219 protein-coding genes, 1 tRNA gene and 3 pseudogenes (1 of these 223 only partly in view) are annotated in these 225,078 nt (G+C 60.7%); 103 read left to right on the plus strand and 120 right to left on the minus strand.

Annotated elements, in window-relative coordinates:
* Nucleotides 1-433 precede the first annotated feature (433 nt).
* Together CXQ93_RS10175 and CXQ93_RS10180 are read left to right on the plus strand one after the other, a co-directional pair.
* On the plus strand, nucleotides 434-1,648 hold the full coding sequence (locus CXQ93_RS10175) for a calcium:proton antiporter (protein ID WP_104110333.1): 1,215 nt from the start codon (nucleotides 434-436) through the stop codon (nucleotides 1,646-1,648).
* Nucleotides 1,649-1,815: 167 nt separating this feature from the next.
* Entirely contained in the window at nucleotides 1,816-3,273 is a 1,458-nt protein-coding gene (locus CXQ93_RS10180; RefSeq protein ID WP_181036121.1) for a PLP-dependent aminotransferase family protein, read from the plus strand.
* Nucleotides 3,274-3,290: 17 nt separating this feature from the next.
* Here CXQ93_RS10180 and CXQ93_RS10185 read toward each other — a convergent pair whose 3' ends face one another.
* The 5 genes from CXQ93_RS10185 to CXQ93_RS10205 form a co-directional block, all read right to left on the minus strand.
* Entirely contained in the window at nucleotides 3,291-4,703 is a 1,413-nt protein-coding gene (locus CXQ93_RS10185; RefSeq protein WP_104110334.1) for a mycothione reductase, read from the minus strand.
* 144 nt (nucleotides 4,704-4,847) lie between these two features.
* Nucleotides 4,848-5,567 carry a maleylpyruvate isomerase family mycothiol-dependent enzyme gene (locus CXQ93_RS10190; protein ID WP_104110335.1) on the minus strand — a complete coding sequence of 240 codons (720 nt, stop codon included), beginning with the start codon at nucleotides 5,565-5,567 and terminating at the stop codon, nucleotides 4,848-4,850.
* Entirely contained in the window at nucleotides 5,567-6,400 is an 834-nt protein-coding gene (locus CXQ93_RS10195) for a fumarylacetoacetate hydrolase family protein (RefSeq protein WP_104110336.1), read from the minus strand. Before CXQ93_RS10195 ends, CXQ93_RS10190 begins: the two co-directional genes overlap by 1 nt.
* A 1-nt stretch (nucleotide 6,401) precedes the next feature.
* Nucleotides 6,402-7,532 (minus strand): cupin domain-containing protein, encoded by a 1,131-nt coding sequence (locus CXQ93_RS10200; RefSeq protein ID WP_104110337.1) that lies wholly within the window; start codon nucleotides 7,530-7,532, stop codon nucleotides 6,402-6,404.
* 151 nt (nucleotides 7,533-7,683) lie between these two features.
* Nucleotides 7,684-8,481, minus strand: a complete 798-nt coding sequence (locus tag CXQ93_RS10205; protein ID WP_104110640.1) for an IclR family transcriptional regulator — start codon at nucleotides 8,479-8,481, stop codon at nucleotides 7,684-7,686.
* 48 nt (nucleotides 8,482-8,529) lie between these two features.
* Between CXQ93_RS10205 and CXQ93_RS10210 the strand changes: the two genes are divergently transcribed.
* Together CXQ93_RS10210 and CXQ93_RS10215 are read left to right on the plus strand one after the other, a co-directional pair.
* Nucleotides 8,530-9,840: an aromatic acid/H+ symport family MFS transporter gene (locus CXQ93_RS10210; protein WP_104110338.1), complete on the plus strand. Its 1,311-nt coding sequence runs from the start codon at nucleotides 8,530-8,532 to the stop codon at nucleotides 9,838-9,840.
* A gap of 82 nt (nucleotides 9,841-9,922) precedes the next feature.
* Nucleotides 9,923-11,122, plus strand: coding sequence for an FAD-dependent monooxygenase (locus CXQ93_RS10215; RefSeq protein ID WP_374953400.1), 1,200 nt, complete (start codon nucleotides 9,923-9,925; stop codon nucleotides 11,120-11,122).
* Between the two features lie 81 nt (nucleotides 11,123-11,203).
* On the opposite strand, the gene CXQ93_RS10220 is transcribed toward CXQ93_RS10215, so the two are convergent.
* Complete coding sequence (locus CXQ93_RS10220; protein WP_181036122.1) at nucleotides 11,204-11,836, minus strand: TetR/AcrR family transcriptional regulator; 633 nt, start codon at nucleotides 11,834-11,836, stop codon at nucleotides 11,204-11,206.
* 177 nt (nucleotides 11,837-12,013) lie between these two features.
* Between CXQ93_RS10220 and CXQ93_RS10225 the strand changes: the two genes are divergently transcribed.
* Both CXQ93_RS10225 and CXQ93_RS10230 read left to right on the plus strand, forming a co-directional pair.
* Nucleotides 12,014-13,504, plus strand: a complete 1,491-nt coding sequence (locus CXQ93_RS10225; protein WP_104110341.1) for an MFS transporter — start codon at nucleotides 12,014-12,016, stop codon at nucleotides 13,502-13,504.
* Between the two features lie 144 nt (nucleotides 13,505-13,648).
* Nucleotides 13,649-14,014 carry a hypothetical protein gene (locus tag CXQ93_RS10230; RefSeq protein WP_146073209.1) on the plus strand — a complete coding sequence of 122 codons (366 nt, stop codon included), beginning with the start codon at nucleotides 13,649-13,651 and terminating at the stop codon, nucleotides 14,012-14,014.
* Nucleotides 14,015-14,122: 108 nt separating this feature from the next.
* Here CXQ93_RS10230 and CXQ93_RS10235 read toward each other — a convergent pair whose 3' ends face one another.
* The 9 genes from CXQ93_RS10235 to CXQ93_RS10275 all read right to left on the minus strand — a co-directional run bounded on the left by CXQ93_RS10235 (nucleotide 14,123) and on the right by CXQ93_RS10275 (nucleotide 23,876).
* Entirely contained in the window at nucleotides 14,123-15,163 is a 1,041-nt protein-coding gene (locus CXQ93_RS10235; protein ID WP_104110343.1) for a hemolysin family protein, read from the minus strand.
* Nucleotides 15,156-16,508 carry a hemolysin family protein gene (locus CXQ93_RS10240; RefSeq protein ID WP_104110344.1) on the minus strand — a complete coding sequence of 451 codons (1,353 nt, stop codon included), beginning with the start codon at nucleotides 16,506-16,508 and terminating at the stop codon, nucleotides 15,156-15,158. Before CXQ93_RS10240 ends, CXQ93_RS10235 begins: the two co-directional genes overlap by 8 nt.
* A 222-nt stretch (nucleotides 16,509-16,730) precedes the next feature.
* The gene (locus CXQ93_RS10245; protein ID WP_258068800.1) at nucleotides 16,731-17,432 is read right to left on the minus strand and encodes a TetR/AcrR family transcriptional regulator; all 702 of its coding nucleotides are present in this window, start codon (nucleotides 17,430-17,432) and stop codon (nucleotides 16,731-16,733) included.
* A gap of 210 nt (nucleotides 17,433-17,642) precedes the next feature.
* A complete protein-coding gene (locus CXQ93_RS10250) occupies nucleotides 17,643-18,767 on the minus strand; it encodes a Gfo/Idh/MocA family protein (protein ID WP_104110345.1) in 1,125 nt (374 codons plus the stop codon).
* Nucleotides 18,752-19,450: a ThuA domain-containing protein gene (locus CXQ93_RS10255; protein WP_104110346.1), complete on the minus strand. Its 699-nt coding sequence runs from the start codon at nucleotides 19,448-19,450 to the stop codon at nucleotides 18,752-18,754. Before CXQ93_RS10255 ends, CXQ93_RS10250 begins: the two co-directional genes overlap by 16 nt.
* Nucleotides 19,447-20,649, minus strand: coding sequence for a Gfo/Idh/MocA family protein (locus tag CXQ93_RS10260; protein WP_104110347.1), 1,203 nt, complete (start codon nucleotides 20,647-20,649; stop codon nucleotides 19,447-19,449). The genes CXQ93_RS10255 and CXQ93_RS10260 overlap by 4 nt, the downstream gene beginning before the upstream one ends.
* Before the next feature lie 22 nt (nucleotides 20,650-20,671).
* Nucleotides 20,672-21,562, minus strand: a complete 891-nt coding sequence (locus CXQ93_RS10265) for a carbohydrate ABC transporter permease (RefSeq protein ID WP_104110348.1) — start codon at nucleotides 21,560-21,562, stop codon at nucleotides 20,672-20,674.
* A 2-nt stretch (nucleotides 21,563-21,564) separates the two neighbouring features.
* Complete coding sequence (locus CXQ93_RS10270) at nucleotides 21,565-22,548, minus strand: carbohydrate ABC transporter permease (protein WP_104110349.1); 984 nt, start codon at nucleotides 22,546-22,548, stop codon at nucleotides 21,565-21,567.
* Nucleotides 22,545-23,876, minus strand: a complete 1,332-nt coding sequence (locus CXQ93_RS10275) for an extracellular solute-binding protein (protein ID WP_104110350.1) — start codon at nucleotides 23,874-23,876, stop codon at nucleotides 22,545-22,547. Before CXQ93_RS10275 ends, CXQ93_RS10270 begins: the two co-directional genes overlap by 4 nt.
* Nucleotides 23,877-24,102: 226 nt before the next feature.
* Here CXQ93_RS10275 and CXQ93_RS10280 point away from each other — a divergent pair, with 226 nt between their 5' ends.
* From CXQ93_RS10280 to CXQ93_RS10350, 15 genes are all read left to right on the plus strand, one after another.
* The gene (locus CXQ93_RS10280) at nucleotides 24,103-25,140 is read left to right on the plus strand and encodes a LacI family DNA-binding transcriptional regulator (RefSeq protein WP_308470617.1); all 1,038 of its coding nucleotides are present in this window, start codon (nucleotides 24,103-24,105) and stop codon (nucleotides 25,138-25,140) included.
* Between the two features lie 471 nt (nucleotides 25,141-25,611).
* The gene (locus CXQ93_RS10285; RefSeq protein ID WP_104110643.1) at nucleotides 25,612-26,298 is read left to right on the plus strand and encodes a TetR/AcrR family transcriptional regulator; all 687 of its coding nucleotides are present in this window, start codon (nucleotides 25,612-25,614) and stop codon (nucleotides 26,296-26,298) included.
* A gap of 59 nt (nucleotides 26,299-26,357) precedes the next feature.
* Nucleotides 26,358-27,155: an enoyl-CoA hydratase-related protein gene (locus CXQ93_RS10290; protein ID WP_104110351.1), complete on the plus strand. Its 798-nt coding sequence runs from the start codon at nucleotides 26,358-26,360 to the stop codon at nucleotides 27,153-27,155.
* 38 nt (nucleotides 27,156-27,193) lie between these two features.
* On the plus strand, nucleotides 27,194-28,339 hold the full coding sequence (locus tag CXQ93_RS10295) for an acyl-CoA dehydrogenase family protein (RefSeq protein WP_104110352.1): 1,146 nt from the start codon (nucleotides 27,194-27,196) through the stop codon (nucleotides 28,337-28,339).
* 50 nt (nucleotides 28,340-28,389) lie between these two features.
* Complete coding sequence (locus CXQ93_RS10300; RefSeq protein WP_104110353.1) at nucleotides 28,390-29,136, plus strand: SDR family NAD(P)-dependent oxidoreductase; 747 nt, start codon at nucleotides 28,390-28,392, stop codon at nucleotides 29,134-29,136.
* Between the two features lie 52 nt (nucleotides 29,137-29,188).
* Nucleotides 29,189-30,862, plus strand: coding sequence for an AMP-binding protein (locus tag CXQ93_RS10305; RefSeq protein ID WP_104110644.1), 1,674 nt, complete (start codon nucleotides 29,189-29,191; stop codon nucleotides 30,860-30,862).
* The gene (locus CXQ93_RS10310) at nucleotides 30,859-32,046 is read left to right on the plus strand and encodes an acyl-CoA dehydrogenase family protein (protein WP_104110354.1); all 1,188 of its coding nucleotides are present in this window, start codon (nucleotides 30,859-30,861) and stop codon (nucleotides 32,044-32,046) included. Before CXQ93_RS10305 ends, CXQ93_RS10310 begins: the two co-directional genes overlap by 4 nt.
* Nucleotides 32,047-32,053: 7 nt before the next feature.
* Complete coding sequence (locus tag CXQ93_RS10315; protein WP_104110355.1) at nucleotides 32,054-32,830, plus strand: enoyl-CoA hydratase/isomerase family protein; 777 nt, start codon at nucleotides 32,054-32,056, stop codon at nucleotides 32,828-32,830.
* 1 nt (nucleotide 32,831) lies between these two features.
* Complete coding sequence (locus tag CXQ93_RS10320; protein WP_104110356.1) at nucleotides 32,832-33,701, plus strand: 3-hydroxyacyl-CoA dehydrogenase family protein; 870 nt, start codon at nucleotides 32,832-32,834, stop codon at nucleotides 33,699-33,701.
* A complete protein-coding gene (locus CXQ93_RS10325) occupies nucleotides 33,698-34,924 on the plus strand; it encodes an acyl-CoA dehydrogenase family protein (RefSeq protein WP_104110357.1) in 1,227 nt (408 codons plus the stop codon). The genes CXQ93_RS10320 and CXQ93_RS10325 overlap by 4 nt, the downstream gene beginning before the upstream one ends.
* Before the next feature lie 26 nt (nucleotides 34,925-34,950).
* A complete protein-coding gene (locus tag CXQ93_RS10330; protein ID WP_104110358.1) occupies nucleotides 34,951-35,718 on the plus strand; it encodes an SDR family NAD(P)-dependent oxidoreductase in 768 nt (255 codons plus the stop codon).
* Nucleotides 35,719-35,728: 10 nt separating this feature from the next.
* A complete protein-coding gene (locus CXQ93_RS10335) occupies nucleotides 35,729-36,682 on the plus strand; it encodes a MaoC family dehydratase (protein WP_219817345.1) in 954 nt (317 codons plus the stop codon).
* Nucleotides 36,675-37,886 (plus strand): acetyl-CoA C-acyltransferase, encoded by a 1,212-nt coding sequence (locus tag CXQ93_RS10340; protein WP_104110360.1) that lies wholly within the window; start codon nucleotides 36,675-36,677, stop codon nucleotides 37,884-37,886. Before CXQ93_RS10335 ends, CXQ93_RS10340 begins: the two co-directional genes overlap by 8 nt.
* 230 nt (nucleotides 37,887-38,116) lie before the next feature.
* Nucleotides 38,117-38,494 carry a YciI family protein gene (locus tag CXQ93_RS10345; protein ID WP_104110361.1) on the plus strand — a complete coding sequence of 126 codons (378 nt, stop codon included), beginning with the start codon at nucleotides 38,117-38,119 and terminating at the stop codon, nucleotides 38,492-38,494.
* Nucleotides 38,491-39,807, plus strand: coding sequence for an RNA polymerase sigma factor (locus tag CXQ93_RS10350; protein WP_104110362.1), 1,317 nt, complete (start codon nucleotides 38,491-38,493; stop codon nucleotides 39,805-39,807). Before CXQ93_RS10345 ends, CXQ93_RS10350 begins: the two co-directional genes overlap by 4 nt.
* Nucleotides 39,808-40,093: 286 nt before the next feature.
* On the opposite strand, the gene CXQ93_RS10360 is transcribed toward CXQ93_RS10350, so the two are convergent.
* From CXQ93_RS10360 to CXQ93_RS10400, 9 genes are all read right to left on the minus strand, one after another.
* The gene (locus tag CXQ93_RS10360; RefSeq protein ID WP_104110364.1) at nucleotides 40,094-40,813 is read right to left on the minus strand and encodes an SRPBCC family protein; all 720 of its coding nucleotides are present in this window, start codon (nucleotides 40,811-40,813) and stop codon (nucleotides 40,094-40,096) included.
* A gap of 7 nt (nucleotides 40,814-40,820) precedes the next feature.
* Complete coding sequence (locus CXQ93_RS10365) at nucleotides 40,821-41,699, minus strand: xanthine dehydrogenase family protein subunit M (RefSeq protein ID WP_104110365.1); 879 nt, start codon at nucleotides 41,697-41,699, stop codon at nucleotides 40,821-40,823.
* The gene (locus CXQ93_RS10370) at nucleotides 41,696-44,080 is read right to left on the minus strand and encodes a xanthine dehydrogenase family protein molybdopterin-binding subunit (protein ID WP_104110366.1); all 2,385 of its coding nucleotides are present in this window, start codon (nucleotides 44,078-44,080) and stop codon (nucleotides 41,696-41,698) included. The genes CXQ93_RS10365 and CXQ93_RS10370 overlap by 4 nt, the downstream gene beginning before the upstream one ends.
* Nucleotides 44,077-44,619, minus strand: coding sequence for a (2Fe-2S)-binding protein (locus CXQ93_RS10375; RefSeq protein WP_104110367.1), 543 nt, complete (start codon nucleotides 44,617-44,619; stop codon nucleotides 44,077-44,079). Before CXQ93_RS10375 ends, CXQ93_RS10370 begins: the two co-directional genes overlap by 4 nt.
* A 118-nt stretch (nucleotides 44,620-44,737) precedes the next feature.
* Complete coding sequence (locus tag CXQ93_RS10380; RefSeq protein WP_104110368.1) at nucleotides 44,738-45,937, minus strand: XdhC family protein; 1,200 nt, start codon at nucleotides 45,935-45,937, stop codon at nucleotides 44,738-44,740.
* Entirely contained in the window at nucleotides 45,930-47,042 is a 1,113-nt protein-coding gene (locus CXQ93_RS10385) for a VWA domain-containing protein (protein WP_104110369.1), read from the minus strand. The genes CXQ93_RS10380 and CXQ93_RS10385 overlap by 8 nt, the downstream gene beginning before the upstream one ends.
* Before the next feature lie 3 nt (nucleotides 47,043-47,045).
* Nucleotides 47,046-47,927: a MoxR family ATPase gene (locus CXQ93_RS10390; RefSeq protein ID WP_104110370.1), complete on the minus strand. Its 882-nt coding sequence runs from the start codon at nucleotides 47,925-47,927 to the stop codon at nucleotides 47,046-47,048.
* Nucleotides 47,928-48,112: 185 nt separating this feature from the next.
* Nucleotides 48,113-48,583, minus strand: coding sequence for a DUF6326 family protein (locus CXQ93_RS10395; RefSeq protein ID WP_104110371.1), 471 nt, complete (start codon nucleotides 48,581-48,583; stop codon nucleotides 48,113-48,115).
* A 96-nt stretch (nucleotides 48,584-48,679) separates the two neighbouring features.
* Nucleotides 48,680-49,561 (minus strand): NAD(P)-dependent alcohol dehydrogenase, encoded by an 882-nt coding sequence (locus CXQ93_RS10400; protein ID WP_258068806.1) that lies wholly within the window; start codon nucleotides 49,559-49,561, stop codon nucleotides 48,680-48,682.
* Nucleotides 49,562-49,843: 282 nt separating this feature from the next.
* On the opposite strand from CXQ93_RS10400, the gene CXQ93_RS10405 reads away from it, so the two are divergent.
* Complete coding sequence (locus tag CXQ93_RS10405; protein WP_104110372.1) at nucleotides 49,844-50,518, plus strand: TetR/AcrR family transcriptional regulator; 675 nt, start codon at nucleotides 49,844-49,846, stop codon at nucleotides 50,516-50,518.
* Nucleotides 50,519-50,661: 143 nt separating this feature from the next.
* Here CXQ93_RS10405 and CXQ93_RS10410 read toward each other — a convergent pair whose 3' ends face one another.
* The 6 genes from CXQ93_RS10410 to CXQ93_RS10435 all read right to left on the minus strand — a co-directional run bounded on the left by CXQ93_RS10410 (nucleotide 50,662) and on the right by CXQ93_RS10435 (nucleotide 55,892).
* Nucleotides 50,662-52,113 (minus strand): reverse transcriptase family protein, encoded by a 1,452-nt coding sequence (locus CXQ93_RS10410; RefSeq protein WP_146073210.1) that lies wholly within the window; start codon nucleotides 52,111-52,113, stop codon nucleotides 50,662-50,664.
* 309 nt (nucleotides 52,114-52,422) lie between these two features.
* Nucleotides 52,423-53,490, minus strand: coding sequence for an alkene reductase (locus CXQ93_RS10415; protein WP_181036123.1), 1,068 nt, complete (start codon nucleotides 53,488-53,490; stop codon nucleotides 52,423-52,425).
* Between the two features lie 171 nt (nucleotides 53,491-53,661).
* Nucleotides 53,662-54,333 (minus strand): NTP transferase domain-containing protein, encoded by a 672-nt coding sequence (locus CXQ93_RS10420; protein WP_104110375.1) that lies wholly within the window; start codon nucleotides 54,331-54,333, stop codon nucleotides 53,662-53,664.
* 19 nt (nucleotides 54,334-54,352) lie between these two features.
* Nucleotides 54,353-54,775, minus strand: coding sequence for an alternative ribosome rescue aminoacyl-tRNA hydrolase ArfB (gene arfB / locus CXQ93_RS10425; RefSeq protein WP_104110376.1), 423 nt, complete (start codon nucleotides 54,773-54,775; stop codon nucleotides 54,353-54,355).
* A 63-nt stretch (nucleotides 54,776-54,838) separates the two neighbouring features.
* Nucleotides 54,839-55,471, minus strand: a complete 633-nt coding sequence (locus CXQ93_RS10430; protein WP_104110377.1) for a dihydrofolate reductase family protein — start codon at nucleotides 55,469-55,471, stop codon at nucleotides 54,839-54,841.
* Between the two features lie 49 nt (nucleotides 55,472-55,520).
* Nucleotides 55,521-55,892 carry a VOC family protein gene (locus CXQ93_RS10435; RefSeq protein ID WP_104110378.1) on the minus strand — a complete coding sequence of 124 codons (372 nt, stop codon included), beginning with the start codon at nucleotides 55,890-55,892 and terminating at the stop codon, nucleotides 55,521-55,523.
* A 456-nt stretch (nucleotides 55,893-56,348) separates the two neighbouring features.
* Between CXQ93_RS10435 and CXQ93_RS10440 the strand changes: the two genes are divergently transcribed.
* From CXQ93_RS10440 to CXQ93_RS10485, 10 genes are all read left to right on the plus strand, one after another.
* Nucleotides 56,349-56,921, plus strand: a complete 573-nt coding sequence (locus tag CXQ93_RS10440; protein WP_104110379.1) for an antibiotic biosynthesis monooxygenase — start codon at nucleotides 56,349-56,351, stop codon at nucleotides 56,919-56,921.
* Between the two features lie 229 nt (nucleotides 56,922-57,150).
* Nucleotides 57,151-57,453 carry an urease subunit gamma gene (locus CXQ93_RS10445; RefSeq protein ID WP_104110380.1) on the plus strand — a complete coding sequence of 101 codons (303 nt, stop codon included), beginning with the start codon at nucleotides 57,151-57,153 and terminating at the stop codon, nucleotides 57,451-57,453.
* 38 nt (nucleotides 57,454-57,491) lie between these two features.
* A complete protein-coding gene (locus CXQ93_RS10450) occupies nucleotides 57,492-57,872 on the plus strand; it encodes an urease subunit beta (RefSeq protein ID WP_104110381.1) in 381 nt (126 codons plus the stop codon).
* A gap of 2 nt (nucleotides 57,873-57,874) precedes the next feature.
* Nucleotides 57,875-59,587: an urease subunit alpha gene (gene ureC, locus CXQ93_RS10455; RefSeq protein ID WP_104110382.1), complete on the plus strand. Its 1,713-nt coding sequence runs from the start codon at nucleotides 57,875-57,877 to the stop codon at nucleotides 59,585-59,587.
* An 11-nt stretch (nucleotides 59,588-59,598) separates the two neighbouring features.
* Nucleotides 59,599-60,093, plus strand: coding sequence for an urease accessory protein UreE (gene ureE, locus CXQ93_RS10460; RefSeq protein WP_104110383.1), 495 nt, complete (start codon nucleotides 59,599-59,601; stop codon nucleotides 60,091-60,093).
* A gap of 1 nt (nucleotide 60,094) precedes the next feature.
* Complete coding sequence (locus CXQ93_RS10465) at nucleotides 60,095-60,781, plus strand: urease accessory protein UreF (protein WP_104110384.1); 687 nt, start codon at nucleotides 60,095-60,097, stop codon at nucleotides 60,779-60,781.
* A gap of 26 nt (nucleotides 60,782-60,807) precedes the next feature.
* Complete coding sequence (gene ureG / locus CXQ93_RS10470; protein WP_104110385.1) at nucleotides 60,808-61,425, plus strand: urease accessory protein UreG; 618 nt, start codon at nucleotides 60,808-60,810, stop codon at nucleotides 61,423-61,425.
* A 152-nt stretch (nucleotides 61,426-61,577) separates the two neighbouring features.
* Nucleotides 61,578-62,441, plus strand: coding sequence for an urease accessory protein UreD (locus CXQ93_RS10475; protein WP_374953401.1), 864 nt, complete (start codon nucleotides 61,578-61,580; stop codon nucleotides 62,439-62,441).
* Nucleotides 62,441-63,487 (plus strand): HoxN/HupN/NixA family nickel/cobalt transporter, encoded by a 1,047-nt coding sequence (locus tag CXQ93_RS10480; protein WP_104110386.1) that lies wholly within the window; start codon nucleotides 62,441-62,443, stop codon nucleotides 63,485-63,487. The genes CXQ93_RS10475 and CXQ93_RS10480 overlap by 1 nt, the downstream gene beginning before the upstream one ends.
* Nucleotides 63,488-63,609: 122 nt before the next feature.
* Nucleotides 63,610-63,984, plus strand: coding sequence for a PASTA domain-containing protein (locus CXQ93_RS10485; RefSeq protein ID WP_104110387.1), 375 nt, complete (start codon nucleotides 63,610-63,612; stop codon nucleotides 63,982-63,984).
* Between the two features lie 389 nt (nucleotides 63,985-64,373).
* Here CXQ93_RS10485 and CXQ93_RS10495 read toward each other — a convergent pair whose 3' ends face one another.
* Complete coding sequence (locus CXQ93_RS10495) at nucleotides 64,374-65,306, minus strand: patatin-like phospholipase family protein (RefSeq protein ID WP_104110389.1); 933 nt, start codon at nucleotides 65,304-65,306, stop codon at nucleotides 64,374-64,376.
* A 461-nt stretch (nucleotides 65,307-65,767) separates the two neighbouring features.
* Here CXQ93_RS10495 and CXQ93_RS10500 point away from each other — a divergent pair, with 461 nt between their 5' ends.
* Nucleotides 65,768-67,279, plus strand: coding sequence for an amino acid permease (locus CXQ93_RS10500; RefSeq protein WP_104110390.1), 1,512 nt, complete (start codon nucleotides 65,768-65,770; stop codon nucleotides 67,277-67,279).
* A gap of 71 nt (nucleotides 67,280-67,350) precedes the next feature.
* Here the strand turns inward: CXQ93_RS10500 and CXQ93_RS10505 are convergent, their stop codons facing one another.
* Complete coding sequence (locus CXQ93_RS10505) at nucleotides 67,351-68,001, minus strand: GNAT family N-acetyltransferase (RefSeq protein WP_104110391.1); 651 nt, start codon at nucleotides 67,999-68,001, stop codon at nucleotides 67,351-67,353.
* 177 nt (nucleotides 68,002-68,178) lie between these two features.
* Here CXQ93_RS10505 and CXQ93_RS10510 point away from each other — a divergent pair, with 177 nt between their 5' ends.
* Nucleotides 68,179-68,829, plus strand: coding sequence for a DedA family protein (locus CXQ93_RS10510; RefSeq protein WP_104110392.1), 651 nt, complete (start codon nucleotides 68,179-68,181; stop codon nucleotides 68,827-68,829).
* 108 nt (nucleotides 68,830-68,937) lie between these two features.
* Complete coding sequence (locus CXQ93_RS10515; RefSeq protein ID WP_104110393.1) at nucleotides 68,938-70,104, plus strand: SGNH/GDSL hydrolase family protein; 1,167 nt, start codon at nucleotides 68,938-68,940, stop codon at nucleotides 70,102-70,104.
* Between the two features lie 79 nt (nucleotides 70,105-70,183).
* On the opposite strand, the gene CXQ93_RS10520 is transcribed toward CXQ93_RS10515, so the two are convergent.
* Nucleotides 70,184-71,662, minus strand: a complete 1,479-nt coding sequence (locus CXQ93_RS10520; RefSeq protein ID WP_104110394.1) for an MDR family MFS transporter — start codon at nucleotides 71,660-71,662, stop codon at nucleotides 70,184-70,186.
* A 226-nt stretch (nucleotides 71,663-71,888) separates the two neighbouring features.
* Here CXQ93_RS10520 and CXQ93_RS10525 point away from each other — a divergent pair, with 226 nt between their 5' ends.
* Entirely contained in the window at nucleotides 71,889-72,290 is a 402-nt protein-coding gene (locus tag CXQ93_RS10525) for a hypothetical protein (protein ID WP_104110395.1), read from the plus strand.
* 99 nt (nucleotides 72,291-72,389) lie between these two features.
* Here the strand turns inward: CXQ93_RS10525 and CXQ93_RS10530 are convergent, their stop codons facing one another.
* From CXQ93_RS10530 to CXQ93_RS10565, 8 genes are all read right to left on the minus strand, one after another.
* Nucleotides 72,390-75,191 carry a family 20 glycosylhydrolase gene (locus CXQ93_RS10530; protein ID WP_104110396.1) on the minus strand — a complete coding sequence of 934 codons (2,802 nt, stop codon included), beginning with the start codon at nucleotides 75,189-75,191 and terminating at the stop codon, nucleotides 72,390-72,392.
* A gap of 56 nt (nucleotides 75,192-75,247) precedes the next feature.
* Complete coding sequence (locus tag CXQ93_RS10535) at nucleotides 75,248-76,759, minus strand: sulfatase-like hydrolase/transferase (RefSeq protein ID WP_104110397.1); 1,512 nt, start codon at nucleotides 76,757-76,759, stop codon at nucleotides 75,248-75,250.
* A gap of 6 nt (nucleotides 76,760-76,765) precedes the next feature.
* Complete coding sequence (locus CXQ93_RS10540; RefSeq protein WP_104110398.1) at nucleotides 76,766-77,788, minus strand: aliphatic sulfonate ABC transporter substrate-binding protein; 1,023 nt, start codon at nucleotides 77,786-77,788, stop codon at nucleotides 76,766-76,768.
* Between the two features lie 147 nt (nucleotides 77,789-77,935).
* On the minus strand, nucleotides 77,936-78,733 hold the full coding sequence (locus CXQ93_RS10545; protein ID WP_104110399.1) for an ABC transporter ATP-binding protein: 798 nt from the start codon (nucleotides 78,731-78,733) through the stop codon (nucleotides 77,936-77,938).
* Between the two features lie 9 nt (nucleotides 78,734-78,742).
* A complete protein-coding gene (locus CXQ93_RS10550) occupies nucleotides 78,743-79,624 on the minus strand; it encodes an ABC transporter permease (protein WP_104110400.1) in 882 nt (293 codons plus the stop codon).
* 309 nt (nucleotides 79,625-79,933) lie between these two features.
* Nucleotides 79,934-81,100: an ROK family transcriptional regulator gene (locus CXQ93_RS10555; protein WP_104110401.1), complete on the minus strand. Its 1,167-nt coding sequence runs from the start codon at nucleotides 81,098-81,100 to the stop codon at nucleotides 79,934-79,936.
* A 142-nt stretch (nucleotides 81,101-81,242) separates the two neighbouring features.
* Complete coding sequence (locus tag CXQ93_RS10560) at nucleotides 81,243-81,851, minus strand: phosphoribosylanthranilate isomerase (RefSeq protein WP_104110402.1); 609 nt, start codon at nucleotides 81,849-81,851, stop codon at nucleotides 81,243-81,245.
* A gap of 202 nt (nucleotides 81,852-82,053) precedes the next feature.
* A complete protein-coding gene (locus tag CXQ93_RS10565) occupies nucleotides 82,054-82,863 on the minus strand; it encodes a metal-dependent hydrolase (protein ID WP_104110403.1) in 810 nt (269 codons plus the stop codon).
* A 165-nt stretch (nucleotides 82,864-83,028) separates the two neighbouring features.
* On the opposite strand from CXQ93_RS10565, the gene CXQ93_RS10570 reads away from it, so the two are divergent.
* Entirely contained in the window at nucleotides 83,029-83,244 is a 216-nt protein-coding gene (locus CXQ93_RS10570) for a hypothetical protein (RefSeq protein ID WP_104110404.1), read from the plus strand.
* A gap of 14 nt (nucleotides 83,245-83,258) precedes the next feature.
* Here the strand turns inward: CXQ93_RS10570 and CXQ93_RS10575 are convergent, their stop codons facing one another.
* Nucleotides 83,259-83,936, minus strand: a complete 678-nt coding sequence (locus CXQ93_RS10575; protein ID WP_104110405.1) for a YceI family protein — start codon at nucleotides 83,934-83,936, stop codon at nucleotides 83,259-83,261.
* A gap of 159 nt (nucleotides 83,937-84,095) precedes the next feature.
* On the opposite strand from CXQ93_RS10575, the gene CXQ93_RS20650 reads away from it, so the two are divergent.
* The 4 genes from CXQ93_RS20650 (at nucleotide 84,096) to CXQ93_RS10590 (ending at nucleotide 87,153) form a co-directional block, all read left to right on the plus strand.
* Nucleotides 84,096-84,260, plus strand: coding sequence for a hypothetical protein (locus CXQ93_RS20650; protein WP_181036124.1), 165 nt, complete (start codon nucleotides 84,096-84,098; stop codon nucleotides 84,258-84,260).
* 40 nt (nucleotides 84,261-84,300) lie between these two features.
* The gene (locus CXQ93_RS10580) at nucleotides 84,301-84,531 is read left to right on the plus strand and encodes a hypothetical protein (RefSeq protein ID WP_104110406.1); all 231 of its coding nucleotides are present in this window, start codon (nucleotides 84,301-84,303) and stop codon (nucleotides 84,529-84,531) included.
* A 182-nt stretch (nucleotides 84,532-84,713) separates the two neighbouring features.
* A complete protein-coding gene (locus CXQ93_RS10585; RefSeq protein ID WP_104110407.1) occupies nucleotides 84,714-85,460 on the plus strand; it encodes a hypothetical protein in 747 nt (248 codons plus the stop codon).
* A gap of 70 nt (nucleotides 85,461-85,530) precedes the next feature.
* Complete coding sequence (locus CXQ93_RS10590; RefSeq protein ID WP_258068830.1) at nucleotides 85,531-87,153, plus strand: HD domain-containing phosphohydrolase; 1,623 nt, start codon at nucleotides 85,531-85,533, stop codon at nucleotides 87,151-87,153.
* Nucleotides 87,154-87,270: 117 nt separating this feature from the next.
* Here CXQ93_RS10590 and CXQ93_RS10595 read toward each other — a convergent pair whose 3' ends face one another.
* Nucleotides 87,271-88,035: a DUF427 domain-containing protein gene (locus CXQ93_RS10595; RefSeq protein WP_219817346.1), complete on the minus strand. Its 765-nt coding sequence runs from the start codon at nucleotides 88,033-88,035 to the stop codon at nucleotides 87,271-87,273.
* Between the two features lie 259 nt (nucleotides 88,036-88,294).
* Between CXQ93_RS10595 and CXQ93_RS10600 the strand changes: the two genes are divergently transcribed.
* The 7 genes from CXQ93_RS10600 (at nucleotide 88,295) to CXQ93_RS10630 (ending at nucleotide 94,029) form a co-directional block, all read left to right on the plus strand.
* Complete coding sequence (locus tag CXQ93_RS10600; RefSeq protein WP_104110409.1) at nucleotides 88,295-88,759, plus strand: GatB/YqeY domain-containing protein; 465 nt, start codon at nucleotides 88,295-88,297, stop codon at nucleotides 88,757-88,759.
* Nucleotides 88,760-89,358: 599 nt separating this feature from the next.
* Nucleotides 89,359-90,702 (plus strand): collagen-like protein, encoded by a 1,344-nt coding sequence (locus tag CXQ93_RS10605; protein WP_181036125.1) that lies wholly within the window; start codon nucleotides 89,359-89,361, stop codon nucleotides 90,700-90,702.
* Between the two features lie 81 nt (nucleotides 90,703-90,783).
* Nucleotides 90,784-91,110 (plus strand): hypothetical protein, encoded by a 327-nt coding sequence (locus tag CXQ93_RS10610; protein WP_104110411.1) that lies wholly within the window; start codon nucleotides 90,784-90,786, stop codon nucleotides 91,108-91,110.
* Nucleotides 91,111-91,119: 9 nt separating this feature from the next.
* Nucleotides 91,120-91,617 carry a phage tail protein gene (locus tag CXQ93_RS10615; RefSeq protein WP_104110412.1) on the plus strand — a complete coding sequence of 166 codons (498 nt, stop codon included), beginning with the start codon at nucleotides 91,120-91,122 and terminating at the stop codon, nucleotides 91,615-91,617.
* Nucleotides 91,618-91,733: 116 nt separating this feature from the next.
* Entirely contained in the window at nucleotides 91,734-92,102 is a 369-nt protein-coding gene (locus CXQ93_RS21355; protein WP_374953402.1) for a GNAT family N-acetyltransferase, read from the plus strand.
* A gap of 35 nt (nucleotides 92,103-92,137) precedes the next feature.
* Nucleotides 92,138-92,362, plus strand: coding sequence for a hypothetical protein (locus tag CXQ93_RS10625; protein ID WP_258068831.1), 225 nt, complete (start codon nucleotides 92,138-92,140; stop codon nucleotides 92,360-92,362).
* A 113-nt stretch (nucleotides 92,363-92,475) separates the two neighbouring features.
* Nucleotides 92,476-94,029: a flotillin family protein gene (locus tag CXQ93_RS10630; protein ID WP_104110415.1), complete on the plus strand. Its 1,554-nt coding sequence runs from the start codon at nucleotides 92,476-92,478 to the stop codon at nucleotides 94,027-94,029.
* Between the two features lie 151 nt (nucleotides 94,030-94,180).
* On the opposite strand, the gene CXQ93_RS10635 is transcribed toward CXQ93_RS10630, so the two are convergent.
* Complete coding sequence (locus CXQ93_RS10635) at nucleotides 94,181-95,200, minus strand: isopenicillin N synthase family oxygenase (protein WP_104110416.1); 1,020 nt, start codon at nucleotides 95,198-95,200, stop codon at nucleotides 94,181-94,183.
* Nucleotides 95,201-95,475: 275 nt separating this feature from the next.
* Here CXQ93_RS10635 and CXQ93_RS10640 point away from each other — a divergent pair, with 275 nt between their 5' ends.
* From CXQ93_RS10640 to hrpB, 3 genes are all read left to right on the plus strand, one after another.
* Nucleotides 95,476-96,150 (plus strand): MBL fold metallo-hydrolase, encoded by a 675-nt coding sequence (locus CXQ93_RS10640; RefSeq protein ID WP_104110417.1) that lies wholly within the window; start codon nucleotides 95,476-95,478, stop codon nucleotides 96,148-96,150.
* Between the two features lie 70 nt (nucleotides 96,151-96,220).
* Complete coding sequence (locus CXQ93_RS10645) at nucleotides 96,221-96,544, plus strand: putative quinol monooxygenase (RefSeq protein ID WP_104110418.1); 324 nt, start codon at nucleotides 96,221-96,223, stop codon at nucleotides 96,542-96,544.
* Between the two features lie 6 nt (nucleotides 96,545-96,550).
* Nucleotides 96,551-99,244, plus strand: coding sequence for an ATP-dependent helicase HrpB (gene hrpB / locus CXQ93_RS10650; RefSeq protein WP_104110419.1), 2,694 nt, complete (start codon nucleotides 96,551-96,553; stop codon nucleotides 99,242-99,244).
* Nucleotides 99,245-99,345: 101 nt separating this feature from the next.
* Here hrpB and CXQ93_RS10655 read toward each other — a convergent pair whose 3' ends face one another.
* The 3 genes from CXQ93_RS10655 to CXQ93_RS10665 form a co-directional block, all read right to left on the minus strand.
* Nucleotides 99,346-100,209 (minus strand): SDR family oxidoreductase, encoded by an 864-nt coding sequence (locus tag CXQ93_RS10655; protein WP_258068832.1) that lies wholly within the window; start codon nucleotides 100,207-100,209, stop codon nucleotides 99,346-99,348.
* Nucleotides 100,209-100,772: a Dps family protein gene (locus CXQ93_RS10660; protein WP_062289204.1), complete on the minus strand. Its 564-nt coding sequence runs from the start codon at nucleotides 100,770-100,772 to the stop codon at nucleotides 100,209-100,211. Before CXQ93_RS10660 ends, CXQ93_RS10655 begins: the two co-directional genes overlap by 1 nt.
* Before the next feature lie 173 nt (nucleotides 100,773-100,945).
* A complete protein-coding gene (locus CXQ93_RS10665; RefSeq protein ID WP_104110649.1) occupies nucleotides 100,946-101,566 on the minus strand; it encodes an L-threonylcarbamoyladenylate synthase in 621 nt (206 codons plus the stop codon).
* A 269-nt stretch (nucleotides 101,567-101,835) separates the two neighbouring features.
* Between CXQ93_RS10665 and CXQ93_RS10670 the strand changes: the two genes are divergently transcribed.
* Nucleotides 101,836-104,145: a transglycosylase domain-containing protein gene (locus CXQ93_RS10670; RefSeq protein ID WP_258068838.1), complete on the plus strand. Its 2,310-nt coding sequence runs from the start codon at nucleotides 101,836-101,838 to the stop codon at nucleotides 104,143-104,145.
* Between the two features lie 109 nt (nucleotides 104,146-104,254).
* Nucleotides 104,255-104,683, plus strand: coding sequence for a universal stress protein (locus CXQ93_RS10675; RefSeq protein ID WP_104110420.1), 429 nt, complete (start codon nucleotides 104,255-104,257; stop codon nucleotides 104,681-104,683).
* Between the two features lie 43 nt (nucleotides 104,684-104,726).
* On the opposite strand, the gene CXQ93_RS10680 is transcribed toward CXQ93_RS10675, so the two are convergent.
* Complete coding sequence (locus CXQ93_RS10680; RefSeq protein ID WP_146073211.1) at nucleotides 104,727-105,374, minus strand: hypothetical protein; 648 nt, start codon at nucleotides 105,372-105,374, stop codon at nucleotides 104,727-104,729.
* Nucleotides 105,375-105,722: 348 nt separating this feature from the next.
* Between CXQ93_RS10680 and CXQ93_RS10685 the strand changes: the two genes are divergently transcribed.
* Nucleotides 105,723-106,268 (plus strand): hypothetical protein, encoded by a 546-nt coding sequence (locus CXQ93_RS10685; protein ID WP_104110422.1) that lies wholly within the window; start codon nucleotides 105,723-105,725, stop codon nucleotides 106,266-106,268.
* Between the two features lie 175 nt (nucleotides 106,269-106,443).
* Nucleotides 106,444-108,639: an HNH endonuclease signature motif containing protein gene (locus CXQ93_RS10690; RefSeq protein WP_104110423.1), complete on the plus strand. Its 2,196-nt coding sequence runs from the start codon at nucleotides 106,444-106,446 to the stop codon at nucleotides 108,637-108,639.
* A gap of 83 nt (nucleotides 108,640-108,722) precedes the next feature.
* Here the strand turns inward: CXQ93_RS10690 and CXQ93_RS10695 are convergent, their stop codons facing one another.
* Together CXQ93_RS10695 and CXQ93_RS10700 are read right to left on the minus strand one after the other, a co-directional pair.
* The gene (locus CXQ93_RS10695) at nucleotides 108,723-109,145 is read right to left on the minus strand and encodes a pyridoxamine 5'-phosphate oxidase family protein (RefSeq protein WP_104110424.1); all 423 of its coding nucleotides are present in this window, start codon (nucleotides 109,143-109,145) and stop codon (nucleotides 108,723-108,725) included.
* A gap of 7 nt (nucleotides 109,146-109,152) precedes the next feature.
* Nucleotides 109,153-110,217, minus strand: coding sequence for a LacI family DNA-binding transcriptional regulator (locus CXQ93_RS10700; protein WP_104110425.1), 1,065 nt, complete (start codon nucleotides 110,215-110,217; stop codon nucleotides 109,153-109,155).
* 487 nt (nucleotides 110,218-110,704) lie between these two features.
* Between CXQ93_RS10700 and CXQ93_RS10705 the strand changes: the two genes are divergently transcribed.
* The 4 genes from CXQ93_RS10705 (at nucleotide 110,705) to CXQ93_RS10720 (ending at nucleotide 114,483) form a co-directional block, all read left to right on the plus strand.
* On the plus strand, nucleotides 110,705-111,838 hold the full coding sequence (locus CXQ93_RS10705) for a Gfo/Idh/MocA family protein (RefSeq protein WP_104110651.1): 1,134 nt from the start codon (nucleotides 110,705-110,707) through the stop codon (nucleotides 111,836-111,838).
* Nucleotides 111,839-111,840: 2 nt separating this feature from the next.
* Nucleotides 111,841-113,082: a dihydrodipicolinate synthase family protein gene (locus CXQ93_RS10710; protein WP_104110426.1), complete on the plus strand. Its 1,242-nt coding sequence runs from the start codon at nucleotides 111,841-111,843 to the stop codon at nucleotides 113,080-113,082.
* The gene (locus CXQ93_RS10715) at nucleotides 113,079-114,011 is read left to right on the plus strand and encodes a sugar phosphate isomerase/epimerase (RefSeq protein WP_104110427.1); all 933 of its coding nucleotides are present in this window, start codon (nucleotides 113,079-113,081) and stop codon (nucleotides 114,009-114,011) included. Before CXQ93_RS10710 ends, CXQ93_RS10715 begins: the two co-directional genes overlap by 4 nt.
* Nucleotides 114,012-114,087: 76 nt before the next feature.
* Nucleotides 114,088-114,483: a VOC family protein gene (locus CXQ93_RS10720; protein ID WP_258068844.1), complete on the plus strand. Its 396-nt coding sequence runs from the start codon at nucleotides 114,088-114,090 to the stop codon at nucleotides 114,481-114,483.
* Here CXQ93_RS10720 and CXQ93_RS10725 read toward each other — a convergent pair.
* The gene (locus CXQ93_RS10725) at nucleotides 114,480-115,121 is read right to left on the minus strand and encodes an AAA family ATPase (RefSeq protein WP_308470621.1); all 642 of its coding nucleotides are present in this window, start codon (nucleotides 115,119-115,121) and stop codon (nucleotides 114,480-114,482) included. The two genes, CXQ93_RS10720 and CXQ93_RS10725, sit on opposite strands and share 4 nt — an antisense overlap.
* Nucleotides 115,122-115,275: 154 nt before the next feature.
* Here CXQ93_RS10725 and CXQ93_RS10730 point away from each other — a divergent pair, with 154 nt between their 5' ends.
* Nucleotides 115,276-115,722 carry an SRPBCC family protein gene (locus tag CXQ93_RS10730; RefSeq protein WP_104110428.1) on the plus strand — a complete coding sequence of 149 codons (447 nt, stop codon included), beginning with the start codon at nucleotides 115,276-115,278 and terminating at the stop codon, nucleotides 115,720-115,722.
* 102 nt (nucleotides 115,723-115,824) lie between these two features.
* Here CXQ93_RS10730 and CXQ93_RS21090 read toward each other — a convergent pair whose 3' ends face one another.
* Together CXQ93_RS21090 and CXQ93_RS10740 are read right to left on the minus strand one after the other, a co-directional pair.
* Complete coding sequence (locus tag CXQ93_RS21090; protein ID WP_258068846.1) at nucleotides 115,825-117,447, minus strand: DUF1990 domain-containing protein; 1,623 nt, start codon at nucleotides 117,445-117,447, stop codon at nucleotides 115,825-115,827.
* Nucleotides 117,444-118,505, minus strand: coding sequence for a GlxA family transcriptional regulator (locus tag CXQ93_RS10740; protein WP_104110429.1), 1,062 nt, complete (start codon nucleotides 118,503-118,505; stop codon nucleotides 117,444-117,446). Before CXQ93_RS10740 ends, CXQ93_RS21090 begins: the two co-directional genes overlap by 4 nt.
* A gap of 53 nt (nucleotides 118,506-118,558) precedes the next feature.
* Between CXQ93_RS10740 and CXQ93_RS10745 the strand changes: the two genes are divergently transcribed.
* The gene (locus CXQ93_RS10745) at nucleotides 118,559-119,809 is read left to right on the plus strand and encodes an MFS transporter (RefSeq protein WP_181036126.1); all 1,251 of its coding nucleotides are present in this window, start codon (nucleotides 118,559-118,561) and stop codon (nucleotides 119,807-119,809) included.
* 56 nt (nucleotides 119,810-119,865) lie between these two features.
* Here CXQ93_RS10745 and CXQ93_RS10750 read toward each other — a convergent pair whose 3' ends face one another.
* Together CXQ93_RS10750 and CXQ93_RS10755 are read right to left on the minus strand one after the other, a co-directional pair.
* Nucleotides 119,866-120,351, minus strand: coding sequence for a hypothetical protein (locus tag CXQ93_RS10750; RefSeq protein WP_146073212.1), 486 nt, complete (start codon nucleotides 120,349-120,351; stop codon nucleotides 119,866-119,868).
* 39 nt (nucleotides 120,352-120,390) lie between these two features.
* Nucleotides 120,391-121,257: a trans-aconitate 2-methyltransferase gene (locus CXQ93_RS10755; protein WP_219817347.1), complete on the minus strand. Its 867-nt coding sequence runs from the start codon at nucleotides 121,255-121,257 to the stop codon at nucleotides 120,391-120,393.
* A gap of 47 nt (nucleotides 121,258-121,304) precedes the next feature.
* Between CXQ93_RS10755 and CXQ93_RS10760 the strand changes: the two genes are divergently transcribed.
* The gene (locus CXQ93_RS10760) at nucleotides 121,305-121,883 is read left to right on the plus strand and encodes a helix-turn-helix domain-containing protein (protein WP_104110432.1); all 579 of its coding nucleotides are present in this window, start codon (nucleotides 121,305-121,307) and stop codon (nucleotides 121,881-121,883) included.
* 68 nt (nucleotides 121,884-121,951) lie between these two features.
* Here CXQ93_RS10760 and CXQ93_RS10765 read toward each other — a convergent pair whose 3' ends face one another.
* Nucleotides 121,952-122,296, minus strand: coding sequence for a hypothetical protein (locus CXQ93_RS10765; protein ID WP_146073213.1), 345 nt, complete (start codon nucleotides 122,294-122,296; stop codon nucleotides 121,952-121,954).
* A 176-nt stretch (nucleotides 122,297-122,472) separates the two neighbouring features.
* Between CXQ93_RS10765 and CXQ93_RS10770 the strand changes: the two genes are divergently transcribed.
* From CXQ93_RS10770 to CXQ93_RS10790, 5 genes are all read left to right on the plus strand, one after another.
* Entirely contained in the window at nucleotides 122,473-123,453 is a 981-nt protein-coding gene (locus CXQ93_RS10770; RefSeq protein ID WP_104110434.1) for a hypothetical protein, read from the plus strand.
* On the plus strand, nucleotides 123,450-123,869 hold the full coding sequence (locus CXQ93_RS10775) for a GntR family transcriptional regulator (RefSeq protein ID WP_308470619.1): 420 nt from the start codon (nucleotides 123,450-123,452) through the stop codon (nucleotides 123,867-123,869). The genes CXQ93_RS10770 and CXQ93_RS10775 overlap by 4 nt, the downstream gene beginning before the upstream one ends.
* A 126-nt stretch (nucleotides 123,870-123,995) precedes the next feature.
* Nucleotides 123,996-125,210, plus strand: coding sequence for a metallophosphoesterase family protein (locus tag CXQ93_RS10780; protein ID WP_104110435.1), 1,215 nt, complete (start codon nucleotides 123,996-123,998; stop codon nucleotides 125,208-125,210).
* A gap of 114 nt (nucleotides 125,211-125,324) precedes the next feature.
* On the plus strand, nucleotides 125,325-125,879 hold the full coding sequence (locus tag CXQ93_RS10785) for a cysteine hydrolase family protein (protein ID WP_104110436.1): 555 nt from the start codon (nucleotides 125,325-125,327) through the stop codon (nucleotides 125,877-125,879).
* Nucleotides 125,880-125,985: 106 nt separating this feature from the next.
* A complete protein-coding gene (locus CXQ93_RS10790; RefSeq protein WP_104110657.1) occupies nucleotides 125,986-126,927 on the plus strand; it encodes a DMT family transporter in 942 nt (313 codons plus the stop codon).
* Between the two features lie 134 nt (nucleotides 126,928-127,061).
* Here the strand turns inward: CXQ93_RS10790 and arr are convergent.
* The 3 genes and pseudogenes from arr to CXQ93_RS10805 all read right to left on the minus strand — a co-directional run bounded on the left by arr (nucleotide 127,062) and on the right by CXQ93_RS10805 (nucleotide 128,494).
* Nucleotides 127,062-127,505: pseudogene (gene arr, locus CXQ93_RS10795) on the minus strand (NAD(+)--rifampin ADP-ribosyltransferase).
* Complete coding sequence (locus tag CXQ93_RS10800) at nucleotides 127,502-128,119, minus strand: dihydrofolate reductase family protein (RefSeq protein WP_104110437.1); 618 nt, start codon at nucleotides 128,117-128,119, stop codon at nucleotides 127,502-127,504. The pseudogene arr and the gene CXQ93_RS10800 overlap by 4 nt, the downstream one beginning before the upstream one ends.
* A 99-nt stretch (nucleotides 128,120-128,218) precedes the next feature.
* On the minus strand, nucleotides 128,219-128,494 hold the full coding sequence (locus CXQ93_RS10805; protein WP_104110658.1) for a putative quinol monooxygenase: 276 nt from the start codon (nucleotides 128,492-128,494) through the stop codon (nucleotides 128,219-128,221).
* 91 nt (nucleotides 128,495-128,585) lie between these two features.
* On the opposite strand from CXQ93_RS10805, the gene CXQ93_RS10810 reads away from it, so the two are divergent.
* Nucleotides 128,586-129,092 carry a hypothetical protein gene (locus CXQ93_RS10810; RefSeq protein ID WP_104110438.1) on the plus strand — a complete coding sequence of 169 codons (507 nt, stop codon included), beginning with the start codon at nucleotides 128,586-128,588 and terminating at the stop codon, nucleotides 129,090-129,092.
* A gap of 45 nt (nucleotides 129,093-129,137) precedes the next feature.
* On the opposite strand, the gene CXQ93_RS10815 is transcribed toward CXQ93_RS10810, so the two are convergent.
* From CXQ93_RS10815 to CXQ93_RS10825, 3 genes are all read right to left on the minus strand, one after another.
* Nucleotides 129,138-129,845: an anti-sigma factor gene (locus tag CXQ93_RS10815; protein ID WP_104110439.1), complete on the minus strand. Its 708-nt coding sequence runs from the start codon at nucleotides 129,843-129,845 to the stop codon at nucleotides 129,138-129,140.
* Nucleotides 129,845-130,351, minus strand: coding sequence for a sigma-70 family RNA polymerase sigma factor (locus CXQ93_RS10820; RefSeq protein WP_104110440.1), 507 nt, complete (start codon nucleotides 130,349-130,351; stop codon nucleotides 129,845-129,847). Before CXQ93_RS10820 ends, CXQ93_RS10815 begins: the two co-directional genes overlap by 1 nt.
* Before the next feature lie 61 nt (nucleotides 130,352-130,412).
* Entirely contained in the window at nucleotides 130,413-130,850 is a 438-nt protein-coding gene (locus CXQ93_RS10825; protein ID WP_104110441.1) for a hypothetical protein, read from the minus strand.
* A 192-nt stretch (nucleotides 130,851-131,042) separates the two neighbouring features.
* Here CXQ93_RS10825 and CXQ93_RS10830 point away from each other — a divergent pair, with 192 nt between their 5' ends.
* Entirely contained in the window at nucleotides 131,043-131,645 is a 603-nt protein-coding gene (locus CXQ93_RS10830) for a GNAT family N-acetyltransferase (RefSeq protein ID WP_104110442.1), read from the plus strand.
* On the opposite strand, the gene CXQ93_RS10835 is transcribed toward CXQ93_RS10830, so the two are convergent.
* Nucleotides 131,625-132,005, minus strand: coding sequence for a hypothetical protein (locus CXQ93_RS10835; RefSeq protein ID WP_104110443.1), 381 nt, complete (start codon nucleotides 132,003-132,005; stop codon nucleotides 131,625-131,627). The two genes, CXQ93_RS10830 and CXQ93_RS10835, sit on opposite strands and share 21 nt — an antisense overlap.
* Nucleotides 132,006-132,111: 106 nt before the next feature.
* Between CXQ93_RS10835 and CXQ93_RS10840 the strand changes: the two genes are divergently transcribed.
* Both CXQ93_RS10840 and CXQ93_RS10845 read left to right on the plus strand, forming a co-directional pair.
* Nucleotides 132,112-132,549, plus strand: a complete 438-nt coding sequence (locus tag CXQ93_RS10840; RefSeq protein ID WP_104110444.1) for a VOC family protein — start codon at nucleotides 132,112-132,114, stop codon at nucleotides 132,547-132,549.
* Nucleotides 132,550-132,611: 62 nt separating this feature from the next.
* Nucleotides 132,612-133,118: a GNAT family N-acetyltransferase gene (locus CXQ93_RS10845; RefSeq protein ID WP_104110445.1), complete on the plus strand. Its 507-nt coding sequence runs from the start codon at nucleotides 132,612-132,614 to the stop codon at nucleotides 133,116-133,118.
* Here CXQ93_RS10845 and CXQ93_RS10850 read toward each other — a convergent pair.
* The 4 genes from CXQ93_RS10850 to CXQ93_RS10865 form a co-directional block, all read right to left on the minus strand.
* Nucleotides 133,115-133,654, minus strand: coding sequence for a GNAT family N-acetyltransferase (locus CXQ93_RS10850; RefSeq protein WP_258068848.1), 540 nt, complete (start codon nucleotides 133,652-133,654; stop codon nucleotides 133,115-133,117). The two genes, CXQ93_RS10845 and CXQ93_RS10850, sit on opposite strands and share 4 nt — an antisense overlap.
* A gap of 46 nt (nucleotides 133,655-133,700) precedes the next feature.
* Nucleotides 133,701-134,417: an NADPH-dependent F420 reductase gene (locus tag CXQ93_RS10855; RefSeq protein WP_104110446.1), complete on the minus strand. Its 717-nt coding sequence runs from the start codon at nucleotides 134,415-134,417 to the stop codon at nucleotides 133,701-133,703.
* 153 nt (nucleotides 134,418-134,570) lie between these two features.
* Nucleotides 134,571-135,056, minus strand: coding sequence for a GNAT family N-acetyltransferase (locus CXQ93_RS10860; RefSeq protein WP_181036127.1), 486 nt, complete (start codon nucleotides 135,054-135,056; stop codon nucleotides 134,571-134,573).
* Between the two features lie 55 nt (nucleotides 135,057-135,111).
* Entirely contained in the window at nucleotides 135,112-135,468 is a 357-nt protein-coding gene (locus CXQ93_RS10865; protein ID WP_146073215.1) for a hypothetical protein, read from the minus strand.
* A gap of 593 nt (nucleotides 135,469-136,061) precedes the next feature.
* Between CXQ93_RS10865 and CXQ93_RS10870 the strand changes: the two genes are divergently transcribed.
* On the plus strand, nucleotides 136,062-136,580 hold the full coding sequence (locus tag CXQ93_RS10870) for a GNAT family N-acetyltransferase (protein WP_104110449.1): 519 nt from the start codon (nucleotides 136,062-136,064) through the stop codon (nucleotides 136,578-136,580).
* 83 nt (nucleotides 136,581-136,663) lie between these two features.
* On the opposite strand, the gene CXQ93_RS10875 is transcribed toward CXQ93_RS10870, so the two are convergent.
* The 10 genes and pseudogenes from CXQ93_RS10875 to CXQ93_RS10920 form a co-directional block, all read right to left on the minus strand.
* Complete coding sequence (locus CXQ93_RS10875) at nucleotides 136,664-137,119, minus strand: GNAT family N-acetyltransferase (RefSeq protein ID WP_104110450.1); 456 nt, start codon at nucleotides 137,117-137,119, stop codon at nucleotides 136,664-136,666.
* Between the two features lie 219 nt (nucleotides 137,120-137,338).
* Nucleotides 137,339-137,779 (minus strand): SRPBCC domain-containing protein, encoded by a 441-nt coding sequence (locus CXQ93_RS10880; RefSeq protein ID WP_146073216.1) that lies wholly within the window; start codon nucleotides 137,777-137,779, stop codon nucleotides 137,339-137,341.
* Nucleotides 137,780-138,275: 496 nt separating this feature from the next.
* Nucleotides 138,276-138,683 (minus strand): annotated as a pseudogene (locus tag CXQ93_RS10885) (TnsA-like heteromeric transposase endonuclease subunit); the annotation flags it as partial.
* Between the two features lie 454 nt (nucleotides 138,684-139,137).
* On the minus strand, nucleotides 139,138-139,929 hold the full coding sequence (locus tag CXQ93_RS10890) for an alpha/beta fold hydrolase (RefSeq protein ID WP_258068851.1): 792 nt from the start codon (nucleotides 139,927-139,929) through the stop codon (nucleotides 139,138-139,140).
* Between the two features lie 17 nt (nucleotides 139,930-139,946).
* Complete coding sequence (locus tag CXQ93_RS10895; RefSeq protein ID WP_104110660.1) at nucleotides 139,947-142,337, minus strand: excinuclease ABC subunit UvrA; 2,391 nt, start codon at nucleotides 142,335-142,337, stop codon at nucleotides 139,947-139,949.
* A gap of 166 nt (nucleotides 142,338-142,503) precedes the next feature.
* On the minus strand, nucleotides 142,504-143,721 hold the full coding sequence (locus tag CXQ93_RS21260) for a GNAT family N-acetyltransferase (protein WP_308470620.1): 1,218 nt from the start codon (nucleotides 143,719-143,721) through the stop codon (nucleotides 142,504-142,506).
* Between the two features lie 59 nt (nucleotides 143,722-143,780).
* The gene (locus tag CXQ93_RS10905; RefSeq protein ID WP_104110454.1) at nucleotides 143,781-144,335 is read right to left on the minus strand and encodes a GNAT family N-acetyltransferase; all 555 of its coding nucleotides are present in this window, start codon (nucleotides 144,333-144,335) and stop codon (nucleotides 143,781-143,783) included.
* Nucleotides 144,336-144,342: 7 nt separating this feature from the next.
* Nucleotides 144,343-144,549 (minus strand): hypothetical protein, encoded by a 207-nt coding sequence (locus tag CXQ93_RS20660; RefSeq protein WP_181036128.1) that lies wholly within the window; start codon nucleotides 144,547-144,549, stop codon nucleotides 144,343-144,345.
* A gap of 31 nt (nucleotides 144,550-144,580) precedes the next feature.
* Nucleotides 144,581-145,942, minus strand: a complete 1,362-nt coding sequence (locus tag CXQ93_RS10915) for a type II toxin-antitoxin system HipA family toxin (RefSeq protein WP_104110455.1) — start codon at nucleotides 145,940-145,942, stop codon at nucleotides 144,581-144,583.
* Entirely contained in the window at nucleotides 145,939-146,244 is a 306-nt protein-coding gene (locus CXQ93_RS10920; RefSeq protein ID WP_104110661.1) for a helix-turn-helix domain-containing protein, read from the minus strand. The genes CXQ93_RS10915 and CXQ93_RS10920 overlap by 4 nt, the downstream gene beginning before the upstream one ends.
* Before the next feature lie 399 nt (nucleotides 146,245-146,643).
* Between CXQ93_RS10920 and CXQ93_RS10925 the strand changes: the two genes are divergently transcribed.
* Both CXQ93_RS10925 and CXQ93_RS10930 read left to right on the plus strand, forming a co-directional pair.
* Nucleotides 146,644-147,285 (plus strand): peptide deformylase, encoded by a 642-nt coding sequence (locus tag CXQ93_RS10925; protein WP_104110456.1) that lies wholly within the window; start codon nucleotides 146,644-146,646, stop codon nucleotides 147,283-147,285.
* 75 nt (nucleotides 147,286-147,360) lie between these two features.
* Nucleotides 147,361-148,239 carry a putative RNA methyltransferase gene (locus CXQ93_RS10930; RefSeq protein WP_104110457.1) on the plus strand — a complete coding sequence of 293 codons (879 nt, stop codon included), beginning with the start codon at nucleotides 147,361-147,363 and terminating at the stop codon, nucleotides 148,237-148,239.
* A gap of 9 nt (nucleotides 148,240-148,248) precedes the next feature.
* Here CXQ93_RS10930 and CXQ93_RS10935 read toward each other — a convergent pair whose 3' ends face one another.
* Nucleotides 148,249-148,914: a YitT family protein gene (locus CXQ93_RS10935; RefSeq protein WP_219817348.1), complete on the minus strand. Its 666-nt coding sequence runs from the start codon at nucleotides 148,912-148,914 to the stop codon at nucleotides 148,249-148,251.
* 60 nt (nucleotides 148,915-148,974) lie between these two features.
* Here CXQ93_RS10935 and CXQ93_RS10940 point away from each other — a divergent pair, with 60 nt between their 5' ends.
* From CXQ93_RS10940 to CXQ93_RS10955, 4 genes are all read left to right on the plus strand, one after another.
* Nucleotides 148,975-150,384 (plus strand): PLP-dependent aminotransferase family protein, encoded by a 1,410-nt coding sequence (locus CXQ93_RS10940; RefSeq protein ID WP_104110458.1) that lies wholly within the window; start codon nucleotides 148,975-148,977, stop codon nucleotides 150,382-150,384.
* A gap of 63 nt (nucleotides 150,385-150,447) precedes the next feature.
* Nucleotides 150,448-150,933, plus strand: coding sequence for an NfeD family protein (locus CXQ93_RS10945; RefSeq protein WP_104110459.1), 486 nt, complete (start codon nucleotides 150,448-150,450; stop codon nucleotides 150,931-150,933).
* A gap of 88 nt (nucleotides 150,934-151,021) precedes the next feature.
* Nucleotides 151,022-151,957 carry an SPFH domain-containing protein gene (locus CXQ93_RS10950; RefSeq protein ID WP_104110460.1) on the plus strand — a complete coding sequence of 312 codons (936 nt, stop codon included), beginning with the start codon at nucleotides 151,022-151,024 and terminating at the stop codon, nucleotides 151,955-151,957.
* A gap of 175 nt (nucleotides 151,958-152,132) precedes the next feature.
* Nucleotides 152,133-152,474 carry an RNA polymerase-binding protein RbpA gene (locus CXQ93_RS10955; protein WP_062288904.1) on the plus strand — a complete coding sequence of 114 codons (342 nt, stop codon included), beginning with the start codon at nucleotides 152,133-152,135 and terminating at the stop codon, nucleotides 152,472-152,474.
* 628 nt (nucleotides 152,475-153,102) lie between these two features.
* Here the strand turns inward: CXQ93_RS10955 and CXQ93_RS10960 are convergent.
* The 19 genes from CXQ93_RS10960 to CXQ93_RS11050 all read right to left on the minus strand — a co-directional run bounded on the left by CXQ93_RS10960 (nucleotide 153,103) and on the right by CXQ93_RS11050 (nucleotide 175,237).
* Nucleotides 153,103-153,834 carry a polyprenol monophosphomannose synthase gene (locus tag CXQ93_RS10960; protein ID WP_104110662.1) on the minus strand — a complete coding sequence of 244 codons (732 nt, stop codon included), beginning with the start codon at nucleotides 153,832-153,834 and terminating at the stop codon, nucleotides 153,103-153,105.
* A 460-nt stretch (nucleotides 153,835-154,294) separates the two neighbouring features.
* Nucleotides 154,295-155,941: an amidohydrolase gene (locus CXQ93_RS10965; protein WP_104110461.1), complete on the minus strand. Its 1,647-nt coding sequence runs from the start codon at nucleotides 155,939-155,941 to the stop codon at nucleotides 154,295-154,297.
* A gap of 71 nt (nucleotides 155,942-156,012) precedes the next feature.
* The gene (locus CXQ93_RS10970; RefSeq protein ID WP_104110462.1) at nucleotides 156,013-158,898 is read right to left on the minus strand and encodes an RNA helicase; all 2,886 of its coding nucleotides are present in this window, start codon (nucleotides 158,896-158,898) and stop codon (nucleotides 156,013-156,015) included.
* Between the two features lie 35 nt (nucleotides 158,899-158,933).
* Nucleotides 158,934-159,734: a twin-arginine translocase subunit TatC gene (gene tatC / locus CXQ93_RS10975; protein WP_104110463.1), complete on the minus strand. Its 801-nt coding sequence runs from the start codon at nucleotides 159,732-159,734 to the stop codon at nucleotides 158,934-158,936.
* Nucleotides 159,735-159,793: 59 nt separating this feature from the next.
* Entirely contained in the window at nucleotides 159,794-160,099 is a 306-nt protein-coding gene (tatA, locus tag CXQ93_RS10980) for a Sec-independent protein translocase subunit TatA (protein ID WP_104110464.1), read from the minus strand.
* Between the two features lie 21 nt (nucleotides 160,100-160,120).
* The gene (locus tag CXQ93_RS10985; RefSeq protein ID WP_104110465.1) at nucleotides 160,121-160,492 is read right to left on the minus strand and encodes a hypothetical protein; all 372 of its coding nucleotides are present in this window, start codon (nucleotides 160,490-160,492) and stop codon (nucleotides 160,121-160,123) included.
* 9 nt (nucleotides 160,493-160,501) lie between these two features.
* Complete coding sequence (locus CXQ93_RS10990) at nucleotides 160,502-162,544, minus strand: YafY family protein (protein WP_104110466.1); 2,043 nt, start codon at nucleotides 162,542-162,544, stop codon at nucleotides 160,502-160,504.
* A gap of 175 nt (nucleotides 162,545-162,719) precedes the next feature.
* Entirely contained in the window at nucleotides 162,720-163,115 is a 396-nt protein-coding gene (locus CXQ93_RS10995; RefSeq protein ID WP_104110467.1) for an FKBP-type peptidyl-prolyl cis-trans isomerase, read from the minus strand.
* A gap of 23 nt (nucleotides 163,116-163,138) precedes the next feature.
* The gene (locus tag CXQ93_RS11000; RefSeq protein ID WP_181036129.1) at nucleotides 163,139-164,083 is read right to left on the minus strand and encodes an FKBP-type peptidyl-prolyl cis-trans isomerase; all 945 of its coding nucleotides are present in this window, start codon (nucleotides 164,081-164,083) and stop codon (nucleotides 163,139-163,141) included.
* A gap of 218 nt (nucleotides 164,084-164,301) precedes the next feature.
* Nucleotides 164,302-165,672, minus strand: coding sequence for a Pup--protein ligase (gene pafA, locus CXQ93_RS11005; protein ID WP_104110469.1), 1,371 nt, complete (start codon nucleotides 165,670-165,672; stop codon nucleotides 164,302-164,304).
* A gap of 175 nt (nucleotides 165,673-165,847) precedes the next feature.
* Nucleotides 165,848-166,624 carry a proteasome subunit alpha gene (gene prcA / locus CXQ93_RS11010; protein WP_104110470.1) on the minus strand — a complete coding sequence of 259 codons (777 nt, stop codon included), beginning with the start codon at nucleotides 166,622-166,624 and terminating at the stop codon, nucleotides 165,848-165,850.
* Between the two features lies 1 nt (nucleotide 166,625).
* Nucleotides 166,626-167,465, minus strand: a complete 840-nt coding sequence (gene prcB / locus CXQ93_RS11015) for a proteasome subunit beta (protein ID WP_104110471.1) — start codon at nucleotides 167,463-167,465, stop codon at nucleotides 166,626-166,628.
* 5 nt (nucleotides 167,466-167,470) lie between these two features.
* A complete protein-coding gene (locus tag CXQ93_RS11020) occupies nucleotides 167,471-167,677 on the minus strand; it encodes a ubiquitin-like protein Pup (protein ID WP_062288874.1) in 207 nt (68 codons plus the stop codon).
* 129 nt (nucleotides 167,678-167,806) lie between these two features.
* On the minus strand, nucleotides 167,807-168,598 hold the full coding sequence (locus CXQ93_RS11025) for a hypothetical protein (RefSeq protein WP_146073217.1): 792 nt from the start codon (nucleotides 168,596-168,598) through the stop codon (nucleotides 167,807-167,809).
* Nucleotides 168,599-168,702: 104 nt separating this feature from the next.
* Complete coding sequence (dop, locus tag CXQ93_RS11030; RefSeq protein ID WP_104110663.1) at nucleotides 168,703-170,271, minus strand: depupylase/deamidase Dop; 1,569 nt, start codon at nucleotides 170,269-170,271, stop codon at nucleotides 168,703-168,705.
* 14 nt (nucleotides 170,272-170,285) lie between these two features.
* Nucleotides 170,286-172,082 carry a proteasome ATPase gene (gene arc / locus CXQ93_RS11035; protein ID WP_104110473.1) on the minus strand — a complete coding sequence of 599 codons (1,797 nt, stop codon included), beginning with the start codon at nucleotides 172,080-172,082 and terminating at the stop codon, nucleotides 170,286-170,288.
* Nucleotides 172,083-172,151: 69 nt separating this feature from the next.
* Nucleotides 172,152-173,216, minus strand: coding sequence for a tRNA (adenine-N1)-methyltransferase (locus CXQ93_RS11040; protein ID WP_104110474.1), 1,065 nt, complete (start codon nucleotides 173,214-173,216; stop codon nucleotides 172,152-172,154).
* A gap of 126 nt (nucleotides 173,217-173,342) precedes the next feature.
* Nucleotides 173,343-174,503, minus strand: coding sequence for a site-2 protease family protein (locus tag CXQ93_RS11045; protein WP_258068861.1), 1,161 nt, complete (start codon nucleotides 174,501-174,503; stop codon nucleotides 173,343-173,345).
* Complete coding sequence (locus tag CXQ93_RS11050; RefSeq protein ID WP_104110475.1) at nucleotides 174,500-175,237, minus strand: HAD family phosphatase; 738 nt, start codon at nucleotides 175,235-175,237, stop codon at nucleotides 174,500-174,502. The genes CXQ93_RS11045 and CXQ93_RS11050 overlap by 4 nt, the downstream gene beginning before the upstream one ends.
* Before the next feature lie 97 nt (nucleotides 175,238-175,334).
* On the opposite strand from CXQ93_RS11050, the gene CXQ93_RS11055 reads away from it, so the two are divergent.
* Nucleotides 175,335-176,225 carry a PAC2 family protein gene (locus CXQ93_RS11055; RefSeq protein WP_373418223.1) on the plus strand — a complete coding sequence of 297 codons (891 nt, stop codon included), beginning with the start codon at nucleotides 175,335-175,337 and terminating at the stop codon, nucleotides 176,223-176,225.
* Nucleotides 176,226-176,330: 105 nt separating this feature from the next.
* Here the strand turns inward: CXQ93_RS11055 and mshC are convergent, their stop codons facing one another.
* Both mshC and CXQ93_RS11065 read right to left on the minus strand, forming a co-directional pair.
* A complete protein-coding gene (mshC, locus tag CXQ93_RS11060; RefSeq protein WP_104110477.1) occupies nucleotides 176,331-177,620 on the minus strand; it encodes a cysteine--1-D-myo-inosityl 2-amino-2-deoxy-alpha-D-glucopyranoside ligase in 1,290 nt (429 codons plus the stop codon).
* A gap of 233 nt (nucleotides 177,621-177,853) precedes the next feature.
* Complete coding sequence (locus tag CXQ93_RS11065) at nucleotides 177,854-178,690, minus strand: undecaprenyl-diphosphate phosphatase (RefSeq protein ID WP_104110478.1); 837 nt, start codon at nucleotides 178,688-178,690, stop codon at nucleotides 177,854-177,856.
* Between the two features lie 92 nt (nucleotides 178,691-178,782).
* Here CXQ93_RS11065 and CXQ93_RS11070 point away from each other — a divergent pair, with 92 nt between their 5' ends.
* Nucleotides 178,783-179,718: an aldo/keto reductase gene (locus CXQ93_RS11070; protein WP_104110479.1), complete on the plus strand. Its 936-nt coding sequence runs from the start codon at nucleotides 178,783-178,785 to the stop codon at nucleotides 179,716-179,718.
* Nucleotides 179,719-179,827: 109 nt separating this feature from the next.
* On the opposite strand, the gene CXQ93_RS11075 is transcribed toward CXQ93_RS11070, so the two are convergent.
* Nucleotides 179,828-180,118 (minus strand): hypothetical protein, encoded by a 291-nt coding sequence (locus CXQ93_RS11075; protein ID WP_104110480.1) that lies wholly within the window; start codon nucleotides 180,116-180,118, stop codon nucleotides 179,828-179,830.
* Between the two features lie 193 nt (nucleotides 180,119-180,311).
* Between CXQ93_RS11075 and CXQ93_RS11080 the strand changes: the two genes are divergently transcribed.
* A complete protein-coding gene (locus CXQ93_RS11080; protein ID WP_104110481.1) occupies nucleotides 180,312-180,554 on the plus strand; it encodes a DUF5703 family protein in 243 nt (80 codons plus the stop codon).
* A 103-nt stretch (nucleotides 180,555-180,657) separates the two neighbouring features.
* Here the strand turns inward: CXQ93_RS11080 and CXQ93_RS11085 are convergent, their stop codons facing one another.
* Entirely contained in the window at nucleotides 180,658-181,815 is a 1,158-nt protein-coding gene (locus CXQ93_RS11085; RefSeq protein ID WP_104110482.1) for an acyl-CoA dehydrogenase family protein, read from the minus strand.
* A 13-nt stretch (nucleotides 181,816-181,828) separates the two neighbouring features.
* The gene (locus CXQ93_RS11090; RefSeq protein WP_104110483.1) at nucleotides 181,829-183,133 is read right to left on the minus strand and encodes a M20/M25/M40 family metallo-hydrolase; all 1,305 of its coding nucleotides are present in this window, start codon (nucleotides 183,131-183,133) and stop codon (nucleotides 181,829-181,831) included.
* Between the two features lie 189 nt (nucleotides 183,134-183,322).
* Between CXQ93_RS11090 and CXQ93_RS11095 the strand changes: the two genes are divergently transcribed.
* From CXQ93_RS11095 to CXQ93_RS11105, 3 genes are all read left to right on the plus strand, one after another.
* Nucleotides 183,323-183,405: transfer RNA gene (locus CXQ93_RS11095), tRNA-Leu, on the plus strand.
* Between the two features lie 267 nt (nucleotides 183,406-183,672).
* Nucleotides 183,673-184,482 (plus strand): DUF2786 domain-containing protein, encoded by an 810-nt coding sequence (locus tag CXQ93_RS11100; protein WP_181036130.1) that lies wholly within the window; start codon nucleotides 183,673-183,675, stop codon nucleotides 184,480-184,482.
* 86 nt (nucleotides 184,483-184,568) lie between these two features.
* Nucleotides 184,569-186,425, plus strand: coding sequence for an alpha/beta-hydrolase family protein (locus CXQ93_RS11105; protein WP_104110485.1), 1,857 nt, complete (start codon nucleotides 184,569-184,571; stop codon nucleotides 186,423-186,425).
* Here CXQ93_RS11105 and CXQ93_RS11110 read toward each other — a convergent pair.
* The 3 genes from CXQ93_RS11110 to CXQ93_RS11120 are packed head-to-tail and all read right to left on the minus strand — an operon-like array spanning nucleotide 186,422 to nucleotide 190,138.
* Nucleotides 186,422-187,342, minus strand: a complete 921-nt coding sequence (locus tag CXQ93_RS11110; protein ID WP_104110486.1) for a MaoC/PaaZ C-terminal domain-containing protein — start codon at nucleotides 187,340-187,342, stop codon at nucleotides 186,422-186,424. The two genes, CXQ93_RS11105 and CXQ93_RS11110, sit on opposite strands and share 4 nt — an antisense overlap.
* On the minus strand, nucleotides 187,339-188,733 hold the full coding sequence (locus tag CXQ93_RS11115) for a 3-oxoacyl-ACP reductase (protein ID WP_104110487.1): 1,395 nt from the start codon (nucleotides 188,731-188,733) through the stop codon (nucleotides 187,339-187,341). Before CXQ93_RS11115 ends, CXQ93_RS11110 begins: the two co-directional genes overlap by 4 nt.
* A gap of 4 nt (nucleotides 188,734-188,737) precedes the next feature.
* Entirely contained in the window at nucleotides 188,738-190,138 is a 1,401-nt protein-coding gene (locus tag CXQ93_RS11120) for an acetyl-CoA C-acetyltransferase (protein WP_104110488.1), read from the minus strand.
* A gap of 63 nt (nucleotides 190,139-190,201) precedes the next feature.
* On the opposite strand from CXQ93_RS11120, the gene CXQ93_RS11125 reads away from it, so the two are divergent.
* Together CXQ93_RS11125 and CXQ93_RS11130 are read left to right on the plus strand one after the other, a co-directional pair.
* The gene (locus tag CXQ93_RS11125; protein ID WP_374953399.1) at nucleotides 190,202-190,933 is read left to right on the plus strand and encodes a TetR/AcrR family transcriptional regulator; all 732 of its coding nucleotides are present in this window, start codon (nucleotides 190,202-190,204) and stop codon (nucleotides 190,931-190,933) included.
* A complete protein-coding gene (locus tag CXQ93_RS11130; protein WP_104110490.1) occupies nucleotides 190,930-193,005 on the plus strand; it encodes an acyl-CoA dehydrogenase in 2,076 nt (691 codons plus the stop codon). Before CXQ93_RS11125 ends, CXQ93_RS11130 begins: the two co-directional genes overlap by 4 nt.
* 81 nt (nucleotides 193,006-193,086) lie before the next feature.
* Here CXQ93_RS11130 and CXQ93_RS21100 read toward each other — a convergent pair whose 3' ends face one another.
* Together CXQ93_RS21100 and CXQ93_RS11140 are read right to left on the minus strand one after the other, a co-directional pair.
* Nucleotides 193,087-193,986, minus strand: a complete 900-nt coding sequence (locus CXQ93_RS21100) for a hypothetical protein (protein WP_258068865.1) — start codon at nucleotides 193,984-193,986, stop codon at nucleotides 193,087-193,089.
* Nucleotides 193,987-193,988: 2 nt separating this feature from the next.
* Nucleotides 193,989-194,651 (minus strand): DUF6318 family protein, encoded by a 663-nt coding sequence (locus tag CXQ93_RS11140; protein WP_104110491.1) that lies wholly within the window; start codon nucleotides 194,649-194,651, stop codon nucleotides 193,989-193,991.
* 226 nt (nucleotides 194,652-194,877) lie between these two features.
* On the opposite strand from CXQ93_RS11140, the gene CXQ93_RS11145 reads away from it, so the two are divergent.
* A complete protein-coding gene (locus tag CXQ93_RS11145) occupies nucleotides 194,878-197,448 on the plus strand; it encodes a DUF222 domain-containing protein (RefSeq protein WP_104110492.1) in 2,571 nt (856 codons plus the stop codon).
* A 119-nt stretch (nucleotides 197,449-197,567) separates the two neighbouring features.
* Here CXQ93_RS11145 and glgA read toward each other — a convergent pair whose 3' ends face one another.
* Nucleotides 197,568-198,770: a glycogen synthase gene (gene glgA / locus CXQ93_RS11150; RefSeq protein ID WP_104110493.1), complete on the minus strand. Its 1,203-nt coding sequence runs from the start codon at nucleotides 198,768-198,770 to the stop codon at nucleotides 197,568-197,570.
* Nucleotides 198,771-198,876: 106 nt separating this feature from the next.
* On the opposite strand from glgA, the pseudogene glgC reads away from it, so the two are divergent.
* The 5 genes and pseudogenes from glgC to CXQ93_RS11175 form a co-directional block, all read left to right on the plus strand.
* Nucleotides 198,877-200,167 (plus strand): annotated as a pseudogene (gene glgC / locus CXQ93_RS11155) (glucose-1-phosphate adenylyltransferase); the annotation flags it as partial.
* 211 nt (nucleotides 200,168-200,378) lie between these two features.
* On the plus strand, nucleotides 200,379-201,818 hold the full coding sequence (locus CXQ93_RS11160; RefSeq protein WP_104110494.1) for an SDR family NAD(P)-dependent oxidoreductase: 1,440 nt from the start codon (nucleotides 200,379-200,381) through the stop codon (nucleotides 201,816-201,818).
* Nucleotides 201,812-202,846 carry a YeiH family protein gene (locus CXQ93_RS11165; protein WP_258068867.1) on the plus strand — a complete coding sequence of 345 codons (1,035 nt, stop codon included), beginning with the start codon at nucleotides 201,812-201,814 and terminating at the stop codon, nucleotides 202,844-202,846. Before CXQ93_RS11160 ends, CXQ93_RS11165 begins: the two co-directional genes overlap by 7 nt.
* Nucleotides 202,847-202,882: 36 nt before the next feature.
* Entirely contained in the window at nucleotides 202,883-205,543 is a 2,661-nt protein-coding gene (pepN, locus tag CXQ93_RS11170; RefSeq protein WP_104110495.1) for an aminopeptidase N, read from the plus strand.
* Between the two features lie 47 nt (nucleotides 205,544-205,590).
* Nucleotides 205,591-206,607 carry a VOC family protein gene (locus CXQ93_RS11175; RefSeq protein ID WP_104110496.1) on the plus strand — a complete coding sequence of 339 codons (1,017 nt, stop codon included), beginning with the start codon at nucleotides 205,591-205,593 and terminating at the stop codon, nucleotides 206,605-206,607.
* Here CXQ93_RS11175 and CXQ93_RS11180 read toward each other — a convergent pair.
* The 7 genes from CXQ93_RS11180 to CXQ93_RS11210 all read right to left on the minus strand — a co-directional run bounded on the left by CXQ93_RS11180 (nucleotide 206,604) and on the right by CXQ93_RS11210 (nucleotide 212,300).
* Nucleotides 206,604-207,695, minus strand: a complete 1,092-nt coding sequence (locus CXQ93_RS11180; RefSeq protein WP_104110497.1) for a tellurite resistance/C4-dicarboxylate transporter family protein — start codon at nucleotides 207,693-207,695, stop codon at nucleotides 206,604-206,606. The two genes, CXQ93_RS11175 and CXQ93_RS11180, sit on opposite strands and share 4 nt — an antisense overlap.
* Entirely contained in the window at nucleotides 207,674-208,735 is a 1,062-nt protein-coding gene (locus CXQ93_RS11185; protein WP_104110498.1) for a biotin/lipoate A/B protein ligase family protein, read from the minus strand. The genes CXQ93_RS11180 and CXQ93_RS11185 overlap by 22 nt, the downstream gene beginning before the upstream one ends.
* A 246-nt stretch (nucleotides 208,736-208,981) precedes the next feature.
* Entirely contained in the window at nucleotides 208,982-209,236 is a 255-nt protein-coding gene (locus tag CXQ93_RS11190) for a type B 50S ribosomal protein L31 (RefSeq protein ID WP_062288789.1), read from the minus strand.
* A 95-nt stretch (nucleotides 209,237-209,331) separates the two neighbouring features.
* The gene (locus CXQ93_RS11195; protein WP_104110499.1) at nucleotides 209,332-209,793 is read right to left on the minus strand and encodes a peroxiredoxin; all 462 of its coding nucleotides are present in this window, start codon (nucleotides 209,791-209,793) and stop codon (nucleotides 209,332-209,334) included.
* An 88-nt stretch (nucleotides 209,794-209,881) separates the two neighbouring features.
* On the minus strand, nucleotides 209,882-210,688 hold the full coding sequence (locus CXQ93_RS11200; protein WP_104110500.1) for an RNA methyltransferase: 807 nt from the start codon (nucleotides 210,686-210,688) through the stop codon (nucleotides 209,882-209,884).
* Entirely contained in the window at nucleotides 210,685-211,464 is a 780-nt protein-coding gene (locus CXQ93_RS11205; protein WP_104110501.1) for a sulfite exporter TauE/SafE family protein, read from the minus strand. Before CXQ93_RS11205 ends, CXQ93_RS11200 begins: the two co-directional genes overlap by 4 nt.
* Nucleotides 211,465-211,514: 50 nt before the next feature.
* The gene (locus CXQ93_RS11210) at nucleotides 211,515-212,300 is read right to left on the minus strand and encodes an ABC transporter ATP-binding protein (RefSeq protein ID WP_104110502.1); all 786 of its coding nucleotides are present in this window, start codon (nucleotides 212,298-212,300) and stop codon (nucleotides 211,515-211,517) included.
* A 103-nt stretch (nucleotides 212,301-212,403) separates the two neighbouring features.
* On the opposite strand from CXQ93_RS11210, the gene serB reads away from it, so the two are divergent.
* Nucleotides 212,404-213,318: a phosphoserine phosphatase SerB gene (gene serB, locus CXQ93_RS11215; RefSeq protein WP_104110503.1), complete on the plus strand. Its 915-nt coding sequence runs from the start codon at nucleotides 212,404-212,406 to the stop codon at nucleotides 213,316-213,318.
* Nucleotides 213,319-213,429: 111 nt separating this feature from the next.
* On the opposite strand, the gene CXQ93_RS11220 is transcribed toward serB, so the two are convergent.
* Complete coding sequence (locus CXQ93_RS11220) at nucleotides 213,430-214,170, minus strand: SDR family oxidoreductase (protein WP_104110504.1); 741 nt, start codon at nucleotides 214,168-214,170, stop codon at nucleotides 213,430-213,432.
* Between the two features lie 153 nt (nucleotides 214,171-214,323).
* Nucleotides 214,324-215,058 (minus strand): beta-ketoacyl-ACP reductase, encoded by a 735-nt coding sequence (locus tag CXQ93_RS11225; protein ID WP_104110505.1) that lies wholly within the window; start codon nucleotides 215,056-215,058, stop codon nucleotides 214,324-214,326.
* Nucleotides 215,059-215,249: 191 nt separating this feature from the next.
* On the opposite strand from CXQ93_RS11225, the gene CXQ93_RS11230 reads away from it, so the two are divergent.
* Genes CXQ93_RS11230 through CXQ93_RS11245 form a run of 4 tightly spaced genes read left to right on the plus strand, consistent with a single transcriptional unit; the run spans nucleotide 215,250 to nucleotide 217,425 of the window.
* On the plus strand, nucleotides 215,250-215,732 hold the full coding sequence (locus CXQ93_RS11230; protein WP_104110506.1) for a DUF3099 domain-containing protein: 483 nt from the start codon (nucleotides 215,250-215,252) through the stop codon (nucleotides 215,730-215,732).
* Entirely contained in the window at nucleotides 215,729-216,013 is a 285-nt protein-coding gene (locus CXQ93_RS11235) for a hypothetical protein (protein WP_104110507.1), read from the plus strand. The genes CXQ93_RS11230 and CXQ93_RS11235 overlap by 4 nt, the downstream gene beginning before the upstream one ends.
* A 3-nt stretch (nucleotides 216,014-216,016) precedes the next feature.
* The gene (locus tag CXQ93_RS11240) at nucleotides 216,017-216,910 is read left to right on the plus strand and encodes an SURF1 family protein (RefSeq protein ID WP_104110508.1); all 894 of its coding nucleotides are present in this window, start codon (nucleotides 216,017-216,019) and stop codon (nucleotides 216,908-216,910) included.
* A 26-nt stretch (nucleotides 216,911-216,936) separates the two neighbouring features.
* The gene (locus tag CXQ93_RS11245) at nucleotides 216,937-217,425 is read left to right on the plus strand and encodes a YbaK/EbsC family protein (RefSeq protein WP_258068872.1); all 489 of its coding nucleotides are present in this window, start codon (nucleotides 216,937-216,939) and stop codon (nucleotides 217,423-217,425) included.
* 187 nt (nucleotides 217,426-217,612) lie between these two features.
* On the opposite strand, the gene CXQ93_RS11250 is transcribed toward CXQ93_RS11245, so the two are convergent.
* The gene (locus CXQ93_RS11250; protein ID WP_104110510.1) at nucleotides 217,613-219,211 is read right to left on the minus strand and encodes an ABC-F family ATP-binding cassette domain-containing protein; all 1,599 of its coding nucleotides are present in this window, start codon (nucleotides 219,209-219,211) and stop codon (nucleotides 217,613-217,615) included.
* Between the two features lie 150 nt (nucleotides 219,212-219,361).
* Here CXQ93_RS11250 and CXQ93_RS11255 point away from each other — a divergent pair, with 150 nt between their 5' ends.
* From CXQ93_RS11255 to CXQ93_RS11265, 3 genes are read left to right on the plus strand one after another with little or no spacing between them, the layout of a single operon-like run.
* Nucleotides 219,362-220,012 (plus strand): biotin transporter BioY, encoded by a 651-nt coding sequence (locus CXQ93_RS11255; protein ID WP_104110511.1) that lies wholly within the window; start codon nucleotides 219,362-219,364, stop codon nucleotides 220,010-220,012.
* A gap of 20 nt (nucleotides 220,013-220,032) precedes the next feature.
* A complete protein-coding gene (locus CXQ93_RS11260) occupies nucleotides 220,033-220,728 on the plus strand; it encodes an ABC transporter ATP-binding protein (RefSeq protein WP_104110668.1) in 696 nt (231 codons plus the stop codon).
* The gene (locus CXQ93_RS11265) at nucleotides 220,728-221,402 is read left to right on the plus strand and encodes an energy-coupling factor transporter transmembrane protein EcfT (RefSeq protein ID WP_104110512.1); all 675 of its coding nucleotides are present in this window, start codon (nucleotides 220,728-220,730) and stop codon (nucleotides 221,400-221,402) included. The genes CXQ93_RS11260 and CXQ93_RS11265 overlap by 1 nt, the downstream gene beginning before the upstream one ends.
* Nucleotides 221,403-221,438: 36 nt before the next feature.
* Here CXQ93_RS11265 and CXQ93_RS11270 read toward each other — a convergent pair whose 3' ends face one another.
* Complete coding sequence (locus tag CXQ93_RS11270; protein ID WP_104110513.1) at nucleotides 221,439-222,518, minus strand: NADH:flavin oxidoreductase; 1,080 nt, start codon at nucleotides 222,516-222,518, stop codon at nucleotides 221,439-221,441.
* Nucleotides 222,519-222,688: 170 nt separating this feature from the next.
* Between CXQ93_RS11270 and CXQ93_RS11275 the strand changes: the two genes are divergently transcribed.
* Genes CXQ93_RS11275 through CXQ93_RS11285 form a run of 3 tightly spaced genes read left to right on the plus strand, consistent with a single transcriptional unit; the run spans nucleotide 222,689 to nucleotide 224,291 of the window.
* Entirely contained in the window at nucleotides 222,689-223,327 is a 639-nt protein-coding gene (locus tag CXQ93_RS11275) for a uridine kinase (RefSeq protein ID WP_104110514.1), read from the plus strand.
* Between the two features lie 56 nt (nucleotides 223,328-223,383).
* Complete coding sequence (locus tag CXQ93_RS11280; protein WP_104110515.1) at nucleotides 223,384-223,821, plus strand: GNAT family N-acetyltransferase; 438 nt, start codon at nucleotides 223,384-223,386, stop codon at nucleotides 223,819-223,821.
* Nucleotides 223,822-223,850: 29 nt separating this feature from the next.
* Nucleotides 223,851-224,291, plus strand: a complete 441-nt coding sequence (locus CXQ93_RS11285) for a cytidine deaminase (protein ID WP_104110516.1) — start codon at nucleotides 223,851-223,853, stop codon at nucleotides 224,289-224,291.
* A 23-nt stretch (nucleotides 224,292-224,314) separates the two neighbouring features.
* Here CXQ93_RS11285 and CXQ93_RS11290 read toward each other — a convergent pair whose 3' ends face one another.
* On the minus strand, nucleotides 224,315-225,078 hold the 3' portion of the coding sequence (locus CXQ93_RS11290) for a thiolase family protein (RefSeq protein WP_258068875.1). Its footprint extends 508 nt past the window's final position; 764 of the gene's 1,272 nt are visible here — the last part of the coding sequence; the start codon falls outside the window, past its right edge; it ends in the stop codon at nucleotides 224,315-224,317.

The following is a 225,078-nucleotide window of genomic DNA, read 5'->3' on the forward strand; positions in this document are numbered from 1 at the left end:
GCCACCACTAAATACCGAACCCGCCCGGCCCGAATACCCCAAATGGCTCAAAAACCTCATCACCAAAACCACCAAAAAACCAGCCAACTAAACCAGCCACACCAGCCGGACCACGCACCTAAAGCACCCTGACCGCGCAGCTAAACCAGCCAGACCAGCCTGACCAATCCGTAGCCGGAGGGTCACCCACAACTTACTGTGCGGCCCGACTTACGGTGCCTGCCGACTTACGGGATTGGCCGCCGCTTCCCGCCTGTCGTATGCTGAGAAAAGAACGCCCCCGCAGCCATGAACTGATGCACTCAGCCCATGCATGCACGCACCAGTAATCCTCGGTGAACAACTGCTGGCAGGCGGCTGGGTAGGATCACGAACGGGACGGCCCGTTTGCTCACTTGATTCGGGGACGACCTCGTAGAACAGGTTTGAACCCATGATTGCACCAGCCATACGCTCCATTTTCACCCCTATCGCGATCGCCCGCATTGTTGTCGGATGGGGAGCTGTCGCAGCCCTGATATTCATGGGCCCGCTCCTCACCCCGCCGGTTCCCACGCCAGCGCTTGTCACCGCGCTGCTGGCAATTGTCGCTGTCATCCTCGTTTGCGCTTTCGGGGTGGTTCACGAGGCCGAACATCTCGCCCGTCGCCTCGGCGACCCCTATGGTTCACTTGTCCTGACACTCTCGATCGTGCTGATCGAAGTGGTCCTGATCTCCGCGGTCATGCTGGGCCCAGGCGAGCACGCCACCATAGCGCGCGACTCCGTCATGGCAGTTTCCATGATCATCCTCAACGCAGTCATCGGCCTCTCAATACTGCTCGGCGGACTCAGGCACGGCAGCCTGCTGCACAACCGAACGGGCACCTCCGCCTACCTCGGCATGATCATCGTCCTGACCTCGATCGCCTTTGCACTCCCGGCCTTGATCGGTCGCGATGGTTCATACACTGCTGGCCAGCAAATCCCCGTCATCGTGCTCGCCCTGGGCCTGTACGCCTTTTTCCTTGTCCGCCAGATGGGCGCTCAGGCCAGCGACTTCACTGAGGTTGATCCCCGCCTGTTCGCCCCCAACAAGGCCGCCACGTCGAGAAGCAAAACCAAGAGCGACGGCGTCTCCTCCAACGGCGCTGCCTCCCCATCTCCCGCGGTTTCCACGCCAGCCATGCCCATCGCGGGCATCCTCGCCAAGCACCGCACCGAGATTATTCTGCGCATGGTTTTGTTGGTTGTCACGGTGCTGCCCATCGTGCTGCTGTCCCACGATATGGCCACCCTTCTGAACGACGGACTCAGCCGCGCAGGTGCGCCCGTTGCCCTTTCAGGGCTCTTGATCGCCATGATCGTTTTCCTCCCGGAATCCATCACTTCGGTGCGCGCAGCACTGGGTGGCGAAGCGCAGCGAGTTAACAACCTGTGCCACGGCGCCCTCGTCTCCACAGTAGGTTTGACCATCCCTACGGTGCTCATCATCGGGATGATGACGGGCCAGAACGTGGTCCTCGCGGAGTCGCCAGCCAACCTGCTTCTGCTCGGTGTCACAGTGTTACTCTCCGTCAACACCTTTGCCGCGAAGAAGGTAACGGCCATGCACGGCGCCGCCCACCTGGCGGTATTCGCCATGTACGGACTCGTCATCTTCTCCTGACCTTTGCCCAGAGCACGAACAAGGGTGGGAACCAGACCGAGGACGTGGATCCAGAGCTGCGTCAGGCCCTGGCGTTCGACGCCGGCCACCTGGCAGAAACGCTATGGAAGGAAACGGTGAGTAACACTGTGTTGGAATTTGGGCAGTAACGTTATTGACTGATTCCTATGTCTATCAATAACAGGGCCGCCGATATTTCTGAGCTGCTGAAGCAGCAGGCGGCCTTGATGCGTGTGGGGGACAAGCTGCCCTCCGTCAGGGCGCTATCCAAAACCCATGGTGCTAGTCCTGTGACCATCACCGAGGCGATCAGCACACTCTCAAGACTGGGGGTTGTGCGTGCAGAGCCAGGCCGTGGCACCTTTGTTGCCGGACGGGGTCAGAGCGAGAATTCATCCCACCCGGACTACCTCTCGCCAGGTCAGGAGAACCAGGAGCAGCAGTTCGTAGCTGGCCGAAACCAGCTCGCAGAACCCGATTACGCCTGGCAATCCTCCACTTTGGGCCGGTCCCGTATTGACGCGGGCCGTGCGGGGCGGCTGGATTCACACAGTACAGCTGGCCATGTGCAGTTGTCGTGGGGTTATCTGGCACCGGAACTGCAGCCCTTCGATGAGTTGCGCACCTTGGGGGTCCGCTGCGCCAGAAGCCATCGGGCCTGGACGATGGCCCCGCCCATGGGGCTCCCGGAATTGCGCCGGGTTTTTGCCGGCCAGCTCAGTGCGGAACCGGAGGACATGCTGATCATGCCAGGTGGGCAGCAGTCGCTGGTGTTTGCCATGCGCACCTTGGCCGATCCCGGGTCTACGCTCATCACCGAGAGCCCCAGTTATCCCGGAGCAGCCATTGCGGCCCAGTCCGCCGGGCTGAATCTAGCTGCGGTCCAGTCAGATGCACACGGAATCATCCCGGAGAAACTGGCCGAGGCTTTGGAGCGCACGCATGCCAAACTCATCTACCTTCAGCCCTGTTACGCCAACCCCACAGGTGCCATTCTCAGCCCCGAACGTCGCGTAGAAGTCTTGGCTTTGGCGAAGCGTTACGGTGCTTTCATCATTGAGGACGATTGGGCCCGGAACCTCTCTCTTGATGGAAACGCCCCGCCACCGCTATTTACTCAAGATCCGGATGGACACGTGGTCTCCATCGCCACACTGACCAAACCGGCCGCACCAGGGCTGCGCGTGGGTGCCATTGCCGCAAGAGGCCCTGCCGGGGAACGGCTGCGCACGGCGCGGATTGCCGACGACATGTGCGTCCCCCCGCTCACACAGGAAATTGCGCTTGGCCTCTTAACATCCTCGGCTTGGCCACGCCACCTCACGCGGCTGCGGGCCGGATTGCTGGAGCGCCGTGATGCCATGGTGGAGCAGGTCCAAACCTCCATGACCGGCGCAAAGGTGCCCAACGTCCCCACCGGCGGCATTCACTTGTGGGTCAAACTTCCAGAAGGCACCAACTCCACAACATTCACCACGGCGGCACACCAAGCAGGAGTACTCATCGGCGACGGCAAGCAGTACTACGTGGACGAACCCCCTGCCTCGTTCGTCCGTTTGTCCTTTAGTGCCGCGTCGATCCCGCAAATTCGTGCGGGTGTGCAACGGGTAGCAGCTCTGCTTTAGCCGTCGGTGATTAGTTCCTAGGCCTCAGCCTCCGGCAGGCCAAGCAGCGCGTTCTCCACCAGCTCAGATAGTGCAGGGTGGATCCAGTACTGCTTCTTCGCCACGTCATGAGCAGTTTGACCAAAATGCATGGCCTGAATCAGCGGCTGGATGACGGTGGCCGCTTCCGGCCCAATCACGTGCGCTCCCAGCAGCAAGCCAGTGGCAGGGTCAGCCAGCACCTTCAGGAAATGGCCGCTGTCTTCCCGCGCCCAACCAGCGGCAATGTCGCCATAGTTTTGCACTTTCACCGCATACGGAATTCCGGCCTTGATGGCGTGCGCCTCGGTGATACCAACAGAGGCAATCTGTGGATCACTGAATACCGCGGCCGGCACAAACCGGTGATCTGAACTGATGAGCGTGTCCGGGTGCGCCAAGTTGTGCTTGACCACCTTGGCCTCGTGGTTCGCTACGTGCTTGAGCTGGAACTTGGAGGAGATGTCGCCCAACGCGTAAATGCCCTCGACGCCGGTGCGCTGATGCTCATCAACCACCACCCGGCCATGACCGTCCAGTTCAACCCCGGTTTCCTCCACGGCCAAGTTCGCCCCGTTGGGTTTGCGTCCAGTAGCCACCAGCAACACCTCGCCCTGCAGCAGCTCCGAGCCGTTGGGCCCCTCCAGTTGAAGTTCGACGCCGTGAGCTAAGTCCCTCACGCCACTCACCTTCGTCTCAAGCAGGACTGTGTAGCGCGCCGCGGCCTCCTTGGTGAATTGCACCGAGACATCATCATCTTGAGACTTGAGCAGCCGCTTTCCTCGCGCAATTTGAGTGACCTGCACGCCAAAGGAGGAAAACACATGGGCAAATTCCGCAGCGATATAGCCGCCACCCAGAATAATGATGCTGGCAGGCAACGTCTCCAGCCGCATGATCGAATCTGAAGTATGGAACGTGGCTTGGCCCTGGTTCTCTCCAGCAGCGAGGCCGGGAATGTCCGGGATAACAGCATGGGAGCCCGCAGCCAGAACAAATCTGTCGGCAGTCACCTCGGCGGTGCCGCCGTCGTGCAGGTCAACGTGCAAGCTCTTGTGCCCGGTGAATCGGCCGCGCCCGGCAAAGACGGTGATGTTGGGGCACTCGGGTCCTTCTCGGTACTGCCGGCCACCGGCTTCGATGGCGTCGATTCGCCCGAAGATTCTGTCCCGAATGCCCGGCCAGTCCACGGAATTCAGCTGGGCGTCGATGCCCAGCGCCTTGCCGTGCCGCGCGGCGTCGGCCAACTCTGCTGGATGGACAAACATTTTGGTGGGGATGCAGCCAACGTTCAGGCAGGTACCGCCGAAGTGGCCGTCCTCCACGATAGCGATATTCCAATGGTCAAACTCCGGTCCCGGGATGGAGTTTCCGGAGCCGGTACCGATGATGACGAGGTCAAAGTGAGGCATGGGGAGCGCATCCGTTCAGTGGGGGAATAAGCACGAGGGATTCGAGTATGGCAGGTTCCGCACTGTTCCCGGCACACAAAGGTCCGCCGCCGCAGTGATGCGCCGGCGGACCAAGAGTCAGCCTATCCTCAGATCGCCACCAGTCTAGATCCAGAGGGGTGCTGGGGGTGTGTTGGTGATGGTGGTGCGTCCTGCTGCCCAGCCGAGGATTTTTGTGAGGGGGCCGGTGATGGTGATGGCGTCGGGGTTGGTGAGGTCGCCGTAGCGGGTGTCGCTGCCTTCGACGTCGATGATGAGGCCGGTGTCGGTGCCGCGGGTTTTCCAGGCGCTGGTGATGTCTTGTAGGAGTCGTTCCAGGACTGGTGTGGGGATGTCTGTGACTGTGGCGCCGTTGTTAAGGTCGACGGCGTGGAGCCAGACTTCGCGGGTGCGCATCCACACCGTCTCCGATGCGGGAACGGTGCGGCCCTGGGCGGTCTTGACCAGATTGGACCAGTTCTCATCGGGCAAGTCGCGCCATTCCACGCTCAAGTGCACGGCGGCGTGATCGGTGAGATTACGCAGGGCGATGGGGGACAAGGTCGCACCAAAGTCTATTTCTTGGTTGCGGGCGGTGGGGGAGGAATACATGGGTGTCTCCACCCCGGTCGCGGCCCACTCAATCAGGCGAGCAATCGCGCGTGCGTTATATCCAATATGCGCGGCCAGGTGCCGACGGCTCCAGCCGGGCAAGAGGGAATCGCCGTCGAGTTCCTCATCGGAGAGCTCATTGAGTTTACGGGCGAAGAACGCGGTACCGCGCCGGGCCTGCAGGAGGGCTTCCTGCAGGTACGGATCGGTGGTCAAATCATGGCGGGCAACCATCAGACTTCCGTGACTACCTTGTTGGTGAGCGTGCCTAGGCCCTCGATCGTGGTGAGAAGGATCTGGCCCTCGGCGAGGTAGCGCTTGGGATCGCGAGCATGGCCGACACCGCCGGGGGTGCCGGTCGCGATAACATCACCTGGGTTGAGGGTGATGATGGTGGAGATGTAATGCACCAGGAACTCGGGGGTGAAGACGACATCGCCGGTGGGGGTGGACTGCATGATCTCGCCATCAACCGCGGAGGTCATGAGCGGGCCGGCCGTGAATTCATCGCTCGTGACCAGAGCGGGGCCGAACGGGGTGCTGTTCTCCCACGTCTTACCCTGCAGCCACTGGATGGTGCGGAATTGGTAGTCGCGCATGGAGACATCGTTGAGCACGGCGTAGCCGGCGATGTGATCACCTGCGTCGGCTTCTGGGATGCGACGTCCGGGCTTGCCGATGATCACGGCGAGTTCGGCTTCCCAGTCCACGGCGTCCGATTCTGCCGGTAGGGCCAGGTCATCGTTGGGGCCGATGAGGGACTCGGCGTACTTAGCGAACAGGGTCGGGTACGGGGGAACTTCCCGGCCCATTTCCTTGATGTGGTTACGGTAGTTATGGCCCACGCAAATAATCTTGCCCGGTGCGGGCACGACGGCAGCCAAGTCAGCACCGGTGTACGGGTGGGTTGCCCCGGTAGCGGCTGCCGCAACAGTCTTCCAGTCCGGGTTCTTCAAGAGTTCACCGACGGAGGCGTAGCCGTCGATTTCGGTGAGGGTATCGCCGTCTTGGCGGACAGCCTGAGTGGGTGTGGTGCCGTTGGGGGTGCGCAGAGTCAGAAGTTTCATGTTAGTTAGTGCGTCCTTCGATGTAAGTACGGTTGAGGTTCAGGCGTTCGATGATGGGGTGGTCACCGAAGTGGAAAAGATCAAATTCTGTTTCAGCGTGCAAGGAGAAGGCTGCCCAGGACGGGACCACGATCAGATCACCCTTTTCCAGGATGTTCGTTTCGCCGTTGATCACGATCGAGCCGCGTCCTTCGAAGACTTGGTAGACGCTGGAGCCGACTTCACGAACGGTCTCGGTGGAAGCACCGGCACGTAAGCGGTGGAACTGGGCCCGGATGGTAGACATGACGTCCCCGCCGGTGGTCGGGTTCACGAAGCGCACAGCTGCATGACCCTGGGAAACGGTGGCCGGGTGGCCCTCATCTTCGAGGCGGAGCTGTTCGGTCAAGGCACGGTCGGTGTGCTCCCAGCGGTAAGCACCGATGGGGGAGGAGATGGTGTTTTGCAGGCCGGAGAGCGGGCGCAGGCCCGGGTTGGCCCAGAGACGTTCGGAACGGGAGATATCAGGGGTGGATTCATCCGTGACTCGCTCGGTACCGAATTCAAAGAACGCGGTATCGGTGTAATGCACGAACGGGATATCCAGGCCATCGAGCCAGGCCATGGGCTGATCGGTTTCGTTATGGTGGCCGTGGAAATTCCACCCCGGAGTCAACAGGAAATCACCACGAGACATGCGCACCGGGTCCCCGTTAACAACAGTCCAAACCCCTTCGCCCTCGACGACAAAACGGAACGCGTTTTGTGAGTGGCGGTGTTCCGGTGCTGTTTCGTGTCCGCCCAAGTACTGGATAGCAGCCCACAGAGTCGGGGTCACGTAGGGCTTACCGCCCAGACCCGGGTTAGCCAGAGCGATCGCGCGGCGTTCCCCGCCACGACCCACAGGCACCAGGTCACCGGAACGCTCAGCCAAGGGGAGTAGCGTGTTCCACCGCCACACATGCGCAACAGCCTTAGGGGTCGGTACCATCGGCATCAGATCAGCGATCTGCGTCCACAAAGGGATCAGGTTCTCAGATTCAAAGTCCTGGTACAACACCTCCAACGCGGCGGCCTCTTCTGGCGTCGCCTCGGGCACTACCTGCCCCGCGGCAACTGACTCATGCGTGATGTTATCGGCGTTGATGGACACTTCTGACCTCCTGCTGGGAATAATAAATGTTGCTCTGGTCACAACCCTAGGGTGGGGTCTCATGGTGTCAAAACAAATTCTGTCTAGCAGAATTTATTGGCTAAAACTGCCGCTGTCGGTATTCCAGTTGGGTTGGAGCGCAGAAAAGAGGTCAGTCTCTGGCGGCTGGATTTGCGGCAATGTCCACTTCCAGTTGGCGCCGCATCTCGGACAGGCTTTGCACCAGACCCGCATCAAAGAGCGGCCGGAAACGCGCCACCGGCGTCGCTACACTCAGGGCGCCCACCACGTCGCCGGCGCCGTTGTGCAGGGCCATGCCCAGAGCGCTGATGCCCTCCTCTGTGCCTTCGAAATTTGCGGCAAATCCGTTGCGGCGCACGGCCGCCAGTTCCCTTTCAAGTGCCGGAAACTGTTTTTCGGAAACAAAATCTCCACCAATTTCAGAGCTATTGCTACTGAACAATTTGCGCACGATGGCGGGATCAAGTTCGGCCAACATGGCTTTGCCGCCCGAAGCTTTGTGCGCTGACATGACGCTGCCTTGGCGATCCCCAACCCGCAGGGCGTTAGCGCTTTCCACGGTACTGAGGAACCTGACCTTGGTACCCACGCGCACGGTGAGGTTGACGGTCTCATTGAGGTGGGCAGCAAGGAGTTCCATGTGGGGGCGGGCTAGATCGCGCAGCTTGAGGCTCCAGCCCAGTCCGGCAGGCCCCACTCCGATCGCCACGCCTGGAACATAGTTCTTGAACTCGTCTTGGACCGCAAACCCACGGTAGACCAGCATGGCCAGCAGCCGGTGTGCCGTGGAAGGGGCCACTCCCAGTTCGGCCGCAGCGTCCTTGAGCCGCAGCTTGCCGCCGTCTCGCAGCAGCTGCAAGAGCCGTAACGCGTTGTCTACCGCTTCGATGGGATATTGGGGTTTATTGCGTGGGTCAACATTCTGCATAGCAGAATCATATTGCAATTGAGCTGTGAAGTGGGCCACCATCGTGAGATGGATTACACAACTTCTTCAGCCGGTAGGCGCACCAAGTCCGCCGCTGCCGGCCCGGACGGCTCCACAGGCCCCAAGATCTCCCGGCCAGCTCTCATGGCCGTTCTGGTCTGCTGGCTGCTGGTGGTGTTTGACGGCTACGACTTGATTGTCTACGGTACCGTTCAGTCCTCACTGATCAACGACACCGGCTGGGGGCTGACCAAGGCCACGGCGGGAACGGTCGGTTCACTGGCCTTTGCCGGCATGATGATCGGCGCTATCTTCGCCGGCCGCCTGGCCGACAAGCTGGGCCGCCGCACCACAATTCTTGGTTGCTCCATTGCCTTCTCGCTTTTTAGTGTCCTGTGCGCCTTCGCTCCCAACGCTTACATCTTTGGAGCCCTGCGTCTGCTGGCAGGAATTGGCTTGGGTGGATTGGTTCCCTCAGCCAACGCGTTGGTAGCGGAGCTGGTGCCCGTCAAGTGGCGATCAGCCATTGCTACGTTGATGATGTCAGGTGTTCCCATCGGCGGAACCATTGCCGCCTTGGTTGGCATTCCACTGATCCCGGTCTTTGGATGGCCTGTCATGTTCATGATTGCCGGGTTGGCCTTGGTGGTTGTTGTGCCGCTGGGCTTCAAGTACCTACCCAAGACTGCCGCACCCACCTCTTCCACAGAGCGCGGCGGATTTGGCGCATTACTCAAGGCACCGTACTTGGGGGCCAGCATCCTCTTTGCTTTAGCCACGCTCGCAACGCTCTTTGCCTGGTACGGTCTGGGCACCTGGCTTCCCAACCTGATGCAGATGGCCGGCTACAACCTCGGCTCAGCACTGACCTTTGCCGTGGCCCTGAACTTGGGTGCGGTGGCGGGCTCGGTCATAACAGCGTGGGCAGGCGGCAGGTTTGGACCTGTTCGCACCGGAGTGGTTGCCGCAGCCGTGGCTGCCGCAGCCTTGGCGGTCATCGTTTCAGGACCGCCCGTGGGAGTTGTTTACGCAATGCTCGTCTTGGCAGGCGTCGGCACCCACGGCACCCAGTGCCTGATCATTGCAGCCGTTGCTACCAGATACCCCGCCCATCTGCGCGGCACGGCACTTGGTTGGGCACTCGGCGTCGGCCGGATCGGTGCCGTGGCTGCTCCCCAGGTTGGTGGCGTACTGCTGGCCGCCGGGATGGGCGTCAATTCGAACTTCATGGCCTTCGCCGGCGCCGCAGCCGTGGCCGCCATCCTTCTCTGGGTTATCTCGGTGCGCATCAAAAGCACCCCGGAATCCATCACCACTTCATCCGTCTCCACCTCGTCCGTAGGAATCACCAATGTCTAATGCACCTTTGTCCACCACGGCCCAGTCCAGCACCGGCACGGCAACCACCCCAACTCAGGATGTCCTGGTAGTTGGCGGCGGCATGGCCGGATTGGCAGGTGCCCTTGCACTGCGGGAAAATGGTGCATCCGTAACCCTTGTTGAAAACGCTGCCGAATTCGGTGAAGTAGGAGCGGGTCTGCAGATGGCCCCCAACGCCTCCCGCGTCCTGAAGCGCTGGGGCTTGCTGGAGAAGGCCCTGGAAATCGGCGTCCAGCCCAAGCACCTCGTCTTCCGTGACGCCATCACCGGTGAGGAATTGACCCGCCAGTCCCTCGGCGCCGAATTCGAAGAGCACTACGGCGCCCCGTACGTGGTGATCCACCGCAGCGACCTGCACCGCATCCTCCTGGACGCTTGCCGCGACTCCGGAGTGAACCTGCAAAATGGCGTTTTTGTCCAGAAGGTAGAGACCGACGGCGTTAAGGCCCGGGCGTTTGCCGCCAACGGCGACGTCTACGAGGCTGATGCCGTTCTGGCTGCAGATGGCTTGAAGTCAACGTTGCGCAAGGCTGTCTCCGAGGACACTCCCGTACCGTCGTCGTATGTTGCTTACAGGGGTACCGTGCCCATCACGGACGCCACGCCTCAGGCCGACCTGGAAGACGTCATTGTCTACCTGGGCCCGAACTGCCACCTAGTTCAGTACCCACTGCGCAAGGGGGAGTTGCTGAATACGGTGGCCGTGTTCAAGTCGGCTTCGTTTGAACGTGGGGAAGAGCAGTACGGCGGCGTTGACGAGCTCGAAGCAGCCTACAAGGACTGTGTCCCTGCCGTTCAGAACGCTTTGGCGAACTTGGCCACCAGCATCCGCTGGCCCATGTATGACAAGAACCCCATTGAGAACTGGGTGACCGGCCGCATGGCACTCATCGGCGATGCCGCACACCCCATGCTCCAGTACTTGGCACAGGGTGCCTGCCAGGCATTGGAAGATGCGGCAGTTCTGCAGGAAGTGACGCAGGGGACCGTGTTCACCGAAGCCGGTATTGACGCTGCAGCGTGGGAAGGCGCATTCAAGGACTTCAATGAGGCCCGCGCAGCCCGCACCGCACGCGTCCAGCGCACCGCACGAGTCTGGGGCGAGTCCTGGCACGTTTCCGGCCTGGCACGCACGCTTCGCAACATGCTGTTCAAGAGCCGCGGCGACGGCAACTACCAGTACAACGACTGGCTGTACGGCCAGGAAGGCGACGGCGTTCCCTCCGTGAAGCCGGTCGAGAAGAAGGTTCTCGCAGGCTAATTGCGCTAACGCTGCCACAAAGAAAGTGCCCGTCCCAACTGTTGGGGCGGGCACTTTCTTGTTTCAGGCTAGGCGGTCTGGCTAGCTTGGTCGAATGCCCTCGAGTAACAGTGTCAACGCGCGTTGAGCGGACACAGGCCAACCGGATTCTTTGACAGGGGCCGCCACGTGCGCCATGGCTGACATCAGTAGCATGTCCGTGGGCTCAAAGTCGTCTCGGACTACCTGCTGCTCCTTGGCCCTTGCCACAAGAAACTCAAGCTGATGCGTTATCCGATGCTGGAGGGAGTCCAGGGCTTCGTGAAGTTCTTGATGGGAGGAGCCTCGGGCCCAACCGGCCCCGCCGACATAGCCACCAAGAATCAATTCACGCATGCCACGATCGTTCAGAAATTGTTCCGTGGACTTGGTCAAAAAGTAGACCAGCCCCTCCCAGGGATCCTCGTGACCATTGGCATCAATCGACAGTTTCTCACCGTAGTCAAGGTGCTCTCGGTAAACTTCCAGAATCAACAAATCTTTGTCACGGTACCGGCGGTACAGGGTTGCCACTCCCACGCCGGCGGCCTTGGCAATGTCAGCCAGAGGCACCCCCAGCCCATCCTTGGCGAACAATTCATGGGCCTCTTGACGCAAGTGCTCTAGGCGCGCGGTGACGGACTCAACAGCGGCAGCTTCCGCAGTAGCTTCCGCGGCCGAATCGTGGGGGTTCATGCCCGGCAAGTGTGTCATGCAAGTGGCTTTCGGTAGTAGGGCGGGTTACAAGTGGCGTCAACCTCAGTCTATCGTGAAATTAAACACGGCGGAATAGCTGTTCCGCATGAGCTAAGCTATGAGGAATAGTTGTTCCGCTGGGACAGCTTCATCACCTGAAAGAAGCAAAAGAGACTTATGAGCATCGTTACAAAATCGGACCAGAGGAGCCAGACTCCGCAATTGGCACCTGACTCCAAATGGGTCGGCCTTCGCTGGTGGTCCATGTTGGCCATCGGCATGTCCCAACTCATGGTGGTGCTTGATGCAACCATTATGAACGTGGCGCTTCCGAGCGCCCAGATTGAACTTGCTTTTTCGGACACACTCCGTCCGTGGGCCATCACGGCCTACGCTCTCGCCTTTGGCGGTTTGCTCCTGTTGGGAGGCCGTATTGCTGACCTGATGGGTCGCAAGCAGATCTTCCTCATTGGCTTGGTGGGCTTCGCCGTAGCCTCGGCACTCGGTGGCGCTGCCCCCACTTTCGCGATCCTGCTGGCCGCGCGCGTACTGCAGGGAATCTTCGCGGCCCTGTTGGCTCCGGCAGCTCTCTCGTTGTTGACCACCACCTTCATCGATCCCGCAGAACGTGGCAAAGCCTTTGGTATCTTCGGTGCTCTAGCTGGTGCCGGAGGCGCTGTCGGTCTGCTGCTCGGTGGCGTGCTGACGGAAACACTATCTTGGCGCTGGACGCTTTACGTCAACATCGCCTTTGCGGCCATTGCTTTTGTGGTGGGCCTTATTGCCATCGCCCCCACAGCGAGTGAACGGGGCGTTAAGCTGGATGTTCCGGGCGCCATCTTTGCCTCATTGGGCTTCTTTGCCTTGGTCTTCGGATTTACCAATGCTGAAGAACGTGGCTTTGGTGACGTGCGCACCTGGGGCTTCCTCGCCGCCGGACTGGTTCTGCTCGTTGTCTTCGTCATGATCCAACGCAAGGGAAAGTCTCCGCTGCTGCCGCTGCACATTGTGCTTGACCGGGATCGGGGAGCCTCCATGATCGCCATTTTCGTCGCTGGGGCAGTGGTCTTTGGTGTGAACCTGTACCTGGTGTACTACCTGCAGATCGTGCTCGGTTTCACCCCGTTGCAAACCGGCTTGGCCGTACTCCCGTTGTGCTTGGGAATCATGATCGCTGCGGTTGTTTCTGCCTCGGCACTCATGCCCAAGTTGGGGGCAAAGATGCTGGTTCCGGCCGGCATGGTCATCTCTGCCATTGGCTCAGTCCTGCTGATGTCGGCCAAGGCTGACAGCAGCTACGCTCTGCATGTCGCTGTGCCGATGTTCGTCATTGCTCTTGGTCTGGGTGCCATTATTTCCTCGGCAATGAGCGTAGGCACCTTGGGTGTTGACCGCCATCATGCGGGTGCCGCATCCGCAGCCGTGAACGCATCACAGCAGCTTGGCGGCTCCATTGGCCTAGCCGTGCTGAACACCTTGGTTGCCGGAGCAACCATCACGGCTCTCGACGGCGGCAAGGGTCAGCTGGAATCCCTCGTCGGCGGTTACTCAGGCGCATACTTCGCCTGCGCCGTGTTGCTGGTGGTAGGCGCCATCGTGACGGCCCTGATGTACAGACGCCGTGCCGACGCGGCCGTTCCCACCGGCGAAGCAGCCGTGCACATGTAGTCTTCTGGCGCCTGCAGTGCTCGCATGGCCAGCCAGCTGATAGGCGGCTAAAGAGGTCCGCCTTGTTTTGCTCGTGCTGACACTGATGCCTAGAACTCCGACCCGCAGGATCTCAGGCTGGCATGTCAACCACGGATGGGTTCGATGAGTAGCGATCTAAGCAGCCTCGTGGATCCTGGCAACATTGACGCAGCCCTCCTAGCGGCTAGGGGATTAGATCCCGAACGCATCAGGGAATCCCTGTTCAGAGGTGACGGATTTATGACAGATTCGGCAGATTGGTTCGCTCGGGCATACCTCACAGAATTAGCCGATGTTCCACACGCCGAACAAATCGGCGCCAAAATAGCTACCGAGTCCAAAAAACTTGTCATCGAGTACTTGGCAGAATCCATTGGTGGAAAAGACCTAGAAGATTGGGCAACCAGCCAAGAGAGACCCCTGAGTCAAGATCAACGCAACGCCTGGCGAGAGGCAGCACAACAACTCCGGGAAATTTCCGTTCCCTAGAACACGAGATCCGCACTGGCCTTGGCAAGAGCTAGGCGGGAATCGAGCGAAAAGAGCGGGGCTGCAACCTTGAAGGTTGCAGCCCCGCCGAGTTCCCGCAAATGCTGCCTAGGCGCTGGTGGCGTCCTGCACCTCGCCGACCAGTTCCTCGATGATGTCCTCCAAGAAAAGAACACCAGTGGTGTTCCCCTCCGCATCAAACACTCTTGCCACGTGGGCGCCGGTTCGGCGCATGACTGCTAGGGCATCTTCTAGCTCAAGACCACTGAACGTGGACGCCAATGCCCGAATACGCTTCGCCGGAACTGGCTCGTGGAGCTTCTGAGCCGTGGTCAGGTCCATGACGTCCTTCAGGTGCAGGTAACCAACAGGTTCCCTGTCAGCGTTCACGAGGATGTAGCGGGAGTACCCGTGTTTGGCCACCGCAGACTGGATGTCGGCGGGGGAGGAACCCTCCGGCAACAGGACCATGTCACGGAGCGGAACCTCAACATCGGAGACCTTCTTGGTGGTGAACTCAAACGCGTTGCTCAGCGTGCCACTGACATCGTTGAGCATCCCGTCACGGGTGGATTGCTCCACGATACCTGCCACCTCATCCAGGGTGTAGGCGCTGGTGGCTCCGTCCTTGGGCTCCACCCGGAAGAGGCGCAGGATGGCGTTGGCGATGCCGTTCAGGCTCCAGATCACCGGTTTGACGATGCGGGCCACCATGACCAGCGGCGGAGCCAGGATTAGGGCCGCACGTGTGGGCACGGAGAAGGAAATGTTCTTCGGGACCATTTCACCGATCACCACGTGCAGGAAGGTGACCAGCAGCAGCGCCGTGATGAACGCGATGATGCCGATGGCCTCCGCGCTCAGGGAGGTCAAGCCTAGCGGGAGTTCGAGCAGGTGGTGGATCGCCGGCTCGGAGACATTGAGAATCACCAAGGAACACACGGTGATGCCCAGCTGGCTCGTGGCCAGCATCAGCGTGGCATGTTCCATGGCCCAGAGGGTAGTCTTCGCTGCCTTGGAACCTGCCTCAGCCTTGGGCTCGATCTGCGAACGACGGGCGGATATGACGGCGAATTCCGCGCCGACAAAGAAGGCGTTGATGACCAGCAGCACGACGAGCCAGATGATTCCGGGAAGATATTCACTCATGGGTCAGGTCCTGGGTCATGTTCTCGATGATCTGGTCGTGTTCGCTCCGGGAAGGGTCCAGCGGAGTGAATTTCAAACGCTCAATATGGGTCCCCAATACGCGTTCCACGCGCAGGGTGCCTTCTGAGAGGGACACTTCGTCGCCGAGTTCGGGGATTCGGTCCAGTTGGTCGGTGACGAAACCTGCGAGGGTGTCATATTCCTCGCCGTCCGGAACCTTGATCCCGGTGCGGTCCAGCAGTTCGTCCGGGCGCAACGAGGCGTCAAAGGTCACTGAACGCCCGGTTTTCACGACCCCGACACGGACCTTGTCGTGTTCGTCCTCCAATTCCCCGACGATCTCTTCCACGAGGTCCTCGAGAGTGACGATTCCGGCGGTTCCGCCGTGTTCGTCGGAGACGATGGCTACCTGCAGGCCCTGCTGGCGCAGCAGTCCCAGAAGCGATTCAACGCCCATCGATTCGGGGATCCGTAACGGTGCATGCATCAAGTCGGCGGCGAGCTGTGTAGCGCGTTGCTCCACGGGCAGGGCAAAGGCCGCCTTGACATGCAACACGCCCAGGATTTCGTCACGGTCCCGGCCGATCACCGGGAAACGGGAGAATCCTGTTTGGATGGCCAAGGCAATGATGTCCTCGGCATGATCCTGTGCATCTACGGCGACCATGCGCACGCGCGGTGTCATCACATCTGCGGCGCTGAGCTCGGAGAAGCGCAGAGTGCGATGCAGCAGCGTGGCGTGGTCCTGGTCCAGGACCCCTTCCAAGGCCGAGCGGCGAACCAACGAGCTGAGTTCCTCGGCGCTGCGTGCGCCGGAGAGTTCTTCCTTCGGCTCGATGCCGAAAGACCGAATGATGGCGTTGGCGGTGTTGTTGAACAGCAGAATTACGGGTTTGAACACGGTAGTGAACAACGCCTGAAAGGGAATCACTACCTTGGCCGTTGCCAACGGCAGGGCGAGGGCGAAGTTCTTGGGAACCAGCTCGCCGATGATCATGGAGAACACCGTGGCAATGAAGATGCCGATCACTGCGCCGATCCCCGGCACGAACGTTTCCGGAACTCCTACCCCCAGCAACGGACCCCGCAGCAGCGAACTAATAGCCGGTTCAAAGGTATAGCCGGTCAGCAGGGTGGTCAGGGTGATGCCCAGTTGGGCGCTAGAGAGGTGCGTGGAGGTGATTTTCAGGGCTTTGATGGTGGGGCCCAGACGTTTTTCTCCGCGCGCGGCGCGGGCTTCAAGGTCGTTGCGGTCCAGGTTGACCAGCGCGAATTCGGAAGCGACGAACAAGCCGGTGCCCACGGTGAGGACCAGACCAATGCCGATCATGATCCATTCATACATTGGGGCGCCCCTCTCCGGTGGGTGTCGGAATCAATCCGACAGGTGGGGAGAGGGGCCAGGGCATATGTGTTGGGGGGTCATCCATAGTATGACCAACTATACGGGGCCTGCCGGCCGGTAGCCGTGTTTTTGTGGCGCAGAAACCTTGATGTTTCCCGTGAATGTTCGTTCCCTGAAGCGGCTGCGGTCGCCTTCGCGTCCTTACCATCCACGGACCCGGGGCTAAGCCATGTCTGGAGATCCGAACCCCACCAGCAGACGGGGGAATAGCTGCCAGACTCCTTGCTGAAGGGTAGCGAGCGCATCGGCGCTGCCAGTATGAATGTCTAACAAACACTGCTGGAACATGCCATCGAAGAGAGCATAAACAGTGCGTCGTGGCAAAGCTATTTCGGTACCGTGGAAAGCTGCGTAGGTACTGACGATGGTCCAGATCATTGTCTCAAGGCTAGAATCGACCTCGGTGACATCTGCGTGGAAGTCGTCGTCAAACATGCTCTGATTGCGTAGGTCGTACCAAAGTCTGTGCATGGGAGTATCGTCGCGAGCCGATGCGGCCAAGGCCGCAGCAAAAGCCAAGCGCACTTGCTCAGCAGAGGTGGCGTTGGATGTTATTGCGTCATAGTGCCCAACACAAGCCAGCTTGTATTCGCGCACACAGTAGGTGATGAGCTCTACCTTGTCGCGGAAGTAATAGTGGAAGACCCCGTGAGAAAATCCGGATTTCTGGGCAATCTCCCGCAAACTGGTTCGGGCATAGCCAAAGTCGTTCAAGGTGGCCAATGCGGCGGCTGCCAGTTCCGCCCGGCGCACCTCAAACCTTTCCGCCTGCCGGCTCTCTGAACTCAAGGCATCAGCAACAGAAGCCTGCGTTGCGACATCCGATTCGGTAGCTTCCCTGACAACATTCCGATTGGTCATCATTGCCTCTCTTCTACGGCCACTATAGACCGAAAGGCGCGGATTAATGCGTGATTCGCACTTGAGAGTGCCCCGCGGACCAACCCAGTGCAGTGACTGCCACAGGACTAACCGAGGCGGGCACCGACTGGGGCATAGGCCAAAAGAGCCCGTCCCCGCACAGTGACCGTGCGCAGGGGCGGACTCTCTTGATGTGGTTCTTTCACTTCAGATCTAGGCAGTGCCAGCCAAGGCGTCCGCGCCGGCAAGGCGAATCAGCGGGACAGCAGCAGGACGCTCACAGGTGCTGGCAATGGTGACGAGCGCACCGGTATGCGCTGATTTCAGCACCGATTCCATGACTTCCAGCGCGTGGTAAGCCAAAGCGCCGCCTGCGCGGGGTTCCGCTCCGGGAGCCGTGGCGGCCAGATCATGCAGACCAATCCCGCGTGAGCCATCCACGTAGCCGGCGGAAACGGGCAGTGTTTCCCACTCGCTATCGCCAAGACGGCGCAGCTGTACATCTCCTTCGAACCTATTGGGATCAGGAACAATCAGAGAACCGGATTCCCCGTGGATCTCAATGTTGGCAGCCCGTGTTGCGACCGCATCGAAGCTCATGATCACGGTCGAGAGAGCGCCGGATTCATGAACGAGGACGCCACTGACATGGGTATCCGTTGATACGGGGATAACCTCACCGGCGCGGGGACCGGAGCCGATGGTCCGCTCGTCCCGGGTGTGGCTGGCAGCACCAATCACTGACTTCACCGGGCCCAACAAGGTCACCAACGATGAGACGTAATACGGGCCCATGTCGAGCAGCGGACCACCACCGGGCACATAGTAAAAGTCCGGGTTGGGGTGCCAACGCTCGTGCCCGGGGCACATCATGGTGGCTGTTGCCGAGATGGGACGGCCAATAAGGCCGTCATCAATGGCACGCCGGGCAGTCTGCGTCCCCGTCCCCAGGACGGTGTCCGGTGCGCAGCCAACAGTGACTCCGGCAGCGGATGCGGCAGCCAAAACAGTGGCCGCCTCCTCGGCAGTGGCCGCCAACGGTTTTTCGCCGTAGACGTGCTTGCCCGCTGCTATTGCCTGTAGCGCTACTTGCGCATGCGCGGCAGGGATGGTGAGGTTCAAGACCAACTGGACCTCGTCGTCGTCCATCAATTCCGCCACCGAAAGCGCGCGCACGCCGGGCAAATCAGCGGCCACGGCCTGCGCTCGGGCCACATCCAGATCCGCAACGGCAACCAGCCGCAGCGTGTCTAGGGACGGGAGCGTCTTTAGATACTGGGCAATGATGTTTCCACAGCCCACAATGCCGATGTTGAGAATATTTAGCGGCTGGCCCACAACATGCCTCTTTCAATGATGGTTTTGACGTTGGGATCTTCAAGAATTTCTACACGGTGGCCAGGGGTGGAGACGAAGATTCGGCCCTTGCCCCACTGGCGTGTCCAAATCGCGGGGGAGGTGACCTCACGGTTCCAGGCGTCCCACGGACGGACCTTTTGCGTGGTTGTCGCGAGTACATCGATGTAGTCATCGGCCAGGACCCAGTACTGTTCGGTCACCAGATCGAAGTCGCCAATACCCTCCGTGATGGGGTGGTTGGTGGCCGCCGGGGCCATAGTGACGGTGTAGGGAACGTAGTTATCTGACTGTTCGCCCGTGGCCTCATCGGGATGATTTCCGGGGTGGCAGGCGAACTGGCCGCCAATCAGGTGCAGGTAATCGGAGTTGTTGCGGTACGAATCGGCGATCCCGCCGTGCCAGCCGGCCAAGCCTGTGCCATTTTCAACAGCGGTACGCAGACCTTTGAATTCCTCCGGCTCTATTGTGGTCATGGTGTTGCACTGCACGATCAAATCCACTCCGGCCATGTAGTTGGCATCGGCGTAGACGGCCGGGCTTTCTTCAATGCGGACGCTAAAGCCGTTCGCACGCAGGTACGGGATGAATAAATCGGTGGCCTCAACGGGTTGGTGTCCGTCCCAGCCGCCGCGCACAACGAGCGCGTTTTTTGTCTCTGTCATGAGTTTTCCTCTTGGTCTGTGGTGGTGAAGATGCTGTTCTTCGTAGCGCTGTCTTCCACTGCGGCCAGGACGCGTTGCACGCCCAACGCCTCAGCGAACGACGGCGTGGGTTGGGTTTTGTTACCCAGTGCCGTGACCAGGTCCACCACTTGATGCGTGAAGCCGTGCTCGTAGCCCAGGCCGTGTCCGGTGGGCCACCAGTTGCCTACGTAGGGATGTTCGGGTTCGGTGACCATGATGCGGTGGAAGCCGCGGGAGCCGGCTTCATCGCGCTGATCGTAGAACTGCAGGAAGTTCATATCCTCGAAGTCGAACGCCAAGGAACCCAGTGAGCCATTTACTTCCAGGCGCATGGCGTTTTTCCGCCCTAGAGCGGCACGGGTCGCCTCGAACACGCCGATGGGACCGCCGTCGAACCTTGCGGAAAAGATGACAGCGTCATCAACTGTAACCGGCCCCATTTCGGTACTGGCGTCCACTGTGGTGTTCCCGCCGAGTCCCACGAACTCCCCGCCAGTGGGGCGTTGGGTGGTAAAGGTTTCCATGATGGCGGAGACGCCGGTGATGCGTTGGCCGGTGACGAATTGTGCGGCATCAATGCTGTGTGCGCCGATGTCGCCGAGCGCGCCAGAGCCGGATTTCGTCTTGTCCATGCGCCAGGTCAGGGGTCCGTTTTCATCCGAGAGCCAGTCTTGGAGGTATTGGGCGCGGACATGACGGATGGTCCCGACTTTGCCGTCGGCGATCATGCGTTTCATGAGTGCCAAGGCTGGGGTGCGGCGGTACGAATACCCGCACATGGCAAACACGCCGTTGCGGGCCGCCTCCGCCGCGACCTCGGTCATTTCCTGGGCCTCGGCCACACTGTTGGCGAGCGGTTTTTCGCACAGAACGTGCTTGCCTGCCCGCAGTGCTGCGATGGCGATTTCAGCGTGGGTGTCTCCGGGCGTGCAGATATCGATCAGGTCAATATCCTCGCGTGCAATCAGTGCCCGCCAATCGGTTTCCGTGGAAGCCCAGCCCATCTGTGCGGCGGCATGTTCGACGGCGGATTGGTTACGTCCGGCGATGGCCGTCAGTTCCGGGGTGAGAGGTAAGTCGAAGAAGCGGTGCGCGTTGCGCCACGCATGGGAGTGGGCTGCTCCCATGAAGGCGTAGCCCGCCATGCCCACACGCAAGGCAGGATTCTGCGGTGTCATATGAATAGTGTCCTTTCGAGAGCTACTTGCTGAATCCGGCGGTGAGGCCGCTGAGCAGTTGGCGGCGGCCAATGATGTACAGCACCAAGATGGGCAGCGTGGTCAAAACAACGGAGGCCAGAACAGCGGGGATATTGACCGAGTACTGGCCCTGGAACGTCCAGAGCGCCAGGGGGAGTACGCGCAGCTCAGGGCTTTGCGTCAAGATCAGTGGCAGCAGGAAGCCGTTCCAGACGCCCAGACCGTTGTAGATGGAAACTGTGACAATGGCCGGCTTGGTCAGGGGTAAGGCTAGGCGCCACATGGTCTGCCATTCACTGCAGCCATCCAGGCGCATGGATTCAAACAATTCATTAGGAACGTCCCTGATGAAGTTGGAAAGAATCAGCACGGTGAGGGGGATGGCAAACGCGATCGATGGCAGTACCAGCGCCAGCAGTGAATCGTACAGATTCATCTTGATGATCAGCAGGTAGACCGGGATGATGGTGGCCTGCAGCGGGATGGCTAGTCCCATCAAGAACAGTCCGTTGACTCCTTTGAGGAACCGGCTTTGACCGCGCACAATGGCGAAGGCAGCCATAAAGGAGAACCCGACTGCGGGTACGGTGGCACCCAACGTGACGATGACGCTGTTCAGGAAGTAGCGGCCAAAATCATTGGCAATCACCATCTTGTAGTTGTCCAGCGTCGGTTCCGAGGGTATGGCCAGGGGGTTTTGACTGAAGTACCCGGCCTGAGACTTGAAGGACGTCACCACAATGTAATAGACCGGGATGATGATGATGGCCAGCCAGATCCAACCAGCTGCACCCGCTGGCAGGTTCAACTTTCTTAGGCGGTCGCCAACACGCGTGGCTGAGTTGACGTTCCGCTTGGTGGGGGTTGCCCGTGTTGGCAAAGTAGTTGCCATGGTTACATGCCTTCCAATTGGCTGCCGTTTTTGTCTTTTCCGCCAAGTCGTTGCAGCCACAAGGCGATACCGAGCCCCAAGACAACCAAGATCACGGCTGTGACGCTGGCTTGACCCATCTGGTTGGCTTTGAAGCCGGTGAGGTACATGTCGAGGGCAAGGTTGCGGGTGGCATTGCCAGGCCCGCCGCCGGTCAGCACAAAGATCATGTCAAAGTAGGTCACAGCACCCACCACCATCAGTGTTGAGGAGGTGATGATGGTGTATTTCAGCTGTGGCACCGTGATGTAGAAGAACTGTTTAACCCGGCCCGCACCATCAATGGATGCCGCCTCATAGAGCGACTTGGGAATCTGGCGCACACCACCTTGGTAGATCAGGGTGTGGAAGGGGATGAATTGCCAGGAGACCACAAAGATCACTACGCCGAGAGCCAACTGGGGCTGACCCAGCCAGTCCTGCGCCAAGATCGGCATGTGCAATCCGGCGGCCAAGCCAAAGTTGGGATCCAGCAGAGCCTTGTAGGCGATGGCAATCGCCGCGGAGGACAGCAGCAGCGGCAGGAAGTAGAGTACGGCCAATAAGGCCCGGTACTTCTGTGATCCTGCCGTGAAAGTACCCAGCAGCAGGCTGATGGGAGTCTGGATGACCCAGGTTAGGACCATGATGAGGAACGTCAGGCCCAATGCCTTGTACATGGAGGGATCGCTAAAGTAACGCAACCAGTTTTCCACACCGTTGAAATTGATGGCACCAATGCCGTCCCAGTCGGTAAAGCTCAGTACCAGCACACCCACTAGTGGGACGATGGCAAAGACTAAGAAGAGAACCAGAGCAGGCACCACTAGCCAATTCAAGGCGCCAGTAGCGGTGGAGTGAGACTTCTGGCTATCAGCCTGTGCACCCTCTGGCTTGCCCCCACCAGAGCGCCGGCCTTTCCGTTGCGTTCCTGAGCCTCGCTCAGTGATGGTCACGGATGCGCTCATTTGCCAATCGTCGCATCCATGTTGCTGGCAAACTTTTCCGGAGTAATCGACTTGGTGAACAGCTGGTCAATGTTGTTCAACAGGGCTTCGGCGGCTGTCGGGCTCAATGCCTGATCCCACGATTGCTGGAAGTTGGGAGCATCCTTGGCAGAGTTGTAGACGTACGTCAGGAAGTCCTTATCTTCTGTAGCAGCCAGCTGGTCTTCAATGCCAACAACAATGGGTACGGCCCCGGATTCGATCCAGGCGGTGACTTCCGCCGGGCTCAGGAGTCCTTCGGCAAAGTACTTCTTGGCAGTGTCCACTTCCTCCGCTGTTGCCTTGGAGGAGATGGACATGTACTGGCCGGGGTTGCCCACCCCGTTCTTAGCATCGCCCTTTCCGCCAGTCACCGTGGGGAAATCAACCCAACCCAAGTTTCCGCCGGGAACAAAGTCGCCGCCGTCGGCCTTCATTCCACCGTAGGTCCACGCACCATGGAGCATCATGGCAGCTTTTCCGGTGTAAAGCAGGGCCTGATCTGCGTTGGAATCTGCTGTGATGGAGTTGAAGCCCTTGATGAAACCGTTGGCAGAGACTAGCTCCTGGATCTTGGTCAAGGCCTCAATAGCGGCCGGGTTGGACCAAGCATTTGCCTTCCCAGCGAAGATGTCGTTGAAGACCTCCGGGCCACCAACCCTGTCAAACATCAACTCCAACCACATCATCGACGTCCAGCGGGACTGGCCGGCAAGCGAGATGGGAGCGATGCCCAGATCGTTGAAAGTCTTGCTCAGAGCCATCAGTTCATCCCAGGTCTTGGGCGGCTGGGCGCCGGCCTTTTCGAAGAGTGCCTTGTTGAAGAAGAGGATGATGGGCGCAACGGTTTCATTGGGCAAGGCGTAGATCTTGCCATCAATGGTTGCCGCGCCGAAGGCAGACGGGAACAGCTTGTCCTTGACTTTAGGGTTCTCCTCGAGCCAGGACGTCAGGTCGAGCACCTGATTGGCTTGTGCGTAGGACTTCAATCCACCGCCGCCCCATCCGTAAATCATGGTGGGAGCTTCACCGGCGCCGATGGCCGTCTTGATCTTGGTCTTGAAGGCGTCGTTCTGGAAGAGCGTGAGCTTGACCTGGGTGTCCGCATTGGCCTTATTGAAGGTGTCGATGGAGTTCTTGCGGATGGTCTCACCGGGCGGTCCTGTCAGCGACCACATGCTGGCGGATCCGGCGGCTCCCGAGTCTCCTCCGGGGCCGGAGGTTCCGCAGGCGCTCAAACCCCAAACGGCCAGCGGGGCAAGGCCGGCCAGGGTGAGGAAGGAGCGGCGCGAGGTTGTTTTGTGTTCCATGTCTTATCTCCATTGATAGGTGGTGAGCGCGTGGCTTGGGTAGATGCTGTTTGCGTGTGGGGGAGTTCATGCGTTTCGAAATATTTCGCAACTAATTCTGTGCTTGAAAAGAACTTAGCGGTGATGCCCATCACACGTCAAGCACTGTTCGCCACCATTTGACTCTCGATATGGAAATGTTGCACACTTCGATTGTTGAAATATTTCGAAAGAAGTAGGTGATGTTGTGAATCAAGTGAGTTCAAAGGTGAAACCTGTTCTCGCGACAGTCGCCGCCTTGGCGGGAGTCTCGGCACCAACGGTCTCCAAGGTGATCAATGGCCGCGATGATGTTGCAGATGCCACGCGTATTCGTGTTCAAGCGGCACTGGCGGAGCTTGGTTATGAGTCGCCTATGCAGCGACGGACTAGGTCCACAGGTCCTGCCATGGTGGATCTTGTCATCGACGGACTTAACACCCCGTACTCTATGGAGCTGGTCACGGGCATCCTGGACTGTGCTGCCATTGAAGACGTAGATGTTGTGGTGGGTAACGTGACGCCGGCGAAGTTGCACCGAGCCAACCATGAAGAGTGGGCACAACGCATGGTGGAGTCCGGGCGCAAGGGCCTAATTTTGGTCACCTCAGAGATGACTGCTGCGTTGCTGGACTCATTTGAGCATCGCAATATTCCGGTAGTGGTGATCGATCCACTTAATCCTCCGCGCCAGGGATATAGCAGCGTGGGCGCCACAAACTGGGCCGGTGGCAAGGAGGCCACCGAACACTTGATTGAGCTAGGACATACCAGGATTGCCTATTTGGGTGGTCCCAACGCTGCTGAATGTAGCGTTGCGCGGCTCCATGGGTATCTTGCGGCATTGATGGGTCACGGGATTTCCTCGCGGCCGGCATACATTTTGGCCGGGGAGTTCAATCAGCCATTCGGCGTTGTCGGCACACGTCAGCTCTTGGCTCTTGAGGAACCTCCGACGGCGATATTCGCCGGTTCTGATTCCATAGCCCTTGGGGTCCTCGAGGTAGCACGGACCCTTGGCCTGCGGGTGCCGGAGGACTTGAGCTTGGTGGGCTTTGATGGAACACCACTGACCGAACAAACTCTGCCTCGACTAACATCCGTGGCACAGCCGCTGCAGGAGATGGGCCGGGCCGCCTTGCGGGCCGTGCTTCGTTTGGCCAAAGGTGAGGCTCTGGATTCGGCTCACATGGAATTCGCTACAGAGTTGATTATCAGGGATTCCACCGCACCGCCACGCGTCTAGAACGTACCGTGATCCTGCACTAACTCAGGGCCAACTCAGTTGAACTGCCGGAACGCAGCCCTTATGCCCTCGCCTATGAACCCGACGGTTCGAACGAGATGGTGAGGTTAACCCTGTCCCTCCGGGCCTTTTGGCTGCACTTGGTCCTTTTGTCGGGTCGTTGCTGGCGTGCCATTCGCGATCCTTGCCTGAAGGGTGCCACGTGGCCGCGCATGGAGCCGGAATGGATGTGGCGTCAGTGCCCGGCACACCTGCGGTCATATCATCCAACAGAATCCGTGGCCAGGACTGTGCCACAGTGCCGCCAGGAACCGCCCTGAGAAAGACACCACAAGACTGACTGTGGCACCCACCCCCAAACTCAAAAGTTTTTGTGACGCGCAACACTTGACTCGCATCGAAATTGAACCTAGGCTCATGGAAAATGAATACAGATTCATTTTCTTTGAAGGCAAGTTCAATGAGGCGACAATGAGTTCAACACTATCCACCCAGCAAGATGTGCCCGTGGTTGACCCGGCTAAGGCGGCGAGTGAAGCGCGTGCTTCACTGCGCAAGCGACAGCTACTCAGCGCAGCTGCACGCCTCATGGCCCGCGACGGTGCCGACGCCGTCTCCATGCAGGCGTTGGCCACCGAGGCGTCCGTCAGTGTCGGGTTGATTTACCGCTACTTTGGCAACAAGGAAGATCTGCTGCTGGCCGTCATCGTGGAAGTGCTTGATGCTTTCGACGCGCAGGTGCCGGCCGCCATTGCGGCAGCGGGTGCCGATCCTGTGGAACGGATCGCTGCTGCTTTCGCCTCCTACTGTTCCGTCATCAACGACCACCGCGACGCGGCTGTCTTGTCCTACCGGGAATCAAAGTCCCTGGGTGCTGCGGGGCGGGACAAGATCAAGGACCTAGAAATCAGCACTGTAGAGCCGCTGAAGCAGGCCGTACTTGAGGCCATCGAAGCTGGACGGCTGGTGCGTATTGACGCCGAGCTTTTCGCCTACAACTTGCTCCTGCTCGCCCACGCCTGGGCTCTGAAGCGCTGGTACTTTGAACGCTCCTTTGACTTCGACACGTATGTCCGCAAGCAAACCGCCGTCGCTCTTGCCGCGGTTGTGCAAGCCGAGCACCGTCCCACCTACAGCCACCTCCTGGACCTGAGCTGAGCAGCCCACAAAAAGATCATGACCTGACACAAAGACGTGACACAACGAAAGGCATTGCCATGACCAGTTATGAAGACATCCTGTATGAGGTGGAAGGCCCCACCGCCATCATCACCATGAACCGACCCCACCGATACAACGCCTTCCGTGGCAAGACAGTTGAAGAACTGATCAAGGCCTTCCGTGCCGCCTGGGCCGACCGCAGCGTGCAGGCAGTTATCCTCACGGGCGCCGGTGAGAAGGCCTTCTGCACCGGCGGCGACGTCAAGCAGCGCGCCGAAACGGGCGACTACGGCCCCACAGAGTCGGGCATGTTTGAAATCGGCAACCTGCACAAGCTGATCCGCGACATCCCCAAGCCCGTCATTGCAGCCGTCAACGGCATTGCCGTCGGCGGCGGCCACGTCCTCCACGTCCTGTGCGACCTCACCATTGCCGCAGACACCGCCAAGTTCGGTCAGGCCGGACCCCGCGTGGGTTCCTTCGACGCCGGTTTCGGCTCCGCCTACCTCGCCCGAGTGGTGGGGGAGAAGCGGGCCCGTGAGATTTGGTTTCTGTGCCGCCAGTACGACGCCGTCACCGCCGAACGCTGGGGCCTGGTCAACACGGTGGTTCCGGCCAGCGAACTCATGAGCGAGGCCAAAGCCTGGGCCGCCGAGATTGCCGAGAAGAGCCCCACTGCGCTGCGCTTCCTGAAGCAGTCCTTCAACGCAGACTCCGACCACATGGCCGGGCTGAGCAACCTCGCCATGTCCGCACTGGATCTGTTCACGGCCTCACCGGAGGGCTTGGAAGGCGCCGCAGCCTTCGCCGAAAAGCGCAAGCCTGCGTTCAATGAACACGTGATCAGCCACTAAATCAGCCTCTAACGACTTCCGCCAGAAAGGCGCGCACCATGGATTTCACCCTTACGGCGTCGCAACAGAAATACGTCAAGGAAGCCCGCACAGTGGCTGAAATGATTGCCCCCGGTTACAAACAGCGCGAAATTGACCGGCTCATCGCCCCGGAACTACGCCTGGACATTGGCGGACGCGGGCTTATCGCCCCCGAGCTGCCCGTTGAACTGGGCGGGCGCGGCGAACGGCGCCTGACCTCCGGTCTCATCACCGAAGAGATCGCGCGGGGTGACTTTAACGTCGCCTACCTGCAGGTGGTGGGCTCACTGGTCGGCCAGATCCTGGCGCAAAGCGCCAAGCCCGCCGTCGCCGCCCGCTGGGTTCCCAAGATCGCCAGCGGCGAGGAGATCGTGGCCATCGGCCTCTCCGAACCCGGAGCAGGTTCCGATGCAGGAAACCCCTCACTGACGGCGCGGCGCGAACGCGGCGGCTGGGTCCTCAACGGCACCAAGTCCATGTCTTTCGCCAAGCAGTGCGGCGCCACCGTTGTCTTCGCCAAGACTGATCCGGAACAACGCCGGGGTCGGGGCATCAGCGCCTTCCTCGTCGATATGGCCGGGGACGGACTGGAAGTTGAGGGCGTCAATGACATGGGAACCCGCGCCGTCACCCGTGGCTTCGTGCACTTTACGGACGCTTGGATTCCCGAGGATCACCTGATTGGTGACGAAGGAGCAGGATTCACCCAGGTGATGCAGGGTTTTGACTTCAGCCGGGCCCTCATCGGCCTGCAGTGCATTGGCGCGGCCGCCGTCACGGTGGAGGAAACCTGGGCGCATGTCTCATCCCGCCAAGCCTTCGATCAGCCGCTGAGCAAATTCCAGGGCGTTTCCTTCCCCCTGGCCGAAAGTGAAACCCTCCTTACCGCGGCTCGTCTGCTGTGCCACCAGACGCTGTGGCTCAAGGACGAGGGTCTGCCGCACACCTCCCAGGCCGCCATGTGCAAATGGTGGGCCCCCAAAACGGCGTACGACGTCATTAACTCCTGCCTACTGCTGCACGGCCAGTTTGGCTACATGCAGGATCTGCCCATCGAACAGCGCATGCGCGATGTCTTGGGTCTGCAAATTGGGGATGGGACCGCCCAAATTATGAAACTCATCATTGCCCGCCAGTCCGTTGGGCGCGAATTCGCGCCGTAGCAAAGCACACCGCCACTCTTCACTACCCCTCAACTGCAAGGAAGCACATCATGGGAAAGCTTGAGAATAAAATTGCCATCGTGACAGGCGCCGGAAGTGGCATTGGCCGCGGCATCGCCGAAAAGCTGGCTGCCGAAGGCGCCACGGTGGTGGTCGGGGATATTAATGAGGCTGCCGCCAACGAAACCGCGGGAGCGTTGGGTAACGACTCCATCGGGCTCGTTACTGACGTCACCAGCCGCGAATCAGTGGATGCCATGGTTGCTGCGGTGACCGAAAAATACGGTCGGATCGACATTCTCGTCAACAACGCTGGGTGGGACAAAGTAGAGCCATTCCTGCAGAGCAAAGTCCCCGACTGGGACCGCGTCATCGCCATTAACCTCTACGGAACACTGCACTGCAGCCAGGCCGTGCTGGCCGTCATGGCCGAACAGGGCCACGGCGCAGTCATTAACATTGGGTCCGACGCCGGACGCGTTGGCTCCTCCGGTGAGGCCGTCTACTCCGCGGCAAAGGGCGGCATCATCGCCTTCACCAAGACGGCAGCCCGTGAAATGGCACGCAACAAGGTCACCGTGAACTGCGTTTGTCCAGGACCCGCCGACACGCCACTCTTTGCCGGTATCAGCGCCGAGAACCCGAAACTGCGCGACGCTCTCGAACGGGCCATCCCGCTGCGCCGCTTGGCCCAGCCGGCAGACTTGGCGAACGCTGTGGCCTTTTTTGCATCCGATGAGGCCGCATACGTCACCGGCCAAACACTGTCGGTCAGCGGCGGTCTCACCATGAGCTGATCCTCAACCGAGGATCAGCCAGCACTCAACGACGAGCGTGAAGGGTTCCACCATGACTTTTGAAACCATCCTGACCCAGGCGAAGGCGGAACGCTTCACAGCGGCCGGGCAATGGCAGAACAAAACACTGACAGACTTTCTTGACCAGGCAGCCGCCGACACTCCGGAGAAAACCGCCAGCGTCGATTCCCGCGGCAGCTTCAGCTACGCGGAATTGAAACGCCAAGTGGACCGGTGCGCTTTGGGACTTTTGGAGATGGGCGTTGTTCCTGGTGACGTCGTGTCAATCCAGCTACCCAACTGGCGTGAGTGGCTGGTGGTGCACTACGCAGCCGTGCGTATCGGGGCCATCACCAACCCGCTGATCCCCGTGTACCGGGACCGTGAGATTGGTTTCATGATGGAGCGGGCCCAGGCTAAAGTCCTTGTTATCCCGGCAAGCTTCCGTGGCTTTGACTACCCCGCCATGATCGGGCGGCTTTGGCCGAAACTGCCCAGTCTAGAACACGTCCTAGTGGTGGACGCCGGAGACGGGCTCGCAAAAGGATTCCACAGCTGGGAAACGTTCATTGGAACGGCCTGGGAAGACCGCCGAGATCCGGCCGAACTGGCCACCCTGCGGCCGGACCCCAACAGCCTCTCATTGCTGATTTTCACCTCCGGCACCACGGGGGAACCCAAAGGTGTCATGCACACCCACAACACTCTTGTGGCCGGCAGTGTGCCCTGGAGCGACAATCTGGGCATGGACAATTCGGCCGTTATCCATATGGCTTCCACCTTTTCCCACCTGACCGGATACTTGTACGGTGTTTCCCTTCCGCTGCAGCTGGGCGCCACCGGCATCTTCCAGGATGTGTGGAACGCAGAAGCATTTGTGGATCTCGTGGAAAAGTACGGCATCGCGCACACCTCCGGCGCCACCCCGTTCCTGCATGACCTGTTGCAGGCTCCCAATTTGGCTTCCCGGGATGTTTCCTCTCTTAAACGGTTCTGTTGCATGGGTGCGCCCATTCCGCGCGTCATGGTCCGCCAGGCGCGGGAAGAGCTGCCGGAGATGAGCGTTTTTGGTGGCTGGGGACAAACCGAATGCGGGCTCGTGACCATGGGCAGCCCCAATGATCCGGTAGAGAAAATCATCACCAGCGACGGCCGCCCCTTGGGTGGTATGGAGATCAGAATTGTTGATCTGGACGGCACTACACTGCCCGCGGATGCAGAAGGGCGCCTGCAAATCCAGGGTCCGTTCCTCTTCGAAGGCTACTTGGGCCAGCTTGAGGCTACACGTGAGCTCTTTGACGGAGACTGGTTCGACACCGGCGATTTGGGCAGCATCGATGACGAGGGATACCTGAAAATCGCGGGCCGCACCAAGGACGTCATTATTCGCGGTGGCGAAAACATCCCTGTGGCCTATGTGGAGAACGTGCTCTACGAACACCCCATGATCGATGCCGTGGCCGTCGTCGCCCTGCCGCACCCACGTCTGCAGGAAATTGCGTGCGCCGCCGTGGTCCTCAAGGAGGGTACCCCGGAATTCACCTTCGCAGACATGCAGCAATTTTTGAAAGACAAGGGCGTGGCCAAACCCTATTGGCCGGAGCGCCTGGAAGTGGTCTCTGACTTCCCCAGAACCCCCTCCGGAAAGATTCAAAAGTTCCAGCTGCGCGACAGTTTTGCCGCCTCCGCAGAAGCCGCCACTCAATCCATGAAGGAAACATCATGACTCCCGCCGCCACCCGCTCCGAATCAGCCCAGCGTTCGGACGTACTCAACCTTGACGCCCTGCTCAGCGCTGAAGAGCTGGAGCTGCGCAACACCGTGCGCACGTTCGTGGACGAGCGCATCCGGCCAAATATCGCAGCCTGGTACGACGATGCCGTGTTCCCCGTGGAAATCGTCAAGGAAATGGGTGCGCTGGGACTGCTGGGCATGCACCTGAAAGGGTACGGCTGCCCCGGCCGCTCCGCCGTCGAATACGGCATCGCGGCGATGGAATTGGAAGCCGGCGATTCCGGCCTACGCACCTTCGTCAGCGTGCAAGGATCACTGGCCATGAGCGCCATCCACAAGTGGGGCTCGGAAGAGCAGAAGAACCAGTACCTACCTGGCATGGCTAAAGGTGAGATCATCGGCTGCTTTGGCCTGACCGAACCCACCGCCGGCTCCGACCCCTCCTCCATGGCCACCTTCGCCCGCCGCGACGGCGATGGCTGGGTGCTCACCGGCGCCAAGCGCTGGATTGGGCTGGCCTCGATTGCCCAGATCGCTGTCATTTGGGCCATGACTGACGACGGCGTCCGCGGCTTCCTGGTGCCCACCGACACCCCCGGTTTCACGGCCACCGCCATCCAAGGGAAACTGTCGATGCGGGCTTCCATCCAGTGCGACCTCAGCTTCGAGGAGGTCCGGCTGCCAGCCGGTGCCCTGCTGCCCGGCGCCAAGGGGCTGCGCGGCCCGTTCTCCTGTCTGAACGAGGCCCGCTATGGCATCATCTGGGGAACCATGGGCGCCGCCCGCGACAGCTACGAAGCCGCATTGGCCTACTCATTGGAACGGCTCCAGTTCGACAAGCCGCTGGCCGCCTACCAAATCACTCAGCAGAAGCTGGTCAACATGCTCCTGGAAATCCAAAAGGGCACCTTGCTGGCCATCCACACCGGTCGGATGAAGGATGCCGGCACGCTGGAACCGGTGCAAATTTCCGTGGGCAAACTGAACAATTGCCGTGAGGCCATTCAAATCTGCCGTGACGCCCGTGCCATCCTTGGCGGCAACGGCATCACCTTGGACTACTCGCCGCTGCGTCATGCCAACAACCTCGAATCGGTGCGCACCTATGAGGGCACCGATGAGGTCCACACCCTGATCCTGGGCAGCCATATCACCGGCATCCCCGCCTTCCGTTAGGAGCGTCATGAACTACGAAACTATCCTCACCGACATCCGCGACGGGCTCGGCATCATCACCATCAACCGGCCCGAATCCCGCAACGCCCTCAGCCGCACGGTGCTGGCAGAGATTGCCGCCGCGCTGGAGGCGTTCCGCGGCAACCCCGACGTGGGCGTGGTGGTCTTCACTGGCGCTGGGGAGAAAGCCTTTGTGGCCGGTGCCGACATTAACCAGCTGGCGGGCTACACCATGCTCGACGGACTTTCTGCCGCCATGGCCACGCTCTACGACTCCATCGAGTCCTACGAAAAGCCCACCATTGCGGCCGTCAACGGCTTCGCACTGGGCGGCGGCAACGAACTGGCCATGTCCTGCGACATCCGCATCGCATCCGCCAACGCCCGCTTCGGACTGCCTGAAACGAACCTGGGCGTGCTGCCCGGGGCCGGCGGCACGCAGCGACTGTCCCGGCTGGTAGGCAAGGGACGCGCCGTCGAACTTATTCTGACGGGGCGCATCTTCGAGGCGGAAGAGGCACTACGAATCGGGCTGGTCACCGAAGTGACTGAACCGGGGGAGCTCATGGCCGCCGTCGAACGCACTGCCGGGCTCATCCTAGCCAAGGGTCCGCTGGCCATCCGCTTGGGCAAACTCGTCATCAACAACGGCAGCGAGACGGATCTGCGCACCGGTCTGCTGCTGGAGCGCCTGGCGCAGTCGCTGCTGTACACCAGCAACGACAAGGCCGAAGGTGCCGCAGCGTTCCTGGAAAAGCGCCCCGCAAAATTCGAGGGGAACTAGAGTGGTGGTCAACAACATCCTGGTGGTCGGCGCCGGGGCCATGGGCTCGCAGATCGGCATGGTTGCGGCGCTGGCCGGATATCAGGTCACGGTGCAGGACATCTCCGCCGCCATGCTGGAACAAGCGGAGGCCCAGTTACGCTCCCGCATGGACGCCAGCGTTGCCAAGGGGCGGATGAGCCGGGAGGATGCCGACGCGGCGCTGGGCAGGCTGGCTTTCTCCGAGGACCTGGCCGCGGCCGCCGCCACTACCGACCTCGCCATCGAGGCGGCAACGGAGAAGCTGGAGATCAAGCGCGGCATCTTCACGGCTCTCGATGCGGCTGCTCCGCCCCACGCCATCCTGGCAACGAATTCCTCCACGTTCGGCTCGTCCAAGGTTGCCGATGCCACCGGCCGGCCGGGTCAGGTGTGCAATATGCACTTCTTCAACCCGGCACTTGTCATGAAGTGCGTTGAAGTGGTCCGCCACGAGAGCACCTCCCAAGACACCATTGACACAGTTCTGGCGGTGGCCAAACGTATGGGGAAGGCGCCCGTTCTCATTGAAAAGGAGCTCCCGGGCTTTGTGGCGAACAGGCTCATGGGTGCCATCCGCGACGAGGCGCTGCGGCTCTACGCAGACGGGATCGCCAGTTTTCAGGACATCGACACAGCGGCCAAAACGGCGCTGGGCCACCCGATGGGCCCCTTTGAACTCATGGATCTGGTGGGCCTGGACGTCAGCCACCAGATCCGCCAGGCCACCTTTGCCGAGACGGGCGATCCGGCTGACCTGCCGCATCCTGCACTGTCAGCACTGGTGGAACGTGGGGATTACGGCCGCAAGAGTGGGAAGGGCTGGTACAGCTATGACGGGGTGCAAAAATGAGCACGCATGACGAACTGACGGCCGCCCTGGCCCGCGGACTGACCGAGGCCAGGGACACCGACTACTACCTGCTGTTCGACAAGCTCGGCCCGGCCGAAAAGGCTGTCAAGGACAGAGTGCGCGGCTTCGTGAACACCAGGCTGCTGCCCGTCATCAACGACTACTGGGAACGGGCGGAGTTCCCGCATGAACTCGTGCCGCCGCTGGCGGAGCTGGGCATCATCGGCTCCACCATTGACGGGTACGGTTGTCCTGGCCTGAGCCGGCTCGGCGCGGGCATGGCCACGGTGGAGATGTCACGCGGGGACGGCTCCATGAACACGTTCATTGGTGTCCAGTCCAACCTGACCATGGGCACCATCAACATGCTCGGCAGCGAGGAGCAAAAGCAGCGCTGGCTACCTCGCATGGCGACGCTGGAACTTGTGGGTGCCTTCGCCCTGACCGAACCCGGGCATGGTTCGGATTCGGTGGGGCTGGAGACCTCGGCCCGCCGCGAGGGTGACTACTGGGTCCTCAACGGGCGCAAACGCTGGATCGGTAACGCCAGCTTTGCCGACGTCGTGGTGGTGTGGGCCCGTGATGAGGCCGATGGCAAAGTCAAGGCCTTTGTCGTGGAGAAGCACGACGGCGCGTACCCGGCCGGTTACCGGGCGGACCTCATCACCGGAAAGATTGGCAAGCGTGCGGTGCTGCAGCCGGACGTTGTGCTGGAGAATGTCCGGGTGCCGGCGGTAAACCGCATAGCCAACGCACAGTCATTCAGGGATGCCTCGGCTGTGCTGGCCTCCACCCGCGGTGGCGCCTCATGGGAGAGCCTGGGACACGCCACGGCTGCCTATGAGGCGGCCGTGACGTATGCGCTGGTCAGGGAGCAGTTCGGCAGTCCGATTGCCAGCTACCAGTTGGTCCAGAACAAGCTCGCCAACATGCTGGCCGAACTGACAGCCATCCAGTTGATGTGCTTCCGCATGGCCGAGCTGCAAGAGTCGGGCCAGTGGACGGGAACCATGGCCTCGATTGCCAAGATGCACAGCGCCCAAAAAGCCCGCTGGATTTGCTCCGCGGCGCGCGACATCCTCGGCGGCAACGGGCTGCTGCTTGACTTCCATGTGGCCAGGCACCTCACAGACATGGAAGTGGTGCACACCTACGAAGGCACTGACTCCATCCAGTCGCTGCTGATCGGCCGGGACATCACCGGCATGTCGGCCTTCAAATGAGCGCGCCACAGGAACAGGGGCCCAGCATGAACGGTAGTTTCGGCGGCCGCGGAGTACTGGTCATTGGCGGCGGAGGAATTGGCTCCCAGGTGTGCCGCGACCTTGCCGCCGCGGGCGCCCGCGTCTACTTCACCTACTTCAGCAATGCCGCCACGGCCGCTGAGCTCGCGGCTGCTTTGCCCGCGGGGTCCTGCGCCGGCTATGCGGCACTGGACGCCACGGATGATGCCGCGGTTGAACACGTGGTGGCCACGGCAACCCGGGAGTTGGGCGGTGTGGACACCCTGGTCGTGACGGCCGGGCACCGGCATCCGCTGGCGTTGTTTCAGGAGACGACGGCGGCCACCGCAGCCGGGATCCTGAACACCGAACTCGGCGGCCCCATGAACGCGGTCCGCGCGGCGCTGCCGGCCATGGTGGCCGCAGGATTTGGCCGCATTGTTCTGGTGGGATCGGACAGCGGGAAGACCGGGTCTGTGGGGGACGCTGCCTCGGCAGCAGCCCGTGGCGGGCTGATCGCCTTTGCCAAGTCAATAGCTCGGGAGAATGCCGCGGCGGACATCACCGTCAACGTTGTCTGCCCGGGACCGACTGATACCGATCTGTTGGCCGGGATGACCGCGGCGGAGGGCCTCACAGGAAAGTTGATGAACGCCGTCGTGCGTGCCGTGCCCAAGCGCAGGCTGGGCTCGGTGGCCGAGATTTCCGGTGCGGTTATCTACCTTGCCGGTGCGGATGCAGGCTTTGTCACCGGACAGGCCGTCAGCGTCAGCGGCGGCCTCACGATGCAGTAGGAGGGGTGACTTGAGCATTGATCTGAGCCTTGTGGGCGCATCGCTTGGGACCGTCCAGCGCACGTGGAACGGCGATTCCGCCATGCTGTACGCCCTCGGTGTCGGCGCGGGGGCCGGCCTCGGGGACCGGGAGCTGGCCTACACCACCGAGAACAGCGCCGGCGTCCCGCAGCAGGTGCTGCCTAGCTTTGCAACTGTGCTGGGATTCCCATCGGTGGCGCTTCTGGATCAGGGCGGCACGTCCAGCCCCGGCGTGTCTGGTGGAATAGCCACCCGCGGCGGGCCGTCCATCTTTGGTGAGTATCCGGCGTCCACCGTGCTGCACGCTCGACACGAGCTGACACTGCACAGACCACTGCCCGTAGCCGGTGCTGGCGATGTGTCGGCCGTGGTTACGGCGGTGCACGATACCGGCGCACACGCACTTATCACCATCACCGCCAAGCTCAACAGCGCTGACGTCAGCAGCGCAGAAAAGGGGGTGCACCTGGCCACCAACCGGGCCACGTTCCTAGTCCGCGGGGCGGGCGGTTTTGGCGGGCCCCGGCCGGAACCGACCCGGTGGCATGCGCCAGATCGCGAGCCGGATGACGCCGTAGACCATCCCACCAGCACCACTCAGGGCCTGCTATACCGCCTCAGCGGGGATCGGAACGCGCTCCATTCGGACCCTCGCGCCGCACGGAAAGCCGGTTTTGACCGGCCTATCCTGCATGGTTTGTGTACCTACGGCTTTGCTGCTCGGGCGTTGATTCAATCCGTCTGTCGCGGCGACGCAGCCGAGTTTGGCACCATGGACGCACGGTTCACCAGCCCGGTGTTCCCCGGCGACAACCTTTCCTTTCGGATCTGGGACGACGGGGACACGGTGCATTTCCAGGGGCTCGTGTCCGGCCGTATGGTCCTGGACCACGGGTCCTTCACACGCAGGCCAAACGTCAACAAAGGAGTCACAAATGACTGAAGCATTTCTGATCGGCGGAGCACGAACCCCCGTGGGCCGCTACGGCGGGGCCCTGTCCAGCGTCCGCCCGGACGACCTCGCCGCCCTGGCAGTCAAGGAGGCCGTGCTGCGCGCCGGGATCGACCCGGACACTGTCGATGAGGTGATTCTGGGCAACGCAAACGGGGCGGGTGAGGAAAACCGCAACGTGGCCAGAATGGCCTGGCTGCTAGCCGGCTTCGGCGACCACGTTCCGGGGCTGACCGTCAACCGGCTCTGCGCCTCCGGCCTGAGCGCCGTGATTCTGGCATCCCAAATGGTCAAGTCCGGTGCGGCCGACATTGTGGTGGCCGGAGGAGTGGAGTCCATGAGCCGCGCACCGTGGGTACAAGCCAAACCCACCCAGGCGTTCGCCAAACCCGGCGAAAGCTTCGACACCTCCATTGGCTGGCGTTTCGTCAACCCCGAATTCACGTCCGGTGCCCTGTCCCGGGGCGGCAAGATGACCCTGTCCATGCCGCAAACCGCCGAAGAGGTGGCAGAGGTCTACGGCATTTCCCGCGAGGACTCCGACGCTTTTGCCGTCCAGTCCCACGAGCGGGCCCTGGCCGCCATTGCTGCCGGGCGGCTCCGGCCCGAGATTGTGCCCGTCACCGTCAAGGGCAGGAAGGGCAGCACCGTGGTGGACACGGATGAGGGTCCCCGGCCCGGGACCACCTTGGAGGTCCTGGCCGGACTGCGGCCGGTGGTCAAACCCAGCGGGGTGGTCACGGCTGGGAACGCCAGCACACTCAACGACGGTGCCTCGGCCATTGTTGTGGCCTCCGCGGCCGCTGTGAAGAAGTACGGGCTCACACCTCGGGGTCGGATTGTGGACGGTGCCTCGGTGGGTGTGGCCCCCGAGACCATGGGGATCGGACCAGTGCCTGCCACCCGGAAGGTGCTGGCTCGGGCCGGGTGGAACTTGGCCGATATCGGAGCCGTGGAGCTCAATGAAGCTTTTGCCAGCCAATCGCTTGCCGTGATGCGTGAACTCGGGCTGGACAACGGCATTACCAACAACGACGGCGGCGCCATCGCCCTGGGCCATCCGCTCGGTTCCAGCGGCTCACGCCTGGTGGTGACGCTGCTGGGCCGGATGGAACGCGAGAATGTAGACCGGGGATTGGCCACCCTGTGTGTGGGTGTCGGGCAGGGCACCTCACTTCTCATCGAGCGCCCTTGATCCGATCACGGCGGCCCCCGCCCAACGCGGCACCACTTTCCGGCCGGTTTTCCTCAACGCTTCCGCAGCAAATGGGCTGATTTCTTCAACGCTTCCGCACATACTTCACCGAGGGCGTCGATCCGCTCCTCTGTCAATCGTCATCACTGTGCACGCGCCTAAGGAACACCTTTGGCGGGCAGTACGCTGTCGGACATGGACGGCGGGTCAATCACGAAGGACAATGAGACATGCGCTACACATTGCTTTTGCACTATCCCGAGATGGACGCCGCGTCTCTCAGTGAGGAGGCCATGGCGGAGGGGCAGCGGGCCTTCGCCAGCTACGCGGCCACACTGCACCAGGCCGGTGTGCTGCTCGGCGCCGAGATCCTCCAACCGTCGTCCAACACCACCACGCTCACCTTGGCCGACGGCGTGCTGCACGTCCAGGACGGTCCGTTTGCTGACACCAAGGAGCAGCTCGGAGGCACCTTTGTGATCGAGGTCCTGGACCTCGATGCGGCCGTCGAATGGGGCTGGCTGGCTCCCTCCATAGAGTGGGGATCCGTTGAAGTGCGTCCCGGTGCCTTGTTCACGGTCGACGGCGCCTGGCGGCCGAATACGTGAACGCACAGGAAGCGCGGGCGGCCGCAGAGCGGACGGCCCGGGCCTCCTATGGCCGTTTGCTTGCGTTGCTGGCAGCCTCGACGGGCGACCTCGCGCAGGCCGAGGATGCGCTGTCCGCCGCGTTTGAACAGGCGTTGATCTCCTGGCCGTCCGACGGCGTCCCCGCAAATCCGGAGGCGTGGCTGCTCACGGTTGCCCGCAACCGGCAGCGGGATTCCTGGAAGTCGGCCTACAACCGGGCGTTTGCGCCGTTGGACACAACGGGTGAGCTGGGGCGTGATGCCATGGCCGCTGATGTGGTGGAAGTGGATGTGGATGCAATTGCTGACAAACGGCTGGAACTGCTTTTTGTCTGCACCCACCCGGCCATCGACCCCGCCGTGCGCACGCCGCTCATGCTGCAAACGGTCCTAGGTTTTGATGCCGCCCGCATTGGAGCCGTGTTCAATGTCCCAGCGACGGCCATGGCCCAGCGCCTGGTCCGGGCCAAGAAACGCATTAAAGAGGCGCGCATCCCCTTCGTGGTTCCATCCCGTCAGGACATGCCCGGCCGGCTGTCCGCGGTACTTGAGGCCATCTACGGCTGCTACGCGATTGCCTGGGTGGGCGAATTCTTGGAGAACGGTGGCGTAGGAGACGCCAGTGATGCAGGCGGCGTAGCTGCGGCAGACGACTTGCGGGGTGAGGCCCACTACCGCGCGATGACGCTTGCCCAGCTGCTGGACAACGAAGCGGAAGCATGGGGACTGGCCGCGCTGATCGCCTTCTCCTTAGCAAGGGTGCCGGGACGTCTTGAGCCAGCTGAACCGGGGCGGGACCGGAGATTTCGCCCGCTCGAGGAGCAGGACACCGCGCTGTGGGATGCCGCCCTTATCGCAGATGGTGATGCGTGTTTGCGGCGGGCCCTCCCCGTCGCTGTGCCGGGGCGCTTCCAGCTCGAGGCGGCCATCCAGGCCGTCCATTGCGCCCGGGCCCGTTCAGGGCTGACGGACTGGACTGCGTTGCGCACCCTCTATGCGGCACTTGTGGCCGTGGCACCCAGTCTGGGTGCGCAGGTGGCCCTGGCCTCCGTGATCGGACGGGTAGAGAATCCGGAGGCGGGGCTCACGGCGATGGGCGCCATAGCTGCCGGTGAACCCGCCTGGGTGCGTGCCGCCGTCGAACGTTTCCAGCCTTTCCATGCCGCCCGGGCCGAGCTGCTGGCTCGAGCAGGGCGCACGGCCGAAGCCTCAGCGGAGTTTACGGCCGCCGCTTTCATGACGCATGAGCCCGCGGTACGGCACTACCTAGTAAACCGCGCCGAAATCGGCTGAGCCGGAGAATCCGGCAGCGATTTTTGCCGGCCAAAGATCTGTGGCGAGAGTGGTCTCTGCGACCGCGAGCGCCTCTTGCTTGGACGTGCCGCCCGTGGCCGCTTTTTGGATGCTGCAGTCCGGCGCCGCTTCACTGTCCCATTGGCCACTAGTCACATTCCGCCAGCTGCGGCGGACCTCCCAGACCAGCGGAACCTGCCAGGGCGCGAACCCGCGAAGGAGAAGCACGACGCCGGTCCCCACCACTAGCGCAGCCGTCCCGTACCCCGGGTGGTGGATCGTGGCGTCAGCGTTTGCGGCCCCTGGTGCACCAGACGATGACCGCCAGCAACGCGAGGACACCCAGCACGGCCGGGCCAAAACGCTTAGCTAGCACCGGCAGCACTGACGAAGCTAGATCTAGTTCCGGGGCTGCCTGTGCTGGAATAGCCTGCACTGGAGGCGCGTCATGGCGTGCCGCTGGAGCTGGCGGGGTACCGATATCGGGTGGAGCAGTCGCAGTGGCAGGCGCCGCAGAAGCCGCAGTGGCAGCTACGGGTGCAGGTACTTCTTCTGGCTCGGGCGGCCCTTCCGCCTTGCGGATCACGCACTGCACAAACTGTTCCAGCAGCTTGTCCGAGATGTCCTGGATGACGCCTCGGCCAAATTGCGCCGGCTTGCCCGTGACGTTCATATCGGTTGAAACATCCACAGTGGTGCCGTCGCCGCTGGCAGCCAACGCTGCCGTGACGGTGGCACCTGCCGTGCCGTTGCCGCGTTTGTCCTTCCCTTGCGCCTCGATGACAACCGTGTGAGTGGCCTCATCGCGCGAGAGAAAACGCCCCGTGCCGGTGTACAGCATGGCGATCGGCCCCAACTTAATCTTGACGGTTCCAGTGAAGGTGTCCCCGTCCACTCCGGTCAGGGTGGCCCCGGGAAAACACGGCGCAATTTCCTCCAACTGGTTGAAGGAATGCCACGTATCTGCCAGGGATGATGGGACGCTGAAATGGTGCTTGAGTTCCATGGCGCTTCTAGCCCCTTTCCTCTGAAAGTCCGACGGCGGCCAGCACCGCACGCTTGGCCAGCACCGTTGCGAGGTGGCGCCGGTAGGCGGCATCCCCGTTCAGATCACTGGCCGGTTCCGTTCCGTCAGCGGCGTTGGCACAGGCTGCCGCAATGGCGCCCACCTCCAAGGCACAGCCTGCTAGCGCAGACTCGGTTGAAGAGGCCCGCAGGGGAGTGCTGGCCATATTGGTCAGCCCCAACCGGGCCTGGGCAATCACGCCACCTTCCACCCGAACAAGAGCGGCCACAGCAACAATGGACCATTGCTGGGACACCCGGGTGAACTTTTCATAATGTGAGCCCCACCCGGTGTATTTGGGCACTGTAATGCTCGTGAGGATCTCGCCTTCTTGCACGGCCGTGGTGAAGTAGCCCTGGAAGAAATCGGCGGAGTTCACTGATCGGTTTCCGCCAGCTCCACTCAGATTGAACACGGCCTCCAGAGCCAGGGCGGCAGCGGGCATGTCACCGGCTGGATCCGCATGGACCAACGCGCCGCCAATGGTGCCGCGGTGTCTGACCTGAGGATCAGCGACAGTGGCGGCGGTCTGAGCCAACAATGGCACAAAGGCGGCAATCAGAGGATCGGTTGCCACCGTGTGATGCGGGGTCATGGCACCTATGGTGAGGCTCCCGCCGTCGTCCGTGATGCCGGACAGGGAGGGTATCCGCCCCAAGTCCACCACCATGGAAGGATCTGCCAGGCGCAGCTTCATGACGGGAATCAGGCTTTGGCCTCCGGCGAGGACCTTCACATCGTCACCGGCAGACTCGGCGTCGGCCAGAAGCGAAAGCGCCTCCGCAACCGTGGTGGGCGCGGCGTAATCAAATGCGCTGGGGATCATTGCACACCTCCTGTGGTCTTGGCTTCCTGCAGGGCATGCCACACACGCGATGGCGTGCACGGCATCTTGATATCCTTCACGCCGAGGTGGCGAATGGCGTCCAGCACCCCGTTGACAATGGCCGGGGTGGAGGCGATGGTGCCTGCCTCACCTACGCCCTTGGCGCCGAGTTGATTGCTGGTGGCCGGCGTCTCCGTGCGCGCCGTGATGTAGTGCGGCAGATCGGGGGCTCCAGGTACGAGGTAGTCGACGAACGATCCTGACACTAAGGTGCCGGCATCGTCATAGACGGCTTCCTCGTACAGTGCCTGCGCAATGCCCTGAGCTAGGCCTCCGTGCACCTGGCCCTCAACGATCATGGGGTTCACCACCACTCCAATGTCATCCACGCACACATACTTGAGCACGGTGACTTGGCCTGTTTCGGTGTCAACCTCCATGGCCGCCAGATGAGTGCCGTGTGGGTAGGAGAAGTTGGCGGGATCGAAGGTGGCCTCTGAGTCCAGGTTGGGCTCCATGCCATCGGGCAGGTTGTGCGCGGAGAATGCGGCAAAGGCAATCTCGCCGAAGGACGTGGACGTTTCCGTTCCCCTGACGGTGAAGGAACCGTTGGCAAACTCGAGATCCTGCTCGCTGGCCTCCATCATGTGAGCTGCAATGGTCTTGGCCTTCTCAATGACCTTGTCCGCCGCGGCCAGCACGGCCATGCCGCCCACTGTCAATGAGCGGGAGCCATAGGTGTCCAAGCCGCGTTGAGACACCTGCGTGTCGCCATGCAGCACTTCCACATTCTCGAACGGCACGCCCAACCTGTCAGCCACAAGCTGGCTCCACGCTGTTTCATGGCCCTGCCCGTGGGCCGACGATCCGGTGACGACTTCCACGTTGCCGGTGGGCAGCACCCGCACCTGCGCGTGCTCCCAGCCGCCGGCCGCATAGTTCAGGGCGCCGAGCACCCGAGACGGAGCCAGCCCACACATCTCTGTGAAGGTGGAGATACCAATGCCCAACTGCACGGTGGCGCCACTCTCGCGCCGCCGCTGCTGCTCGGCCCGGAGCTCGTCGTAGCCGAACAGGCCCAGGGCTTTCTCGGTGGCAGCCTCGTAGTTGCCGGTGTCGTATTCGAGTCCCGCCACCGTGGTGAACGGGAACTCGGTGTGCTTGATCCAGTTCTTCTCCCGCAACTCCAACGGGTCCATGCCCAACTCACCGGCCAGCTCATCCATCATCCGCTCGATAGCGAACGTGGCTTCTGGCCGCCCGGCCCCACGGTATGCATCCGTCCAGGCCTTGTTCGTGAAAATGTTGTGGCACTCAAAATGGTAGGCCGGGAACTTGTAGATCGAGTTGTACATGAACGCGCCCAGCACCGGGATGCCGGAGGTGATCAGACCCAAATAGGCGCCCATATCCGCCAACAGGTCAACGTGCAGTCCCGTGACAATGCCGTCCTTGGTGGCGCCGATCTTCAGCCGCTGCACCTGCGCCCGCCCGTGGTGGGCCACCTGCAGGGACTCGCTGCGCGTCTCGGTGAACTTGCACGGCTTGCCCATGCGCCGGGCCGCCAACAGTGTGATGACCTCCTCCGGGGTGACCTGCAACTTTCCGCCAAAACCGCCGCCCACATCCGGGGCAATCACCCGCACCTTGCTTTCGGGAATGCCCAACGTCAACGCCAACATGAGCCGCAGAATGTGCGGGATTTGCGTGGCACTCCACATGGTGATCTGCTCACCCGTGGGATCCACCACAGTAGAGCGCGGTTCCATGAATGCCGGAATGAGCCGCTGCTGGTACAGGGTCCGTTCCACCACCACATCGGAGTTCGCTAACGCCTCTGCAATGGCTGTGCCCGTACCTGCCTCGGCCGAATCAAAGACCCACGTGGCCGACTTGTTCGACTCCAGCGAGGTGTGCGCCAGCACCTTGTCTGTGGCGGCCTCCTCCAGATCCATAACCACGGGCAGCTCATCGTAATCAACATCCACAAGTTCGACGGCGTCCCGGGCAGCGGCCACGCTGCGGGCGATCACCACCGCCACAATCTCTCCAGCGAAGGCCACCTCCTCCACGGCGATGGAGGGATGGCTGGGTGCCTTCTGATCCGGAGTGACGGGCCATGCGTTGGGCAGTGAACCCTGCTCAGCCGCTACGTCTGCTCCGGTCAGCACGGCCATGACGCCTGGAGATGCCTGTGCAGCTGAGACGTCAATGGCGGTGATCTTGGCGTGGGCGAAGGGGCTGCGCACCATGGCCAGATGCAGCATGCCCGGCAGTACCATGTTGTCGGTGAACCGCGAGCGCCCCGTGATCAGGTGCGCGTCTTCCTTGCGGAGGCGGGCGGTGCCAACTTCAGGTCTGGGAGTTGCCGTGGCGGTCATGACACACCTGCCGTTTCGGAATTGTCCTCGAGCATGGATGGGGACACCGATACACCGGAATCGTCATACTGGACACCGTCCGCCACAGACTTCACGGCAGCCACAATGTTTTGGTAGCCCGTGCAACGGCAGAGGTTGCCCTCCAGCCCCTCACGGATCTCGGACTCAGTGGGGTGGGGATTCTCTTTGAGAAGCGACGCCGACTGCATGATCATGCCCGGCGTGCAGAAACCGCACTGCAGTGCGTGGCACTGGTGGAAGGCCTCCTGCAACGGGGCAAGTTTGCCGTTCTGCGCCATGCCTTCGATGGTGATGACCTGGTGCCCATCGGCCTGCACGGCAAACATGGTGCAGGATTTCACGCTGACACCATCCAGATGCACAGTACAGGCACCGCAGTTGGTGGTGTCACAGCCAATCAGGGTGCCTGTTTTGCCCAGGCGCTCGCGCAGGTGCTGGACAAGCAAAAGTCTTGGTTCGACGTCGTCCGTATAACTGACGCCGTCAACCTCCACAGTGATGGATATGGAACTCGCCATTGAGAACTCCTCTAGTTACCTTGGAGTTCAGACGCCATCGCCTGTCTCCAGCCCATGATGTGCAACACGTTACATGACGGGCAGGAGGATAGTTAGAGGCCCGGGTGGCTAATCCGCATTAGAGGGGCGAACCATCGCTTTCATCCTCATGTGCGGCGTCAGCGAGGGGTACATGGTGTATTCGCACGTGCTGATCACTCGCAGTGTTGCTGAGCGGATCGCGCAGCAGATCGCTCAGGCGCCGGCCCTGTCCGCCCCACCGCAAGGCAATGATCTCCCCTGCAATGGACACTGCTGTCTCCTCCGGGGTGCGCGAGCCCAGATCCAGCCCGATGGGACTTGAAAGCTTCCCAAGCTCGACGTCGGTCAGCCCCACCTCCCGGAGCCGATCCATCCGGTCGTCATGTGTTTTTCGCGAGCCCATGGCGCCCACGTAGGCGACCTCGTGGCGCAGCGCCACCTCCAGCAGCGGCACATCAAACTTGGGGTCGTGGGTCAGCACGCAAATGACAGAACGCGGGTCCACTGATCCGGCGTCAATTTGCGCCTGTAAATACCGGTGCGGCCATTCCACCACTACCTCATCCGCCTCGGGGAAACGGGCCTTCGTGGCAAACACAGCGCGGGCATCGCAGACAGTGACCCGGTATCCCAGAAAGCTACCCTGCCGCGCCACTGCCGCGGCGAAGTCAATGGCACCAAAAACCAGCATGCGCGGCTGCGGGGCAAAGCTGGCCACAAAAACACGCATTCCGTCCCCCCGTCGCTGCCCGTCGGGCCCATACATCAGCGTGGTGTTGCGCCCGGCCGCCAGCAGGCCCATCACGTCATCACTGACGGCGTGGTCAGCGCGGTCGCTACCCAAGGTTCCGGCAAATCCGTCGGGGTGAACCACCAGGTGGCGGCCCAACCAGCTCGGGTCCGGGTGCTCAATCACCGTCACTATGGCCACGGGCCTGTGCGCGTCCAGATCGGCAGCCACCTGGGCCAACTCCGGAAACGTGGCTTGAGAGACGGCTTCGACAAAAACGTCAATGATGCCGCCACATGTCAGCCCTACCTCAAAGGCAGCATCATCGCTGATGCCGTAGCGTTGCAAGACGGGCCGACCACTAAGTGCCACCTCGGAAGCAAGCTCGTACAGGGCACCTTCCACGCACCCGCCGGACACGGACCCCACAGCCAGCCCCTCGGCGTCGACCATCATGGAGGCGCCGGCTGGCCGCGGCGCCGAGCGGAACGTGCGCACCACCGTCCCCAGCCCCACGGTGCGCCCGGCCGCCACGGCCTCAACCAGATCCTTCAACACTTCACGCATTGCCCATCACAGCCAACAACTCCTCGAAGCTCTTCAATGAATGGCCCCCAATAAAGTCATCAACGTGCGGCAGGACGGCCCTGATTCCCTGCTGCACGGGTTCGTAACCGGGCTTGTCCCGGTGAGGATTGGTCCAGATGACGCGCCGCGCCACCTGATGCAGCCGCTCCACCTGCCGTCCCAGCAGTGCCGGGTCACCGCGTTCCCATCCATCACTGACAATGATGACGACGGCGTTTCTGACCACCGCGCGCTGCCCCCACCGTTCGTTGAAGGCGCCCAACACCTCGCCCAGCCGGGTGCCACCTGACCAATCCGGCACCGTACTCCCGGCCACGGCCAGGGCATCATCGGCGTCGGGCACACGGAGCGCGGAGGTAACCCGAGTCAGGCGAGTGCCCAGAGTAAACACCTCCACGTGATGTGGGGCGGCTTGGAGCACATGGTGGGCCAGCCGCAGCAAGCTGTCCGCATAGGGAGACATGGACCCGGAGACATCAATCAGCCAAGCGATCCTTCGAGGCTTCCTCGGTGTGCGCCGGTATTTAAGCGGTCCCGGCTCACCACCGCGGCGCAGCTGTGCGCGCAAGCTGCTGACACTGTCAATCCGCCCGGTGCGCCACCGCTGCTTCCGGCGGGAAAGGCGCGAGGGCAGCGTGACGGCTAGCTCATCGAAGAGCTGGTGCAGGAGTGTCCGTTCGGCGGCATCAAGAGTGGCCACATCTCGGTGGCGCAGGAGTTCGCGTCGGCTGGCGATGGCACGCAGAGACCCTTCGCTACGTTCGGAACCATCAGGGGCTTCGTCGTCATCTTCCAGCGCGGCAGCCTGGACGGTGGCTGCTGCTACCTTCTCGGCTTGGGGGACGGCACGAACGGGGGTGAACCAGCGTTCAAAAGTCCGCTGGTAGCTGTCCAGGTCCTCGGGTGCCGAACATAAGGTGGCACGCCCAGCCCAAAAAACATCGCCACGGTTCTCAATCGACAGATGCGAGACGGCGTCGACAAAACTGCGTGAGCGTTCTGCGCTGACCTTGACCCCGGCGGATCGCACGGCGGCGGCGAAAGCCAACAGGATCTCCTCAGCGCTATTGTCTACCTCCGGCATGGTTCAGCCCAGTATCTTGGCCAGCGCGGACGTGACGCGTTTGGAGTCCTCACGGTATTTGCACAGTGCCCCGATGCTGGCGGCGGCCGATTCCAGTTCCAGCTCCGCACTGCCCAGTAGGTGCAGGGCGCGGGCCCAATCGAGGGTTTCGGCCACTCCAGGCGGCTTCATGATGTTCTCCGTGGCACGAATCTGTTGGACGGCCCGCACCACTTGTTCTGCAAGCAACTCCGGAACGTGAGGCAGCCGCGTGCGAACAATCTCCACCTCGCGGGCCAAACCGGGGTGGTCGATCCAGTGGTACAGACAGCGGCGCTTGAGCGCATCATGGAGGTCCCGGGTTCGGTTTGAGGTCAACACCACGAGGGGCGGGATGGCTGCTTTGACAGTGCCAAACTCCGGGATGGAGACCTGGTAGGTGGAGAGCACCTCGAGCAGGAACGCCTCAAATTCATCGTCCGCCCTGTCGATCTCGTCAATGAGCAGCACGGCCGGGCTCTGCTGCAGGGCCTTCAGGATGGGCCGGGCCAGCAGGAAGCGCCCGTCGTAAAGCGACTTCTCCAGTTCGACAGTGCTGCGGTTGTCCCCACCGGCCTCAACGCTGCGCAGGTGCAGGATCTGGGCCGTGAAATCCCAGTCGTAGAGCGCTTGGCTGGCGTCAATGCCTTCGTAGCATTGCAGTCGGATCAAGGGCAGACCGAACGCCTGCGCGAGGGCCTCTGCCATGGCGGTTTTGCCGGTGCCCGGTTCACCTTCAAGCAGGAGTGGGCGCTCCATGGTCATAGCCAAATACGCAATGGTAGCCAGTCCCTCATCGGCCAGGTACCCGGTTTCGGCAAGTTTGGCTGAGAGAGCGGCCGCTGAAGCAATCGACGTCGTCGTCATGGCCTAAGCATATCGGCCGAGGGACCCGCCGCGAGCTCGCGAGCGGTGGGAGGCCGAAGTGCGATAGGCCCCCGTCAACGCTCCGCCGACCCTCCCTCATCAATTGGGGTATTTTCGCCAACGCTCCCGCAATGGAGCAACGCGGTGCAGCTGCGAGCGGGCCCTGCGGCCGTGGCGCGCGGCGGTCATGTTGCCATAGCTTTTGAGATCGATATCGATGGAGCCGTGCGGGGCCATGTCCAGGCGGAGCGCAGGATGAAGGCCAGGATCAGCACCTCGACTCCGATGGTGAGGGTGTAGTAGAAGGCCCAGTCCGAGGACGCCCCCGCAAAGTTGAACACCATGATGGGGATGTACAGCGATCCCACGATAAGGTTCGTGACGCGGTTCACCCGGGCGGGCAGCGTCATGGAGAGCAGCACCATCAGCGCCGGGATCGCGATGATCACGAAGAAGATGGACATCAAAGTTGCGCTGATGTCGAACTCAAAGATGACGCCACCGCGAATTAGGTCAATTTCGCCGGGCTGGTAGAGGTGAAAGTAGTCGATGTAGATGACGAGGAACATGAGGCTGGTCCAGGATGCGGCGAGCTTGGCCTGCACGGCGATCGGAGGGGTATCAAGCAGGTTCGGGGTTTTCGTTCGAATGGTCATTAGTTCGCCTTTCGAGAGGAGCGGACGGGCCGCCTGAGTGGCGGCAGGTCTGGGCGTGCCTAGGCACGGTTTGAGTCGTTCTTGTTGGTCCGATCGTCAGAGGGTGATCACGACCTTCCCTCGAGTGTGTCCGGCCCCGACGTAGCGAAGGGCGTCAGCTGCCTCGTCGAGCGGGTAGTTGCGGTCGATAACGGGTGTGAGCTGCCCGGTCGTGAGCAGCTCGGCCAAGGTGAGCAGGTCCTGGCGCTTTCCGATCGAGGTGAAGGGCTTCAGCTGCTGACGGGTGAACCCGGACAGCACGCGCGCTTTGATGATCCGCCCGAGAGGGCCGAGCCAGCGGCCGCCGTGTCCGCTGTTGGGGATCAGGGTGCCGGTGGGCGTCAGCGCTCGGCGGACGGCCGCCAGGGGCTGGGCTTCCACATTGTCGAGGATGACGTCGTAGCGCTTCTCGGTGCGAGTGAAGTCTGTCCTAGTGTAGTCAATGACGTGGTCTGCACCGAGTGCGCCGACCAGGTCGACGTTGCGGGTGCTGCACACACCTGTCACTTCGGCGCCGAACGCCTTGGCGATCTGTACAGCGTAGGATCCCACGCCGCCTGATGCGCCCGTGATCAGCACCGTCTGACCCGGTTGGACGTTCGCGATCTTACGCAATGCTTGCAACGCGGTTAGACCCGAGGTAGGCACAGCTGCCGCGCTCAGAGACGGAACGTTGGATGGCACGGACACGAGGTTCTCCGCCGGGACGCAAGCGTACTCCGCGAGCGTTCCGGCGGCGCTCCAGCCGAACACCTCGTCGCCGGGGCGGAGCGCGGTGACGTCCTTCCCCACAGCTGCCACCGTGCCAGCGAGGTCCCTGCCTGGAATGCCGTGGCGCGGCCGGCGAAGACCGAACACCAGGCGCACCATGTACGGCTCACCGGTCATGATGAAGTAGTCGCCAGGATGCACCGAGGCCGCGCTCACTCGGACGAGCACATCTCCTCGACCGGGATGTGGTTTCTCGACCTCGGACAACTCAAGCACTTCGGGCGGCCCGTAGCGGTGCTGGACGACGGCCCGCATCGTCGCCTCCCCAGCCGGGTTGGCACCCGGTACCAGGGGTACTCTGCCCTTCGATTGCTGTTTGATTCCCACGGAAGCCTCCTGACGTCCGAGCTGCGACTCTCGCTGGCCCGTACAGCGTACGTCGTACGATGTACGGTTTACTAGGATCGTACGCTGTACTAATGTCAAGACTTTCAAGAGAGAATGAGACCCATGCCTGCAACAGAACAACGCCAGGAAGCATCAGACGCGGGGCTGAGCAAGCGGCGAGTGGTGCTCGAGGCGGTCCGGCTCGCCGACAGCGAGGGAGTCGACAAGCTGAGCATGCGTCGGCTGGCTAGCGTGCTCGGCGCGGGCGCAATGTCGCTCTACCACTATGTGGCGAGCAAGGAGGAGTTGCTGGACGCCATGATCGACATCGTCTTCGAGGAGATTGAGCTCCCGCCCGAAGACGCCGATTGGCAGTCGGCGATGCGGCGGCGGGCGGTATCCGCCCGACAGGTTCTTGCACGCCACCCGTGGGCGATCGGCCTGATGGACTCGCGGACATCGCCAGGGCCCGCGAACCTCCGCCATCACGAAGCGGTCACGGCCTGCCTGCGGAGGGCTGGCTTCTCGGTCTTGCTGGCAACGCATGCCAACTGGTTGCTCGACAGCCTTGTGTACGGTTACGCCATGCAGGAAGCCACCCTCCCTTTCGACACCGCCGATGAACTCGCGGACATGGCCGAGGACGTCTACCTGCCCCAGCTTCCTCCCGACGAGTTCCCCTACCTCAACGAGTCCGCCGCGGCGCTCGTCGCTGCAGGATACGACCCGGCGGAGGAGTTCATCTTCGGTCTAGACCTCGCCTTGGCCGCCCTCGAGCCCCTGAGAGCCTCCGCATAGCGACGCTCATGGACCGTCGCGCGGCCTGCACGAGGATAGCAAGGAGCGTAAGAATCGTTACGGCCACACGCTGGTGCGGCTGGGCAGTGGCGGGAGATGCCCGGTGCTATGGAACGACGGCGGCACGCAACTGCCGTCTTGTCTCACCATTGGATGCGGTGGAAATCCTCGAGGAGTTTGGCGCCGCGGGCAGGATTGAGCACCGCAACCCAAGAGATGCGGCCCAGCAAATGCGCACGGAAATCGCTGTGAGCTTCCCGGTTTTGCGACTGGGGTCCATGCATGCGGCAATTGTGGATGATGGCCTTGAGTCGATCAAAGTCCGGGCGTGGAACATTGGTTCGTTCATTGACCACCACCGAGGTCACCATTTGCCGGACCCCAGACTGGCGCACTCGAGTCTTTTGTTGGTTCACGCTGTGCTCTTGGTCTTCGATGATCAAGGTTGCCGCACGCAAGAACGCATCGGCATGCTGTGCCAAGTCCTGGCCACCGCTAAAAGCGAGGTCGTCGGCATACCGGGTGTAGCCGCCGTCGAACTTCTCCGCCAGGCCCGCAAGTCGCGAATCGAGCCGGCGCAGCGAGAGATTCGCCAGCGTCGGCGAGGTGGGCGCACCCTGCGGAAGATGCGGCACGGAGAGTGATTGGCGCAGCGCGAACCGCTGGTTCGGGTCCCCACCGGAAGGCATTTGGGCGAGCACCCGGGGCGGAACCACATGGGTGGCGATGCCAACCAGACGGTGGGAAACGGCTTCGGTGTAGCCGGCCTGCCGCAGTGTGCCGTACACCCGTCCAGCCGTAACCTTGGCAAAGAAGGTCACTAGATCTAGGTTCAACACCACGTCCCGACCCGTATGGTGCGCAGCGCCTGTGACGGCACTGCGGCCCGGTACAAATCCGTGCGCCGCGTCATGGAGCTCAAGTGGGTAGAGCAGCTCCCGCAGCACGGTTCGTTGGAGGGCACGAAGCCTAGGTGCCGGTATCTCCAGCAGCCGAGGCAGCCTGCCCGGACGCGAACGCCACTCATAGCGGTAATGCTGGAGTTTGCGGACAGCCGTTCGATTCCAGTGCTTGGGATCTGCGAACCATTCCAGTTCTCCACCGCTCAGCTTCAGCCTTTCGGCCAACTCGCCCAGCGTGCCGATCTGGGGGACGCCCGCGTGCCTATTATCCCGGGCCACCGAAGGGGCCAACACATAGTTGGCGATGAGGATGGGCTTGCGTTGCTGGGCGGCCTTGGCTACTGCCTCTAGGGCGGCCTTGGCTACTGCCTCTAGGAAAGAGTCACAGCTGGCGATCATGGCGGCCAGTTCCCGTGGAGCATCGAGCGGCGGACGTGGGTACCCCCGCACGACTTGGGCAGCCAGCGGTCCCAGCCAACGCCGTCGTGCTCCCAGAACATGGGCACCTGCAGCAACGAGTTCCGCTTTGGTCCACTGCGGGGAAGCCAAGAAGGCCTGCGCCAAGGTTTGCGCGATCGCAGAGCTTGACGGGCGGGGAGTGCGTTGAAGGGTGGCCGCGGCTCTGGTTACCGCTGGAGTCACGGCTGGCTCCACGGGCAGGGGAGGCCCGGGCGCTGGGCTAGAAGTAGTCATGGCTGCGATGGCTTCTTTGATGACTTGGCTGTCTGTGCGGGTGCTGAGCTGCGCGGAGCGCTGCGCCGCACCCGCGGTGCATGGATCAGGCAATACTGCATACCCCGGGGTAGCCCCGGGGAGGGATGCGCGCCAAGGGACGCTTCCCGCCTCATCAAAGAAACCATCGCATGCTTCCCATGCTAAACGACGGTTCCCACAATGCGCTCGAAGGCCGGCACCCAGTCGGGTACCGGCCTTCTAATGTTCCGCGATGCCTCAGCGCTGGTGCCCTGAGTGCCAGTGGCCCAGCAGCGGGCTAGTGAGCGGCTAGTTCGCCCAGAAGGGGTAGTCGGTGTAGCCGGCCGCGCCTTCGGTGTAGAACGTGGCGAAGTCTGGTTCGTTGAGGGGCAGGTTCTCGGCCCAGCGGCGGACCAGATCCGGGTTGGCAATGGCAGGGCGGCCCACCACTACGGCGTCTGCCCACTCGGTCAGGGACTGGGCGTCGGCGAGCGTGGTGACAGACTCAAATCCGGTGTTCAACAGCACGGGTCCACCAAAACGGGTGCGCAGCGTCTGTACTAAGTTTCCTGAGGGATCCTTGTGCAAAATGCTCAGTCCAGCCATGCCCAGCGTGGAGATGCCATCTACCAATGCCGAATAAGTGGCTAGCGTTTCGGCTGCGTCAGTTTCCAATGCCCCTTGGATGTTGTGCTCGGGTGAAATGCGCAGCCAGGTCTTGTCGGCGCCAACGGCCTGGGCCACGGCCTGCACGGTTTCGATGACAAAACGCGCACGGTTCGCGGGGCTGCCGCCGTATCCGTCAGTGCGCTGGTTTGATGCAGGGGACAGGAATTCATGAAGCAGGTACCCATTGGCACCGTGGAGTTCCACGCCGTCGAATCCGGCAGCAATGGCATTGATGGAACCCTGGACAAATTCGCCGACAATGCCAGCCAGTTCGCCTTCTTCCAGTGCGTGGGGGACCGGGTAAGGCGCCTTGCCCTCATAGGTGCGAGTCACGCCGTCGATCGCGATGGCACTGGGGGCCACTACTTGGCGCCCGCCGTTGGTGTCCGGGTGGGTAACGCGGCCCGAGTGCATGACCTGGGCGATGATGCGCCCGCCGTCTGCATGCACGGCGTCGGTGACTCGCTTCCAGCCAGCAATCTGCTCATCGGTGACCAGGCCCGGCTGACGCACGAATGCCTGGCCGGCAAAGCTGGGGTAAACACCCTCGCTGGTCAACAGCCCCATTGACGCGCGCTGGCGGTAGTACTCAACCACCAGGTCCCCGGGCACGCCGTCCAGGCCGGATCGGGAGCGCGTGAGCGGGGCCATGACCACGCGGTTGGGAAGTTCTAAGTTGCCGAGGGTGACGGGGGAAAACAAGTTCAAGGACATCTCCTGAAGTTCGGTTGATGGACAACATCCGGCACAACCTAGAGAGTTGGGGCGGTATTCCCTAGAGCCGGTTCCCGTCTTTGATGTCACATCTTCGATGACACACATGGGCCCTGCAGCTCCCGAGTCATGGACCGGATTAGCCGGGGACCTGGTGAGCCGTGGTCAGTCTGGCACCTGCTGCTCCAACAGGTGGAGGTCCGCTGGGGTGTCGATGTCGGCACCGTCTGTGTAGGGGCTGAAATCGACCAGGTCAATGAGCTCCGGATGGGCGGCGAGATAGCTGCGGGCACCGGAATCACCCTCGGCCAAGGCAGCAGCTGCCGAGGCATGGTCGGCGGGGAACACCACCGGATTCCCACGCCGCAACGTGCCCGGGCCTGCCATTCCGGCAGTCTCCACGCCGAAGGGGGAGCGGTACCCGGCAGCAGTGATTCGCCCAGGCCTGTGCAGAGCGAGCAGAATCTCAATGAGCCCAAAGTTCATGCCTGGCTGGTCCACCAGCGCCACGAGCACGCGGCCACCACCTGTTCCTTCGCCAGGGCTTTCACCAACGCCCTCACCGGCCGCGGCAATCCCTGCGGCAAAGGAGGTACTCATGCCTTCTTCCCAGCGGGGGTTCTCAACAATCCGGCACCCTGGGGGCAGGGGAGTGGCCCCTACCTGAGCGGCGCCGGCACCAACCACCACGAACACCTCGGAGCAGCCACCGCGCAGTAGTTCAGTTGCGGCATGGGCAACAAGTGTGGTGCCGCGAAAAGGTAGCAGCGCTTTGGGCCCTAGCCCCAACCGCGTCCCGGCCCCTGCTGCCAGCAGCACCGCCACTGTCCGTGTCATGGCTCAACCCTAGCTGGCGTCAGTCCGAGTGCGGGCGCTGCCGCAGCTGTTTCGTTGCAGAACGCTGCTGCTTGGCCGCCTGATGCCTGCGTTTGGATCCCCGGCTGGGCTTGGTGTTCTTGCGGGGTGCCGTGTCCGGGAGCAGTGCCGCTGCCACGAGCGCACCCAATTTCTCCAGCGCAATCTCACGGTTGCGCAACTGCGAGCGTTGTTCATGCGCCGCCACGGTGATCACACCATTCACCAGCCGCTTACTGAACCGCTCCAGTAAGAGCTCACGTTGTTCTTGCGTGAGGACAGACGATTCGGCTAAGTTCCACAGCAGTTCCGCCCGACTGTCGGAGGTATTCACGTGCTGACCGCCGGGCCCTGAGGAGCGGGAAAACCGCCAGCTGAGTTCACTGGCAGGAATGGTGAGTACCGGGGAAACCGTCAAATCCATGTCCCAAGTCTCGCACGGGAAGCAAAGGTGCGTGCCGCCGTCGTGCTTCAGGAAAGTCGTCCTTCAGGAAAAGGGAACGTCCCCCACGCCCGTATACGTGGCATAGCCGGGAGACCCTGTGAGCCGATAACTGTGCAGCGCCAGGCCGCCAGGAGTGGTGCGGCTCTCGAGCAACTGAAGCCCGGCAGGTGTGGCGCCGTCGGGGAAGAGACGGCGGCCGCTGCCCACTACCACCGGTGCCACCACAAGTCGGAGTTCGTCGATCAGCCCAGCCGCGAAGAGCGACTGGGCGAGGGTGGAGCTGCCGTGAATTTGAATTTCACCGCCAGGCGTGGACTTGAGCTCCCGAACTTGGGCGCCAATGTCACCGGATAAGACGGTGGTGGGATTCCACGATCCCCGTGTCAGCGTGTTGGAAGCGACGTATTTGGGCAGGCTGTTCATGCGCGTTGTGAAGGGATCATTCGGATCGGTGATGAGCGGCCAGTCACGTGCGAAAGCAGTGTAGGTGCGCTGTCCCAGCAGCAAGGCGTCGGCGAGCTCTAGCCACGTGGACGCCTGGTCAATGAAGTCCTGATCCATGTGCGGGACAAACCAACCTCCGCGCGTAAAGCCACCGCTGGTGTCCTCATCCGGCGAACCCGGGCCCTGCGATACGCCGTCTAGGCTCACGAATTGCGTTAACGAAAGTTTCATAGCGTTCCTTTGGGGGATGGTTGTCAGTGATTGCTCTTGGGCTGGCGCCTTATACGTGCTGGTCCACGATCACCGGGTTTCCGTCCGGGTCTACCACCACGAAGCTGGCGGCTCCGGTGGTATCGAGGTCCGCCTCGGCCAGAAACTCCACGCCCGTTTCCTTCAGCTGCTGCTGGATCTCACGCACGTCAGTGAACGGGGCAACAGCCTGAGCGTCTTGGTTCCAGCCCGGGTTGAAGGTGAGCGAGTTCTTCTCAAACATGCCTTGGAACAGCCCAATTACCGCATCCCCGTTTTTCATGACTTGCCAATTTTGGGACAGATCGCCCACATGAGGGGTGAATCCGAGCTTTTCATAAAAGGCCACCGAGGCTTTGATGTCTTTGACTGCGAGACTGACCGAAAACGCGCCGAGTTGCATGGGAAGGCTCCGCTGCTGGAAGGAATTTCTTTCGATGATAGCCGCGCTCCCTCCCCACCGCCATGAAAAGCTCAGTCCTGCACTGGGCCATGTGCACCGGGGCCCTGTTTTCATCCTGTCCGCGGGTGCATGATGGGAGTAGGCGAACACAATTTTCCTCCGTCGCCCGTTCGCCGTCTGGCCTCCGTGCCGCCGAACTCAAGGAGTTGACCGTCGTGAACATGTGGGGACTGGCCATTGCCATCGGATTCATTGTTGTTGTCACAGTCATCATGGGGCTCATCGCTACCCATGGCAGCTACGAAAAACCACGCCACTAGGGCCACCAGAAGCACCTGATTAACCCGAAAGTCACTACGGCGTGCCGTTCACTCCAGCACACCACTTCTTACGTGAGCTTTCGCCGTTAGGTCCACATAGTGGATAGGGCTTGCGTTATGCCACTACACTAATTCGGTGCCCTCTTCTCAGCCAGTTACCGTGTCCATTGCCCGAACCGTCCAGCACGGCTATCACCGCCAATTCGCTGCCTGGGCATTGGCCGGGCAGGAGCTTGCCAGAGAGTGGCCGGGGTACCTCGGATCGGGCTGGGTTCGCAACAACCTGAACTCCAATGAATGGCACGTCATGTACCGTTTTTCCGACGCGGAAACACTCCGAGCCTGGGACGACTCACATGAACGCAAGTGGTGGATTGATAGCAGCGGTGGACTCATGGAGATCACCCGAGTCGAGCATCGCACAGGCATCGAGGGGTGGTTTGACCAGCCCGGGGATGTCTCCATTACCGTTCCGGAAACAGTGGTGCCGCCCCGGTGGAAGCAGGCCGTAAGCATTTTCCTTCCGTTCTTCCCCATGAGCCTTCTGGCCAATATCCTTTTGCGCCCAGTGACCGCCGACTGGCCGCTGGTGCTGGCGGTCCTGCTGAATGTGGGCATCCTGACGCCGATCATGACCTACTACATGCTGCCGCTGAGCACGCGCTTCTTGCGGCCTTGGTTGCAGGCGCCGCGTAAAGCTCGCCGCTGAGGTACGACGGCGTAACTCGCCTAGGCAAGCGGGCAGGCCGGTCCATGCGGCCGCTGCGGCCCGTGCAAACCCTGGGAGCCGCCCCAATTTCCGCAAGATTCCGCGAGTTATGCCCCGACAAAAGGCCATGCTAACCTAGCAATATTCCACGGACCTCCCGGCGTAGTCTCTCGCCGGTTGCAGATAACGGGTGGAGAATTAGATCCGTTAGTTCCTTGAGGAGGAATACATGCATTTGACGCCCCGTGAGAGCGAAAAGCTCATGATAGTTGTCGCCGCAGACTTGGCCCGTCGCAGGCAGTCCCGGAATTTGAAACTCAACCATCCAGAATCCGTCGCTATCCTCACCTATGAGCTGATCGAAGGGGCCAGGGACGGCCGCACAGTCGCCGATCTCATGAGCTGGGGCAGCACCATCCTCACCCGGGAAGATGTCATGGACGGAGTGGCGGACATGATCAAGGACGTTCAGGTCGAGGCCACCTTTCCCGACGGCACTAAGCTCGTCACCGTGCACAACCCCATCCGCTAGAGCCAGGGCCCGCAGAGGCGCCAAAAGGAGTGACTCCCATGAAACCTGGGGAATACATTTTGCGTTCGGAGCCGGTGACCTGCAATGCCGGCAAGGGCGCCATTTCGCTTCAAATCATCAACCGCGGTGACCGGCCCATCCAAGTCGGCTCGCATTACCACTTCGGCGAAGTTAACGATGCTCTGGAATTCGACCGTGAAGCCGCCTATGGCCGCCGTCTAGACATCCCGGCAGGTACCGCCGTCCGTTTTGAACCCGGCGATGCCAAGACCGTAAACCTGATCGAGCTGGCCGGCACGCGGCAGGCCTTCGGCTTCCGTGACCAGGTCAATGGAAAGCTCGACGGCGTCGATGCTCGCCCGGGTGCCGGGCAGTCCACCGCCGCTGACACGGCAACAAAAGTAGCCGAAAAGGACTAACAATGAGCTTTGAACTGAGCCGCAAGCAGTATTCCGACCTTTACGGCCCCACCACCGGCGACGCGATCCGCCTCGCCGACACCGAATTGTTTCTCGAGATCGAGCACGACCACACCACCTACGGCGAGGAAGTCGTCTACGGTGGCGGCAAGGTCATCCGTGACGGCATGGGCCAAAACGGCCAGCGCACCCGCGACGAGGACATCCCCGACACCGTCATCACGAACATCATCGTCCTGGACTGGACCGGCATCTACAAGGCAGACGTCGCCCTCCGCGACGGACACATCTTCAAGATCGGCAAGGCCGGCAACCCGGACATCTCCGACGGAGTGAACATCACCATCGGCGTGGCCACGGACATCATTGCCGGCGAAGGCAAGATCATGACTGCCGGCGGCATCGACACGCACGTGCACTTTGTCAGCCCCGACCAGATCCCTGTCGCCCTCGCCAGCGGCGTCACCACGCTCATCGGCGGCGGCACCGGCCCTTCCGAAGCCAGCAAGGCCACCACCGTCACACCCGGTGCCTGGCACATCGGCAAGATGCTCCAGGCCGTGGACAACCTGCCCATCAACATCGGCTTGCTCGGCAAGGGCCACGCCAGCGCCCGCGAACCACTCGCGGAACAGGTGCGCGCCGGTGTCATCGGGCTCAAGGTCCACGAGGACTGGGGTGCCACGCACTCTTCCATCGACATGTCGCTGCAGGTTGCCGACGAGTTCGATGTTCAGGTTGCCATCCACTCCGACACACTCAACGAGTTCGGTTTCGTCGAGGACACCATCAAGGCCATCGCCGGCCGCGTCATTCACACCTTTCACACCGAGGGCGCCGGCGGGGGCCACGCCCCGGACATCATCAAGATCGCCGGCCTGCCCAACGTCCTGCCAGCGTCCACCAACCCCACACTGCCGTTCACCGTCAACACCATCGACGAGCACCTGGACATGCTCATGGTCTGCCACCACCTCAACCCGGACATCCCCGAGGACGTGGCCTTCGCCGACTCCCGCATCCGCAAGGAAACCATTGCCGCCGAGGACGTCCTGCACGACATGGGCATCTTCTCCATCACCTCCTCCGATTCCCAGGCCATGGGCCGGGTCGGCGAAGTGGTCCTGCGCACCTGGCAAGTTGCCGATGCCATGAAGCGCCAGCGGGGGAAGTACGACGACGACCCCGAGTTGGGCGATAATGCGAGGCTTAAGCGGTTTGTTGCGAAATACACGATCAACCCGGCCATCGCCCACGGCATTTCCGAGTATGTGGGCAGTGTTGAGGAAGGCAAGTTTGCCGACCTCGTCATCTGGGAACCTGCGTTCTTTGGTGTGAAGCCGGAGATGGTGATCAAGGGAGGCCAAATGGTCATGTCCGTCATGGGGGACCCCAACGGTTCCATCCCCACCCCGCAGCCACGCACCTTCAGGCACAACTTCGCCTCCCTGGGCCGAGCTGTGCACTCCTCCTCCATCACGTTCATGTCCCAGGCCGCCATCGATGCAGGGGTCCCTGCCCAGCTGGGACTGGCACACCAGGTGCGTCCCTGCCACGGCATCCGCCACCTGACCAAGGCAGACATGAAGCTCAACGGCGAAACACCAGACATTCAGGTGGACCCGGAAACCTACGAGGTTCGTGTTGACGGCGAAGTGGTCACGGCCGAACCCTCCAGCGTGCTGCCCATGGCACAACGCTACTTCCTCTTCTAACAGGAGAACCATTGATTATTAACACCATACTTGGCAACAAGTTTGACCCCGCAACAGAATCGTTCAACCCCGCCGTTTTGCAAAGGCTGCATGAGGAACGGGTCGTATTGCCCTCGGCCCTGCTGGTCAAGCGCATCCAGCGCGTCACTACAGACCACGGACGCGAGCTGGGCATCCGCCTCGCCGGAGACACCGTGGCCGACCTCCGCGACGGCGACGTCCTCTATATGGATGATATGGACGCCATCGTCATATCTGTGGAACACAGTGACGTTCTGGTGATCGCCCCAGAATCCGTCAAGGAGATGGGCGTCGTGGCACACAACCTGGGCAACCGGCACATGCAGGCGCAGTTCTTCGGTGAGGACAGCGAATATCAGGCCCAGGTCATGGTGTTGGCCTACGACCACACGGTGGAGGACTATCTCAAACACGTGGGCGTGCCGTATTCGCGGCAGGAACGCATCATGCCTGTTCCCTTCCGCCACGCAGAACACACGCACTAAGATGGCGCCCGCACCGAGTTACCTGTTGCCGCTGCTGCAGCTCAGCGATTCGGCGCTGCCCACCGGGGCATTCAGCCACTCTCTTGGCATGGAAAGCCACCTGCACGAGGGGATTGTGCACGACGAGGACAGCTTCGCGAACTGGCTCACCCAGTTCATTCGCATTCAGCTCGTCCACTCCGACGGGCTCGCCATCCGCTTCGTCTACGACGGCGAAACCCAGGCGCAACTGTTCCGCGTGGACCGGGAACTGCACGCTGCGGCCCTGCCCCGGGAAATCCGGGAAGCAGGGGTGAAAATGGGTGCACGCATGCTCCACATCGCTGGCTCCATCTTCCCTTGCACGGAACTTGAGGATTATGCGGCGGCGGTCGGCGCGGGGGAGTGCGCGGGGCACCCGGCATTGGCGTTCGCCATCGCCGGGAAAAACCTTGGCGTGCCGCTTGAGGAACTGCTGACCACGTACCTGTTTTCCACCGTCACCTCGCTGACGCAGAACGCGATCCGCGGCATTCCGCTCGGTCAAAATGCCGGCCAACGTGTCCTTGTCGCTGCACACCGGGAGGTGCGGGACGGCGTCGTACGTATTCAAACGCTGGGACGCGAGGACTTCGGCGTCACAGCACCGGGCCTGGAAATCGCCCAAATGCAGCACGAGCGCCAGCGCGCCCGCATGTTCATGTCATGACCCACAAATTTTAGAAGGAGAAACCCATGAAACCGATCAAGATTGGTATTGGTGGCCCGGTTGGCGCCGGCAAGACTCAGCTCGTGGAGCGGCTCACGCGTGCCCTGGACGGGCAGATATCCAGCGCCGCGATCACGAACGACATTTACACGATCGAGGATGCGAAGATCCTGGCCGCGAACGGCGTGTTGCCGCTGGATCGGATCATCGGCATTGAAACCGGAGGCTGCCCCCACACGGCAATCCGCGAGGACACCTCGATGAACTCGGCCGCGGTGGAGGAGTTGGAGGCGCGGCACCCGGACCTACAGGTGATTTACATTGAATCCGGCGGGGACAACCTCTCGGCCACCTTCAGCCCCGAGCTGGTGGATTTCTCGATCTACATCATCGATGTGGCGCAAGGGGAGAAGATCCCGCGCAAGGCCGGGCAGGGGATGATCAAGGCGGACTTATTCATCATCAACAAGACCGATCTGGCCCCGTATGTGGGTGCGGACCTGTCCGTCATGGAGGCCGACACCCTGGAGTTCCGCGGCCACAAGCCGTACTGCTTCACGAACCTGAAGACCGACGACGGCCTGGAACACATCATCAACTGGCTCAAGCGCGACGTGCTCATGCTTGACCTGGAAGCCCGGTGACCACAGCCGTTGCTGGTGGCGCTGCCGACGCGGCCGCGGGCGGCGGACCGGCATTCCCTCGGTCGCTTCCCGGCCAATCGGCCGCGGGCGGCCCCGGCCTCCTTGACGCGAGCTCCAGGAACACCGGATCCGCCACCCAGGGAACCGCACAGATCCACACGAACCGCGCCGTGGGGCGGCTTGGCACACCTTCCGCGTGGGCGGGAACGCTGTCCTTAGACATTGACCGGCGGGCCGGACGATCCATCGCGCTCAAGCAGTTCCACGATGGTGCGCTGCGAATCCTGCGCCCGCATTACCTGGACGACTCCGGGCAGGTTTGCTATGTGGTGATCAACCCCGGCGGGGCATACCTAGGCGGGGACAAGTACCTCATTGAGGTGGCGGTGGCTGACGGGGCTGAGCTGCTGCTGACCACGCAGTCGGCCACGAAGATTTACCGCACACCGAATGACCGGGCGGAGCAGCACATGCACCTGTCGCTCGGAGCCGGTGCTCGGCTGGAACTGTTGCCGGATCCGTTGATTGCGTACCGTGAGGCCAGCTATGGTCAGGTGACGCAGGTGGAGATGGACTCAACGGCCTCACTGGTCATGGCCGAGGTGGTGACACCCGGCTGGTCGCCCAACGGCGAGCTGTTCCGGTATGACGAGGTACGCCTGCGCAACGAGATCTCCATTGGCGGCCGGTTGACTGTCCTTGACAACTTGTTAATCCGGCCCGGTTCCGGCTCGCCTGTGGACAGCAGCGCCTTCATGCGCGAATACACGCATTTGGGTTCGCTGATTGTGGTTGATGCCCGTGTGGACCAGGCCCTCGTGGATGAACTCCACACCTTGATGGCGCCCTTGGACCCCGCCGGCCAACTCGGGATCACACTGCTGGACGGCCCCGGCCTTGCCGTGCGTGCACTGTCCAACTCGACAGAAACCTTGAATGAGATGATTGCTGCCACCGTGGACCTGCTCCGCGGGCGGTGGTACTCCCAGAAACCCCTGAACTTAAGGAAATACTAATGACTGCCGTTGCCCGCCTTGGATATCTGGAACGCGAACAGCTTCCGGTCGCCCGACGGATGGGTGTCACGTTCCTGGCGGTAGCCCTGCTGCACGTCATAGCTGTGGGACTGGTGGTTTTTTCGTTGATGAACGACGTGCATCCGCTGGCCATCGGTCTAGTGATGACGGCCTATTTGGCAGGTGTGAAGCACAGCTACGACTGGGACCACATTGCCGCGATCGATAACTCCAGCCGGAAGTTCGCGGCTCAGGGCCGGTCCCCTGTCAGCGTCGGCTTTGCGTTCAGCATGGGCCACAGCTCTGTGGTGCTGTTGGCGGGTGTCCTGGTGGTGACCGGGGCCGGCATCATGGGGGCGGTACTGCAGGAGGGATCGGCGGCGAACATGACGCTGGCAGTTTTTGGTGCCAGCGTCTCGGCGTTGTTCCTGCTGGCGATTGGCTTGTTCAACGGTTCGGCATTCCTGAAGACCAACGTGTTGTTCCGGCATGTGCGCGGTGGTGGAACGGTGGACGATGACGAGCTGGCGCCGACGGGTATGGTCGCCCGGCTGATGGACAAGCCGCTGTCCAAGGTGAAGCGACCGCGCGATATTTACGTGCTGGGCTTCTTGTTTGGGCTCGGCTTTGACACTGCCTCCACAATTGCGTTCCTCCTGCTGACGGCTTCCGCAGCCCTGGCTGGCATATCCATTGCCGCGCTGATGGCATTGCCGTTCGCCTTCACTGCCGCAATGACGCTGTGTGACACGGCCAATGGCATGGCCATGATGAAGATGTACCGCTCCGCAGTCATGAACCCGACCCGCCGGATCGGCTTCAACATGGTGGTTACCGGCCTGTCGGCAACGTCAGCATTGTTCATCTCTGCGCTAACCATCGCGGCCATCATGCATGACACGCTAGGCCTGAAGGATCCTGTCTCCACGTGGCTCGCCAACCTGGATCTGGGCCATGCCGGCTTGCTGTTGGTGGGACTGTTCCTGGCCGTATGGGGAATTGCGGCTATGGGCTGGCATCGGGACAAGGGAGGGCCGGCAGTGTGATGTGCCGCATAAAAACCGGCCGCCGCACAATGTTGCTCACGTCATGACGCTAGGGTTGATGGTTGCAAAGATCCCTGGCGGTGCTTGTAGTCCGCCCTTAATTTGACGATGAAGTTAGGCCGATGAAGAAATTTATTCAGTTTTCCGTTGCTCTAGTGCTCGTTGCAGGACTGGCGGCTTGTGGCACCGGCGGTCCCGGCGCATCCCCGAGCGAAACCCCCAGCAGCACGGCTGCAGCGGCCCAGGAAGAGCGTGCAGTCCCCGATGTTGCGGGTATGACCTACAGCGAGGCCTACAATGCGCTGGTCGGCGAGGACTTCTTCGCCAAACTGGTCGACGAAACGGGAGTCGAGTGGACCACGGGTAACCCCTGGGCCGACGTCACCGTGAAGTCGACGGATCCGGCCGCCGGCACCATGTCCAGTGCGTCCTACGTCAACGTCACCCTTACCGTGACCCAGGACGACTACGCAAAGCAGACTGAGTCAGCCAAGTAGGCTGTTGTCTTACTAGACCACCGGCCCCGCCGCGGAAGCCACAGTGAAAGCTGCCGCAGCGAGCCGGTGGTTTTTTGTGCCTTTTCGGAGGAAGGCGACAATGCGGAATGATCCCAGCAGTTTAAAGTATGGGCGTTTTGGGCAGCTTGCCGAAAAGCCCGACTATCCGGAGATCCGGACCCATCGTGCGCAATTCGTGCACGCCACCACCCCAAGTCCGCTCCAGACTTCTGACTTGGTCGAGGCCGTGACCCCCGCGGGCATTTTCCGGGATAGCGTCGCGGAACTGATCCGGGCCATCGCGTTCCTCACGGCACCGCCGGAACCAGCCCGGTTTCGTTCGCCTACACCACGGCCTGAGCTGCGCATGATCGCCTGTCTGCAGCGATTCAGCGCCAGAAACCAGTGAGATCTCCGGCGATGGTCCTACCCTGGTTGTAGCCGGCACGCGCTGCGGCGGGACGGGTTGACTGGTCCATCATGTTCGCGCCAAACGCTGCCAGGGAGTTGCTGTCCGGCAGAATGACTTCGACGGCGCTGCCGGAAGCCCTGAGCTCGGCGACTTGCACCTCCAGTTGCATGCCCCACTCCAAGGGGTGCCGTGTCCTGCCTCCAAGCGGCGACAAGACCAGCACCCGCCCGTAACCGGCTGCCAGATCGGCGTTCTCGCTGGACCGCCGGTAGCCACCGTCGATGAATGCGCCATCGCCAATGCTGTAGGCCAGGCCATTGGCACAACTGGCGGCGACGGCGTCCACCAACTCGATCCCGCTTGCTCGGTCAAGTACAGTCGGTTCTCCGTTATGGGCATCCACCGCAGTGATGAGCAGCCGCTTTTCCGGCCAGTTCAGGCTGGGCAGCCGGGCGGCGACAGTTTCGCGCCACCGCTGTGGGCCCAGCTCACCCGAATCTTCAGCTAGATCGAGCGCTGCCGCGCCCATGCGGCGTCGCATGTCCGCGGGGTTCTTGGCGGCTGCGATGATTTCTCCCGTCCTGCGCATAGAGTCGCCAACTGTTCCCTGGCGGCCGCTCCCGCCACGAACTCCAGCCTGAGGAGGACGCTGTTTGGGCACTGAGGAAAGGATGTCGGCCAAAAGTTGGCTGGGGTCAGCACAGGCAATCTGGGCGGCTGCCGTAGAACCGCCTGAGGTGCCAATCATCAGATCGGCAGTGGTTGTATCCACACCGGCCTCGAACAGGCCAGCGATGACGCCAATCAACCAGGCGTTGCCAGCCGAGCCGCCCCCGCCTAAGACCAGGGCCTGCTGTTCCGGGGCCACCCGCGGGTTGAAGTTTCTCGTTGTAAAAGATGTTGTGTCCATGGAAATTGCCCTTCGCAAAATGCGTGACGGGCGCTCCCGGTGGCGGCTAGCTCAGCCGCGACTTCGTGGACTGCAGGGGAGCGCCACTATGGATACTGCGTGCATGGGTCCCACCTCCTGCCGAATGATCACAATTACCGAGAAATTATCACGCGACCAACGTGCTGTGCAACAGCCTGTCCCGGCACGCAGGCGGGAGCCGGAATCCGTCGTTGCTCCGGGGCCGCGGTGCCATGGCAGTAACGTCGGCATCCAGGCAGCAACCCAGCCCCGCAGCACTAAACAGCCGTGAGCGTCCAGTAGTTCGGGAGAATGGGGTGACGCAGACCACTAATTCCTGCTTTGTTGCGAATCCCGGACATAATGGAGTGTTGTCGCATCAACGACGGCCGCACACCACGGACCCCTACAGGCATTCCGGGGTCCCATAAGGGCAATCAGCCAGGAGTCACAGTCCACCTATGAGCCATGTTTCTGCAGAACCTGAGTTAGCACCAAAGACGCCCAAGAACGCGGGCCTGCCTGAGAACGAACTCAAGCGGGGGCTCAATAGCCGTCACCTGCAGATGATTGCAATTGGTGGCGCTATTGGCACCGGTCTCTTCGTGGCCTCCGGTGGCACCATTGCACAGGCCGGTCCCGGCGGAGCCCTGCTCGCCTACATTCTGGTGGGCTTGATGGTCTTTTTGTTGATGCAGTCCTTGGGCGAAATGTCCGCCAAGATTCCTGTGGCGGGTTCATTCCAGACGTATGCCACCCGTTTTGTTTCACCATCCTTCGGTTTTGCCGTTGGCTGGAATTACTGGTTCAACTGGGCCATTACCGTGGCCGCGGAGTTAGTTGCCGCTGGCATCATCATGGACTTCTGGTTTCCGGGCGTTCCTGGCTGGGTCTGGGCCGGGGCATTCCTGGTGCTGTTGACCGGAGTGAACGCCCTTTCATCCAAGGCGTTCGGGGAAAGCGAGTTCTGGCTGTCCTTGATCAAGGTGGTTGCAGTGATCCTGTTCCTCATCGCCGGAGTCCTGATGATCTTTGGCATCCTGGGTGACGGGCACTCTGGGATGTCGAATTGGCAAAACGGTGAAGACGTCTTCCACGGTGGCTGGGTATCCATCATCTCCGTCTTCATGATCGCCGGATTCTCCTTCCAAGGCACCGAACTCGTGGGCGTGGCGGCAGGCGAAGCTAAGAACCCTCGGCGCGAGGTTCCACGCGCCATTCGTTCGGTATTCTGGCGCATCATGATTTTCTATGTTGGCGCCATCTTCGTCATCGGCTGCCTGATCCCGTTTACCGACCCAAGCCTGCTGGCATCCGGCGAGGCAGACATTGCCGCCTCACCCTTCACCTTGGTCTTCGAACGGGCGGGCATCGCCTTCGCCGCAGCCCTGATGAACGCCGTAATTTTGACGGCCATTCTCTCGGCCGGCAACTCCGGGCTCTACGCCTCAACGCGCATGCTCTACGCCATGGCGCACGACGGCAAGGCCCCAAAAATCTTCGGCCGCACCAACTCCCGCGGTGTGCCCATGGCAGCCCTACTGGCCACGGCCGCCGTCGGACTCTTTGGTTTCCTCAGCGCAATCGTGGGCCAAGGTGCCGCATACTCGTGGCTGCTCAACGTCTCGGGACTGAGCGGATTTATTGTCTGGGCTGGCATCGCGGTCTCGCACTACCGCTTCCGCCGCGGTTTCATTGCTCAAGGGAACAAGGTGAGCGATCTGCCGTACCGAGCCTCGTTCTTCCCCATCGGGCCCATTCTGGCGTTCACGGTACTCATCGTGGTCATCGCCGGGCAGAATTACGAGGCCATTCTCGCCGGCCGGGGAGCGGAAGTCCTCTCCTCCTACATTGGCATCCCCATCTTCCTGGGCCTCTGGCTCATTCACCGCTTTGTGCGCAAATCCAAAGTTGTGCCACTTCTGGAGATGGACCTTTCCGGCCCCAAGGATCTCGAGGAGAGCACCGTCTAGCGCGATCTTGGCCTGCGCCGTCGTTTCCGAGTACGACGGCGGCGCGAGCCACCTATAGCGCCAAACTCACCTCAGGTGATACCCAGATGCGCTGCCGTTTCAGGGCTTCCCACGACTCTCAGCACCCAATCGGGTCGGTTGAAGGTGTCAGGGGTGAGACGCAAATACTGGACCTCTGTGACCTCCCCAGGTTTCCAGGCTTGGCGGAACACGCCATTCAGCTCATACCCTAGGGACTTCGATACTCCCAGGGATGGGCCATTCCAGACGGCGGCCTCTGATTCGGCGATCTCTGCGTTGAGCCAATCGAAGGCATAGCTCAAAACAGCAGCACGCATTTCCTTGCCAAATCCTTGACCTTGAGCACTTTGTCGCAGCCACGATCCGGTAGTGACTGTTTTGAGGGTTTCAAAGTCAGCAGCTCCTAGGTCCTGGCAGCCAATAAAGTCATTGCCGTGCCAGACACCTAGCTGAAGGGACCACTTTTTCTTGTTCGCTTCCGCTCTGGTTCGCCAGATATGACGTGCTGTGTTAGCGGGGAATTCATCGGCCGGCGCTTCCGTCCACGGATGCGAAAAGGGCATCAACTCAACGGGGTGAATACCACTCTTGGCGGCCTGCACGGCGGCGGATATGTGCTCATCCTGAATGGGCTGCAAGATCAATCGTGGAGTTTCCAGACGTAGTCCGAAGGGCGGCCATTGCTCGGTGAGACTGATCATCCCAAAGTCTAACCATTCCGCACGCGTGGAGCTTGATCTGTGGCTTCCGGAGTCCTCGAGCACTGCGGGTTACCTCAGGGGTAAGTAGGGGGATATCCCCATGGTGGCGCACCGCCGGTAACCGTAGCGTTGAAGCCATGGATATCCCCGCATTGAAGCCGACGGCAGCGTGTAGTCATGACTGACTTTTTGATGGAGGCGGCAGCTCAGCCGTGGGCCTACGTGATAGTTGTGATCTTTTGTCTTCTGGACGGCTTCTTCCCTCCCATTCCCAGTGAGACGCTGGTGGTTGGAGTAGCGGCCCTCGCTGCAACTCACGGGTGGTCAGCGCTGTCACTCTTGGTTCTCACGGCTGCCATTGGCGCATTCCTTGGGGACAATATCGCGTACCTGATCGGGCGTCACGTGGGGACAACTCGCTTTGCCTGGCTGCGCCGTCCCATGATGCAACGGGCCTTGTCCAAGGCTGGGACAGAGCTGGAACAGCGACCCATTTCCATGATCTTAGTGGCACGGTTCCTGCCCGTGGCCAGGGTTGCCGTCAATCTCACCGCCGGGGCTACGCGCTACAAGCGAGGGAGGTTCGTGGCGGTGTCGGCCCTCTCCGCAACACTATGGGCTGTCTACTCCGTAGCAATTGGGGCGCTGGCAGGATCCTGGCTGCGTGAACACCCGCTGCTGGGTCTGGTCGGAGCCATGGTTGTTGCTGGTCTGCTAGGAATCGTGCTGGATAAGACACTCCGGGTCATCCGCACCCGTCGCGTCCCAGCGAAACAAGCACCAGAACCAGAACCAGTCAGGAGCCTGGCAGCAGCTAATCTGCCATAGACCTTTCCCGAAGAAGAATCGAGGGAGGCACCCCGGGCTGCCTCGCATGTAAGGATGGAAGCTGCAGCGCACCCCCGACCCAGCGAACCGCAGACGCTCTGGAGCCACATGATCACCACCCATCCCATCCCGGCCAGCTTTATCCGCGGCGCCCTGGAACTGGAGAGCACGGCTACGGGCACCATTGTCCATCGCCTACCGGCCAGCGCACGCGCCCAGGCCAACGGGGATCCACAGCTCCTCATGGTCGAGCAGCAGCCCTCCGGAGTGCGCATCGTCTTCCAGAGCACCGCTACCGTGATCGAGCTAGACACCCTACGCTCGCGCACCAGTTATGCGGGAACCCCTGCTCGGCCCGATGGCGTCATTGAAATCATCGTGGACGGCTCCGTCTTCGAAGAGTCGGTCACCAACGGCGGCATTCTGACAACCATCGACATGGCCACCGGGACCCCTTCACGAGAACAGGGCCCCAGCTGTACCAGTAGCTTCACGAAGCTGCCAGCGGGACTAAAAAGTATTGAGCTCTGGCTTCCCCACAATGAGGTCACTGAGCTCTCGGAACTTCGCAGTGATGCACCCCTTCAACCGCAGCCGCCCAGCGTTCGCCCCCAATGGCTGCACCACGGCAGCTCCATCAGTCACGGCTCCAATGCCACGCGTCCGACGGCGATTTGGCCAGCTATTGCTGCCCGCTTAGGTGACATGGAACTGACAAATCTCGGTTTTGGTGGCAGCGCCCTATTGGATCCTTTCACTGCACGCACCATGCGTGACACCCCAGCCGACGCCATCAGTATCAAGATGGGAATCAACATCGTCAACCTTGATCTGATGCGGTTGCGCGCTTTCGGACCGGCCGTTCACGGGTTCCTTGACACGCTCCGCGACGGGCATCCGGAGACGCCTTTGCTCGTGGTCTCGCCCATCTTCTGTGGAATTCACGAGGACACTCCTGGCCCCGGGGCTTTCGACATGGCCGCCCTTGCCGAAGGAAATATGCGTTTCATCGCCACAGGGGACCCGCTCGAGACAGCTGCCGGAAAGCTCACCTTGCGGATCATTCGGAAGGAATTGGAACGGATAGTCCACTCACGCGCGGAAAGTGATCCAAATTTGCATTTCCTCGACGGACTGGCACTCTATGGTGAGAGCGACGCCCAAACGCATCCTCTTTCAGATGCGCTCCATCCGGACAGCGATACACACCGCCTCATGGGCGAGCGCTTTGCACGCCTGGCGTTCGGTCCTGGCGCTCCGCTGAAGGCGCGCTAACACCAACAAAAAAGCCCGGCCCGCCACCTATAAAGAAGGCAGCGGGCCGGGCTCAAAGTTCAAGATTACAGCTCAAGCACTAGTGCATTGAGCTTGTAGCCTTTGCAGTAGAGGACGCTGGCTCCAGGGACAAATCGGAGCTGGACTTGCCCATGAAAGCGGCAATGACCACGATGCCCAAGGCCACACAGCCGGCCACCATGAATCCATGGCTGAATCCGGTAGTCTGTGCAGTGATCGGATCCTCGCCAGCTGCTGCAGCCGCCAACGTTCCCGCAGACATGACGCCCACCAGCAGCGCTGTACCGGCCGCTCCACCCAACTGTTGGAGCGTGGACAGCAGTGCTGATCCGTGCGAATGCAGTGAATGCGGCAGCGGGTTCAGTCCGGCAGTGAAGGCGGGCGTGAAGATGAAAGCCAGTGCAACCGACATGACCAGGTGCATGCCGATGATCATGGCGAGGGGAGTGGTCTCGTTCAGCTGGGTGTAGCCGAACAGGACGGCAGACAGCAGCAGACCACCGGGCATGAGCAGCGGGCGAGCGCCCACCTTGTCGAACAATTTGCCCACCCAAGGAGCCAGCACACCCATCAGTATGCCGCCAGGGAGCATCACCAATCCGGTGGTGAGTACATCCAAGCCACGAACGTTTTGGAGGTACATGGGAAGGAGGATGATAACGCCGAACAGGGCCAACATCGCCATGACCATCAAGGCTAGGGCGAGTGTGAACTGGCGCAATAGGAAGGGACGCATGTCCAAAAGAGCGCTGTCTGTGCGCTGGAGTCGCAGCTGCAGGATCACGAACGCAGCCAGCGAGACGAGCGATACGCCAAGTGCCACGAGGGCAATCAGGTGAGTGCCGGCGTCGGGCGATCCAATGCCACTCAAGCCGTAGACCAGACCACCGAAGGCGGGAATGGAGATCAGCAGTGAGGTTACCGAGAGCTTTGAGTGGCTCCGTTCCCCACCTGTTGGCAGGAGCCGTGAACCCAGGATCAGGGCTAGCACCGCTACGGGCAGCACCAGCAAGAAGATGAAGCGCCAGGATAGCGAATGCAAAATCAGTCCGGACAGCGTGGGCCCGATGGCCGGCGCTACCGAGATCACGATGGAGACGTTGCCCATGATGGCGCCCCTGCGGTGCGAAGGTACCAGATCCAAAATGGTGGTCATGAGAAGCGGCATCATGATAGCGGTTCCCGATGCTTGGATGACGCGCGCCACCAGCAACACCTCAAAACCGGGAGCTAATCCAGCGAGGAGTGTTCCCGCCGAGAACAGCCCCATGGCCACCATGAAGACGGTGCGGATGGGCAGGCGGGTGAGGAGGTAGCCGGTGGTGGGAATAACTACTGCCATGGTCAGCATGAATGCCGTGGCGAGCCACTGGATTGCAGACGCCGATACCTGGAATTTTTCCATCAGTTCGGTCAGTGCAACGTTCATGATGGTTTCGTTGAGGATCACAACGAAGGCTGAAACGAGAAGGACGCCGATGGTGGTGCGGTCCCTGGCTGAGAGCCGATCAGGCGCTTCAGCGGTGGAAAGTGACATGGTGGGTCCTGGTCTATTTTGGTGCGGAAATGATGAGGGTGCCGTGATGGTTCAAGGCTAGATATCAGCATAAATCATCGGCTCACTGGGGTAAGCGCCAATGTAAAGGCATCTATTCCCATCTGTTCGCATCGATTCTCAGCTTTTCCCAGCTTTTCCCAGTTTCGCTTCAGCGGCATTGTTGAGTCCACCAGCTAGTGTTGTTCGAAAACCACCTGAGGAAGGCATGATGAACGTAAACACCGTAAAAACATGGGCGTTGGCGGCACTCTTAGGCACTAGCGCCGTCAACCACGTGAAGAATCCTGCGTTTTACTACCCTGTGGTTCCGCCTTCATTGTGCAGCGACAAGGGTGGAAAGCTCGGCGTCATGACACGCAAGCAGTGGGTTCTGGCGTCGGCCGTCCCGGAGGCGCTGGCAGTCGTTGGATTGCTGATACCGCGTACCCGCAACGTCACAGCCGTTGCCACAACGTTGATGTTTGTTGGATTCACCGCCGGCCACCTCACCGCGTTGCGGCGAGCATTCGGGCCGGAAGGAACAGCACAGACCAAGCGAATCCATGCCGTGAGGCTGCCGCTGCAGGTGCCGTTGATCGCCTGGGCATGGAGCGTTCGCAAGCCCTAAGCTCCTTTCTATCACCGCGCGTCGATCACGTCCCACCTGAGCAGCGCAGCAGCCGGGCCCCCCTTCGGCTAAGGGGGCCCGGCTGCTGTGTGCTCGTACCTAGTGCTTGCTCAAGCGCCTTCTCGATCCGGCCACAATGACCAGACCGGCGAGAAGCGCAAGGAGCGCACCACCAATTATGAGCGTTGACTTAGCGCCAGTGCTGGCCAAGCCATCCTGATTGGTCCCGTGAGACGGTGTCGCGGACGACGCCGTTCCTTGCGTAGGAGCAGCACCGTTCGTGCTGTCCGTGGCTGGGTCTGTATCGGCCGGTCCTGTTGTGGTGGCCGAGTCGCTTGGAGCCGTCGTTGCCGACGGACTCGTGGGGTCCGTGGTTGGCGCCACCGTTGCCGGGGGCGTGGTGACGGGTGCGGACGTTTCCGGTGCCGCTTCCACGGCGATCATCAGGCTGGCGAAACCAGCCAAGGAACCATCGGCGAATTGAACACTCACCACGTACTCGCCAGCGGTGAGTCCTGTGGGGACAATCAAGGGAGCTTCACCTGCGGCGTTGCTTCGCACCCAGCCGTTGGTGCTGGTCGCTGAGAAGGCCGCAGTGGCGCCGTCGTGAACTGCCAGCAGCAGCCAGGCGTTGGCCGGCAGGTTCTTCAGCGTGATGTACTCGCCGCCGTCGAACTCGGTGGCGGGAACTGCCAAGTCAACCGGTGATGTGGCTGGCAGTTGCGCCGGATCCACCAGCGCAGGCGCTGTTGCCGGAGCATCTGGAGCCGTTGTCCAGTTCACGCCGGTGGTCTTGAAGTGCGTCAAGTCCTGAAGTGCCATGCGTCCGCCAAGCTGACCCGCACGCTTGGTGAAGTCTGCGTAGTTGCGCTCACTTTGAGCAGACCAGCCCACTTCAGCCGTGGCGAGGCCACGAGGGTACTGGTATGTTTCCGTCTGTTCCATGCCACGGATCCATTCGCCCCACTGCACGGTTTCCACCCCGAGAATCCGGTCATCCATAACGCCGGGTAGGTAATTTTCGGGGTTCCAGTCGTAGTGAGTTTCCAAGGTGCAGGGTCCGCCGCAGGCCCACGTGCCGCCTGCGCTCTGGGAATTGTCCTGCTTCTGCGGGATGTAGGTCTTCTCGGCCGGGGAGAGGATGGCTTTGAGATTGTTCGCCAAGATCTTGGTAGCCGTACTTTGCCGGTTGCCGGCCCAGTACTGGACGATGGAATCCTTGGGCAAGTTGGCCGAAGAGTATTCGTTCCAGCCAATGACCTGCTTATCCAAGTCATGAACCTGGTCAACGAAGGCATCCACCATGGTGACGTACTTGTCATGCGGGGTTACATGGGACTCGTCCCCACCAATGTGCAGGTAGGGACCGGGGGTCATGGCCACCAGCTGTGTCAGGACCTCCTTGGTGAACTCGTACGTTGCGGCGTTGTCAGCGTCAAACGTGGTGCCGCCAACGTTTCCTGATCCTTGGTGGGGCGGAGTGTCGGTCCCCGGCGCCGGCTTGGGCGCTGAGCCCGCCGAGTTGAGCTGGGGAATGGCGTGCAGTGCGGCGTTGGTGTGGCCGGGCATGTCAATTTCAGGGACAACCACCATGCCGTTCTCGCCGGCGTAGCTCACAATCTCTTGGTAATCAGCCTTGGTGTAGAAGCCCGTGTGGCCCAGTTCCGTGCCCTGCATGACGCCAGCATCGTTGTAGGTCATGGCGGTCTTGCCGGAGATGTCCGTCAAGTCCGTGTATTTGATTCCCGAGGGATTCGCTGCCGGCTGGTCCATGGCGATGCGCCAGCCCTGGTCATCGGTTAAGTGAAGGTGTAGGCGGTTGAACTTAAACTGTGCCGCGTTGTCGATGTGTTCCTTCATTTCATCAACGGTGTAGAAGGAGCGGGCCACATCGATCTGGATGCCGCGGTACTCATAGCGGGGGTAGTCGCTGATGACCACGCCGTCCACGGTCCACGGTGTAGTGACCACTGCATCGGACTCGATCCACTGTGGAAACAGCTGGCGGAGGGTCTGGACACCATTCAAGGCACCGGTAGCCGTGTTGGCCTCCACCCGGACCCCCGCGGCGTCAGCCTGGAGAGCGTAGCTCTCTGCCTTGTCCTCGGACAATCCCGGGGCAACAGTGACGGCAATATCATTCGCTATGGGAGTCCCGGACACCACGGGAAGGGCAAAGCCCGTGCTCTTGCGGGCTTTCTGGGCGAAGTATGTTGCTGCCGCAACAGCATCGCCCGTGGCCACAATGCGGCTTGACGGAGTCAGCCGGAAAGTGCCGTCAGCGGTCTGGGCGACGGCAGATGGCAAGGGCACCAGCGCCGGATTGGCAGGCACGTCCTGAACGGCCTTGTCATAGATTTCAAACTCGGATATGGAATAGCCAAAGGTGGCCCACTGGGCGGCCAACACGGCACGGACGAACTTGACGTTACTGGCGCCAACCTTGATTTCATCCACGCGCGCGGGGCCGGTGGAACTGGTCATGACCTTGACGTCTGTCCACGTGGTGCCGTCGACGGAGGTCTGCAGTGTGTAGTTCCTGGCCGCCCCGGCCGGCCACTGGATCTTCACGTTGTCAACGGGGCCCGCAGTAGCCAGCTCAACCTGGAACCAGCCAGCGTTTCCGGCGTTAGAGGACCACCTCGTGCCTACTTTTCCATCGATGGCGTTGGCCGCAACGTTGCCAGGGATCGCGGTTTCCACGTTGTGGGCCGTCGCCGTCCCCGTCAACGCCAGATTATTTGGCAGGGCCACGGGAGCCGGTGGCGGCACCACAATGGGTGCGGTCTGGGCCGGTGGGGCTGCCTGGGCTGTGAAGGCTGTTGGCAAAACTGCTGCGAACAGACCCAGCGCCGCAGCACAGGCGAGCCCGGCCGTCGTCGTTCTTCTTAGTGCTCTCAATCCATTACTCGCTTACTTCTCTTGGGACCGCAAGAGGCATCCGTATATGGGTGGGACTAGGCAGTGATAAAACGTTCGACGGCGGTGGCCGGGCGGACCCGCTCGTGCTCGGGGATGTCGCCGGCGAAGGCCAGCCACTGGGCAAACTTGTCGCCGCGCTCCACGAGCTGCCGGTACATGGTCCGGCGCATGGTGCTGACCCGTTCGCGGTAGATCGGCACATTGATGACGTTGGTGAGCTCGTCCGGATCGGCGATCATGTCGTAGAACTCATCGATGCCTTCCGGGTTGGCAATGTATTTCACGTCCTTGTTACGGATCATTCGCTGGGCATAAGGGAAGTGGTGGCCGTGAAACTCGCACAGGATGTCCTCACGCCAGCCCTCAACATCCTCCCCGTGAGCCAAGGGGAGCAGGCTGCGGCCGTGGACACCCGATGCATCCGCCCCGGCAATCTCATGGAACGTGGCCGTGAAGTCCAGGAGGCTGATGAAGCGGTCCTCGCGCCGCTCCACCTCACCTGGCAGGGCAAGGATGGCCGGAATTCGGTAAATGTCTTCATACATGGCCGGCCCCTTGTCATTAAGCCGGTGGGCTCCGGTGAATTCGCCGTGATCAGCGGTGAACATAACTGCCGTGTTCTCCGTCAACCCCAATTCGTCCAGGACGTCCAGGATGCGGCCAATTTCGTGGTCGATCATGGACACGTAGCCCCAGTACACGGCCGTGAGCTTTTTCCACTCATCCACCGTGAAGCAGTCAGTTGACCAGTACTCCGCATAGGCCTGCTGGACCATGGGCTTGCCGTGGAAGGTCTCGGCAAAGGACCCTGGCAGTTCAATGGTGGAGGGGTCCACCATGTCGTACCACTGCTGGGGGATGAGGTACGGCAGGTGAGGGCCAAAGATGTGGCAGGAGAGGAAGAAGGGGGTGCTCTCATCCTTCAGCGCCCCCGCCGCGAACTCCCGAAGCTTGGCAATGGTTTGGTCTGCAAGGAAGGCCTCAAAGGTGGCCTCCGTTGGCTGATCGGTCACGCCGGCAATCAGGTGCCCCTGGCTGCCGTCTGCCCTGGTCGTGTAAACAGGGCTTGAGATCCGGAAGTCGGGGAAGTCGTTGGCCGCCAGCCAGTCCTCGTAGCCCGGATCGTCAAAGACGTTCAAGGCGCCGGGGAGGTGAATGCCCTCAAAGCCGTAGTGCTCAGGACCGCGGTCCTTGCCCACGTGCCACTTGCCCACGTGGCCGAGCCGGTACCCCTGCTCCTGTAGGGCGGCCGAAAAGGTTGGCAGTCCGTCGGGCAGTTCTTCCCGGTGGCCAGAGTTCCATTCGTAGTTGGCAAGCAGTCCGTGTTCAAACGGCTGCAGGCCTGTGAGCAGGCTGGCGCGCGCAGGTGTACAAATGGCCGTGGGCGTATAAGCCCGGTCAAAGGTGGTGCCGCGTTCAGCCAGCCTGTCGAGGTTGGGTGTGTGTAAGGAGGTATTGCCGTAGCAACCAAGCGTGTCGATGCGCTGCTGGTCAGTCATGAGGAACAGCATGTTCTGACGCTTGGGGGAGTTGTTCGACGTCGACATGGATACTTATACCGTGGGAGTGCTGACGAACAGCTCGGAGTTGTAGAACGTCTTGGGATCGGCGATGGCCTTGATCTTCTCGTCCTTCTTGAACTGCTCTTGCAGGCCGTTGAGCCATGTGTAGACGGTTCCTTCAGAGGACAGCGTGTCCAGTTCCTTCGAGGTGAACAACTTGGCGACGCTGGCCTGAGCTGCCATATCCTCCTCTTTGAGTTTGAGGAACTTGGCGGTCAGGGCAATGGTGGTGTCCTGGTTGGCGTGGCGGTAGTCATTGGCGCTCTTGACGACGGAGATGAAACCCGTAGCGAGGGCCTTGTCCTTCGCGGCGCGTCCCGGAGAGGCCACAAATGTGGAGGGGAAGGTGAGGGTATCGATGAAGTCTTCGTTGGAGAAGAGCTCCACTAGTTCCGGCTGCCCCTTCTTGGCGCTGTCAATAAGCGGGTACCAGAGGGCGGCGCCGTCGATCTGTCCTGCCGCGAAAGCAGCAACGATTGCCGGCGGTTCCATGGCTGTGACCTCGAAGTCCTCACGGGTGAGACCTTCCTTGGCCAAAGCCAAGCTGAAGAGCTGATCTCCGGAGGTGCCTGTGGGAACGGCTACCTTCTTCCCCTTGAGCTCGGCCAGGGTCTTGATGCCGGGCTGGGCGATGATGCGGTCGGCGTTTGAAACGGAGTTCACGGCCCAGATCTCTGCCTTTCCGGAAGCGGGCAGCCACAGGGCGCCGGAACCGATGTAGACAACATCAACGTTGTTGGTGCCCAGTGCCTGGATAGCCAAGGGGCCATTGGTGAAAGGCAGGTACTTGGGCTTCAAACCAGCCTTGGCCCAGTACCCTTCTTGATCGGCAACTGCCATCAGCGCTGCGCCGTTGTAGTCGGCAATGTAGCCAACGTTGATGTCAAGGAGGTCCTTGGCGGCACCTGCGGAGCCGACGTCCTCGGTCTTTGCGCCGCAGGCGGCCAAAAGTGAGATGGCTGCTGCGCCCAGGGAAAGCTGGAGCACATTTCGGCGTGAAAAGTTGGTGGTCATGATTTCTCCTACAAGAGTCTGGCCCAGATTTGGGCAATGATTTGGGCAGTGCATACGAAGTGAAGCAGTGCATACGAAGGGAATTGGTACAAGTGGGGCGGCGCAAAGGCAGTCCCCCTAAGGGGCTACCGCTAGAAGTAAGGCGTTCTACTGGTGAGCTTCGGCAACGCCGGGCTGGTGGTAGACCGCTTCCCAGACCTGCGTCCGGAGATGGGCGAACTCATCCGAGAGCCGGATTTCTTCGGTCCGCGGGTAGGGCAGGTCAATTTTGATTTCCTTGAAAATGCGTCCTGGCCTTGCGGCCATAACGATCACACGGGAAGCGAGGAAGACCGATTCGTCAACGTCGTGCGTGACAAACATGACCGTGCGCCGTTCCTTTGTCCACGTCTGGAGCAGCTGCTCTTGCATGTGGACTCGGGTCAGGGCATCAAGGGCACCAAAGGGCTCATCCATGAGCAGAATCTCTGGATTGACGGCGTAGGCGCGCGCAATGGCGCAACGCTGCTTCATGCCACCGGAGAGCTCTTTGGGAAGGGCTTCAGCGAAACGGGTGAGTCCCACCAGTTCAAGGTAATGATCAACTATCTCGCGGCGTTCCTTGGCCGGGATCTTCTTCAGCTCGAGACCGAACTCAACGTTCTTGCGAACGGTGAGCCACGGGAAGAGCGCGTATTGCTGGAAGATGACCCCTGTGCGAGTACTGGGGCCGTCAACTTCCCGGTCATCGACCATGACGCGGCCGCTGGTGGGGTCAAGGAGCCCAGCGGCGGCGTTGAGCATGGTTGATTTACCGCAGCCGGAGGGGCCCACCACGGTAACAAATTCGCCGTCGGCAATGTCAAGGTTAACACCGTCCAATGCGGTGAAAGTGTTGCCGCTGAGTGTAAATTCCTGGCGCAAGTCCTCAAAGCGGATCATGGCCTTTTGTGTTGGCGTTGTCATGGTTGCTCCTTAGCGGCGTTCTTGCCAGCGGGTCAGGTGGGCTTCAATCATCAGCAAGAGACGGTCCATCAGGAGGCCCAAGACACCGATAACCAACACATTCACCAGGATGGTGGGCATGTCGTAGAACTGCTGTGCTTGCTGCATACGCATGCCCAAACCGTTGGGAGCGGCAAGGAGCTCAGCGGCCACAACCGTGGCCCAGCCGGCGCCAAGGCCAATGCGCATGCCCACCAGAATGAAGGGTGAGGATGCCGGGACCACAACACGGCGGAAGATGACCAAGCTATTGGCGCCCAAGACGCGAGCTGCGTTGATGAGGGTCTTGTCAACGCTCACCACGCCTTGGTATGTGGAGATAACGCACGAGAGGAATGCGGCGAGGAAGATGACGAAGATCTTTGGCGTTTCACCAATACCCATGGTGACCATAACAAGTGGCAGCAGAGCCAGCGGGGGAATGGTTCGGAAGAATTGCACCCACGGCTCAATGATGGCGCGGCCCACTTGGTACCAGCCCATGAGGAACCCAATGGGAATAGCCAAGAGGCTGCCCAGCAAGAAGCCGCTGAGCACACGGGCAAGAGAAGCACCAGTATCCTCCGCGAGAGTTCCGTCGGCGAGCAGCTCGCCACCACGAACCAGAACCTCAACGGGGCCGGGTAGTCCTACAAGTCCGGCAGCGGATACAGCCGCCCACCCAGCCACTCCGGCCGCTACTGAGGCGACGTTGATAGCGAGCAATGCCTTCCGGCTAAGCTTGCGCCCGCTTGGTTTGCCGGACTTCTTGCTTAGTGCCGACGAGCCTGTTTGTAACGCGTCTTTACGCGTCGGTATGCCGCCGGCGGCAGGGGGAATTTTGTTCTGGACGATGGATTCTTTTGGGGCCATGCGCCAAACTTATGACATTCATTACATGCTGTCAAGGCTGTTTACATAAGTGCAATAAATCTGCGAGAGATTGTAACTTTGCTGCACAATATCTAGGCAGTATTCAGGCAGGCGAACAGCAATGACGGACGAGAGTGAGGAATTCGTCCTGCCTCAGACATTTGGCCTGCCATAGACATTTGGACAGGGGAAACTCGGGAAACGTAAGTTCGGGGGAGCGCAAACTCGGGCAGCGCAGCTGTCGGGCAGGGCCGAGAAGCCGACATTCAGAAGAATATCCGGCTGGCAGTGGGCCAAGGGAGCGAGTTACTAGCCGACGGTCGCCATCGACCAGTGTTTCAAGGCCATCTGCGATGCGCCATCACTGCCAGCGCTAGGCGCAAAGGTGGCGGCACTAATCTCGGTACTCCGCGGCCCGAGGTCCAAGTTCTGCTCGGCGAGTGCTCGCCTAGCAGGCTCGAGGAGGAGTTCGCCAAATTGCGAAAGTTCTCCGGTGATGACCACGCGACGCGGATCAAGCAGCACGCACGCACCCATCAAGGCTCTGGCTAGCAGCTCACCGGCCCAGGACACGACATTGATGGCAATTCCGTTGCCTTCCGCGGCTGCCTTCGCCATAGCCTCAATGGACTGGAACGACTGACCCCGATGGGCGGCTTCAACAAGAACATTGGCCTCGTTGATGAAGCTCTCCAGGCAACCATGACGGCCACACCAACAGACCGGTCCTGCAAAATCAACGCTGATGTGCCCCAATTCTCCTGCGATGCCATTGCCGCCTCGCATCAGCGATCCTTGGGAAACAATGGCGGAGCTAATACCCGCAGACAACACCACGTAGAGCAGGTCATCGCTACCCTTCCCATACGCCATGGCAGCCAGCCTGATGTTGTTGTCCCAAAGCATGGGGCCAGGGATCACCTCACGCAGTGGCGTCAGGGAGGCGCCCTGCGGATCACTTTGCTGTTCCACCCCGTCTGCCAGGGAATTCGGGTTGGCATGTCGGCTGGCGATACCAACGGCCGTACCGATGACCGTCTCCGTATTGATCCGCCCGTCGGCGATGAGCCGCTTGATCATGTCAGCGGCCATGGCTACTTTGTCGGGAAGTGACACCGAACTGGAAATTGCACAGTGCTCGCGCACCACTGTGGAACCGTCAAAGCCCGTGACGGAGATGCTGATTCGGCGTCGACCCAGTTCAATGCCTACGGCAGCACCGGCGTTTGGGTTGAGGGAAAGGACCTTGGTGGGGCGCCCGCTGCGTCCCCGACCCTGGATTTCCGGCTCACTCTCGCTTACCACGCCTCGGAGCCTCAAGTCACTGACAATCGCCGAAAGGGTTGTCCGGGAGAGCTTCGTGTCGGTCTCAAGTTCGCGCCGAGTCCGGTTGCCATGGGTCGCCAATGACTCCAATACGCGCAGCTCATGTCGGCGCCGCACAGCCTGCAGTGCACTATCGTCCGGTGTAAGCATGTCCCCCTCATTCCCAGATTTAGTTGCCGGAGCCAGACGGTTTTCTAGCCCGTAATGACCATTATGCAACAAAGCATGACATTTATGTTCAGTCTATTGTCCTTATTGCTCCGTCGGGACACATTAGGGCCAGATCAGGTCTTTATTGACGCGCGGCCTTCACGAAATCGCGAATCAACTGAACGTCCTTGACTCCGCGGCTCGATTCCACACCGCTAGAGACGTCCACACCGGCGGGCTTCAGGGCGCTGACGGCGGAGGCCACATTGTTCGGGTTGAGGCCTCCGGCCAGGAGCCAGAATCCCTGAGGTGTTCCATCAGTGAGCACATCAGCATCAAAGGTCATCCCCGCCCCGGGTTCGACGGCGTCGAGCAGCAGTCGCTCGGAGTCCCAAGCCTGCCTGTCATCGCCGGAGAGGCCGTTGTAGGCATCGGCGGAGAAGGCTCGTAGGGACTTGAAACCGGCTTCGTGCACCCGGGCCATATCTGCCAGACTCTCATCACCATGTAATTGCACGGTGGACACTGCTGCCTGGCTAGCCATCTTCAGGACTTCATCGATGGGTTGATTCCGGAACACTCCAACGGTTTCAATACCCTGAGGCACTGCGCTTACTAGCTCGGCGACCAATTCCGGGGCGACGGTTCGCGGGCTACCCGGTGCGAAGATGAATCCAACGGCGTCTGCACCAGCGTCCACAGCCGCAGCGATGGTTTCGGCCGTTTGCAGGCCACAAATCTTTACGTACATGCCTTGTATTACTCCTCTATCTGGCGCCAATGCCCGGAGCTGCCCCGAAGCTGATGATCCTGCTGCCATGCTAGCGCCCCTGTTAATAATTTTGCTCTCCCAAGGTGCCCTGATGGAACTCAAAGCTGGAGTGGGAGATAGCGAGCTCGCGCCTCAACGCCCGCACACAGGGGAAGGGTGAAGCGGAAATCACCAGCAGCGCTTAGGAGAACACGGCGTCGGCAATGGCCCAAATGACGTATCCACTGATAGGAACCAGCACCAGCCACTCCCGAACGGAGCCGGCGTTACCCAGAATGGGTATGGCGACGTTGCCACTAGGCCGCCAGACGGAAGTCACAAAGGGGAGCTTCCGCAGCCAGCGCGGCGGCTTGATCTTTAGCGGCCACAAGAGGTTACACCCGCCGGTGGTGAGCATGTCGCCGAGGATATGTGCAGCCACGCCCAGACCCATGGCTAGAGGGAACCAATAATCATGCTGCGGTGCAAAGAGCATGACGAAAATGCCAACGGCGATCCCCAGCACCCAGGGGAACTTCCGCATGGTGTCAGGAATCATTTTCAGTACCTTGCCGGCAAAGGCTGCCAGTAATACTGCCAGCAGCCCAGCACCCGGGAACACCGTGCCGTAGCCGGGGAGTTCAACTGTCCACATTCCGGCCAGCGCAGCTATGGCGACAAAAACGGCCATACCAAGAATCGAATGAGTGCCGTGCCGGTGCCCGCCAGACATTTTGCCGATCTGGATGCACAAAATATTGGACAGTGGCGGAAGCGAATGGGCGATGGTCGCGTGCCGGTGATCGGCGTCCGGGACCAGGGCCGCTCCTGCGGTCACCAGAGCCCCTGCAACCACGGAGGTGGGCGTCAGATCCATCAGCCCCATGCCAACTGTCAGTGTTTCCGGGAGCGCTGGAATCACCTGCGAGAGTTGGCCAAGTCCCACGTCGAACTGAGTGGTGAGGGCCAGCCAAACGGCAGCACCTGTGGCAGCGTGATGGGGTCCCATCATGGGGGCACGTCCTTGCATTTGTGGGTCTTCGTTCTGAACCCGCAATACGTGGACAAAACCTGCTGTAACAAGCCTATGCCCAGCCACTGACAAAGCCCGACGGCGTGCGGCCCCGGTCACATTTCTGCCGGGGTCCGCCACGGGACGCCGTGTAAGAATGGGTCCATGACCGAGCAAAACACCGCATCTGAGACCGAGTTCTCGCGCTCAATCGGCCAAACTGCAATGAGGGCGCTGGCCAACCACGGCATCACTACTTTTGTCCAGCTCACCACGCGCAGTTCCAAGTCGCTGCTGGCATTGCATGGTGTGGGGCCCAAATCCATCCGGATACTTGGGGAGGAGCTGGCAACTCGAGGCCTCACCTTTGCCAGCGATTAGGCCGGGCTTCCGGGTTATTTCTTGAACTTCAGCAGCATTTCAACAGCCCCGGCATTCTCCACTTTGACGAAGCCCAGATTTGGGGCGTCAATACCGTAGTCGGAAAACGTGACAGGAATAGTGCCCTGGACCTCGACACCATCTGCCGTGGTTTGTACATTCAACGCAACCTTGACGTCCCGGGTAACACCGGCGATCGAAAGCTGACCCGCTGCCTCGGTGGTCGTGGCCCCTCCGGCGATGACGCCAATGTCCACGGGCGAGGTTAGCGTAAACGTCGAGGTCGGGAACTCGGAGGTTTTCAGGATGCCCTGAAATTGACTGTCCCGGCTGCTGTTATCGGTGGTGACGTTGCCCATGTCCACCACGGCCGTTGCGGCGGTCAGGCTGGTGCCGTCAATGGTTGCCTGGCCCGAGACGCCCTCTGTCCGCCCAACAACCGTCACGTCCTGGCCGTTAAGCACCTCTTTAACACGGTAGCCCGCTTGCGAACCGTCCGAGATCTTCCAGGTGCCGGACAGCTCGGCGGCAGCGATGGTGCCATCCGGCGTTGCCCCTGGGGTAGGCGATGACAGCGAGAGCGTGTCGGGGGCCTGTTCGTTGCCAATCTTGGCGTAAATGGCACTACCGCCCCAGACCGCGACAATCGCCACCACCAACAAGATTCCAAAAATCATCAATTTTTTACGCATACCCAGCCCTCTGCGAGACGTTTGTCCAATGTCAAAGAACTATGCCCGAAGAAGCTGCCATTTTCCTGTGATTGTCCTCCGGGAATTCCTTTCAGACGAACGACGGCGGCCTGCCACAAAAAAGTTCCCTCACCGTTCGGCCAGGAGTAACGTTGGCACATGAGCCAGGACCCAGTGGAAGAACGCCCGGCACGCGTTGGTCGGGCGGCCGACAAGCACTTGTCGGTGGAAGATTTCATCAAGCTGATGGTGCCGGAACCGGACTTGCTGGAGGAAGAGACCACCCCGGATCCGGATGTTGAACCTCGTGAGACCGGGGCATAGCAACTCAGCAATACAGCAGCCCAGAGATAAGGAATGCCCTATGAACTCCAGTGACTGGCCGTTGGCTGCCGCCAGCATCCCGGACCCCGAGAATCCCACCCGGCATCCGGATCCGACCCAGCCGCCAAACCCGCCTGCTCCGCCAGATCCTTACAGGCCGCCGGAGCCCAACGAGCCCTACCCGCAGCCTGCACCTCCGGAGCCTATTTTCCCGCCAGATCCCATGAGCCCGCCGGTGCGGCCAACGCCGCTCGAACCGCCGCACTTCTAACGGGTACCTGATCCACCTAGTGCCATTCACCTTGGCAGCGCCAGTGACATCATCGGCCCGGCCCTTGCATATCCACTGGCCATGGTCTGCCTGCAAATCCATCGCCATAAATGGGGCAGCTGCCCCATGCCCCCGCTGGTCCGCAGATCTACGCTCTTTTACACAAGACAAAGGAGCGCATCATGACCAGAATTTCACCCCGTGCCCATGCGGAGCTGGCGGAGAGAAATGCCGCACTGCCGCCCGGGGATGACGAACGATTCATCGGCTACGCCCTAATGGGCCTGCCGTTCGCCTCCGGCCACTATTTGGCCTTCAGGCGTTTCCCGGCCAGCTCCGTTGGCCCCGCCTACGCGGCTGTGTGGTTGTTCCGCCCCCAGGACGGTTGGACCATTTACGCGGACGCCCCGCCGTTTCTCAGTTGTGCCCGGTACTTCGGTGCCGCCGTCTCCGCGACCCACCTGACCGAGGTCACGGCGAGGTGGGAAGGACCCTTCAAGCTCACTGTGGGCGTGCCCGGCGTCGTGCGTTGGGACCTGGAGTTCAAGGAAACAAGAACGACAGCGACACTCACCACCTTGGCGCATCTCATGCCGGGCGGGTGGTGGCGTTGGCCCACAGTGCTTGCCGCTATGGGTAGGTTCATGGGTCCTGCCCTTCAGGCCGGAAAGCTGCGGCTTGCCGGGACCACGCCCAACGGCCAAACATTCCAAGCCCGGCCCCTATGCGTCTGGCAGGTCAAGACCAGCCAGGCGACGATCGACGGTGGCAGTGCGGGGATGCCGCATCCGCTGCCGAAACAGGCGCATCTAGCCGATTTTTGGCTGCCACAGCGCGGATTGTTCGTGGCAGACATGACCGTGCGGTTCCCCTCCACGGCGCCCCCGGCGGAGACCCACCGGGCAGGGGTCCAGGCCGGACGCCGTTGACTCATTCAGCTAGAGGATATTGTTTCTCCGTGGCAGGTCCCTGGACACCGGCACGTTTTAGAATGGGATGGTGGCTGACCATTGCTCGGACGGCGTTGCCGCCGGGCCCTCCGGCAAGGTTCCGGAGGGCCCGGCCGCGATGCCACGGAACGCCGCAACCACCAGCCGCCCCGAAATTTTAGCGGCACTGTCCCTAGCTATAGATCTGGGTCTGGGACAGCCCATGGAGCACATGTTGCGGGCCACTCTGCTGGGGTTGCGCATGGCAACGCTGCTGGGCCTCGGGGAGGAAACCAGCGGCCGTCTGTATTATGCAAACCTGATCGCCTGGATCGGGTGCCACGCAGACTCCCACGAGCTGGCCGCTTTGTTCGGCGACGATCTTGCCTTCCGTGCGGATTACTACTTCATTGACGCCCACGGGTTGCCAATGCTGTCCCTGATGCTGCGCCACGCGGGCCAGGAACTGCCACCTATCCAGCGCACCGCCCGCCGTACCCAGTTCGCGGCGACCGCCAACTCGACCGTCAAGGCGCTGATCCTCTCGCATTGCCGCTCGGCCGGCCGGCTGGCCGAGCGGGTGGGTCTCGATGCCGACATGCCGGACATCCTGATCCACACTTTTGAGCGTTGGGATGGAAAAGGCCTGCCGGTGGGAGTGTCCGGCATAGAAATTCCCATGGAGATGCGCATTGCCCAACTTGCCGACACCGCTGAAGTCTTCCTGCGTACAGCAGGGCTGGAGGCGGCCGTGCGGACCGTGAGGCAACGCAGCGGAACGCAATTTGATCCGAGACTGGCGGATGTTTTCTGCTCCCACGCTGCGGAATTGACATCCGGGCTGCTGGAGCTGGACCCGTGGACGGCCGCGCTGGCAGCGGCACCTTCCGAGGTCTGTCTCAGCGGCAGCGGACTGGATGCGGTGCTGGCTGCGATGGGCGATTTTGCCGATCTGAAGTCGCCGTGGACGGCCGGGCATTCGCGGCAGGTGGCGGCATTAACCGCGACGGCTGCCGCGCACAGCGGATGTAGCGAACCGGAACTGACGGCGCTACGGCGAGCCGGCTGGGTACACGACCTCGGTCGGATGGGGGTGTCCAACAGTATCTGGGACAGAGCCGGGCCGCTTTCATCCTTGGACCGCGAGCGCCTGCAGCTATACCCGTTCCTGAGCGGGCGCATCCTGAGCCGCGTGCCCGGCCTGCGGCGGGTTGCGGAGCTGGCCGGGGCGCACCGCGAGCGCCTTGACGGCTCGGGGTATCCACGCGGACTGAGTGCGGGTGGGCTGGATCCGGGCCAGCGCCTCTTGGGTGCGGCCGACGCCTACCAGACGTATCTGGAGCCGCGTCCCCACAGGCCCGCACTTCTGGCGGCCGCGGCTGCTGCCCGGCTGCGCGCGGAGGTGGCGGCAGGCAGGCTGGCTGCGGCCGCCGTCGAAAGTGTCTTGGTGGCTGCCGGTCAGCAGGAAGCACGACGGCGGATCCTGCCGTCCGCCTTGACGGCTAGGGAGGTGGAGGTGCTGAGGTTGCTCTGCCGTGGGTTGGACAACAGGGCGATTGCTGCCGCGCTGTTCATTGCGCCGAAAACGGCGCGGAACCATGTTGAGCATATTTATGGGAAGACGGGAGTCTCCAACCGGGTCACCGCCACCTTGTTTGCGCTGGATGCGGGATTGTGGGACCGGCCCGCCTAGGCCATGATGGCAGCACTCAGGGCGTTGAAGCTAGGGCATCGTGGCTAAGGAATGGGGCTGGGACACCGGGCTCAGTGGCCTGCTGCAGGCCGGCCGGGGTGTCCGGGCCAGCGCTGTTTAGTCACCGGGCCGGTTCTTGGTGTTGGAGAAGATGGAGCGTGGCCGGGGGACTGCCACCCCGTCAACCGTGATATCAACGGATTCGTTGTAGAACGCGATCCTGTCCTTGATGAGGCCAACAGCTGGGTAGGGGTCAAGGTATGACCAGGCCACGGACGGTGAACCCGGGGCATCCCAGTAGTCCTCGGCGTACCCCTTGTAGGGGCAGTGGCTGCGGTTGTTTCCAGTGCTAAGCCGCTCAAGGCGTACGTCGGTGCGTGGCAAGTAATAGCGGGTGGGCAGGTAGGTCTCAAAGAGCAGAACCGGCTCAGTGCTGTCCGCCAGCAGCACGTCATCGATCGAGACGGTGATGTGGCGGGAGCTGAGAAGGGCCTCAACGCGCTTGTGGGGATCACGCGGGTGGCTGTGCACTTCCTCCTCTTCCTCGAGCCACTGGTCGAATGCATCCGGGGCCCAAGTGAACGTGATGCGTCCTTCGAGTTCCGGAGCGTCGCGAATCCAGGCAGCGTTCGGCAGCACTCTGCCGCCTGCATGTATGTCAAACCATTGGGCCACGGGTCCCTTGGGACCGAAGAATCCAAGGCTGCCGGTGGGAACGTCGCTAGTAGGCGCCAACAGGTCCATCCGAACATCGTCCGGGGCAAAGGCATAAACAGGTATGGGGAACTTCTGCTCCCAGAACAACATGGCTGCCGTGCTGTCCACCACGGTTGTGCTGCCCACCATGGCGCGCACCCATTTGTCGCTGATTTCGGTTCGCATCCACAACACCTGAATTCTGCTACCTATGGATGAAGAAAAGTCTACGCCGGGCGCTCGTGGCGCCATAGCGAAATCATGTTCGACTTCGCGGACCTAGGATGTCTGGATCCGCCGGAGCACCATGCCAAGGACGCAGGTGACACCCGGTGTACCAGCCATCGCCACGGCTGTCACCCCCTGCACTGCCCGGCCCGACCCGGATGGGATAATTGATATAGGCGGCCGCGGTTCGGCCGCAATTAACAATTTAGGGGAGCTAATGTCCACGCTCAAGCAACAACTCAAGAGCGACGTCGTCGCGCACATGAAAGCTGGCAACAAGATTGCCCTGACCACTGTCCGCAACGTTCTCGGAGAGATTGAAACGCGCGAAAAGGGCGGCAAGAACCCTGTTGAGTTTGATGATGCCCAGGTCATCACCTTGCTACAAAAGGAAGCTGCCAAGCGCCATGACACCGCTGGGATTTACTCAGAAGCTGGTGAGTCAGACAGAGCCGCAGCAGAACTAGCTGAAGCAGAAGTTATTGAGGCATACCTGCCCAAGGCACTGAATGCTGAAGAAGCTGCTGCAATTGTCGACCGCATCATCAGCGGCCTTGAGGCAGAGCAGGGCGAACTATCAATGCGTCAGATGGGCCTTGCTATGAAGCCGATAACGGCCGAAATTGCTGGCCGATTTGACGGCAAGGCAGTCTCAGAAATGGTTCGCAAGCGACTGCAATAGAAGTTCTCGGTACGTTTTCAAATGATCTCAATTTATCCGATCAACTAAATCTGATTATCCACTTGGGTAATTAAACATTCGCATGACTTATTACCTGTTTAGCACCTGTTGTAGCGTCGATAGACTGCGGAACCCTGCTCGCAGCCGCTGATCCTGGGGCGTGAGGTCATCGATTAATAGTGCCTGCACCACCTTCACATTGGAGGCTGTGCAGGCATTATTGCGATCTGAACGGAATTTTCTCCCGCATTTTCGGATAATTCTAAATACCGGTGGACGTAATCTTTGAAACCACTACTTCGTGCGCGTAATATTGGCCAAGTTATCAGCAATGGGGGATAACTCAATTTACTTGACAGGTTATCCGCTTAGCGGCTCGTCCCTACGCACAGAGGGTCTCATGCCGCCATCATCACAAAACCTCAATTGGCCCCTGCCCCGGGCTAGCAGACGGGCTGCGCCAATACTGGGCACGGCTCTTCTTGTGGCTGTACTAGCCGCCGGTTGCACACCCGGAAATGACGCTTCCGCCAGCACAATTTTCGCCCGTCTTGACACTGCCGGCACACTGACGCAAGTTTCGAGTGGCAAATCTGCTGGTGACTGTTCTGACGGCGCCGTGGCAGTCTCCTGGGGGAACAAATGCGGCAGCCTCCGTTGACGGCAAGGATGGCGCTGCTGGTACGGACGGACAAGACGGCGCAACCGGCCCGGCCGGCGCTAAAGGCGACGCCGGCGTAGACGGATCACATGGCACTGCTGGAAGTACCGGTGCCAGCGGCGCTGCTGGCACCAACGGCTCCAAGGGCGAAACCGGTGTGCAAGGCGACGCCGGTGCGGCTGGGGCTGCTGGAACCAATGGCACTCAAGGTATTGCGGGAAGCAAGGGAACCAATGGCACCGATGGTGCAGACGGAGCGAAAGGCGACGCCGGCGCAACCGGACCTGCTGGCGCCATCGGCGCGAAGGGAGACACCGGCGCTGCAGGTGTAGCTGGAACCGATGGCGCCACAGGTGCCACAGGTGCCAAGGGCGACGCTGGAACCAATGGTGCCGATGGTGCTTCTGGAGCGAAAGGCGACGCCGGCGCTGCAGGTGTAGCCGGAACCAATGGCACCGATGGCGCCACAGGTGCGAAGGGCGACGCCGGGGCCACTGGTGCCGACGGCGCCACAGGCGCTGCTGGTATTGACGGCAGCAATGGAAAGTCAGTTCTCAGTGGCACGGGTACGCCCGGGGCTGACACCGGATCAGATGGGGACTTCTATCTAGATCTTTCGAGCTACCAAATGTTTGGACCCAAAGCAGGATCCATCTGGCCCTCGCAGAGCCAAGCTCTTGTGGGTCCTGCAGGCCCCATGGGCCCCCAGGGCCTAGCTGGCGCCGTGGGCGCTACTGGAGAGAAGGGCAACCAAGGCGAACAGGGATTTATAGGAGCCTCAGGACTTCCAGGTTTCACTGGCGCAAACGGTACCAACGGTACCAACGGAGCCCCGGGACCCCAAGGACCGCAAGGTGCGACGGGACCAATTGGTGCAGCTGGCCCTCCCGGTCCCGCGGGCAGCTCAGGAGCCACTGTATTCCTCGGCTCAGCGAAGTTCATTGACCCTGCTGACGCCACTGGCTTCCTAGCCCTCTCCGGCGGCTCAGCTGCGGTCCCAGCGTTCGACGATGCTTCAACGATCGTGCCGGCGGCTGGCACGGTCAGCAGCCTCAATGTCCAGATCAGTTCTGGCGCAAGCGTGAAGGTCACCGTTGTCATCAATGGCGTGCCTTCTGCGGCAAGTTGCGTGGTGACGGCTCCTGCCGTGTCCTGCTCGAACCCGGACAGCACAGCGACAATTGCAAAAGATCTCCCCGTGGCGCTCAAAGTGGAGAACCTCAATGGCCAGCCTGTAAGGAACTTGCGCTACTCGGTGGCTTTCCAAGGCACGGCACTATGATCACGAAATCGCAGCTAAGTAGGCGCACCCTGCTGGCTGGGGGGAGTGGGGACATTGGCCTTACTGGCCCTGACACCGCAAATGTCCACAGCAAGCGCTCCGGGCCCGTACTCCCTGGCCGCCTGGTTGCCCTTATTAGGCACAGAAATCACGGCCGACGGCGGCGCGGTCCTGCGGGTACGAACCGTGGAAGACCTGCGCACGCCAGAAAAGCCGGATGATTTCGACAGCAAGGAGGACCGGTTCAGACTGGTCTTTGCCCTTGTATCCGGGGAACTGACATCTGACTCGATCACCGTGCACCACCCGCAGGCAGGAAAGGTTTCCCTGCTGACCAATCAATTCGAGGACACAGCAGTGGCCTACATAGACCGCAGGGGCGCTTCATTGTTGCCGTCGCAGAATTAGAGACTCTTCATGGAACCATTTCTTGGCGAAATTCGCATGGTTGGTTACTATTTTGCACCCCGAGGCTGGGCATTCTGCAATGGACAATTACTGTCCATTGCGCAGAACACTGCCCTCTTCTCCCTCCTCGGGACCACGTATGGCGGCAACGGTCAGACCACGTTTGCGCTTCCGGACCTGCGCGGCCGTGTCCCTGTCCATGCTGCAGGTGGGCAAGGCAACGGTCTCACCAACCGGATCCTGGGCGAGCCGTTCGGCCAGGATTCGGTGACCCTGACTCCGCAGGAGATGCCAGCACACGCCCATGCCGTTCCAATCGCTTCGGTCCAGTCCTCTGACCGGCCGAGCGCCGGCCTGGCTCCCGCACCTGGCGGCTCGTATGGATCACCGTCGAGCATAGTCCCTGGGCAACAAGTGGGCGGAAATCAGCCCCACGAGAATGCGCAGCCGAGCCTCGGGGTGAACTTCGTGATTGCAATGCAGGGCATCTTCCCGTCACAGAACTAGCCTTGCCCAGCAACATGCGAGTTCGCCGCCCCACAGCCACGGATGCACCATGGTTACTGGAACTGTTTTCCGTAGCAGTATCGGGCCGAGAATTCCTGCCTCGGGAGCTGCTCGTGATGCAAGAACAGGCTCAACGCAGTCAGTGGTCCCAGCGATGGGGCAGCGGAGGGGAATCCGTCGTGGAGGTCGACGGCGTTCCTGCCGCCCGTGTGTGGGTGGCGTGGACGCCGTCGGCCCTCAGGATTGTTGAGCTGAGCGTGGCTCCCGCGTTTCGAGGGCAAGGTCTGGGGAGTCGCCTATTGGCGGATCTGTGCAGTGCTGCGGACACTGCCGGACAGACTATGGAGTTAGCAGTTGATGCCGAGAATACTGTGGCTCGCCATCTCTATGAGAGTCTTGGTTTCCGGACTTGGAACAATCCAGTGCACCAGAACGGCTTTTCCCTCACCATGAAACGCACGCCAGAAGAAACGACTACGCCTTGATTCAGTTAAAGCAAGACAGCGATGGATACATCCGAATGAGCCGGCATTTCCCCGCCAAGACGCTCATCTCCATCACCTTCAACGACGGCACCACCGGCGAATACACCGGTCAGCGCCTCAACGTCGTTTACGACGAGGCCCTTGCAACATTCCGCCTCGGCAACAACATGGACGCCAAGGGTTTCAATCGCAACGACCAGCGGATACACCGGCGCAACGCCGTCGAGCATGTTCTCGTTGAAGCCGGAATGGCACCGTAACACAGGAGCCCCGTTTCTCCATCATGTGGAGAAACGGGGCTCGGTCCGTAGGATTGAACCCACCAGGCGTGCCGTGGGTCTCAGCATGGCCGCCGCGAACCCCGAAAGGCGTCATGTCTGTATTGACCCTCATTCCCTTGTTCATTGGGCTCGGTGTGCTGGTGGTGCTCATCATCATCGGTGCCGTCATCTCCCGCATGGCACTACACATTGCCAGTCCCGACCAGGCACTTGTTATTTCCTCCAAGGACAACAAGAGCCAGCCTGATCCCAGCAGCCAGCGCGTAGTATTCGGCAGGATCTTCATCAATCCGTTCACCCAGCGCGCCTACCCGCTCTCGCTCGCGTCACGGCAGGTGGCCCTAAAAATTGAGGCCATCTCGCAGAACGGCATCAAGCTTCACCTGACGGGTGTTGCACAGGTCAAAGTTGGCGGCGACGCCGATTCTGTCCGCAAGGCCGCCCAGCGTTTCCTCAACCAGCAGGATGCCATCGACCATTACACTCAGGAAACCCTGTCCGGTTCGCTGCGTTCTATCGTGGGCACACTGACCGTGGAGTCCATCATCAAGGACCGTGCCACCTTCGCCAAGAGCGTGAAGGAAGAAGCCGAGCACTCCATGCACAACCAGGGCTTGGAGATCGACACCTTCCAGATCCAGTCCGTGGATGACGAAACCGGCTACCTGCGCAACCTTGGCCGTCCCGAGGCCGCCTTGGCCGAGAAGAACGCCAAGATCGCCGAGGCCCAGTTCCTGCAGGAAGCAGAGCAGGCCAAGGCCATTGCTGACGAGCAGGTCGCCCTGGCCCAGCAGCAGCTGATCATCAAGCGCGCTGAGCTCAAGGAAGAAGCCGACGCACGTCAGGCCCGCGCCGACGCCGCCGGCCCTCTTGCCGCCGCTGAGCAACAAGAGCAGGTCATCATCCGCGACCAGCAGGTGGCTCTGCGCCGCGCCGAACTGCGTGAACGGGAGCTGGACACGGAAGTCCGCAAGCCGGCCGACGCCGAGAAGTACCGCCTCATTCAGCAGGCAGACGCCAAACTGGAGGAACGCCGTCGTGCCTCAGAGGCTGCCGAAATTGAGGCAACCGTTGACCTTGCCAAGCGCAAGCTGACCGCCGAGGGTGACAGGGTTGCGGCCGAGGCCGACGCCGCGGCATCCACGGCCCGAGGTAACGCCGAGGCGTCAGTGGTCGAGGCTCGTGGCCGCGCCGATGCAGCCGTCATTAAGTCCCGTGGTCAGGCCGAGGCCGAGTCCACCGAGGCGAAGGGTGTTGCAGAGGCTGCCGGTATTGCCGCCCAGGCTGAGGCATACGAGAAGTTCAATGAGGCCGCTATCCTCAGCAAGGTCTTGGAAGTTCTGCCCGCCATGGCCCGTGAGGTGGCAGCACCCATGGCAGCCATCAAGGAGATGACCGTCATCTCCAACGACGGCGCCAGCCAGTTGAGCAAGAATGTCTCCAATGGCGTCCAGCAGACGACGCAGCTGATCAAGGACTCCACTGGTTTGGACATCATTGGCTTGCTGCAGGGCATGGTCGGGGGAGCGTCCAAGGATGCCTCGGCCGGCGTTGCCAGCGGTCTTCTCAGTGCCGCCAGTACGAGTCAGTCAAGAAACGGGCAGTCAAACCACGTTGCCCCGGACCTGGATTCAGAAAACAACTAGTCACCACCTCAAGTTTCAGCAAAACTGCTCCAACCACAACGGCGACACCATGGACTGCTTGAGCAGCCGCGGTGTCGCCGTTTGTTATAGGTGAAGCGTCATCATGTGCCGCGGCCAGCATGGCCGCCGCTATGCTCCTGATCCGCCAGCGTTATCCGAGTTCGGGGTAGTGGATGGCCGCTGTCTCTGGGTGGGCACGCACCCAACCCTTGAGAACGTTGGAGCCGTACGAGGACAGCATGGGGTTATCTGGATCGTCGCTAACACCGCGGGCCTCGGCCAGGAGTGCTGGCGGCAGCGGGACGGGTTCGATCACGGCATCCAGGCGCGGTGACCAGAAGAACGGCACCGAGTAGCGGTCCACGCCCGGCGGGGGAGCAGTCACACGGTGAATGGTGGCCATGAGGTAACCGTTGGTGGCTACCTCGAGCATTTCACCGAGATTCACCACGAGAGCGCCCGGAATGGGTTCCACAGGAATCCATTCCTCTTGTCCGTGCGGCTGAACTTCCAAGCCACCCACAGTGTCCTGCAAGAGCAAGGTGACAAATCCGTAGTCGGCGTGCGCACCAACACCTTGGGTGCCAGCTTCGGGAACCTGACCGCCAACGTAGTGCACCAGCTTGCCCATCCAGGCCGGCGAATAAGTAAACGGCTCGGCCAAGTAGTTCTCTGGCAGGCCCAGGGCGACGCTAATACCCTCCAGGAGGTCCACGCCAATCCGCGCCATCAGCGCAGTCCATGCCAAGGCTGTGCGTTCCAGTTCAGGATATTGCGCAGGCCACTGGTTGTGCCCCTGCAAACGCAGGAAGAGTTGGTCATCCGGGACATCGATCAGAGGCTTGCGATCAGGGCCAAAGTCGATCTGCTCACGGGAGTCTGCACGGCCACGGGTAATTTCTTTGCCCAGCCGCGTGTACCCGCGGAACTGGGCGGAGGTTCTGTTATCCAACTCCAGCCGCTGCTCCAGCGGCAATCGGAAGAACCCAGCCACCGTCTCCAATAACTCCTCAACTTGACCGTCGGCGGCGCCATAATTGATGATCTGGAAGAAGCCCACATTGTGCGCAGCATCGCGCAACGAGTCGATGAAATCCATGTTGAAGAAGCCGTCCGAGTTACGGGCGGTCGAGAGGTCAAGAACCGGAACTGATGTGCGTGTTGTGCTCATGTCTCCAGCCTGAACTCTTCGAACTCAAAAGCGAAGTAATATTTCTAATTGTTGCGTCATAAACTTGCGCCATGCCAATCGCTTGACTTTGTGATATTCGGCGACATGGCCTTTCACGGCGCCTTGGGTGAATCTTATGTCCAAAATCCACCCTCTTGCTCTCTTTAGTTCTGCAAATTTCCAAAATCAGAGCAATCAGGGGCATGTGGATTCCTGTGGCCCGGGACTTGCTGACACACAGAGTCGGACCCTCTGAGAGCGACTAGGCTCCTCTCATGACTGCTGACACCTCACTGCTCCATGATCTTCCCGCCCACACGGTACGCCGGGCCGTGGTCTCGGCCGTGGCAAACAATGTGTACCTGATTACCTCCAAAACCACTGGCGCGCAGATCCTCATTGACGCCGCAGATGACCTCCCGGCCATCAATGCCTTGCTTCAGGATGCAGCCAACGACGCCGATGTCCCCGCGTTGTTGGCCATGATCGCCACCACCCACCAGCACTGGGACCATGTCCGGGCACTCTCCGCCCTATGCGCCCAAACCGGCGTTGCCACGGCTGCTGGCGAGGATGATATTGCCGGTATTGCCGAGCAGGCAGGAGTCAGCACAGACTTGGCGCTGGTCCATGGCGGGACACTCTCCGTTGCTGGCATTGAGCTGAAAACCGTGCATTTGCGCGGCCACACACCCGGCTCCATAGCCTACGTACTGGCGCCGGCAGCGGATGTTTCAGCCATCATTTTCAGCGGTGATTCACTGTTTCCCGGCGGTGTTGGCAATACTCAAGAAGATCCGGCACGGTTCACTGCCCTCATGAACGATGTCGAAGAACGCCTATTCAACGTCTATTCCGATGACTCATTGGTCCTGCCTGGTCACGGCGACGGAACCACGCTGGGCACCGAACGCCCGTCCCTACAGCAGTGGCGTGAGCGCGGCTGGTGAGCCACAACCGCGCTTAGCCTTTCAACCTGCAACCTGCAACCTGCAACCTTCCAAGAGATAAGCTAGAACCATGTACTTCATTGTTGTTAAATACCAAGTAAAGCCCGAATTCACCGCAACGTTCATGGACCTTGTGACCCCCTTCACCGAAGCAACGCGCGCCGAGGCCGGCAACCTCTGGTTCGATTGGTCACGCAGCGTCGTGGACCCGAACGAATTCGTCCTCGTTGAGGCGTTCCTAGACGACGATGCAGCCAGCAAGCACGTCAACAGCGATCACTTCAAGAACGGCCTGGAGACCATGCGCCCGGCACTGCTTTCCACCCCCAAGATCATCTCCCGCAAGGTGGATGGCAGCGACTGGGATGACATGGGCGAACTGCAGATCGGCTAATTCCCGATGCCAAATCCCGCCCTGGGCAACATCCCAGGCGGAGCCTTCAATATTGCCGCGATCGGGCAGGGGCTGGTCTTTGCCCAGTCACTGCCCGAACTGGCCCGCATCCTCATGGATCCCGGCCAGGAGAGTGTCGCCGCTGTGGTTCAGGCGCCTCCCGGAACCGGCAAGACCACGCTGGTGCCTCCCTTGGCAGCCAACGCCCTCGCCGCCACATCCGCTCATCGAATTCTGGTTACCCAGCCTCGACGAGTTGCCGTCCGTTCGGCGGCCCGGCGTCTGGCATCCCTTGATGGCACAGCCCTAGGTAGCAAAGTTGGTTACACGGTGCGCGGTGAGAGCCACACCAGCGCCGAGACCATCATTGAATTCCTCACCCCCGGCATCCTTTTGCGGCGCCTCTTGCGCGACCCCGGGCTGGATGGTGTGGCCGCCGTGGTGCTTGATGAGGTCCACGAACGCGGGCTCGACACCGATATCCTGCTGGGGCTGCTGGGTGAAGTCAGGCAGTTGCGCAGCGACCTCACGCTGATAGCCATGTCTGCCACCTTGGACGCTGCCCGCTTTGCCAATCTCTTGGCAACGGACGACGCCGGGTCCCCGGCTCCCGTGGTTGACTGCCCCTCTGCCCTGTTCCCCCTGGAAATCAAGTGGGCACCACCAGCCCAGCCGCGCATGGACCAACGTGGAATCACAAGGGCATTTTTGAACCACGTAGCCGATACCGCTGCCGCAGCCCATGCCGCAGCAGTTGGCACGGACCCTTCCGTTGACGCGCTGGTGTTTGCCCCCGGTGCCTGGGAGGTTTCCTATATTGCATCCCGGCTGCGCTCGGCAACCCCAGATGCCGGGCCGGCTTCTTCCAGGCCGGCAGTAGAAGTTCTGGAACTGCACGGCCAAGTCTCCTCCCGCGGGCAAGACCGCGCCGTATCTGCACGCGAGTCCGGCGGGCTGCCGCGCATCATCGTCTCCACATCCCTTGCAGAATCCTCATTGACAGTCCCAGGCGTCCGTTTGGTGGTGGATTCTGGCCTTTCACGGGAACCCCGACGCGACAGTGTTCGGGGCATGACCGGTCTGGTCACTGTGTCCACGTCGCGCGCCTCGGCAGAGCAGCGTGCTGGCCGTGCCGCTCGGCTCGGTCCCGGAACCGTGGTGCGCTGCTACGACCAAAAGACCTTCGCAGCAGCGCCAGCGCACCCCATGCCTGAGATTGCTGTTGCCGAGCTCAGCGGGGCCGCCCTGCTGTTGGCCTGCTGGGGTGCACCCGGGGGAGCGGGACTGCGTCTGCCCGATGCGCCGCCTGCCCCCGCCATGGCCGCAGCCGTGGAAATCCTGTCTGAACTGGGCGCCCTCGATGCCACCGGTCACGCCACGGCGCTGGGCAGAACACTGGCCAATATTCCGGCTGACCCCCGTTTGGCTCGTGCCCTGCTCGACGGCGCACCCGTGGTGGGTGCCAAGGTGGCCGCAGAAATTGTGGCCCTTGTTTCAGGTGATGGCAGGGCCCCCGGCGCCGATCTTACCGCGCTCCTTTCCGCCATGCGCTCGGGCCGGGATCCGGGCGCGCGCCGTTGGTCTCAAGAAGTGCGCAGGCTTGAGCAACTTGTCCGCAGAGACGCGCGCACCGCCGCCCCCTCTTCAACCAACACAGCTCTCGCCGCTGGCACTTCTCCTGCAATGGGGTCACCGACGGTGGGGCCTGCCGATGTGGTGGGGTTCGTCGTCGGACTCGCCTTCCCTGACCGGGTGGCCCGGCTGGTGACTAACGCGCCCGGACAGCAGTACCTACTCTCATCCGGCACTCGCGCTGGCTTGCCGGCAGGCAGTCCGCTGGCCGGTCACGAATGGTTGGCTGTCGCTGAGGTATCCCGCGCTCAAGGTCGCGATGCTGCCGGCACTGGCGCCATCATCCGTTCCGCAGCACCCCTGGATCAACTCCATGCCGAGGGCGTCGGCGCACACATGCTCCAGGACTCGGTGGTGGCCACCTTTGGCAACGGCAAGGTGACGGCGCGGCGGGAACGCAGACTCGGTGCCATCGTCTTACTGTCGACGCCCGCCAAGGCAACCCCTGAGCAGGGCCGAGAAGCCGTAGCGCATGCGCTGGCTCGGGACGGGCTCGGGCTGCTCAGCTGGAGCGGATCTTCGAATTCGTTGCGGCGACGCCTGGCGCTGCTGCATCGCGAGTTGGGGCAGCCATGGCCTGATGTCAGCGATGCTGCACTGCTGACCAAATTGCCACACTGGCTGGGGCCCGAATTGGAATCCGTCGCGGCCGGCAAAGCGCTTTCTGCACTGTCCCTCACCGATCCACTGCGCCGCCTCCTGCCGTGGCCCGAAGCCTCCAAGCTGGCGGAGCTGGCGCCGGAAACTCTGGCCGTGCCCAGTGGCTCGAACATCCGGATTGATTACCCGGACGTGTCCGACGGCGGACCTCCCGTGGCCGCTGTCAAGCTGCAGGAATGCTTTGGGCTGGCCGAGACGCCCCGTTTGGTCAATGGCCGGGTTCGAGTGCTGTTCCATTTGCTCTCACCCGCCCGCAGACCGCTTGCCGTCACGGATGATCTGAGCTCATTCTGGAGCGGACCCTATTCCCAGGTTCGGGCAGAGATGCGCGGGCGCTACCCGAAACATCCCTGGCCCGAGGATCCCTGGAGCGCGCCAGCCACAGCCAAACTCAAGAAGTGGATGTAGCCTCTACCGGCGGTGCAGCTCCCCTCGCGGGCAGTAAGATTTCTGCGGCCGCGGACGGCCTATGAAATCCATCCCCGCTCCGGGGAGCTGTACCGCCGGACTTAGGGTCTGGGTTGCGCCTGGCTGGTCCCATTCGCTGCTGCCACTCGCCAGTCGTTGCTGGTGAGATGTGAGCTGGCTTGGGCCCCCATTTCCGCCATTCCGCCGTCCACCTCCCAGCTGGCCCCGGTCACGTAACTTGCCTCGGGGGAGGCTAGGAAGACGATCACATTAGCCACTTCCTCAGCAGTGCCGCCGTAACCCAGCGGGATTCCCGGGCGAGGGATCTGGTGCGGGTGCCGGGTTTCAGTTTCGGGAAGGTGCGTGGCGATCTCGCCCGGTGCCACTGCGTTGACGTTGATGCCATGGCCAGCAAGTTCCACGGCGAGCGTTTTCGTCAGACCATCCAAACCATATTTGGAAGCGCAATACGCCCCATACCCAAAACGTGGCTGGTGGGCATGAATGCTTGTCACCACCACAAGCCGGCCACCGGCACCTCCTGCAATGAGAAGTTTCGCGGCTGTCTGCAGGCACAGGAAAGCACCATTGAGGTTGGTGTCCAGAATTCGCTGCCACTCATGCAACTCGGTGTCCACCACCGATTTGTTCAGCCCGATTCCTACGTTATTCACGAACACACCCAGTGACCCCAACGACTGGCTCAGGCCAGTGATTGCCGGGGCACAGCTGGCCGAATCAGTGGTGTCCAGCCACACTGATGCTCCACGCTGGCCCAGATCCTCAATGCTTTGGAGAGTATGAGCCGCGCCAGCTTCGTCGTCGTGCCAGGTGAAGCCAACATCAAAACCGGCGCGGGCCAAGGCAATGGCTGTGGCCTTGCCGATGCCCCTGTCGGCGCCCGTGACAATCGCTGTGCGCGGATAGTCCGTCAGGGCGCCTTGGACAGGGGCGGGCACTGGCACTACTTCGATGCCTTGGATGCTGCCGAGCGTTCGGTCTTGCTCCCAGCGGTGGTGAGGTCTCCGGCGTCGTCCTCTAGATGTGCCCGCATGAACCACTGGAACAATTCCAACTTGGCGCACTGGCCAATGATCATGTCCTCGGTGATCGGGTCAAGATCACCAACTTCTGCTAGGACCTTGCGGTGGCTCTTGAGGAATCCGGTGTAGACAATGTCCAATGCCGCCAGATGGGCTGAGGTATGCGCACGCCCAATGGAGTAATCGTCCCAAGGGCGGGCGGTCACCAGCGCACCCGGAAGTCCGTTGGGGGAGACGCCCAGAGTGGCAATGCGTTCAGCTGTTTCATCGATCATGGCCCGGACTAGGTCAATCTGTGGATCCAGCATCTCGTGGACGCTGATGAAGTCCCTGCCAACCACGTTCCAGTGCGCGTGTTTGAGCGTCAATTGGAGATCGTTCAGGGCATGTAGGCGCAACTGGAGCAAGGTGGCAACCTTGTGTCCATCCTGCAGTGACATGCCTGGAACCGTGTATCCTGCGTGGGCTGTCCTCTTGGTGACCATTAAAACTCCCTCGAATCAGATGTGCTGGTGCTTGTCCCTATCAAGTTCTAACTGCATCTTCTTGCGTGCGTGGCCGGTTCGAAAATCTCTCCGCCTAGCCACTCACAGGCTAACCACAAAGAGCCCGAAGTTCTAGAGCCACTGAGTTTTTGCGAGATTACTCGGAACAGTGTTTATTCGAAGCGGCTGGGATCGCCCATGCCGCGGCGAACCACTTCCGCATAGCCGCTGGAGAAGTCCACCACTGTAGTGGGCTCCGCGCCGACATCACCGGAATCAATGACAGCGTCCACCACATGGTCCAACGTTTCCTTGATTTCCCAGCCCTGCGTGAGCGGCTCCTCTTCGTCGGGGAGCAGGAGTGTGCTGGAGAGCATGGGTTCACCGAGCTCTTCGAGGATGTCGTGGATCAAGCGGCTGTCAGGAATGCGGACTCCCACTGTTCGCTTCTTCGGGTGCGCCAGCCGCTTGGGAACTTCCGGCGTGGCCGGCAGGATGAAGGTGTAGGGCCCAGGCGTGACTGCCTTGATGCTGCGGAAAATATCGTTGTCGACCATGACGAACTGGCCCAGCTGGGCAAAGTCCTTGCAGACCAGCGTGAAGTGGTGATGCTTATCCAGCTGGCGAATGGTCCGGATCCGGTCCAGAGCCTCACGGTTCCCCAATTGCGCACCCAGTGCATAACAGGAATCCGTGGGGTAGGCGATCAGTCCGCCGGACTGCAGAATAGCCACGATCTGGCTGACGGAACGCGCCTGCGGATCGTGCGGGTGAATGTCGAAGAATTTAGCCATGACCCGAGCATACGACTCAACGGCCCGCGGCGCCGCCATTGCTCATGGTTTCCTGCGTTCACTTTCAGCTAACTCTCATTTTTTAGGAGGACTCTGGAGAAGAACTGTGCCGCGGATCGTTAACCGAATCGGATGACTGGGTCCCGGCGTAGTTCACACGGCACCAGCGCAAGCAGCTAAAGAGGGGAAAGTACATGGCCCAGGTCTCACCATCACAATCCGGCCCCCAGAACGCGTCACACATGAGGACGCCAATGAAAGGCGGTCAATTGGGATCGGGAATGGCCCTGGCCCAGTTGGGGCGCTACTTCCTTATTTGTGCGATTGCCGGGACCCTCGTGGCGGCCATGTTCATGCCTGCAGCAGCCATCGCCACCACGGCGATGCACAGCGCCGATGACTTCATCACCAACGCGCCCGTGACACTGGACCTGGCAGCCCCTCCCCAGACCACCAAGATTCTGGCCGCCAACGGTGCCACGATTGCAACCTTGTACGCCCAGGACCGTCAGGTTGTCGATCTAAAGGCGATGTCGCCCTTCATCAAGGAAGGCATCGTCTCCATTGAGGACTCCCGGTTTTACGAGCATGGCGGGGTGGACCCCACAGGCATCCTCCGCGCTCTTGTGGCCACAGCCAACGGTGGGCGGCAGGGCGCATCCACCATCACTCAGCAGTATGTGAACAATGTACTGATCGAACAACTCGTTGCCGATGGCAAGACCGATCAAGCCAAATTCGGGATGGACAAGACCGTCGCTGACAAGGTCAAGGAAATGCGTCTGGCCATCAGCGTGGAGAAGACCCAGTCCAAGGATGAGATCCTGGCGGGCTACCTCAACATCATTTACTTCGGAAACGGCGCGTACGGCATTGAAGCGGCAGCCAAACTTTATTTCAACACCACTGCCGCCAAACTGACCCTTCCGCAGGCCGCATCGTTGGCTGGCGTGGTCAATAATCCCAGCTTTTACGATCCCATCACTCAGCCCGAGAACTTGGTGGACCGCCGCAACGACGTGCTTGCCAGGATGTTGGCACAAGGCAAAATCAGCCAAAAAGACCACGATGCCGCCGTCAAAACACCCATGACCCTGCACGTAACCAAATCAGCTCAGGGGTGTGCGGCAGCGTCCATGGCCCCCTACTTCTGCGACTACGTGCAGCAGCTGATCCTCAACGACAAGGCCTATGGCGCCACTGTGGAAGAACGCACCAAGATGCTGTACCAGGGCGGATTGACCATCAAAACCACTCTGGATCCGGAACTACAGAAGGTGGCCCAGGACCAGGTCAACGGCACCATTTCGGCGACGGACCCGCTCCAGCGTGGTGCCTCCGTGGTCAGCGTCCAGCCCGGCACCGGGAAGGTGCTCACGATGGCTCAGAACACCATCTACAACCCGACTGCCAAAGACGGAAACTACATGGGCAACTTTGCCCTGCCCGTCAACGATGCCAACGGCCAGCCCCTGAATGGTGCCGGCGGCTTCGCGGTCGGTTCCACGTTCAAACCCTTCGTGTTTGCCGAGTGGCTCAACAGCGGCCACTCCATGATGACTTCCATCAACGGCGCAGTTCGGGAGTACCCCGCAGGATATCCGTGGAAGAACTCCTGCGGTTCAACCACCGGCTCCTACGACCCCAACGTGCCCGGCGAATCCTTACTCCCCAACGATGGACCCAATGACTACCATTCCATGACGGCATACCTTGGGTTGGCCACCTCCATCAACACCGTCACGTTCCAGACGGCCACGGCACTGGACTTCTGCAACATCCAGAAAATAGCCACGGCCGCAGGGGTCAAGGACGGGCACACCAACCAGCCGTATGACGTCTCCGACAGTTCTAGCCTGATCGGCACACACGATGTGGCTCCGATCGACATGGCGACAGCGTTTGCCACCTTCGCCAACGGCGGCGTGAGCTGCAGCCCCGTTGCTCTGGCCTCCGTCACAGATGCGGCAGGAACCAAATACCCTGTTCCTGCCAGCGATTGCCAGCGGGCCATGAGCACGGAAGTTGCCGCAGGCGTGACCCACGCCCTGCAGTACATGCTCACCAACGGTTCCGGATATGCCATCCCGCTCGACAACAAGGACTCTTCCTTCGCCAAGACCGGAACCACTGACGGCAACATCCAGACCTGGACCATTGGCGCCAACTCTGGCATCGCCACGGCCGCCTGGTTTGGCAGTTACAAGGGCAACGACGAAAAGTACATCAACCAAGACCTCACCGTCAACGGCGTCTACTACCCAAACATTGACGGAAACCAACTGGCCGGTAGCAACTGGGCTGCCGTCATGAACCAGGCCGCCCAGAACCCGTCCTTGGCACCTGCGTCCTTGGTGGAGCCGCCGGCAAGCATGCTGGCACCCACGGCACCCTACATAGCGGGCGTCAACGATCCCAAGCCAGGCGATGTTCTGGTGCCTGTGCCGGACAATCAGCAAATGAATGAATCACCCGCGCAGCCTTTACAAGCGACCTTGCCTGCACAACCAGCTGAACCAGCTCCTGCGCCAACACCTGCCGCGACAGTTGAACCGAGCAAGGCCGCGCCGGCACCCTAGTGGCTGAGCGGTAATGTCCGAGCTGAGCTAGGGAGCCTAACTACCTCTATTGAGTTTTCTGGGGTTGAATTGGGGGATTAGTAAGTGCCCGCAGCCGTAAGGAGAAACCGTGTCTGAAGCTACGTCCCAGGTCCGAATTGTTGTTGGTGTGGACGGGTCAGCCTCCTCCGTCAATGCGCTGAAGGAAGGCGTCAAGCTGGCGGCAGAATTGGGTGGAGTGGTAGATGCCGTAGCTGTCTGGGAACTTCCGACCAAACATGCCGCCTATGAAGCCATGGGAATTGGTAGCTTTGAAGAGGGCGCTCAGGAGGTGCTCAACGATGCCTTGTTCCAGGCCTTCGGCGAGAACGTTCCCGCCATGGTTTCCGCCCGGCTCGTGCAGGGTACGGCAGCCAGCACGCTGTCTTCCGTATCGCAAGGGGCGCGGATGCTCGTCGTGGGACGGCGCGGCCACGGCGGCATCATGGGCCTGCTGCTCGGATCGGTCAGTGCCGCCGTGGTGAACCAGTCACCCGTTCCTGTGCTGGTTGTTCAGTAGCCCAGTTAATTAGCCGGACCCTACTTCACCCTGCAGATAGCACTCACCCTCGCTGATAGCGACGAGCGGAGTCCTCCGCCGTCTCCAAAGCAGCCGCAAGCTCACTAACGGCCCGCTGGTAGTGCGCAACGTCGTCGTCCATCACGGCGGGACCCGCAGCGCCCAATACATGAGCGCTTGGTTCATGAGTGGCCTCACCACTGGCGCTCAGATCAAGGGCCTCCACAGCACGCCGCTGCAGCCGGTTAGCGGCATTCATCGCCCGGATGAGCGCGGAGGTTTCGGGAACGCTAACATCGCTCATAGTGGGGAAGTCGATTGCGGCACCCGGATCGAGTTCATACCGACTCCATTGCGCAATCAGATTTTGGTGACGGTGCGAAATCGTGGTGACGGCGGCCGCCAGCTCGGCTCGGTGACTAGTGAACGCGGCGATATCTGCAGTGCGGCGGCACACCATATGCGTAGCAATGGCAGTTCCGGCGGCGAGCAGAACCAGCGCACCGGAGAGGACCCTGCTGGTCATCGCCGGGATTAGCAGCATCGGCGCCAGAACGCACAGCCCCGTAAAGGCGTACCAAAAGGTGGCATCGGGATCGTCGTGACGGTGGGCGCGCGAACCGGCCAGGCCCACGGTAGCCACTGTGGTCAATACGACCAGCACTGCAAGAACGAGGATCATCATTTCCATCGGCCTCCCGGCGTGGTGCTTGCTACTGTCTTGTGGATCAGCACTGGTGGGTCAGTGCTGATTTGTTCATCCCGGCTGACCAGCTTGGGCGCTGACTAGACGTCCTGGCCAAACCATCTGATTATGGTCATACTCCATTTGAGGCTGGTTTTAGGTACAGGTCAAGGGTGGTCGTGAATCACGAATCAGCTCCTGCAGATATATAGGTAACGATTCTTCGTTCACCGCCGGCCGGCATAACAGTTCAGCGGAATTTCTCGCCAAACCACTCACTGGGACCCCGTGAGCGCTTAATGTGAAATTACCCAAATCTCGGGTAAGTCGTCACTTTTAAAGAGGGTGTTTCCCATGAAGTACATCAAAGCATGGCTGGCAGTTGTGGGGCTGCTGGCCGCATTCATTCTTGTCGCACCGGCGCCTGCGCAGGCAGCGCCATATTGCGGCATCACGTGGGGCTCGATGGCCAAAACGGCCGGCACTGGTTCCAGCGCCACGGTCAGTAACGTCCGTGCCGGAGCGCATGCGTGCTTCGACCGCATGGTGATCGATTTCAAGGGCCATGCCAACGGCTACCTTGTGCAGTACGTGTCTGTTGTTCAGCGTCCTGGCAGCGGTCAGGCTGTTCCCGTGCGCGGAGCGGCCGATCTTCAAGTCACCGTTCTGGCTCCCGCATACACCAGCACTGGGGCAGCTAGTTACAGTCCCGCCAATCGGAACGAGCTCTTCAACACGGCCGGTTACACAACCTTCCGGCAGGCAGCGCTGGCGGGCAGTTTCGAGGGACGCACCACGATTGCCTTGGGCGTCCGGGCTCGGCTGCCGTTCACCGTCTTTGTCTTGGACGGGCCAGGGAACACCTCTCGCATCGTGATCGATGTGGCGCACTACTGGTAGGCGCTAGCCGCCAATTTTCGCAAGTCCTAGGTGCCGCCGTCGTACTTTTTCAAGTACGACGGCGGCACTTGGTCTTCCCTCTTCACTCACCTACTCGGAGATTGAGTTCGTTTATTCATACGAGTATATTGCCAAATCTATTGTTTTTGCCAGATATTAAATCTAAACTTGTGGTATGGGTAATTCGATGGGATTCCCGATGAATCGGGAGAACGCATCCACCACAGCAACTGTGGCGGACTTCATCGCCGGCCTGACTCTTCCCGTCATTGAACCACTGGCCTCTGACATTGAGCCCTTGCTCGGCTTGCCACCACTGCCCCCTCCCGAAAACTTAACTTTCCCGCCCGCCGGCACACCCTTGGAACCCCACTTAGGATCGCAGCGCGGATCTCAGTGTGGATCACAGATTGAGGGCGTCAGGGGATTGATGGACGGTTACGGTGAGGCCATCGCGGCCATGCACAGGCACCAGAATCAGTGTGCCGCCCATATTGCCGTCACGGTGGAACGCCTCGATTCCCTATCCGAGTTGGAAGGCGGGCTGGTGGCTCTAGATGTGTGGCAGAAGGGTGGGGCCTTGGCTCAGATTACAGCCGAGCTGGCCATCATCCTGCACGTCGGTGAAGGCGCGGCTGGAAGGTTGATTGAACAATCGGTGACGCTGGTTCGGCAATTACCGGCCACCATGGAGGTGCTGTCCGCCGGTGAGTTGTCCTGGGACCATGCTGTGATCATTGCCGAAGAGACCAGCTTGTTGCGCTCAGCCCATGTCACTCAGGCAACCATCGATGCCTTCGAACAGAGACTGCTGGAGCACGCTGCCAACAAGACTCCACCAAGCTTTCGCTCCACGGCCCGCAGATTGCGCGAACGTAGCTACCCGGAGACCATTACATCGCGTACCCGGCACGCCTTCGCGCAGAGAAGTTTGCGCGTCACACGTGGGCAGGACGGCATGTCATGGCTGAGTCTTTATGCCCCGGCACCCACCATCGAAGCGATCTGGGATCAATGCCACTTCACGGCGCAGGCCGCCCGTGGTCCTCACGAGGGCCGTACGCAGACACAATTACGTGCCGACGTGGCAGCCGCCCTGCTTTTGCGGCAAAGCATGGACCAAAGCGGGATCCATAGTCCCGCAACAGTTCCTGTGCCTGCTCGTTCACATGAGTCGGATGATCTGGCCGCCAGTGAGGGCACTGAACGGCACCCGTGGTACCTCCAGCCGGAACCCAATCCTTGCGGAGAAGGCGCGTTCCCTGACCCCAACCGTCGGGCACCCAACTTCAGTCCCTGCCAGATCCCAGATTTTGATGATCCCAACTATAACGACCTCGCTTTTCAGGAACCTGATCGCCGCAACCAGCCTGAATGGAACGGCACAGCCGGTCTTCCGGTGTTGACTCCTGCTGGAACAAGTTTCGGTACAGGGCCCGGGACCGGAGCAGGATTCTTGGATGAGGCCACAGGACGGCCAAGAACGTATGCCAATGACATGGGAACCTGGCCGCCCCTGCCACAAGTAACGCCCATTGTGCTGATCCCTGCCCTGTCGCTCCTCGGGGACACCAATGAGCTCGCGTGGATGGAAGGTGCCGGACCCATCAGCATGGAAGTTGCGAAACGCCTGGCGTCCCAGGCAAGCAGTATGCTCCGGGTCCTGGTTGACCCCATCAGCAATGAACCCCTCGACATCGCGCCAGACCGGTACCGGATTAGCCAATCAATGCGGACGATGCTGCGCATCACGGAAGAATATTGCCAGTTTCCGGGATGCTTGGCCAAGGCCATCACGTGCGATGTTGACCATATACGGAGCTTTGAAACGGGCGGGCGGTCCATCTACAACAATCTGGAGAACCTGTGTTCGCGCCATCATTTGCTCAAGCACTTCAAGGATGACAAAGACCGGCACGGGAAGCGGCGCTGCATCGATGAACCGGAGCGCCAAGACGTGCGGCTTCGTGGCTGGACGCCATGCGTGGAGGAGGATGGCAGGGTTTCCTGGACCTCACCCTCGGGCAGGTACTGCCCACCAAATCTGCAGGAAAAGCATCCGCCGGCCTACCCGAAATGGTTGAAGAAGCTGATCGATCGCGCGGTGAACCGTCGCCAGCAGAGCCCGGAGGCCATTCCGGATGAGCTGCGGGAAACGGAGTTGGCCCAAGCCTTTTCCCTGGCTCTCGAGGAGGCCGTCGCTGCAGCCTTGGCGAACGCCGCCGATGTCGAAGAAACATGGGACCCCGACAATCTGCCCGAGCCGCCCGCACCAACTCCTTACGATGAGGAAGATGATGAGATCCGGACTCAGATGGCCTTCGAAACCGCACGCAGAAATCCGCATTTGGGACTACCCTACGCCGCGTAGCTTCTCGGCACCCTTGACCTCAGGAGGGTTCGGGCACTGCCGAGTTCAGGTTCAGGAGGGTTGAGGTTCAGCGGAGTTCAGCTTCAGTACCGCTCGGGTTCCGTGCCCAACTGGAAGCGGAAGCCTCGAACGCTTGTGGGGACGATCTCCACGAAGGTGTACTTCAAGGTTTTCAGCCACGGCGCGAGGGGGAGCTCGCTGGCTGCGTCAATCTCCGTTTGCGATTCCAAGACACGTGCGGTGCCCTTGAGGACCACGCTCCACGCTTCATCCTCTGCCAAGCCATCAATCTCAAACGCCACAGAATCGTTGATGGTCAACTCGGCCAACTTGGTGCCAGGGTTGGTTCGCATCAGGAGTTTGCCGTCGTGGGCGAGGTAGTTGATGGGGAATATGTCGGGATTATTCCCCACGCTGAGGGCCAGCCTTCCAAAGCGCGTGTGTTCGAGGAAGCGCCAGGCTTCATCATCGCTCATGATCTGACCGGGGCTCTCGTCTGTGCTCATGCTGCGATTATGCCCCATCGGGCGCAAGAGTGGGGGTTCCAGCACTTTCGCGTAGGACGACTGCTCCGGTGACTCGTGATTCAAGAACCGATTCCGGTGCCAAGGCTAGCCCTGCGGCTAGGCGACCCATTTCCTCAAGGGGCAGCTGGTAGGTGCTCAGCCCGGGGGAGTAGTCGCGCAGTGTTGGAATGTCATCGAAGCCTGCCACCTGCACATCATCCGGGACTTGCAATCCTCGGGAGCGCAAAGCGGTGATGGCACCTAGAGCCATGACATCATTCGCCGCCAAGATGCATAGCGGCGATTCCGCTGACTTCGCTCCAGCGATGATTCCCAGAGTGTCGATGCACTCAAGCGTGGCATCGAAGCCGCCGCGGCTGGAGAACTCGCCACCTACAACAACTAGTGGCTCTAGCCCGCGGCGCTCCAAAGCACTGGTGAATCCCTCAACTCGCGATCGTGCCGTGTTGCGTTCGTGAGGTCCGGACAATATGACAAAGCGGCTTAGCCCACTGGTCACCAAAGCATCCACCAGGTCACGGGCCCCGTCAAAGTTGCCCACCGTGAGAACTTTGGCGCCGGGGATCGACGTGTCACCAATGGTGACAACCTTGCCACCGTTCTGGATGTAGCGCTCAAGATTCTTGGCTAGAACTGGGTCCTCCTCTAGGAAACGGGAGGTGGCCAGAATAATGGCATCGGTTCGGTAGGAGATAAACGCTGTCACGGCAGCAAGTTCGGCGCTGCGCGGCGTGCCATCTTCGCCACCGAGGTCGGTTCCAGCTAGTAGCACCTGATGCCGTGCTTGGAGCGCCACCTCCTGCACTCCGTGCGCGATTGCAGAGAAGTAGGGATCAGCGATGTCGTGCACCACCAAGCCGACAAGACCTGTCGTCGAGCGCGCCAGTGCCTGAGCTTGGGCGTTAGCAACATAGCCCAGTTCCTCGGCGGCTGCCTTGACCCGTTCGGTGATATCGGGAGCTGGACTCCGTGCGGAACCATTCAAAACTCGTGAAGCAGTGGCCAGCGACACGCCAGCATGGCGAGCAACTTCAGTGAGATTGACGGGCACAGCGGTTCCCTATTCCTTACATGTAGTGACGCGGCGAAGATGTGACGGCCAAATACTTGCTAAACGTCCAAGCTGTTGACTGCCCAGGCATTGATCGTCACAGGGGTTGACTGCGCAGGGTATGGAGTGCCCAACGCATTGACTGTCCAGGGTATTGACTACCCAGAGTATTGACTACCCAGAGTATTGAGTGCTCACATTCGAGACTGGCCAATGTGAGCTGACCTTGTGAACTCATTGACCCAATGATATGTTAAATCCAACATGGAAAGCGCTTTCCAAGTTTCAGGCCACGCCGGTCCCTCCGGCTCCATCATCGACAACACTCAGGAGCATCACCATGACGCTTACCGCATCCACCACCCAGGGCGCTGCTGCATCCACAGGCAACGACGCCGTCGGTCCTGAGCAAAACAGCACTCAGCTAAACAGCGCTGGACACAACAGCCTGGAGTCGGGTAGCAAGCAGCGGGTCATCCGCATCGCCATGAACGGCATCACCGGCCGCATGGGCTACCGCCAGCACCTCCTGCGCTCCATCCTGCCTCTGCGCGAAAGCGGACTGACGCTCGAAGACGGCACCAAGGTGGCTATCGAGCCGATCCTTATTGGCCGCAACGAAGCAAAAGTTCGTGAGCTGGCAGAACTCCATAACGTTGAGCACTGGACCACCGACCTGGATGCGATCATCGCCGATCCCACGGTCGACGTCGTCTTTGACGCCTCCATGACCAGCCTGCGCGCCACCACCTTGAAGAAGGCCATGGCCAACGGCAAGCACATCTTCACCGAGAAGCCCACGGCAGAGACACTGGAAGAGGCCATCGAACTGGCCCGCATCGGCCAGGAAGCCGGCATCACCGCCGGAGTGGTGCACGACAAGCTGTACCTGCCGGGCCTGGTCAAGCTGCGCCGCCTCGTCGATGAAGGCTTCTTCGGCCGCATCCTCTCCATCCGTGGCGAATTTGGCTACTGGGTGTTTGAAGGCGACCACCAGAGTGCCCAGCGCCCCTCCTGGAACTACCGCAAGGAAGATGGCGGCGGCATGACCACCGACATGTTCTGCCACTGGAACTACGTTCTTGAGGGCATCATTGGCAAGGTCAAGAGTGTCAACGCCAAGACCGCCACACATATCCCGGCCCGCTGGGACGAGCACGGTAACGAGTACAAGGCAACGGCCGACGACGCTGCGTACGGCATCTTCGAGCTGGAGACTCCCGATGGCGAGCAAGTCATTGGCCAGATCAACTCCTCCTGGGCCGTGCGTGTCTACCGGGATGAGCTCGTAGAATTCCAGATCGACGGCACCCACGGCTCAGCCGTTGCCGGCCTGAATAAGTGCGTTGCCCAGCAGCGCGCCCACACACCCAAGCCTGTGTGGAACCCGGATCTGCCCGTCACCGAATCCTTCCGTGATCAGTGGCAGGAAGTCCCCGCCAACGCTGACCTCGACAACGGCTTCAAGCTGCAGTGGGAAGAATTCCTGCGCGATGTTGTTGCCGGCCGTGAACACCGCTTCGGCCTGCTCTCGGCAGCTCGTGGCGTGCAACTCGCAGAATTGGGCCTACAGTCCTCCGCTGAGCGCCGCACCCTGGACATCCCGGAAATCGAGCTCTAACCATGACCCTTTCAATCACCCTTCCGCTGCCCACCGGTGAGCTGGAATCACTGGCGCTGAACCCGACTGGCCCCTGGCGCAAGCCCACCGAGCTGATCACTTCGCGCAAGGTTTATGCCGCCGCACATGTCACCCCCAAGGTATTGGGCAACAACGTGCCCGGTGCCCCGGCCGACATCGATTGGGATGCCACCTTGGCCTTCCGCCGCGAGCTGTGGAGCTGGGGCGTGGGCATTGCCGACGCCATGGACACCGCACAGCGCGGCATGGGCCTGGACTGGGCCGCAACGCAGGAGCTGATCAACCGTTCCGCTGCCGAGGCCGCAAAAATTGCGACCCCGGAGCGCACGGCCCGCGACCTGCTCGCCTGCGGTGCCGGCACCGATCAGCTGGACCCCGCCACGGTGGAGCCCGGCGAGGCTGGGTTGGCGGCAGTTTTGGCCGCTTACCGCGAGCAGATCGCGGTCGTGGAGGCATCCGGCGCGAAGGTCATCATCATGGCCTCGCGCGCTCTTGCCAAGGTTGCCAGCGGCCCCGAAGACTACCTGAGCCTCTACGGAACCCTGCTGTCCGAGGTCAAGGAACCTGTGGTCCTGCATTGGCTTGGCACCATGTTCGATCCTTCCTTGGCTGGATACTGGGGCAGCGAAGACGTGGCAGCCGCGACGGCAACGTTCCAGCAGCTCATCGAGACGCATGCCGCGAAGATCGACGGCGTGAAGGTTTCCCTGCTCGACGCAGGACACGAAGTCGCGCTGCGGGCCAGCCTTCCCGAGGGCGTTCGCCTGTACACCGGCGACGATTTCAATTACCCCGAGCTCATTGCCGGCGATGGATGGCACTATTCGGATGCGCTATTGGGCATCTTTGCAGCCATTGCCCCTGCCGCGTCAACCGCATTGCAGGAGTATGACGCCGGCCACCCTGCCGAGGCGCGTGCCATCCTCGATTCGACGCGGGATCTTGGGCTGCACATCTTCGAGGCGCCCACGTACTTCTATAAGACGGGTATTGCCTTCCTGGCCTGGTTGAACGGCTACCAGGCCGGTTTCCAGATGATTGGTGGTCTGCACTCCGGGCGCGACCTCAACCACCTGGTCAAGCTGTTCCGCCTGGCCAACACGGCGGGGCTGCTACTTAACCCCGAGTTGGCGGCAACACGCATGGCTGGTTACATGAACGCCGCCGGTGTCCCTTCCGCCGTTACAGCGGAAGCTTCGATCTTGGAAGGGGCCGACGCATGAGCACCTTCGAGAAGCTCTCCATCAACACAGCGACCATCAAGAAGGCCTCACTTGCCGAAGCCCTCGACCTCAGCGTCGCCGCTGGCCTGAGACACATTGGCCTGTGGCGCGACAAGGTGGCCGAAGTGGGCCTGGAAACAGCAGTCGAGATGGTCAAGGCGTCAGGCCTGCAGGTTTCCAGCCTGTGCCGCGGCGGCTTCCTAACCGCAGCTGACGCAGAAGGCCAGGCGGCCGCACTTGCGGACAACAAGGCGGCCATTCTCGAAGCCAAGGCTCTGGGTACCACCGAGATCATCATGGTGGTGGGCGGCCTGCCCGACTTCAGCGTCTCACCCGGCGCCGTGGACCGTGCCGCTGCTGGTGCTGGTGCCGGTGATGGTGATGGTGGCGAGGCAAGCGCCGTCGTGGGTGGCAAGGACATTGTCCTAGCCCGCCAGCGCGTGGCCGAGCGCCTGGCTGAGCTGGTGCCGTTTGCACTGGAACACGGTGTCCGCCTGGTGCTGGAACCCCTACACCCCATGTACGCCGCGGATCGCGCGGTGCTCTCAACCCTGGGCCAGGCCCTGGACTTGGCGGCCCCGCACCCGGTTGCGGCCGTCGGAGTCGTGGTGGACACCTTCCATGTGTGGTGGGATCCGTACCTACAGCAGCAGATTGCCCGCGCAGGAGCAGAAGGCCGCATTGCCTCGTATCAGGTGTGCGATTTCAACGTGCCCATCGCCGCCGATGCGCTGCTCTCCCGCGGATTCATGGGCGACGGCGTCATTGACTTCTCCTCGATCGGTGCATGGGTGGCCGAGGCAGGCTACAACGGCGTGGTGGAGGTGGAAATCTTCAACGAGGACATCTGGAACTTGCCGTATGCCGAGGTGGTTGACACCGTCAAGGCACGCTACGCCGAGCTCGTGGAACCGCATCTGGGCGCGTAGCCATTGCCGTGGAAACGTCACCGTTTTGGGATGGAAGACAGGCCAGTTCGGCTCGTTGAAAAATCCCAAAGGTGTGATGACAATGTCCGGAATTGGTACCTGCCTGGGGTTTGACGGGCCGGGGGAGCCGGGCTCCGCACTGAGGGTTGCCTTCGAACTGGACGGGCGCAGCTTCACTGGCCTCAATGGCGGCCCGCAATTCACGGTCAATGAGTCCATTTCCTTTGTGCTGAGCTTTGCCAGCCAGGCGGAGCTGGATGAGAAATGGGATGCGCTCACGGCCGACGGCGGCATGGAGAGCCAGTGCGGCTGGCTCAAGGACAAGTTCGGCGTCTCCTGGCAGCTGGTACCCGCCATGATGCCCCAGGTACTCAGCGGACCGGACCCTGCGGGAGCGCAAAGGGCAATGGCGGCCATGATGGGCATGAAGAAACTCGTCATCGCCGAGCTGCAAGCCGCCTACGACGGTTAAATGTACTTCAGGAACCGCTGAGGCGCGTCCATGAAGGAGCGCCAGTTCTGCACGAGCTCAAGGTCTTCCCAGGCGTTGGGCCGCAGACCCCACGGCCCCACCTCGTAAATATCGGCGCCCGGCAGGGATGCCAACATGGGGGAGTGCGTCGAGAGGATGACTTGAGAGTCACCGCCGTCGACCAATTGCGTCAGCACGCTCAGCAGCGAGAGGCAGCCGGAAAAGGACAGTGCGGATTCGGGCTCGTCGAGGATCCACAGGCCACCGCCGCGGAAACGGTTCAAGATCAATTCCAGAAACGATTCGCCGTGGGACATGGCATGGTAGTTGCTGTCCGGCCTGCCCATGGAGGGGTTGTCCTCTAGATAGCTGAAGAAGCCGTGCATGGTTTCGGCGCGCAGAAAGTAACCGTATTTGCTGGATCCTGGGTTGCGGGTGAGTTTCAAGCCCGAGTGAAGATCGGATTCAGTCGTTCGGCTATGGTGCATTGCTCCCGTGGACCCACCCTCAGGATTCACCCCGTAGGCCATGGCGATTCCCTCAACCAGCGTTGATTTGCCGGAGCCGTTCTCGCCCACGAAGACGGTAACTGCGCCCAGATCAAGCCCCTCGCGCAGAATCTGCTGCACAGGGGCCATTGTTGCGGGCCATACATCTGGGTTCGGTGGGTTGAATGGGTCCACTCCAACGTGGGTTACCGGCGTCTGGCCAAACATCATGGGACTGTCCCTTCCGTGACTGTGGCTAGTACTGGTGCCATCTTGCCAGCTGGTGTCTGGGATACTGGCCACCATGACTGTCTCTTTTGAGTGTGTTACCCATACCGCCCTTGGCATGGCCGAGTTGTTTGACCTGTCGCGGAGCATTGACGCCCACACTGGATCAATGGCACGTTCCAGGGAAACAGCGGTCGCCGGGGTGACATCTGGCTTGATTGGGCTAGGGCAGGAAGTTTCCTGGCGGGCATGGCACTTCGGGATCCCGCTGCGTATGACGAGCCGGATCACCTCTATGGACGCGCCTTCGCGGTTTGTGGACGAACAGGTCAAGGGACCGTTTCGGCATTTCCGGCACGTCCACGAGTTTCAGAAAGGCCCTGAAGGCACCATCATGACCGACAGGATCGACTTTGCCGCACCCTTTGGCCCTGTGGGTCGATTGGTGGAAAAGATGGTCCTGGCCCACTACCTGAAGAGACTCATCGAGACACGGAATCAGTTCCTGGTGCAGGGCGCCTGAGTAACGGCGCGGATGAGGCCCTCAACAGGGACCTGGGAGCTGCTATCAACAGTCGATTAGAACATAGATTCGAATGCGAAAAAGGCCCATCTTGCGGGCGTTTCAGCGCAGCGCTCGCAGATAGCGGCGTCGGACGAGCTTCTGGAAGACCAGCAGAACAGGAAAGAGTATCCGCCACGGCTGTTGCGGCGCGGCGCGGGTGAGGGAACGAATGGTCAAGTACACGTCATCGCCAAAGCGGTGCACAATGAACGCCTCCTCACCACTAACAGGGTGACCTGGCAGAGTGCGGTAAGAGAATCCGACTCTGTCAGCGGCATCCACCACCGCCACTACCTCAACCGGCTCAACGACCTTCACTCCAAGGAAACTGGCGGTGACGTTCACGCGTGCTCCTTCTGTCACGGGACCAGGCGTATTTACAGTGAATCCACTGCGGGTTTTCACCTTCCACCTCAGCACGTCAGCTCTAACGCGCTCCCATAGTTCATCGCCTGTTCCTAGCAGCGCCGTCTCGGACTGCCCCCGGTAGTCGCCATGGCCCCAAGACCAGTCACTTCGCGCCGGGGTGGTCAGGCTCTTGCGCCTAGATCCCTGCAACGTCCAGACCGGACCTTCCTGGTCCTGCAACCACGACTGGCCCGCCTCGGCCCAGTGGACCGCATCGCGGAGCCAGTAAGTGGCGTCGGGATCCCAACCCGCCAGTACGGTGGAGAACGTACCGTCCACGGGTATCTCACGGCCGGCGGTGCTCAGGTATCCGCCCATGGTGAGGTGGACGGCGTCGTACTTATCCTTGAGAAGCGACCAGTCCGGGATCAACCATCTCCCATGCCGTCCCGTGGTGCGATACCAATCGTGACGCTTGGAGGCAGTGACCTCCAGAGCATGCTCGCGGCAAAGCTGCGCCCACGCCTCGGGGGAATCGATCTCGTAGATCCGGAGATTGCTCGGCGTCTGCAGCCGCTGGGCAACTGCCGCCAATTGGCTGAACCCGTCCTCCACCAGCTGGAGGCCCGCAGGACCTCTACTGCCCAATGCGCGGGTGCTATTGGTCAGGTCCGACGGCGGCCGAGACCACCATTCGCCGCTCCAGTTGGCAGTGGGGTCGGCAGGACGCTGTGTTGCAGCATCCTTTTCCTCCGCCATGATCGCCAGACGCCACTGTGCAAGCGTGTCCACAGCGCCCTTGGCTGAGACCTGTGGGCGGGAATCGTCATCGACGAACGTCACAGTCCACTGCTCGGCTGTATCCAGGGGAGCCATCCACCATGCAACGAACGGGGACGCCAGCAAATGTTCGGCGACACGATGCAAGGCGTGGCGCATGGGTGCGCTCGCAGCCAAGATATCCTCGCCATCCGGCTCCTGCCAATAGCGGGCCGAATTCACGGTGGCGGTCAGCGCCTGGAGCAGCGCAGCCTCGCTGAGAACAGGCAGCGGCAGCGCGTCAAGCAGCGCCGCAACCTCGGCGGCAGTGGGGTTGGGAAGCGGACTGGCATCTGCGCCCTGACCCGCGTAGCTGGCAGACGGGCCACGGCCCGGCTCCAAGGTGTGGGCAGCGTAGATCTTGGCAGAGTGGAAATCATTCCGGTCAGGGTCCGGGGCTGCTGCCGTGGCGGCAAGGTCGGCCAGCTCTAGGCACAGCCGCCTGCCACGGGGACCGGCAAGCAACATGGCTGAGTCCGGTGCTGTGGGTTCCTGTCCGGCGGGTATCGGCGTCATGCGCCCACCCTACCGGCGATCGGCAGCGGGCCACGTTCATCACCTGCGAAGAAGGCATTCCGGTATTGGGTAGGGGATAGGGACGTGGCCTTCTTAAAGATCTGCCGGAAATTGGCACCACTGCCCAGACCTGACGCTGCTGCGATCCGTTCAACAGGCGCCGTTGTGGTCTCCAGCAATTCCTTGGCGCGTTCCACTCGCTGCAACGCCAGCCACTTCATTGGAGTGATGCCACCATGCGCCTCAAATCGACGGGCCAGGGTCCGCCCGCTGATGGCTGTAGCCTGGGCAATGTCTGCGGCGGTGATGGGGTGGTGCATATTCTGTACGGCCCATTCCATGGCACGTGCCACCTCGGCTGATCGGCTGGCGCTGCCGTGCGGGACCCGATGCTCGATGAACTGGGACTGGGTGCCCTCACGCCGTGGTGCGGCGACGGTTGCTTTTGCCGTTCGGTTTCCCGCGGCGGCGCCCCAATCGCTTCGGACCAGATGCAGACAGAGGTCGATTCCCGCAGCCACGCCGGCCGAAGTCAAGACGTGGCCGTTGTCCACGAACAAGACATTCTCATCCACCGAGATGCGTGGGAACAGCCGGGCCAGGTCTGCCGTGGATTCCCAGTGCGTAGTTGCCGGGAGGCCGTCTAGGATTCCGGCCTGGGCCAGCGCAAAGGCGCCCGTGCAGATGGAGACCATGCGCACCCCGCGTTTGTGAGCGGCCTGCAATGCGGCCAGAACATCGCCGGCAAGGGGCACTCGGCACGTGCTGTAGCCGGGAATGATGACAGTGTGCACCTCTTCAAGGAGGTCAAGGCCCCGTTCCGGGGTCACCGTGAACCCGCCACCTGCTGCCGCAACGGGAAATCCTCCCGCTGAACAGCTCGCCACCTCGTAGAGACCTGCGGCGATCCGGCCCAGAATTTGTAGTGGGATGCCGAAGTCCAAGGCCAACACATCCGGCAGGGCAAGGACAGCCACCTTAATGGGTTCTTGGCTATGTACTCTGGCGTGGGCGGGAGTAACGGTATTCACGAAGGCCGTGGCTGGAAACTTGCGCATAGTGGCTATCCTGCCACTGTTGGGAGATGGTTGCTCAATGGAAGTCTGGAATCATGCCGAAAACTGTTCCCCGATTCCGGGTCCTACTCTTCCAGCTGATCGCTGCCCAGGCCTGTTACTACATGATTGTCAGCATTGACCTGACACTCACGGGCCTGGTCGGCATGGAGCTTGCCCCAACACCAGCGCTGACCACACTGCCGCTGAGCCTGATTGTCGTCGTCGGGACCGCTTGCTCTTTTCTCGCCGGACACGCGGCAGCACGGTATGGCTATCGCCCGGTCATGATTGCGGGGGCGCTGACGGCAATCCTTGGAGGCGCGCTTGCAGCCCTGGCTGTGGCAACTCAGTCATTTGCTCTTTTCTGCGTTGGCACGGCCCTGACAGGTGGCTATCGCGCCGTCGGAGGTTTTCTGCGTTTCGTCGCCTCCGAATATGCTCCGCCGGCCAAACGCGAGCGCGCACTGGCGTGGGTCTTGTATGGCGGAGTGATAGCTGCCGCGCTGGGACCCTTCGCAGCAGTTGCCTCCTCCAGCGCGGTGGCTGTTCCTTATGTGGGTTCATGTCTGCTCATCGCGGCGTTGGGTTTCGTGGCCTTGATCCTGGCTGCGACGATGCCTCCCACAACGGTGGCAGGCACCGAGAAAGAGCCCGCGATCCAAATCCGCGAGCGCATTGGCAACCCGCAGTTCCTGCAAGCAGTTCTGATGCTGTCAGGTTCGGGGCTAGTGATGACGCTTGTCATGGCGGCGGGCCCGCTGGCCAGCGCCCATGCCGGTCATTCTGCAGAAGTGGGAGCCTCAATGATCCAGTGGCATCTGGTGGGAATGTTCGCACCCTCAGCTATGAGTGCACAGTTCCTCAAGCGGTGTGGGATGGGAGCCACCATCGCGCTAGGCGGGGTGGTCATGGCAAGTGGGTGTGCCGTAGCCGTCTTCAGTGATGCCGGATGGGCCTTAGTGCTGACCTTGGCCTTGGTGGGGGTGGGTTGGAACGTACTGTTCGTCGCTGGATCAGCGATGTTATTGCGGTCGTACCCACAGGGCCGCGGGGCAAAACTGCAAGGCTTCACCGACGGCATCACCGCCGCACTGTCAGCTGGTGGTTCATTCGCCGCGGCAGGAATTCTCAACGGCGTGGGTTGGGGCGGCGTAAGCCTGATCGCTTTCATCACGACCATGAGCGTTCTGGCCGCACTTGGCTGGATCGCCGTTCGCGCACGTGGTTCCCAAGTGGGTGGCCCCGCTACGAGAGTTGCGGATGCTGCCCCAGACGCGTCCCGCACCGAGGTTACTGCGCGATAGCCGAGCGCCCTGTTGGTCTTTCGTCACCTGCGGGCTCACTCAATGTCCATCCACTGTCAGTCAAGTTGTACCCGGCAGCTTTTGCCTGTCAGTTCACCGTTGAGGGTGACCTCTATGGTGAGATGCTTGACACCGACAGGCGGTTCGGGAACGAACACCCAGGAGCCGTCCCATTCGCTGCCGGTCCCCGCCACCCGCCCGGCCACTAAGAGGTATTCGGTGTCATGGTTGTCTGTGATATTCGCCTTGACCGCACTGAGCACCACATCTCCGGGCATGACGGGCGGGCGTCCTACTTTGTCGGAGCCATGCATTTCCCGTTGTTCACCCCAGGCTTCCAGTGCCTTCATGTAGTTGACGTGCAACTCCATGGTCGCCGGACTGGTGACACAGGCCAGATGCACCCTGATGCCGCGTTCGCCGGGCGCGCGTTGAATGTGTTCCGGAATCTCAGCTGTAATTTCAACGCCCGCAAAACGCACGTCGATGCCCTCATTGCTCGCAACTACCAAATCCCCTGGCGCCCACACGATTGTCGTCATGAAGCCAGACTAACCACGGAGCACCCTGTAGCGGTAGGCCTAGGGCTTGGACGCAGCCCAGCCGGTCCGATGTCCGCGCACCACCAGGTCGCCGCGGCGCTCCAGGGATTCCGGACCGTCTCCCAGCAGCAATTCCAGTGAGGCGAGGTCGGCCGGAGAAACGGCACCTGCCAGCGCTGGAGCGATTCGCCCCAGGAAGGTGCGCCCATAGCGGGCGGCAAGTTCCGGCGTCGCGCTTCCCTGGGTGGGGAAGTGGCGGCGTTCGACGGTGAATCCGGCACGTTCCAGCCCGGCCGTCCACTCGGGATACTGGTTCCAGCCGTTGCTGGCCAGAGAGGCGTGCAGCCGGGACTCCATACCGTTCACGACGGAGGATCCCTCCTGCAGGCGCTCGGGAAGGAAGCTCGGGAGGCCGTCCATCTCGATAACAATGAGCAATCCGCCCGGGGTCAGGTTGGCGAACATCTCCGCCATAGTCCGCTCCGGATCGGCCAGCTCATGGAGTGAGGATGAGGCCCACATCAGATCTGCGGTTGCGCTCGCAGGCCACTCCTCATTCAGGTTGGCCTGCAGCCCGGCGATGCGGCCGTCCAGTCCGCTGGCTGCTGCTGATCCGAGGGTCGTCGCCAGCATCTGGGCTGATATGTCGAGCGCCGTCACGTGAGCAGACGGGAAGCGGCGGGCCAGGGCGAGCGTGCCAACACCGGACCCGGCGCCAACGTCCAGGATGGTCTCCGGCTCGTGCCCGGCAAGCTCCGCCGCCCATGCGGTGGCGTCCGTCAGATACGAGCCCAGGATGAGCGCGTCCAGATCCAGCATCTGCGCCAGCTCGGCATCTGTGGCGTGGGAGTGGCCCTCATCGTGGCTGTGTCCCGCGTGCGGGTGGTGGTGTCCGTGTTCAGTCATGCTTCCACGGTAGCGGCTCCATGCGTTGTGCGCATAGACTTTTGCGCATGACGCAAGAATCTGATGTTGAAGCCCTCATTCGCCAGCGGATCCGCAGCATCCGCACCGCGCGCGGCTGGTCGCTGGAAAACCTCGCGGGCCGGTGCGAACTGAGCCAGTCAACGCTGAGCCGCATTGAAACGGGCCACCGCCGCATCGCGCTCGATCAACTGGTGCCCATCGCCCGGGCGTTCGGCACCACTTTGGATGCCCTGGTGGAATCCGAGGACGACGAGGACGTTGTCATCCGCCCACAGCCAGGCCATTCCACGGGGCTAACAACATGGGTCCTGTCCACCGACGACGGCCTCCACGGAAAAACCGTCGCCAAAATGCGCATCACCACCGAACGCCCGCCAGAGCGCGGTGTCCACCCGGGCCGCGACTGGTTTACCGTACTCTCAGGCATCGTCCGCCTCGAGCTGGGGGAGCGGACCATCCTGGTTCACCCCGGCGAGGTGGCCGAGTTCTCTACTATGGTTCCGCATGCCATCCGCGCGCACGAAGGACCTGTGGAGATCCTCAGCATTTTCAACCACGACGGCGGACTCGCCCACCTTCACGCCGGGGCACACCCAGGGGAGTAGCCCCGTGCGCGCCCCCGCGCGTCATTCTTGACGGGCGCCAGCAACATCACGGCAGCGCCACGGCATCGCTAATTAGAAATGGTGCAGTGTGCTGCATCGATAGTCAGCCGCATCACCGGCGCCTCAGCTCCCAGCTCTCCCTCTACCGTGCACACTTTTGGCGCCGCGATGCTGACCCACCCATAGGGGACGTTTTCAATGGTGACGGTGGATCCCACGGAAACCTCCCGGGATTCAACCAGCCCGCCATCGGGTCCCAGAACATCCACGTGGTGGGAAGTGCCTTGGGATCCGGGCGCCATGGCCCGGACTTCAACAACAACACTTCCGGTTTCAGCAACCGGGGCACACCCGGCAAGGGTGGCGGCAATAATGACCACAGCAGAGGCCTCTGCAAGAAATCGACGGTTCATGGCTTCAGCCTGCCACACGGAACGGGCAGATCATGAGTCATTGAGCAATAGCCACCTAAGGAAGGGCGGCTGCTGCCTGCGTCGCCAACGGCGCGCCTCCCAGCACTCTGCATGACCGTCTCGCCATCAATACATTGTAATGATACATTGAGACAAACCTCGATCAAAGGACTGCGATGAGCTCTGAACTGACCTTCACATGGATCGCACTTGGGATTCTTGCCGTGACTGTTGCCGTCCGTGCCATCATCGTTCAAACCACCAAGAGCCAACAGCACCAGGTGTTTCTGTTCTGGCAGCGTGTCGGACTACCCATGGGCAGCCAGCGAATTAACGATTCCCTTCGTCGGCGTCTCCACCGAAGCGCCAATGCGACGTTACTTGGGGGAGTAGCCGGTGGGATGCTTGCCGTTGGCATCTACGTGTTTACGCATACGTCAGGGTTGCCGTTCAATTTCATGTGGCTAGTTGCACTCCCTGCCGTGATCATAGGCGCGACGGTGCTCGATGTTGCCCTGACCGTCCGTGACTCTCTGTTTGGCCGGCAGCCAGATGCGCCGCGGATGGCACGGCTTGAGGCCGTGGGTCTTCGTGACTATATGAGCCCCAAGAGGCTTTATGCAGCACCGTTGCTTTTGGTGCTGGCGGCAGCCATGGCAGTAGCGGGTTTGGTACTGGGAGCCACCGGGGCGATTGACTCCGGAGCCTTCTCACGCGGCCCCGCGCTGCCATTCCTACTGGCAGCTGCCGTTGTCCTAGGGCTCTGCGTCGTCATGGCGCGCAAGATCCTGGAACAGCCTCAACCGGCCGCGGACACCCTCGAACTGGCCTGGGACGACGCCATCCGGGCCGATGTGCTCCGGAAGCTGGGCGTGCTGGCCTCCGTCATGGCCTGGCTGGCAGTGTCGGCTGCCGGCCTGGGCATTTTGGACGGCCTTGGCGCGACGGCGGCGGCAAACATGGGCACCGCCCTAGGGCAAATGTTGAGCACGTGGGGATACTTCGCCGTTATCCTGACATACACCCACGGAAGTTCACTCAGCTGGTTCCAGCAGCGGCTGTGGCCCAACTTCACCCTGGTGCCCGCGGGCCCCTCACCGGACACCGGCGGTCAGGAGCAAGGTCACACTGGCACTCAGGGCCAGGGCCAGTCATGATGCTGAGCGTCGATCCCCGATCGGCCGTTCCTCCCTTCGAACAAATCCGGGTGCAGGTACTGAGCCTCATCCACAGCGGGGCTCTCAAACCAGAGACCCGGTTGCCCACGGTGCGCAAGCTTGCCGCCGATCTTGGTCTGGCTCCCAACACCGTGGCCCGCGCCTACCGAGAGTTGGAGCTCAACGGAGCTATTGAAACACGGGGCCGCCACGGCACCTTTGTCTCGGCTCATGATGACCCCGTCCACCGGCAGGCGCAAAAAGCGGCCGAGGACTACGCCCACCAGATCCGCGCCCTGGGTCTGGGATATCAAGATGCTCACGCCCTTCTCACCACCGCGTTTGGTCTTAAAGCGCCACGTTTGCCCCACGACGACCAACCCGGCGACATATCCGAGCGCCTCATTCACGAATGAAGGAAAGGACGTTCACCTTTTGTTGTCTCGGCAGCCTTCCACCGTAGGTGAAGCGGCTAAAACCGCCACCTACGCTCGTCGCGGAACGCAGCCCACAAGGGGCGGCGAGCAGTGTGGAAGGCAGCAATGACGGAGAACATCAGCTCAGCGAAATTCAGCCGCAGGACAGCGTTAGCGGCAGCGGGTACCTTGGGCGCGCTCGGACTCACCATCGCTTCAAGTACTGCCGGCACAGCCGCGCCTGGCGCCAAGGCCCCCAAGCCAACGTTGGCCTTCCGGGCCGACGGCACCTTCAAGGTGATCCAGTTCAACGACACTCAGGACGATGAGCAGACCGACCGTCGCACCATTGAACTGATGGAGCGGACCCTGGATGCGGAGAAGCCGGATTTTGTGGTCATCAACGGTGATGTCATCAATGGTGGCTGCGTGACTGAGCTGGAAGTCAAACAAGCGCTGAACCACGTGGTTGCCCCGATGGAAAACCGCAGAATTCCGTGGGCTGTGACGTTCGGCAACCATGACGAGGACTCCGCGGCCGCCACTGGCATGACCGAGGCAAAGATGCTCAAATTCCTACAGGACTACGCCTGCAACATCAACGCCGATTCCATCCCCGGACTGACAGGCACCTCGAACACCCAGTTGCTGATCCAGTCTGCCAAGAGCCCTGCCAAGTCCAACGCCAAGAATCCCGCCTTCGGCCTATGGCTCATCGACACCGGACGTTACGCTCCGGATTCAATCAACGGCCAGGACTTTGCCGGGTACCCCGACTGGGATTGGGTACGCATGGACCAGGTCAGCTGGTACCGCGAGCAGTCCATCGCCACGGAGAAGAAGTACGGCAAGAAGGTCCCCTCCCTCATGTGGGGGCACATCGCCCTCCACGAGCACCGTGCCATGTGGTTTGCCAGCATCGATTCCCGCACCGAAGCAGATCATGCCCGTGCCCTGACCAAGCACAAGATTGTTGGCGAGCGCAACGAGGACGAGTGCCCCGGCCCCTTCAATTCCGGCCTGTTCAACGCTTTCCTGGAACGTGGTGACGTCAAGGGCTACTTTGTGGGCCATGACCACGTCAACACCTATGTGGGCAATTACTACGGGGTCGAGCTGGGCTATGGTCCCGGCAGCGGTTTTGGTGCCTACGGCCTCTCCGGTGCTGAACGTAACCGGCTCCGTGGCGCCCGCGTCTTCGAACTCGACGAGAACCACCCCGAAATCTACAAGAACACCCGTCTAGTGTTCGCCGGTGACTTTGGCATAGATCTGAGCGCCAACCGTCAGATCACAGCCCCGGCGCAGCCCATCACGCAGGGCAAGCCCGGTAAGAAGTAGCGCGCAAGCCTGAACACCCGCCCATGATCCACGGCCATGGGCGGGTGTTTCGCGTTGGGGTTGGAGAGCGTAGGCTCGTGTACGGCAACGATTCAGCCCTGACTAGAGGATCCCATGACAACGCTTCCGCACCGCAGCAAAACCGCCCTGGTGGTCATCGATGTCCAGAACGACGTCATGGTCGATGCGTACCAGCGGGCTCCGGTTGTGGCGAACATCCAGTCACTTGTCGGTGCGGCACGTAAGGCCGGAACGCAGATTATCTGGGTCCAGCACAACGACGACGGCCTGCCCCAAGGATCCGAGGCATGGAAGTACATTCCCGAACTCGTCCGCCTCGAGAGCGAGCCGTTGGTGCACAAATCGTTTGGGGACTCCTTCGAAGGAACCGAACTGGAGGACATCCTGGCCAGCGCCGGCGTAGGTGCCTTGGTTGTTGCCGGTGCCCAAACCGACGCCTGCATCCGCTCCACCATCCATGGTGCCTTCACCCGCGGCTACGATGTCACCCTCGTCAGCGATGCCCACACCACATCGGACAACAGCGAATGGGGCGCGCCGCCGCCGGAACAGGTCATCGCCCACACCAACTTGTACTGGCAGCACCAGGACGGCCCGGGACGCACTGCAGCCGTCGTCACTACCGTGGACGTGGACTTCAGCTCCTAAGCACGACGCCGGACTCTTACCGGGTGCCGCACCTCACCGTGGCGCCGGGCTACAACAGAAGGATCCCGTCGCTGGCTAACCCCGCGGATCCCTTAAGATGGGCAGAATGGTGCACACCGCGCGTCGACCGCGCTCATTTTCACTCAGCAAGCCGGAACTGGCGCTACTGGCCATCACTGCGTTGTGGGGCGGCACGTATCTCGTCATACACCTGGCCATGCGCTATAGCGGTCCCATGTTTTTTGTTGGACTGCGCTTCGGCGTGGCAGGCCTCATTGCCTGCATGATCTTCCGCCGTGCCCTCCGCGGCATGACCCGGGCCGATCTTTGTGCCGGCGCCGCAATCGGCGTGATGATCTTCTTTGGTTACGGACTCCAAACCGTCGGCCTGCAAACCATCAGCAGCAGCACCTCCGCGTTCCTCACGGCCCTCTTTGTGCCCATGGTGCCGTTCCTGCAATGGGCCGTATTCCGCAAGCGCCCGCACATCATGGCTTTCGCTGGGGCGGCCTTGGCATTCGCGGGGCTCGTGTTGTTGGCTGGTCCAGGAGCCTTCCAAGTAGGCCTCGGCACGGGAGAGGTGGTCACGCTCTTAAGCACTGTTGCTATCGCCGCCGAGATCGTGCTGATTAGTCTTTTCGCCGCGAAGGTGAACCTGGGGCGGGTGACAGTGGTGCAGTTGCTGGTGTGCAGCGTTCTGGCGTTCATGGCCATGCCAGCGACAGGCGAATCCATCCCTGCGTTCTCGTGGGTGTGGCTCGCCGCAGGCGTCGGATTGGGGCTGGCAAGTTGCCTCATCCAGCTAACAATGAATTGGGCGCAGAAGTCGGTGGACCCCACACGCGCCACCATCATCTATACGGGCGAGCCTGTCTGGGCTGGCGTGATTGGGCGGATCGCGGGGGACCGGCTGCCGCCACTGGCGGTGGTGGGGGCGGTGCTGATTGTGCTCAGCGTGCTGGTCAGCGAACTCCGACCGCTAGGACGTCCGGCCGCCAAACACCCAAGCACCGCCGTCGAGCTGGACATTCCGGAGACGGGACGTTAGCAGGTCGGGAACTGGGGACGGGAACGGGACAGTCGGACCAAAGCGTCATACACGGTGGACCACTACGCAGCCATGACCCGGGCCACGCAGGAACTCATGATTCGGGCTTCGCAGCCACCGGCACGCCGGAATTGTCAGTCGTCGATGATCGCGGCGCCTCCGCGGTTCAGCTCGGCAAGCCCGTCGCGCATGGCCTGCAATGTGGTGGGGGAGTGGCCCGTCCAGTTGACGATTTCTCCGATGACCTTGACTGGTTCCCGGGTGCGGTAGGACCGGGTCGGGTTGCCGGGAAACTTCGTGTCCGTGACATTGGGGTCATCCTCCAAAGCACCCAGTGCCTCCACGATGTAGATCCGGCCCCGACCTTCACCCAACGCGAGTTCGGCGCCCCACGTGGCCGCATCGAGAGTCTCCGTCACGTAAATGTGGTTCGCAATTCTGCCGCCACCGAAATTTGAGCGGTGGCCAGGCTACAGCAGGTCGCCGACAGTGAGAGCCGCTTTCGTGCCGTGCAGTAGTCGCCCAGACCCATCTGCCGTGAATGGTTCAGGTTCGCCCCAAGCCTCCGCTTCCGTCATGTCATCTCAGCCATGTCTATACCTGTTACCGGAACACCTGCCCGCTCATAGACTAGGGAGACGGCACCCTTGGGAAATGCTTTTGGCGGCTGTACGAGGTTGAAGGCGGCCGGGACACCGGTGCCATCTGCGAACAGGCGTTTCCCGGATCCAAGGGTCAGGGGATAGAGGTAGAAGTTCAGCCTGTCAACGAGGTCTGCTGCAAGCAGTGAGCGGACCAGCCTGCCGCTGCCGATCACGTGCATGTCATTGAATTGGCTCTTCATTGCGGCCACCATGTCCATGGTCTGCAACGCCGTTGTGCCCTCCCACCCGGGGTTAGTCCTCGTCCGCGAAACCAGAAACTTAGGGAGGGCGTTCAATTTTGCCGCAATGGGGTTGCTTTTGCCTCGGGCCGGCCAGTACCCGGCAAAGATGTCATAGGTTGTGCGGCCCAGCAGAAGCGCATCCATCTGTTCGATTCCGGCGCCTATTGCCTCGCCGGATTCGGCATCGGTGTAGGCACCTTGCCACCCGCCGAGGTTGAATTCGCCGCTGCGATCCTCGTCCGGGCCACCAGGTCCCTGGTAAACGCCGTCGAGGGTTATGAACAAGTCCACGGAAATAATGCCCATGGCGCACTCCTTGGTACGGTAACTGCTGCCCGTTGCCGAGTCTACTCCCGCGGGAAACGGTGCGGTAGGACTGGAGGTGTCAGCTGCTGAGGGCGCGACTCAACCGGCCACGGAGTAGTTGCGCTTAATTCCCGCTGTTGCGTGGCCCCACTCGCTGGCCCTGACCCGAGCCTGGTGCAGCTTAAAGGAAGCGGCATCAGCGAACCGCTCGGAAACGTCCCACACCATGGGATCGAGAGTCTGTGTTACCTCGAAGGACAGGCAGCCCGGCTCGGCTCGCGTCAGTTCAAAATGACGGGGCAGGTGCACCACCACGGCGGCCAGCTGCTCTTCACCTTCGCAGATCAATTGGCCTGTCACCACAGTGTTGTTCATGAAGAAGATCATGCCATGTGAACCATGGCGGCTGCCACTTCGTGTGCTGGATATGGAACCGCCCCGGTTTCACCAGTCAAGGAGCCTACTCATGAAATCTCACACCAGAGTTTGGATTGCCGTCAGTGCGTTGGCGCTGGCGCTCCTCACTGCCTGTGGCAGTACCAACGAACCGGCAGCTTCAAACCCCGCCGCATCGACCGGCGAGCTGCACACGGCAAGCACGGCCTTAGGCGCCATCGTGGTCGACGGTGCCGGAATGACCGTGTACGTCTTCGATCACGACACACCCCAGGAGAAGGCCAGCACCTGTTCCGGTCCCTGCGCCAGTCTATGGCCGGCCGTTAGCACCAGTAGCGCTGCTCCCACCATCACGGGAGTCACCGGAACAGTCGGCACCATCACCGGGGTTGACGGCACCGCGCAAGTCACACTCAACGGGCTGCCGTTGTACACCTACGCTGCGGACAAGAGCCCCGGGGATACAACAGGTCAGGGTTACGGCGGGATCTGGTGGGTTGTCGGGGCCGACGGCGCCAAAGTCACCGCTGCTCCTGCATCCCCTTCTGCACCAGCACAGGGCGGCAGCGGCTACTGACGTCCTAGCCCGGTTGCTTCCATGAAGACGCGAACCGGCAAACCTTTAGGGGGCCGCGCTAAGCAGCGTGGCCCCGCTGCTGTCCCGAATATCCAGCCGTGCGATGGACTGGGCGGGGGTGCTTGTCGACGCGGTGGGCGTTGCCTCACTACCGGGGCCAGCAGTCCAACTGGCCACAGTGGTCTCCACACCGGAGGCCGAGACCATGACCAGCACATAATCCTGGCCCGCCGGATCACCCGGGTACTGAGCTGCCGGAGCGTAGCGACAGTGCCAGCTGATATGCGTTCCCCAGGGATAACTGGACAGCGTCCCCGTCGCTGAAAGACCCTGCGGGGACGTGCCGGCGAACGTCAGCGGGACACTCGAGGAAGCACTGCTGACGGCGAACGGTGGGGGAGCGGTACCGGAGTTGAACCCGGTGGTGATGGCCGCCGTCGTACCTGCCAAGATGATGGCAGCAGCTGCCATCGCCACCGTAAACCTGCGGCGGCGCCGGGCCAGTTGGGCGGCCAGCCCGGCATAGAGCGGCACAGATTCGGGTAGCGTCGCCTCGTGGGTAGGCGTGAAGCCTTCAGCGTTTTCCTCACGGTTCAGCGCCAGCAAAGTAGGCATCCCGGACAATGCCGCCACCTGGCGCTGGCACGACGAACATGTGGAAAGGTGTTGCTCAAATTCACGGCGCTGGGCCGCCGGCAGGGAGCCAAGCACGTAAGCCGCGTCCCAAAGCGCATAAGAATCCGACGTTTCCATCACCCGCTCACCCCTCGTTCTTCCAGTGCCAGACGCAGCGCCCGCAGGCCGTAGTGCAGCCGGGATTTGACGGTCCCCTCCGGGATTTCCAGTGCCTCCGCAATCGAGGCAGTGTCCTTGCCACCGAAGTAGGCCTGCCGAATCACCTCGCGATGATCCGGACTGAGGGATTCCAGTGCGTCGCCAACGAGCCACGCATCCAGAACCCTCTCGGTCTGGTCATAGTCAGGGGTTTCGGGCAGTTGGACTGTGCCAAATTCATGCCTGTGGCGGGCGCTGCGCCAATCGTCAATGACCAGGTTCCGGGCCACAGTGAATAGCCACGCACGCAACGCATTGGGTTCCCGTGTCAAAACCTCCGGATGTTGCCAGGCACGCAGCAAGGTTTCCTGAACCACATCCTCTGCCTGCGCCCGGTCATGCACCAGCCGCATCACAAAGCGCCACAGCAGCGGGGCATAGTCGCCGTGTAATTCTCGCAGGGCCTGCTGCTGGTCCAGATGCATCGACTCCTCCTGCCGCTAATACGCAGTATGGGCCCGGATGGTTCAGCTGGCCAGATACTGTTTATTGACGCGCTGTTTTGCTGCTGTGGCGAGGCCTGCAGATTCCGACGGCGGCCAGGGTGGCTGCCGCTGCCTCCGCAACGGCACTGAGTGATTTCTGGAAGAACCAGACGGGCTCATACATGGCCGGGAACGGGCCGAACGCCGGGACATTGACGTAGCGGTACAGCAGAACGGCGGCGACACCACCGGCGGCAACGATGAAGGCTGCTGCATAGGCCGGACGGCTGCCACGAAGCAGCACGTAAAGTCCGGCAAGGATCGCAGCTGCGGCCTCAATTCGGAACAGATTGCCCTGACCGATCCCTCCCGGTGCTGCACTCTGGTAGTAGGAAGCGAGCCGCAGATGGACCACTGCGTCAATGGCCAGAGCTGCGGGAACCAGTAACCGTAGGACGATGCCAAGAGGATCATGGCGTTCTGGGTTCGATGTGCTCATGTGGTGACCTACGCTTCCTCATTGATACGGCATTGGTGCGACGCTAATAGGCAAGAGTTGCCTTCATCCAGTGATACGTCACCGGTGCGGGAATGGTTCAGGGGGCAATTTCTTCCAGCCCATCATGATCGGGTTGGTGCATTGATGGACGGCCTTGGCGCTAGGGATAAGTGACGACACTACGATGTAGGAATGCAGAATGCTCCCGTTGCGCTCTCGCCTGTCTATGAGACTTTCGACGGCGTTGCCCCCTCGTCAGTTTGGGTTGAGGTCGCTGCGATTTTCAGCTCAGCTTTCTCTGTTGCCCCATATTTTGAGGACGAGGATACTCTTGCGGAGATAGTCGAATGGGGCCCGGACCTGCTTGCTCTTGGTGGCGGAAGGCTCTCCATAGCTCGCTGCGCAGAGAAGGCTGTTGGGTTCGCACTGGTCCACGGACTTCAGGGCGACGACTCTTGGGAGGGGACTCTCTCATCAATGGTCACCACTGATGCCCGGATCAAGAGTATGGTCTCGGATCCGGGTAATACCGTGGTGGTGCCTGAGCTGGCTGTCCACGCTGACTCTCGGGGCCTGGGCATTGCGAGGTCCGCTCTAGCCTCGGCGCTTGAGCATTGCACCGCTTCAAACGTTGTCCTGGGCGTCTATGAGCAGGCCGAGACGGCGCGCCAAATGTACGCCCGGTGGGGGTATCAGGATCTCGGTGCCGTGCTCATCCAAGACGGCGCGGTCCGGATGCGAGTCCTCAGTGCCGAGTTGCAGGGTGGTGCCGAGCTACAAGGTCAGCCGGGATGAACGGGGAGCTTTCACAAAAACCGCAGCGATCGACAGAATGAGCAAGGCCCAAGTGGAACAAACCCAGAAGAACATTCCACCAATATCGCCCGCCGCCGCCATGGCGCTTCCCATGGAGAGCAAAAGTCCACTGGCCACAGCGGAAAGTAGCCCGAGGATTGCTAGACCAATCAACAGGAAACGACTCACGCCGTCGTTCTTCTGCGGATTACTGCGAAGCTGCCACCAATAGGCAAGGGGAGCGGCTAGCGCAAAGACCAATGCCGCGGCATGGCCTAGCAAGTAAAGCGCATCTACACGGGGAATCAAAAGTCCGCTGGCAATAGCTAATGCCACAAAAGCCGCTGGGATTACCCGCATAATGGTCCATTCCTCGACGTCGTTGTGATGTTGCACTGGACCTCAGACACGATGTAGCTCACTACTGGACCTTACGGCAATGTCCACATCTGATAAAGTGCCGCCTATGCCCATCAAACTCGAGAACGTCGGCATCGCCGTACGGGACCTGGAATCGACCATCGCCTTCTTTACGGACCTCGGGCTAACCCTTGTCGGTCGGGATTCGGTCAGCGGCGAGTGGGCCGACACCGCCGTCGGCCTCGATGGCAACCATGCCAAAATCGCGATGCTCCAAACACCCGATGGTACCGGTCGTCTTGAGCTCTTCGAATATCTTCACCCAGACGCCATCGAAACTGAGCCCACCCTGCCCAATGAAATCGGCATGCACCGTGTTGCTTTCTCTGTTGACGATATCGATGCTGCACTCAAAATCGCCGCGAGCCACGGCTGCTACCCACTCCGTGGCGTAGCCACCTACCAAGACATCTACAAGCTCAGCTACGTCCGCGGCCCCAGCGGCATCATCGTGATGCTCGCCGAGAATCTAAGAGCAAGCTAGCTGGGGATCGCAGGTAATGTTGAGCTGTGTTTAATACGTGCCAGCTCAATGAAAATGTCGTCATGCGTTTGCTGCGCCCCCGTGATGCCGGAGCACTCACCTCTGCTTATACGCGCAATCGTGAGTACTTGGCACCGTGGGAGCCTGTCCGTCCAGAGGAGTATTACTCCAAAGCGTGGCAGGCCGCGGATATCGCCAATCGTCTAGTTGCGGTAGAAACCGGAGCCGGTTATCCCCTTGGATTGTTCGCTGGCGATGTGCTGGTGGGCCGGTTTAACGTGGCCGGGATCGTGCGCGGCCCCTTTCAAAGTGCCGGGCTGGGTTACTGGGTAGACGGCCAGTATGCAGGCCGTGGGCTGGCTTCGGCTGCCGTCCGAGCGATAGTTGAAACGGCCCGTGCCGACCTCGGACTGCACCGAATAGAAGCGAGCACTCTCCTTCATAATGTGGGCTCACAACGAGTGCTGTTGAAAGCGGGATTCCAGCAAATCGGGATGGCTCCCCGGTACTTGCACATTGCCGGGGAATGGCAAGATCACAACCTTTACCAAATTGTCCTCCACGACTAGACCAGGCAGAATTCTGATTCCAGTTCGGTTTGGTTGGCGAACAAGTTCTTCTTCATCGCGTAGTTGGTAAGCCGTACGCCGCCCAGGACAGGATGTTGTTCCGCCTGGACGACGAATCCGAAGCGCTCAAAAAAGGGCCGGGCCGTGATGCTGACATTGGCCGATAGCTCCGCTAGGAGCCCGGCACGCGCTTGTGCCTCCACATGGGTCAGGAGGTGGCGTGCCACCCCGAGGCGTAGGAAGCGCGGGGCCACGAACATCATGTCGATATACCCCTGAGGGTCCACGTCGGAGAAGCCGGCTGGCTCCTTATTCACAGTCGCCACGTAACTGTTACGCCTTTGCATTGCGGCGTGCCACGTGGACAGCTCTCGGTCTTCTGGCCGCGCCCACGCCTGAATCTGCTCAGGCGAGTAGTCGTCCGCTGCTGTCTCGGTTACTGCTGCATGGAAGATGGACAGGGTATCTGCAGCATCGTTGAGACTGTACGGGTGAATGGCAATGATTGGCCTATTGATGCTTGTTTTCACGCTCACAGAACTAGCCTCCCACGTCCAATGGTCAGGGGGAGGGCGGGGCACTTCAGAAGGCGCGTTCGGCGACGTTCACATGAGTCGCGGAATCCAGAGCGGCTTTGACCTGCTCCGCCGACGTCGGGCTTGGAATCGAGGAAAGCAATTGGTCATCCGGCGTGCTCTGGTCCGCGAGATAGGTGCGCGTGTAGCCTGCGGACTCAGGTTCAAACTTCCACGTCTCCGATAGCGTACCTGCATCCAAGGTGTCGAACCCAAGGCGCTCAATGATTGCCGCCGCCTCACTTTTAGCCTGAATATCATTAGACGCAATGGGAAGCACCGATCGATCTGGACTATCGCTGGTGCGGGAAAGAAGGGGGATGTGGTGTGCCAAGATGTTGCCGAAAGCTTTTACATAGCGTGCTCCATCAAGCCATCTTGCGACCAACTCGCTTGTGGTCACGGTTCCGGTGTCGAGGTCTGCAATGCGGCCATCTCGGAAGGGGTAGTAGTTGCTGGTGTCCAAGACAAGCTTGCCGCCCAGTAATCCGGTTGGCAGATCCTTGACAGCGGTTAGCGGAATGGAAAGCACAATTGCGTCTCCGGAATTGGCTGCTTCTTCCACCGTGCCAGCTGGAGCCAGTGGTCCGAGTTCAGTAATGAGTGCTTGAAGCGATTCCACGCCTCGGGAGTTCGCAATGACCACGTTCATATTAGCTGCAACCGCTAATCGAGCGATTGCTGATCCGATGTTCCCGCTTCCGATGATTCCAAGCGTTGACATTCCTCGTCCTTTCGATGCAGTTCAGTAGTCCGGGTGCCAGTAGTTGTGTTGGCAGCTGCCGACACTAAACCGAACCTCCATCGGTGCAGCAAAATTCCCATGTTGGCACGCTGATTCGTCCGTCGGCATCGGCCAGCGCGGACGAGTCGGCTTTCAAATGTCCTTGAGTAGCCATCGTTCGATTCGACCGGAAGATTCGTCGAATTTCATCTGTTCGGTGCCGAGAAATCCTTGCCTCTCGTAGACGCTGAGGGCACGGTCATTGTCAGCGATCACCCATAGCCCCAGAGCTGCCATTCCGACGGTGCGGGCATAGTCTTCCGCGCCGACGAGCAAGGTACTTGCCACTCCGCGTCCCCACGAAGCTGGATCCACTGCCAGGTAAAAGATTTCCAGGTATTCATTAAGAGGGGCAAAAAGTGTGAAACCCACGTATGCGTCGCCTTGCTTGGCAAGGACTAGCTTGGCTCCGGCCACAGTCAAACGCCGTTGAATCCCGGAAATTTTCTCCTCACCTGTTACCGGCGCCGGGCGTAAGTCGCGCAGTGCGGTAGCGCGCGCCCAAATCAATGCGGCCTCCCTGACCACAGTTGGGTCATGGCTCGCGGCAAGCTGCACTTCATCATCAATGCTATTCACCCCAACATCGTGCCATAGCGTCCGCTCCTCGTCTGCGGACGCTGACCGGATCTGTCTACCGGGACGTTACTTTTGATGGCGAATCGTCAGCTCTAGGTCTGCGCGCCAGGATGGCGAGGATAGCCAGGACCAGTGCAGCAGATAACGCAATGAATCCGGAAATGGCCAGTGGCCCCGCCAATCCGTCGTGGTACGCGAAGCCGTCCTCGACGGCGACCACATGGGACACAGCGTTTCCGATGACCGCAACGGGATACAGCGAAAGAACAGCGCCCACCCCGTAGGCGCAAAGAGCGCGTACCGGAATCCAAGCCGCACCTCGTAAACACAGCCAGACGGTGATGATGACTGCGCAGGACCATAGGACTAGAGCAAAGATATTGCCAAGATTCGACCCTGTCTGGAACAACATATAGGCAGTCCACGTGTCGACGCCGGCATTGCTCGGAGCAATCAGAAAAATTGAAATGAACCCAATTAACCAGGACACTCCACCTGCCGCAGGGATTGTCCATGACCACCGAGGATAGGCGGTTATCGTCCGTGCTGGATGGCTAGGATTCTTCATGGCTCTCACACTAGCCCGAGTGCAATGAGATTTTGAGTTCCCAGTTGGCTACTTCAGAGGCCCAATCCGGTGGGGGAGCATCACCCCTAGAAACGTCCCGAACGGGGTATTCCGAACAGAGATCCGGGGGTATGACTGCCTGGGGAGTGGTGCCGGTCCCGAGGTTGACGACGCTGGCGACCGTTGCCGTGTCACCGTGACCACCCACGAAAACACCGCCGCCGCCCGCGGGTGCAGGCCTCGGCGACATGTACGCCGTCGACCTCGATCTGCACTGTCCGGACAATGCCTTGGGCACACAGGTAAATCTGGCCAAAGCTGGTGTCACGGGAACGTCCTACTGAACCTTGGCTAAGCCGGCCGACACCTGCTTCAGCTATTGCTGCGGAACTCCACGGGTGTGAGAAAGAGCAAAAGTAGTCGGCTAGGATCTTGTGATGGCTACCCTCATGACCCCCAATGTAGATTTCCACTCCTCCTGGCTGGAGGCTGCCGTTGAATTTGATGGCGTCCACCGGGATGGTGGCGGTGGTGAGGATTGGTCATTGGATGACCTTCGGGATCCGCTGCACTTCGAGCGATTCGTTGACGAACTTCTTGTAGCCGCACTACCCGAGAGCCCACGGAAGCCTGGCTATGTGACGTGTACCTATCTATGGATCGTTGAAGCAGATGTGGTGCTTGGTTCCCTAGCCATCCGCCATGAGCTCAATGATTTCTTGCTGAATGAAGGCGGGCATATTGGATACAGTGTGCGGCCATCCGCGCGCCGCCAAGGTCACGCGGCCCAGGCATTGAACGACGCCTTGCCGATGGCCCACGATCTGGGGATTTCCCAGGTTTTGGTCACCTGCGATGAGGACAATGCCGGTTCCCGGGCCACTATTGAAAAGAATGGCGGCGTCTACGAGGACAGCCGAAAAGGTAAGCGGCGCTACTGGATCAACAACCGCTAATTTATTGTCCTCCTTGCCAAAAATCACTCATAGTTCCCGGCAGCAGCCCTAACCATGAGCCAGTCGTAACGCTCAAAAGTGTGTCAGAGCTGTCGGCTCCAAGCGACTTCACGTCCGAGCTGCCCAGTTTCTGTAAACAATTGAACTTGGTGTGTTGAGGCAAGTGCATCCGCAAGATCCTTCGTCGCAGCCAGCGTGAACCCGACTTTCTGCCAGAACGGGCCAGACCTGCGGCTAAACAGCCAAGCCTGTTTGGCGCCAGCCTCGACAGCTCGTTCCATCGCGAATTGGGCAAGTTCCAGCCCAATTCCTACCTTACGACGAGCCGGATCAACGGCAACGCTTCGGATAAGGGCATGCTCGCCGTCGACGCTGCTTTCATATCCAGTCGTGGCGAAGATGTGTCCCTCCGTTTCATCCCGCGAAATCCACAAGTGCACCGAGGCTGAATCGAGTCCACTTAACGTGAGGTCAGCGATACCCAGGAACTCTGAAATCTCGGCCATATCGGTACCGGTTGCGCGTGCAAGCTTGATCATGCGTCAACGGTATCCACCCTGTGTCGGAAACTCGAAATCTGCAGGAAGCGGCCGCAATCGATCGAGTACTCCTCATTCAAGGAACCCTCACCGGGCGAAAAAAGCGGTTGGTTGCCAAGGTGACCGGAATTGGCAAGAGGTGAGCAGCTCATTGGAAAGCTAACGTCACAACGCTGTCGGAGCTGTCGCCAATCCTGACCGGGACAGGATTTCGTCGACCTAGGCTTGCTCTGCCAACCGTTTGATCCTGACGATCGCTTCCGACCACATGTCGCGCATGTCGTCGGCCCATTCGTCAGGCACCTCGAGCTCGACGACGAGGGTCGTCACCCCGTCGGTCTCGCTGAACGAGTAGCTCTCGTGTAGCCCGACGGCTGGCCCTTCGCGGTTCTCGACGCCTTTCTGAATATCGCCGAGATAGCGGATCAACAGGAACTCGTGGGTCCGGTTCTCGATAATGGAGCCGAGGAGACCGCTCGCCGTGCCGTCGTCGTTCGGACCGAGGAAGCGGATCTCGTCGCCCTCGTTCCAGCCGCCCTCGTAGGTCGACCCCTCGTTGAAAGCACCTGTCCATTCGCGGTATGTGTCAAGGTCGAGCATGACGTTCCAGACGTGCTGCGCAGGAGCGTTGACATCGACGCTGAATAGAAGATTTTCCATGGTCAATTGTAGGCCGAGGCGCCCTGACGGCTCAAGGACCACGTACAGGGCCGGTTCGTCTACGAGACCCACAACTCCGCGGTGTGGATTGAAGCGATCGTAATCTGCACAGCGGTATTAGCTATCGCTGTCTGGTACACGATTCCAAATGGATGACGACGCCCGTCACGTCGGGCCGAAAACTTGCCTTCCCAAAGATCTCACCAACCATGTCCACGGGATGAAACTGTCATTTGGCCACCGTTAGTTCGCCAGCTGCGGTCAGGGGAGCGAGATCTCAGTCAATTCCAGAGAGGCTGTAGGTCACGCCTCGGAAGGAAACACAATCGCTGATGCGTATTGCTGCGCTGCCGTTGTTCATGGTGTCTCGACCATGTTGACAAAGCTCTCCAGACGCAGGGGAGAGACCATCAAATCACCAGCTATTTGATGTGGCCATATCAGGTGGAGCACGGTTGGGCGGACGCAGATCGGATCACCAATGGCACCGGCAAGTTCACTGATGGATTCTGATCCTGCGGCGTTTAGCCGCACAAGTATGGCGGTAGCCGGCGATCCAGCGCAGGTTGGCGTCGTAGAGTGATTTCAACTCGGCGAGTAGCTGATAGCTCCAGCCCACTGATGCGCAAAGCTTGGCCGTGGCATCAAAGACGTCCTCGTGGGCGGGTTTGACCAGGGCGTCGGGACGGACGTCTATAACAACGCCGATGCCATCAACTTGCCGGACAAAGTAGTCAGGTGCGTGGGTCATCTGGGGGAGTGCTGCTGGAAGAGCAATCCTGAAGGGTTGCGAGGCCACGCCTACTACGTCTGGATCAAAGCCGAATCGCATCAGCTGGTCACGTTCGCACCAATACTCGAATCCGACATGGAGCTGGTTCGTGGCACACCACCACAGTCCCGCAAAATTATGTTGTCACTTGTAAGCTGCGGGACGTCGGATCTGGTGAGAGTGCTCCTAGGGGATCATGCAAGAGTCGGCAAGATGACTGGTGATGGGGGCAGAGGAGAATTGCGCCCTGAAGTTCAAGGGCCTGCAGGAACTGCGTGTCCGGCGTTGGCTTCGGACACCATCAAACGGCGTCCCATGCTTCAACTTAGATGACAAGAGACAAAGAGACAGGAAAGTAGCCCCTTCTGAGACCCAGATTCACTTTACTTGACATAATGTAGATTATCGGCGCAATGGGAAGCGATCTAAAAGTAGCGATTTGGGCACGTTTCGCGAGTGCCAAATCATCATCTCATTGCGTATTGCGTGCTGCTGCCTCGCGACATCGAGGCGTGGTCCGGGGTTTCTGGATTGAGGATCCACGGCAGCCTTATCTTTCGCAATGGAAATACTGTCAGTTGTACATTTATCTGTCAGAATCCGCCAGTGATTCTGACAGATAACCCTGGAGAACCTCTATCCAATGCTCACACTGGTCAAGATGGGCATCGTGGCCCGCGCCGAGTAAATCAACGCGAAGCGTCCCGGGCCTGCTCCCGACAAATGCCACCTTCTGTTCCTCGGAAAACATGCCCTTGCCGCCGTACACAACTAGGGATTGCGCCTGCACTGCCGCCCATTCCTGCCACCGCGGCACCATTACGTGACGGATGCAGGACTCCATGATGTCGGCATCGAATCGGGGCCACAGCCCGTCTTCCTTGAGTTCCAAGGCTGCAACCCATGCATCAACAATGGGAGACTCCCCCAGAAACTCCCGGGCTGCCGCCGCGTCGGCAAACGGAACCGGCCAGCTGGCAAAGTACCGGCCCAAGGCAGCAGCGTCATCGGAAGTACCCGAGCCGGCATCGCCCTCCAGCACAACCAGCAACCCAACCAGGTCCGGCCGGGCCGCAGCCACCAGCATGGCCGTATGGGCGCCCATCGACTGTCCCACCAGATGCACCGGCTGCCCAGGACTCACGTGTTCCACCAAGGCAACAACATCCTGCACAAACGCCTCACGCGAGACATCGGCAGGTCGCCTGGTGCTGCGACCGTGCCCGCGCTGGTCGAGGGCAACGACCCGAAAGTCGGCAGAAAGCGCGTTCATCGTGGGGACAAACTCCCCCGCTTCCCCCGCCAGGCCGTGCAGAATCACAACCACGGGACCGGAGCCGCCAGTCAGATAGGCCAGCTCAACGGATCCGCGAACCATCGAACATCGTTCGAACATCAAGCGCCGATGTACGCTGCCAGATGCTGGCCGGTGAGGGTCGCCTTGCCAGCCACCAGATCCGCCGGCGTTCCCTCGAAAACGACAGTGCCGCCGTCGTGCCCGGCACCGGGTCCAATGTCAATGATCCAGTCGGCGTGCGCCATGACGGCCTGGTGATGCTCAATCACAATCACCGATTTCCCCGACTCGACCAGCCGATCCAGCAGCCCCAGGAGCTTCTCGACGTCGGCCAGGTGCAGGCCCGTGGTGGGTTCGTCCAGGACGTAAATGCCGCCCTTCTCCCCCAGGTGCGTGGCCAACTTGATGCGCTGGCGCTCACCGCCGGAGAGGGTGGTGAGCGGCTGGCCGAGCGTGAGGTAACCAAGTCCGACGTCGGACAGGCGGGCGACAATCTTGTGTGCGGCTGGCAACTTGGCATCGCCTTCAGCAAAGTACTCCACTGACGCATCCACCGACATGGACAATACCTCGCTGATGTTCTTGCCGCCCAAGTGGTATTCCAGAACGGCTGCCTGGAAGCGGCGGCCCTCGCACTCCTCACACATGGTGGAGACACTCGCCATCATGCCCAGGTCCGTGTAAATGACCCCAGCACCATTGCACGTGGGGCAAGCACCCTCGGAATTGGCGCTGAACAGGGCGGGCTTGACGCCATTGGCCTTGGCGAAGGCCTTACGGATGGGGTCCAGCAGGCCCGTGTAGGTCGCCGGGTTACTGCGTCGGGAGCCACGGATGGCGCCCTGGTCCACCGTGACAACGCCTTCGCGTCCGGAAACGGAGCCATGGATGAGCGAACTCTTGCCCGAACCGGCCACGCCCGTAATCACCGTCAGCATACCCAGCGGAATGTCGACGTCCACATTCTTTAAATTGTTCTCGTTGGCCCCGCGCACCTCAAACACGCCTTTGTGCGTCCGGAACGAATCCTTCAGCGTCATACGGTCGTCCAGATGTTTGCCCGTCAGGGTGCCGCTGGCTCGCAGGCCCTCGATGGTTCCTTGATAGACAACCTCGCCGCCAGCGGATCCAGCGCGCGGGCCGAGGTCGATCACGTGGTCGGCAATCGCGATGGCCTCGGGCTTGTGCTCAACGACCAGCACCGTGTTGCCCTTGTCGCGCAATTGCAGCAGCAGCTGGTTCATACGGGCAATGTCGTGCGGGTGCAATCCGATGGTGGGCTCGTCGAAGACATAGGTGATGTCGGTCAGGGAGGACCCCAAATGGCGGATCATCTTGGTCCGTTGAGCCTCACCGCCGGACAGCGTGCCGGACGGCCGGTCTAGGGACAGGTAGCCGAGCCCAATATCCACGAACGAGTCAAGGGACTCCCCCAGCGACCCAAGTAGCGGCGCCACCGACGGCTCGTCCAAGGACCGCACCCAGGTGGCGAGATCGCTGATTTGCATGGCGCAGGCATCGGCGATGCTGACGCCGTCGATCTTGGAATTGCGGGCATGTTCAGCCAGGCGGGTGCCTTCACACTCGGGACACGTAGTAAAAACGACGGCGCGCTCCACGAAGGCGCGAATATGCGGTTGCATGGCGTCCACGTCCTTGGCAAGCATGGACTTTTGCATCTTGGGGATGATGCCCTCGTACGTCAGGTTAATGCCCTCAACCTTGATCTTGACCGGTTCCTTGTACAGGAGATCGTGCAATTCCTTCTTAGTGAACTTGCCGAGCTTCTTGTCCATGTCGAAGAACCCGGAGCCAGCGAAGATGCGCCCGTACCAGCCATCCATGCTGTAGTTGGGCACGGTAATAGCGCCCTCGGACAACGATTTGTCGGCGTCAAACAGGGCAGCCAAATTGAAGTCATTGACCTTGCCCATACCCTCACAGCGCGGACACGTGCCGCCGGTGATGGAGAAGCTGCGGCGCTCCTTGACCTTCTCCCCCGCCCGCTCAATGGTCACCGCACCGGCGCCGGAGATCGAGGCGACGTTGAATGAGTACGCCTGCGGAGATCCAATGTGTGGCTGGGCAAGCCGGCTGAAGACGATGCGGAGCATGGCATTCGCGTCGGTCACGGTCCCCACGGTGGAGCGTGGGTTGGCGCCCATCCGCTCCTGATCGACCAGGATGGCCGTGGTTAGCCCTTCCAAAACGTCCACGTCGGGGCGCCCCAGCGTAGGCATGAAGCCCTGGACAAATGCGCTGTAGGTTTCATTGATCATCCGCTGCGATTCGGCGGCGATGGTGCCAAAGACCAGTGAACTCTTGCCGGACCCGGAGACGCCTGTGAAGACAGTCAGACGGCGCTTGGGAATTTCGACGCTGATGTTCTTGAGGTTGTTGACCCGCGCACCCTGCACACGAATCAAGTCATGTTTGTCGGCCGCATGCTGCCCCGTAGTCCTGTAGTTCGCTTCAGCGTCGATGCTCATGGTGCCTCTTTCGTAGGTCTTCGTCGCAGTCCACTTTAGTGCCACGGCCGCATGCCGGAGGAAGGTTGCGTTCTTCATTCCTGCTCGATGTTGTTGGGGATCCTTTTTCGAGCACGACGCCGGTCACTCGCCCCTCCCCTTCGCCCTCTGTGGGCGAATGGGGGCTTCAGTCGAAACGGACAAAGGACCTTAGGGTACCGTCGCCATGTGCGGCCGTTTCCTCGAATCCAAGGGACTCATAGAAGGCCTTCTGCCCGGGTTCATCATCGGTGAGCAGCACCTTTTGGCGCACTCCTGCGTAGCCTTTCAAGGCGTTGAGGGCCAGTTCCCGGCCGATTCCCTGCCGCTGGAAGTCCGGCCGCACCAGCAGGTCCTGCAGGTACCAAATGCTGGCGCCGTCGGAAATGACGCGAGCCAGACCCACCAGGTGATCCCCTGACCAGGCCGAGACAACTTTTGAGGAACCGGCTACGGCAGCAACCAGCATTTCCGGGGAATCCGCGTACCTGCTCCAGCCCACCGCTGCATAGAGGGCCGTGAGCTTGGCGCTGTCGACTTGCCCGCCATCGCTGTACTCGATGTCCTCAACTGCAAACTCCCCACATGGAGAGTCCCCAAGCGTGCCGTCAGTTTCGGCGGGGAGCGCGCGTAGGATCTTCTCCTCGGAGTTCTGGCTGAGATAGTGGGCGTCGCGTTCGTACATCTCGGCATCATCATTTAGTTCAGGTTTGCCGAGCTCCACGGCCTTCTCGCGAGAGAAATCCGCAAGGTCCCACAACCTGATGATGGCAACTCGAAGCACGTCCTCCCAGCTGTCGTCAGACCCGTAGTTGTCCAGAATGAGCTGGACGCGGGCCCGCGCCTGCTCCATCCCCGGTGCGTTCGACGGCGTGTCCCGGGTCAGCGGAACTGCCCTGGTTGCAAAGTAGGCCAGATCCCACAGCCGCGGACCGGGCGAACACATGTCGAAGTCGATGGCGCCGGTGATGCGGCCGTCATGGAAGACATGGTTGTGGGGTGCAAAGTCGTTGTGGCAGATGACTTCGGCGGGAACTTTCGCCGGTGACTGCCACAGCGCCCCGTCCGTACCAAAGCCAACGCTGGCGTCGTGAAGTTGGCGGAGTCGCCGAGCTCCGTCGATGAGGACGGATTCGTGCCACACCCAGTCAGGCAGCGGGTACAGCGGCACCTCCCCCGCAACAAAGCTCAGCCGTTCCCTCCCACCCTCGATGGCGAGCGGCCGCGGGATCCAGTCGATGCCCGCCCGTTCCAGATACTGCAAGTATCGGTGGACGGTTGGTGTCCAGGAGCCCGCCGTACGCAGGACGGTGTTGCCGTCACGCTCCACGGAATTCATGTTTCCGCCGGGCAGGGGCTCAGTCATTGCTTCCTCCTGGGCATAAAAAGTCCCGGGCCAGGTGTCTGACCCGGGCTCCGAGCATACTAGTTAGCGGGCTGGGCCGTTGCCGGATTCTCGATCACGAACAGCTCGCACCGGGCGTTGTAGTACTTCTTGGTCTGCCCTTGATGTTCCATGCCAATACGGCGGCAAACGCTCTGCGAGGCCTCGTTGACGGGGTTGGTCACCGCCACCACCTGCTCCAAGCCAGCGTCAAATGCGTGCTCGAGAACTGCCGTAGCCGCCTCGGATGCGTACCCGCTCCCCCAGTGGTCCGGGTGGAAATGCCAGCCAATTTCGACGTCGTCTGAGACTTGCAGAGGTTCCTCGCCTGAGGCGGGAATTGGCTTGAGCAGCAACGCCCCCACGGGCAGTCCGTCCTCCTTGCGGGTCACGGCCCAAATCCCGTGGATGGGGTGGTCCAAAGCCTTGAAGCGCTCTAGCCGCTCGACTGCTTCGGAGCGGCTTTCCATCACGGCCGGCTCCGTGCCAATGAAGCGCTGCACCACCCAACGGGAGTATAGATCGAAGACAAAGTCGACGTCGGAATCCTGCCATGGACGCAGGGCAAGGCGATCGGTTTTGATTTCAACTGTCATTTATTCATTATGCACGTTCACCGGCGGCCCGCTCATGGGCCACGGATTCCCGGGCGAGTTCAGCCGTAACAAATGCTTCCACGAACGCCGCCCGCGCATCGCGCGGTGACATAGCGAATCGGACGCAGGATCCCGCCGGGCGTATCGCCACTCCGGTAGCCTGCGAGCGCTTGCCCAAGTCCTGGCCGCACCGTGTTGGCACCAAGGGGGCCATGATCGGTGAACTGCTTCTCCGACATTGTCCCCTAGTGCCGGCGTCTCCTGAAGTGCCCCTCCACGAGTTTGCCGTCGCGATGGTGTGGCTGAACCCAGACATCACCATTGGAGGTTTTTGCGACTCTGCCGCTGGCAGAGTTCGTATCGATGATGATGCCGGCCACTGGGCGCAACGCATCGGCACGTTGGCGGTTCGGACCCTCGAAGGCCGATGCCATAAAGGCAATCTCCGCTCCATCAATCCCGCAAGACGCAGCATCCTCCTGCCAGTGCGACACCGCCTCGTTGACCACAGTGATGCGCTCAACGGCCTGGGCCTGTGTGAGCCTGAATTCATCTGCGGCGTCTACGAGCAGACGGATGTCGCGATTGCCTGGATCATCCTGGGGCGTAAGCGGGGTGCTGGAGCGACCGTGGCGTGCCGGGTTCACATCAAAAGACGGAGACAGCCGCCAGCCCGTACTTGTGCGTAACAGACCGTGATTTCGCATGTGATCGTCAATGTTGTTGACCATGGCCAGCATCGCTGCGCGTGTGAATAGCTCGGCCGCATCTTGATCCGGGCTGGCCGAAATGTGGGTGACACGCCTGGCCAGGCTTGCATAGTCGGGGTTCTCAAACTCCTGAATCGCAAAGGCATTCTTGAAGCTCATGTACGGAACACGGGAGCCATCTTGCCGATCGAAACGCTGGGTCAAAAACGCTGATCGCCCAATCCCTAGAGAAACGATTGATGAGGGCTGAACCCTAATTCCTGCACGAGCCTGAAGTTTCATTGCAGTAAGTTCCCACGCGGAAGCATCAATGTTATCTGAGCCCCGGGGGAACTTCGCCATCATCATCTCACCATTCTCACCCCTCACCCATGCTTTAGGCTGAGCACCACCCGGGGACGAGCCAGCGCCGATGAGGCACGCCATCTCATGGTCAATCTCGCCGCTATCCGCAAACCGCTGGGCCGCTTGAGCAAGTGCCTGCAATTCATGGACGCTGGCACGTGCACCCTCACGGGCCAGGAACTCACCATCTCTTCGGAATCGAAGGGCACCCTGCCTAGTCTCATCATCAACGGCAAACAGTCGGTCAATCTCCGTCGACCAGACAATGGGCTTACCGGAATCTTTCGCCTCCATGCGCGCACGGGCGTCCAATAGGTCACGGCCCCACTTGTCCGGGGCTGCATCATCAAAGGCAAGAAAAGTGACCCGATGAGGGGCTGGCGTGTGTGGCCCCCGCTGGAGCGGCAAGTCAGGTGAGATGGCGAATCCTCTACCGTCGGCAAGCCACTCATCCAGGTATGTGAAAGTCAGCGACGGTTTCTGGAAGCCTGCCCGTACCTCCACCACCGCGTTGCCTACATGCCTCTGGTCGATCCACACTTCCACACTCATTGAGTAGTCCTCTTCGCTCGCTTGCGCCCAAGCAGGTGCGCCCTCAACCTCCCCAAATCGGTGCTCAGCGGGTCGGTTGCCTCGGTAATACGACCAGTCAAATTCAACACCTCCGTGACGGCCAAGAAGCTGCCCAGACGCACTCCGGTATCACCGCGTTCAACGCGTCGCAATGTTGGGAGCGAAATGTTGGCCCGTTCGGCCACCAGTTCCTGGCTCAGCCCAAGCAAGATCCTCCACTGGCGCAGGTGATCACCCACGGTCGCCGCGGAATCTTCGTTCAATGATAATGAGGGCTGCATGAACATAACCATACTCCTATGTGGCTATAACCCATATAAAGCAACATGTAAGTAGTTTTATCCTCGCCTCGTGTACGGGTCGAGATCCAGAAACAGACGTGCGGCTTTGCGCTGCTAAGAGAACCAGAAGGGCGCAGACTCTCCCATCTGCACTGGCACCTCTCTCCGCCATCCTCCAGAACAGCGGGAAGGTGAACCCAGCCTTTGCTCCCGGCGAGCGCATCCCTTCCGACTTGAGACAATGGGGGCGGGGATCGGCACAGTGCGTCCCCATCAGCAGACACAGTCAACTGACTCATTCAGCAATCACAGGAGCGCGCAGCATGACATTGCACGGTACGGATCAGCAAGGCTTCACATTGGCAGCACCCATTGAGGCAGAGCAAGCCGGGATCCCCCATGTCTGAGCCGCTGACCATCGACGATGCCTACCTGCGCGCCTCCGTTACCGCGATCTTGACCGCTGATGAACTGCCCGCCATTGTGCAGGCCGGCCACCCCGTCTTGCGCGCCCGCGCCCTGCCATTCACGGGCCAACTCACAGCTCCGGAGCTGGCGCGCCTCATCGAGATCATGACGGCAACCATGCACGCAGCGCCGGGTGTGGGCCTGGCCGCACCGCAGCTGGGCATTCCGCTGCAACTCGCCGTGCTCGAAGATATGTTCGAAGTTTCTCCAGAGAACGCCGCTGCCCGCGATCGTGAACCCCTGGAACACTTCACCATCGTCAACCCGCACTATGAGCCACTGGGCCTCGAGCTGGCCTCGCACTATGAAGGCTGCCTGTCCATGTCAGGCTGGCAGGCGGTGGTTGACCGGCCCGCCGCCGTCGCATTGAGGTACGACGACGAACACGGCACCGCGCGCACCCGCAGGTTCACGGGGTGGCAGGCACGCATTGTCCAACACGAAACAGACCACCTCTTCGGCACCCTCTATATAGACAAAGCCCATACCCGCTCGCTAGCCAGCAACGCCGAATACAGCAAGTACTGGGCCAATCCTGACATTGCCGCTGCGAAGGCCGGGCTGCAATTCTAAACCGGACAGCTTAATCGGGACGGCCCCCACGGCTCCTCCTCAATTGCTCAGCCTGCGAGCGCCTAAGATGAGTCCATGGAAATCTCTGCTGTCAATGCCCTGCTGTGCCCCCATTGCGGATCGGAGTTCTCCACCCCGGACACCAACGCAACGTCGTTGGCGTGCACGTCGGGTCACAGCTTTGACATAGCTCGTCAGGGATACCTGAATCTGCTGACAGGTCACGGGACTAAATTTGTCCCAGATACCGCAGCTATGGTCTCCGCCCGCGATTCCTTCCTTGACGCCGGGCACTATGCACCGCTTGCCCAAGCGCTCGCAGAAACCGTCAAGGAACTCGTGCCCGGCGCTGGCATGATTGTCGATGCGGGGACCGGTACCGGTTACTACCTCCAACAGGTACTGGCCGGATACGCCGAGAATCAGGAGTCAGGGCTCGCGCGTTCGGTCACCGCCATGGGGATGGACATCTCCAAGTTCGCGCTACGCCGGGCCTCCCGGCGCAACCCCGCAGCGCTGAACATTGTGTGGGACCTGTGGCGCGAGTTGCCGCTGGGAGCCAGCACGGCCGACGTCGTACTTGTGGTCTTCGCGCCGCGCAACGCCAGCGAGTTTGCACGCATCCTCAAGCCGGGCGGCACCCTCATCGTGGTCACCCCGCTGGCGAGCCATCTGGCCGAGATTGCCCAAGAGGCCGGCCTATTAGGCATTCAAGAAGACAAGGAAGCTGCGCTCAACCATTCACTCGAGGAGCACTTCACTCCGACGGGTAGCCGCGAGCTCCTTGTTCCTCTGCATCTTGGCCCTGCGGACATTGGCAACGTTGCCCTCATGGGACCGGCCGGTCATCACCTTGACACCGTGGAGCTCGGCGAGCGCCTGGCGCATCTCCCCGAAGAGACGCTGGCTACGGCAGCATTCCGGATTTCCACCTTCACGGCACGCCACCCCTAACGCAAACCTCTAACGCTGAGGCTCGGCCAGTTCTACCTTGGTAGTACGCGAGCTCTTGGCGTGGAGGTCAACGCGCAGCCAGCGCAATGTCACTTGGGTCAGTGGCCCCACACCCAAGGCGAAGGCAGCGGTACCGGCACCCACTACCCCGCCTAGCAGGAAACCGACCACCACAACAGATAGCTCTATACCCGTGCGGATGAGCCACACGGGTCGGCCGGTGACACGAACCAGTCCCGTCATGAGCCCGTCACGTGGACCCGGGCCCAAGCCCGCCCCAATGTACAGCGCCGTTGCAAAAGCGAGCACGAACAAGCCAGCGGCAAAGGATAGGGTTTGCAGGGCCAGGTGCTCGGCCTGCGGAATCAGGGTCAGCCCCACATCGGCGAAGACGCCCACAAGGATGGCATTGGCAATGGTGCCCACTCCCGGGCGCTGCTTCAACGGTATCCAGAACAGCAGAACCACACCGCTGATGATGATGGTGCACAGGCCAAAGGAAATACCCACTGTGCGGGACAGCCCTTGAGCGAAGACGTCCCACGGTGAGGCGCCAATGTTTCCTCGGATCATCAACGCGATGGCAAAACCGTACAGCACCAGCCCTACAAGGAGCCGGACCAGACGGACGGAGAGGTTTTTAGTGGTGATCAGAGACGTGACGAAATGGCGCATGAGTCCATCATGAGAGAAAGTGGCCTTACAACATAGATCCAATTCAACTAATGTGGCGTCATGAATACTTTTGTCACTGGACGCAGGTTGGCTCGCGAACTCGGCGAGTGGCGCAGCAACGCCCCCGCGTACCGGTCACTGGCAGAACGCATCAGGGTCCTCTTGATGGACGGGCGCCTTTCCAGTGGCGCCAAACTCCCCGCAGAGCGGGAACTGAGTCAGGCCCTGGACCTGAGCCGGACCACCGTAGCCGCAGCCTATTCAAAGCTCCGCGAGGACGGATTCCTGGACAGTGTTCGCGGTTCCGGCAGCACCTTGCGCCTGCCAGGCTTGGAACGCGGTGAACACGGCCTGCACCCCGGCCTAACCCTGGACTTCACAAAGGCCACAACTCCTGCCTACCCCGGACTCCAGGCTGCCTACGCGAGCGCTCTGAGCGAACTGCCCCGTTACCTCTCGCATGACGGCTTTGACATGGTGGGGCTGCCGGATCTGCGCGAAGCCATTGCCCAAAGCTTTTGCGACAGAGGACTGCCCACCTCCGCGGATCAGATCATGGTCACCGTAGGCGCCCAACACGCCTTGAACCTGGTTGCCCGGACGCTGTACTCCCCCGGCGAACGCATCCTCGTGGAACAGCCCACGTATCCGCACGCCGTGGACACGTTTACGTCCTTGGGCGCTCGCATACTGGCTTTTCCTGTGCGGCAGGAGTCCGGCTGGGATTTGCAACAGGCACTCCTGCAAATCCGCCGCGCCGCTCCGAGCATGGCCTACCTGATGCCGGACTTCCACAACCCCACCGGCCTGAGCATGTCTATCGCCGACCGCGAGTATTTGGCGGCAGCAGCGGACCGGGAAGGCACTGTTCTGGTGGTGGATGAGACAACTGCCCTGCTGGATATCAGCCGTGGTCCACTGCCACCCATGGCATCATGCTCTCCCAACATCATCACGCTGGGGTCCTTGGGCAAGATTGCCTGGGGCGGGCTGCGGATCGGTTGGATCAGAAGCTCCCGTGAGATGCAGGCCCGGCTCCTGCGCAACCGCCCGGCCGCGGACCTCGGTACCCCGCTCATGGAACAGCTGGCGGCCCTAGCCCTCATGAATGATCTGCCGTCCATGGCAGCAAGCCGGAGTCTGGACCTGCGGCGCGGCCGCGACACGCTGGTGCAGTTGCTTCGTGAGTACCTGCCGCAATGGCAGGTGGACGTGCCCGAGGGCGGCTTGTCATTGTGGATCAACACCGAAACTATGTCCAGTTCTGCGCTTACCCTTGCCGCTCGTGCCGAAGGGCTGGGACTGGTACCGGGTCCCCGGTTTGGCCTCGACGGGGCCTTTGAACGGCATTTGCGGCTGCCCTTTTGTTATAGCAGCGAGCAATTGCGCGACGGTGTGCAGATCCTGAGCTCGCTGTCCGGACAGGTTGGCTCGGAACCGCCAAGAATGCCCCTTCAGGCAGTAATTTAGCCGGAATTTTTCAGCTCAACGTAGTAGGGTCATAGATACGAAATAAGTCCTAAGGGGGACTCAATGCTCGAATGGATCAATGACTTCGGCTGGATCATCTGGCTGACGGTTTTCCTGCTTCTGGCTGTCGCTGAAATGCTGACGTTGAATCTGTATTTCATCTTGATGTCCGTCGGAGCACTCGCCGCACTTGTGGCATTCCTGTTTGGCGCTGAGCTCTGGCTGCAGATTGTCATATTCTGTGTCGTTGCCCTGGCCACAACTGTTCTCATTAGGCCGCTGGCCATGAGCCACCTGCATCGCGGCCCTGCCGATCAACTCTCCAACGTGGAGCGCCTTATTGGTCACTCTGCGGTGGTCTTGGAGACTGTTGGCACCGGCGGCGGACTAGTCAAGATTGGCGGAGACATCTGGACCGCTCGGATTGCCGGGGGTGCCGAGATTCCAGTAGGCGCCAAGGTTGAAGTTGCCGCTATTGACGGGGCAACAGCCATCATCAACCATCCGTCCGCGCACAAGAGTACCGAAACACCCGCAACCACAGCCTAAGCACTTTCGGCGCAAGGACCACACCGCGCCTGCGCGGTGGAGCCATGCACGGATACACGATTCTTAAACATAGAAAAGAGGGGATTTCATGGGAGACGGAGCCGGCGCAATAGTGTGGCTGTTTGTAATTCTTGTCCTACTGATATTTGTCGTTATTGTTCTGGTGCGCTCGGTGCGCATCATTCCGCAGGCTCGCGCCGGTGTAGTGGAGCGCCTCGGTAAATACCAGCGAACGCTCAATCCTGGCCTGACCATTTTGATCCCGTTTGTGGATCGCTTGCTGCCGCTGCTGGATCTGCGTGAGCAGGTTGTCTCATTCCCGCCGCAGCCGGTTATTACCGAAGACAACCTGGTGGTTTCCATTGATACGGTGGTCTACTTCCAGGTTACCGATCCCCGTGCGGCTACGTACGAGATCGCAAACTACATCCAGGCCGTTGAGCAGCTGACAACCACCACCCTGCGTAACGTTGTTGGTGGTTTGAATCTGGAAGAGGCGCTGACCTCACGTGATCAGATCAACGGTCAGCTCCGTGGCGTGCTCGATGAGGCCACGGGCCGCTGGGGCATCCGCGTTAGCCGTGTTGAGCTCAAGGCCATTGATCCGCCCCTGTCCATCCAGGATTCCATGGAAAAGCAGATGCGTGCTGAGCGTGACCGACGTGCAGCCATTCTTACCGCAGAAGGCACCAAGCAGTCAGCTATTTTGACTGCTGAAGGTGAGCGCCAGTCCTCGATCCTGAAGGCTGAGGGTGACGCCAAGGCGGCCATCCTGCGTGCTGACGGTGAATCTCAGGCCATCCAGAAGGTCTTCGCCGCCATCCACAAGGGCAACCCGACGCAGAAGCTGCTGGCCTACCAGTACCTGCAGACCCTGCCCAAGATTGCTTCCGGAACCTCCAACAAGCTGTGGATCATCCCCAGCGAAGTGGGCGAGGCTTTGAAGGGAATCGGCAACGTTTTGGGTACCAGTTCCCCTGACACGGACGACGCCGTCGATCCTCTCGCAGGTGCCGGGCAATAACCCGCCACTGGCAATCGCCACTAACTGCATAGTCCACGCGGCCAATCACGTATAATGGGTGATTGGCCGCGTGGCGCTTGCCCGGCCAAAGCTTTTAGCATCGCAACCATCAGTGCAGGAACAACTGATGAGCGTGATGCGTTGAAACAACAGTAATCAACTTGAGGGAGAAGTCATGAGCGATCGCAGCTTGCGCGGCATGCGTCTGGGCGCACAAAGCATGGAGACGGAATCAGGTGTGGAGCCGGCTCCCCGCCAGCGCGTGGAGTACCGTTGCGCCGATGGCGAGCAGGTGTTCGTCATGTTCTCGTCCGAGGCTGATATCCCTGCCACCTGGATGTCCAAGACCGGCAAGGAAGCCCTGCTGGTCAACGGCGAGGCCCCCGACACGTCCAATGACAAGCCCATCCGTACCCACTGGGACATGCTCCTGGAACGGCGCACACTTCCGGAGCTGGAAGTCATCTTGGCCGACCGCCTGACCATCCTGCGCGAAAAGCGCGGCGAAAAGGTCTAAGCCTGACGGCAGATGCAAAGCATCCGCAGCACACAGAACGCCCCTGGGATCTTCCCAGGGGCGTTCTGTTGTTAAGGACTGCGTTCTGGACAGTTGTGGCCTGCCCCGCGGCCAGATAGCTGGGGCCAGCCCTCGAGTGTCCACTTAACGTACGGTTGAGATCCAAAAACGATCCAAAGCGTACGTTAAGTGGACACTCGAGCGATCGCTACGAGAAAAATCACGCCTGGCCGTCCGGAATCAGGCTACTGAGCTACGCCATAGGCCCGTGGGCTTGAATGACTCCGCTGCGCTCCTGGACCCCGGGACTGACTTGCGCGGCTAAACTGTCCGCCAGAACTGTAGTGAGCCGTACTCGTGAACCCGGTTGCCATTTGTCTGGGCCAGCACTCGAGAGTCCACTTAACGTACGGTTGAGATCCAAAAACAGTCCAAAGCGTACGTTAAGTGGACACTCGAGCAAGCCCTACGAGAAAAATCACGCCTGACCGTCCGGAATCGGGCCACTGAGCTGCGCCATAGGCCCGTGGGCTTGAATGACTCCGCTGCGCCATAGGCCCCTGGAACTCACTTGCGCGGCTAAACTGTCCACCAGAACTGTACTGAGCCGGACTCGTGAACCCAGATGCTACTTGTTGCGTCCGGTCAGCTTGTTCCAGCGGGCAGTCAGTCCCCACTTGGTGACGTTGATCATGGCTTCCTGGACAATGTTCCCGCTCATCTTGGACGCGCCGAATTCACGCTCGACGAAGGTGATGGGAACTTCCACAACCTTCATGCCTTTCTGGCAAACGCGCCAGAGCATGTCCACCTGGAAGCCGTAGCCCACCGACTCAACGGCGTCGAAATCGAGCGCTTCAAGGGTGCTGCGCCGGAAGGCCCGGTAACCGCCGGTAACATCGCGGATGGAGATGCCCAAGATGACGCGTGAGTACAGGCTGCCGCAGGTGGAGATCAGCTTGCGGTGCAGCGGCCAGTTGACCACTTTTCCACCGGGAACCCAACGTGAACCAAGAACCAGGTCGGCGCCCTGGTCGATGGCGTCCAAGAGCAACGGAAGCTGCTCGGGTTGGTGGGAGCCATCGGCATCCATCTCAACGAGTACGTCGTACCCCGCATCCAGTCCCCAGGTGAAGCCAGCCAAGTACGCGGCACCAAGACCTTCTTTGCCGGCGCGGTGAAGGACATGAACCTGTGGATCATTGGCGGCGAATTCATCGGCCCAGCGGCCGGTCCCGTCGGGGCTGTTGTCATCAGCAACCAGCACATCCGAATGAGGCACAGCAGCACGCAGACGTGCCAACGTCTTGGGCAACGACTCAATCTCGTTGTAGGTAGGAATGATCGTCAGGACACGCAGCAATTGGTGCCTTTCCGTATTGAATGTAAAGGTGGAGGGCCCTACCGCTGCCTCCGTCTGGGCCAGCAGTGGCAATCAACTCACAGCGGCCAGGACAGTTGCTAGGCAGGTAACGCCAAAAGTCCATTATAGGTGCGGGTGCCTGAGAAAAGATAAGTTCACGCGCCTTCGGACCAAAACAGCCAGCGCCAAGGCGCAGATCTGTTTTGTTTTCTACTGGCGCGTGAACTTATCCCAAGTGTCGGCAGAACAGACATCCGTACCGACCGGAAACCTCCCATGGGAGGTTCTCCGCTCCCCTAAAACTAATTGCCTTGGCCGAGCCTGTCAACACGGCTCTGACCAGCGGATATGGGTATCCTTGCAGGTCAGAAGAGTACCCGAGTCAGCAAAGAATTTATAGTCCAACGGCGAATTCAGGCCCTTTGGATAACTATTCCCGACAGGCAATCCGCGGCGCTTAGAGTGCGGGAGCCGCCGTGGGGAAATCTGGTGCTGCGTAGAGTTCACGGCCCCTATGGACCGTCTGCAGGCAACGAGGGTCACTTCCAGTGTCCAGCGCCGGCAGCAGAGGTGTGCGCGCCCGCGGATCAGTTGACCACGACTGCACACGCTCATCCGCCACTTGGACCATGAGCTGCTCCACGTCCCACACGGCGAAGCTGGCCGGTGCCCCAGGACCCAACTGGCCGTGGAAGGGGTCAGCTGCCTTAGCCGCACGCCAGCCGGCTCGGGTGTGACCAATAAAGGCCGCGCGGGCGGAGATACGGGCCTCGGGTGAGTGGTGATTCAGCGCCGCCCGAACACTAGCCCAGGGGTTCAGGGGCGTCACGGGGGTGTCTGAACCAAAGCACAGCGGAACGCCGGCAGCGTAGAAACGTCCCAGAGGGTTCAGTTCACTGGCACGTTCAACGCCCAAGCGGCGGGCATACATACCATCAGCACCGCCCCACGCAGCGTCGAAGGCGGGTTGCACGGAAACAGTGACAGAGTACTTCGCCAAGATCTCCATGGCCGCGTCATCTACCATTTCTGCATGTTCCAGCCGGTGGCCAGCGGCACGAATCAAGTCAATGCCCACACGCTGTGCAGCTCGTTCCAGGCCTTCCACGGCAATGGCCATGGCGCCGTCTCCAATGACATGAAAGCCGCCGGTCAAGCCAAGTTCCGAGGTAGCGGCAAAGTGATCGGCCACTTGTTCTACTGTGAGGTGTGCCGTCCCAGAAGTTTCTGGTGCGTCGGCATACGGCTGGCGCAACAATGCCGAGCGGGAACCTAGCGAGCCGTCAATGTTAATGTCACCTGCAAGGCCCAACACGTCGACGTCGAGACTTGCCAACAGTTCACGGGCCTCGGAGGCGCTGGAGACCAGCTGTCCCCAGTAGGGCAGGACTTCAGGAAGCGCCTCGGTGGCGTCGGAGGCACCCAGCGCCACCAGCGCTGCCAAGTCTGCAGGCGAACCAACATGAGGGGCCGCCATCTCGGCCAAAGCCACATAGCCATTGGCAGCCGCGTGCCGAAGCGCCTTCCGCTGCACGGCCTCACGACGCTCCGGCGTCAAACTCCGTGCGGCATCACGAGCGGCACTATGAGCAGCACCGCTGACCAGACCGTCACCATCCCAGCCCGCAACGCTGGCTAGGTGGCACCTCAGGGCCAAGGCTGCTGACACCAATCCCGAATGCACATCCACTCGGGCCAGATAAACCTCGCGGCCGCCCGTGGCGTTATCCAACTCCACGGCGCTGGGCAAGCGGTGATCCTGCCACATCGAGTTATCCCAGCCATGTCCCAGAAGAACCCCATCGATCGCAGAGCCAGCCGCAGCTGCTACCAGATCCAAAACATCCTTGGCGGAACGGGCAGCGGCCAGATCCACCGACTCCATGGCAAGTCCGGTCTCGGTGATGTGCGCATGGGAATCCACGAATCCCGGCGTCACGAGGGCACCGGCCAGGTCCACTTCACGCATGCGTGAATCCAGCAGCGAGGTGGCGGCATGTTCGGAGCCCACCCAGGCCACCACGTCGCCATCCACCAGCATGGCAGTGGCTAGTGGATCTACGGCGCTGTATACCGAACCGTTGCGGTACAGGGTCAATGACATGGCTAGATGGTCCTTTCGCAATGTCCACGAGGGACAGAAGTCAACAAAATTTGTACAACAAAAATGCTTGGCTAGTTCTCCACGGTGGTGTAAGCCACCACTCCGCGGCGCAGCAACTCCACGGCCTTGCGGCACGTGCCAGTAAATCCGGGAGGTGCCGAAGGGACTGCGGAAAGCTGACCCAATAGGTCGATGACCTGCTTGGTCCAGCGCACAAAGTCACCCGCGGCCAGATCGGTGCCGTTCAAGGCATCGTGCAGGCTGCGGCCTTGAGCCCACTTGTACATGGACCACACCAAGCCCATCTCGGGCTCACTGGTCAGCGGCAGCTTGTGCGATTCTTCGGCGTCCTGCAGCCGTGACCACAGCACCACCACGTCCTCCACTGCCTGTTCCAGACTCACGCTGGGCATGCGCGGGCGGGTCCCTTCGGCGTCGCGCTTGGATTGGTAGACCAAGGTGGTTACAAATGCGGCCAATTCCGGCGCGTCGAGATCGGCAAAAGATCCCTTGCGCAGGGTCAGCGCAATGAGCAGATCCTTCTCGCCGTAGACGCGGCGCAACCGCTGCCCGTCCTCGCTGGGGACCAGGTTTCCGGCCGGATCGGCCACCACAAATCCGTAGCTAGCCAGAAGGTCAATGACGCGATCAAAGGTCCGGGCAATGGTGTTGGTGCGAGCCTGAATGGCCCGAACAATTCCGTCGGTTTCCTTGCGCAGCGTCCACCAGCGCTCCGACCACCGCGCGTGATCCTCCCGGTCACTGCAGCCATGGCAGGGGTGTGCGCGCAAGTTCCGGCGCAGCGTGGCGATCGCCTCGTCATCGGACGCCACCGAGCCTGCCAGGGTGAAGGCGTCCGATCGGCTGGGGAACTGCACGGCAGGTTCGGCCAGCTTGGCTTCAACGGCCGCCAGGAGGTTGCGCTTGTCCTTGGGCACCTTCGGGTTGAAACCCTTAGCAACCCGAACCTGGCCCAGCGCTTCCACCGGTCCGCTCACATCATGCAGGCTCAGCCGACGGTATTCCTTGTCCATGCCCAGCACGCCAGGCCGCGGAACTCGCGCCTTGCTGTCGGCATCAAGTACGACGGCGTAACCGGGGTTACGCCCACCGCTCACCATGATCACGTCCCCAGTCCGCAGCGTGGCCATGGACTGCGCGATGGCGTCACGGCGTTGTTTGGCCTTGGACTTGGACGCGCCGGATTCGTGATCCGAAAGTTCCCGGCGCAATTTTGCGTACTCGTTGAAGTCGCCCAGATGACACGTCATGGCTTTTTCGTAGCCGGTGAGTGATTCCTCCCGAGAACGTACTTGGCGCGCCAGGTCAACCACCGAGCGGTCAGCCTGGAATTGGGCAAAGGAGGATTCCAAGATGCTCCGGGTACGGGTGCGGCCAAATTGTGCGATGAGGTTGATACTCATGTTGTAAGTGGGCCGGAAACTGGAGTTCAGCGGGTAGGTGCGCTTGGACGCCAAGCCCCCCACAGCAGTGGGGTCGGTGCCCGGCTGCCATAGCACTACGGCGTGACCCTCAACATCGATTCCGCGACGGCCCGCGCGGCCGGTCAGCTGCGTGTACTCCCCCGCGGTGATACCAACATGGGCCTCACCGTTGTACTTCTCCAGCTTCTCCAGCACCACCGTGCGGGCGGGCATATTGATGCCCAGAGCCAGCGTTTCAGTGGCGAAAACTGCGCGAACAAGACCACTGACAAACAGGTCCTCCACGACTTCCTTAAAGCTGGGCAACATGCCGGCATGGTGAGCGGCGAGGCCTCGCAGCAGACCGTCACGCCAACCCCAAAAGCCCAGCACATCTTTATCGGAGTCCGGTAGTTCCGCGCAGGCCTTATCTACCCGGTAGGCAATCTCCGCTTGTTCCTCATCTGTGGTGAGCCAGAGCCCGGCAGCAGCGCACTGTTGCACGGCGGCATCACATGCGGCTCTGGAAAAGATGAAGGTGATAGCCGGTAGCAAGTTCTTGCTTTCCAGCGCCCTGATGACTTGTGGCCTGGTGGCCGCGCGGGCCCAGCCTTGCGGACTGCTGTTGCGGTTGTCGCGATCTTGACTGGAGCTGTCTTGGTAACCGCGGCCGCGGGATCCTCCGCCGCCTCTGCGGCCATGGCTTGTGCCGCGGCCGGTGCTGACCGATTCGCTGCGGGCCAGCTTGAGTAGTTCGGCGTTGATCTTTGGGTTCTTCGTGGCGGGGCTCGTGGTGACTGAACGGCCAGTGTCTGGCGCAATTTCATCAAAGGCAACGTTGTCGGCGAAGAGGTCAACCAGATCCCGGCGCACCATGACGTGCTGCCACAGCGGAACTGGGCGGTGTTCGGAGACCACCACGGCAGTGTCGCCACGGACGGTGCCCAACCAGGCGCCGAACTCTTCGGCATTAGACACGGTGGCACTGAGCGAAATCACGGCGACCTCGCTGGGGAGGTGGATGATCACTTCTTCCCAGACGGCGCCACGGAAGCGGTCTGCCAGGTAGTGCACCTCATCCATGACCACATAGGCCAAGCCGGTGAGTGTGTCCGAGTCCGCGTAGAGCATATTGCGGAGCACCTCGGTGGTCATGACGACCACTGGAGCTTCGGCGTTAATGCTGGTATCGCCTGTCAGCAATCCCACGTTTTCTGCACCATACTGGGCGGAGAATTCCTGGAACTTTTGGTTGCTCAAGGCCTTGATGGGTGTGGTGTAGAAGGCCTTGTGGCCACGTTGCAGCGCCAGGTAAACGGCAAATTCCCCAACGATGGTTTTCCCGGCACCTGTGGGGGCAGCAACTAAAACACCGCGACCGGCCTGGACGGCCCGGCACGCGGTGTCTTGAAAATCATCGAGTTCAAAATTCAGGCCGTCCTTGAAGTCGCCAAGGTCGGAACTACTGTCTTGAATCCGCTGCTTGGCTGCCAAGTAGCGTTCGGAAGGGCTTGGCATGTCAGAGGTGAGCATAGTACAAGCCTACGTCAGCCAGAAGGCCGCTCAGATCAGATTATTTCCAGATCTGTGGAGGGTGTGGCCACATCCGCATTAGCCTCAGATTCGACCACCTTCTTGGCTGCCTTACGGTCCCTGCGCTTGTCATTGAGTATGCACAAGCCAATGGCGCCGAAGTACAGCACCAACAGTGGAGCAGCCAGGAAGAACATACTCATGACGTCCGAACCAGGTGCTGCCATGGCCGAGACAATGGTGACACCCAAAATCGTGAAACGCCACGCTTTCAAGTAGGTCCGGCCACGAACAATACCAACGGCGTTGAGCGCGAAAAGTAACACCGGAACCAGGAATGCCGCACCCATGAACAGCATCAACTGCATGGCAAACTGCAGGTATTCCAACGCCGTAATGATGTTGGCCGCCTCACTACCCGCAGGTGTGAAAGAGGTCAGCGCCTTCACAATATTCGGCCAAATCAACCACCCGGCATAGATTCCCGCCAGGAACAGCGGTACTGATGCGAACATGTAGGACAGCGTGTAGCGGCGTTCCTTCTTCGTCAGGCCAGGGGTGATAAATGCCCAGAGTTGATAGATCCACACGGGCGAAGCAATAATCAGCCCCAGAATCAAGGAGATCTGGATCTTCAAGTCGAAGGACGTGGTGACACCCTGAAAGTTCAAGGTGGCAACAATATTGCGTTCAGCGCTGATATCGCGCAGTGGCTGCGTCAGTGCAACGAGGAGCGGATCATAGATGATCCAGCCAAGAATAACTCCGGGGATCATGGCCAGGGCACTCTTAAAGAGCCGGTTCCGGGCCTCGATCAGGTGTGCCTTGAGCGGCATCCGTCCTTCGGGGTTGGCTTTACGGCCTTTTGTAGCGCCCACCGGCTCTGCGACCTTTTCTATGACTGAGCGCCGGTACCGGTTCCGGTACCCTCGCCCGTGGTGTTGCCCTGCGTCGGGTTGTTGACGATCTTGCCCTCGAAGGGTGCCTCAGGCGCAGGGGCAGGCGCAGGTGAAGCGCTCGGCGCTGCCGCTGGCTTCTCGTCCTTGCCGTCGTTCTTCATTTCCTTGACCTCGGACTTGATGATCCGCATTGACTGGCCCAGGCTACGAGCCATGCCCGGCAACTTCGGGGCAGCAAAGAGCAAGAGTACAACGATGATAATGATGGTGATAGCCCAGGGGCTCTCAAAAAGTCTTCCCACGGTAAAGCCTTTCCTTTTGGTTCATCCTACGTCTTGTAAAGCTTCGATGTCGCGCAAGGATTGGAGCTGTCCGCGTTCTTTCCTGCGGGCGACGCGCCGTTGCAGGCGGGCGAAACGCCGTTCTTCTTTGGCGGCTAAGTAATCATGCTTCATTTCTTCAGGTGTTGCAAAAACAGCAGCGCCCGGAACTACATTACGCGGTTCTGTGACGTGCTGCACTGTGGCGCGTTCCAGGCTTGCGTCCCAATAGTTGGCACGCTCTGCCGAGACGTCACTGAAGGTTCGCATCAGTGCAGCGGCTCCGCGCCAAAGCCTGAAACCTAAAAAAGCCACGAAAAGTAGCGACAGCGCTGCCAGCGCTATCCATATCAGAATCCAAGACCACCAAGGCATTTATTGAGTCTATCCGCCCAGACTGGGAGTAGCCGGAACGTTTTCGCCGTAAGCGTCATAGCTCGCCGCCGATTCCTCAAGCCAGGCCGTCACCTGCTGGCGGACGGGCTCTGGGCCGGCCACATAAGCATGCCCGCCCAGCCGTGCCATGAGCGGCGCGAGGATGGAGGTATCCCCCACCAAGAGGCGCAGGCCCACCACGCCGTCACCTAAGTCAAAAAGCTTGGCGTTGTAGGCAGGCGCCAACCTCCGGGCTGTTGTGGAGTCAGCAATGAGCTGAACCTGGACGTCACCACTTCCGGGATCGTAGATACTCGTTCCGGGGAGCCACCCCACCGATTCGCTGGGCACATACTCTTGGGGACCGCCGTCGTGCATGTCCTTGATCCGATCAACCCTGAAGCTGCGCAGCTCCCCCGCCTTACGGCACCAAGCGCGCAAATACCACGTTGTATCGACAGAGAATAGCCGCAGCGGTTCAACCGTGCGTTCACTGAGTTCGTCGCGGTGGCGCACCAAGTACGTGATGGCGCACGCGCGGCCATGCTGAATGGCCCGCTGCAGTGCTGCGACGTTCTCCATCTCGGTGCCGGACACCAAGTGAAGTCCGACGGCGTCTGCCAGCCAGGCGTCCTTGCCCGCCACCGTGGCGAGAGACTTGATGGCCTGCGCGAGCGGGAGTTTGCGTTCAGGTGCGGGAATGGACGCCAGAGCTTGCAAGCCGATCAGCACCGAACAAGCTTCCTCCTGGGTCAGGCGCAGGGGGCTGGCAAGTGTTTCGGCGTCCCTAATGAATACCTGGCCGGATTCGGTGGTGACGTCCATGAGGTCCCCGTGCAGGTAGCCGGGTAAACCCGTGACGCTGAGCGTGTCCCGGTCTTTTTCCCACTGCTTGGCGGTGATGCCAAATTCGGCCATCACCTCGGCCTCTTCAACGCCAGGGTTGGTCACCAAATACGGAACCATGGACAGTAGCCGGACAAGCCGGTCCCGGGTGTCTGCTTTGCGTGCGCCAAGGACTGGCAGTGTTTTTGTCCAGGCCAGCGGCCCAGGTTGGGTCGTGGCAGCACGGGCGCCCCGATGCAGCCGGTCCGCCACGGCATCATAGAGTTCGGGCGGATCCACCACGAGGGCTTGGGTACCCATGGTGGCAACTTCGTCGGCCATGAGCTCCGCATCCCGGTAGCTGGCGCTCAGGACATCCCAGCCGTCCCGCTGCCAGCCGAGTTCGGGGATCGTGGTCCGCTGTGCCGCCACTGCATCGGTGCGCAGCCAGTGGGCGGATCCGCTCGGTACGGCAATCCGGGCACTATGCTCTTCTCCGGTGCCCAGCCGTGTCAGGACGTTAGCGATGCGGAAGTCCTCTCGACGCTCAAACCTGTCCTTGTCATGAACGCGAACTTCTGAGGTAATGCGGGACAAACGGAAATTGCGCTCTGCCTGCTTGTCCACATCAAAGGCCGCCAGGTACCACTGCCCGTATTTATTGCCCAGACCCAGTGGCTCGACTGTGCGTGAAGTGGTGGCCGACGTGGCGGATTTGCGGTACTCGAAGGTGACCGGGTGGTGGTTGCGCAGCGCGCTCCAGAGTGGCTCAAAGGCCGGCTCCGCTGTGCGAATGCGTGACTGCGAGGTGGTGTCATCCTCATACCAGCCGGTGCCGGTCCTGGCCGCAATTTTGCGTAGCGCAGACTGGGCCGGAGCACCAAGGGAAGCACCAGCCCACAAGTTGGCCGCAATGGCCAGCAGCGTCATAGCCGATTCATCCAAGCGAATTTCCGGGACCCCGTAGTCCTCAGGGCGAATGCGGTACAAGACCTGCTCCTGAGCATCATCTCCGGAAACCTCTGACTGCCTCAGCGGAATACCCAGCTCCAACAGGGTCTTCTTGTCCCGTTCAAACATGCGCTCAAACGAGACCTGGTCCTGGGCGTCGCCGGAATAGCCGTTGATGGTGTCCCGAATGTGAGACTTGCTGTAACCGCGACGGGTTCCCAGGAGGGCAATCACCAGATTCAGGAGGCGCTCTGTGGCATCAATTTTTGTGGACACCTTGTCAGCGTACTAGCAGCCGGAGCAAGTTGCAGATTCATCGCCTTGTCTGTGACGCACCCAGCTCAAAAGTGATGAACCCAAACGCTGAGAACACGGCTGGACCTAAGCGGGAGTTAATGCACTACGGCCCCGAGGCAGCTGCCTCGGGGCCGTAGTTGCTAAATGCTATTGCTTATCGAACTGCTACCAGGTCAACCACGAAGATCAGGGCTTCGTTGGGGCCAATGGCTCCACCGGCGCCGCGTGAGCCGTAGGCCAGCTCCGAGGGGATCTCCAGACGACGGCGGCCGCCGACCTTCATGCCCAGCAGACCCTGGTCCCAGCCCTGGATGACCTGGCCAATGCCGGCCTTGAAGTCCAGGGGGTTACCGCGGCCCCAAGAGGAATCGAATTCTTCGCCCGTGGAGAAGGCGACGCCCACATAGTGGGTAGACACGGTGCTGCCGCGCACTACTTCGGTGCCGGTGCCCTCGATCAGGTCCTCAATCACCAATTCGGTGGGGACGGCGTGTGCGGGGAATTCGATTTCCGGCTTGGTGCGGTCAAAGTTGCGTGCTCCGAAAGACATGGTGCTCCTTGGGGTTGGTGTTGTTACTTCTTCGATTCAATCTTAACAACAAATACCAGTGGTCCAGCCGGCTTGCCCTGGGATGCTGCAGTTTCGCCGTAGGCAAGGTCAGTCGGGATGCTCAGCAATACGGTAGAGCCCACTTTCTGGCCGGTCAAACCTTGAGTCCAACCGGGGATAACCTCCTGGAGGCCGAATGCAGCAGCTTCGCCACGGTCGTAGGCCGAGTCAAACTTCTTGCCATCTGACCAGGTCCAGCCGGTGTAGAACGCTGAGATGCTATCTGTGGCGGCCAGGACGGCACCTGTACCCTCGGTGAGAACCTGCACGGTCAGACCGGCCGGCGCATCATTCTTGGGGATGGTGATGGTGGGGACGCCCTTGGCATCAAACTTGGCCGTAGGCAACTTGCCGGCCTTTTCCAGTGCGGCCGTCTCATCAGCGCTCATGAGTTTCGACGGCGCGGGGGTGTCCTTGGCTGAGGTGATCTGGAAAACGCTCAAGGTTGCGGGCTGTGCATCTTGTGCCGGAGCGGCTGTGGAGCCGGAAACTGCGGCAACGGCGGGGTTGGCGTACGCCACGTAGGCACCGACCTTGGCATTGGTGAACGTTGAATAGACCAGCGGGAACTGGGTCTTCATGACGTCGTTGAGCTGCACGGTCTCGCCGGTCGTCGCGGTGAAGTTCTCAACGAGAGTGTCTCCCGTTTTGGTGTCAAGGTTGATGCCACGGAATTCCATGGTCTGACCATCCTTGACCTGTGCACCGGTTCCGTCGGTGATGACTCGCATTGATTCAGCTTTGACATCCAACGGCTTGTCAAAGGTGACCTTAGGGGCCTTGCTCTTCCCCTGATCTACCGCCTTGACGGAGGCAAGCGCCTCGGCATTAGCTGGCGGAATTGTGACAGAAGTAGCTGATGCATCCGGTGAGTCGGTGCCGGTGGCATCTTGTGAACACGCTGTCACAATAAGCAGAATGGGAAGAAGAAGCAGTGCAAGAAGTCGACGCACAGATACACTTTCGGTCGCTGGATGATTCATGTCAGGGCGCCGTAGCTGCACGGAGCTGCTACGGCAAAATTCAATGGGGCCAGTGACCGATCCGAGGAATAGATTATGTGATCGGCTACACGAGCTCATCTAGCTTATCCGCTCAAGCTGAACGAAGGCTGGCCCTCACATGGCTATTCGCTTTGTAGCGAGGCAATTAACTCGTCAACGCGCTCGTCTACGCTCTTGAAAGGGTCCTTGCAGAGGATGGTCTGGTGGGCTCGGTCATTGAGCTTCAGATGCACCCAATCGACTGTGTAATCACGTCCGGATTCTCTGGCGGCATTGACAAACTGCCCGCGCAAATGGGCCCGGGTGGTGGCGGGAGCCGTGTCAACGGCAGCGGCAATCTCAGCTTCGGTGGCCACCTTCGCGGCAGCTCCCCTGCGTTCGAGCATGTTAAATAATCCGCGTTGGGGGTCAATGTCGTGGTAGCGCAGATCCAACTGCGCAACCTCCGGTGACCCCCAGGCCACGTTGTGCCTGTCCACGTACGAGCCAATGAGCTTGGCTTTGATGGCCCAGTCGATTTCCGTGTCAATGCTCGAATAATTCTGGGCTTCGACAGCGTCCAGCGTCCGTTCCCACAGGTCCAGGATCTGCGGGACCAAAGTGTTGTGTGCGCCATGGGAGCGGACAAAGCCACTGACCTTCTCCAGATAGTGCCGCTGGATGTCAAGAGCGGTCATGGTCCGGCCGTCAGCCATCTTTAGCGGATGACTACCGGTGATGTCATGAGAGATTTCACGAATACTGCGGATGGGATTCTCCAGGCGCATGTCGGTCATGATGGTCCCGGCTTCCACCATACGCAGAATCAAATCAAGGCTACCGACCTTCAGCATGGTGGTGGTCTCCGACATGTTGGAATCACCCACAATCACGTGCAGGCGGCGGTACAATTCCGCGTCTGCGTGTGGCTCGTCTCTGGTGTTAATGATGGGCCGGGACCGGGTGGTGGCTGAGGAGACGCCTTCCCAAATGTGGTCAGCTCGCTGAGAGAAGGCAAATTTACCGCCTTGCGCAGCGGGCAGCACCCGGCCCGCACCGGCAATGAGCTGCCGTGTCACCAGGAACGGGATGAGGATGTCTGCGAGCCGGTTGAACTCTCCCCTGCGTGAAATGAGATAGTTCTCGTGGCTGCCGTAGGAGTTGCCGGCAGAATCCACATTGTTCTTGAACAGGAAGATCTTCCCGCCGTAGCCTTCTTGGGCCAATTTCGCTTGGGCTTCTTGCACCAGATCGTGCAAGATGAGTTCCCCTGCCCTGTCCTGGGCAATCAACTGGGCAATGCCATCACACTCGGCCGTGGCGTATTCCGGATGCGAGCCAACATCCAGGTACAGCCGAGATCCGTTGGGCAGGAAAACGTTGGAGGAACGCCCCCAGCTGACCACCTTGCGGAACAAGTATCTGGCCACTTCTTCCGGGGTCAGTGGCCGGGATCCGGGCGCAGAATAAGTAACGCCAAATTCGGTTTCAATGCCAAAAATCCGCCGGTCCACCGTCTCAGGTCTCCTTTAAGTTGCTGTGTTCACGCACAGGTAGTGCTGATCAAGTGCGTGGAGGGTATGTGCTGTGCATGGTCAGTGCTGTAAAAAAATAGGTGCTTTGTTGCTCAGACGCGGTGCAGGTTAAGTGCTTTGATGCTTTTGCATTGGCGATCTGGGGGCAGCACCTCTAGCCACTGGCCAGGTGCGATTCCACATCGCCACGGTCCAATCGCCGAAAAGCCCTGTGGGATCCCCGCACTCTCGAGGCGCTGCGTTCGAGCACCGCAACTTCCAATCTGGCCGCGTCAAGTGGCGCGATGTCAACCGCGCCCACAGTACTACTTGCGGAACTGCCCGTCGCACCAGCGGCACCGGCAACAGCGGAGGCGGCCTTGCGAGGAGCTTCCAGCGCACTGACCGCCCAGCGCAGGGCCGAGGTCAGTTCTGCTCCGGGCATCCACAGCTTCTCCAGAGCCTTCTGCACGGTATCGGCTTGTCCACCCATAGCCAGGAATCCTGATTCGTCAGCAATGGAGCCATCAAAGTTCAGCCGGAAGATGTGGTCCCCAGATTCGCTCTCACCCACCTCGGCTACAGCCAACTCAACCTCGAACGGCTTTTGTTCAGCCGTAAAGACAGTGCCCAGGCTTTGCGCGTAGACGCTGGCCAATCCGCGCGCTGTCACATCCACACGATCGTAGGAGTAGCCGCGGACATCGGCGTAGCGCACGCCCGCCTGTCGCAGGCTTTCGAATTCGTTGTATTTTCCCACGGCAGCGAACGCGATGCGATCGTAAATCTCACCGATCTTATGCAGCGTGGGCGAAGGGTTCTCGGCCACTAAAGCCATGCCGTCCCGGTAACTGAGCACCACCACTGACTTGCCCCGGGCGATGCCCTTACGAGCAAAATCGGCCCGGTCCTTCATGACTTGTTCCGGGGATACGTAGAATTGTTGCGACATCTCAGGCCTCCCGGCGTTCGGCGGATCGTCGCGAAAGAATCCCAGCCACCACGGTGGCCAACGTTTCCTGGGGAACCCGGGCTGCGCCGTCGTGCGTCACGGTATAAATCACGGGCCACAGCTGCCTGACGAGGTCAGGGCCACCGGTGGCGGAGTCGTCATCGGCAGCGTCGATGAGCGCCTCCACGGCCACCGCCACAGCCTCGTCAGCTGAGAGTTCCGGGCGCCACAGCTTCTTCAACGCACCGCGAGCAAAGACCGATCCGGAGCCCACGCTGTGGTGTTCGCGCTCCTCGTACCGGCCGCCTGTCACATCATAGGAGAATAGCCGGCCAGCCGGTTCACCACGTTCAATTCCGGCAAATAACGGCACCACCGAGAGCCCCTGCAGGGCCATGGGGAGGTTGGCTCGGACCATGGCACCAAGACGGTTGGCCTTGCCCTCGAGGCTGAGCAGCGTGCCTTCGATTTTCTCGTAATGTTCCAATTCAACTTGGAAAAGTCGCACCATATCAATGGCGATTCCGGCCGTGCCAGCGATACCCAGTACCGAATATTTGTCCGCTGGGAAGACTTTTTCAATGTGCCGATTGGCGATCATGGAGCCCATGGTGGCGCGCCGGTCCCCCGCCATGAGTACCCCGCCACGAAACGTCAGCGCCACAATGGTGGTGCCGTGGGGCGTGGCGGGCATGCTGCCAGCGGGAAGCTCGCGCCCAAAAGGCAGGAGCCCTGGATGGCTGCGGCTCACATGGTCAAGGAACGACGACGAGGAGCCTTCACCTTCCAGCGCTGGAAATCCGCTGTACCCACTGTGACCGCTGCGACCGGTGCCAGCCATGGGCCCTACTGACCACCTTTTTGGACAAAACCGCGCACGAATTCTTCGGCGTTGACTTCCAGGACGCCGTCAATCTCATCCAGGAGATCGTCCACTCCTGAGGTAGCGGCTTGGGCGGCGGCTGAGTCCGGGGCGGGCGTTGGTACTGGAAGCTCGTCGACGTGCTCTTCCTCCGTACGCGAGGAAACGTTTTTCTGTTCCTGAGAAGCCATGATGCATCCTTCTTAGCTGATTACCCGGGGCCTTGATCGGCACCTGCTTCCATCCTGCCACGGACCCGCTGAGATTGCGTGCAGTCAGCGGGCCGTGGTTCACGACGGTGCGGGAATCAGCGAGAGGAGCTAGGAAGCTGCGATGACCTGATCTACCACTGTGGCCAGCTTCTTGGCGGCTGCCTCACTGCCGTCACCGCCAACTTGAACCACCGAGACTAACAGGCCACCCTGCAGCGCCTCGAGCGTCACGGTGTTGGTAGTGCCGGTAGGCATGTCCTGGCTGATCAGCATTCCTTTTTCCACCTCGGCGGATGTATCTACGCCCACCGGCTTCATGGTGGTCTTGATTGACTGGCCGGCAATTTCCATGGTGAACGTGGAGCAGGCCCCACTGTTCTTGCCGGCACGGTCCATGGTGGCGGAGAGGACCTGCGGCTTAGCGGAGAGCACAGTCACTACAGTCATCTCTCCAGCCGTGACATCACCCATCCAGGAGCCGGCGGCGTAGACACTACCGTCGGGCAGTTGTGCGTTGGAGTTGGCATAGGCCTTGCAAGCTTCAGGAGTAATGGTGACCCCCGCCAAGGTGGTCTTAGTCACTTCCTGGCCCTGCTTAAGCTGAGCAGCCGGAATCAGCGTCAACGGCTTGCCGTCGGCATCCTTGAGGCCTTCCAAGATTGCCGTCAGCTGCGCCTCCGTGAACTCCTTGGATGACCCTGCCGGCTTCTCTGCCTGCTGCTCTTCGGTCTTCTCCGGTGCAGGCGCAGCGCCTGCACTCTGTTCAGCTGATGCCGCTGGCTGCTCCTGCGTCGAAGCCACTGGTGTTCCCGCTCCACTGCAAGATGTCAGCGCCAAAAGCGCTGCCGCTGCAACAGAAATAAAAACGGACGGGCGTGCAGAAATGAATGTAAAAGTCACAATTTCCCCCATTAGTATAATCGAATGACTAATTATATCTGATGCCCGGGGGCCTGCTCAAGCTATTAATGCGCACGATCCGTTAATTTCACCGCATGTTAATGTCACAGCGCCAAGGCGCTCAAGAAATCAGCTAGTTCTGGGTTGCCGTCGAACAATTCGCGCGTCAGTTGCTCAGTGCCCCGTAACGGCTCCTTCGTGGAGATGCGTTGCAGCCGACGAAGTTGCGGCACCTCAAAGATGACCGAATCCCAACTGGCGCCCACCACGTTGCGGCCAAACGCCTGGATGCAGCGGCCCCGGAAGTACGCCCGAGTGTCAGCCGGTGGTTGCGTCATGGCGGCGGTAATGGAGTCATCGCTCACCAAACGCTGGATGCGCCCGTGCTGCAGAAGCTTGTAATAGAGCCCCTTTTCAGGGCGAATATCAGACCATTGCAGATCAATCAGCCCCAAGCGAGGATCGTCCCACGACATGTTGTCTCGCGTGCGGTATTGCTGGAGCAGGTTTAGTTTTGCCACCCATTCAAGTTGGCCGGCCAGGCTCATGGGATCCGTCCCCAGCGCTGTGAGAATTTCTGCCCATTTGGCCAGCACCATTGCAGTGTGGCCGTCCCCCGTTTCCTGGTGACTTGAGCCATTGCTGGCGCAATGGGCTTTGGCTGCATTCAAGTACAGCCATTGCACATCCAAGGCGCTGACGAAACTGCCATCGGCAAGCAAATGGTTTTCCTTCAGCTCCCAGTCATGGCTGACGGCACGCAGGGACTCTACAGAGTCTGCAAACTCCAGTTCCGGAGCAGTTCCATGTTCAATCATGTCCAGCACAAGAGCGGTGGTACCGAATTTGAGGAAGTTGGAAACCTGGCACAAATTAGCATCGCCAATGATTACATGCAGGCGCCGGTACTTCTCAGCAGTGGCATGCGGCTCATCCCGGGTGTTGATAATGGGCCGGCGAATAGTGGTTTCGAGCCCCACCTCGGCTTCAAAGAAATCGGCCCGCTGGGTGATCTGAAAGCCACTACCGGACCCGTCTTGGCCCAGGCCGACTCGGCCAGCCCCGCACATGATGGCTCGGGTGACAAAGAACGGTGTGAGTCCGGCGACAATGTCCTTGAAGGGGACGCTGCGCGGCATTAAATAATTTTCGTGACTGCCGTAGGAGACAGACTTGTTGTCAGTGTTGTTCTTGTACAAATTGATCGCCGGCACCCCGGGTGTAGCCGCAATCCGGCGGACAGCTGCAAGGGCTACGAGATCGCCGGCAGCGTCCCAGCGCACAGCGTCGAGTGGGTTGGTGACCTCCGGGGAGGAATACTCGGGGTGCGCGTGGTCCACGTAGAGCCGCGCCCCATTACCCAGCACCATGTTCATCATCAGTGGTGCGGAGCTCTCGCGAACCTCACCGCCCTCCAACGCAATTTGAGCGGCCGTCAGAACAGGTTCTGAATCTGTGAGCTGGCTAGGATCGGCAACGGCGCGCGGCATGGACCAACCGCGGGCATCGGCCAACGGGTCCTCGTCGGTGTAGTCCCAGCGCGTTTCCCCACCAGCTGACGCCCGGTGGTTGGTTTCACGCGAATAGGCGTGCACCACCTGGGTCGAGAGCCACGTGGCGTTGAACTCCTGGGTGCCCGGTGCGTGGATGCCGTACTCGGTCTCGGCACCCATGACGCGAATGGCACTCACAGGTACTGTCCGGTGTTCGGCAGCGTTTCTAACGTCCGGCCAGGGATCTGGCCTTCCTTGCTCTGCACGATGGTGCGGATGTAGGTGATCCGTTCCCCCTTCTTACCGGAAATCCGAGCCCAGTCATCGGGGTTAGTGGTGTTGGGCATGTCCTCATGCTCACGGAACTCATCCACCACGGCACGCAACATATGTTCGATCCGGATGCCCTTCTCACCGCTGGTCAACAGGTCCTTGATGGCGTATTTCTTGGCCCGGTCCACCACGTTTTGAATCACGGCACCGGAGTTGAAATCCTTGAAGTACAGCATCTCGGTATCACCGTTGGCATAAGTCACTTCAAGGAACTCATTGCCCTTGTCCGTTGCATACATGGCCTCAACGGTGCGCTGAATCATGGCGTCAACAGTTTCCTGCAGACTTCCGTGATTCGCGGCAAGATCGTCGGCGTGGAAGGGCAGCGAGGTGGTGACATATTTTGTGAAAATGTCCGCCGCCGACTCAGCGTCGGGGCGTTGAATCTTCACTTTGACGTCAAGACGCCCGGGCCGCAAGATAGCCGGATCAATCATGTCCTCACGGTTGGAAGCACCGATGACAATCACGTTATCCAGCCGTTCGACGCCGTCGATCTCGCTGAGCAGCTGTGGCACGATGGTGGTTTCCACATCTGATGAGACGCCCGTGCCACGGGTGCGGAAGAGCGAATCCATCTCGTCGAAGAACACCACCACGGCGCTGCCGTCGGATGCCTTTTCGCGGGCGCGGCTGAAGATCAGGCGGATCTGGCGTTCAGTCTCACCCACGTACTTATCCAGCAGCTCCGGGCCCTTGATGTTCAAGAAGTAACTCTTTTGGTCCTTGACCCCGGAGCGTTCGGCGGCTCGTTGCGCCAGCGAGTTGGCCACGGCTTTGGCAATGAGCGTCTTGCCACAGCCGGGAGGGCCGTAGAGCAGGATGCCCTTGGGCGCCTTGAGTCCGTGTTCGCGGTACAAATCGGGATGGAGGAAGGGAAGTTCCACGGCGTCACGGATCTGCTCGATTTGTGAGGCCAGGCCGCCGATGTCGGAGTAAGAGATGTCTGGAACTTCCTCCAGGATCAGATTCTCTACCTCTGAACGCGGAATCTTTTCCAAGGCGTAACCGGTGCGGCCGTCCATGGTGAGGGCATCGCCCACCTTAACAGCTCCCTGCAGGGCGCCAGAGAGTCGCAGTACCCGCTCCTCATCAGCCCGGCCAACCACCATGGCCCGGTCGGTGCCGAGTAGTTCCTTGACGGTGACGAGCTCACCAACATCTGTAAAACCCAAGGCCGCAATGACGGTGAAGGCCTCGTTGAGCAGGACTTCCTGCCCGGCGGAGAGATCATTCATGCGCAGCAAGGGGCTCAGCCCAACGCGCATCTTCCGCCCCGAGGCATAGACATCCAGGCTCTCCGCGGTCACGGCGCTGCTGGCCCCGGCGGAGTAAGACGGACGGTTCAGCGAGACGATGGTCCCGAAACTGTAGGGCGGCTCGCCGTCGTGCTCCAAAGCGGATCGCAACTTGAGGATCTCCGTCTTGGCCGTTTCTAGCACAGCCACCAACTTGGAGTTGTTGGCCGTTGCCGAGGCGAGCTGGCGGTCCAGGTTGCGGGCCTTGTCCCGGAGCACGTTGAGCTGACGCTCCAGGACTGCCTGCTGTGCCGGACCTATTGAGTAGGCGGCACCGTGGGAGCCGGGCGCGGGAGTGCCCGCAGCTGGCGAGGTGCCATCCTGCGGGTTTTCGGGTGTGGAGTGCGTTGAGTCGTTCATGACCTTGTGTCCTTCCGCAGCGGAACCCGCCGCAACCGAGCCTGACCGGTAGTGCCGAGCATACTGCTACTACTCGCCGAAGCCGTCCTGGCGGGTTTCTGTTTCCTCTGACTGTTCTTGATTGCGCTTGGTCTGCACGGTGGAAGAAGCGTCACGTGCGGCGCGGCGCAGCTTCTTGTCTGAGACCGAACGCTCCCCTACAGCCGCCGGTGTCCACGCATCGAGATCTTCCTGGGCAAAATCGGTTTTCGACGCGCGGCGCTTGGGCGTCATGCCGGTGACACCATCAGCCAGACGGCGGGTCACCATCAAGAAACCTGTGTGGGCCACCATGCGGTGGTCCGGGCGCACGGCCAGACCTTCAAGGTGCCAGCCGCGAACCATGGATTCCCACGCGTCGGGCTCGGTGAAGCGGCCATCGGCGCGGATAGCCTCGGCGGTGCGAGACAGCTGGGTCACGGTGGCAACGTAGTTGATCCAGACGCCGCCGGGCGCCAGGACGGTGGCGACAGCGTCAAGGCACTCCCAAGGAGCCAACATGTCCAGGACAACGCGGTCAACGCTACCGGGGGCTTCCTGCTCAACTACCTGATCTTGGAAGTCGCCGAGGGAGATCTTCCAGGCCGGGTGGGGGCCTCCGAAGATGGTCTCGACGTTTCCGCGGGCAATGTCGGCAAATTCCTGACGGCGTTCGAAGGAGTGCAGGTAACCGTTATCGCCAACTGCACGCAGCAGTGAGATGGACAGTGCACCGGAACCAACACCGGCTTCGACCACGCGAGCACCGGGGAAGATGTCTCCCATGGTGATGATCTGGCCGGCATCCTTGGGGTACACCACGGCGGCACCGCGGGGCATGGACAGCACGAAGTCCGAGAGCAGCGGGCGCAGGGCCTGGTACTGCTGCCCAACATTGCTCTCTACCATGGAGCCCTCAGGCTGGCCGATGAGCAGATCGTGATTCAAGAAGCCCTTGTGCGTGTGGTACGCCGTGCCCGGGGTCAAGGTGATGGTGTTCATCCGGCCACGCTCATCCGTGAGCTGCACGCGTTCGCCCGCCCGGAAGGGACCGCGCCGTGCGGCTGCACCGTGCGGTGACTGCGCTGCTTCTTGGGTTGTTTCGGCTTGCTTCATGTGATGATTCCTCACGTTGGTGCTCAAAAAGTCAGCGGCTGGGCCGCATCAAGGCTATGTCAGAGCAATGCTAAAAAAGAAAAGATTAGAGAGAAAAGCTGTGGTGACTGAGGTGTTGGCGTGACACTATTGCAGACCCTTGCCGGTCATGGCCGCTACCACTTTTGCCTGGCTGAGCAGTCCGGTGACCTTGCCGTCCAGATTGATCACGGCATATTCGGTATCGGGCAGTTGGGCTAGATAGGACACCAGCTCGACGCCGGCAGCTTCATCAGGAACGTAGGCCCCCTTGGACAGTGTGCGGGCCACGGCGCTTGCCGGAGTGATGAGGGCAGCCTGCGGCGGAACATGGGCCAAGGCGTACTCGTCAACAACTGCCGTGGGGCGCCCATCCTGACCAAAAAGCACAATGGGCTCTTGCGGGAACTTCCCTCGCAGTGTCCACAGTTGGGCCACTGTGCATTCAATCGAGGCGCTGACCGCTGGCGTTGCCAGGGAGCCTGCGCTAATGGCCGGCAGCCGCAGGCGCATGCTGGCTCCCTTGATGGACGCCGAGGCGCCCATCCACAAAAAGCCCGCCAGCAAGACCACAATGAAGCTGGTGGTCAGATCTGGTTGGCGGCCCTGCAGATACGGCACCACCAGCATGAGTGCAACAATAACCACCACGATGATCCGGCCCGCCCAACCAGCAGCAACCGTGCCCTTCTCCTGGCTGCCAGTGGTTTTCCACACTATGGATTCCACCAGACGGCCGCCGTCTAGAGGGAGGCCGGGGAGGATGTTGAAAGCACCGATGAGTAGATTGGCCCAGATGAAGATGTTGGCCAAAAGTAGCAAAATCACGCTCAGCAGCGTTGTGGCCTCAGGGAGTATCAGCTTCACCAAAAAGCCCAACCCCGCCAACACGAAGTTGGCTATGGGTCCGGCAAACGCCACCACCAGTGCCTTGCCCGGTGTGGCCTTGCTGAAGTCGAATTCGGTGTGGCCACCCCAGAGGTTCAGGACAATCTTGTGGGTCTGCCAGCCGTACATTTTGGCTGTCATAGCGTGGGCCAGCTCGTGGATAAACACGGAAAAAAGCAACAGTAATGCATAGGCAAATGCAACCAGATAAGCGCGTCCGCCGAGCCCCGAAAAGTTGCTTTGCAGCTGCGGGCCAAAAATCATGACCGTCACGGCCGCAATAAAGAACCAGGAGTTGGCCAAAATGATGGGCGTTCCCCGAACTGACCCCAGCACCAGGCCCTCACGCCGGGTCTTCACGCCATTGGTAGAACCGCTCACAGAGCAGCCCCGACGGAGGCGGCGTGGACAGCGAGAACTGCTTGGACGTCGTCGTGCGTCTTGCCTACCAGGGTGTCCCACGTGGTGCGGCGGGCATCCTCGCCCAAGGGCACAGCGTTGGGGACGGCAATGGTGGCCATCCCCGAGGCGAGGGCTGATGCTACGCCGGGGACGGAGTCTTCCAGCGCCGCGCAGTGGAGGAGGGTGAGGTTGGGGTCGGTGAGCTGGAGTTTCTCCACAGCCACCAAATACGGTTCCGGGTGCGGCTTGCCGTGGGTGACTTCATCGCCGGTGACGAGGAATTCAAAGTACTCCTCATCGAGGGCAGCCACCACTTCGGCGGCCAGATGGCGCTCGCTCATGGTGACCAAAGCGCAGCGCACATTGTTGTTGCGCAGATCGGCCAGCAATTCCCGTGCACCAGGACGCCACGGCACCTCTTTGCGAATGCCGGCAATCACGGTGTTGGAGAGGTGATCGATGATCTCGCGGACGGAAAGATCCACGCCGGCACCCTGCAGAACCCGGGCGGAGTCATCGAGAGCATTGCCCACGAGCGAGAAGGCTTGTTCCTGGCTCCACTGCCCACCATGAGCCTGAACCAGGGCTGTTTCAGCGGCTATCCAATACGGTTCGGTGTCCACCAGGGTCCCATCCATGTCCCACAGGACGGCTTTGAGCGGCAGGCTGTCGGACGTCTCTTGGGGGGCTAGCGCAGAAGTCGGTGAAATCATGCCACTAGTCTACGGGGCCAGAGCCATGGAACTGTTTTCCGTCCACTGCGCGTGGTGGGTGATGCCGCGAACACCGCGGAGCCGTAGGCTGAGAACTGTGAGCAGAATCAATGACGTTGACCCGCAGGAACCAGTAGCTTTTCTGGAAGCCGCACCAGGCGAAGACCGTGTGACGGTCATGTTGGCCGCCTTTGAAGGCTGGAACGACGCCGGCGAGGCCGCCAGTGACGCGCTCAAATATCTGCACCGGCTGTGGGGCGCGAAGCGGGTTGGCGTGATTGAACCCGATGAGTATTACGACTTCCAATTCACCCGTCCCGAGGTTCGCCTGACGTCCACGGGTGGACACAAAATCAAGTGGCCTATCACGAAGATCGCCAAGGCTTCCATTCCGGACACCAACATTGATGTGATCTTGGTGCACGGCATCGAGCCGTCGTACCGCTGGCGCGCTTACACAGCTGAGCTGCTCGCCAAGGCCGCCGAGCTCCAAGTCAACTATGTGGTGCTTGTAGGAGCACTGTTGGCCGATGTGCCGCACTCGCGTCCCATGCCTGTCACTGCCACGTGCGACGACGAGGAACTCGCCACGCGCCTGACGTTGGAAGCCTCCCAATATGAAGGTCCCATTGGGATTGTGGGCGTCATTAATGAAGTGGCCCTGTTGGCGGGGCTGCCCACCATCTCGCTGTGGGCAGCCGTTCCGCACTATGTGGCGCAGGCGCCTTCCCCCAAGGCCGAATTAGCGCTGCTGAACAGGATTGAAGATTTCCTGAAGGTTTCTCTACCCACCGCCAAGGTGGCCGACGACGCGCACGCTTGGGAACGCGGTGTCAACGAGCTAGCAGCCGGAGATCCAGAGATTGCCGCTTACGTTCAGCAGCTTGAAGAAGCCAAGGACACCGCGGAGCTGCCCGAGGCTACTGGCGAATCCATTGCTCAAGAGTTTGAACGTTATTTGCGCAAGCGCGGCAACGAACAGCCCTAGCGCTGGTAGGCCCGGGCTGAGGAACAGGTGTGGGCCGAGTCGACAGCTATGGGCCGGAGAAAACTCCGGCCCATAGCTGCTCTTCTGTTCTAGAGCTCGATTGCTCTAGAGTTCGATGCCGAGCAGTGCCTCAAGGGTGTCGGAGACTAGGAACGCATCCCGCTCGGAAGCTGCACTGGCATCACTGACGGTGGAGGTCCTGGCCCATTCGTCCACGGCTGCCAGAGCACGTGGCGCATCCAAGTCAGCAGAGAGGGCTGCACGCAGTTCAGCCAGCAGCACCTTGCCGGAACCTTCAGCGGCCCGTGGGGCCGCCTTGCGCCAACGCTCCAAACGATCCTGCGCTGATTCCAACAGCTCCTGCGTCCAGAACCAGTCGCTACGGTAGTGGTTCGCCAAGATCGTCAGGCGGATAGCTGCCGGGTCAACGCCGTCGGCACGCAATTGCGAGACCAGCACCAAGTTACCCAATGACTTGCTCATTTTCTCGCCGTCCAAACCAACCATGGCGGTGTGCACGTAGTGAGATGCCATGGGCGTGTGGCTCAGGGCGTAGGCATGGCCAGCACCCATCTCGTGGTGCGGGAAAACCAAGTCACTGCCGCCACCTTGCACCGTGAAGGGCTTAGGCAAGAAGCGCTGGGCAATAACTGTACATTCGATGTGCCAGCCGGGACGGCCAGCGCCCAGGGTCGCCCCGTCCCATGACGGTTCCCCGTCACGGGCAACCCGCCACAGCAAAGCATCGAGCGGGTGACGCTTACCCGGGCGGGCAGGATCGCCGCCGCGCTCGGCAAAGATGGGAAGCATCTCTTCCTGACTCATGCCCGAAACCTGACCCAGCCACCACGGCGCGTCGGGTCCGGAAACCTTTTCGGCAGCCGAGGCGGCCTCGACGGAGAAGTAGATGTCGCCGTCGGGCGCTCCATCGCTTCCCATAACTGGGTAGGCGATTCCTTCGGCCAACAGTTTTTCAATGTCGGGCACGATCCACTCAATAGCTTCAACAGCACCAATGTAGTGGTCAGGGGCCAGAACGTTCAGCGCCTCCATGTCGGCATGGAACAGCGCTGTCTGGGAGGCTGCGAGCTCTCGCCAGTCGACGCCGTCGCGGGTTGCTCGTTCCAGAAGCGGATCGTCTATGTCAGTGACGTTTTGCACGTAGCTCACGGTGCGATCGGCGTCGCGCCAGGCACGGTTAAGCAGGTCGAAGGCCACATAGGTGGCGGCGTGACCCATGTGGGTGGCGTCGTAGGGGGTGATGCCGCAGACGTACATGCTGGCAGGGCCGGTGTCCGGCAGGGCCACCACTTTCTGCGCGGTGGTTTCATGCAGCGCTAGGGCACCCATGGTGCCGGGCAGCTGGGGCAGGGCGTGGGACTTCCAAGTTTTCACAGGGTCAAGCCTAACCGCCGAGGGACCCAAAGCGAGCGAAGCGAGGTTTGGGAGGCGGGCTAGGCGCTAACCGCCGAGGGACCCAAAGCGAGCGAAGCGAGGTTTGGGAGGCGGGCTAGGCGCTAACCGCCGAGGGACCCAAAGCGAGCGAAGCGAGGTTTGGGAGGCGGGCTAGGGCATAGAAAAGGCGCTGCCAGCATGTTGGCAGCGCCTTTGAATGACAGGACCCTGGGTTAGGGGGTGATGACGTTGGTTCCCAGAAGGATGAACAGCAGCAGGCCTAAGCCGATGCGATACCAGACAAAGGGCCGGAAGCTCTTAGTCGAAATATATTTGAGGAACCAGCCGATGATGAGATATCCCACACCAAAGGCAACCGCCGTGGCCAGGATGGTTTCACCAATGCCGAAGGGACCAGCGGCTCCTTCGTGCTTGGCAAAGATCTTGAACAGTTCGTAGAACCCACTGGCAAAGACTGCGGGGATGGCCAGCAGGAAGGCGTAGCGGGCGGCAGCTTCTCGGGTATAGCCCATGAGCAGACCGGCTGTGATTGTGCCGCCAGAGCGGGACACGCCGGGGATCAAGGCCAACGCTTGGGCAAAGCCGTAGATGATGCCGTGTTTGAGGCTGAGGTCTTTGAGTTCACGTTTCTGGCTGGCCACGTGGTCAGCCACGGCGAGGATCAAACCAAAGACAATGAGGGTTGTGGCAACGAGCCACAGGTTCCGGAGCGTGGATTCAATGTGGCTTTGAAACAGCACGCCCAGCAGGGCAATGGGCAGGCTACCGAGGATGACCAGCCAGCCCATGCGGACGTCCGGATCTGTGCGTGGCACCCGCCCCCGCAGCGATCCCCACCACGCTTTGATGATGCGGACAATATCGCGCCAGAAGTACAGCAGCACGGCCGTTTCCGTGCCAAGTTGACTAACGGCGGTAAACGCCGCGCCGGGGTCTTCCCCCGAGGGCAAGAATTTACCGACGATAAAGAGATGGGCACTTGAAGAAATCGGGAGGAATTCAGTCAGGCCCTGGACAAGGCCTAAGAAGGCAGCTTCAAACCAGTTCACGGGTTTCAGCCTAAAGCATGCTTGGGGCGTCGGGGCCCACTAAGCCACGCTCCGCGCAAAACACGCAGGTAATTCCCCGTAAGCTTGCAGCTATGGAACAAAGATTCATGGGCACCAGCGGACTGCGCGTTTCTGCCTTGACCCTGGGCACAATGACTTGGGGAAACGAAACCAGCGCTGACACGGCCCGAGCGCAAATGCGAGGTTTCGTGGACGCCGGCGGCACCACGGTGGACACGGCCGTCAGTTACGTAGAGGGACGCAGCGAAGCAATCCTGGGTGAACTGTTGGGGGATGTCGTTTCCCGCAGTGATGTGGTGTTAATCTCCAAAGCTGGCGTCAGCCATCGCAACGACAAACGTATGGTGGACACGTCTCGGCGCGCCATGCTCGCCGGGCTGGATGCCTCACTGGCCCGTCTGGGCACAGACCATTTGGATTTGTGGCTGGCGCACGTATGGGATGCCAATGTTCCCTTGGAAGAGACGCTGGGAGCCCTAGAATATGCCGTCAGTAGCGGCCGGGTCCGCTATGCAGGTGTCTCCAACTACAACGGTTGGCAGCTGGCGCGTGCAGCAACCCTGTGCGAGACTCCGCTGATTGCCAACCAGGTGGAGTATTCCCTGCTGGCGCGAGAGGCAGAGCGCGAGCTGGTCCCGGCAGCCGAACATCTGGGTGCCGGCCTCTTGTGCTGGGCTCCACTGGGGCGTGGTGTCTTGACGGGCAAGTACCGGGGTCAGATCCCCTCCGACTCACGCGGGGCCAGCAGCACCATGGCTGGTTACGTTGAAAAGTATTTGGACGGACGCCCATCCCGCATCACCGAAGCCTTAATCACAGCAGCCAAGGGGCTCGGGCGTGCACCGCTGGATGTGGCCCTCAGCTGGCTCCTTGAACATCATGCCGTGGCCTCCGCCGTCGTTGGCCCACGAACCCACGAACAGCTGGCCGACATTCTTACGTCCTCGCTTGATCCGTTGCCTGAACAGATCGTGACAGTCCTCAACGAGGTTTCGCAACTGTCCTGATCCCAGCTGTCCTCATCCGCTGCAGACCATAAAGAAGCCCGCCGGGATAACTCCCGACGGGCTTCTTTATGACTCTCAGCAAAGCGCTGTGTTACTAGTAAGCGCGGTTTTACTCGGCTGCCTTGCTGGCGTCTGAATCGATGGAATCGTCATCGGATTCCTGATCGTCTTCGTCATCAAAATCGCCCTCTTCACCGTCCTCACCGTAGATGACCAACGGTGTCACCTCATCAAAGGCATCAAAAAGGGCTTCTTCATACGCTTCAAAGGCATCGATGATGCCCAAAAAGGTTGCTTCAACAATAGGGTCTTCCTCCCCGCGGCGAGCCGAAGCTGCCACCAAATGTTCTTCTAATGCGGTTGTGAGGGCACTCAGGGCTGCGCGGGGATCAATGCTCATGCGATTGACGGTACCAGTGTGCCCGGCAACTTGAAAGTCCTTCTCACGAGTAAGAGAAATTCATAGAAAACACGGGTACCTTGGTGTGAAGAAGCACACTTTGAACGCCACCGGCAGGTGCGGATGGCGCAAGCAATGTTGGTGTCGGTGACGATGGCTCACGGACATTGGCCTAGACAGAGAAGGACCACCTATGCGGGAGACCCTCACGCCAACGCAGTCAGGCCCAGGAGCACCTCTGCGTCAGTACGAATACTTAGAAATCACGGTTTCCCGTGACGAATCCGTCCCCACCGCCTACCAGCGGCTCCGCGAACATGCCGAATACGGCAAGTGGGAGCTGGCCCGCAGCACCCTTTATATGGGCGGCCACCGCAAATACGTGATGCGGCGCAAAGTACTGCGGGTCCAACGGACGCTGGACATCTACTCCTAAACCCTCCGGCATGGCTGACCTGGAGTTCAGTCGTCCGTCCACGCCTGAACTGCAGTCCTCCACTGCAGCCCTCCACTGCAGTCCTCAACTTCAGTCCTCAACTTCAGTCCTCAACTGGACCCAACCAGGCGCTGGCAATGGTGGCGTGCGCCGATTCGTCATCCGAGGGATGGAACATCCCCGCAAGTACGTCTCGGTACAACCGGCCCAGTTCGTTTCCTGCAAAGTAGCTACTGCCACCGCTGACACGGATGATCAAATCCACTACCGTGCGTGCAGTCTCCGTGGCACGAACCTTCAGGCCCACCATCTTCGGGAACCATTGGCTACCGTGATCAACCAGATTGTCCACGTCCCGAGCCACAGCGACTAGTTGCGGGTACAGCCCATCCATGGCCAGGGCCGCATCGGCAATACGCCAGCGAATATCAGGATCCTGCGCATAGCTCTTGCCCGATTTCTTGGATCGGCGCTGATGAACAGTTGCCACCCCAATCGCCAGCGCCCGCTCCCCCAGCCCCGTGTAGACGGCGGCAAGCAACGTCTCAAAGCAAGCAAAAATGGAGAAGATCAACGCGTCGGCCGTTGGCCCCACGGGAAGCTTCCGGAACACGCGCTCCGCCGGGGCCACCACGCCGTCGAGCACTGTCGTGTTCGACTGGCTGGCCCGCATGCCCAGGGTGTTCCAGTCGTCCAGAATGGTGTAGCCGGGCGTCTCGCGGGTGATGAAGGCATGAACCAACATGGGCTCCTGCCCCGAAGTGTCCTTGCCGAAGATGCCCAGACGAGTCCAGGCTGGCGAAAGCGATGTGAAGATCTTGGTGCCGGTGAAGCTGTAGCTGCCGTCCCCCAGAGGCGCAGCCACCGTGGTGGAATCGAACAGCACCGAATCGTTGCCCGCCTCCGAGTTGCCAAAGGCGAAGACCTCCCCCGCCACAGCTTCTTCTAGGACAAAGTGCAAGGAATCGTCCCCGCGCTGCGCCAACAGATGGGCGACGCCGGTCCACACCAAGTGCATGTTGATGGCCAACGCCGTAGCCGGGGCCGCCGTTGCCAACCTACGTTGCGCGGCGGCGACCTGTTCCAGACTAAAGCCCAGTCCGCCGTCGTCCTCGGAAGCGAACATGCGCAAGTACCCCAGCGACTTCAGCTCCGCGAGATCTTCATGGAAGAACTCATTGCGCTCGTCATAGCCCTTGGCGCGGACGCGGAAACGCTCTAGCAGCTCATCAGGGAGCAGCTCATTTAGCTCAACGCTCATGGCACAATGCCTTTTAGTAGTTGCTCAGTAAACGGTCCAGCACGCGGCTGCCAAATTTCAGCGAGTCCACCGGAACACGCTCATCGACCCCATGGAACATGCCAGTGAAGTCCAGCTCGGCCGGCAGCTGCAGCGGAGCAAATCCATAGCCGGTGATGCCCAGACGGCTCAGGGACTTATTGTCCGTGCCGCCAGATAACGTGTACGGCAACACTGTGGAACCCGGATCCTCCGTATGGAGTGAATCGATCATGGCGTCCACCAAATTGCCGGCAAAGGGAGTTTCCAGGGAGACATCGTTGTGGATGGTGGAGATATCGATGCCATCGCCGGCCAGTTCACGCACCAGCTCAAGAACATGTTCGTGCTGACCCGGAAGCGTCCGAATATCGATCATGGCCTCGGCCGTACCAGGAATCACATTAGCCTTGTAGCCACTCTTGAGATAGGTGGGGTTGGCCGTGTTTTGCAGTGTTGCACCAACGAATCGTGACACCGTACCGAGCTGGCTCAGCAGCGTTTGCGGGTTGGATTCGTCAAATTCGACGCCGGTCAGCTCGGACACGCCTTCAAGGAACGCCCGGGTGGTGTCCGTGTACTCAATGGGCCATTCGTGGTCACCGATCCGAGTCACTGCCCGGGCCAGCCGGGTCACAGCGTTATCGGTGTTGATGTGTGAACCGTGACCGGCGCGGCCGTGTGCCGTCAACCGCAACCACGCCAGACCCTTTTCAGCGGTCTGCAACAAATAGGCTCGCTTGCCGTTGATCTCGGTGGAGAAGCCGCCCACCTCCGAGATGGCTTCGGTGGCACCCTCAAAGAGGTCGGGGCGGTTATCCACCGTCCAACGGGCGCCGTACGTTCCTCCGGCCTCCTCATCGGCAAAGAAACCGAAGATGATGTCACGCTTGGGCTTGCGGCCGTCTCTGCCCATGGAACGCATGACCGAAAGCATCATGGCGTCCATGTCCTTCATATCGACGGCGCCTCGGCCCCAGATCAAGCCGTCCTTTTCTTCACCGCCAAAAGGATCAACACTCCAGTCGCTGGCTTCTGCAGGAACAACGTCCAGGTGCCCATGCACGATCAGGGCCGGCAAGCTGGAATCGGTCCCTTCAATGCGAGTCACCACATTGGCGCGGCCAGGAGAGGACTCGTATACCTCGGGCGAATAGCCAACCTCAGAAATCAACGCGGCGGTGTGCTCGGCAATGGCGCGCTCCCCCGGGCCTTCGTTATCGGCATAGTTACTGGTGTCGAAACGAATGAGATCGGCGCAGATGCCGGCAACTTCATCCTCGGGCCTGATGGTGTTCACGGGAAAACTCCTTAAGCTTTGGGGCGTTTTCTCCAGCCTACCTTCGCGCCCAATCGCATGCTTTTTGGATGACAAATTTGGACCCCAGCCCTCGATTGGTGTTTCTGGCAAAAGTCATGCTATTGTTTTCATCGCTGCTGACGGAGACAACGATTCAACCGCAAGGATGAATTGCTCCGGACATCACCTGCGCGAGTGGCGGAATGGCAGACGCGCCAGCTTGAGGTGCTGGTCCTGGAAACGGGGTGAGGGTTCAAGTCCCTTCTCGCGCACGGTTAGACTCCCTGAGAACTTCGGTTCTCAGGGAGTCTTTTTTGGTTTTTTTTCTTTCACAAACAGATTCTGGGTGACTGTGCGCAAGGTCACCTCAATACTTTTCCCAACCCCTGAACCTTAAAGTTGAGTCTTGAGAGTCAGCCTTAAATGTTAAATGTCAGTGCCTCACCTTAGAGTGCCTATCAATGGACAGCCGGTTTACTTTGGCCCCAGCACAGCAGGTGCACACGGCACACGGCGGCAGAGCAAAGGAGCGCTTCATCATGAAGACAGAGACCGAAGACGGCTGCCAGACCGAGGATGCTGGAGAGCCGAAGATAGCTGTCAAGCCAGAGAAAACGGCCAAGACCCTCAAACTCATCACCAAACTACTGGCCAAAGCGGAGAGCACGCCCTTCCCCGCTGAAGCTCAAGCCTTTCAGGAGCACGCTGAGCGGCTCATGGTCCGCTACGGGATTGAACAGGCCAGCATTGACGCCGAAGCAGGTAAGTTGGGCAAGCCGCAAGAGCCCATTGTGGAGGAACAGGTTGAGTTTGGCGGGCAATACCGGGTGGGGCAAGCACGCGGCTTCACATCCATCGCCTTGGCGTTTAACACTATTCGTGTTTTGCAGGCCAACTCCACCACGGCAAAGATCCTGTATCTAATTGGGGCGGAATCCGATGTTGCCCAAGTGCTGCGGCTGTTCAGCTCATTGCGGCTCCAGCTCGAAGCCGCCATGCGAGTCTGGTGGCTGAACTATCCCTATAAGAACTTCCTCTCCGCACATGAGAAAACCTTGGAACGCCGGCAGTTCCAGCTTGGCTTCCTCCTCACTGTGGCCGAAAGAATTGCCGCTATCTACAGCGACGAAGTTGCCTCCGGCGGTCCCGGCAATGAATTGGTCTTGGCCAGCCGCCGGGATCGTGCGGATGAGCACGTCACCATGTTGTATCCGGTTCTTCGCGCCGCACGCCGACAGAGCATGTCAATGGGGTCAACAACGGCTCATTCAGCCGGCAAATATGCCGGAACCATGGCGCGCGTCAGCAGTGAAGTGAATGCTGCGGCACGCCACTCATTGGACGTGTGAAGAAGGTGCAGGGGAAGCGTGAGCAGCTAGGCTGATACTTCCACTCGGCACGCCGTTAGAACGCAGTAAGAAGGCTCAGCTCATCCATGAATCACCCCAAATCAGCCAGGATTGCCGGGCTCATCGCGGCCGTCGCCGCAGTGGGCTTGGCGCTGACTCCATCACTGGTCCCACGACCTGCCCTCTTTCAGGGATTCTTGGCCGGTTTGAGCTTCGGTCTAGCGTACCTGGCGGCGTCGTGGCTATGGCGAACGGTGGCTGCTTTTATTGCCCGCCGGCGGCTGGCTGCCGTTACTAGGCGGTCAGCGGCTGCTGCTCCGGCTGCGTCAGCCTCTGATACTGCGGCCCCCGTGGTTTCAGCTTCCCCCGCCACTGGTCCTGCCGCGTCAGGGCCCACCGCACCGCCATTGTGGGTTTGGCCAGCTGCGGGCGCCATAGGTGGCATCTATGTTGCAGTGGTGGGCATTCTTGCCGTGGAATGGCAGAACGATGTTCGCGCCAAAGTAGAGATGGCGCCCGTGGATGGCTTGGAACTGGGTACATTCTTCGTAGTCGCCATAATAGTGGGCGCAATAGTCTTTGGCGTCCACCGAGGTTTACGGAAGATGGCGGCGCTGGGCCGGCACTGGACTCAGCGCTTGCTTCAGAAGTCGGGGTCCGGTGAGAGCCCGACCGCGTCCTTGCCTACATCCGTGCAAGCAACTGTGCCTACACCTGTGCGTCCTGCCTCGCGTTCACGCATCGAAACAGCTGGCGGACTGCTCACCGGGGCTCTCACAGCGGCGCTGGCCTTGACACTCCTGGTCTCTGGTGCGCTGTTGGGCACAGATCGCGTCTACTCAGCTCGCAACAACACCACACCGGCAGGCGTCACCGAACCTGACTCGGAGTTCCGATCCGCTGGCAGCCAATCCGCCGTTGAGTGGGAGAAGCTGGGCATGCAGGGCCGTGCCTTCGTGGGTGGCGGCCCCACGGCAGCCACCATTGAGGCGCTCACTAGGGCTCCGGCCAAGGACCCGGTGCGTGTCTATGTGGGATCCAGCCAAGAAACCTCCATGGCGGACCGCGCTAAGGTAGCCGTGGCAGAGCTCAAACGGACGGGCGCGTTTAGCCGCAGCACCCTCATGATTGCCACTCCCACAGGATCAGGCTGGCTGGAGCGCCAAGCCGTTGACTCACTGGAGTACCTTCACGGCGGCGATACAGCCATAGTCTCCATGCAGTATTCCTACCAACCCAGCTGGGTATCGTTCCTCTTCCATCAGGATCTCCCACGCGCATCAGCACAGGCACTGTACAGCGCAGTGAAGGCGGAATGGGAATCATTGCCGGAAGCCAAACGCCCCGAACTGCTGGTCTATGGGCTCAGCTTGGGCGCCTCTGGAATGCAATCCGCATTTTCCAGCATTGAGGATCTGACCACTAACATTGACGGGGCGGTCTTTTCAGGGGCCCCGAACAACTCCCAGCCATGGGGCACGCTGCAGGCCAATCGCGATTCAGGCTCGCCAGTGTGGCAGCCAGTGTTCGACGGCGGGCGGAACGTGCGCTGGCTGTCCAACAATGGCGACTTCGAGAAGTTGACCAGTGCTTGGGAACCGGCCCGTGTGGCATATCTGCAACATGGAACCGACGCTGTAACTTGGTTGACTCCTGCGCTGATCTGGCAGAAACCAGACTGGCTCGCAGGAAGCTCCACCAACAGTGGCCGCGCCCCAGACGTCAGCGATTCCATGCGCTGGATCCCGCTGATCACCTACTTGCAGGTTGCCTTTGACATGTTCATGGGCGAGGCTGTCCCCGCCAGCCACGGCCATAACTTTGGCGACGTGGCGGTCCAGGCCTGGAATGGGGTCTCCCCCAGCGGCCTGGACCAACCAGCACTGGCCCGCATTCAAGCCATCATTGCGGCCTACCCGTACGAAGAGTCAATGACAAATTAGGCGGCGGTCACGGTGCCGCTGAAATACTTTCGTGCACTGCGTGCGTTCCAGGCGGTGAACTCCGAACTCAGCCAGACGCCGTCGCTGGTCCTGTGGTCCAGGACCTCCAAAGACACGGTGGCCGGCAAGAACATGGGCGAGTCAAAGCTGATATCCCAGTTAAAGGAGTGCGGCTTGGACTGCGGAACCGTGGCCAGAACGCGTGAAGCTGCATACATGCCGTGGGCAATGGAACGCCGCAGGCCCAACGCCTTCGCTGTCAGCACGCTCAGGTGGATCGGATTGAAATCACCCGAGACCGCCGCATAGGCCCGCCCCGTATCAACGCCCAGCTGCCACTGCGCCGTGGGTACGGGTGGCACAAAATCAACGCGCTCGGCGGCTGCCGTCGGCCTGTCCAGCGTCGGCTTGTCCAGACCGGGGAGAAAAACTCCCTTGGCTAGGTAAGTTGAAACGCCGCGCCACAACAGCTGCGTACCGTCAACATTATGAATTTCCGCCACGAGCTGCACCTGCGTACCGCTTCTGTGGCCCGCCAAATCACGTGCCCAGGCCCGTACAGACAGCTCATCGGTGAACAACACCGGAGCCACGTGCTCCACCTGATTGCGCAGGTGAATCATCCCCAGAAGAGGCAGTGGAAAATCATCCTGAACCATGACAGTCATAGCCACGGGGAACGCTAAAGCGTGCAGATAGCCCGAAGGCAACAGATCGCGGGCCGGTTCCCCCATCAGGTGCGCAAACTCCGTAACCTTGGCCAGATCAGCCCGCACACCACGAACCTCCACTGCCCGTGATGGCAGTGCCACAACAGGCTCACTGCGCAGAACTTTGCCCTTGGCGGCCATGGCCGCAGCATTGACGTACAGCTTGGACAGTGACGGCATTTCGCTCAGCAGAGTTGGCTCGCTCATTGCCCCACCATATTCTGTCCGCACACCCTCAGCACGTTTGCCGTGACCCCGGCTGCCTGAGGCTGGGCAAAGAATGCAATGGCCTCGGCCACGTCGCTGGGCTTGCCACCCTGTTGAAGGCTGTTCAGTCGTCGGGCCACTTCCCGTGTGGCGAAGGGGATCTTTGCCGTCATGTCGGTCTCAATAAAGCCAGGCGCGACGGCGTTCACGGTGCCACCTCGTTCACTCAACAACGGCGCCGTGGAACGCACCATGCCCATGACACCTGCCTTCGAGGCTGCGTAGTTACTTTGTCCACGGTTGCCAGCTATCCCACTGGTGGAGGCAACGCTGATGATACGCGGGTTGTTAGCGAAATCGCTGCTGGCCAAGAATGCTTCATTCATGCGCAGCTGGGAGGCGATATTGACGGCTATGACCGAATCCCATTTGGCGGCATCCATGTTGGCCAGAAGTTTATCGCGGGTGATGCCGGCGTTATGCACCACAATATCCAACCGCCCATAACGGGAGATGGCATGCTCAAGGATCCGCTCACCGGCGTCCAGGCTGGTAATGTCCAACTGGAGCGCCGTGCCGTGGATTTCATTGGCAACGGCGGCTAGGTGATCGCCCGCTGCTGGCACGTCTACCACCAGAACAGTAGCTCCATCGCGGGCAAGTGTGCGGGCGATGGAGGCACCAATCCCCCGGGCCGCACCAGTCACAACCGCCACGGAGCCGTTCAATGGCTTGTCCCAGTCAGGTGCCGCTGTGGAACCAGCTGAGGACGCCGTGAGGAATTGTCCGTCCACAAAGGCCGATCGGGCCGAGAGGAAGAAACGCAACGCTGCGACTGCACTGGGTGCTTGTGCGGCAATGTCATTAGCCAACAGGATGCCGTTGGCCGTGGCTCCGGCACGCAGCTCCTTGGCCAGTGAGCGCACAATCCCATCGACACCGTTTCTAGCAGCAGCCACTGCGGGTGCGTCGCTGATTGATGCCACACGAGAAACGGTGACCACGCGCGCGTTCTTGTTCAAGTCACGTAGCGCAGCTCCTAGGGCAAGCATGGGTGTAGACAACTGGTCCGGGTGTTCGAGTTCATCCAAGACGGCCACAATGGCACCCAACTTTTCCTTGGGCGTCGCATGCCTGCGCACATCTTGGTGCCAATCGAGCAACACCTGGGCAACGGCGTCGGCCCCTGCTCCTTGGCCTAGGACCAGGATGGGCCCCTGCACCAGAGGGCCATTGGGCGTGTAGCGGCGCAGCACGGCAGGCTGGGGCAGGCCTAGTCGCTTGGCCAAATCCTTGCCGAATCCGCGGCTGACGAATTCGGTGTACTTGTCAGTCTTTTCGTGTAGCGCGGATGTTTTGCTCTGGCTGTTCTGCTTGTTCTGCGGGCTCATGGTTCTACCTGCCTTCCAGGATGGCGACAACGCCTTGGCCACCGGCAGCGCACACAGAGATGAGGCCGCGTGCCGGGCGGCCGTCCACCGGACCGCGTTCGTGGAGCATCTTTGCCAGTGACGCAACGAGGCGTCCGCCGGTGGCGGCGAAGGGGTGACCGGCTGCCAGGGAAGAACCGTTGACGTTGAGTTTGGCGCGGTCAATGGAACCGAAGGCGCCGTCCAAACCAAGACGGGTTTGCCCGAATTCTTCGTCTTCCCACGCTGCGAGGGTGCTGAGCACGGTGCCGGCAAAGGCCTCGTGGATTTCAAAGTAGTCAATGTCGGCCAGAGTCAGTCCGTTACGGGCCAGCAAACGCGGGACGGCAAAGGCCGGGGCCATGAGAAGCCCGTCCTTGCCGTGAACAAAGTCAACGGCTGCGGCTTCGCCGTCTAGTACGTCGGCCAGGATGGGCAGGTCGCGGGCGGCGGCCCATTCCTCGGAGGCCAACAGCACAGTGGAAGCCCCATCGGTAAGGGGCGTGGAGTTGCCGGCCGTCATGGTCGCGGCGTCGCCGAGTGACTTGCCGAACGCTGGCTTGAGCTTGGCGAGCTTCTCCAGGCTGGAGTCGGCGCGCATGTTCGAATCCCGGTTCAGGCCGCGGAACGGCGTGATGAGGTCATCGAAGAAGTGGTGATCGTAGGCGGCCGCAAGGTTCTTGTGGCTGGCCAGAGCAAGTTCATCCTGAGCCTGACGGGTGATATTCCACTGGGCCGTTGTCAGCGCCTGGTGCTCACCCATGGAGAGTCCCGTGCGCGGCTCGCCAGTTGAGGGTGCATCCGGTGAGAGATCCTTGGGGCGGATGCGGCTAATGATCTTTACCTTCTGGCCCATGGTCTTGGCCCGGTTCAGATCAAGCAGAATGGCCCGCAAGCCTTCGCTGACGGCAATAGGTGCATCAGATGCAGAGTCCACACCACCGGCAATGGCGGAGTCAATCTGACCCAACTTAATTTTGTTGGAGAGACCAATCACCGCTTCCATGCCCGTAGCGCATGCTTGCTGGAGATCGTAGGCCGGGGTGGTTGCTGAGAGCGCAGAGCCGAGGACTGCTTCACGGGTGAGGTTGAAATCGCGAGAGTGCTTCAAGACTGCACCTGCTGCAACTTCACCAATCTCTTCATCGGCCAGACCAAATCGGGCCACGAGCCCGTCCAACGCTGCGGTCAGCATGTCCTGATTGGAGGAGTGAGCGTAGGCACCCCCGGAGCGTGCGAAGGGAATCCGGTTTCCACCAACAATGACTGCCTTACGCGGGGCAGCAAATAATGGGGTCGCTACTTTGCCTGTGCTGGCAGTGTCTTCACTGGCAGTTGCGCCGCGTGCTGGCTGGTTAGCTGATGCTGTTGCTTGTGGGGTCGTCATGAAGCTCTCCTTCGGGAACACCGATTGTTACTGATACCCAGCGTACCTGATACGCTGAGTATCGTGAACTCGTTACAGCATCGGTCGGCAGTGTCGGCCCCCTCCCCAATGCCCGGCCCCGAGAAGGCGGCCGATCCCACTACCGACGGGCGTTCGGTGCGATGGGACGCCCACCGTGAGGAACGGCGTCGAGCATTGATCAAGGCAACGCGCCGGGCCATCCATCGACTGGGTCCCGACGCCTCCATGGAGGAGATCGCAGCCACGGCCGGAACGTCCAAGTCCGTGTTCTACCGCTACTTCGGCGACAAGTCAGGACTGCGCAATGCAGTGGGCTCAGTGGTCATCCGGCAGATGCAAGACACCCTGACGGCCGCACGGCAAGGGGCAACTGATCCTCGCGAAGGCGTCACTGCGATGGTCTCGGCGTACCTACAGATGGCACAAACGTCCCCGAATGTGTACTTTTTTGCCACGCTCCCGTTCGACGGCGAATCCCGCCAGTCGGGTGAATTGAGCAGCTTCTTCGACAGCATCACCGCCATGATCACCGAGCCCCTGAGGCACCTACTGGGCGATCCGGAATCGCCTCTGGTGGGTTACTGGCCCCAGGCGGCGATCGGCATGGTTCGCACGGCAGGCGAATTGTGGCTCCGGAGCCCCGAAGATCCCAGCAAACCAGATTTCAACACCATGGCCGGACAGATTTCTGCCTGGCTATTCGACGGCGTGGGACAGTTTGTCTCCCCCGCCACCCCCGACCGTTCAGCAACCGCAGCAGAAGGAAAATCATGATTGACACAATGAACCCGCTGTCTCACACAGCCAGCCACGACGACGCCACCGTAGACGTCGCAGCGTTGGGTGAAGTCCTCTTGGGCCGATGGGCCGATGTCCGCCTGGAGGCGCGCAAGTTGGCCGGCCTGCCGGAACTGCATAAGGTTGAGGGCCTGAGCCACACCGAGCACCGCAAGCGGGTTTTTGCGCAGCTCGGCCTTCTGGTCGGCAAGAATGGCGTACACCGCGCCTTTCCCACAAGGCTTGGCGGCAGCGACGATCACGGCGGCAATGTTGCCGGCTTCGAGGAGCTGGTCATCGCTGACCCATCCCTGCAGATCAAGGGAGGGGTCCAGTGGGGCCTCTTCGGCTCCGCCGTGCTGCACTTGGGCAATCAGGAACACCAGGACAAGTGGCTCCCCGGCATCATGAATCTGGACATTCCCGGTTCATTTGCCATGACAGAGATTGGTCACGGTTCCGACGTTGCATCGATCGCCACCACTGCCACCTACGATCAGCAGTCACAAGAATTCGTCATCAATACCCCATTCCGTGCAGCCTGGAAGGAATACATCGGTAACGCAGCCGTGGACGGCCTTGCAGCCGTCGTATTCGCCCAGCTCATCACCAAGGGCGTCAACCACGGCGTTCACGCCTTCTACGTAGACCTTCGCGATCCTGAGACGAAGGAATTTTTGCCCGGCATTCAGGGACGCGATGACAGTATCAAGGGCGGACTGAACGGCATCGACAACGGCCGCCTGGCCTTCGAGAATGTCCGCATCCCCCGCACCAATCTGCTCAACCGCTACGGTGACGTGGCCGTTGACGGCAGCTACAGCTCACCGATCGCCAGCCCCGGCCGACGATTCTTCACCATGCTCGGCACGTTGGTTCAGGGCCGCGTTTCCTTGGATGGCGCCGCAGTGGCTGCCTCCAAGGTCGCCCTGAAAATCGCCATTCAGTATGCCAGTGAGCGCCGTCAATTCAACGCCGCCTCGGATACCGAGGAAGTGGTGCTGTTGGATTACCAGCGTCACCAGCGCCGGCTCCTACCCCTGTTGGCCACCACTTATGCAGCCGCCTTTGCGCATGAGGAACTGCTGGTGAAGTTCGACGACGTCTTCTCCGGCGCGCACGACACCGATGAGGACCGTCAGGACCTGGAAACTCTGGCTGCCGCACTTAAGTCCCTGAGTACCTGGCACGCCTTGGATACCTTGCAGGAATGCCGTGAGGCTTGTGGCGGTTCCGGTTTCATGGTGGAGAACCGATTCACGTCTCTGCGTGCAGACCTTGATGTTTACGCTACATTCGAAGGCGACAACACGGTGCTGTTGCAGCTAGTCGCCAAGCGTCTGCTGGGCGATTACGGCAAGGAATTCCGGAACCTGGACTTTGGTGTGCTGGCACGCTTTGTGGCCAACCAAGCTGCCGATCTGACCATCAACAAGACCGGCCTGCGCCAGGTGGCCCAGTTCGTGGCCGACACCGGGTCCGCCCAGAAATCCGCCAGGGCACTGAAGGATCAAGACACGCAGCATCAGATGCTGGCCGACCGTGTCCAGACCATGGTTGCTGAGGTTGCCGCAGCTCTGAAGGAAGCTGCCAAGCTGCCCAAGGACAAGGGCGCCGAAGTTTTCAACAACAACCAGAATGACCTCATTGAGGCAGCCCGCGCACATGCGGAATTGCTGCAGTGGGAAGCGTTCACGGCAGCGCTGGACCGGATTACCGATCCCGGCACCAAGCGCGTCATGACCCGCCTGCGGGATCTGTTTGGCTTGGGCCTAATTGAAAAGCACCTGGACTGGTACTTGATGAACGGCCGCATTTCCATGCAGCGGGCACGCACCATGTCCCCGTACATCAACCGCGTGCTCGCCAAACTGCGTCCCCACGCACTGGATTTGGTGGATGCCTTCGGCTACGGACCCGAACACCTGCGCGCCACCATCGCCACAGGCATTGAGCGTGAGCGCCAGGACGAGGCTCGCGACTACTACCGCAAGCTCCGCGCCAGCTCCGAGGGCCCCATTGATGAAAAGGTCCTGATTCAGCGGGCAAAGGCCGCTTCCAAGAAGTAGTTTCACAGGAAGTTCGACGGCGGCACCCAACCTGGGTGCCGCCGTCGTCTGTTGAGGGTTGGGTGGGCTGGCAGCCGGTGGTCAGCAGCCGATGCCGTTGGGGTTGACGATGCAGTCGTCAGCGTAGAGATTGGTTTCGGCGCGCCAGACGGTGAGCGGTTGAGATGCGGAAGGGATGTTGCCTTGGCCCGGGATAGGTAGCTCGGGTCCGCCGTTGACGGTGTAAGTGCCGTTGAAGTGGGTGATCAGGCCGATCGTGAGACGGCCGGTTTCGGTGTAGACGTGGCTGGTTTGAGTCTGTTCGCCGATTCGGTCCTTGTTCAGAGGTGCCCCGTGTATGGGAGTGGGCCCCCAAATAGTGCCGTCGCCGTAGCTCCAGGTGTAGGCGACTGGGGTGGCCGTGATGGTGACTTTTTGGCCAATCATGGTGAGGTTGAACGTTTGGGTACTGGCGTTGGCCCAAACGTTGGTTTCCTTGCCTCGGAGGGTGTGCGGGCCTGGCTGGCTGCCGAATTCTGCCGCGGCAATAGGCAAGCGCTGGAATTCACTTGCGATCTGCCCGGCTATCTCCGCGAGCAGGTCCCGCGGCTTCTCGCCAAAGACGCAGACGGGGCCGGAGTGGAACACCCAAACTGGAGATGCAGCACCTTTTAATGATGCGTACCAATAGATGGCAGTGCCGGGCTTTCCGTCCTCGCCACCGGCGAGGCATTCTGGCATGACCGTCGCACAGGTGGGGAAGATCGCTTGGTCGCCCTCGGTACACGCCACACGGGACTGGTAAATGTATTTGTCGTCCGGGCCAGTTGATGGCTGGTCGTCGGAAGTGCCTTGGTTGCCAGACTCATCGTTACCCCCGACAACAACACTGGCATCATTCCATTTTGGGATTTCAATATCGGCCAAAGGCACAACGGACAGCGCCTGGACCACAATCAACGGAAGGAGGATACATCCATTGCCAAAAGGAATGCTATCCATGGTCAACCCTCACCAATGGGTTCCGCCGTGCGAGCCCGCCATTTTTCATCCACATAACTGGCAATAACAGTGTTGGCTCTGGCAGCTTGTTGCAGATGTTCACTCCCTCGGCTCCCGTCTGCCTTGAACGCAACGACTTTTGCCTGCTGCACCATGAGCGTTGCCTCAAAGCTGCCATCGATGGCCTCGACGAATTGACTCGTGGATTGAATGACCGTCATCTGCCCGCCTACAATCCAGCCGCCGCCCTCGTAGAGTTGCCCGATGGGGTCGTTTATGAACGCACAGGTCTTACAGTCGGGGTCAGTGATGGCCATCATGGGATCCGAGTCACCGGTTTCGTAGACATAACTCAGGGTGGTGTACCAGTATTCTGCGAAGGCGATAAACCCCTCTTTACTGAACTCCTTGGCCTTCTCCGGGAGTGCGGGGACGGGGACATTCTCAGCTGGTCCCTTATCCGTGGCTGGCTTGTATACGGCTGCAGTGGAAGGGGTCGGTGCAGGCGTAGTAGCCGGTTCGCTAGTGGGAGGCGCTGAGACGGGCGGAGTCGTCGCCGCGGTCTTCGGCGGTGACGAGCAGCCTGCCAGAGCAAGGGCCCCTGCGATCAGAAGGGCCAGTATGACCCTGTGCTTGCCATGTTGTTCAACTGTGGTGTGGCGCATCGCCTATCCCCAAGTCTGCCGCGTGGCAGCGGTTTCCCCGTTGAAACCGTTGTGGCTGGCTTGGTTCCAAAATACAGTGCACTCGCAAAACATGCCACCAAGTTATCCACACCCATCCACAGGGAAGATGGCGTTATTTCCTCCACAGGGGGGTTTAAGTGTTCGCTTATGCCCCATTCGGTGGATGCATCTTTCGAATGTCAGCGGGCCTAATTAGAATATATGTATGGATACAACGGCAGGGACGCCGGTTGAACCGGCTCCCATTCCAGAGGCTTTGCGGGTTGGCGACCACGTCCACCAACTCCTCAACCTCGTCCATGCAATGGCTGCCCACGGTGCTGGTATTAGCAGCGATACACCGGAATCCGGGTTCGCGTTTGGTGTTGATGTTGGTGCCATGTCCGATCGCGAGAGTCGTCAATGGTCCCAGGACGTGGAGGAGTTGCTGCGCTACGGACATGCCCTAGCTGTACAGTCCGCGGGTGATCAGGACCAACGCGCAGGTGCCGGCAGGTACGCGGAAACCGGGGCAACAAATTCGGTGGGACTGCTGGTGCAGTCACTGCACCTCAGCGCTGCCGAGGCCAGCCGCAGGATCCGCCTTGCCAAGCAGGTATTGCCTATCGTCGACACCATCACAGGAGCCATCGCCCCCACTTCGCACCCCGCCCTGAGCCACGCGTTATTCAACGGGACACTGTCTCAGGAACGAGCCCTGACCGTCTCCCACTACTTGGAGGAAGCCACTCGGCTGGCCGGCAACGGACGCATCACCGAGGAAGAAAACACCGAAGTCGAAGAATTTCTGGTTAACGCCGCCGCGTCCCAAGGACCCGACTCAATACGCCACCTCGGCAACCGAATCATGGCCAACCTAGACCCCGATGGCAATAAGCCCAGCACCGCCGACCTGAAAGCCAAACAAGGCCTCTTCTTCCGTCAAGCCCGCCGTGGCCTGGTCTCCATCCACGGGGCCTGCACCATCGAACAGTACGAACAACTCATCGCCTGGATCGGCTTCACCACCAACCCCAACAAACACACCAACATCGACACCCTCAACATCGACACCAACGACACCAACGACACCAACGACACCAACGATGGACCTGACCGGGGCGCTGACGCCACCCCTAATACAGACGACGACAATGACTGCAAGCAGACGGGTGATGGCAGCGCCGAGAACGTCATGGGTGGCACCAGCAGCAGTGTTGGAACCGGGCCTCAATGCGACGGGCAAACCTCCCTAATCGATCTGCTCCACGATGCCACAACGTTCTTCAGCACACGCACCGGTAGCAGTGGTATCGGTGATAGCGATACTGGTGGACCCGGCGGAAGTGACAGTAACGAAAACGCCCCCGCTCCAGACTCTGACCCTAGCTCTCGCTCGGAATCGGAATCACAATCGGACTTTGAATCTGATCGACCCCGCAACCCCCAAGTCCCATCACAGTTGCAGTCACGGGCACCTTCGGAACCCGAGGACCTTGGGACAGCACAGCCAGGCCCATACCCCACCAAACCGCCGACCTGCCAGCCCGAAACAGCACCGCCACCGCCAAAGATTGACCAAGAGCCCCCTGAATCTCCAGAACCAGCAGCCCAACCGCAGGCACCCGCGCCCGGACCATCACATTCCATGCCTGATTTGCTGGTTAATGGATGGCGGCGCAGGCTAGAACCTTGGGAAGTTCCGCCCCGCCCTCCAGAAGCACCCGAAAACGCGATCCCACCCTGCTATCCCGGCGATCCCTGGTTCTGGTTCACCACGAAACCAACCACCACGGGTTGGAACCCCATTCCCGCCACAGATGACTTCGCCGCTTGTGAGCCCGACCCCCAAACTGAACTGGGTGGGGAGCCTGACACGTCAACGCCGGAGCCGAAGACTGACACACCCGAGCCGGAACCTGATCCTGCCACTTCTCCAGACCCTGACCCCGACCCCGACCCCGACCCCGACCCCGAGGATGGTTTCGGTTCTGGATGGGACAGCCGCGGCCTCGACGATCCCGACATGGACGACACTGGAGAAGATGGTGCAGAACCTTGGCCACACCTCGTCAACGGCATCACCGTCCCGGCTCCAGGGAGCGGCGAACTGCCTACACTCATGGCACACACTGACGGAAGCAATAGAAACGTCGAATTTGACCTCTTCGACTCGATCGATCCTGCTAGTACCAACCCGGCAGTGAAAGATACCCGTACCCATGGGCAGAAACTCCTCGATGGTCTGATCTCCTGCGTGAAACTCGCAGCCCGCACCGGTCAACTCCCCCTCAACGGCGGGCTGAAAACCCAACTCATCATCAGCTGCAGCGAAGACGACCTCCACCGGACCGACGGCACCGGTACCGCATTCACCACCCGGAGTGGTCCGGTCCCGCTGCATCTCTTCGACCAATCACTCTGCGATCCCGAAACCACCCGCTTCGTCTATGGGCACGGACAAACCATCATCAATGCTGGCCGCACCCAACGCCTCTTCACACCCGCTCAACGCAAACTCCTATACGCCCGTGACCTTGGCTGCTCCTTCCCCGACTGCAGAGCCGCCGCCACCTGGTGCGAAGCCCACCACATAATCCCCTGGCAAGAAGGCGGAGAAACCAATCTCAACAATGCAGCGCTTGTCTGCGAACACCACCACACGCTGCTTCACCACAGCGGCTGGGAACTAACCCTCATCAACGGCAGTCCCTGGTACACCCCGCCATGGACCATCGACCCCACCCAAACCAAAATCCGCAACCACTTCCACCACGGACTCGCCAGAAAACCGTGACCATGCCGAACCTTGTACAACCTAACTTGTACAACCTAAAGAGAGAGGCCCCGATCGTAGGATCGGGGCCTCTCTCTTTACCTGACTCAGAATGACCGCCTGGACAACGTCAGCAAGAACTACGCTTGCGGAAGCACGCTCTTGTAGACATCGAGCGTTTGCTCAACAATCGATTCCCACGAGAAGTGGTCCTTGGCGCGTTGGCGCCCCTTCTCCCCCATGGCACGTGCACGGGAAGGATCGTTGACCACTTCGATCATGGCTGCAGCAAAGTCGGCAACAAATTTCTCCGGGTCCAACGGGGTCCCGGTGCCGTCGCCAACCTGCTCGAGCGGAACCAGCAGGCCGGTCTCGCCATGGGCCACAACTTCAGGGATTCCACCCGTAGCACTGGCAACCACAGCAGCGCCGCACGCCATGGCTTCCAAGTTCACAATGCCCAGAGGCTCGTAGATGGACGGGCAAGCAAACACTGTTGCATGGCTGAGGACCTGAATCAGCTCAGCCCGGGGCAGCATGCGTTCGATGACAATGACACCGTCGCGCTGGGCCTTCAAACTTTCAATGAGCTCATTAACTTCAGCACCGAGTGCAGGAGTGTCCGCGGCACCGGCGCACAACACCAGCTGCACCTCGGGAGGCAACGCCGCGGCCGCCTTCAAAAGGTAAGGCACACCCTTCTGGCGCGTTACGCGACCTACCCACACCACGCTGGGACGGTCCGGATCAATGCCTAGCGAACGGACGACGTCGTCCTTCTCATCCCGCTGCCATGCCTCAACGTCAATGCCGTTGTGAATGACCTTAACCTTGGCCGGATCAACGTCGGGGTAGCTGCGCAGGATGTCTTGGCGCATTCCGTCCGAGACGGCAATAATCGCGGCAGCAGCTTCATATGCGGTCTTTTCAACCCATGAAGAAACCGCGTAGCCGCCACCTAGCTGTTCGGCCTTCCAAGGGCGCAGGGGCTCCAGGCTGTGAGCGCTGAGCACATGCGGTATGCCGTGGAGCAACGAGGCGATATGGCCAGCCATGTTCGCGTACCAAGTATGTGAATGAACCACATCTGATCCCGCGATGGCCGAAACCACCTGCAAATCCACACCCAATGTCTGCACGGCGGGATTAGCTTCTGAAAGCTCCGGGAGATTTTCATATGACGTCACATTTGCGCCATGAAAATCATTCTCCCGTTCCTTCCCAAAGGCATGTACATGCAAATCTGCTTTAGCTGCCAAGACACGGCTGAGCTCGGCCACATGCACGCCAGCTCCTCCATAAATCTCGGGCGGAAACTCTTTTGTCACAATGTCGATACGCACACTCTCAAGGTAGTCTGTCGGGACACATTTGTTCTAGTGTGAAGTTGTTATGACTCATACAAAGTCATCGCAAGGTGCACCATTTAAGCTGTCGGAGGTTGGGATCATGTCAGTAAAGAAAGTTCTGGCGATCGTGTTAGCAGGCGGTGAGGGTAAAAGATTGATGCCCTTGACAGCAGACCGCGCAAAACCGGCGGTTCCTTTCGCCGGATTCCGTTTGGTCGATTTCGCTTTGTCTAACTTGGCGAATTCGGGTTATTTCAAAATTGTGGTGTTGACGCAATACAAATCCCACAGCCTGGACCGTCACATTTCAGAAACATGGCGCATGTCCACGCAATTGGGTAACTACGTTGCCTCGGTGCCGGCACAGCAGCGCCGCGGCAAGAGCTGGTTCCTGGGCAGCGCCAACGCCATCTACCAGTCTCTGAACCTGATCGGCGATGCCGAGCCTGACATTGTGGTTGTGGTCGGTGCCGATCACGTTTACCGCATGGATTTTGAACAGATGGTACAAAGCCATATTGCCTCCGGTGCCCGCGCCACTGTTGCCGCGGTTCGCCAACCACTGGAGCTCGCTGACCAATTTGGTGTCATCGAGATTGATGAGGCAGTGATTGACGGTGCGATCGGCGCCCACAAGATTTCTGCGTTCGTTGAGAAACCTGAATCAACTCCCGGCCTGCCCGATGCACCCGACCAGTTCTTGGCTTCCATGGGTAACTATGTCTTCGATGCTGACGCCCTGGTTGAAGCCCTGGAGCAAGATTCCGTCAAGGAAGACACCAAGAATGACATGGGCGGGGACATCATCCCCTACTTCGTCAGCCGTGACGAAGCGTTTGTTTACGACTTCTCCACGAACGACATCCCGGATGCTAACGACCGGGATCGCAACTACTGGCGTGATGTGGGAACCATCGATTCCTACTACGACGCTCATATGGATCTGATCTCGCCTGTTCCGATCTTCAACCTGTACAACCGGGCCTGGCCGATTTTCACACGAAACACCACCTCGCCGCCAGCAAAGTTTGTCCGTGGAGAGCACAACTCGGTAGGGACCGCGCTTGATTCCATCGTCGCCCCCGGCGTCGTGGTCTCGGGCGGCGTTGTGGAGAGTTCTGTGCTCTCCAACGACGTTTACGTTGCCGCAGGTGCCCGCGTTCAGAATTCTGTCCTCATGGACAAGGTCTCTGTTGGGGCAGGAGCCGTAGTACGCCGCGCCATCATCGATAAGAACGTCAAAATACCGGCCGGTGCCACGATTGGTGTGGATCCGGAGCTGGACAGGGCACGCGGTTTCACCATCACCGAGTCAGGCCTGACGGTTTTGAGCAAGGGCCAGATCGTTTCGCCGCCGGATGCCCGTGAAAAGGAGCTTGCCCTAGCAGCAGCTGCGGAGATCCCCGAGGCGCTCGAATTGGCCATTGGTTTAGGCAAGGTAGCCAAGGAGACGGTTGACAAGGTTGTGGAGAATCAGATCTCGGCTATTAGCTCGGTCCCCAGCGGCTCGGCGACCAGCGACTCGGTCCCCAACGGGCAGAGCCCCAGCGGCTCTGCCACCAGCGGGTCAGTCGGTGACGGTAAAGAGGCTAACATTGTTGGGTGAGCGCCCCCGATCTAACCCCTGAAGAAATCCAAAATTGTCTCAAGGTTTTGGAGAACATCCATGTCTACGACGAAGAACATCCCGACTATGTCCTGGTTCGCCGGGCCACAGGAAAGATGTTCAAAGCTGTCAAGCGGTACCGTCGCAACGTCAAGCGTGATGCCATCAACGATGCCGACAAGGCCGTTATTGCGTTGACCGCCACGGCGGCACCGGACCGTATTGACGACGAGACGCGGGGGAACAAGCTCAAACCCTCAACGACAGGTGACACGGCGGGAACGCTGCAACGTTCCCGTCCGTGTTACATCTGCAAGCAGCACTACACGCAGGTGGATGCGTTCTACCACCAGCTGTGCCCCGACTGCGCTGCGTTTAACCATTCCAAGCGCGATGCGCGCACGGACCTCAGTGGAAAGCGAGCGCTGCTGACCGGTGGCCGGGCAAAGATCGGCATGTACATTGCCCTGCGTCTGCTTCGCGACGGCGCACACACCACCATCACCACACGCTTTCCCAAGGATGCGGCACGTCGCTTCGCCGCGATGGAGGACAGCAGTGAATGGCTCCACCGACTCCGCGTAGTTGGCATCGATCTGCGTGATCCCACCCAGGTTGTGTCTTTGACGGACTCCCTGATTGCAGCCGGTCCGCTGGACATCATCATCAACAACGCCGCCCAGACAGTGCGTCGTTCCGGCAACGCTTACAAGCCACTGGTTGATGCTGAGCTGGAAGAGCTGCCCACGGACTCGCCCATGCCTGAGTTGGTCACCTTTGGTCACGCTCACGATAAGCACCCGCTAGCCTTGGCCACGCAAATGATGGAACACCCCCAGATGGGTGGCAACGAAATCGCCGCACTCGCCCTTTCCATGGGATCGGCGTCCTTGGAGCGCATTGAAGCAGGCACCGCCATTGATGCTGGTGGTCTGGTTCCCGATGTGGCAGCTCTCAACAGCTGGACCCAGGTGATTGATCAGGTGGATCCGCTGGAGATGCTTGAAGTTCAGCTCTGCAATGTCACGGCTCCGTTCCTACTCGTTTCCCGTCTTCGCCCTGCCCTGCAGGCGTCCACAGCTGAGCGCAAGTACATTGTGAACGTCTCCGCCATGGAGGGTCAGTTCTCCCGCGCCTATAAGGGCCCCGGGCACCCGCACACCAACATGGCCAAGGCCGCGCTGAACATGCTGACCCGCACCAGCGCCAAGGAGATGCTCGAGACCGACGGCATCCTCATGACAGCCGTCGACACCGGATGGATCACCGATGAACGCCCGCACTTCACCAAGGTGCGTCTGGCTGAGGAGGGCTTCCATGCTCCCCTGGACCTGGTGGACGGCGCCGCGCGCGTCTACGATCCCATCGTCATGGGTGAATCCGGCGAGGACCAGTACGGGGTCTTCCTGAAGGACTACAAACCCAGCCCGTGGTGAAGCACGACGGCGGCGGGCCGGCTTTCGCATCTACGCTGCGGACCTTGGGACCGGGACTGGCGGCCGCATTCGCGGCGGTAGCCGTTTCCCTTTTGGTCCATGCCCTGGTGCCGATGTTGCCTGCCATGACTGTCGCCGTCGTTCTGGGCATTGCTGCCGTTAACTTGCCCGGTTCCTCGGGTTGGTGTCAAGGCCCGTGGCGTGCGGGGCTGAACTTTGCTGGGAAACACTTGATGCGCGTTGGCATCGTTTTTCTCGGTCTCAAGCTCAGTCTTGGCGACATTATGGAGCTGGGCTGGACCAGCGTGGCCCTGGTGGTGGCAGTGGTCCTGCTGAGTTTTGCCGGCACTTACGCCCTGGGCAAGCTGTTCCGACTCGAGAGCGAAACGTCACTGCTGATTGCCACCGGCTTTTCAATTTGTGGCGCCTCGGCCATTGGAGCCATGGCTGCCGTCAAGGGCACCAAACACGAGGACACGGTACTTCCCGTGGCTCTCGTGACCCTGTGCGGGACGCTTGCCATTGGCGCGCTTCCGCTTCTCATGCACCCACTGGGCCTATCTCCCCTGCAGTTTGGTCAGTGGGTAGGCGCGGGCGTACACGATGTAGGGCAGGTAGTGGCGACGGCACAAACCGCCGGAAGTGTTGCGCTCAGTGCAGCCGTGGTCATTAAGTTGACGCGTGTGGTGCTGCTGGCTCCAATTGTTGGTGTCGCCGGAGCCATGGAGCGGCGCCGCCATAAGAATCTAGCCAGTACAGGCAAGTTTCCGCCGATCATCCCCCTGTTCGTGGTGGGATTCTTGCTTCTGGCTGCCCTGCGCAGTACGGGCTGGCTGCCGGAACTGGCCATTGAAGGCGGTGCCCTGGCGCAGGATATTGCCCTCGGCGCTGCGCTCTTTGGTCTGGGTTCCAGCGTACACGTCCGGGAGCTTCTGCAGACCGGTCTCCGCGCCACCATCATGGCCATGTGTGCTTGGGTACTCATCGCCTCGCTGGCCCTGGGCGCCGTGCATCTCATGACCCCCTGATCTGCTTTTGCTGCCAGTGCATGATTGAATCAAAGGGTGCCAAATTTCAATCTTTCTCGCAGCGAAGCTGCCACTCGCAAATCGTTCCTCACGGTCCACAGCTACGACGTAGATCTCGATCTGAGCGGGGCCGAGGATCCGGCAGTTCCCGGTTTCGCTAGCCACACCACCATCGTCTTCGCCGCGGATCGATCCGTACCCGGCTCGGAGCAAACGTTCCTGGATTTTATGGGTCTGAGCGTTGAATCTGTGGTCCTCAATGGACAGCCGCTGGATATTGCGGAGGTAGTGGATGGTGCACGGATTCACCTGCCCGGCCTGGCTGCGCAGAACACCGTTGTTGTCACTGCCACGGCCGCCTATTCCACCAGTGGCGAGGGCCTGCACCGATTCGTGGATCCCGCGGACGGCAAGACCTACACGTATACCCAATACGAGCCTGCCGACGCCCGTCGCGTCTTCGCGAACTTTGAGCAGCCAGACCTCAAAGCACCCTTCACCTTCCACGTGAATGCCCCGGCCCACTGGACTGTGGCCTCCAACCAGTCGGTCGTATCCAAGGAGCCGGTATCCCGCCAGTCTGAGCTTGCCGGTACCGAACTCACCCGCTGGAACTTCGCCCCCACTTTGCCGATCTCCACGTACATCACCACGGTATTGGCCGGACCTTATTTCAAAGCCGAAGAGCACTTCTCCATGGTCTTTAGTGCCGATGGCAATCACGCAGGGCAGGAGCTGGCGATCCCCTTGGCCGCTTATTGCCGGGCATCGCTAGCACCGCATTTTGACGCCGATGAGATCTTCAAGGTCACCAAGGCCGGGCTTGCGTACTTCAACGAGCTCTTCGACTACCCCTATCCGTTCGGCAAGTATGATCAGGCGTTTGTGCCCGAATACAACCTGGGCGCCATGGAGAATCCGGGCCTGGTGACCTTCACCGAGGCCTATTTGCACGCCTCCCGAGCCACGGATACCGCTTACCAGCAGCGCGCCAACACCATCATGCACGAGATGGCGCACATGTGGTTTGGCGATCTGGTCACCATGGGCTGGTGGGACGATCTCTGGCTGAAGGAGTCCTTCGCCGACTTCATGGGCCATCTGGCCGTGGCCGAAGCCACCGAGTGGGGCGAAAAGTCCTGGACCATGTTCGCCAGTCGCCGCAAGGCGTGGGCTTACACGCAGGATCAGTTGCCCACCACGCACCCGATCGTTGCCGATATCCCCGATCTGGAGGCGGCCAAGGCCAACTTTGACGGCATCACCTACGCCAAGGGCGCCTCCGTGCTCAAACAGTTGGTGGCCTATGTTGGCAAGGATGCGTTCATCGCCGGCTCCCGGGAGTACTTCCGGAACCACGAATTCTCCAATACCTCGTTGAACGATCTGCTGGAACCGCTGAGCAAGGCAACGGGGCGCAACCTCGAGGCCTGGGCCGGCCAGTGGCTGGGTACCTCCGGCATGTCGACGCTGCTGCCGGATCTGGACATTGACAAGGGCGCGGTCTCCTCCTTGACGATCAAGCATTCGTCCCTGGATCCTGTCACCGGCAGCACGGCTCTGCGCCCGCACCGCTTGGGGATCGGCTTCTTCACGTACGACGCCGGAGCCTTGGTCAAGAGCCAATCGTTTACTGTGGATGTGGTTGGGCAAGAGACGGTCGTGGCCGAGGCAGTGGGCTCACCCATCCCCGATCTAGTTCTGGTCAACGACCAAGATCTCAGCTACGCCAAGGTTCGTCTGGATGCCGGGTCCATGAGCACGGCACTGGCGAGCGTTGGCCGCATTGTTGATCCACTATCTCGCAGCCTGGTGTGGTCCGCGTTGTGGAACGCTACGCGTGATGGCATGCTCCCCGCAACCGTTTACCTGCGCACCGTGGCGGCCCACGCCGGCGGCGAAGCTGACACCAGCTTGCTGCAGACATTGGCGGATAATGCCCTGCACGCCTTGACCCACTACTGCCCCGCCGCGGACCGGGCCGCTACGGCGGATCTGTTGCTGGCCGGCGTCGAACATCATCTCCGCCAGGCAGAGCCGGGCAGCGACGAACAACTGGTCTGGGCACGTACCCTGGCCCTCTTGGGTAGAGGCAGCGACGCCGTGAACGCCCGGAGCCGGGAACTACTGGCAGGTAGCCACGTGCCGGATGGGCTCGTGGTGGATGGGAGCCTGCGTTGGCTGTTGTGGCAGCAGCTGGCCGCACGCGGGGCAGCTACTATTGCCGACCTCGATGCCGAGTTGGCGGCCGACACCACGGCCGAGCACCGCGCAAACCACTGCACGGCTGTGGCAGCCCTGCCTGAGCCCGCATTGAAGCAGCAGCGCTGGGCCGAAGCGGTGGAGCAGAGCGATCTGAGCAACCAGTTGCTCAGCGCCACGATCGCCGGGTTCATGGTGGGCAGCCAGGAACTGCTGGCACCATATACCGAGCGCTATTTCGAAGCCATTGAGCCGATCTGGAACTCGCGTAGCCTGGAAATTGCCGGGCGTATTGTCCGCGGACTGTTCCCGGCGCACCAGGATCTGCTGGCCGGGCTCGAACCCGAGCACCATCCGGTGGTGCACCGCACGGACCAGTGGCTAGCCGAGCACCCGGACTCAGCCAGGGGTCTGCGCCGCATGCTGATTGAGCAGCGCGATCACCTGCTGCGGACGTTGCGGGCACAGGCCGGGAGTGCACCGTCTGGGGCGTAAGGCCAGCCACCGGAATAAGTTGTCGCTTCAACTAGTTGGCATGAAGTATGGCCTCCCCAAAAAATACTGCACCCCTGTACCCAAAGCCGCACCGGACCTTGTTTATTGCCCTTGCTTCAGCCTTGATACTGGTTCTCGCCGGGGCTGGGATTTGGTGGGGCGTGAAAGCTGCTTCCTCGGATACCCCCACGGGGGTTGCAAAAGGCAGCGCGGCTACTGGGGCAACGGTGGCTGCCCTGCCTGCGCGCACCCACATGGGCGCCATCGAGTTGCGCACCGCAGCACTGGCTCCCATGCGGGAGTTTTATGTGGGTGCTGTGGGTCTTGAGGTGTTCGGAGAATCCGCCGAGCACCTCAGCCTGGGCAGCAAGGGGGTGGAGCTACTGTCAATCACCCGCGCGGTCGATCTTGCCGCGGATGCGCCCACGGCGGCCGGGCTATACCATTCGGCGATCCTCTACCCCAACGAACAATCCCTCGCTCAGACACTACTGAACGTGGTGACCGAAGCTCCGCAGAGCTATGCTGGCAGTGCGAACCATGCAGTGAGCCTGGCGTTCTACTTCTCGGATCCGGACGGCAATGGCTTAGAACTTTATGCCGACACTCCCAAAGATGAGTGGGTCTGGAAAGACGGACTGGTCCAGATGGGCTCAGCGGCGCTGGACCCAAACGCCTTCCTCAATGAACACCTAGGTAAAGCTGCCGCCAAGGCAGCGGCAACCGTCGGCCACGTACACCTGCGCGTCGGAGATCTGCAGCAGGCCCGCACGTTCTACGCCGACACGCTTGGCTTCGCCGTCACCGCCGAGGCTGACGGTGCACTGTTCTACGCGGCTGGCGGATATCACCACCACCTGGCAACAAATACCTGGAACAGTGCCGGTGCCGCGCCTCGCCCCGCGACCTCGGGCTTGGGCAGCTTCACCGTTCATCTCGGAGACGAGGCTGCATTGCTGGCCGTGGCACAGCGCTTGAGCGATGCCGGGCTCACTTTCACGCAGGATGCTTCCCTCATCACTGTCAATGATCCCTGGGGAAATACGGTGCGGCTGCTCGCCTAGGAGCTCGGGCGTTGGGCTGCTCGCAAGACCCATCGCACCAAGGTATAGGCCATTCCCAAAAGGACTGCCAACCAGGCTGCCACGGCCACCCAGGTGGCCACATGACCCACCCAAGCCACGAGCGGCATCTGATTTTCGGTGCCGAACCTGTAGGTCGCCACGGCAAACATGCCCAGCGGGAACACCACCGACCACAGGGAGGTTGAGTAGTTGAGGGGTTCGCGCCGCACCACGTGTCGCCAGAAACCAAAGGCCACTAATAGCGGAACCCACCACATTCCAAAAGCCCACAGTAAATAGCTGATGCCACCCACGGTAGGGCCAGCCAGATGAAGCACCGGAACATCGCCGGGCAGGTGAAGGATCATAGACCCGGCAAGGACGGTGATGGCGGTGGCCCCCATGAAAATCCAGTTTGTGGGCACGATACCACCTTGGTTTTCGCCGCCAGTAAGCAGACGCAGCATGACCAACGTAGTCAGAGTCAGGTAGAGCATGATGCCAATGCCCCAGAAAGCCACCGCAGCATCGCTAAGCAGGCGCATTTGGCTGCCTCCGGTGGCGAGTGATGCTGCAGCCATCGACAGGGATTGAGTGGACACCACCCACAGAAACCAGGTCCCGTCCACCGGCAAGAGCCGCGGCCTGCGCGTCTCGCCAATTTCGGCGCGCAGCATCATTGACAGCGGAACGCCGTAGGCCAAAAACAGCCATAGCGGAATGCTCATGGCTGCCATAATCCATGTGAGGAATGGTGCCACCGGGTGGAAGCCAATGCCCACCACGTTGATGGCCGCCACCATGGTGAGATAACCAAAGCCCTTGTGGGGGTTGCGGAAATCAGCCACGACGTGGGGAGTGTGGACCACCAGCCGGCCCAGTAACCCCACCATCAGCACCACCAGGCCGGCGACAGCAATCCACAGCAGAGCCCACGAAGACCGGGTCCAGCCGGCGTCAAAGAGCGCTGCGGAAACAATGCCCGTGGCCATAACAAAAGCAAAGGAAGCCGGCGGCTGGTTGGGCCAGCCCTTCCTGATGCGTGATGTGGCGTAGGCTATGGGCTTCATGGCACGCGGTGAAGCCATTCTTCCGTGCCAAACTTCGATTCAACCCGTCGCTGCGCCTCAGCCAGTTCAGCCTCGGTAAGTGTCGCCATATGCGCGTCATAGCGGGCGGCAAACGTGTCAGACATGCGGTCCAATATTTCCTGCCGGCTCATGCCGCTTTGCCGTCGTAGCGGATCCACGCGCTTCTTCGCCGAACGTGTGCCCTTATCCGAGAGCTTTTCCTTGCCGATGCGGAGCACTTCAACCATTTTGTCGGCGTCAATGTCGTAGCTCATGGTCACGTGGTGCACCATGGCGCCATTGCTTAGACGCTTTTGGGCTGCCCCGCCAATCTTTCCCTTGTCCGTGGCAATGTCATTGAGTGGAATGTAGAACGCCTCAATACCCATGGACTCCAGAGCTGCCAGGACCCAGGTATCAAGGAATTTGTAGGAGTCCTCAAAGTTCAGCCCGTCCACCAACGTCTGCGGCACATACAAGGAGTAAGTAATGCAGTTGCCTGCCTCCATGAACATGGCACCGCCACCAGTCACCCGGCGCACCACCTTGATGCCATACTTTTCGACGCCGGCCGGCTCGAGTTCGTTGCGGACTGACTGGAAGCTACCGATGACCACAGACGGCTCGTCCCAGTCCCAAAAACGCAGGGTGGGGTTCCGGCGCCCTGCTCCAACTTCTTCCACGAGGACCTCATCCAGGGCCACGTTGAGGGCTGTGGGCAGCACTATCGGGGCAATGATGTCCCACTTGTGGTCAATCCAGCTGCTGGCCTTGGTCAGGGCGCGGCGGACGGTAATGGCCACCGCCTGCGCGGAGAAACCAAACAACACAGCGTCCTGCGGCAAAGCAGCCGTGATGGCATCTGCCATTCCCTCAGCTGGCAGATTGGCGGACAGTCCGTTCAGTGCCGCATTAATGTCATCGAGCGCCTCGTCGGGCTCCAGGAAGAAATCACCACTGACATGCACATCATGAAGCAACCCGTCCGTGACAGAGCAATCGACCACCACCAGCTTGCCGCCGTGGACCTTATATTCACCATGCAATTCAGAAGCCATAGCTACATCATCCCCGGGTCCTCCCACAGCTCGCAAACTCGCCGCGGGCCCCTCGGACCCGTGGGCCCAAAAACACAGTCCTCCCCCACCCCAGAAAACTCGCCGCGGGCCCCTCGGACCCGTGGGCCCAAAAACACAGTCCTCCCCCACCCCAGAAAACTCACCGCGGAGATGTGTGGCTTTTAACAAAAACAGGGCCCGCACCAATCGGTGCGAGCCCTGCCAAAGAAACTGGGGAAAGAAGTATTACTTCTTGCCGAAGCCCGAGAAGCGAGCGTTGAAGCGCTCGACGCGACCGGCGCTGTCCATGATGCGCTGCTTGCCCGTGTAGAACGGGTGCGACTCTGAGGAGATTTCAACGTCGATGATGGGGTAGGTGTTGCCATCTTCCCATTCGATGGTCTTCTTGGACGTTGCGGTGGAGCGCGTCAGGAACTTGGTCTCGGAAGCCAGGTCGTTGAAAACTACGGCTTCGTACTTCGGGTGGATGTTCTGCTTCACAATGAACCTCAGAGTGTAATTGCCTGGATTTTGCCAGACAGATGAATGTTATGGTCACAAGGACCAGCTAGAAACTTTACCGGTTCCAGCCCATTTCACCAAGCCCGATCCGTCAACGCAGCCAGCGCACTGTTGGCATGAACATCCATATTGGTTTCACTGCTGATTTGGAAACGCAGGATCTGGGCGGAATCAACAATGAACGTGGCTCTTTTGGTAGGAAGTGACTTTGCCAACAGTCGACGCCGGACACCAAACAAATCTGCCACTGCACCATCTTGGTCGCTCAAGAGTGGGTAAGTGAACTTGTTATTCGTGGCAAATTTTAGTTGTTTGGCCACGGAATCGGTGCTGATGCCCACCATGGACGCTCCGGCAGCTGTAAATTCTGCCTGCAGGTCCCGGAAGTGGCAGGCTTCCTTGGTGCAACCGCCGCTGCTTGCCAGGGGGTAGAAGAAAATCACCAGCGGGCCATTGGCCGTCAGCTCACTCAAGCTACGCATAACTCCATGCTGATCGAGCAGGGAAAAATCGGCCACTTTCTCATCAATTTTCATGCTTCCACATTACTCGCGGCTGAGCCGATCAACACATGAAACACCGAGGGACACTGACAGATACTGAGGGATACTGAGGGATACTGACTTAGTGGCGTGGGTCCGTCGCAAAGAAGGCAACGGCACTGGCTGCTGCAACGTTGAGCGAATCCACGCCGTCGGCCATGGGGATCATGATGGCTAGATTGGTCTGCGCCAGGGTTCGGGCGCTGAGGCCATCGCCTTCGGTGCCGAGAATGAGCGCCAGTTTCTCATCGTTACGGGCGGCGAGTTCCTTGATAGTCAACGAATCCTGCACCAGGGCTAGGGCCGCCGTCGTAAATCCGGCATCATGGAGCACCTGGATACCTTCTGGCCATTCCGGGAGCCGGGCCCACGGCACCTGAAAGACGGTTCCCATGCTGACGCGGATGCTACGGCGGTACAAGGGATCGGCGCAGCGAGGAGTCACCAGAACGGCGTCAACGCCCAAGGCGGCAGCGGAGCGGAAGACTGCACCAATGTTCGTATGATCCACAATGTCTTCGAGGACGGCAATGCGGCGGGAGTTGGCCAAGAGCTCAGACAGGTCCGCCGGTTCCGGGCGGTGCATGGCGGCCATGGCGCCCCGGTGCAGATTGAAGCCGATGATCTTTTCTAGGATTTCGGCTGTGCCGACGTATACCGGAACATGATCGTAATCAGCCAGAATGCTGGCAAAATCAGGCAGCCAGCGTTCGGTCATGAAGAAAGATCTCGGCTGATGCCCCGAAGCCAGAGCACGGCGAATGACCTTCAAGCTTTCGGCGATAAACAGGCCTTCGGCCGGCTCCTTGACCTTGCGCAATTGCACGTCTGTCAGGGAAAGGTAATCGCTGACGCGCGGATCCGCAGCGTCGTCGATATGGATGATCATGCCACCACCAATTTCTGAATCATAAAGAAGAGAGCCACCAGGCCCAAGATCACAATGACGGTGCGCAACACCACGGGAGGGAGTTTGCGGCCAATGCGGGCACCGAGGAAACCGCCGGCCAGCGAGCTCGCAGCAATCAACGCCACCACCTGCCAGATGATCTTTTCCGGGGCAAAGATCAGGTATGAGATAGCCGCAACGACGTTGACGCTGAGGGCCAGAACGTTTTTGACGGCGTTGGCGTTTTGCAAGGTGCCAGACATGAAGATGCCCAAAATGGCTACAAGCAGCACACCCTGGGCGGCCACAAAGTAGCCGCCGTAGACGCCTGTCAAAAATACCAGAAGCACCATAATGGTCTCGTGCGAACGGCTCGATGTGGCGGATTCGCGGCGCTTCTTGATCACGCCTTGGAGTCGCGGCTGGAAAATCACAAGGGCCAGTGCCAAAACAATGAGCGCCGGGGCAACGAACGAAAACACTGACTCAGGCAGGTGCAAGAGCAAGTATGCGCCGGTCATTCCGCCGAGCAACGACGCCGGCATGAGGCGAGCTAAGTTGCGGCCCATCCCACGCAGCTCACGCCGGTAGCCCCACGTTCCAGAGACTCCTCCGGCGATCAAACCCATGGCGTTGCTGACCACGGCCATGACAGGGGCAATCCCCAGGGCGATCAGGATAGGGAAGGTGACCAGCGTGCCGGAACCAACCACGGTGTTGATGGTTCCGGCCCATAGACCGCCCAGCAGGATGAAGAAAGATTCAAGCACATTCACTGCTGGGAGTGGTCCTTAGCAAAATTGACGGAAAGAAAGTATTGCGGTGGCTAGTGGCGCGCCGTGGCCGTGTACCGTCCGGCGTTGTTTGTCACGGTCAGGGGCAGGCCGAAGGTCTTGCTGAGGTTCTCCTCGGTCAGGACGTCTGCGAGGGGACCCTGAGCGACCACGCCGCCTTCCCGCAGCAACATGGCATGCGTAAAGCCCGGGGGAATCTCTTCGAGGTGATGGGTAACCAGCACAGTGCTCGGAGCCATTGGATCGGCGGCCAATTCGCTCAAGCGCTTGACGAGCCCCTCACGTCCGGCCAAATCCAGACCGGCGCCTGGCTCATCCAAGAGCAGCAGCTCAGGATCGCTCATGAGGGCTCGAGCGATCTGCACCCGCTTGCGTTCGCCCTCGCTGAGAGACGCGAAGGGGCGGTTGAAGAAGGTGGAGACTCCCCACTCTTCCAACAGCCCAAAGGCGCGGCGTTCGTCGTCGCGCTCGTAATCCTCACGCCAGCGGCCGGTGACGCCGTAAGAGGCGGTCACCACAACATTAAGAACTTTTTCGTGCTCCGGGATCTGGTGAGCCAACGCGGCCGAGGCAACGCCGATGCGGGGGCGTAGCTCGAAGACGTCGACGGCGCCCATGACCTCATCCAGGATGCCCGCTACGCCGCGGGTGGGGTGTAGGCGCGCACCAGCGATCTGCAACAGTGTGCTCTTGCCCGCGCCGTTGGGGCCAAGCACAACCCAACGCTCACCCTCGGTGACATGCCAATCGACGTTGTCCAACAGTGTCTTGGTGCCGCGGACTACGCTGACACCAGCCAAACCCAAAACTTCACTCATAAACAATGAGCCTAGGGCACACAAGGCAGCCAGCGCTAACCGAAGCAGCCAGCTCACACTCCGGGTAGGCGGTGACAGGTGCGGATTGGCTAGACTACTTTTCATGCCCTCCACATTTACAGCAGTCAGCTATGGCCAAACGCTCTCCCCCGCAGCCCTGGACAAGGTTCGCTCCGTCCTGAGCGCACACGGCTACCGCATTGCCAGTGAACGTACCGAAAGTCATCCGGGATTCGACGCTGCCGTCCTAGAGCTGGGCTCTCTGGAACCCAGCGGGACCAGCGATGCCCAAGCAGCGGCACGCATTGCACGCCTGCGCGCGGACCTAGGCGAGGCAGCGCAAGAGGGCGTCTGCACCGCCATTGTTCCGGACACGCTGCGTGCAGCAGAACGCAAGTTCATCATCATGGATGTTGATTCCACACTCATCCAACAGGAAGTCATCGAGCTGTTGGCCTCCTATGCCGGGACCGAGGCGGAAGTTGCCAAAGTCACTGAGGCGGCCATGCGCGGAGAACTGGATTTTGCGCAGAGCCTGCACCATAGAGTAGCCACCCTGGCAGGGCTGCCGGAGAGCGTGCTGTCAGAGGTGGGAGCCAAAATCAAGATGTCGGTGGGAGCTGAGCGGCTCGTGGCCAACGCGAAAGCCGCCGGACATGTGGTGTGTGCAGTCTCAGGTGGCTTCTCTCAAATCTTGGCCCCGCTGGCAGAACGTCTGGGCTTGGATCATGCTCTGGCCAACGACCTGGAGATCGTTGATGGGCACTTGACAGGGAAGGTCAGCGGCGCCGTGGTGGACCGCGCCGTCAAAGCCGTGCAGCTTCGCACGTGGTGCGCTGAGGCTGGCATTGCCGAAACGGCCACGATGGCCATTGGTGACGGCGCTAACGATCTTGACATGATGGCGGCGGCAACACTGGGCGTGGCCTTCAACGCCAAGCCTGCCGTGCGAGCCGTGGCAGATGCGCAGATCAACATCCCCAACCTCGATGTGGCTCTGGTTTTAGCTAACATCTAGCAATCGGTTTGTAGTAGCAACACAACAGAGGTCCCGTAGCTTGAGCTGCGGGACCTCTGTATTTAAGCTGATTTCACTACATGCTGTCCGGAAGATCCGGAGGCGTGCGGCCTACTTGAAGTAGTCGGCGCCGCCCACGTATTCGGTGTGACCTGAGGGGACCTCGGCCGATGCCATCTTGGCAATCTCAGCGGCAAATTCAGCCACGGAGTAGAGCTTGCCGGCCTCGGCGCGGCGGGCTTCAATGGCTCCTGGGTTGGCGCGGTCCAACAGAGTTGCCGTCACGGTCCCTTCAATCATGTCGCCGGAGACAACCACCAAGGAGATGTCCTCTGCGGCAAGGTTAGGGATCAAGGCCCGCAGAGCATCTTCGCCGGCACGCTTGCTCTTGGCAACCGGCAGGTATTCCGGCATGGTGGCCACGGTTTCAATGAAGTGTGCCTGGTGGCTTGTGACAAACACCACGCGAGAACCTGCTGGCATCACAGGCATGGCGGCGTTGAGCAAGTTGACCTGGGCGTCGCGGTTGAGCTGCAGAGCATAGTTCTCGGCCATGCCGCTTTCCATGCCGCCGGACGCGTTCAGGACCACCAAGTCCAGCGAACCAAAGTTCTCCAGGGCCGCGCTGACCAGAGCCTGCACGCCTTCCTGAGTGGTCAAATCTGCGCCTATGGCAATGGCGCGGCCGCCGGCCTCCACAATCTGGGCTACAACCTTGTTGGCACGGGGTGCCTTCTGGCGGTAGTTCACAACCACCGCTGCGCCTTCGGCAGCCAGGAGCTTGGCTACATCAGCGCCAACTCCACGTGAGGATCCGGTGACAATAGCTGTCTTTCCGTCAAGCTTTCCCATAAACAATTCCTTCGTTTCTTATCAATGTTCCGCGCTCCGGGGGTTCTTTTACTCATCCGATGCGGGCAGTCTTATGTCGAATCCTAGCGGCGCGCCGCCGTACCGCCGAGTACACGGGCCGGGCACAGGGCCAGGGCACAGCGCCGTCGAACTTTAGTGGCCCATGCCCAATCCGCCATCAACGGGGATGACAGCGCCTGAGATGTAGGCGGCCTCGTCGCTGGAAACCCACCGAACCACGTTCGCTACTTCCTCTGCGGAGGCGAAGCGCCCGGCGGGGATGGTGGAGAGGTATTGCTTCTGAGTGGCCTCGGGCAGCTCAGCTGTCATGTCGGTGCTGATGAAGCCAGGGGCCACAACGTTGGCGGTGATGCCGCGTGAGCCCAGTTCGCGGGTGAGTGAACGGGCAATGCCCACCAGACCGGCCTTGGAGGCGGCGTAGTTGATCTGGCCCGGGGAACCATACAAGCCCACCACGGAAGAAATCAGCACCACGCGGCCCTTGCGCATGCGAATCATGGCCTTTGATGCCCGCTTGATAACCCGGAATGCGCCCGTGAGGTTCGTGTCGACGACGGAGGTGAAGTCCTCTTCGCTCATACGCATCAGCAGGGTGTCCTTGGTGATGCCGGCGTTGGCGACCAGCACCTCCACGGGCCCGTGGGCAGCCTCAACTTCGGTGAATGCGGCATCGATGGACGCCGCATCCGTCACGTCAGCTTGAACGCCGAGGATCCCTTCGGGCAGTTCGGAAGCGCTACGGAAAGTCACGGCGACCTTGTCTCCGTTGGCCAGAAATGCCTTGGCGATGGCCAGGCCGATGCCCCTATTGCCACCCGTGACCAAAACACTGCGGGCCTGCTTCTCGGCGCCTACCGATGAACTCATGTATTCCTCCTGGAAGTTTTTTTCATTCAACTCGGTGATTAAGCGGTGAACTGAGGCGTGCCAAAGTCCGTGCCGCACCGCGAGCTGTACTTTAGTTAATGAATCCTACTGGGAAAGCGGCCCCGGCTCACACTTGGGCTTTTGGTTGAACACATCGGCAGTGAGAGAATGGAAGCGTCCCTTGGAGTGTGATGAAAGAACAATCAGCTACACCGAATCTCGGTGCAGGCCGACGCATTAAGTTCAACAGCGGCGAGCCTGAGTCCCCCGTTCTAGCCATAACTAACGCCGCAGTTCCGCATAGCGAGGACATGCGTCACAGGATGAAGCAGTACGCCCTGACCATGGGTATTCGCATGGTCTGCCTGGCACTGATCTTTGTGGTCGACGGATGGTTCAAGATCATCCCCGTGGTGGGCGCCGTGGTGCTGCCATGGGTTGCCGTCATCATTGCCAACGGTGGCGCGGATATCACCAAGCAGGAATCCGTGGAGCTGCTCGATGCGGCACCACTGCATGCCCTCGATGGCCAAGAAAAAGTGATGGACGACGACGATACCTCCACCCCTGCCTTCCTCACCGGCGAGATTGTCCCCGAGTCTGAGGACACCCCAGGTTTAGTTACTGACGCAGCTGAGTCTGACGCACCTTCCGCCGAGAAGGACCTCCCATGAACATCTTTGATCTTTTGGGCGCCGAATCTGCCGCTGAGCGGCCCGCAGCACAGACACCCATTTGTTCCCGCAAGGGTTGCCGTGCAAACGCCACCACCCAGCTGCTGTGGAACAATCCCAAGATTCACACAGCTGAGCGTCGTAAGATCTGGTTGGCTTGCTCCGAACATGTCGCTTGGCTTGAAGATTATCTCCAGAGCCGTTCACTGTGGAAAGAGACGCTTCCGCTTGAGGTAATGCCGCCAGCGGGCCCACACTCGAGCCCTAAGGATTCGCTCTAGTTCATGAAGACGTACAAATTTTTGTTCTCCAGCAAGTGGCTGGGCTATTTTGTTGTGGCGCTCATCTTCGCCCTCGCCTGTGTGGCCTTGGGCAACTGGCAGATGAATCGACGTAATGCCGTGGTGGAGAACATTCACAAGATTCAGCAAAACTATGCTGGTACTGTCGTGGACTACGCAGATGTAGCCGCCAACTTCGACGAGTTGGACCCGGCAAAAGAGTGGACTCAGGTTCGCCTCAAGGGAACGTATCAAACTGCCGACCAGCGAGTAGTCCGCAACCGACCCCTCAACGGTGGTCCCGGCTATGAGGTGCTCGTTCCGCTGACGCTGGAAAATGGTGACACAGTTATCATTGACCGCGGGTGGTTGCCAATTGGCAACAGGGAAGCCGGTCACCCGGACACGGTTCCACAGCCGGAGGCTGGCACAGTTGAGGTCATTGCCCGGCTCAAGCCGGCCGAACCCACGTTAGACCGTGGCGCTCCTGAGGGGCAGCTGGCGTCCATTGATTTGAAGGCCTATGCAGCGCAGCTGGACTACCCGATCAAAACCGGCTCTTATGGTCAATTGGCTACCGAGTCCCCCGCTGCCGCCGTCAATCCAGTTCCCTTCCCAGCCCCTTCCATCGATGAGGGTTCACACCTGAGCTATGCCCTGCAGTGGATAGCTTTCGGCATCCTGGCCTTTGTGGGCTTCGGCTACGCCGCAAAAATGCAGCGCCGTAACGACGACTTCGACGCTTTGGAAGCCGCCGAGGCGGGGGTTCCCGTTGAGGAACTTTACGGGCACGGATCAGCGTTCCACCCACGACGTCACGTCAAAGTTCGCAAGCCAGGTGCCAAGCCAACAGCGGAGGAAGCTGAGGATGCGCTTCTGGACTCTCAGGGATTCTGATGGAAAACCCCACAGGGAATCACTGCGTGAACCATGCTGTGGATTACGCAGTGGATCCCATTGTTGAAAACGTTCGAGGCGCTTTGCTGGCTGCTGGTTTGCCTGACAGCGTGATCGTAGTCCCGGAATCCGTGGCCACGGCTGCAGCAGCTGCGGCCGTGTTGGGGTGCGATGTTGGGGCTATTGCCAACAGCCTGATCTTCGAATGCGGCGGCGAGCCCCTCCTAATACTTGCCAGTGGCGCAGCCAAGGTGGATACCAAGAAGGTTGCGGGCGAGCATGGGCTGCCCAAGATCAGCCGAGCCACCCCGGACTTTGTCATCGAACACGCTGGCCAAGGCGTTGGCGGAGTAGCTCCGCTGGGACATCCCTCCCCCATCCGCACCTTCCTCGACACGGACTTGTTGGAATTCCCACTCTTATGGGCCGGCGCGGGCAGCCACCAGGCCATGCTCTCCATTAGCTATCGAGACCTACTCGAAACTACGGGAGCAACGGAAACAGCCGTACGCTAGTCCCCACTCACCAGCCCAGCAAATCGCTGGCGCGATTTCCTGAGAACCTGGTGAGCCTGGGCCCAACCACGTTCTCCCGCCCACCAGCCACAGAACTACCAGAACGCGTGGGCCCAAACGCAAGAACGGCGGGAGGTTCCCATAAGATCTCAGGGAACCTCCCGCCGTCGTACTTCCGCCGGTAAAACTAGGCCATCGTGATGAGGTCCAAGTAGTCCGGGCTCCACAAGTCTTCGTCGCCGTCGGGCAGCAGCACTACGCGCTCAGGATCCAGAGCCGCAACGGCACCCTCATCGTGGCTGACCAAAACAACGGCGCCGGTGTAGTTCTTCAGCGCGCCGAGGATCTCCGCGCGGCTGGCGGGGTCCAAGTTGTTTGTGGGCTCATCAAGCAGCAGCACGTTGGCGCTGGAGGCAACAATCGTAGCCAACGCCAAGCGGGTCTTCTCGCCACCGGAGAGAACCCCGGCAGGCTTGTTGACGTCGTCCCCGGAGAACAGGAACGAACCAAGAATTCCACGAACCTCGGCATCATTCATATCTCCGGCGGCAGAACGCATGTTCTCCAGAACCGTGCGGGAAACGTCCAAGGTGTCGTGCTCCTGGGCGTAGTAACCAATCTTCAGGCCGTGACCGGGGATGATCTTACCCGTGTCAGGCTGGGAGACACCCGCAAGCATGCGCAACAGCGTGGTCTTACCGGCACCGTTGAGACCCAAAATGACAACCTTGGATCCGCGGTCGATCGCCAAGCTGACGTCCATGAAAATTTCCAGGGAGCCGTAGGACTTGCTCAGCCCTTCAGCCATCAGCGGGGTCTTGCCACAGGGCGAGGGATCGGGGAAGCGCAGAGCGGCAACCTTGTCATTGGCACGGACCTCTTCAAGTCCGGCCAGCAGGCGCTCGGCACGCTTTGCCATGTTCTGCGCAGCAACAGCCTTGGTGGCCTTGGCGCGCATCTTGTTGGCCTGCTCCATGAGCACGCCAGCCTTCTTCTCAGCGTTGGCGCGTTCACGGCGTCGTGCGCGTTCATCGGTTTCACGCTGAGCCAAGTACTTCTTGTACCCCAAGTTGTACTGATCGATCGTGGCGCGGTTGGCGTCGAGGTGGTAAACCTTGTTCACGGTGGCGTCCAGGAGCTCCACGTCGTGGCTGATCACGATCAACCCACCGGTGTGGCTCTTGAGGAAGTCCCGCAACCAGGCGACGGAATCCGCGTCCAAGTGGTTAGTGGGCTCATCGAGCAGCATGGTCTTGGCGCCGGAGAACAGGATCCGAGCCAGTTCTACACGGCGGCGCTGACCACCAGAGAGAGTCTTCAGAGGCTGGTTGAGGATGCGCTCGGGCAGGGCGAGGTTTGAGGAGATCGCAGCTGCCTCAGCTTCAGCGGCGTATCCGCCGTGGGCCAGGAATTCGGCCTCGAGGCGGTCATAGCGGCGCATGGCTTTGTCGCGAATGTTGTTGTCTTCGCTGGCCATGTCATTCTCGGCCTTGCGGAGCTTGGCGATGACCTTATCCAGGTCACGGGCCGCTAGAATGCGGTCCTTAGCGAGCTGCTCCATGTCCGGGGTGCGGGGATCCTGGGGCAGGTAGCCGATCTCACCGGTGCGGGTGACCTTGCCACCGGCAGGAAGTCCTTCACCGGCCAGGACGCGGGTCAGAGTGGTCTTGCCGGCACCGTTACGGCCCACCAAGCCGATCTTGTCACCGCTGTCGATGCGAAAAGATACTTCGTCCATGAGCAATCGCGCTCCAGCACGTAACTCGAGGTCTTGGACCGATATCAACGTAGTAACCTTTCACAGTAAGTGGATAAGTGCCGCGAAACGATTTCTCCCCACAAAGGAGGAGACCTGCGTTGTACAACCTATCCAGTCTAACGAGGTTCCGGGAGACAAAATCTCCCTTGCGGCAAAACTTTACTGAAAGGCACCAAAATGACTTCTTCAGCGCCGAAGAATGAGACGTTGACCACTGGAAATCATCCTCCCATCACCTCCGCCGGCGTGCCCGATGCACGCTCACCGCGCAGGCGTTGGGGTGCCATGGACCTCTCACTCATCGCTGTTTTTGCCGCTCTCATGGCCGCCTCAGTCGCCGTTCCAGGTATCAACGTGGGCCCTCTGGGAGTGGCCATCACCTTGCAGACACTCGTGGTGGCACTATGTGGTCTGGTCCTTGGCTTTGGCCGCGGAACCGCGGCAGTAGGGCTGTACGTGTTGCTGGGCTTGATTGGTCTGCCCATCTTTAGTGGTTTCCGTGCCGGTCCGGCCGTGCTGGCTAGCCCGTCGGCTGGCTACATTGTGGGCTTCATCTTTGGTGCCGCAGTTATTGGCCTGCTGGCAACGGTGGCTGTTCGCAGCCGGTGGCGCCCCGCTGCTTTGTTCGCAGCGGCCATGGCCGGAACCGTGGTGATCCACGCCTTTGGCATTGTGGGCTTTGTCATGAAGGGCATGAGTTGGCCTGCTGCCATGGTGGCCGATGTCATTTACCTTCCTGGCGACATCATCAAGAACGTTCTTGCCGTGATCATTGCACTGAGCCTGCACCGGGCATTCCCTGACCTTTTGGTCCGCCGCCAACGGTGATAGATTCCTCACACCGCGGCATTGTTCTCGCCCAGGCGGGAGTCACCCTCCCGCCGGCAGATCCCCGCACGCAGCAAGCAAAACAAATTCTGGCTCCGCTCTCTCTGACGTTGACAGAACAAAGAATCGCCATCATTGGCGCGAACGGCTCCGGCAAGTCCACCTTGTTACGGCTCCTCAATGGTCTGCTCCTGCCCACGACCGGAACGGTGAGCGTGAATGGCCGCAGCACCCACACCGATGCGGCCGCCGTCCGCCGCAGCGTGGGCTTTGTCTTCACCGACCCCCTCTCGCAACTGGTCATGCCCACTCCACAGGAGGACCTTGAGCTGTCCTTGCGCCGGCAGAAGCTTGGCAAGAAGGAGCGCCGAGATAAGGCCCTTGCGATCTTGGGCGGCTACGGGCTGGAGCATCTAGCTCAGAGCAGTATCTATGAGTTGTCTGGCGGCGAACGGCAGCTGACAGCGCTTGCCACCGTCTTGGCCGTTGACCCGGACATTCTGGTGCTCGATGAACCGTCCACGCTGCTGGATCTGCGCAATACCCGCCAGCTCATGCAACGCCTCACGGACCTGCCCCAGCAAGTCATCATGTCCACCCACGATCTCTCCCTGGCCGCCACTTTTGACCGGGCCTTGGTCATCGAGCAAGGCCAGGTAGCGTTCGACGGCGATCCGCACCAGGCCATTTCGGCTTACCGGGAGCTGGCGGGTTAGTGCGCGGCCACGCTTTCATGGTTGCCGGGTATATTCCCGGCTCCTCGCTCATCCACCGCACGCCACTGGCGCTCAAGGCCGCGCTCTTGTTCGCCGTTGCCGTGCTCTGCCTGGCCTCACCGTTGATTTCGGTCTTGGTTGGTGCGCTTACCACCACGGCAACCCTGGTGCTGGTGGTCGTCGCCCATTTTGTTGCGAGCTTGTCCTGGCAACGGATGTGGCGTGCTGTCCGAATGATGCTGATCTTCTTGGTGCTTATTGCGGCCTATCAGTGGTGGCAGCACGGCCCCTTGACGGCATGGCAGGTGATTGCCGCCATCGTAGCCACGGTCCTCGCCTCCAATGTTCTCACTGCCACCACGCCTGTGGACGAACTCTTGGACGGACTGGCCGCTCTGGTCAAGCCCCTGCAACGGTTCGGTGCCGATCCAGAACGTTTCTCGCTCACAGTGGCCTTGATGCTGCGCAGCATCCCGTTTGTTATTGGCGCCTTTTCCGATGTTCGAGACGCCGCCCGTGCCCGCGGTCTGGAACGCAATTTGCTGGCCCGCTCACTTCCCGTAGTCATCGCTACTGTGGGGTATGCACGTGCCACCGGTGAGGCGCTGGCGGCACGTGGCCTGGGCGATCCCGAACCAAGAGATGTGGAGCACGACGGCGGATCCCTCACCTAACGCCGTCGAAAGCGTGCCGCGGAGTAGCGGGTGAACTCAGCCGTCCACCAGTTTTGGCCAGTTGCTCGAGAAGTAGCTCACGAACGGCTCCGCGAGTTTTTCCGAGCGGAGGTGGTCCTGTGTCACGGGGAAGGACTGCGCCTGATACCTAGGGTCTGCAATAGCCCGACGGGCGAACGCGTGGTCGGCGATAGCGGCCTTGCCGATGTAGGCGAGGTCAGCCCCCTGATTGAGCACCTGCTGTACGTCCGCGGCGCTAGCTAGGTGTCCAGCGACACCGAGGGCTGTTCCGTGGCGGGGCAGGTCCAGAAAGTGTTCCAGTAGTGTTTGGCTGCCTTCAGAAGCATGAGCGGGAAGTTTGGCAACGTCCCACAACGACAAGTCGAGGATGTCGATGTCCCCGCTGGCGAAGAGCTCACCGACGAGCTGGACCATGTCCGCGAGGACCAGGCCATAACGTTCCACTGACAGGCGAAGCCCAATATGAAAGTGCGGACCGGTACGTTCCCGGATCGCTCGTACCACTTCTTTCACAAAGCGGGCCCGTCCGGTGGGATCAGTACCGTACCCGTCCTCACGGAGGTTGTTTGAGGCGTCCAGGAACTGGCCGACCAAGTATCCGTGGCCGCCATGCACTTCGATGCCGTCGATCCCAGCTTTCTCAGCGCGTGCGGCGGCAGCTGCGAAGTCTTCTACCGCTTCTTGAACCTCAGCTGTCGTCATGGCCCGCACCCCGATCTGGGCATCATCCCATGGTCCCACGACCTCCAAACCGGACAGCGTTTTCTCCGCGCGCACGCCTCCGTGATGGAGCTGTACCGAGGACCGCGCACCCGCAGCGGAGACGGCGGCGGCAAGCCGTTCCAGCCCGGGCAGGTGGTCATCGGAGGAGATACCAAGCTGGCCAGGCCAGGTCTGCCCTGCTGTGTGAACATAGGCGGCCGCAGTCTGCAAGAGACCGAACCCGCCGTCGGCGCGAGCCATCAGCCACGCGAGCTCGTCATCGGACAAGGTCCCGTCCGGGTTGCTCTGCTGATTGGTCATGGGCGCCAGAACCAGACGATTAGGCAGAGAGTGCCCATGGCGCAGATTCAGCGGGTCGGACAGATTCGTCATGGAACTCCTGTGAGAGAAGGATTAACCTCGTCGGCGAAAGGAATTGCTCTCCTCGTCGAGGGTACCGATACTGGCCTCGATCAGCATCCACACCATAACTTGACGTCATGTAGCCGCCAATTTCCTGTCCTTGCGGCGTCAACTGATCTCGAGAATGAGAACATGTTGCTATGGGAAATTTCATGCGCTCACTGGCCAATGAGATTCTCAGCCGTATTGGCCCGGGTCGCCGCTTCCTAGCTGTCGATGGTGTCGATGGCAGTGGCAAAACTGCCTTCACCGCCAAGCTAGTGGCTGAACTACATGACCGAGCCGTGGTCGTTATCCACACCGACGACTTCTTGAACCCATCCGCCGTCAGGTATGCCAAAGGGCGTACGTCACCAGAGGGTTTCTGGGCGGACAGCTATAACTACTCAGCACTCCGTGATCAGGTGCTCGTGCCCCTTGGCCCCACGGGCGACGGAAAGTATTCGCCGTCGTCCTACGACTCAGGGGCAGACCGAAGCGAACCAGCCCCCTACGTTCAAGCACCAATGGATGCGCTTGTCATTGTGGAGGGCATGTTCCTACACCGCGATGAACTAGCCCACTTCTGGGATGCGTCCGTGTACTTGGACGTTCCCTTCACCGAAACGGCTGCGCGCATGGCTGTCCGAAACGCCAGCAATCCTGATCCGGAGCATCCAACGATGCGCCGCTATGTCGGCGGACAGCGCCTGTACTTCCAAGCAGCTCGTCCGTGGGAACGTGCCACGTTCCTGGTCGACAACACAGATTTCTCGTCGCCGAAGTTGATGCGTCCTTAATTGCCTGTTTCCAGCGTATTTTGGCCCTAAAGTGTGGAAACGGATAAATTGGAGGTATGGCTTTGACATGGAATTTCCGGGCAAGCGACTCATCTGACGCGCATTGGATGGCTGAATTGCGGGCCGAAGTCATGCGTGCCGACCTTGAACGGCTTGGTCGCTATGACGCGATAAGGGTTCGTCAACGCTTCCTTGATGCTTTCCTTCCCGAGTACACACAAGTCATTGTGGCCAACGGTCAAGACATCGGACTTGTGGCACTGCGCCCAGAGGCCGATGCGGTGTGGCTGGAGCATTTCTACATTGCCCCGGACTACCAGGGGCTGGGTATCGGTCGCGAAGTTCTTGCCCGGATCATGCAAGAGGAGCATTTCACAAAACCCCTCCGCTTAAACGTTCTCCAAGGCAGCCCGGCCCGCCGTTTGTATGAGCGTCACGGCTTCACGCTGGATCACGAAGATTCAGTGGACGTATACCTCGTAACGGCCCGCTAGGGAGACACAGCCCGTCGTACTATGAATAAATGCCCACTTCACTTCCACATTCAGCCCTCACCTTGACGTCGATCGAGCAATCTCTCATTGACATTGCTCGAAAGACCATCGATGCAACCACCGATGCTGGTCCTGGCGAAGACGGCGTGCACACCATGGGCGCCGCCATTAGAACACAGGACGGCAGAATATTTACAGGCGTGAATCTTTACCACTTCACCGGTGGCCCTTGTGCTGAACTAGTGGCGCTCGGAGCCGCCCGCGCCGCTGGTGCGCTCGATCTGAGCCACATTGTGGCAGTTGGAAATCATGGCCGTGGAGTGAAGAATCCGTGCGGACGCGATCGGCAGATTCTTGCTGACTACTACCCAGAAATACGCGTAATCATTGATTCACCGCAGGGACTAGTGAGCGTGCTTGCCTGCGATCTTCTACCCTTCGCCTATGACTACCTTGCCGAACAATCCTGACGCAAGTCTCCCGTAGCAGGATCCTAGGAAGCAGGTGCCTCTAGGCTTACTGCTTGAAAATGAGCGGCAAGTCCAATACCTCCGGCCACACTGATCATGGCGAACGCATCTCGGCCAGCAGTTCCACTCACGCCACCCGGCGCCACCTCGCGCTGAACTTGCGCCAGGAGCCGCGTCACCAACACAGCCCCGGACGCACCGTACGGATGCCCCAAAGCCAGCGCCCCGCCGTCGTGATTAAACAGGGCGGGATCGAGGTCGAGGATGTCGGCCACAGCCAGCACTTGGGAGGCAAAGGCCTCATTGAACTCGATGAGGGAATCCCGAACCTGAGCAATCTGCAGTCCATTTCGGGTCAGCAACGATTCCATGGCGTGCGCTGCACCCACACCGAGCAGATTGGGATCATTGCCCGCAACAGCGCTGGCACGAAACGCCAGGACAGTTCCGGGCCCGCCTTCCAGAGTCTCTGCCATGGCCCGGGCCCGAGTCAGCGAGGTGACAACAGTCATCGCCGCCCCATCGCTGAACGGACACGAGTTGCCGGCAGTCACGGTACCCCCGGAAACAAATGCCGGAGGGAAGCGTGCCGTTAGGGCCGCGCTGAACTTGGGCCGTGGTCCCTGGTCTTCAGCGAGGCCGGCGAACGGGACTAGCTCCTCGGTGAAGGCCCCATTGCGCTGAGCGATGACTGCCTTGGCATGGCTGGCCCGGGCATAATCGTCTTGCCGCTCGCGCGTGATGCCATAGTGGCGTGCCACGTTTTCAGCTGCGACGCCTGCGTCGG

The sequence above is a fragment of the Arthrobacter sp. N199823 genome (assembly GCF_002929705.1).
Lineage (GTDB): Bacteria > Actinomycetota > Actinomycetes > Actinomycetales > Micrococcaceae > Specibacter.

Excerpts from the sequence above, each read along its gene's own strand:
- CXQ93_RS10275 (WP_104110350.1), bottom strand. The coding sequence starts at position 23,876 with ATGGAACACAAAACAACCTCGCGCCGCTCCTTCCTCACCCTGGCCGGC.
- CXQ93_RS10615 (WP_104110412.1), top strand. The coding sequence starts at position 91,120 with ATGGAACCATTTCTTGGCGAAATTCGCATGGTTGGTTACTATTTTGCA.
- CXQ93_RS10565 (WP_104110403.1), bottom strand. The coding sequence starts at position 82,863 with ATGATGGGACCCCATCACGCTGCCACAGGTGCTGCCGTTTGGCTGGCC.
- CXQ93_RS10740 (WP_104110429.1), bottom strand. The coding sequence starts at position 118,505 with ATGCGCAAGTTTCCAGCCACGGCCTTCGTGAATACCGTTACTCCCGCC.
- CXQ93_RS10800 (WP_104110437.1), bottom strand. The coding sequence starts at position 128,119 with ATGGGCATTATTTCCGTGGACTTGTTCATAACCCTCGACGGCGTTTAC.
- CXQ93_RS10985 (WP_104110465.1), bottom strand. The coding sequence starts at position 160,492 with ATGCCTTGGTGGTCTTGGATTCTGATATGGATAGCGCTGGCAGCGCTG.
- CXQ93_RS10705 (WP_104110651.1), top strand. The coding sequence starts at position 110,705 with ATGAACGGCATCACCGGCCGCATGGGCTACCGCCAGCACCTCCTGCGC.
- CXQ93_RS10255 (WP_104110346.1), bottom strand. The coding sequence starts at position 19,450 with ATGACAGAGACAAAAAACGCGCTCGTTGTGCGCGGCGGCTGGGACGGA.
- CXQ93_RS11100 (WP_181036130.1), top strand. The coding sequence starts at position 183,673 with ATGAAGACAGAGACCGAAGACGGCTGCCAGACCGAGGATGCTGGAGAG.
- CXQ93_RS10215 (WP_374953400.1), top strand. The coding sequence starts at position 9,923 with ATGGCCGGATTGGCAGGTGCCCTTGCACTGCGGGAAAATGGTGCATCC.
- CXQ93_RS10545 (WP_104110399.1), bottom strand. The coding sequence starts at position 78,733 with ATGACAACGCCAACACAAAAGGCCATGATCCGCTTTGAGGACTTGCGC.
- CXQ93_RS11085 (WP_104110482.1), bottom strand. The coding sequence starts at position 181,815 with ATGAGCGTTGAGCTAAATGAGCTGCTCCCTGATGAGCTGCTAGAGCGT.
- CXQ93_RS10810 (WP_104110438.1), top strand. The coding sequence starts at position 128,586 with ATGAAATCTCACACCAGAGTTTGGATTGCCGTCAGTGCGTTGGCGCTG.
- CXQ93_RS10510 (WP_104110392.1), top strand. The coding sequence starts at position 68,179 with ATGACTGACTTTTTGATGGAGGCGGCAGCTCAGCCGTGGGCCTACGTG.
- CXQ93_RS10715 (WP_104110427.1), top strand. The coding sequence starts at position 113,079 with ATGAGCACCTTCGAGAAGCTCTCCATCAACACAGCGACCATCAAGAAG.
- prcA (WP_104110470.1), bottom strand. The coding sequence starts at position 166,624 with ATGTCGCAACAATTCTACGTATCCCCGGAACAAGTCATGAAGGACCGG.
- CXQ93_RS10645 (WP_104110418.1), top strand. The coding sequence starts at position 96,221 with ATGTACTTCATTGTTGTTAAATACCAAGTAAAGCCCGAATTCACCGCA.
- CXQ93_RS10580 (WP_104110406.1), top strand. The coding sequence starts at position 84,301 with ATGAACTCCAGTGACTGGCCGTTGGCTGCCGCCAGCATCCCGGACCCC.
- CXQ93_RS10410 (WP_146073210.1), bottom strand. The coding sequence starts at position 52,113 with ATGACTACTTCTAGCCCAGCGCCCGGGCCTCCCCTGCCCGTGGAGCCA.
- CXQ93_RS11275 (WP_104110514.1), top strand. The coding sequence starts at position 222,689 with ATGGGAAATTTCATGCGCTCACTGGCCAATGAGATTCTCAGCCGTATT.
- CXQ93_RS10835 (WP_104110443.1), bottom strand. The coding sequence starts at position 132,005 with ATGCGGGTAATCCCAGCGGCTTTTGTGGCATTAGCTATTGCCAGCGGA.
- CXQ93_RS10840 (WP_104110444.1), top strand. The coding sequence starts at position 132,112 with ATGCCCATCAAACTCGAGAACGTCGGCATCGCCGTACGGGACCTGGAA.
- CXQ93_RS10970 (WP_104110462.1), bottom strand. The coding sequence starts at position 158,898 with ATGCTCACCTCTGACATGCCAAGCCCTTCCGAACGCTACTTGGCAGCC.
- CXQ93_RS10610 (WP_104110411.1), top strand. The coding sequence starts at position 90,784 with ATGTCCACAGCAAGCGCTCCGGGCCCGTACTCCCTGGCCGCCTGGTTG.
- CXQ93_RS10190 (WP_104110335.1), bottom strand. The coding sequence starts at position 5,567 with ATGGTTGCCCGCCATGATTTGACCACCGATCCGTACCTGCAGGAAGCC.
- CXQ93_RS20650 (WP_181036124.1), top strand. The coding sequence starts at position 84,096 with ATGAGCCAGGACCCAGTGGAAGAACGCCCGGCACGCGTTGGTCGGGCG.
- CXQ93_RS10210 (WP_104110338.1), top strand. The coding sequence starts at position 8,530 with ATGGATTACACAACTTCTTCAGCCGGTAGGCGCACCAAGTCCGCCGCT.
- CXQ93_RS10690 (WP_104110423.1), top strand. The coding sequence starts at position 106,444 with ATGGGTAATTCGATGGGATTCCCGATGAATCGGGAGAACGCATCCACC.
- CXQ93_RS10685 (WP_104110422.1), top strand. The coding sequence starts at position 105,723 with ATGAAGTACATCAAAGCATGGCTGGCAGTTGTGGGGCTGCTGGCCGCA.
- CXQ93_RS10625 (WP_258068831.1), top strand. The coding sequence starts at position 92,138 with ATGAGCCGGCATTTCCCCGCCAAGACGCTCATCTCCATCACCTTCAAC.
- CXQ93_RS10365 (WP_104110365.1), bottom strand. The coding sequence starts at position 41,699 with ATGATCCCCAGCGCATTTGATTACGCCGCGCCCACCACGGTTGCGGAG.
- CXQ93_RS10315 (WP_104110355.1), top strand. The coding sequence starts at position 32,054 with ATGAACTACGAAACTATCCTCACCGACATCCGCGACGGGCTCGGCATC.
- CXQ93_RS10340 (WP_104110360.1), top strand. The coding sequence starts at position 36,675 with ATGACTGAAGCATTTCTGATCGGCGGAGCACGAACCCCCGTGGGCCGC.
- CXQ93_RS11230 (WP_104110506.1), top strand. The coding sequence starts at position 215,250 with ATGAAAGAACAATCAGCTACACCGAATCTCGGTGCAGGCCGACGCATT.
- CXQ93_RS10930 (WP_104110457.1), top strand. The coding sequence starts at position 147,361 with ATGGAAATCTCTGCTGTCAATGCCCTGCTGTGCCCCCATTGCGGATCG.
- CXQ93_RS10595 (WP_219817346.1), bottom strand. The coding sequence starts at position 88,035 with ATGCGAACCGAAATCAGCGACAAATGGGTGCGCGCCATGGTGGGCAGC.
- CXQ93_RS10345 (WP_104110361.1), top strand. The coding sequence starts at position 38,117 with ATGCGCTACACATTGCTTTTGCACTATCCCGAGATGGACGCCGCGTCT.
- CXQ93_RS20660 (WP_181036128.1), bottom strand. The coding sequence starts at position 144,549 with ATGGCCCCCTTGGTGCCAACACGGTGCGGCCAGGACTTGGGCAAGCGC.
- CXQ93_RS10310 (WP_104110354.1), top strand. The coding sequence starts at position 30,859 with ATGACTCCCGCCGCCACCCGCTCCGAATCAGCCCAGCGTTCGGACGTA.
- CXQ93_RS10585 (WP_104110407.1), top strand. The coding sequence starts at position 84,714 with ATGACCAGAATTTCACCCCGTGCCCATGCGGAGCTGGCGGAGAGAAAT.
- CXQ93_RS11225 (WP_104110505.1), bottom strand. The coding sequence starts at position 215,058 with ATGAGTTCATCGGTAGGCGCCGAGAAGCAGGCCCGCAGTGTTTTGGTC.
- CXQ93_RS10965 (WP_104110461.1), bottom strand. The coding sequence starts at position 155,941 with ATGTCATTGACCCTGTACCGCAACGGTTCGGTATACAGCGCCGTAGAT.
- CXQ93_RS11180 (WP_104110497.1), bottom strand. The coding sequence starts at position 207,695 with ATGGCTTCACCGCGTGCCATGAAGCCCATAGCCTACGCCACATCACGC.
- CXQ93_RS10195 (WP_104110336.1), bottom strand. The coding sequence starts at position 6,400 with ATGAAACTTCTGACTCTGCGCACCCCCAACGGCACCACACCCACTCAG.
- CXQ93_RS10395 (WP_104110371.1), bottom strand. The coding sequence starts at position 48,583 with ATGACCATTCGAACGAAAACCCCGAACCTGCTTGATACCCCTCCGATC.
- CXQ93_RS10430 (WP_104110377.1), bottom strand. The coding sequence starts at position 55,471 with ATGAAACTTTCGTTAACGCAATTCGTGAGCCTAGACGGCGTATCGCAG.
- CXQ93_RS21090 (WP_258068846.1), bottom strand. The coding sequence starts at position 117,447 with ATGACGCCGATACCCGCCGGACAGGAACCCACAGCACCGGACTCAGCC.
- CXQ93_RS10175 (WP_104110333.1), top strand. The coding sequence starts at position 434 with ATGATTGCACCAGCCATACGCTCCATTTTCACCCCTATCGCGATCGCC.
- CXQ93_RS10500 (WP_104110390.1), top strand. The coding sequence starts at position 65,768 with ATGAGCCATGTTTCTGCAGAACCTGAGTTAGCACCAAAGACGCCCAAG.
- CXQ93_RS10955 (WP_062288904.1), top strand. The coding sequence starts at position 152,133 with ATGAGCGATCGCAGCTTGCGCGGCATGCGTCTGGGCGCACAAAGCATG.
- CXQ93_RS10560 (WP_104110402.1), bottom strand. The coding sequence starts at position 81,851 with ATGTACGTAAAGATTTGTGGCCTGCAAACGGCCGAAACCATCGCTGCG.
- CXQ93_RS11105 (WP_104110485.1), top strand. The coding sequence starts at position 184,569 with ATGAATCACCCCAAATCAGCCAGGATTGCCGGGCTCATCGCGGCCGTC.
- CXQ93_RS10535 (WP_104110397.1), bottom strand. The coding sequence starts at position 76,759 with ATGTCGACGTCGAACAACTCCCCCAAGCGTCAGAACATGCTGTTCCTC.
- CXQ93_RS10855 (WP_104110446.1), bottom strand. The coding sequence starts at position 134,417 with ATGTCAACGCTTGGAATCATCGGAAGCGGGAACATCGGATCAGCAATC.
- CXQ93_RS10915 (WP_104110455.1), bottom strand. The coding sequence starts at position 145,942 with ATGAGTGTGGAAGTGTGGATCGACCAGAGGCATGTAGGCAACGCGGTG.
- CXQ93_RS10750 (WP_146073212.1), bottom strand. The coding sequence starts at position 120,351 with ATGACGACAATCGTGTGGGCGCCAGGGGATTTGGTAGTTGCGAGCAAT.
- CXQ93_RS11115 (WP_104110487.1), bottom strand. The coding sequence starts at position 188,733 with ATGAGCCCGCAGAACAAGCAGAACAGCCAGAGCAAAACATCCGCGCTA.
- CXQ93_RS10465 (WP_104110384.1), top strand. The coding sequence starts at position 60,095 with ATGGCGCCCGCACCGAGTTACCTGTTGCCGCTGCTGCAGCTCAGCGAT.
- CXQ93_RS10570 (WP_104110404.1), top strand. The coding sequence starts at position 83,029 with ATGACCGAGCAAAACACCGCATCTGAGACCGAGTTCTCGCGCTCAATC.
- CXQ93_RS10270 (WP_104110349.1), bottom strand. The coding sequence starts at position 22,548 with ATGAGCGCATCCGTGACCATCACTGAGCGAGGCTCAGGAACGCAACGG.
- dop (WP_104110663.1), bottom strand. The coding sequence starts at position 170,271 with ATGGGTGCCGAGACCGAGTACGGCATCCACGCACCGGGCACCCAGGAG.
- CXQ93_RS10640 (WP_104110417.1), top strand. The coding sequence starts at position 95,476 with ATGACTGCTGACACCTCACTGCTCCATGATCTTCCCGCCCACACGGTA.
- tatC (WP_104110463.1), bottom strand. The coding sequence starts at position 159,734 with ATGCCGCTCAAGGCACACCTGATCGAGGCCCGGAACCGGCTCTTTAAG.
- CXQ93_RS10330 (WP_104110358.1), top strand. The coding sequence starts at position 34,951 with ATGAACGGTAGTTTCGGCGGCCGCGGAGTACTGGTCATTGGCGGCGGA.
- CXQ93_RS21100 (WP_258068865.1), bottom strand. The coding sequence starts at position 193,986 with ATGGATAGCATTCCTTTTGGCAATGGATGTATCCTCCTTCCGTTGATT.
- CXQ93_RS10725 (WP_308470621.1), bottom strand. The coding sequence starts at position 115,121 with ATGGCCCCTGTGCAGCAGATTCTGCGCGAGGGGCTTGATCTGGGCGCA.
- CXQ93_RS10405 (WP_104110372.1), top strand. The coding sequence starts at position 49,844 with ATGCCTGCAACAGAACAACGCCAGGAAGCATCAGACGCGGGGCTGAGC.
- CXQ93_RS10305 (WP_104110644.1), top strand. The coding sequence starts at position 29,189 with ATGACTTTTGAAACCATCCTGACCCAGGCGAAGGCGGAACGCTTCACA.
- CXQ93_RS10880 (WP_146073216.1), bottom strand. The coding sequence starts at position 137,779 with ATGGAAAATCTTCTATTCAGCGTCGATGTCAACGCTCCTGCGCAGCAC.
- CXQ93_RS10180 (WP_181036121.1), top strand. The coding sequence starts at position 1,816 with ATGTCTATCAATAACAGGGCCGCCGATATTTCTGAGCTGCTGAAGCAG.
- hrpB (WP_104110419.1), top strand. The coding sequence starts at position 96,551 with ATGCCAAATCCCGCCCTGGGCAACATCCCAGGCGGAGCCTTCAATATT.
- CXQ93_RS10635 (WP_104110416.1), bottom strand. The coding sequence starts at position 95,200 with ATGAGCACAACACGCACATCAGTTCCGGTTCTTGACCTCTCGACCGCC.
- CXQ93_RS11210 (WP_104110502.1), bottom strand. The coding sequence starts at position 212,300 with ATGAGTGAAGTTTTGGGTTTGGCTGGTGTCAGCGTAGTCCGCGGCACC.
- CXQ93_RS10825 (WP_104110441.1), bottom strand. The coding sequence starts at position 130,850 with ATGAGCACATCGAACCCAGAACGCCATGATCCTCTTGGCATCGTCCTA.
- CXQ93_RS10205 (WP_104110640.1), bottom strand. The coding sequence starts at position 8,481 with ATGCAGAATGTTGACCCACGCAATAAACCCCAATATCCCATCGAAGCG.
- CXQ93_RS10815 (WP_104110439.1), bottom strand. The coding sequence starts at position 129,845 with ATGGAAACGTCGGATTCTTATGCGCTTTGGGACGCGGCTTACGTGCTT.
- prcB (WP_104110471.1), bottom strand. The coding sequence starts at position 167,465 with ATGGCTGGCACCGGTCGCAGCGGTCACAGTGGGTACAGCGGATTTCCA.
- CXQ93_RS10680 (WP_146073211.1), bottom strand. The coding sequence starts at position 105,374 with ATGGAAATGATGATCCTCGTTCTTGCAGTGCTGGTCGTATTGACCACA.
- CXQ93_RS10785 (WP_104110436.1), top strand. The coding sequence starts at position 125,325 with ATGACAACGCTTCCGCACCGCAGCAAAACCGCCCTGGTGGTCATCGAT.
- CXQ93_RS10185 (WP_104110334.1), bottom strand. The coding sequence starts at position 4,703 with ATGCCTCACTTTGACCTCGTCATCATCGGTACCGGCTCCGGAAACTCC.
- CXQ93_RS11285 (WP_104110516.1), top strand. The coding sequence starts at position 223,851 with ATGCCCACTTCACTTCCACATTCAGCCCTCACCTTGACGTCGATCGAG.
- CXQ93_RS10950 (WP_104110460.1), top strand. The coding sequence starts at position 151,022 with ATGGGAGACGGAGCCGGCGCAATAGTGTGGCTGTTTGTAATTCTTGTC.
- CXQ93_RS10630 (WP_104110415.1), top strand. The coding sequence starts at position 92,476 with ATGTCTGTATTGACCCTCATTCCCTTGTTCATTGGGCTCGGTGTGCTG.
- CXQ93_RS10435 (WP_104110378.1), bottom strand. The coding sequence starts at position 55,892 with ATGCAACTCGGCGCGTTTTCGGTCAGTCTCGCAGTCAAAGACATCAAA.
- CXQ93_RS10830 (WP_104110442.1), top strand. The coding sequence starts at position 131,043 with ATGCAGAATGCTCCCGTTGCGCTCTCGCCTGTCTATGAGACTTTCGAC.
- CXQ93_RS10925 (WP_104110456.1), top strand. The coding sequence starts at position 146,644 with ATGTCTGAGCCGCTGACCATCGACGATGCCTACCTGCGCGCCTCCGTT.
- CXQ93_RS10555 (WP_104110401.1), bottom strand. The coding sequence starts at position 81,100 with ATGCTTACACCGGACGATAGTGCACTGCAGGCTGTGCGGCGCCGACAT.
- CXQ93_RS10480 (WP_104110386.1), top strand. The coding sequence starts at position 62,441 with ATGACTGCCGTTGCCCGCCTTGGATATCTGGAACGCGAACAGCTTCCG.
- CXQ93_RS11255 (WP_104110511.1), top strand. The coding sequence starts at position 219,362 with ATGACTTCTTCAGCGCCGAAGAATGAGACGTTGACCACTGGAAATCAT.
- CXQ93_RS10575 (WP_104110405.1), bottom strand. The coding sequence starts at position 83,936 with ATGCGTAAAAAATTGATGATTTTTGGAATCTTGTTGGTGGTGGCGATT.
- CXQ93_RS10240 (WP_104110344.1), bottom strand. The coding sequence starts at position 16,508 with ATGTATGAATGGATCATGATCGGCATTGGTCTGGTCCTCACCGTGGGC.
- CXQ93_RS11050 (WP_104110475.1), bottom strand. The coding sequence starts at position 175,237 with ATGATTTCACCGACTTCTGCGCTAGCCCCCCAAGAGACGTCCGACAGC.
- CXQ93_RS10845 (WP_104110445.1), top strand. The coding sequence starts at position 132,612 with ATGCGTTTGCTGCGCCCCCGTGATGCCGGAGCACTCACCTCTGCTTAT.
- CXQ93_RS10225 (WP_104110341.1), top strand. The coding sequence starts at position 12,014 with ATGAGCATCGTTACAAAATCGGACCAGAGGAGCCAGACTCCGCAATTG.
- CXQ93_RS10540 (WP_104110398.1), bottom strand. The coding sequence starts at position 77,788 with ATGACCACCAACTTTTCACGCCGAAATGTGCTCCAGCTTTCCCTGGGC.
- CXQ93_RS10485 (WP_104110387.1), top strand. The coding sequence starts at position 63,610 with ATGAAGAAATTTATTCAGTTTTCCGTTGCTCTAGTGCTCGTTGCAGGA.
- CXQ93_RS11240 (WP_104110508.1), top strand. The coding sequence starts at position 216,017 with ATGAAGACGTACAAATTTTTGTTCTCCAGCAAGTGGCTGGGCTATTTT.
- CXQ93_RS10775 (WP_308470619.1), top strand. The coding sequence starts at position 123,450 with ATGATGCTGAGCGTCGATCCCCGATCGGCCGTTCCTCCCTTCGAACAA.
- CXQ93_RS11195 (WP_104110499.1), bottom strand. The coding sequence starts at position 209,793 with ATGAAAATTGATGAGAAAGTGGCCGATTTTTCCCTGCTCGATCAGCAT.
- CXQ93_RS11235 (WP_104110507.1), top strand. The coding sequence starts at position 215,729 with ATGAACATCTTTGATCTTTTGGGCGCCGAATCTGCCGCTGAGCGGCCC.
- CXQ93_RS11280 (WP_104110515.1), top strand. The coding sequence starts at position 223,384 with ATGGCTTTGACATGGAATTTCCGGGCAAGCGACTCATCTGACGCGCAT.
- arc (WP_104110473.1), bottom strand. The coding sequence starts at position 172,082 with ATGAACGACTCAACGCACTCCACACCCGAAAACCCGCAGGATGGCACC.
- CXQ93_RS10720 (WP_258068844.1), top strand. The coding sequence starts at position 114,088 with ATGACAATGTCCGGAATTGGTACCTGCCTGGGGTTTGACGGGCCGGGG.
- CXQ93_RS10730 (WP_104110428.1), top strand. The coding sequence starts at position 115,276 with ATGACTGTCTCTTTTGAGTGTGTTACCCATACCGCCCTTGGCATGGCC.
- CXQ93_RS10905 (WP_104110454.1), bottom strand. The coding sequence starts at position 144,335 with ATGACAGTTGAAATCAAAACCGATCGCCTTGCCCTGCGTCCATGGCAG.
- CXQ93_RS10265 (WP_104110348.1), bottom strand. The coding sequence starts at position 21,562 with ATGGCAACTACTTTGCCAACACGGGCAACCCCCACCAAGCGGAACGTC.
- CXQ93_RS10695 (WP_104110424.1), bottom strand. The coding sequence starts at position 109,145 with ATGAGCACAGACGAGAGCCCCGGTCAGATCATGAGCGATGATGAAGCC.
- CXQ93_RS10995 (WP_104110467.1), bottom strand. The coding sequence starts at position 163,115 with ATGTCTTTCGGAGCACGCAACTTTGACCGCACCAAGCCGGAAATCGAA.
- CXQ93_RS10370 (WP_104110366.1), bottom strand. The coding sequence starts at position 44,080 with ATGACCGCCACGGCAACTCCCAGACCTGAAGTTGGCACCGCCCGCCTC.
- CXQ93_RS10385 (WP_104110369.1), bottom strand. The coding sequence starts at position 47,042 with ATGCCGGAGGTAGACAATAGCGCTGAGGAGATCCTGTTGGCTTTCGCC.
- CXQ93_RS10710 (WP_104110426.1), top strand. The coding sequence starts at position 111,841 with ATGACCCTTTCAATCACCCTTCCGCTGCCCACCGGTGAGCTGGAATCA.
- CXQ93_RS10420 (WP_104110375.1), bottom strand. The coding sequence starts at position 54,333 with ATGACACGGACAGTGGCGGTGCTGCTGGCAGCAGGGGCCGGGACGCGG.
- CXQ93_RS11080 (WP_104110481.1), top strand. The coding sequence starts at position 180,312 with ATGCGGGAGACCCTCACGCCAACGCAGTCAGGCCCAGGAGCACCTCTG.
- CXQ93_RS10820 (WP_104110440.1), bottom strand. The coding sequence starts at position 130,351 with ATGCATCTGGACCAGCAGCAGGCCCTGCGAGAATTACACGGCGACTAT.
- CXQ93_RS10450 (WP_104110381.1), top strand. The coding sequence starts at position 57,492 with ATGAAACCTGGGGAATACATTTTGCGTTCGGAGCCGGTGACCTGCAAT.
- CXQ93_RS10870 (WP_104110449.1), top strand. The coding sequence starts at position 136,062 with ATGGCTACCCTCATGACCCCCAATGTAGATTTCCACTCCTCCTGGCTG.
- CXQ93_RS10220 (WP_181036122.1), bottom strand. The coding sequence starts at position 11,836 with ATGAACCCCCACGATTCGGCCGCGGAAGCTACTGCGGAAGCTGCCGCT.
- CXQ93_RS10325 (WP_104110357.1), top strand. The coding sequence starts at position 33,698 with ATGAGCACGCATGACGAACTGACGGCCGCCCTGGCCCGCGGACTGACC.
- CXQ93_RS11175 (WP_104110496.1), top strand. The coding sequence starts at position 205,591 with ATGGCCTCCCCAAAAAATACTGCACCCCTGTACCCAAAGCCGCACCGG.
- CXQ93_RS10770 (WP_104110434.1), top strand. The coding sequence starts at position 122,473 with ATGAGCTCTGAACTGACCTTCACATGGATCGCACTTGGGATTCTTGCC.
- CXQ93_RS10745 (WP_181036126.1), top strand. The coding sequence starts at position 118,559 with ATGCCGAAAACTGTTCCCCGATTCCGGGTCCTACTCTTCCAGCTGATC.
- CXQ93_RS10520 (WP_104110394.1), bottom strand. The coding sequence starts at position 71,662 with ATGTCACTTTCCACCGCTGAAGCGCCTGATCGGCTCTCAGCCAGGGAC.
- CXQ93_RS10505 (WP_104110391.1), bottom strand. The coding sequence starts at position 68,001 with ATGATCAGTCTCACCGAGCAATGGCCGCCCTTCGGACTACGTCTGGAA.
- CXQ93_RS10875 (WP_104110450.1), bottom strand. The coding sequence starts at position 137,119 with ATGATCAAGCTTGCACGCGCAACCGGTACCGATATGGCCGAGATTTCA.
- CXQ93_RS10755 (WP_219817347.1), bottom strand. The coding sequence starts at position 121,257 with ATGACTGAACACGGACACCACCACCCGCACGCGGGACACAGCCACGAT.
- CXQ93_RS10920 (WP_104110661.1), bottom strand. The coding sequence starts at position 146,244 with ATGCAGCCCTCATTATCATTGAACGAAGATTCCGCGGCGACCGTGGGT.
- CXQ93_RS10360 (WP_104110364.1), bottom strand. The coding sequence starts at position 40,813 with ATGGAACTCAAGCACCATTTCAGCGTCCCATCATCCCTGGCAGATACG.
- CXQ93_RS11075 (WP_104110480.1), bottom strand. The coding sequence starts at position 180,118 with ATGAGCATTGATCCCCGCGCAGCCCTGAGTGCCCTCACAACCGCATTA.
- serB (WP_104110503.1), top strand. The coding sequence starts at position 212,404 with ATGCCCTCCACATTTACAGCAGTCAGCTATGGCCAAACGCTCTCCCCC.
- CXQ93_RS11140 (WP_104110491.1), bottom strand. The coding sequence starts at position 194,651 with ATGCGCCACACCACAGTTGAACAACATGGCAAGCACAGGGTCATACTG.
- ureG (WP_104110385.1), top strand. The coding sequence starts at position 60,808 with ATGAAACCGATCAAGATTGGTATTGGTGGCCCGGTTGGCGCCGGCAAG.
- CXQ93_RS10525 (WP_104110395.1), top strand. The coding sequence starts at position 71,889 with ATGATGAACGTAAACACCGTAAAAACATGGGCGTTGGCGGCACTCTTA.
- CXQ93_RS11020 (WP_062288874.1), bottom strand. The coding sequence starts at position 167,677 with ATGGCTTCTCAGGAACAGAAAAACGTTTCCTCGCGTACGGAGGAAGAG.
- CXQ93_RS10895 (WP_104110660.1), bottom strand. The coding sequence starts at position 142,337 with ATGAGCATCGACGCTGAAGCGAACTACAGGACTACGGGGCAGCATGCG.
- CXQ93_RS10375 (WP_104110367.1), bottom strand. The coding sequence starts at position 44,619 with ATGGCGAGTTCCATATCCATCACTGTGGAGGTTGACGGCGTCAGTTAT.
- CXQ93_RS10445 (WP_104110380.1), top strand. The coding sequence starts at position 57,151 with ATGCATTTGACGCCCCGTGAGAGCGAAAAGCTCATGATAGTTGTCGCC.
- CXQ93_RS10665 (WP_104110649.1), bottom strand. The coding sequence starts at position 101,566 with ATGGCTAAATTCTTCGACATTCACCCGCACGATCCGCAGGCGCGTTCC.
- CXQ93_RS11220 (WP_104110504.1), bottom strand. The coding sequence starts at position 214,170 with ATGGGAAAGCTTGACGGAAAGACAGCTATTGTCACCGGATCCTCACGT.
- CXQ93_RS11270 (WP_104110513.1), bottom strand. The coding sequence starts at position 222,518 with ATGACGAATCTGTCCGACCCGCTGAATCTGCGCCATGGGCACTCTCTG.
- CXQ93_RS10940 (WP_104110458.1), top strand. The coding sequence starts at position 148,975 with ATGAATACTTTTGTCACTGGACGCAGGTTGGCTCGCGAACTCGGCGAG.
- CXQ93_RS11145 (WP_104110492.1), top strand. The coding sequence starts at position 194,878 with ATGGATACAACGGCAGGGACGCCGGTTGAACCGGCTCCCATTCCAGAG.
- CXQ93_RS10935 (WP_219817348.1), bottom strand. The coding sequence starts at position 148,914 with ATGCGCCATTTCGTCACGTCTCTGATCACCACTAAAAACCTCTCCGTC.
- CXQ93_RS10285 (WP_104110643.1), top strand. The coding sequence starts at position 25,612 with ATGAGTTCAACACTATCCACCCAGCAAGATGTGCCCGTGGTTGACCCG.
- CXQ93_RS11130 (WP_104110490.1), top strand. The coding sequence starts at position 190,930 with ATGATTGACACAATGAACCCGCTGTCTCACACAGCCAGCCACGACGAC.
- ureC (WP_104110382.1), top strand. The coding sequence starts at position 57,875 with ATGAGCTTTGAACTGAGCCGCAAGCAGTATTCCGACCTTTACGGCCCC.
- CXQ93_RS10260 (WP_104110347.1), bottom strand. The coding sequence starts at position 20,649 with ATGACACCGCAGAATCCTGCCTTGCGTGTGGGCATGGCGGGCTACGCC.
- CXQ93_RS10660 (WP_062289204.1), bottom strand. The coding sequence starts at position 100,772 with ATGGTCACCAAGAGGACAGCCCACGCAGGATACACGGTTCCAGGCATG.
- CXQ93_RS11110 (WP_104110486.1), bottom strand. The coding sequence starts at position 187,342 with ATGAGCGAGCCAACTCTGCTGAGCGAAATGCCGTCACTGTCCAAGCTG.
- CXQ93_RS11200 (WP_104110500.1), bottom strand. The coding sequence starts at position 210,688 with ATGATCATCCATATCGACGACGCTGCGGATCCGCGCGTCAGCGATTAC.
- CXQ93_RS11185 (WP_104110498.1), bottom strand. The coding sequence starts at position 208,735 with ATGGCTTCTGAATTGCATGGTGAATATAAGGTCCACGGCGGCAAGCTG.
- CXQ93_RS11070 (WP_104110479.1), top strand. The coding sequence starts at position 178,783 with ATGGAACAAAGATTCATGGGCACCAGCGGACTGCGCGTTTCTGCCTTG.
- CXQ93_RS10890 (WP_258068851.1), bottom strand. The coding sequence starts at position 139,929 with ATGGTTCGCGGATCCGTTGAGCTGGCCTATCTGACTGGCGGCTCCGGT.
- CXQ93_RS21355 (WP_374953402.1), top strand. The coding sequence starts at position 91,734 with ATGCAAGAACAGGCTCAACGCAGTCAGTGGTCCCAGCGATGGGGCAGC.
- CXQ93_RS10380 (WP_104110368.1), bottom strand. The coding sequence starts at position 45,937 with ATGCGTGAAGTGTTGAAGGATCTGGTTGAGGCCGTGGCGGCCGGGCGC.
- CXQ93_RS10290 (WP_104110351.1), top strand. The coding sequence starts at position 26,358 with ATGACCAGTTATGAAGACATCCTGTATGAGGTGGAAGGCCCCACCGCC.
- CXQ93_RS10295 (WP_104110352.1), top strand. The coding sequence starts at position 27,194 with ATGGATTTCACCCTTACGGCGTCGCAACAGAAATACGTCAAGGAAGCC.
- CXQ93_RS11040 (WP_104110474.1), bottom strand. The coding sequence starts at position 173,216 with ATGAAGCAAGCCGAAACAACCCAAGAAGCAGCGCAGTCACCGCACGGT.
- arfB (WP_104110376.1), bottom strand. The coding sequence starts at position 54,775 with ATGGATTTGACGGTTTCCCCGGTACTCACCATTCCTGCCAGTGAACTC.
- CXQ93_RS10780 (WP_104110435.1), top strand. The coding sequence starts at position 123,996 with ATGACGGAGAACATCAGCTCAGCGAAATTCAGCCGCAGGACAGCGTTA.
- CXQ93_RS10790 (WP_104110657.1), top strand. The coding sequence starts at position 125,986 with ATGGTGCACACCGCGCGTCGACCGCGCTCATTTTCACTCAGCAAGCCG.
- CXQ93_RS10245 (WP_258068800.1), bottom strand. The coding sequence starts at position 17,432 with ATGATGACCAATCGGAATGTTGTCAGGGAAGCTACCGAATCGGATGTC.
- CXQ93_RS10230 (WP_146073209.1), top strand. The coding sequence starts at position 13,649 with ATGAGTAGCGATCTAAGCAGCCTCGTGGATCCTGGCAACATTGACGCA.
- CXQ93_RS10300 (WP_104110353.1), top strand. The coding sequence starts at position 28,390 with ATGGGAAAGCTTGAGAATAAAATTGCCATCGTGACAGGCGCCGGAAGT.
- CXQ93_RS10805 (WP_104110658.1), bottom strand. The coding sequence starts at position 128,494 with ATGAACAACACTGTGGTGACAGGCCAATTGATCTGCGAAGGTGAAGAG.
- CXQ93_RS10760 (WP_104110432.1), top strand. The coding sequence starts at position 121,305 with ATGACGCAAGAATCTGATGTTGAAGCCCTCATTCGCCAGCGGATCCGC.
- CXQ93_RS10495 (WP_104110389.1), bottom strand. The coding sequence starts at position 65,306 with ATGGACACAACATCTTTTACAACGAGAAACTTCAACCCGCGGGTGGCC.
- CXQ93_RS11120 (WP_104110488.1), bottom strand. The coding sequence starts at position 190,138 with ATGACGACCCCACAAGCAACAGCATCAGCTAACCAGCCAGCACGCGGC.
- CXQ93_RS10945 (WP_104110459.1), top strand. The coding sequence starts at position 150,448 with ATGCTCGAATGGATCAATGACTTCGGCTGGATCATCTGGCTGACGGTT.
- CXQ93_RS10235 (WP_104110343.1), bottom strand. The coding sequence starts at position 15,163 with ATGAGTGAATATCTTCCCGGAATCATCTGGCTCGTCGTGCTGCTGGTC.
- CXQ93_RS10765 (WP_146073213.1), bottom strand. The coding sequence starts at position 122,296 with ATGAACCGTCGATTTCTTGCAGAGGCCTCTGCTGTGGTCATTATTGCC.
- CXQ93_RS10550 (WP_104110400.1), bottom strand. The coding sequence starts at position 79,624 with ATGGCCCCAAAAGAATCCATCGTCCAGAACAAAATTCCCCCTGCCGCC.
- CXQ93_RS10390 (WP_104110370.1), bottom strand. The coding sequence starts at position 47,927 with ATGACGACGACGTCGATTGCTTCAGCGGCCGCTCTCTCAGCCAAACTT.
- CXQ93_RS10865 (WP_146073215.1), bottom strand. The coding sequence starts at position 135,468 with ATGTTGTTCCAGACAGGGTCGAATCTTGGCAATATCTTTGCTCTAGTC.
- CXQ93_RS10515 (WP_104110393.1), top strand. The coding sequence starts at position 68,938 with ATGATCACCACCCATCCCATCCCGGCCAGCTTTATCCGCGGCGCCCTG.
- CXQ93_RS21260 (WP_308470620.1), bottom strand. The coding sequence starts at position 143,721 with ATGACTGAGCCCCTGCCCGGCGGAAACATGAATTCCGTGGAGCGTGAC.
- CXQ93_RS10600 (WP_104110409.1), top strand. The coding sequence starts at position 88,295 with ATGTCCACGCTCAAGCAACAACTCAAGAGCGACGTCGTCGCGCACATG.